This window comes from Flavitalea antarctica (genome assembly GCF_054461535.1).
The window spans coordinates 115,058-345,743 of sequence record NZ_JBTLQG010000002.1 but is presented as its reverse complement, the minus strand read 5'-3'; the positions used below and the strand labels follow the sequence as shown (position 1 = coordinate 345,743).

The window sequence follows — 230,686 nt, the reverse complement described above, 5'->3', positions numbered from 1 at the left end:
ATGTTCCGCGATTTCCAGAGCCGTAATGTGATGGTGAGTGGTGATGAAGTTCATTTTATCGATTACCAGGGAGGCATGAAGGGTGCGCTCCAGTATGACGTTGCTTCGTTGCTCTGGCAGGCCAGGGCAGAATTGTCCACTGAGTGGAAGCTCAGCCTGCTGGATTACTACATGAACTGTGTGGAGGAAATACTTGAAACTACCATCGATCGTCCTCGTTTTGTGAGCCAGTATAATGGCTATGTAATGATCCGGCTGTTACAGGTGCTGGGTGCTTACGGTTTCCGTGGCCTGTTTGAAAGAAAAGCGCAGTTCCTGACCAGTATCCCGCTTGCCCTCCGCAATCTTAAATGGTTCGTGGAAGACAAACGAATAGGAATCGGTCTTCCGGAGTTTGAAAGACTATTGGGACTAATCGTTGAAGATGAAATAATAAGTCGTTTCGAACCGGTGCAGGCCACTGACGAAACCCCGTTGGTTGTGAGAATAAGCAGCTTTTCCTATAAAAACGGGATCCCCCCTGATGCTACTCCGAACGGTGGTGGGTTTGTGTTTGACTGCCGCGGCATCCTGAATCCTGGCAGGCAGCAGGTGTTTAAAACCAAGACGGGGCGCGATAAAGACGTGAAGGACTTTCTTGAGCAACAAACAAAAATGCCCGATTTTCTGAACGGTGTTTTTACCCTCACGGATATAGCGGTAGAAGATTATATCAAACGTGGATTCAGTAATCTCATGATCAGTTTCGGATGCACGGGCGGACAACATAGAAGCGTGTACGCAGCCGATGCCCTGGCAAGGCATCTGCGCAACAAATTCCGGGTCAATATTACTCTTAATCATATGGTCCAGGACCCGAAAAAATGGATCAACTAGGCGGATAACCCTTCAGACATGTATTATCTCATTTACGGACCTATATACCTGCTCTCGCTTCTGCCATTGCGTGCATTATATGTACTGGCAGATTTTGTTTACGTCGTTCTCTACTACCTGGTGGGATACCGGAAAAAGGTGGTTATGAAAAATCTGGAGACTGCCTTCCCGGAAAAAACCCCGGCTGAGCGAACCCGGATCGCAAAGAATTTCTATAAAAACTTTGTTGACACTTTTATAGAAACCATCAAACTACTCTCGGCCAGCAAGGATTTTTTAGCCCGGCATCTTACCATAAAAAACGGGGAGCTGATCCGGTCCCTTCACGAGCAGGGCAAACGTGTGCAGGTGCATCTTGGACATAATTTTAACTGGGAATATGGTAATGCAGCATTCGCCATATTTACGCCTTATCCTTTCCTGGGTGTGTACATGCCGATCAGCAATAAAAACTTCGACCGCATGTTCCGCAAACTCAGGTCAAGGTTTGGTACGATACTCATCCCGGCTACTGACATGCGAAAAGCAATGTTACCTTATAGGAACGAGATTTACTTGTTAGGATTGGTAGCAGACCAGGTGCCGGGCGATGTACAGAGAGCTTATTGGATAGATTTTTTCGGAAAGCCTGCTCCGTTCGCCAGGGGCCCTGAAAGAGGTGCCCGGGCAGGGAACATAACAGTTGTTTTTGCGCAGATCTACAAAACAAAACGCGGACATTATATTACCGAGTTTTCTTTGGGTGTAGATAACCCTACCTCGTTGAAAGAAGGCGAACTAACCAGGAAGTATGTACGTTTCCTGGAAGATGTGATCCGTAAATACCCCGATATGTGGCTATGGAGTCATCGCCGCTGGAAGCGTGATTGGAAAAATGATTACGCCGCCAACTGGATAGGTGACGATGCGCCGCCGGCCGACTAACATCAATTTTCCATCCTCGATTTTCCAACCTCAATTTTCAAACCGGGAGATTTCCATCCTCAATTTTCAAACTGAGAAATTTCCTTTCGAAGGATCCTGATCTGGTTGCAGATTTCGACAATCCGCAGAGGATGATCCAGTATATTCAAAGCCTGGAGTTCCAGCTCTAGCTCAGTAATCCGTCGGGCATAAAGTTCTTTCTGATCGGGATCTGGATCAGACAGGCTTTTAAGTGATTTCGGTTTGGCGGAAACCGGGCCGTGATATAATGGTAAAACCGATTTTAATGTGCGCGTAGTGTACCTCATAGTCTCGATTTCAGTTAGTGAACGGCAATGAGCACGAATGCCACGATTGCCTGAACAAATTAACTGTACACTATCCGGATCGGCTACAGTAGAAATTCTAGAACTTTTAGGTAGTAGTACTTATAACTTAGTTGAGTACGCTTTTGTCTTTTGCAATTTCAATTTTTGTCTGCTTCCTGATCTCTGTCCATCCGCCAACAATATTGCGAAGATTGTGAATTCCCTGTCTCTTGAGCAAAGAGGCCGCAATAACACTGCGATAACCTCCTGCACAATGCACATAAAGGTTATGGTGCTCTTCGATATTTGCCATACTTGCAGGATCACTCATGTCGCTAAGGGGAATATTCATCGCACCGGCAACATGGCCATCAGCAAATTCAGCTTCCCTTCTTACATCGATTACAATGAGGTTATCATCAAAAGGAATATCCATTGCGAGCTCGTCGGCTTCAATATCGATAATCAGGTCAATCTCGTTACCTTCTTTTCTCCAGGCCTCTACCCCACCTTCCAGGTAACCCATCATTTTTGAGAACCCGACGCGTGCGAGACGCACCACAGTTTCTTTTTCCTGGCCTGGATCTGTTACCAGCACCATCGGCTTGTCAAACGGAAGTAAGCCACCGGCCCATTCAGCAAAACGACCCTCTAAACCTATGCTTATTGAACCGGGGACAAAACCCTGGGTGAATTCCTCAGCCTTCCTGGAATCCAGGATGATCACTTCTTCCTGGTTTTTCCATTCCTTAAATTGAGCCACAGTCAGTGGAGTCAGCCCCTGGTTCAAAACGCCTTCAAGACTATCATAACCCTCTTTATTGATCCGGGCGTTTATAGGAAAATATTGTGGAGGAGCAGTCAATCCGGATGATACTGAAGCGATAAACTTCTCACGGGTTTGAGCCTGGAGCGCATAATTTGACAGCTTCTGCTCCCCTATCGTGCTGAAGTTATCGCTGCCGATATTTTTACCGCAACTGCTACCGGCCCCATGAGCGGGATAAACTATTACATCATCTTCGAGTGGGATGATCTTTTTGTTGAGTGAATCATACAACATCCCGGCAAGCTCTTCCTGGCTCAGATTTCCACTACTGAGATCGGGCCGGCCCACATCGCCCACAAAAAGGGTGTCACCGGTAAAGACTGCATGCTGTTTACCAGATTCATCTCTTAATAAATAGCAGGACGATTCCAGGGTATGTCCAGGTGTATGAAGCACCTCGAGCGTCACTTTACCAAGCTGGAATATTTCACCATCTTTTGCAAGGTGAATAGGAAACTCGGTTTCGGTAGCCGGTCCAAAAACGATGGGGGCTCCACTCACTTTGCTCAGGTCAAGGTGACCGCTCACAAAATCTGCATGAAAATGAGTTTCAAAAATGTATTTGATGGTGGAATTTCGCTCCTTTGCCAGCTGCAGGTAGACGTCTATATCTCTCAGGGGATCAATGACCGCCGCTTCTCCTTCACTTTCAATATAATACGCGGCTTCACTTAAACAGTCTGTATATAATTGCTTTATGAACATAGCGCAAAATTAATCAAATAAAAAGTCAAAAGTCAAAGCTGTCGGTCACCGGCGGTTTAGACCGGGGATTTTAACTTTGACTTTTGACTTTTGTTCTTTTAACTAATCAGGCATTTAAATCTTCCACACATTTCATGATGTGGGATACCCGGTCTGTACTGACCGAATAATAAATGAACTTGCCGTCGCGCTCGGTCTTCACAATTCCAGCCCTTCTCAGGATGGCCAGGTGTTGTGATGCTACAGACTGTTCGAGACGCAGCCGGATGTAAATTTCTGTGACCGTTAGCTTTTTGTTTTCGTCGATGAGCTTAACGATCTGCTGACGCAGTTTGTGATTAAGTGCCCTTAAGATCATGGCGCCTTTCTTCAAATTCAGAAAGTCCACTTTCACCGGGCTACCTTCTCCGGTGTCTGCATTCAACACCATCGAATAGTTGGTGGTTGTAGTTACATTCATGAGCACATCAGAGCTTTTTAAGATTAAACGTCTGCTAAGCATTGGCACAGCAGAATCGGCAAATTTAATATGTAAATTCTAAATGCAAACCTCAAACCCTATTAAAACTTATAGTTGCTTAATTTTTTTTATAAGTGTAAACTTCCTTAAGATAATACGGGGGAACATAGGCCAGATCTGCAAAAGCGTTGTTGAGAAAGGATTGGTACGTGAGATATACGAGATTAAAATATTCATAATCCCATTTTAGGAAATGGGCATTTTTATGCCCAATCCGGCCTTTCCATTTTACACTGCCGCTCCCAAAAAAACAAACATCCCCAGTTTGCAGCTGATCCGAATATGCCTCTTCGTCAAGTTTAAGTGCGAGCGGGGTAACTACTTCATTGAGGTCAGTGTCATATACCCCGGTAAACACCTCGTCTCTTCTTGCGTCGATCATCGGGGCATAAAACTGTGGCCTGGAAGAAGCTTCTTCATTGATTTCCAGTTTGTTAGTCTCGACATTAAGTTGCGACCAGGCCATAGCCCTGAGTGTATTTTCAGTGATGAGCGGTACGGACAGTGCATAAGCCAGGCCCTTTGCTGTTGCCATTCCTACCCTGATCCCTGTATAAGAGCCGGGGCCTGCGGTAACGGCGATAGCTTCGAGCTGACCCGGTTCGAGGGAAAATTGTTGAAAAAGTTGCCTGATTCCTTCGTGGATCCATGATGCGTGATCTTTTTGATCCCTGTTTAGCAGCTTCCCGAGTTCAATGCCAGCCTGGCCAATAGACACGTATGCAATCTCGGTTGAGGTATCAATGTTGAGAATGAGTGCCACTTTAAAGCGAATTAGGTTCAATGATGTTGTTCATCCGGCCGGAATCATCCTGAGCTACTACCTCAGTGCCTTCATATTCCCCGATCAGGGTCGGCGCAATCTCGTATCTGCCGGGATTTTGAGACTGCAGTGATCTCAACAATGCCAGTATGTTGCCTGTCCCGATTTTTGCGCACCATTCGAAAGGCCCGTATGGATAGCTGGTTCCCGACTTCATGGCGATATCGATTTCAGCCCTGGTGCTCAAACCTTCGCCCAACGCAAAATACGCTTCGTTAATGATCATGGAAATTATCCTGGGCGTCACCATTCCCGCCACATCAGGCACGCTGATATAGCTCCACCCGAGTTGATCCTGTATAGCGGCAACTGTTGATGACTGACTTTCACTGAATGCAAGTTCAAGAGTCTCTCTTTCTATCATTCCGGGCCAGGAATTGATACGGATGAAACGCTCATCTCCCACGGAATTCAGGCTATCATTTACAGCGCCGATAAAAACCGGCTTTGACAGAAGTGATCTCAACTTTCTTGTCCTTTCTGCGTCCATTTCAAATTTCAGGTCAAAATAACAATCTGCTTCTATCATCAAAAGTGAGCTTACCGAATCTGCCCAGACAAATCCGACCCCTGGTTTTGATTTTCTATTGAGTAATTCCGGTTTTAATTTCTCATCAGCGAGAACTGCAATCAGCATAAGATAAATTTTAAGGATATATCGGCACTACAATTGTTAAGTGGCTCATTTCAATTTCATTATCTATAATTCGCAACTCTTTTGCACTTCTTCTTAAATTTGAAGATGGAAAAGAAAATATTCGAGACCTCACTTGCTCCGGCACCGATCGGACCTTACAGCCAGGCTGTACAGGCCGGGAATTTACTTTTTGTTTCCGGCCAGGTAGCAATAAACCCTGCCTCCGGAAATGTAGAAGCGACAGATATTAAAGGCGAAACGACCCAGGTTATGAAAAATCTTGAAGCCGTGTTGACCGAAGCCGGTTACCAGTTTTCAAATGTTGTAAAAACCACGATTTTTCTGAGTGACATGAGCCTTTTCGTGGCGGTCAACGAGGTTTATGGTAGCTATTTCAGCAGCAATTTCCCTGCCCGTGAAACGGTAGCAGTGAAAGGGTTGCCGAAAAATGTGAATGTTGAGATCAGCGTTATTGCGGCAAAGTAGCCCGCGAATCCTTAAGGACATTCAATTCTTTTCCAACCTTTGTGAAAGCGGCAATGGCGCGGTCCAGCTGATCCTTTTCATGGGCGGCACTTAGTTGGACCCTGATCCTCGCCATGCCTTTCGCAACCACAGGAAAGAAAAATCCGATAACATAAATACCTTCTTCCAGCAATTTCGCAGCGAAGTTTTGCGCGACGACGGCATCATACAACATGATTGGAACAATCGGATGATCGCCAGGCTTTATATCGAAGCCGGCTTCAGTCATGTTTTTGCGGAAGTATTTTGTGTTTTGCTCCAGCTTGTCCCGAAGCTCCGTTGTTTCACTTAACAAATCCAGCACAGCAATTGAGGCACCGACAATGCTTGGAGCAAGGGTATTGGAAAACAGGTAAGGTCTTGAACGCTGGCGAAGTAATTCTATAACTTCTTTCCGGCCGCTGGTGAATCCCCCGGAGGCGCCACCGAGGGCTTTCCCCAGGGTACCGGTTATGATATCGATCTTTCCCATCACCCCCCGATATTCATGGGTTCCGCGACCGGTTTTGCCCAGGAAGCCGCTTGAATGACACTCATCGATCATAATTACTGCATCGTATCGTTCAGCCAGATCAACAATTTTGTCCAACTGGGCGATCGTGCCGTCCATACTGAATGAGCCATCGGTTACGATTACACGGCTTCGGGCTTCCTGGGCCTCTTTCAGACGGGCCTCCAGATCTTCCATATTATTATGTTCATACCGGAATCGCTTTGCCTTACACAGGCGCACCCCATCAATTATCGAGGCATGGTTGAGGGCATCGGAAATGATCGCATCCGGTTCTCCAAACAAAGGCTCAAATACACCCCCGTTGGCATCAAAAGCAGCGGCATATAAAATTGTATCTTCTGTTCCCAGGAAAGAGGAGATCTTTTGTTCCAGCTCTTTATGAATGTCCTGGGTACCACAGATGAACCGTACACTACTCATTCCGTAACCCCGGTAATCAATATATTTTTTTGCAGCCTCGAGCACTTTTGGATGCGACGAGAGACCAAGATAATTGTTTGCACAAAAATTTAAAACCTTCTTACCATTAACAATAACCTCCGCTCCCTGCGGGGATTCTATGATCCTTTCTGTCTTAAATAACCCATTTGACCTGATTTCGTCCAGTTCGGCCGAAATCCTGCTTACAAGATTTTCATTCATAATTACCCATGGTTTGGCACGAAGGTAAAAGATTGTTGGCAGAGGGTTCGGGGCACAAACACAAAAAAGTTTAATGATTGTGTAACATTCCCGCACGAACCTCGTCATATATTTGAATACCGAAATTTTATGAAAAGGAATTTATTGATACGTTTAATGGTGGTAAGTTTCGTTGCAATCAGCAGCGTGCTTTTTATTGAGTCAGGACTAAAAAAGCAACATGCTGAAGATCAATGTAATGATGAGATCCCTTTAACCGCGAAAAAGAAGGTTTCCGGCGAGTTTATCATTTTGCAATCCATCACCCGTTACATTACAGCCGGCTACCATTAATCTCTCTAACAGAAAATAAATATGGCCCCGCACTGGCGGGGCCATTTTTTTTAAAAATAGTTTTACTGTTTTGTAACTTTCGGGGCACGAGGGACGTACTACAGATACAAACTGCCTATATAATGCCAGTCAAGCACTGTTTATGACAGAGAAAGAGTATAATCAATGTGTTAATGAATATGCGGACAATGTGTTCCGTTTTATTTTAAAAAATCTCCGGCATGAAGAGGACGCGCGTGATGTAGTGCAGTCGGCTTTTGAAAAAATGTGGATCAACCGCGCAGATGTTGATAATTCAAAGTGCAAAAGTTTCCTGTTTACGGTGGCTTATCACCAGATGATTGATCATATCAGGAAATCAAAAAGGATCACGCTGAAAGAAGAATTCAAAGAAGAGTCCAGGATTTATGATAAACCGGTACAGAACACAAAGAAAATACTGGAACAGGCTTTAGGAAGATTACCGGAAACACAGAGATCATTAGTATTGCTTAAAGATTATGAAGGGTATTCATATGAGGAGATTGGAAAAATAACGGGACTAAATGAAAGCCAGGTAAAAGTTTACCTCTACCGGGCAAGAGTACAGTTGAAGAATTATTTAGTAAGTCCTGAAAACGTAATGTAAAATGAACATCAATCGTGATAACTACGAAGAATTTTTTGTTCTCTATATAGATAAAGAACTCAGTCCGGCCGCCCGGGTTGCAGTTGAAAAATTTGTAGAACACAATCCTGATCTGAAAACAGAACTGGAAATGCTTGCACAAACCATTCTTCCACTGGATGAAATGGAACCCTTTGTCAACAAAGATGTTTTATTAAGAAGTGAAAGCGAGGCGCCTCCGGCACTCATAAACGACCTTAACTGTGAAGAGTTTTTCGTAATGTATGGCGATAATGAACTTAACAATGATGAAAATGCACTTGTAGAAGAATTCGTTTACCGTCATCCACAATACCAGGAACATTTTGAACTGATACAACAGGTAAAATTTCAGCCTGAGAAACATATTCTGTTTCCGGACAAATCAATTCTTTACCGGTCCGAAAATGATGTTAAGGTAGTACCGATGTTTACCAGGATGCGTTCCTGGAAGATGGTTGCAGCCGCAGCATTGATCCTGGCGATCGGGGGAACAGTGTGGTATGCACTTAGTGATAAGGCAGTTAATGGATCCGGCTTAAATGGCCTGGCTACCGCGGATCCGGTTCCCGTTCAAGTGCCTGTTACAGATAATAAAAAAGAGGAAGTCCCGGTTACTGATAATAAAGTTGCTGATAACAATAAAGTAACAGCCGACAAAGTTACTGATCCGATCTTACCTGCTACAACATCTACAGATGCGGTTTCAGATAAATCATCAACAGTTGCTGATAACCGCAACGTGGATAAAAAGCAAACAATAAAGTCCGGCAAGGATGATCTTGAGAAGCTCCTCAAACCAGAGAATCAATCAGGCAATAACTCATTTGCACAGTCGGATCTAAAAAAAGACAACAACAGGAGTAACATTATCAATCCTTCAAACGTAAAACAAGGGAACCAGGTTGTAAAAACCACCGGTGCTGATAACGAAGGAACCAACACGATCAATGGACTTAATAAGAAAGATGAGTTTGACAAGAAAGATGGTTCAGACAAAAAAGACGGATTGAAAAAGAACAAGGACAATGATGCAATCATCGTTCCTGTTATCCCGAATAAAGACGAGGCTTTGGCAATGGTTGAACCCGAACGTACTGAAAACAAGGTAGCCATCGGACCTGTAGAATTGAAATCTGACAATGTGTTTACCAGGCTTGCCAATGAAACAGATGAAGAGTTTGAACAATCAGACAAGAAAAATAAAATGCGCGGAATTTTCAGAAAAGTAACCCGCGTCTTCGACAAAGCTACCAGCAGGGAGCCTGCTGAAAACAGAAAAGATGTGCGCATCGCAAGCTTTTCTATAGGTCTCAAATAATTCAAAAAACATAAAAAGACAAACATGAAAAGGATATTGATACTCCTGACCGGGATAAGTATGGGTATAACAGGCATGGCTCAGACCGACTCCACTTCGAAAGCGCCGGATACCATCAAGATTGGCACTATGATCATCGTGAAAACTCCTGGTGATGAGCCCGGCGAGAAAGAAAAAACCCGGATCTATCATAGAAATGAATATAAGCCTTCACTGATCACTACAAACTGGCTCGTTCTCGATCTCGGCTTTGCTAACTATGATGATCAAACGGACTATGCTGCTACATCGGCCAGCGGCTTTACAGGACCCGGCGTTGGTAAAGATCAAATGAAGCTTCGCACAGGTAAATCAGTGAACGTTAACATCTGGTTGTTCCTGCAAAGATTAAATATGGTAAAAAATATTGTAAACCTTAAGTATGGTCTGGGTATCGAACTAAACAACTACAGGTATAACGAGCCAGTAATTTTTGAAACAAGTCCAACCAAAGTCGTACTTGACAACACAAAAGTCTACTCAAAGAACAAACTGGCCGCAGATTACATTACCATCCCAATGATGTTGAATTTTAACTTCACGCCAGGTAAACGTCGTGGCTTTGGATTAAGTGCAGGTGTAAGCGCAGGCTACCTTTATTCAAGCCGGCAAAAAACGATCACAGATCTGGATGGGCTGGAAAAAGTGCATAACGATTTCGACCTGCGCAAATGGAAAATATCTTATATAGGTGAACTGCAACTTGGACCCGTCACTCTTTACGGTTCACTCGCAAGCCAAAGTATGTTTGAAAAAGGATTTGATCAGACTCCATATAATTTTGGCCTCAGGCTCAGCGCCTGGCAGTGATGAAAAAATAAATCACAATAAATAACAGAGTTGTAAATGTGGCGCGTCTTTTGACGCGCTATTTTGTTTTTTGAACACTCTGTTAAAAGTTATCCCTGTCGAAAATAAAGCTACAACAGATACGTTTTCATTTAAGCCACAATCCCATAAGCCGTGTTAAATAATAATCTATCACTAAACAATTAAATTATTGCCTGGCCTTTACTTAAACCATGGTTATTATGAAACGCAGACTTCTTATTGCCATCCCGGTTATTGTGGGAATTTCTCTGGTGGCCTTCAGGTCAGTTGAAGAACGTATAATAAAAAAACGAGTTTTCAGTAACGGTCCAACGGGCACCGTATACCTGGTTGTAGACAAAACGGATTATGAATTAAAGGTGTACGATGACGAAGGATGGTATGCGACCTACCCGGTAGTATTCGGTAACAAAAACCTCACAGATAAAATGATGGAAGGCGATCGTAAAACACCGGAAGGCAGTTTTAAGATCATTTCCAAAAGGAGACATGAGAAATGGCACAAAATGCTGATGCTCGATTATCCAAATAAAGACAGCTGGGCAAAATTCAACGAACGTAAGGCAAAAGGCATGATACCCAAAAGTTCAAAAATTGGTGGCGGGATCGCTATCCATGGAACCTGGCCAAATGATAACATTGTGGTAGACGATTATACAAATTGGACGAACGGATGCATCGCGCTCAAAAATGATGACCTGGATGAACTTGAACAATTCCTGCCGGTTGGCACACAGGTTTCCATTCAAAGGTAATCAACCATTTACTTCTCATCAGGTTATCCCTGTCACTATATTATAATATGATAAGTGTTAAGTCTTTAGCCCCCGCTTGCACCGGGGGTTAACTTATTGTATCTTACATCCAGGCCGAAGCGAATAATCCTGAGATACTCTTGATAGTTTGCGGCCCATTTAATCCGGAGACAATTCAATCCATACTGCATTGTAATTGAAAACGGCAATGCAATGTCTCACTATGAAAACCCCACAAATTCCAGCCAGTGGGGTTTTTCATGCAACACGAGGATTGTGGACGTTCATGTTTTCGGTTCCCTATCTCTTTTTTGTTGAAGGCACAAATGCTCCCATACTGAATTCCTGGATCAAAGCGGGATTTTCGGGAGACAGTGTGAAGTAGACTGGTATCGTACCATTTTCTCCATTAATAAGAAACTCGCCCCTCAGTTGATTCTCGGCACGGAGAGGGCCAACCGAAACAATCTTTCCGGCGGCTTCATAAGCCAGCCTGTTATATTTGATCAGGGAATCAACAGGATTGTCCGGAAAAAAATTCTCAGCAAAGATTCCGCTGGCAGCCGCATTTTTCCAATCTGGAAATAATGCCACCAATTCATTTTTTCTTTGATCAAGAATATCAGAGGGAGGCAAAATCCTGCGCTGCAGTCCCGCCCTTTTTACCAGCGTGTCAAGAATATGAGGATTAATGCGTGCTGCACCGGCATAAGTCCGGTTCGCGAGGGTAACTATCCCGATACCATAATCAGGCAGGAATCCCCAGTGGGAGCCAAAACCCGGCAAACCGCCACTGTGACTCACTATTGTCTTTTCTTCACAGTCCTGCATCCATCGCAAACCATATCCATAAGCAGTAACAACCGGGCAGTTGCGGCCATCAGCATAACGATATTTCAAATTCATTGCATCGAATCTCCAGGGATGATGCATTTCCCTCAACGAGCTTCTCTTTAATACCGGTGATTCAGCGAGATTGGATGCGGGCCAGGCTTCCATGTGAGCTGCGAGGTACTTTGCAAATTCATCAACCGAACTTATCAGCGCACCCATAGCTCCCCAGGAGCCATCCGCCTGGTCATGTAAAAGTTCTTCTTCGATCCATTGTTCATTAAGCCAACGGTAACCATGTGCCAGTTGCTGCGGCTCTATATCCCGGAACTCATAACCGGAGTGCTTCATGCCAAGTGGCAAAAAGATCTCATCATGAATATATTGTTGATAGGGTCTGCCGGAAACTACCGATATAATCTTACCGAGAAGCGCAAAGCCCAGGTTACTGTATTCATAACTTACTCCCGGGGGATTTGAAAAAGTGATCTTCTTGTTCAGAAGATCCATAAGGTCCTTATCCGTATCGGCCAACTGGCGATCACCCCAGGGGTTATCTTCAGGAAAACCAGCACTGTGGGTAAGCAAATGCCGGATGGTAATTTCAGGGGCATCGGCAGTGACATATTCCTGGAGCGCGAGAGCAGGAATATATTTCCTGGCTTTGTCTTCAAGCGAAAGTCTCCCCTGGTCACGAAGTTTCAGGATAGCCATTGCTGTTACACTTTTACTCATCGAGGCTACACGAAACATCGTGGACGAACTCACAGGAACCTGCTTTCCCAGGTCCGAAAAGCCGAAATTACCCGTATGGACCAACTTGCCATCCACGACAATGCCATAGGCCAGCCCGGGAATATGATTCTCTTCAGTAAATTTCCTGAGCATGCTGTCTGCTGCCGGAAATACACTTTTCAGTTTCTCTGATCTTGACTGGTCTTCAAAATACGCGGGCCTGAATTTCATATTTGCCCTGGGAGGCTTATCCACCTTTACCTGTGATTCCGGATCATTACAGGAACCGAAAAGAACTCCACATACAATTGCGACGGCAGTAAGTCTTAGCATGGGCTGAAAATTATAGTTTTCCTTCGGCTATTTCCTTAACCACCCCCGGATCAAGCAAAGTGGATGTATCGCCAAGGTTTTCTGTTTCACCTTCAGCAATCTTCCTTAGAATCCGTCGCATTATCTTACCACTTCTTGTTTTTGGAAGACCGGTAACAAACTGGATCTTATCCGGCCTGGCGATAGGTCCGATTATCCTGGTAACAGTGAGTGAAATATCTTTTTTGGTGAGTTCAGCATCATTATGAAGGTCGTTGAAAATTACATATGCGTAAATACCCTGTCCCTTAACGTTATGAGGATACCCAACCACGGCGCTTTCCACCACACCGGCGTGCATATTGATCGCATTTTCGACTTCGGCTGTACCTATCCGGTGCCCGCTCACGTTAAGGACATCATCTACGCGACCCGTTATCCTGTAGAATCCGTTTTCATCCCGGAGACAGCCATCCCCGGTAAAATAAAGGTTCTCGTAGGTGGAGAAATAATTCAGGCGGCATCTTTCGTGATCGCCATAGGTTGTCCGCAAGATGCCGGGCCATGGAAACTTTATGCATAAGTTTCCGCTTACATTGTTTCCTTCCAATACCTTTCCGTTCTCATCTACAAGTACCGGCTGAACCCCCGGGAGGGGCAAGGTTGCAAACGTTGGTTTTGCCGGGGTGACCCCCGCAATGTTCGAGATTAAGATTCCCGCGGTTTCCGTTTGCCACCAGGTATCAACGATCGGGCTTTTTTTCTTCCCGATATTTTCATCGTACCAATGCCAGGCTTCTTCATTTATCGGTTCTCCGACCGTGCCGAGTACCGTGAGCGAGCTGAGATCATGCCCGTTAAGCGGTTCGGTTCCAAATCCCATCAATGACCTGATAGCAGTAGGAGCGGTATAAAGGATGTTAACTTTGTATTTATCGATGATCTGCCAGAAGCGGCTCGCATCCGGCCAGGTCGGAATGCCTTCGAACATGAGTGAAGTAGCACCGGCGCTCAGCGGACCATAAACAATATAGCTATGACCGGTGATCCAACCGATGTCTGCGGTACAAAAATGGATCTGGCCGGGCTGATACTGGAAAACGTTTACAAAAGTATAATTGGTATAAACCATATAACCCCCGCAGGTATGAACCACACCTTTTGGTTTGCCTGTGGAGCCCGAGGTGTATAAGATAAACAGCATATCCTCGGCATCCATCTCTTCGGCGGGACAATCCGGGTTGCCCTGTGTTTCAACCTTGCGGATTTCATCTTCCCACCAAACATCACGTCCTTTGATCATGCTCACAGGAGTGCGGGTACGGGTAAGAACAATTACTTTTTTCACAAACCGGCATTGAACCAGGGCATCGTCAATCACACCTTTCAGCGGAATCTCCTTGTTACCCCGGAAAGCACCATCGCAGGTAATCACAAACTCAGCCTGCGCATCCTGCAACCGGTCGGCAATGCTCTGGGCGCTGAATCCGCCAAAAATAACCGAATGAACCGCTCCGATCCGGGCGCAGGCAAGCACCGCGATTGCGAGCTCCGGGACCATCCCCATGTAAATGCAAACCCGGTCGCCTTTTTTGGCTCCGACGTTCTTTAATACGTTTGAAAACTGGACAACTTTATTGAAAAGTTCACGGTAGGTAAGTATCCGGTAGTGTTCGGCGGGATCGTTCGGCTCCCAGACGATTGCCGGCGTATCGGCTTTATCGGCAAGGTGCCGGTCGAGGCAGTTCTCGGTGATATTTAATTTGCCGCCAGCGAACCATTTTATCTCTGGAGTTGTAAAGTTCCACTGGAGGACTTTGTCCCAGGGTTTGCGCCAGTGAAAGGTGGCCGCAATCTCACCCCAGAATCCTTCCGGATCATTCACACTTCTATCATAGGCGCTCTGGTAATCTTCGGAAGATTTCAACTGATAAGAATAAGACATAACAATTTTCAGATTTTCATATTAAAGCCCTACTCCACAAGGAGTAACATCAGGCGGTAAATTAGCCTAATAAAAAATATCTGCAAAAAGGTGAGAGTAATTCGAAATAAATGGCGTCTTAATAAAATGCTTTGGAATTGAAGAAAGCTGGGATAATGAGTGATTTTATTGGAAATTATTTAAAAAAATGTTAACGGATTTCATTTCCGTGCTTTCAGGGCTATATTTGTGGCGATGACATCTCAGAAAAATAAATATCAGGACATTTCAGCCGGCAAGAATCTTCTTGCTGTGGCCTTGATGTTCCTGTTACTTTTTCTGACTACGGCTAATTTTTTCTTCTACCCCCAGGATTCAAACTCCGGGTATTCGTTTATGTCGGGCCAGACTGATGAAGCGGAAGGTTTCCCCGGCTCGCCTTCAGGTCCCGACGAAAAAGCACCTGGCCCACCGGTTTCTTTCTCCGAAGAGTATATTCATGGTCATCTTGAAGTCACTGATTTCTTTCTGAGTAACCGCTTGTTCAAACATCTTATCAAAGCGTCAGAAAAAATTGAACTCGTCCACTTCGAGCTACTTTCTCCTCCTCCTGAACGTTTATCTCTTTCCTGAGGATAGGTGTGCCCATACATGAGCACAAAAATGACTTTTTTAAAATTGCACATAGTGACCGTAATGCATAGGCTCTGATTTAAGGCCAACAACCAGGCAGGGTTATTATTATTCCATTTCATTATTCACCAATCATAATTCATAACTCTCTCACTATGTCTAACCAACCAAAAGGTTTTTTCAGTTCATTAGGTTCTGACTTTCCGGCCTCGGTTGTTGTGTTTCTTGTAGCACTTCCCCTTTGTCTTGGAATCGCGCTGGGCTCCGGCGCCCCACTGTTTTCCGGTTTGATTGCCGGAATTGTCGGTGGTATTGTAGTAGGATCTTTAAGTGGTTCTCAATTAAGTGTAAGTGGACCGGCAGCGGGGTTAACCGCAATCGTGGCCGTTGCCATTACAAAACTCGAAGTTTACGAGGTTTTTTTGCTTGCTGTAGTAATCGGTGGAGTTTTTCAGTTGATCCTCGGTTTTCTGAAGGCCGGTATACTGGGAGATTATATTCCTTCCAATGTGATCAAAGGTATGCTGGCGGCTATCGGCCTGATCCTGATTTTGAAGCAGATCCCCCACTTTGTTGGCTATGAATCGGATTTCCAGGGCGATGAATCTTTCAAACAGCCGGACGGGAAAAATACATTTTCGGAAATTTATTTTTCGATAATGAATCTTATGCCGGTGGCCCTGATGATTGGTCTTATTTGCCTGGGCTTCCAGATACTTTGGGATAAACTGATCATTAAAAAATTCAAATTTCTTAAACAGGTTCCTTCGCCGCTGATTGTGGTTATCGTAGGAACCTTGATTAACGAATTCCTTAAGGTGTCGAGGCCCGATCTTGCCCTCACTTCGGCTCACCTTGTAAATATCCCGACGGCTGACTCAGCTGCCGAGTTCTTTTCATTTTTTACCTTTCCTGATCTTAGCCAGATAGGGAACATTACAGTATGGACAACAGCTCTTACGCTTGCAATTGTAGCAAGTCTTGAAACACTGTTAAATGTTGAGGCATCTGACGAGCTGGATCCCCTTCAACGTGTTACACCCACTAACCGGGAGTTGAAAGCCCAGGGAGTTGGAAACATCGTTTCCGGTCTGATTGGCGGATTACCTATCACTTCGGTGATCGTTAGAACTTCCGCAAACGCAAATGCAGGCGCTAAAACAAAGGCGTCTACCATTATGCATGGTTTGCTGTTATTGTTGTGCGTGGCCTTGATCCCTCAGATATTGAACAGGATCCCATATTCATCGCTCGCAGCCATACTCATTTACACCGGTTATAAGCTTACCAAGGTTACATTATATTCAACGTATTTCAGGAAGGGATGGGATCAGTTTGTACCCTTTGTGGTTACTGTCCTGGCGATCTTGTTTACGGATCTCCTTGTAGGAATACTGATAGGTTGTTGTGTTGGTTTGTTTTTCGTGATGAGAAGCAATTTCAAATCAGCAGTATTTGTGGTCAATGACGATAAAAATTATCTCTTCAGACTGAGAAAAGATGTGTCTTTTCTGAATAAACCCATTATTAAAAACAAGCTTGAACAGGTACCAGAAGATTCTTTTGTTTTGATTGATGCTGCCAGGGCAGACTTCATAGACAAGGATGTGATCGAGGTGATTGAAGACTTCATGCACCGCGCGCATCTCAAAAACATCAAGGTAGAACTCAAAAAAAGTGCTCATAAAGAACAAGGTTTCGGAGATGCGCGATTTGCATCCGCTGCTTCGAAACACTAATAATAGAATGCATAATCGTCAATGAAACGACATGCACCACGGTCATTGATCCGTACACCATTCTAAACAGACCGGTGCTAAAATATTTGCGGTAACGCGGAACGAATAATTAAATACTTAAGAAATGAAATCATTTGAAAAACTACTGCTCGAAAATAAAGCATGGGCAGCCGAAAAGCTGGAGGACGATCCGAAGTTCTTCGAAAGGCTCGCACATTTACAAACTCCTGAGTTCCTTTGGATCGGATGCAGTGACAGCAGGGTTCCCGCAAATGAAGTTACCGGAACCGACCCCGGTGAGATCTTTGTACATCGCAATATCGCAAACCTCGTTGTTGAAGACGACCTGAACGTACTCTGTGTGCTTGAGTATGCGGTAACCCATCTGAAAGTTAAACACGTAATTGTGTGCGGACATTATGGATGCGGGGGTATTAAAGCAGCAATGGGTGATCAGAGTCTCGGTATTCTTGACAAATGGCTGATCAACATAAAAAAGGTTTACCAGGAAAATTTTGAAATGATCAATTCAAAACCTACCCCTGAGGAACGCGCTGACCTTCTTACCGAGTATAATGTAAAACAGCAGGTAATCAATTTATCAAAAACGGAAACGATCAGGCAGGCATGGGAATCCGGCCACCGTGTTCACATCCATGGCTGGAGCTATGGATTGAAAGACGGCATCCTGAACAGGATATCACATATCGCACCCCCTAAAGTTGATGAAAAGTATGTGATTGTTTAGACCGGTCTCCGGCTCCTGACGAAAACATCTTTACTATGAAAAGCTCCTGTAACCGGTATATATCGGGCAGGAGCTTTCTTATTTGTGCCAGCAATTCTCGCAGCACATAAACACCGGTAAAAACTTTACTTTATATTCGGTGATATAAATGCGAGCCTGCTTATGAATTCACCAACACAGGGAATTTGGAAAGTCATCACTGCTTCATCTGTTGGAACCCTGATCGAATGGTACGATTTCTACATTTTTGGCAGCCTTTCCACCATCATTGCGCAAAAGTTTTTCCCCGACACTAACCCGACGGCAGCCTTACTGTCTACCCTTGCAACATTCGCGGCAGGATTTATTGTCCGACCGTTCGGTGCATTATTTTTTGGCCGCCTCGGTGATCTGATAGGCAGAAAATATACTTTCCTGTTGACCCTTGTACTGATGGGTGGCTCCACGTTCCTGATAGGTTGTGTGCCCACCTATGCAAGTATCGGGGCTCTTGCGCCCATCCTGGTTTTGGTGCTGAGGTTGTTGCAGGGCCTTGCTTTAGGTGGCGAATATGGAGGTGCGGCAACCTATGTGGCCGAACATGCTCCCGCAAACAGGAGGGGCTTTTATACCAGCTGGATCCAGACAACTGCCACCCTCGGGCTCTTTATATCCCTTGGCGTAATTCTGTCGATACGCAGACTGGTCGGCGTGGAAGAATTCACCACAGGCAACGGATGGCGGTATCCCTTCCTGTTGTCAATAATCCTGGTGATCGTGTCCATTTTTATCCGACTTCGAATGAACGAATCGCCACTGTTCAGTAAGCTCAAAAAGGCGGGAAAAACATCATCCAACCCATTGAAGGAAAGTTTTGGAAACAAGACAAATTTCAAGATGGTACTCCTGGCCCTGTTTGGTGCAACAATGGGACAGGGAGTAATATGGTACACAAGCCAGTTTTACGCACAGAACTTCATCCTTACCAAATGCCTTGTTGAGTATGAACAGGCAAATTCAATCATACTTATTGCACTACTGATATCAACCCCATTTTTTGTGATTTTTGGGTCCTTGTCAGACAAGATCGGCCGCAAACACATCATACTAACCGGGATGCTACTTGGCATTTTGTCCTATCACTATATCTTCCAGGAGCTGTATAATATTGCAGACGTAAGCGCCAAAACTGTTCAGCCGGAGAAAGAACAGGTACAGACCTCGAGATCATTGAGTGCCGGTAAAGAATATATTCAACTGAAAACGGTGACGCAATATTATACCGACGGCTCAATGATGCGGACAGCCAGCAGGCTGAGTACTCATAGTGCCATAAAGCTGCCACCTCCGCGGAAGGAAATTGTTCTCGGTGAATCCGCAAAATGGCAGATGATCGGGTGGATAGCGCTGATGGTGATATTTGTAACCATGGTCTACGGACCAATCGCGGCATTTCTTGTTGAGCTTTTTCCGACACGAATCCGGTACACGTCGATGTCACTTCCCTATCATATCGGAAATGGCGTTTTTGGTGGATTAGTCCCTTTTATCGCGACATTGATTACTACAATTCCCGGATCAAACCATCTTTCCGGACTATGGTACCCCGTCGGCGTTGCTATCCTTAGTTTCATCATCGGGGCCCTGTATCTTACAAATCGCATAGACAAAAATGTGGGAGATTGACAGACTGAAAAGACTCAAACATGAAACTACTTAAACGATACCTCGGAATTTTATGGATGTTGCTTGGCCCGGCAATCATCATTGTGCTTGTACTGGCCGCAGCGGTTAATATCCGGTCCGAAGGAACGGGTGATATCAATAAGCCCATACCATGGATCATCGTGATCGCCATTTTCACCCCAATAGCTATTGGATTATCAATTTTCGGCTGGTACGCCTGGAAAGGCGAATTTGACGTTATCGAAGATCATTCATGACAGCCATAACTGCTGCGTTACACTATTGGTCATTAATCACTAGTTTTGTCGGATGTCTATCGAGGTAAACAATCTATCTAAATTGTATGGCGGACAGAAAGCGGTTGACTCAATCTCCTTTCGTGTAGACAAGGGAGAGATCGTTGGATTCCTTGGACCAAATGGTGCAGGTAAATCAACGACAATGAAAATCATCACCGGCTTCCTCACACAGGATGGAGGTGACGCTATCGTGTGTGGCGTTAATGTAAAGGACAAACCACTTGAAACCAAGAGTCGTATAGGCTATCTGCCAGAGGCAAACCCGCTGTATTACGAAATGTATGTACGGGAATACCTGGACTTCATAGCAGATATTCACCAGGTAAAAAATAAAAAACAACGTATTGAAGAGGTGATCCTGATGGTTGGATTAAGTGTGGAGAGTAAGAAAAAGCTTGGCCAACTTTCAAAAGGATATAAACAACGGGTTGGGCTGGCTGCCGCCCTGATACATGATCCTGAGGTGCTGATACTTGATGAACCAACAACCGGCCTGGATCCGAACCAGATCCTCGAGATCCGGGAAGTAATCAGGAAACTCGGGCAGGAAAAGACAGTATTGTTTTCTTCGCATATACTCCAGGAAGTCGAAGCAGTTTGTGATCGCGTGGTAATAATTAATAAAGGGAAACTTGTAGCGAATGATACCATATCGGCGCTGAGGGGAAATATGGAAGGCGCCCGGCATATCCGGGTAACCTTCCAGGAGAAGATTGACGGTGGTCTGTTGAGCGGATTATCTTCGGCTACGGCTGTTCGTGCGATTGATGAATTCAACTGGGAACTTCAAACCGGCTCCCCTGATAATCTCCGCAAACAATTGATGGAACTATCTTTGAAAGAAAACCTGAATATAGTTTCTTTGCAAAGCGGTGAACAGAGTCTTGAAGAACTATTCAGGGAACTGACGAGGTGATTGCGGTTCTATAACAATACGATTAATACAGAGACATAAAGGGAACACAACAATCAGACAATCATAAACAAGTAATACAATGAGTTACATTTCCGAGATTCATGCAAGACAAATTTTAGATAGCCGTGGAAATCCAACGATCGAAGTTGATATCCTTACAGACGAAGGGGCGCTTGGACGTGCTGCAGTTCCGAGCGGGGCAAGCACTGGTATCCATGAGGCTGTTGAATTGCGTGATAACGACAAGAAGATCTACGTAGGCAAGGGTGTATTGAAAGCAGTTAAAAATGTAAATACCCTTATAGCTGAAAAATTACTTGGCTTTGATGTTGCAGATCAGGCCGGGCTCGACCAGGCATTGATCGATCTTGATGGCACTGAAAACAAATCACATCTTGGCGCAAATGCGACCCTGGCAGTAAGCATGGCAGTGGCAAAAGCCGCAGCAGCTGAGTCGGGCCTTCCATTGTTCCGGTATGTTGGTGGTACTAACTCAAGAACATTGCCTATCCCAATGATGAACATCCTGAACGGCGGTGCTCACGCAGACAACAAAATAGACTTCCAGGAATTTATGGTTATGCCAGTTGGAGCCACCAGTTTCAGCGAAGGTTTGCGCTGGGGAGTTGAAATATTTCATGCCCTGAAAACAGTATTGAAGAAAAAAGGATTCAGTACCAATGTTGGAGATGAAGGAGGATTTGCTCCCAATATCCAGAGCAATGAAGAAGCCATCGAAACGGTTCTGACTGCTATTACTGCTGCAGGATTCGAAGCGGGCTCACAGATCATGATAGCCATGGATGCAGCTAATTCTGAACTTTGGGACAGCAAAAAGAAAAAGTACGTCTTTCATAAAAGCGATGGCAAGGAATTGACCAGCGAACAACTGGTTAAATACTGGGAAAGCTGGGTTAACAAATATCCGATCTGTTCTATTGAAGATGGAATGGCTGAAGATGATTGGGATGGATGGAAGTTGCTGACTGAAACTATCGGAAGCAGATGTCAGCTGGTTGGTGACGATTTGTTTGTTACCAATGTTACACGCCTTCAGCAGGGTCTTGACCGTAATATTGCGAATGCATTGCTTGTAAAGGTTAACCAGATCGGTACTATAACGGAAACGATCAACGCGGTTTCGCTGGCACAAAGCAACGGATATAATACCATTATGAGTCACCGCAGTGGCGAAACGGAAGACACTACAATTGCTGATCTTGCAGTAGCATTAAATTGCGGCCAGATTAAAACAGGCTCTGCCAGCAGGACGGATCGTATTGCAAAATACAACCAACTGATCCGTATTGAAGAGTCACTGGGCATCAACGGAATTTATCCTGCCGGAAAAATTAAATTCGGAAAATAAGAACAATGATATTTCATTAATCGGTTACTGATCGGTGTTAGCAGCAGTCTTCTGACGCTGATCAGTAACTTTCAACAAACTCCCATGAAACTGATTCAACAACTGCCTCCCTGGCTGAGAAACAAGTACTTTCTTACGGCGATTGTTTTCGCTGTGTGGTTGCTTTTTTTTGATGACAGGGATATTGTAACTCAGTTCAGGCACAACCGCGAGTTAAAGCATCTTGAACAAAGCCGCGACTACTATCTCCAGGAAATTCACACCACCTCTGCTGAATTGGAAAAACTTAAATCGGACCCGGCTACGCTCGAAAAGTACGCCAGGGAAAAATACCGGATGAAAAAGGACGATGAGGACCTCTTCATCATCGCCGAATAAATTTGCCGGCTTCGTAATTCTACTAATGCCCGGCTCATAATCATTTATTATCTTACCTGTCTATAACCCTTCAGACACCCTCTCCGCCAATCCTTAATCCCATTGAAAACCAGAGAAATCTGAATCCCATGCAATAAGCGACCCCTTTAATCGTTTTTGTATACGGACGGACACCCGAAACTGACTATTTCGGATTTTTTTGGACATAAATGGATTTGCACATGTACTTACTCTTTACACCAGAGGAACTTATACAGTATTTGTATAAGGAAACTTCTCAGGAAAAAACACTTGCTATCGAAGCAGCACTACGTGAAGACTGGACCCTTCGCGAAAAGCTGGAAGTTTTGAAAGCATCCACACAGAAACTGGAAACCATTCTCGAATCACCCAGGGCAGAAGTAATTATGAATATTATGAACTACGCCCGCAATACAGAGGTGAACCCGGTCCCCTGATCATTGATATAGTCCTGGCTTCCTGTATTTTCGCAGTCATTTATCAATGACACGCAAAGAACGTTACAAAGTCGTCATCGACTATTTCCAGCAACATGCGCCCAATGCGGAAACTGAACTGATTTACGATAGTCCCTACCAGCTACTGGTGGCGGTTATCTTATCAGCACAGTGCACAGACAAACGCGTAAACCTGACTACCCCTGCAATATTCGAGCGCTATCCCGACCCGGAGGCGTTGTCGAAAGCTACTATAGAGGAGTTATTTCCCTTTATAAGGAGCATCTCATATCCAAACAACAAGACCAGGCATCTGATCGGCATGGCCCGGATGCTTATGGATGAATTCCACGGTGAGGTACCCCTGACCGTTGAGGAACTCGTCAGGCTGCCCGGTGTCGGAAGAAAAACCGCAAACGTAATCACATCGGTAATTGATTTACAGCCAAATATGGCCGTTGACACCCATGTTTTCAGGGTTTCCGCAAGGCTTGGCCTGACCGTCGGTGCAAAAACGCCGCTCGCGGCCGAAAAACAACTTGTTAGTTATCTGCCCAAAGACCTGGTTCACAAAGCCCATCACTGGCTCATCCTTCATGGTCGTTATATCTGCCTGGCCCGTAATCCTAAATGCGGGGAATGTGGTCTGCGGAATATCTGTATTTATTACCGGAAGGTTATCATCAGCTCCGCATCCCGCGGGATCGGGGGGGCCTGATTTCGTTCATCCCATCATCTTTCCCAAAATCAGAGCCGGCAGCACTAATGATCCACCGCCCATAATAGGTTATATTAAATTATCCCGGCATTTTTTAATTTCGTAGAATATTTGAAACGGTGGGCCGTCAATCATTTATATAAAACCGGCAGTGATGGAATGTAATTTTACAACAAACTTCAATTCTGTATTTTCTTTTCGCCCCCTTATAAATACCTGGAAAGAACTGGCTGAGCATGGGAGGGAAGGCTCAAGACAACTTTACAGGGACCTGCTCGAAAAGGTCAGCGAGGTACCAGAACTATTGTTACCCGCGGTTAGTGAAAGTGTCCTTGAGGCAAACCGCAATCTTGTGGAACAGATGATGGCGACGATCTTTCCGGTTACCTTATCCGACAAGGATGATCTTTACGGTACCCTGGTTCCTTTTAAAATGAAAGTGATCTATGGCTCCGAGAGATTCCGGAAACTCTTCCTCGGTAGTGAAGACAGCCGGATCATCATGCCGGATATTCACAATCCAAATTCCCTGGAAAAGGAGAAACTTATCGGGGCATACCAGTTGATTCTTTCCCGTTTATACAATGTTCCTATCCCGGATACTATGACAACTGTTCATTCATACAGTTGCCCCGATACCACACTGGACAGGTATATGGAACTGGAAATTGACACCAGGTTCGTTTATGTAACCTACAAAGGCGACCTTCCGCCGCTTACGCCAGATTGCCTGAACGGCTGGATGAATGGTTTTGAAATACCTGATATTCCTGGCATTCAGCAGGCCTTCAACCTGGAAAACTTTGAGTTTGAAGGGATGGTTATCTTCAACCTGAAAGACGTTACAGAGAGGGAAGTTTACAATATCATCCGTAACCGCCTGCTCCAGATCGATAATTTTTCGGACGCCACCATTTTCAGTGAGCTTCAACGCCAGATCCAGAACCTGGTGAACGTGCCTGGAGCACAAACCGCCATTAAGCCTTTTTACAGGGTAAATGATCACCTGGTGATCTCCGAATTGTACTCAAACACCCGTGTGCCCAAGGAGATTTTGCCAGCCCCTGAAAAAGTCAATGAGTCTTACAATCTTGTTGTTGAAGCCTTTAAAAACTCACAGGGACCAAAGGTGATACCAAAGATCGACCAGGAACTTGTCGATAAATATCCTTTCATGAGTTCCGTGGTTAAAATGGGCTACAAAAGCGCTATCATGTGCCCGTTGTTTACCGCGTCAAGAGTAATGATTGGTATGGTGATGATCATGTCTGAAAAAGAAAATCAGTTCACCTGGAAACATGTCGCGAAACTGGAACCGGCGATTCCGCTGTTTAAACTGGCGCTGGAAAAGACCCAGCAGGATCTTGATCACCAGGTGGACCGCGTTATAAAGGATCAGTTCACTGCTGTGCAGGATGCCGTAGAATGGAAATTTACAGAAGCGGCCCTGGACTATCTTGTCAGCAAACACCAGGGGGAACAAAGCAAGATTGCCCCTATTACTTTCAGCCAGGTGTATCCTTTATATGGAGCCATCGATATCCGCAACTCATCGGTGGAAAGGAACCTGGCGATCCAGCAGGATTTGCTCGAACAGTTGAAGATGGCTCAAAACATTATCAAGCTTGCAAAACAACAAACCTCATTTCCACTTCTGGACGAGATTTTATTTAAGCTGAAGAAATATATACATGCGGTAAACAATATACTTTTTGCAGATGAAGAGTTAGCTATTCACCATTTTCTGAAGACAGAGATCGTGAATATGTTTACACACATTCAATCCATCATCCCATCGTTGGCGGGTGAGATAAATGGGTATCTTGATGTGATCGATTCACCGGTTGAAATGCTTTACAACCACCGGAAATCTTACGAAGAAAGTATTACCACGATCAATAATGAACTTGCCCGGTTCATCGATGAAGAGCAAAGAGCTGCACAAAAAATATTTCCGCATTATTTTGAGCGATTCGTGACCGATGGCGTTGATTACAATATTTATATCGGCCAGTCCATAACGCCAGATAAAAAATTCGATTTTTTCTACCTGAAAAATCTGAAGATCTGGCAGCTGAACACGCTGGCAAAAGCGGCAATACTTACAAACAAACTACAGAAGAAACTGAAGGTGCCACTACAGACATCACAGTTGATCCTTGCTCACAGTCAACCCATTTCTATCAGCTTCAGAACGGCTGAAAGAAAATTTGATGTGGATGGTGCTTATAATATAAGGTACGAAATCATCAAAAAGCGGATTGATAAGGTTCATATCAAGGATTCCAACGAAAGGCTCACTCAGCCTGGAATGCTGGCAATCGTATACTCACAGACACATGAAGCCAATGAGTATCTCGAGTATATCGATTTTCTTCAAAACCAGGGCTTGCTTACCGGCGATGTTGAAAAATTTGATCTGGAAGATCTCCAGGGAGTGAGTGGCCTTCGTGGTTTGAGAGTCGCTATAAACTTCAGTGAGGAACCCACAGAAAACCAAACCTCAAGATCTGCAAGCAGCCTGAGTAATTGATAGTCTCAGATTAAATTTGCGTTGGCTAAGATGCGAACAATATGATCGATAGTCTCTGACTAAATCAGTCTTGACAAAAAATCATGACCGGGCCGGCTAAGACATAATTCCTGATTAGTCGGGACTTATTAATATTCTTTAACAGAATCCGGTTTAGAGGCTGTTGAATCAGCAGAATCCTGCTTAGGTACAACCAACCTTGCATCGCGGCGGGCGGAATGTTGCCTGCCCGCATCACGCTTCCCTGCCTCGCTTTTGAGCGCGCGGGTTTTTACAAAGACTGGTTTAATGGAATCACGTTTAACAGTATCTGTTTTGGGTTTGTCTGAAATAGTTATCTCCTGTGGAGGTTTAACAGCAGGAAACTTCCAGACCCATCTTGCCAGGTAAAAGCATGACAATAAAAACATTAATATTTCAACTGCGATGAGCGATTTAAGTAAAGCCTGTGATGAAGGTTTGCGGCCCGTTTGGTAAGAAGTCCCCTGGTCCTGCATGGCGATCGCGAGCTGGATCAGCCAGGCAAATATGATGGAAACCAGGAAAAAGACAATTGCCAGTTTAATATTGATGATATTCTTTTCTCCGACTCCTTTGGTAACAAGTACCCCAACGCAGCCGGAAGCGGAAAACAGGCTGATGCCCGTAATCCACTTGCTCCATTCAACTATACCCTGGTTGTTCTGGTATGGCTTGTCTTCACTCATACGCATAAACAATTTACTTTATTTATTTCATTGAAAGGTATTTTGGGTTAGTCGTTTTCTGTTGTCAGAACTGAAAACCGAGGGTAACGAAAGGCAGACCACCGTCTGAAGAAAATCCATAACAGGCCGCAATAACATAGCGCTTACCCGGTGCGAGCCACAACCCTCCTCCATAACCATCATGCCATTTCCCCGAATTTTCATCTTTCACCCATACACGCCCGATGTCATTGAATAACACTACCCCTATCGAACCCGGTAAAAGATAACTCCGGAAATCTGCAATCCTGATCCGGACATCTATGTTATTGTAAAACATTCTGTCGCCGGCGAAACGGTATTTTCTGAAACCACGCAGGTTCTCAAGTCCGCTCAGGTACTGGGCCTGGAAGAACTCGTATTTCCCGAAGTTTATTCCAGCTCCCACGCGGGCAGCAATAACCACATTTGCCGGCACATTAAAACTGAGATATAATGAGAGATCCGTTGCAAGCTGGGCGAAATCATTTGCATAGCTGTTTAATCCTTTGACAACCCTTGCCGTGTTTTTCCAGAGCACACCGCGGGTGGGCAACATCTCGTTGTTACGGTTATCAACATTTGCCTGGAACTGCCAGCCAAGGAAACCTTTGGGTTTGTTAAGCGCAGCACTATCTATACCCTTAAGACCAGGCTCTGAAATAAATCTTCCGATATTTTCTTCCGGTTCTATCCAGTATCGCTGAAATACCGGACCCGTAAGCAAACTTAGGTGAGGACCCGCATCGTTTCTCAACAAGCCAAAACCCTGTATAAGGTTATAACGGGAACGGTAATACGAAATTCCTTTATCACCTTCATCGATAAACTCAGTTTCATTTCCTATCCCAAAAAAATTCTGAACGTTATCCGGTGCTTTGATGTCGGCTTCACCCACAAAATCAGATTTGCCAAAAACATCTACAGCATCAATCTTATACCTGAAATTATAAGCACCCGTGGCCAGTGCTTTATTTGCCCTGAAATGATGAATAATTTTATGAGGCTCTTTCCTGAAGCCATGCCTGGTCATCTTCACAGATAGTCCCAGAAACACTCCATCATCCGGGTTAAAGGCGGCAGATATCATCGGCGCAACGATGTTATACTTGTAAGATTTCCGGTCATACCTGTTTACTTCGGGATCCACCGAAGTCTTGTTAATCTGCAGGCCGTTGCCGCTGAGGTTATTCGTATCCGGTTTGAAATCATAATAGATCGTCTTCGATCGTTTGGCTTCTGCATTATTAATGAATTCGTCCCGGCCCGAGCCGCCGATAACCCTTACACGGATCGTACGTGATGCATTACCAGTGATCAGTATGCTATCTCTGTCTCCCAGGCCCCAAAGTCTTATTTCATCTGTGTTACCGCGATAAAAAGTCCTGTTATATAGCTGTGACGAAATTTTACCGTCCTTATTAATCTTATACATGCTCACCTTTACCGAGCCATCACCATTTCGGAGCACATCAAAAAATTCTCTTTTATCTGTTCCCACAACGTCCACTTCCTTCTCCAGGAAATGATAATATTCCATGACCTCATCTTTCAGGAACTGCCTTCTCTCTTTCAGATTTTTTGCGATCCATGCAGATCGGAATTTTTGTATTTCAACGGGTTGTTCTGCCATCGCAGAATCAATCAGTTTATCTGTCATCAGTGGAAGAAATGAATCCACCGCCTTCATCCACGTAACCTCGCTCAGCCCGTTAAGAAACGAGCGGTCAAAATATCTTGCATTGAAGTTGAACGTATTTATATTTCTTGCTTTGGCCCTGAAGCCCTGGAACTTCGGTAGTATCCAAGGCCGGCTTATCGCCCTTGGGATAACGCCGTTGTTGATAAAAAATGGTTGGTCCCTGTCTCTCGGGATCGGGAAATACCGCTTTCCATCGCCCTTCTTTTCTGATGAATTACCCCATCGCCACTGATCCTCATGGCGATCAAAATCCATGATGAACATGTCGAGCAACCTGGCCTTCAACACTGCTTCCTGGTTAACGGAATTGTCATTATCATCCTGCAGGTCTTCAAACACATCTGTAGAGCTATAGGTCTTTTTAATTGATGCAGGTTCCCGTTCTTCAAACAGATAAAGCCCGTTTTTAAAATCGGACCTGTATTGTTTGAGTGCAGGATCATCGGGAACATAAACAACCTCAGGATTGGCATGTGGTATTCCTGCTGCTTCAGCCAGTACCGGCACAGATAAGGCAGCATAAGGATAAGAAGCCGATACTCCGTCAACAACCGCTTCCTTAACAAAGGTCTGCCTGAACTCTTCAGGTAATGTTCTGTCCGGAAATTTTTCAATGCTTCTCAATACGTATTGATTTCCTTTCGCATCTTCAAGTCTCAGTGATTTTGATTGAAAGCCTCCGCCTCGTTTCACCGGTGTCAGTCCTCCCTTTTCTTTTTGAATACTGAATGTCCTGGCTTTAAGCGGAGTTGTCCATTCTTCGCGATAATTTGATCCGAGCAACCATTTTTTAAATCCGCCGGCTTTATAATATGGAGCAGGGATCATCTGCATTGAATCGGGAAACAATACCGGCTTATCTTCTTCAATTTTGGCAACGCCCGTTGTGAATCCTTTCAGGGCTTGTACAAAAACAGGCTGGTCGGGAGCTGATGATTTTGAGGAGAAGAATTTTAATATGACGTTTCCGGATTTCAATAATTCCAATACACCAAACCCTGTTCCCTCATCAGCGAAAACGGTTCCCGATCCCCTACGGACCTGGGTGCTTTTTGAGCCGGCGCCACTTACAATATATTGCTGGCCTTTTTGCTCTATCAACTGTAGCGCATGTTCGTGGCCTGCAATACGGATGCAATATGGGTGATCGGACAATACCTGGTCTATCCGGTTTGTATAATCTTTGTACTCAGGGTTCTTAAGGTCCTGGATATTGCCAAGGCCCCCGCGTCCGAATGCATAGATTGAACCCAATACCGGCAACGGAATATAGAGATTATCATTAAGTTCTGTAAGCGGGAACAGGTGTTGCTTCCAGGTAAAATATCCTCCATGCGGGCCATAGGATTTGAATGGATGGTGTGCCGCATAAATGACAAGCTTACTGCGGTTACGATAAAGCATATCTTTTAACTGGATAACTACCTCATCTTCGGTTTTACATTCGCAATCCGAGGTTTCGCCGGGACGGTTTTCTTTTTGCAACCACCACTGGCTGTCAACAACAATCATTACGACCGACTCATTCAAAGGTATCTCTACCGGTCCCGGACAACCGCTTCCGGGAGCGAAGATCATATTTGAAAGCTGTCTGCCCTTAATATGTAACTCCTGGTACCGGAGTTGATCCTTTCCATAAGGACCTCCTTTCATCCAGTCATGATTGCCAGGTATAATTATGCCCTTCGCGCCCTTGCCATTCAGCAAATCAATCTGCAGATCAAGTATTCTTTTACTGGTCTCATAATTTGCGGACCCCGGTTCGGGCAACCCGACCGGGTAAATATTGTCTCCCAGATATATAACTGCCGTGTTGGAATCTTTCAGCGAATAAAGCCGGGCAACAAGTTCCAGTTCCGGATTTCGGTCGTTTTTCAATTGGCCGGCATCACCGATCATTATCAGCCGTTGTACGATTGAATCTTCCTGCGCGGCAAGTGCCTGGCTGAAAATAAGAAGTATGATTATATAATAGAGATTCCTCATTCTGCTCGTTTTGTTGAACATCCCTTTTCGCAGGCAAGCGCTATCGGGGGCATGTGTCCATCGCAAGACGTATTCCCGGCTTCCGCGGCTGACATTTGCTAATTGCCTGGCTTGATTCCGGGTTGATAGGACAACCTGACGATGTTAGCTTTTCCCTGCAAACCTTCGTTGGCAATAAACATATGGCCCTCGGGTGAGAAACAGATCCCTTCCGGCTGAGCAAATACATCAGGATTCATGGAATATACGTTTTCAACCTCACCTTTCAGTGAACAAATCACCAACACTTTACCGACCGATGCAATTACAAATACCTTGTTTAATATAGGGTGAACAGCAGCAGCCGACGGTTTACACTCAGCTGAATAATCTTTCATTAGCTTTTTAACTTCCCGCAATGAAATTATGTAAACGGGTTCGGCAGAGAAGTTCTCAAGGAGAGGATCAAAACTATAAGCCACCAACGCGTCCTGCAGCATTCTCTGTTCTTTCGACAGCAGGACTAGTTTTTCAATGGATTTGTCATAATACAGACTTTCAAACTCGATTTTTGATTTCTTTTTAAACGGCACCTTCCGGGCCGTAGATTGGTCTTTCAGGGAAACGACATTGATATTTCCATTACTTTCAAGGACATAATAAGTAGAATCAACAATAGCTATATCCTCGTAGTCGTTTTTTTCACCAAAGTCCAGGGCATCTGGTTTTCCTTTTCCGAAATCAATGGTGAAAATTTTTCCATCTTCATCATTGATGCCCGATAAAGTCCGGCTATTGATGTAGGTTATACCAGAAATTTCCAGCAGCCGTTTATGTAAAAGAAACACCTCCCTGTTCTTATTGTCGTAACCAGGAATTTCGGGTAAAAAAGACTTGCCATTTTTACCACTACAGGACACCAGGGTAATAACCACAAATACAGGTATCAGCATCCGGAATGGCAGTTTGTAAAAGATGCCGGAATTGCCAACCATAGATTTGTATTTTATTAAATCTAACCGAAATCCGAATTTAATATTGCTTAATTTCAAAGTTCAAAGTTAATAAAGCATGACGGAAGCCGCTCAACAATTATTGGTACAGGTCCGGCAATATGTTGTCAATCTCCTCCATACGAAGTTGAATCCGTCATTTATATTTCACAACCTCGACCATACCAAAGACGTTGTAAAATCCTGCGAACTACTGGCGGACTATTATAAGATCAGTGACGAAGACAGGCTCCCATTACTGGTGGCTGCCTGGTTTCATGATACTGGTTACACCGGAGGTGTTGCCAGGGACCATGAAGTACTGAGTCAGAAAATTGCGGCTGAGTATCTGAAAGACAAGGCTGACGAAGGTTTTATAGCCCGGGTTAACCGTTGCATACTTAGTACCCGCGTCCCCCAGTCGCCTGTGAGTCAGATTGACATGATCTTATGCGATGCCGACCTCTTCCATCTTGGCACCGAAAGCTTTGACGAAAGAAATAAATTGCTGCGCAAGGAGATCAATAAACTTACTGATATAAAGATCAGCAAACAGGAATGGCATAAAAAAAACGTATTGTTCCTTCGCCAGCACCAGTATTTTACAAGCTATGGGAAAGAAAAACTTGAACCCATCAAGCAAAAATTTATAAGGGAGATTGAAGCAAAGATCACAGAGGATGCAGATGAGGTTGTGAAGATAGACCTTAATGGTCCACGCAACTCCGCAACGCCTGCCGCCCTGCCTTCGTTACAGCTAATTGAGGGTCCACAAACTATAGCGGCACCCGAAAAAAGCAGGCAGGACAAAGACAGTATCAAACACGAACTGGAAAGAACCCGCCGCGAAACAGAAAAATTGAAGGCTGAGGCGCAAAAAGCTGATACAGAAAAGATCAAAAAAGATAGCAAGGTTGAAAGAAGCATCGCCACGATGTTCAGGATCATTTCGGATAATCATGTGAGCTTAAGCCAGATGGCCGACAGTAAGGCGAACATCATGATCTCAGTGAATACGATCGTGATGTCGATACTGGTTTCCGTTCTGCTGGGCAAGCTCCAGTTTTATCCTGAATACATACTGCCGACCATCATCCTGCTGGGTGTTTGCCTTTCGGCTGTCATCTTTGCCATTCTTGCTACCCGTCCAAATGTGAGCAGCGGCACATTTACAAAGGATGACATAATGAACAAAAAAGTGAACCTGTTATTTTTCGGCAACTTTTACAATATGGGACTGCAGGATTATGACTGGGCGATGAAGGAGATGATGAGCGACCGCGAATATCTGAACAGCAGTATGATCAAGGATATTTATTTCCTGGGAGTGGTGCTCGCCAGGAAATACAAATACCTGAGAATATCCTATAACATTTTTATGTTCGGGTTGATAGTTGCCATTATTGCCTTTGGCATCGCTTTCGTTGTCACTGAGTCATAGATCAGAATTGCTTCAACAATTCAAATTTATTCCGGCACTCATATTCAATCCGGTCGCTCGTCCTAAAGATGGCTACCTTCCTGGAGAATTTCCTTTAGTTTAAGCACCAGCTCCGTTTTTGTGATCGGTACTCCCATGATCTTGTTGTAACCTTTGGCATCAACAAGGTACTGGTCACGAATGATCTTGATGAGCTGCCCATTATTGATCTCGGGAATCAGCACCTGTTCATAATTTTTCAGGATCTCGCCAAGGTTTTTTGGAAACGGCCGCACGTAACGTAGATGAGCATGCGCCACCTGGTGGCCTTCAGCCTGCAGCTGGGCAACCGCACTTTTAATCGATCCATAAGTTGATCCCCAACCCAGGACAAGCAATTTGCCTTTATCGGGGCCGCTGTCCAACTGCTGGTCAGGTATATACTGGGCAATCCGGTCAACTTTCTCCTGTCTTATTTTAACCATCAACTGATGGTTCTCCGGTTCATAGTTTACATTACCTGTGATATTTTGTTTTTCAAGCCCACCAATCCGGTGTTCAAGTCCGGGCGTACCTGGGATTGCCCATGGTCTCACCAGTTTTTCATCCCTCAGGTAAGGCTGAAACTTTTCTTCGCCGTGACCCAGTTCCGTTTTGAACTTAACATCGATGGGTTTGAGGTCATCACTCTTCGGAAATTTCCAGGGTTCTGCACCATTGGCGATATATCCGTCACTCAGCAGTATTACAGGGGTCATATGTTGTACCGCGATGCGGACAGCTTCATAGGCAACTTCGAAACAGTCGCTTGGCGTTGAAGCTGAGATAACGGGCATCGGGCATTCCCCATTACGACCATAGTAAGCCTGTAGCAGGTCACTCTGCTCCGTTTTTGTTGGAAGCCCAGTGGAAGGACCACCTCTCTGAACGTTTATAATAAGCAACGGAATTTCCAGCATAACAGCAAGACCCATCGCTTCACCTTTAAGTGCCATACCCGGTCCTGAAGTAGTCGTGATACCAAGCGAACCGCCATAGGCGGCGCCAATTGCAGCAGTAATTCCAGCGATCTCATCTTCGGCCTGGAAGGTCCGGACGCCGAAAGCCTTGTGCCGGCTGAGTTCATGCAAAATATCTGAAGCTGGCGTTATCGGATAAGTGCCAAGAAAAATTGGAAGACCACTTTTCTGGGAAGCGGCGATCAATCCGTAAGACAGCGCCTGGTTACCCATAATCGAACGGTAAACACCAGGGTCCATTTTTGCTTTTTCAACCCGGAACCGGCTTGAAAATGTTTCTATCGTGTCACCATAATTATATCCTGCCTGGAGAGATTTTACGTTGCTGTCGAGGATTTCCTGCTTCTTTCCGAATTTCTCTGTGAGGAAAGCAATGGTATTTTCCATGTCGCGGTTATACATCCAGTAGAGATAGCCGAGCACGAACATGTTTTTCGCGCGGTCCTTCTCTTTAGTACCCATGGTAATATCCTTAAGCGCCTCCCGGGTGAGCCTGGTCACATCGATCCTGGTGACCTGGTAATTAGTGAGGCTTTCATCCTCAAGTGGGTTGATCCCCTCCGGATAGTTTGCAAGACGGAGATTTTTTGCATCAAATCCATCCGTGTTAACAATGATCCTGCCTCCTTTTTTGAGCGCTTTGAGATTTGCTTTCAGCGCAGCCGCATTCATTGCAACGAGCACATCATATTCATCACCCGGAGTATAGATCCGGTCACTTGAAAATCGAAGCTGGTATCCGCTCACTCCCGGCAAAGTACCCTGCGGAGCACGGATCTCAGCCGGGAAATCGGGGAAAGTGGCCAGGTCCAGGCCAAGCAACGCAGTATTATTCGTAAACTGGCTGCCGGTGAGCTGCATTCCATCGCCCGAATCGCCCGCAAATTTTATGATAACCTCCTGGAGAACTTCTTCTTTACCTATCATTACTAACTGTATGTGGCGCAAAATTAATATAAGTTAGGGGAACCGCATGAGGACACGCGTCCGCCACAAAGGGGATTTGAAAACTTCTCCGTATTTCGGAAGCCGGATATTTCGTTTTGCCTACTTTTTGATCATCGCGTTGTAGATAACTTCATGAACCTTAGGCCTCACGTTGATTTTTCCGAATTTATTCTGGTCAGGGCTGTTAACGCGGTTTGACAGAAAAATATAGGTTAAATTATGCTTTGGATCGATCCAGAAACAGGTTCCCGTAAATCCTGTATGCCCATATGTTTCGGGAGAGGCAGACAAAGTCGGATATGGCTCTTTCCGGGTGGCATTGTCTTTTTCAGGTTTGTCGAATCCAAATCCCCGCCGACTGATCGCACTCTGGTAAGTCGTAAACAATTTTATGGTTTCCTTTTTGAAGAACCTGTGTCCGTTATAAGTTCCGTTACTCAACATAACCTGCGATAAAACTGCGAGGTCATAAGCATTGCTGAACAAACCGGCATGTCCTGCCACACCCCCAAACATAGCGGCACCCGGATCATGTACATCGCCCTGGATCAACTGTTTTCTGAACAAATTATCATCCTCTGTCGGCGCAATGCGGTTTAGCGAGAACCGGTTGAGGGGCTTGAACCCTGTAGAAGTCATACCAAGCTTATCATAGAACTCCCTTTTCACATATTGGTCGAGTGGCATTCCCGAGATAGCCTCTACTATCTTACCCAGGAAAATGAAATCATTATCGCTATAAACATATTTTCCTTTTCCAACGACTTCGGACTGAAGAATGCGGCGGTAAATGGTATCCATCCAGTCATCACGCATATACATGTTCGCAGCAACCCGCATCATGTGTAATGAATCAGGTTTTGGAACATAGACTGAATACTTAGGCAACCCTTCAGGGGTCAGATCGATGGTTTCACGATAAAAGGGGATAAATGATTTTAATCCCGCCTGGTGAAGCAAGATATCCCTGACAGTAAGATTCTGCTTGTTGCTTCCTTTGACCCAGGGGAGATAATCCCCTAACTTTTTATCAAGCTTTAGTTTGCCTTCATCATACAGCTTCATAACTGAAACAGTGGTGGCCATCACTTTTGTAACTGACGCGAGGTCATATAACGTTTGAGGATAAACCTGCTCAGTACTGTCGTACCCCAGGTGCCCGAAAGCCTTTTCGTAAGCAATCTTGCCATCTTTTGCAACCAGCACAACTGCGCCCGGGATGGCTTGCTGGCGGATCGCATCTTCAACTATGGAATCGATCTCCATCAGTTTTTGTTTGTTCAAACCTACATCTGCCGGCTGCACAGTTCTCAACATCCTGTTTTCGGTAATGCCATAGCCATAATTAAAAGGTCCGCAAACCGTAACCGGCAACTTTCCTTTTGCAAAAAATCTTCCATACAAAAGATCCGCTGCCTTCTGATGGGTGGCGGCATCATCTTCATAACAAACAAGGAGTACAGGTGCATCACATACCTGGCTCACAGCATAAGGATTACCAAATAACATGGTAACAGTCTTGTTTGTCGCCTGCACCCTTTTTACCAGGTAACCGGCCGGCCGGCTGATACCAAAATTATTTGCGGGAAAGCGGTTCAGATTATGAAGACCTATAACAACAACATCATACCTGTTTGATAACAATGAAAGCATGGCTTCAGCCTGGACCGAATCCATCTTATAATCGAAATAAAATGCGTTGGCATTGTAATCTTTCCGAAGTTGTAAAGCAAATTCATTGTCTGCAGTTAACCCTACGCCGAGGTAGGCCACTCTTTTGCCGGTTGATAGCGGGAAAGTGAGAGAATCATCGTTGCGTAATAATGTTATGGCATTTTCAGCAACGAGTTTGCGCATCTTGTCGATGCCCGCATTCAGGTCCTCCGTAAGATGATTGAGATTAACAGGCTTTACATTGCTCACGCCATATAAGTATTTTGCCTTAAGTACCCGCTTAACATGGTAGTCGATCTTGTCCCAGCTAAGCTGATCCTTCCGGATAGCTTCCCTGATCTTTTCTATGGCCATTGGCACATCGCCGGGCAGGCATAACATATCATTCCCGGCAATCAGCGATTGTACAGAGGCATCGCCATCTGGAAAATATTTTGTGACGCCTTTCATTTCAAGTGCATCCGTAAAGGTGAGGCCTTCATAGTTCAGCTCGGACCTCAGCAATTTTGTAACGTTGTTATAGGAGATTGAAGTTGCCCTGTTTGCGGTTGTATCGATTGCCGGAATTGAAAGGTGCGCCACCATTACAGATCCAACCCCTGCACTGAATAATTGCCTGAACGGGTAAAGCTCAAGGGAATCCAGTTCAGCCCGGCTTTTTGTAATAACCGGTAAATCATAATGCGAATCAACTGAAACATCACCATGCCCGGGGAAATGTTTGGCACATGCCATCACTCCCACATCCTGCATACCCTTCATATATTGAAGCGCCCAGTCAGACACCCGATATTTATTCTCTCCGAATGATCTGTCGTTGATAACGGGGTTTGCCGGGTTATTATTAATGTCTACTACCGGCGCATAGTTTACATGGATGCCGATCCGTTTGCATTGTTCGCCAACAAGCTTACCATATTGATAGACCAACTCCGGATCCTGCACCGCACCCAGCATCATCTGGCGGGGAAGTCCCGCTACGCTGTCGAACCTCATACCCACTCCGTTTTCACCATCTATAGCAATAAGTATGGGCGTTTTTGCCATCCGCTGATACTGATTGATAAGAGCTGCTTGTTTTAGCGGACCGCCCTGGAACAAACAAATACCGCCTACATTATATTTCTTAACTGCATCCTCCACTTCTTTTTCGTAAAAAGTTACCCGGCGATTTGCGCCGGAACCACTTACAGAAGACATTCTTACAACCATTAACTGGGCAATCTTTTCATCCTTACCGAGTGATTGAAAAACGCTGTCCACCCATCTGTCGGCCGCTACCTGCGCAAAACTCTGGCTACTGATTACCAGGCCGATCACTAGAAACAATTTATTCATAAGTTACTTTGAGAAATTTTTACAAATTAAGAAGATTAGCGGATTTTAGTTTGACAGATTGATTACTATAGCGTTAAAGCGTGAAATAAACTTTTTTTGTTAGCTGGTTTGTATTTATTGACAATTGCAGGGTTGCGTGACCCGGAAATCAAAGTAAAGGTTTAAATTTGACCCTCGTTTGCGTAAGTAATCATCTTTTCTTCAGAACGTACTGAGAGCCGGTTTCGTGTAAGACAATGACAGATATCATTCAACTTTTATCGGATAACATCGCTAACCAGATTGCTGCAGGAGAAGTTATCCAGCGTCCCGCAAGTGCAGTGAAAGAACTGCTGGAAAATGCCGTTGATGCGGGGGCAACCGAAATCAAACTGATTGTAAATGAAGCGGGCAAATCACTGATACAGGTGATTGACAACGGCCGGGGCATGAGTGAAACAGATGCCCGGATGTGCTTCGAAAGACATGCAACCTCCAAAATCAAAAACATTGATGATCTTTTCAGGATCCGCACCATGGGGTTCCGGGGTGAAGCACTGGCATCAATAGCGGCTGTGGCCCAGGTTGAGCTTAAAACCAAAAGGGAAGAAGATGAAACGGGCACCTATATTGAAATAGAAAACTCGATGGTTGTTGTTCAGGAACCAGTTGCCTGCAATACGGGTACGAGCATAGCCATGAAAAACCTGTTTTTCAATGTTCCTGCCCGCAGAAATTTTCTAAAAACGAATGCTTCTGAAATGCGGCACATCGTTGATGAATTCATCAGGGTTGCGCTTGCCTTCCCTGAATTGCTATTTTCACTCACCGCAAACAACCTGCAGGTTTTTCATCTCGAAAAGGGTTCACTTAAACAGCGTATTGTACAAATACTGGGGCACAACTATAATGCAAAGCTCGTTACGGTTCAGGAACAAACCGACTACATGAACATTTATGGCTTTGTAGGAAAACCTGAAACAGCAAAAAAGACAAGAGGTGATCAGTATTTTTTTGTGAACAACCGGTTCATCCGCAGTCCTTATCTGAGCCATGCAGTGATGAGTGCTTACCAGCAGATGATAAGTCCCGAAAGTTTTCCCCTTTATGTTTTGTTCATTGATCTTGATCCCTCACAGGTCGATATAAATGTTCATCCAACAAAACAGGAAATCAAATTTGAAGATGAAAGGATCATCTATGCATTCATTCAGTCTGCAGTAAAACATTCGCTCGCGCAATATAGCATTACGCCAACGCTTGAGTTCGACCTGGATCCTGGTATCCAGGGCCTCGAAGCCATCACACAGCCCTTCACTGCTGATAAACAGGCACAGGCTGCCAGCTCCGATATCTATAAAAATTTCACACAGAAAAACCAGGCACATTCTATTGATGCAGGAAACAAATCTGAACTGAAACACTGGAACCAACACCAGGCGCCGGAGAAAAAGTTTATTTCACTGATTGACCAGCTAAAATCCGAAGAGAAACAATCATCTGAAACCAGCTCTCTTAATTCGTTGCTGCCAAACCGGACAGAGCTGCGGGTCCTGGAACAGGTGTTGCCTTACCAGCTGATGAATGCTTATATCGTTTGTTGCACAACGCGGGGTTTTATCCTCATCAACCAGCAAACAGCTCATGAACGTATTCTTTATGACAGGTATGCTGCATCCTCAAATGGCAATGCCATTCCATCACAACGAAGTCTCTTTCCGGTAACTATTCAACTCTCTGCCCAGGACAATGTATTGCTCCAGGAGCTGATACCGGATCTCAACGGTCTTGGCTACCTTATAGAACCTTTTGGTAAAGATACTTATGTTATACAGGGAACCCCCGCAGACCTGGAACAGGGAAATGAGAAGGCCGCTATTGAAAATGTAATTGAACAGTTCAAACACTTTTCCAGTGATATCCGGTTTTCCAAAAGGGAGAAGCTTATTCGCACACTTGCATGTCAGCATGCGATCAAACCCGGAAAAACATTAAACCACCAGGAAATGTCCCTATTGATCAGCCAGCTCTTTAATGCAGCACAGCCCAATATCAATGCTTCCGGCCAGCCAACATATATTGAGTTCAAAAAGGATTACCTCGAACAGCTGTTTAAGAGGGGGTAAGTTGTTCTATTTTACCACCAGTGCTTTTGGACCAGGATTCTTTTTCTTCTTATCCTCCCACAGATTGTATCGGAGATAAAATTGAATCGATTTATTTTTATCAACCGTCATTGGCACCATGGGAGCGGCGCGCATACTTACATAATTACTCAGCGCCTGGTTGTAACGCAGGCCAACAGTAAATTTATTCCAGTAATAATTTGCATCGAGCATCAATCTCATTTCACTTCCGGATAGCTTATCGGAGATTGAATCGTTTGCGAACTTTGAATAACTCACGGTGTGCACACTGTCACTGCTGACCATTCCGGTCCTTACTTGTTCATGCATTGCGACACCGCTCAACAGTGATGAAAACTGGAGACCGGTACCCATGTAGAAATGTTTGAAAGGACTATAATGCAAACTGAACGGTACATTGAAATAATACAGCTTTTCCGCAGAAATTGAACTGGTGGTATTATACATACTGTTTGATGTCTTATTCAGGTATAACAACGCCGGCTTGATATATTGCGGGCTCATTATCTGCAACTCAGACTGAACATAAACCTTTCCGTTAAAATGGAATTGTGCATGAGGTGCCGGAATGTAATCACTCGTTGTGTTTGGCCGTGCATTCACATTGTAACTCAACGCCTGCTGGTCGCCAACTGGAAACACAAGAGGTAAAGAAAAGCCTAACGCAAAATTTCTACCTACCGTGGTATAGGGAGGACGAACGTTGGCTGGTCGGCCATACTTTTTATGCTGCCGGTAGTACTTCCGGCTTACCGGGGCATATGATATATAAGATCCATAGTCCTGGTTAATTGAATCGATCGATTCAGCCACAGATTGCAAGGGCAATCGTTCAATGCCTTTCACAACAGCAGCTTCAGGCCCGCTGGTTTCCGATGGGCCTGGAGGCAGTACGGGGATCATAAAAAAAGAAGGATTTCCTGTCGGTGCATACTCACCCGGTAGCGGTCCAGCAAGCTTTTGCGGACCCGCGGGAACATTCTTTTTTGCCAGGGAATTATTCCTTCCTGCTACCTCGTTGCCATCCCGTGTTACCTGGTTATCATCCCGTGTTACCTGGTTATTCTCACGTGTTACCCGGTTATCATCACGTGTTACCTGGTTATTCTCACGTGTTACCTTGTCATCACGCACAGGTTCGGCCCCGGTAAATATGGACACGGTTTTTTCTCCTGTTTTCGGTGTAACTATTAATTCCGCTTCTTCTGATTTCTTATTGTCTGATCTATCTTCCTGCCCGAGTAAAATTTTATCATCCTCAACACCTGGTTTTTCTGAAGTTTTTTGGGTACCTGCTCTGAACTGTTTTGTTTCCTGGCCAATTGACGGCGGCGGTGATGTGTTCTTTGTTGCCGAGAGGGGAGGATATACATTTTGCTTACTGAAATTCATCTTTAGCAACGTCCAGCTCCCTGCGGAAATAAACAGAAGAATGGCACTGAAAAACCACCATCCCCCGCGGCGCCGGGATTTTCCATCCTCGGGCATCTCATCGTCGAGTATCATGCGCATCTCCTGCCAGGACTTCTGCATGTCCGGCACAGGCAGCCTGTTTAGTTTATCGCGTAGCGACTGGTCGTATGGTTGATGATCATTCATTCAATGATGGTTGCTGGTTTTGTAAAAGTTTTTGCAGGAGTTTTCTTGCCTGGCTAAGGTGCCACTTGCTTGTTCCTTCACTGATCTTGAGTAATGATCCTATCTCGCGGTGGGTATATCCATCTATTACATAGAGATTGAATACAGCCTGTGTGGCTGTGGGCAGCTTCTTAATTAACTTTAGTAGCTCCTGGGCAGACATACGATGCAATGCATCTGTTTCAACAGAAGGCTCTGGAATATGGTCAATATCTGTTTTAGTAAAAAACTTCTCACGCTGCCGGATAAAGTCAATAGCGGTGTGCACAATGACCGTTCTTATCCAGGTGTATAATGACCCCTTGCTGTTATTGTATGTTCCTATATTTTTAAACACTTTTAGAAAACCGTTATGCAGCACCTCAATCGCATCTTCCTCGTTTCGCGTATACCGCAGGCACAAAGTGGTCATCGACCCGTAAAAATGCTTATATAGCTTTTCCTGGGCCCGCCGGTCGTTGTTAATACAACCGTTTATCATCTCTATATCGACAGGATTACCTGACAATTACCTGTGTATCCTCTTTGTTTCGTGATGGATTTGGTGACGGGATAAGGTTGCTTCTCAGGATACGGATTTTATTTAACTTAAGTTGGGTAGTAGCAGAATTTTAAAGGGTCAAAGTAGCATCCCGGGACCCGGAAAACTTAATATTTCCGGCGTATCTCCGAAAGAAAAGCTTCTGTTTTCCGACGAATGGCCACAGCATTGCCACGATGATTATTTATCAGAACGGAGAAACATAATAGTTTATTTTTCCGGGTATAGATAAATCCACTTAAAGCTACGACGCCGGATAGCGTTCCCGTCTTGGCATAAATAAAGGAGCTGTCCTTTTTGTAAAAATTTAACAATGTGCCTTCGCCACCCGTAGCAAAAATGCGCTGTAACCGGTCCATACCAAACTCATTTTTCATTTTGGTCAGAATCGACACAAAATCAGCCGGGGTGAAGAGGTTGAACCGGCTCAACCCACTGCCATCTGCCCACCTCGGCCGCTGAGGTAAATCCTTCAATTCGATGTCCAGCAGGGTATCGGTGATTAGATAGTCATTCATTCTCCCAAACCTTTGGTTAGACACCATAAGAAGAATCTGCTCAGCAAAAAAGTTATCGCTGTTATGCATCATTGGCATCAGCAAAGAGTCGACCGGCCTTGACATAATAATATGCCTCTTGCCTGGCTGAGCCACTGGTTCGTCCAGCCTGGTAACTGTCTTTCGGATCGTGTCCGGTAATAACCCGATAGCAGATATCAGTCCGGAGGTGATAAAAGGTACCTGCTGTTCTTTCTTTGCTTCAATACCCTGTGTGATCGTAAACAGGTTGGCATCTTTATCGCGTTCAACCGAGAAGTTTCTTTTGCCCAGATCCGGCGTAAACTTTACCGGCCAACTGACATCAGGAATAGAATAGGTGAACACCTGCTGATCAAGGATGTTTTCCGGTACAGGCACAGAAGTATCCCTTTCCTGAATCCACCGGATGACGTTTCCGTACACCGGCAGCGGGCTTCGCTCGGCCATATAAGAACTGCTGTAATCATCCCACGACCAGCCACTGCCCAGGGCCTTATCATCCCAGTTGACATCAGTTATATAGAGTGGCTTTTTTGCAGCCTGTAAAAATCTGATCACGGGCTGCTCAGGGAAATCCTGGTGCAGGAGGGTGGGATCACCGGTAGGAAATAAATAAAGAGCCGTATCATCCTCGGTATATTCGATGCCCCTTACACTATCGCCCAGGAACTTAAGTGCAGCATAACAGGTGAAGATCTTTGTATTGGACGCCGGTACAAAATATTTGTCCGACTGGTAGTTTAACAGTGACTTTTGGTTAACTGCATCTACGATCAAAACACCGACATGGGCATTGGTAAGATGCTGATCCTTCAATATCTCATTACTCAACTTAAGGGACAGTTGCTTTTGTACTGAACATGAAACCAACGCGAACACGAAAAGCAAACCAGTGAACCCCTTTATTGACTTAAGCATCTGCTAATTTAATGATCCCGTTTGAAAATAATCAGCTTCTTTCCTGTGCCCTTAACCATCTTTCCGGAATTTCATTTGAACTCGCCAGAAGATAATCCTTGTGCGAACAGGGGATGAATGTTTTATCCGGTAATTGCATCCACCAGCGGGCGGTTTTTTTACTTTGCATAAACACAGTCTGAACCTCACCAAATGCCAGGTGGTATTCATTAAACGATCCCTTCTCGTCAAGTGGTGCCTCGCGCAGAGCCCGGCTCCGTCCATCAATGGCATACCAGATCATCTGGCTTACCTGTTTCGCAGTTAATGAATCCCTATCCAGTATATCATCATAGCCATAAATACCAATACTGCTCACCACCGGGCTCATTCCCGCATACCGCATCAATACGCAAGCTTCCTCGCCATTTAAACCGTTTGGGGAAAACCGGTTTGCCGGAGCATAACTGTTAGCAATAGCCGAAATATCAAAACTAAAAAGATTTGAACTCCTGATAACAGGTTCCATTTCTTCAATCGCATCTTTTACATGCCCCACCCGAAAGCAATCAAATCGCAGCTTATCCATCGTTTGCAACATATGCGGATGAACATAATAACTCTGAAAAGCTATATGATTGTATTGCCTGATATAATTGGGTTCACCGGTCAGCATTTCCATGAGGAAGCTGTCTTCCCGTTTGCGGGAGTCGACATCAATATCGATCTGCGCATCAACACAAACAGCCTCTATGATATTTCCACGGTCGGAATAGGCATAATACTGCGCAAGTGTAAGATCATGGGATCCACCAAGAATAATGACGGTTTTGCCTGCATCCATACATTCTCCCACCACGGTTTTCAAAGCCGCATATGTGTCACTCAGCGTTGCGCCATGTTTGATATTCCCAATGTCTGCAATACGGATCTCCGGGTGCCAGTAATACATGCTGTAGAGGTGACTACGGACATTGTCCGGGCCGCTTGCCTGGTATTTCCCGGGCTGTCTTCCACGGTATTCCGGGCAACCAACAATAATGATATCAGTTTCTGCCAGGTCAGGCATCTCATATTCATAAATAACCATACTTCTTCCAAACTGCCCGTCCCGGTAACCTTCATCATCTGAGAGCATGCCGGTATTTACTGCCTCTAAAAAATCCGCGATGTACATTAGATCAGCCATGCTTGCAAGTTACTGGTCATTGACGAATGACCAATAGCGGTGGAGGTAATTTTCAGGCCCGGGCGCGAAATCCAATCTTCTTATATTTGCAGGATGGAGCAACTGTTACAGCAAATTGATGGCTATAAAAAGGAAATTGCAGAACTCAACCTGTCAGACGCCGAAGCACTGGAAACATACCGGATAAAATTTCTCGGAACCAAGGGAATCGTAAAGGCACTCTTCGTTGAAATGAAAAATGTGCCTGGCCCTCAGAAAAAAGAGTTCGGGCTTATTCTTAACGAGTTTAAACAAATTGCTGAAAACAAGTTTGAAACTTCAAAGCAGGCTCTCGGTTCATCGAAGGGCCCGAAAACGCAGGCGGGAGCGGACCTCAGTCTTCCGGGCGATGAGCTTCCCCTGGGATCCCTCCATCCCATCCATCTTTTTTTAAACCATGTGGAGTCGATCTTCCAGAGACTCGGATTTAGTGTTGCCGAAGGTCCCGAGATCGAAGATGACTGGCATAATTTCACCGCGCTTAATCTCCCGGAGCATCACCCTGCCCGTGACATGCAGGATACTTTTTACCTCGAACATGCCAAACCCGGAATGAGCGACTGGTTGCTGCGAACCCATACCAGTAACACGCAGATCAGGGCGATGGAAAAAGGGAATCTGCCCATCCGCATTATTTGCCCGGGCAGAGTTTATCGCAATGAAACCGTTAGTGCCCGGTCCCATTGTTTTTTCCACCAGATTGAAGGCCTGTATATTGACGAAAATGTTTCCTTCGCTGATCTGAAGCAAACGCTTTACTTTTTTGTTCAGGAAATGTATGGAAAGGATATAAAGATCAGGTTCCGTCCCAGCTATTTCCCATTCACCGAACCAAGCGCAGAGATGGATATTGAATGCCAGATCTGTCATGGCAAAGGGTGTTCGGTATGCAAACGCACCGGCTGGCTCGAAATTCTCGGTTGCGGTATGGTACATCCCAAGGTCCTCGAAAATTGCAATATCGATCCTGAAAAATATACCGGCTTTGCTTTTGGAATGGGAATCGAAAGGCCTGCCATGCTAAAATATGGCATCAATGATATCAGGCTTTTCAGCGAAAATGATGTCCGGTTCCTGAGGCAGTTTATCAGCGCTGTTTAGCGTAATTACTCAACAGTTATATTATGATCAACACCGTCTGTGTTTGTGGTGCAGGTACTATGGGCAGCGGTATCGCCCAGCTTATAGCCAGCAAGGAAGTCCCGACCATTGTTTATGATGTTGATCCCGTGATGGTGACAAAAAGCCAGAAAAATATATCGGATCAGCTGGACCGGCTCCAGGCTAAAAACAAGATCACTCCAATCCAGAAAGACAATACGCTTGCTCATCTCCGGTTTACTACTGCTATAAACGACTGTATTGCCGATCTTATCATAGAAGCGATTGTCGAAAAGGAGGAACCAAAGATTGCGTTGTTCAATCAACTGGCAGAGATCAACCACGCGGAAACACTTTTTACAACCAATACATCTTCGTTGTCTGTAACCTCAATAGCGATGGCGGTGCAAAATCCGGAGCGGGTTGCCGGTCTTCATTTTTTTAATCCCGCGCCGGTGATGAAACTTGTTGAGTTGATAACGACTAATGTGACCGCCCCCTCAGTGGTTGAATCATTGACAATGTTTATCACAACAATCGGGAAGACCGGTGTTCTTTGTCGAGACTCGCCTGGCTTTATTGTAAACCGGGTAGCGAGGCCCTTTTATCTTGAGGCACTTCACCTCGTGGAAAAACATAAGGTCCCGATCGCGGATATTGATAAACTGGTAAGATCGACCGGCTTCAAACTGGGACCTTTCGAGTTGATGGATCTTATCGGTAATGACATCAACCATGCAGTGAGCTCATCGGTTTATCATGCTATGAATCGTCCGGCCCGCCTCGAACCATCGGCCTTGCAACAACAAAAGGTGGAAGCAAATGAGCTGGGAATCAAAAGTGGTAAAGGCTTCTATGATTATTCAAACCCGCAGACTGAAAAGAGCTGATTGGTGGATAACCCGATATGAAGTATTTTAGCAACCTTAACTGAGACTTCATCGATAAACCACGTAAAATATTGATCACCGGTGGAACCGGGTTTCTTGGGGCATACATAATAAAGGAACTTGTAGACAAAGGATTCGCAGTCACGGCTATCAGGCGCGGCAGAAAGAAGTGGCCGTTTTTTATCTCGCCAAAAATTTTTGAGCAGGTTGAATGGATCGAAGGGGACATACTCGACGTTGTTGCCCTCGGAGAAGCCATGATTGGAATGGACGCAGTGGTTCATGCTGCCGCCAAAGTATCTTTCGATGCCTCAGATCGGGCAGAAATGTTCCGGACAAATATTGAGGGCACTGCCAATGTGGTTAACCTTGCACTTGAAGCAGGTATCAAAAAAGTGTTATACGTAAGTTCTGTAGCAGCCCTGGGCCGCACCAAAAACGGGGATACTGTCACCGAAGAAAAGAAGTGGGAAGAAAATGTGATGAATACCAATTATGCCTTAAGTAAATATCATGCAGAGATGGAAGTGTGGCGTGGCATGGGTGAAGGGTTAAATGTTACTGTGGTTAACCCAAGTACGATACTTGGTTACGGTGACTGGAACAATTCGAGTTGCGCAATCTTCAAAAATGTATATCACGAGTTTCCCTGGTACACTACCGGCGTCAATGGCTTTGTAGATGTAGAGGATGTGGCCCGGGCTATCGTCTTATTATTAGAAACGGATAGTAGCGGCGAAAGATTTATCCTGAGTGGTGAAAACTGGACCTTCCAGGAATTGCTTAACCATATAGCACGGGGATTCAATAAAAAGATCCCAACAAGGAGAGCCACCCCACTGTTGGGAGAGATTGCATGGAGACTTGAGAAGATAAAATCCCTCTTCACTGGCAGGGCCGCTCTCCTGACAAGAGAATCCGCAAGAATTTCACAAACGAAAACATATTTCAATACCGCCAAGATCATGGCGAGGCTGCCCGGTTTTAAGTTCACTCCTTTACCTCAAAGTATAGAGAAGGCTTGCAAAAACTACCTGGTTTCGCCACAACTCACCCGCTGATAAGATTGGACCTGGCATAAGCATAGTATATGCGAAGTATGCACCCGATATATGGTATACTTTTAGCCTGCTATACAACGTTTAATAACTGAATCAAATAGTATTCATGAAAAAATTGATTTTCCTCGCCTGCTTTATCTGTTTTGCGGGTGTTTTGAAGGCTCAGAATTTTCCCATCCTGGGCAAAGTCGTCGATTCATCATCTGGTCAACCGCTTAGTAAAGCCTCCGTGTTCTGTCAGAACACAACGTTTGGAACCATTACGAATAATGAAGGCCTGTTTTATATGAATCTGCCGAATGGCGGTTATGACCTGGTAATATCTTATACTGGCTATGAAAAGAAATTGTTACGGATCAGCAATAGTCAGCCGCATAAGGATACCTTGTTGTTTGTGTTGGCTCCACAGGATAATTCAATGACCGAAGTTGCCGTGGTAGCAAGCAACGAAGTTCAGGATGGATGGAACAAGTATGGCAAATTCTTCTCCGAAAACTTTATCGGGACAACTCCGAATGCCGACCAGTGTACCATCCAGAATCCGGAAGCACTTCGGTTTTTCTATACCAAAAAGAGAAACCGTTTAAAGGTGACGGCAAAAGAAGACATCCTGGTGGTAAACAATGCTCTTGGCTACCGGATCAGGTATCAGCTTGATTCATTCAGCTATGATTACAATACAAAGATCAGCCAGTATACGGGCTACCCGTTATTTGAAGAGTTGGATACAACCGATGCGGTAAAGCAGTCCTGGGTATCTAACAGGGCGAAAACGTATCTCGGCTCGAGATTGCATTTTATGCGCGCGATGTACGACAGCATAGTTGCCGATGAAGGATTTGCCGTTGAGAAGATGAATGACGATCCAAAAAGTACAAAGGGAGCAGATATCGAAAATCTTTACGACAGCTCATTCTATTTTGCAGATAGTAATGGCGTTGCAGTAAGTTGGGAAGGCCGCTATAGGATTCTTTACAAGAAAGTGCTGCCCGAAAAGAAATTTCTCCAGGAATTTAAGCTTCCTGCCAATACTGCAAGGCAGGTTACACTGCTTGACATCGCTGATGGGTTTGTGATAGAGCAGAACGGATATTTTTACGAGCAGTATGATGTGATCAATTCCGGTTATTGGGCATGGAAGAAACTGGCGGAACTACTTCCCTACAACTACGAATACGAATAGAGCTGCCTATTCCTTCTCCATCACTTTTTTCCATAATTCAGGAATTCGTTTGATCCAGATGAGTTCCTTTTTTTTGAGTCCTGCATCATCTGCAGGTGTACCAAAGTATATCTTACCGGGAGGTATATCCTGCCCGAGCCCGCTTTGAGCCAGTACAACTGCGTTGTCTCCTATAGATAATGTTTTTGAAACGCCGACCTGGCCCCATAGTATCACACCATCACCAAGGGTAGTAGCCCCCGCAATCCCCACCTGGGCAGCAATAAGGCAATTTTTACCGATAACGGTATCATGTCCTATATGAACCATGTTATCAATTTTCGTACCTGCTCCAATCACCGTATCATGACTAACGCCCCGGTCTATGGTGCAGCCTGCTCCTATTTCTGCAGCATCATGAATCACTACACGACCTGCGCTTTCCATTCGTTTGTACCAGATGTTGCGGTCCTTTTTAGTATTGTAATAAAATGCGTCCGACCCAATCACCGTTCCTGCCTGGATCACTACATCATCTCCTATTGCTGAATAATCGAGTATAGTTACGTTTGGATGAATGAAACAGTTTTTTCCGATCGTTACATGATGCCCGACAAACACATTTGGCGCTATATAGCTCGACGGGTCAATAACCGAACTGTCACTAACGGCCTTATCAGCCGGTATAAAAGGCCTGAAATGCCTGACGATCTTTTGATAGGCTTCAAAAGGCTGGTCAACGATGAGTAACGACTTCTCTTCCGGGAAGCCGGTGCTTTTATTGATGATTATAAAGCTTGCAGCGGATTGAATGCATTTATCATAGTATTTGGGATGATCCACGAAAACCAGGTCGCCCTTCTCTACCTTGTGTATCTCGTTTATCCCTGTCGCCTGCCTGTCCTTATCTCCTTCGATCTCTGCACCTATGAGTTCTGCTATCCATTGAATTGATACCGGGGCGGGAAATTTCATTGTTCTTGATTTTGGTTAGATGATGACTCCTGCAAAAGTAAATCAGGGACATTTAAAGGAGGTTCCTATTATTAAACCGGATGTTAAAAAGCGATGTTTGATTATCCGGATGATCAATATTGACTTTTATTCAATGTTTTTGGGTATTTCTACGATGGTCCGACCAATTTTCTAAAAATATTTTTCAAATATTTTTAGATAGCGTCAGGGCATTTTTTATTCCATTTTGCTGATCATGATTTGATAGCAACTCATATCAAACATTAAGGCATTAAAATTACGTGCCGATAAAAATGAGTGGTGACAAGTGTTTCAGAAGATCGATTTTTACTACGTTTGTTTGTGATGTTGTAACCAGTTGCCCGATATCAAAATCAAGGGCTCTTAAAGGGTTCTTTCTATCATCCCTTTTCCACACGTTAAAATAAAATGTGAATAAAATTTGCATTAATTTTTTTTCTGAAAGAAAAAATTCTTTTTAATATTGTGTAGGGAAATTTTGATTCCCACTACTTACTAACCCATCTACATATTAAATCTCCCGATTCATCGGGAGGTTTTTTTTTGAAGCATGCCTATCTACTACTCCATTTATAAACCCTTCCAGGTACTTTCTCAATTCTCAGTCGAGGGATCAAAACAAACACTAAAGGATATTTACCAATTTCCAACTGATGTGTATCCCGTGGGCCGGCTCGATTATGATAGTGAAGGTCTGCTGATCATTACCAACGACAAATCCCTCAATCATAAATTACTTAATCCGGCTTTCGGGCATGAAAGGGAATACTGGGTGCAGGTGGAAGGGCAGATCAATGCTGAAGCGCTGGAACAATTGAGGGCAGGAGTTGACATTTCGATCGAAGGCGGAAGGTATCATACAGCCCCGTGCATGGCAATGGTCTTTACGGTTACACCTCCCGTCGCTGAAAGGAACCCTCCGATCAGGTTCAGAAAGAACATTCCAACTTCGTGGATCAGGCTTATCCTCACAGAAGGTAAAAACAGGCAGGTACGAAAGATGACAGCTGCTATCGGATTTCCCACTTTGAGGCTCATTCGTTATCGCATTGGCCATATAACCATTGACCAACTGGCACCGGGTCAATATAAGGAGTGGGACAGGCAGCAGATATACCAGCTATTGGGAATTAAATGATGCCATTCTTTTAAACAAACCCGTTAATCAGCTTCAATTCTTATCTTGCCAACACAAAAAAATTGGAATATGCTAAAATCCATGACTGGTTTTGGAAGAACTGAAAGATCTGTAGGTGATAAAACTTTCCTTGTCGATATAAAATCATTAAACGGAAAACAATTTGAACTTAACCTGAAAATGCCGGCTTTTTTAAAGCCTTTCGAATTCGAGATCCGCACCTTGCTTTCAAAAAATCTTAACCGTGGTACTGTAGATTGTACCATCAACCTGAAGGAAACCGGCAGTTCGAAACCCGTAAGCATAAACACAGAACTGGCAAAGGCTTATTATCAGCCCATCGCAGACCTTTCCGCTGCACTTAACCTTGATCCATCATCTATACTAAGCACATTGCTCAAACTGCCCGAGGTAATAACACCAACCGGCGAAACCCTGACGGATTCAGAATGGGATGAGTTCAAAAAAGTCGTGGAGTCCGCCATTGAAGATCTAAATCAGCACAGGCTTGAAGAAGGCAAGGCACTTGAAACCGATCTTTTGCTCCGCATCAATAATATACAGCAACAACAGGACGAGATCGTAAAACTCGAACCTAACCGTAAACAAAAGATCAGGGACGGACTCGTAAAGGTGCTGGAAGAAAACGTTGGCAAAGAGAATTACGATCCTAACAGGCTCGAACAGGAGCTGATCTATTATATTGAGAAGATCGACATCAGTGAAGAACAGGTACGCCTGAAGAACCATTGTGATTATTTTAAAACCCTGTTACAGTCTAATGATGAAGGCAAGGGCAAAAAATTAAGCTTCATACTGCAGGAAATCGGGAGAGAAATCAATACCACCGGTGCCAAAGCCTATGACTCGAACATTCAGCAATATGTGATACAGATGAAGGATGAACTTGAAAAAGCGAAAGAACAGGTTCTTAATGCACTTTAGCCATCCGGGGCGTTAGCTCAATTGCATGGCACCGATTAACTGTTTCCAGTATTTTTGTAAAAAACCGGTCACTTGAAATACTTTCTACCCTTCCTAATGTTTGCCCTGGCCCTGGGATCCTGCCAGCAAAGCATCGATGTCTTTGAAAAAAATGTAGTGATACCAGACCGCGCATGGGCGTCGGGTTTCAAACCTGAGATCAGCTTCACGGTCCAGGATACGAGCGCGCGGTATAATATATATGTAGTGGTGCGTCATACCGATGCCTATGAATTCAATAATATCTGGATCAATATCTACACAAAGGTTCCCGGTGATTCAACGGAGCGCAAACAACAACTGGATCTTAAACTTGCCACTGATGAAAAGGGCTGGCTCGGCAGCGGGATGGACGATATCTTTGAACACCGGATATTGATCACGGCACAACCCGAAGCACTGACTAAAGCCGGCACCTATACATTCCGACTCGAAAATATTATGCGCGTTGACCCACTGCCAGAGGTCCTGAACATGGGCATCAGGGTTGAAAAAGCCAAATAAGCAAACCCGCTGATGAAACTTCCATCAAAAAAGAAACTTGCAGTCGCCACCATAGTATACTGGTTCCTGCTGGCATATATCATTGCCATTCTTTTTTTCTGGTTTTTTGTTCTGGAAACTCAGAACAGGCAGATGACCAATTACAAACTCAATGAATTAAAAAAAGACGACCCGCAATACGTTACAAGGGTTGAAAAGATTGCAGCGGAGAAAAGGTTAAAGACAACGCAATACCTCGGGGAAGGGATCACCTTCCTGGCTATGATCCTGGTGGCCGCACTTTTTGTTTACCGGGCGGTAAGACGACAGATCATTCTTCAGCAACAGCAGCAGAATTTTATGATGGCTGTGACCCACGAACTGAAAACACCCATTGCCGTTGCAAAACTCAACCTGGAGACCATGCTGAAACATCAGCTTGACGATACCCGAAAACAAAAGATGCTGCAGATGACCTTGCAGGAAATTGACAGGCTCAATAATCTTTCAAGTAATATACTGGTGTCATCCCAGCTGGAAGGTGGTCGTTACCGGGTTGGAAAGGAAGAACTCGATATTTCAGATCTTGCAAAAAGTTGCGTGGCCGATTTCATTAATCGCTTCCCGGAAAGACATTGGGTCACCGATATAGAACCTGAACTCGATATTAAAGGCGATGCACTGCTCCTTCAGATAATGATGAATAACCTGCTGGAGAATGCCGTAAAGTATTCTCCCAAAGATGGAAAGATCTCCTGCACATTGAAAAAAGATCACCACCGGGCAGTCCTGATGGTGGCCGACGAAGGCAACGGAATACCCGATTCAGAAAAGAAAAAGATCTTCGAAAAGTTCTACCGTATAGGCAATGAAGAAACAAGAACTGCAAAAGGAACAGGCATTGGTCTTTATCTTTGCCGTAAAATCGCCGATGATCACGATGCAGACATCCGTGTGACAGACAATCATCCAACAGGTGCTAATTTCATTATTCGCTTCCCGGTTTAACTTAACCCTATATGGCCTCAAAACTTTCTATTTTACTTGTTGAAGATGAAGAGAACCTTCATGAAGCACTTAAGCTGAATCTTGAGCTTGAAGGCTATGAAGTAACCTCCGCCTACGATGGTACCGATGCTTTGAAAAAAGTGGAAGGCGAATATTTTGATCTTATTATCCTGGACGTTATGCTCCCCGAGGTTGACGGAATCACGGTTACCGAAACAGTAAGGGTCCATAACAATGATGTTCCGATCCTTATCCTTAGTGCGAGAAATAATAGTGCGGACAGGGTCCTTGGCTTAAAAAAAGGTGCCGATGATTATCTGACCAAACCATTTAACCTTGAAGAACTGCTGCTAAGGGTTCAGAAGCTCATCAACAAGAACAAAAAAATGCAGGATAAGGATACGATCGGAGATTCGTATTCATTTGGCGCGAATAAAATTGATTTCAAAGCACAGGAAGCCCAAATCAAAACCGGGGAGAAAATCCAGTTGAGCAAAAAAGAAGCTATGCTGCTGAAATTGCTCATTGAAAATAAAAATGAAGTAGTGCCCCGCGAAAAAATCCTGCAGACTGTCTGGGGTTATAATGTGTACCCAACCACAAGGACCATCGATAACTTCATCCTTAACTTTCGCAAATACTTTGAAGAGGATAGTCGCAACCCCCAGTTTTTTCATTCAGTAAGAGGCGTGGGCTACAAGTACTCAGAATAGATTAACAGAAGACTAATTTCAGACTTTCAGTTTCCCGGACACCTCCACCGCCTTGTCAAGCAACTCCTGCATGTCCGAAGGGCTGTGATCCGGGGTATAAAGCGCCCATTCACATTCGTTTAAAACGGCCATGAAACTTGTGATCAACGGTGCAGGAATTTCCTGTCGCTGAAGCTGAAAGCTGATATTTTGTTTGTTCAGAAATGAAGGCAACACCTCGCAGCGTTCAGCTGCTATTTTCCAAAGCACCCGCTGAATCTCCCGGTAGAAGCCCTTGATATCATCATTAGCAAGCGACTTACGTGCATTCCCGAACATAGCCGAAGCAGAAACATCTTCCTGGATTTTTATTTCTGCAACGGGAACGGGTTTTAATGGCTCAGTCACCGGTTCCTTTGATCCTTTCTTAAGGAACAATACCTGGTAAGTTATCCAACCAACAATAACAAGAGCAACACCGCCAAACCAATACAGGTGAAGCGGTTTGTCCGCAAGGCTTCTACCAACCGTAGTTTCAGCGAAGGGCGTTTTTACAGAAGCAGAAACATGAAAACTGATCGGGGCGGATACCAGTGTTTTATAATCTTCTGCTTCGGGATCAAAATAAGAAAACGAAAGAACCGGGATCGAATACTGGCCGGTATCACGGGCCGTGATTGCATAATCGAACGTTTTTTTACCGCTCAGCGGATAAACGAACTGGTTAAGTTCTTCTTTTACGGATGGTTCTGAAGTATCAATTCCCTGGGGCCATTCCACATCTGGTAAGGTAGCCAGCTGCAGATTACCGCTGCCGGAAAGTTGCCACTGGATGTTGATCAGTTCACCTTGTTTGATTTCGGGAGGGGGCATTATAGTTTGTAGCGTGAATTTCCCGACCGCACCTGTGAAATCATCGGGCTGGCCTTTTTCAGGGAGAGGTTTCACATCAATGGTAACCGGCGCAGTTTTTAAAGTGGTATAGTGTTCAAAATTGGACCTATAGGAAGATGACTGATCAAGCAGTCTTTGCAACTGGCTCTTACCATCGTTTTGTGTCCCGTTCGTTTTCACAAAATGAACGACACTTTCAATCTCTGCAGGATCAAGTTCATACTTACCGGCCTGCAAAGGAAACAGCTGAACCTTTCTTATAAGGTTAGTATAATAAGCATTGCCTTTGATTACTTCAACTTCAGGTTTGTTGTCATAAGAGTCAACCATCTCGACAACACTGAAACCTGGAAAAGAAGGTCTTTTGACCACCTGTGAATTTGAGTTGAGTCGAGAGTACGCTTTATATGCAACTGCCAGTGGCTCGCCTACATAACAGGATGTTTTATTTGTATTAGCGCGAAGAAAAAAATTGTTCCTGATTTTATCTTCGACTTTTTCTCCCGGCCGGATCTCGGATTCATCCTGCACAACAGGTTCATTTTTCGCCTCCCCCGGATCAGGAACAGAAGAAAGGCCGGTCTGACTAACGGTTATAGTTATTGCCTTTGTCTTCAGCTTTTGACCGTTGATGGTAAGCGATGCCGAAGGAATAGTAAACCTGCCCGTTTTCATCGGGGTCAGCACAAGCACTTTTGAATAAGAATCTACCCATTGCAATGTCTTCCCGCCAATTACCTGGGAAGCCTGGTTGGTAAAAGTATCGTTTACTACAAATCCACGGATGGAAGGGATTTTGATATCGGGCACATACCTGGCTCCGTAGACAACAAACTGGACCTGGAACGGCTGTTTAAGCGCCACGTTTTTTTCACTCACTACTGCCACGAACTTCAGCTCATTCTGGGCAGTTACGGTCATCAAACAAAAAAGGAGCCCGGCAATGAGACTTAGCCGGTGAAAACTTCCTGTAAATGTCTTTGAGTCGAATTGCATCATCTGGGGCCCTGCTGATTCAAACAAATATAAAATTAAGCAAGCCAATTCAGCGCTTAAATAAAGTTAAATGGACGAATGGTCATTATTACCCGGCCGAAGCTCACAGATCACCAAGTTGCGGGCGGAGGAGGATTTCTTCCACGCAGGCCCGGGCCGATAGGTGGGCCGCAGAATATATCATATCCGAAATGTCTTTTTCATCCATCAGCCGCTGGGGATCTACCCCCGAACTTTTCCATGAATCCGTATAAGCCGCGCCTGGGAATACAGCTGTCACTTTGATATCAAATTGTTTCAATTCCTCCCTGAGGTTCCTCGAAAATCCGGCTAAGGCATATTTCGAAATGCTGTAAGCGCCGCCATTCGGGTACGCGTTTAATGACGCAATCGAACACATGTTAAAAATATGACCCCGTCGGTTTTTTATCATTGCCGGTAATAATCTGCGGGTAAGGTGATAGGCGCTGTAAAGATTCACCGAAATGAGTTTCTCCAGTACGCCATCTTCTTCGTTACTTATGGTGCCTGGAAAATAAATACCTGCATTATTAACAAGGATATCAATTTCAGTGGTGTTGCTGAGTACCCAGGCACCAAAAGCAATTGCCTGATCCTTTACTCCCAGGTCGCAATCAAAAGTTCTGAAGTCGGAAGCCTTATAATTATGTCTCAGCTCCTCCGCAGTTGTTTCGAGTCGTTGTTTGTCTCTCGCACACAACATGACCAGGTGCGATTTGCCATTTGCAGCAAACTTCTCCGCGATCGACCTTCCAAATCCTTTCGATGCACCAGTTATTACAATGTTCATAGCTGCATTGTTTATTACGAAGGTAGAATCTATTGCAGCCTGGCAAACTTTTTTTACTGAAACGGGTTTGGTAATTTAGCATGAAGCAAATGAAGTATAAACATCTCTTCTTCGATCTTGATCACACCTTATGGGATTTCGATGCGAATGCTCGTTTGACCCTGCATGAGATATATCATGGGCACGGGCTTGCCAGCAAAGGTGTTCATGACTTTGATCTCTTTCACAAGAATTATATCATTCATAATAACCATTTGTGGGAAAAATACCGGAAAGGACTTCTGAAGGTTGACGAACTGCGATGGAAACGGATGTCGCTTACCTTACTTGATTTCAAGATCGGTGACGAATCACTTGCAAAGGCCCTTGGCGATCGGTTTTTGGATCTGCTTCCTTCGCGTACCTTACTCTTCCCGTTTGCCATCGAGATGCTTGAATACCTCACTAACAAAGGCTATGATCTTCACCTGATCACCAATGGGTTTGAAAAAACCCAGCATTGTAAATTGCAGCATTCCGGGCTGGCAGGGTATTTTAAAGAGGTGATTACCTCTGAAGGAAGTAATAGTATCAAACCGAAAAAAGAGATCTTTGAATTTGCTTTTAAATTAACGAACGCAGCCCCCGAAAAAAGCATCATGATTGGTGATAGTATCGATGCAGATATACAGGGTGCGATAAATGCAGGTATAGACCAGGTCTTTGTAAATCACATCAACGAAACTCCGGAAATTACCCCGACCTATACAATATATTCATTGGAAGAATTAGGTCAGATATTTTAGAGAAATGAACCAGCTCAGATCTTTTGGCAAGTGTAATCAAATCTTAACTAAGCATCCTGGTCAAAAGACTTACACCTGAAATCAGTGTTTCTGATAAAAGGAGTTAAACACATACTGTATTCCAGAACAGATATGTGAGACACGAACCGGGTATCTGCCATCAAAAGATTCAGACATGAACTGAGTATAGCGGATCAGAATGTAGCCAGTACAGTAACGCCCCCCTGGACCATATCATCAATATTGACTTTTACCTTAGCACCAACAGGTAGCAGGATATCTACCCGGCTTCCGAATTTAATAAATCCATACTCGGAGCTTTGTTCCACTTTTTGGCCAACAGTAAGATAATTTACTATCCGCCTGGCAACCGCACCGGCAATTTGTTTATAAAGTATCTCGCCATGAGGACCCCTTACAACAGTGGTATGACGCTCGTTTTCCGTGGATGATTTGGGGTTCCAGGCAACCAGGTATTTGCCTTTATGATATTGATTGTATACAACTTCTCCTGAAACAGGATTTCGGTTCTGGTGAACATTCATGGGACTCATGAATATTGACACCTGCAGGCGCTTATCTTTGAAATATTCTTCATCAATCGTTTCTTCGATCACAACAACCTTCCCATCGGCAGGACAAACCACAACCTTATCATCTTTTGTATACGTTCTGCCAGGAACGCGAAAAAAAGAAATGATAAAAAGAAGAAAAATGAATGAGACTATAAAGATTAACCAGCTTAACACGGGATAGTGAAAACTGATATAGTAGAATGAAGCAAGATTGATCAATGCAAAAGCAACGGCAATTATGAAAATCGTTTTATAACCCTCCTTATGTATCCGCATATTGGAATTTAAGTCGCAAATTTAAGGATTTGAAAGGAACAACTGAACATAGATCCAAACAGCCGGAACCGCGAACAGCAATGAATCGAAACGATCGAGGAAGCCACCGTGACCAGGCATGATGCTTCCACTGTCTTTGATATTTGCCATTCTTTTCAGCTTGGATTCGAAAAGGTCTCCCGCAGTGCCAAACACCGCAACAATTGCCGCGATGATGAACCAATGGTAATCCGGAACAGTTGAATCTGCTGGCACACCAATGATAGTTGAATAGTTACTGCTGCCGATAAAACCGATGATCAGCACACATAACATCATACCGCCCAACGTTCCTTCCCAGGTCTTCTTCGGAGAGATTTTAGAGAATGGTGTCTTACCGATGAACGAACCGACAAGGTAAGCCATGGTATCATTGATCCAGACGGCAAGAATGATGGTAAGCGGAATGTATGCACTCCTCGGAGACAATGGCGAGGGCTGATAAAAATCATATAATCCAATCATCATTGCCCAGCTTAATGAAATATAAATGAGCCCGGCAAATGAAAAGCCCACATTTCTTTCCGACACCTGCCGCGAAAAAAGCAATTCTACCAGAGGTAATAAAAAAATAAACATCAGCCCAAGCCACCACCCCATTGAATGAAGTGAAAAGTCACCGATATTAAACATGTCATTGGTGAAATACAACATGATGCACCAACCCGCCAGCATAACGCCGTACCGGTGAAATGCGCTTATTTCCTTGTACCCGGGATAAATCAGGGCAATAATTTTCTGGTATTCAACCCAGCATCCAAAGTGAATGATTGAAAACAGTACAAAAAAAGTCCACTGGTTCCACAGCAAACCCGTCAGCATCACGACAACAAAAACCAGGGCAGTAATTGCCCGTTTCCTGAATGTAGCAAGATTCAGCGCCATATTACGAAAACAGGATTTGGTTAGTCATCAGGCTATATAGTTGTTATGAGGTGTGAGGTCATTGCGGTTATATACTTTCGACCAGGTTACCGTTGAAAGTCGCTGATATAGGCGGAGGATTCCAAAGACGGCGATGGCACTGACCAGTGCGAGGTATAAAGGCACAGCCGGATTTTCACTAATGTATTTCGTTGCGTATGAAGCAACGATGACCTGAACCGCATTGGTGATAAAATGAGCCAGGATACACGTCCATAAACTTCCGCTGAACCAATACAGGGCTCCCAGCACCACTCCAAGGAACATCCTTGGGATGAATCCCTGGAACTGAAAATGGAGTGCCGAAAATAAAGCGGCGGTAACGATTATGCCCAGCCATGGGTTCCTGGTAAGCTGGATGATCACCCTTTGCATCGCGCCCCTGAAAAACATTTCCTCGCAAATCGCCGGCAGAAGAGCAATGACAATCACATTGATCAGGATATCTGCCGGACCGCGGATCTTCAGGAAAGCTTCCATCTGCTTCGCCGCCTGTTTTTCCATTTCTATTATTGAGGCCGGCATGGGAATAAGCTGGTTGATCTCGCCCAGCCAGAAAACCAGCGGAAAAGCGAGTAACATACACCCGATACCCAACACATACATGCTGCTTTTTTCGGCGGCCCTGAAACCAAGGAAATAAAAATACCTCCCGCGAAAGCTAAACCAGGCATACAAAAGCGCGGGTAAAAAAAAGAAAATCAAAGATGATGCGGCCTGAACCCATTTCATTGTGGCGATATTTTCGGGTGCTGTAAGATCGATTTTGCCGCCAAGGATTATCTGGCTCAGGCTTGCCAGAATTAATTGTGGAACGAAATAAACCAATAAGAGCACCCCCAGCTGTGTCTTGGGTGATTTAATTCTTAAATGACCTGTCATGGCTGGTATAAACGAGTATTAATTTGTAAATTTGCAACCTTTCAGAACACGCAAGATAAGGATATCCACTGACTGCGGATGACTGGAAAAGTGATAATTATGATTCAGATTGGCAACATACAATTACCGGAGTTTCCCCTTCTTCTTGCACCCATGGAAGATGTTAGTGATCCCCCTTTTCGTGCAGTTTGCAAGGACAACGGTGCCGATCTCATGTACACTGAATTTATTTCGTCTGAGGGCCTGATCCGGGATGCGATCAAGAGCCGCCAGAAGCTGGATATATTTGATTATGAGCGTCCTGTGGGAATCCAGATCTTCGGAGGCGATGAAGAAAGTTTATCACTTGCAGCGAAAATAGTAGAGGTAACCAACCCCGACCTGCTTGATATCAACTTCGGGTGCCCCGTAAAAAAAGTTGCCCTAAAAGGTGCTGGTGCCGGAGTGCTGAAAGATCTTGACCTGATGGTGCGACTCACATCGGCCGTCGTTAAAGCGACGTCACTGCCGGTAACTGTCAAAACGCGCCTGGGCTGGGACGATTCAACAAGAAACATAGAAGAAGTTGCAGAACGCCTGCAGGATGTTGGTATAAAGGCGCTCGCCATACATGGGCGCACCCGCACCCAGATGTATAAAGGGGATGCAGACTGGACCCTGATCGGAAAAGTGAAAAACAACCCGAGAATCAAAATCCCGATTTTTGGTAATGGTGATATAGATTCTCCCGAAAAAGCCCTCGAATACAAAAACAGGTACGGGGTAGATGGAATAATGATCGGAAGGGCAGCGATAGGTTATCCCTGGATATTTAACGAGATCAAGCATTATTTTCAGACCGGGGAGCATCTTCCACCGCCGACGATTACGGACAGGGTCGCGGTTTGCCGTAAGCACCTGCTGAGATCAGTGGAATGGAAAGGCCCGATAGTGGGTATCAATGAGATGCGTCGCCACTATGCCAATTACTTAAAAGGTTTACCAAATATTAAAGAGTTTCGTGGCCGCCTGGTCACCTTGAAAACGCCCGAAGAAATCAATGAAGTATTGAATGAAATTATCGTTCAGTATGCAGGTTTTCAATTCGAAAAGACGCCCATTGTCCTGGAGAACTACCATGAAAAGTGCCCGGTCTAACTCATCCCGGGACCTGCTTTGGAAGGTATGCGGTGTACGTCATGTCAGAGAACAGTCATAAAAGAATCCGCTCTTCATCATTATAGAGAGCCGCCATGAACAATGCCCTGTTTAACGTCGCCTCGCTCATGCTCCACTGCTTGAATCATACCCTGACCCAGGGGACTAACTGAAGGATCAAAATAATGTGTGAGAATACCGTTTTCGTCTATCAGGTATTTGGAAAAATTCCATGAAGGTGCCTTATCATTCCAGCCATTGAGCGTGCTGTCAGACAGCCACCTGAATACAGGATTCTGGTTCGCTGATTTTATTACAATCGTTTTTGTTGAAAGCGGGAAAGTGATCCCGTAATTGAGTTTACAGAATCGCATGATCTCCTCATCTGATCCTTTTTCCTGTTCACTGAAGTCATTTGCAGGAAAACCAATCACCTGAAGTTTACCGGCATACTTTGTCTGCAGCTCCTGCAGCTCTTCATATTGCCGCGTATAACCACAGTCAGAAGCCGTATTGACCACCAGTATTTTTTTACCGGATAGATCCCTCAGATTTAACTCGCTGCCGGTGTTTAGTCTGACCGGCAGATCATATATTGATTGCACAGGTTTTTTGTAATCTTTATTTACAAACACATCACTGTTTTTACCAAACAATCTCGTTACCCCGGTGATCAACGGGTAAATGGTTTTCATTATTTTTTGTTTACCCGTCATTTCCCTTGAGTTTCTGTTTACGAAAAAAAAATAAACTACACTGATCAGTAATAGCACCGATAAAAGAATCAACCAGCTATTTCGCCTCTTGTTTTTCATCTGACTATACTAAATGCCCGTATCGCAAACGACACGGCCCAGGATCAAAATTACCTAAAGATCTTCTTAAGAAGTTTAATCTTTCCTTTAAATGTCGGGTACCTGATAGCTGGATCAAACCAAAAGGGTGTCTTCATCACTGACTTCGGACGAGTGAAAAGTTCGAAGCTGAATTTCCCATGATAGCTTCCCATACCGCTACCCCTTACTCCGCCGAAAGGCAGATGATAGTTTGCAAAATGATACGCAGTATTATTAACACAACCACCCCCAAATGAAGTATTGTTTATCCAGGCATTTACAACTTCCCGGTCGCGCGTAAAAAGGTAAAATGCAAGCGGATCAGGATTTTTTGTGACAATCGCCATAGCCTCCTTCATGTTCCTGTATGTAATAACCGGTAGTATGGGACCGAATATTTCTTCCTTCATAATTGCCCCTTCTACATCTACTTTATCGAGGATCGTTGGTCCGATATATAATTGGGCGATGTCATGATCGCCTCCATGGATTACCTGGCCATTACCGAGATAACTTAATAGTTTTCTGAATCTGCCTTCACTAATGATTCTTCCATAATCATGGCTTTCAGCAGGGTTGCCCGTATAGAAATCTTTAATGGATCTGATGATAGCTGCGAGTAACTTATCTTTCACAGATTCCTGGACAAGCAGGTAATCAGGTGCAATGCAGGTTTGGCCCGCGTTCAGCCACTTGCCCAAAGTAATTCGCCTGGCTGTTACATCAAGGTCAGCATCCGGTTCAACCACCGCGGGGCTTTTGCCACCAAGTTCAAGCGTTACAGGCACCAGCTTGTCTGCTGCCATTTTATAGATCTGCCGACCTACGAAAGTACTCCCTGTATAAAATATATGATCGAACCGGAACGAATCCAGCATTGGTGGTATTACCTCGTCACCCGGACCTTTGACAACACGGACATAATTTTCAGGAAAAATTCCGGTAAGCATTTGTTCAATAAGATCCGCTGTTGCAGCTGCCATCTCACTGGGTTTTACCACTACACAGTTACCTGCGGCAATCGCGCCCACCATTGGAATCATAATCAGCTGAAATGGATAATTCCAGGGTGCAATGATCAGCACTACACCAAGCGGATCACGATATATTTTACTGGATGAAGGTATGTTGGCAAATGTGGTTTTTGCGGATACGGGCGCGGCCCATTTCCGGAGATGCGATAAGAAATAGTTGATTTCCGCCAGGAGCAAACCCGTCTCAGTTGCATAGGCTTCTTCCTGGCTCTTATGCAGATCCTTCTCCAGCGCAGCGGCAATTAAAGCTTCACTGTTAATTACCAGTTGCTTCAACATCTTCAATTGGCTGATGCGGAAGTCTATTGATTTTGTTGCACCGGAATCAAAATATTCGCGAAGCGGTGTTAATGACTTATCCGGCATCAGCGTTTCTGTTTGTTATTATTAAAAGCGTTCGTCAACATGCAAATTGAGATATATAAACGATAATCTGCGGGTTTCCGATCAATCTCACAGAAAAATCGACACGAGATAAATCATCATGATACTGATGATTCCCATCCAAACCGTAGCAACGGAATAAACTCTTAACATGGTTTTCATATCCAGGCCACTGAATTTTGCAATGACCCAGAAATACGCATCGTTTGCGTGAGAGATCATCATAGAGCCGGCACCCATTGCCAGCACAGTAAGCAGACGGCCATTCTCGGTGTCAAGCTGCAGGGCAGGAAGCAACGGCAATACTACCGATGCCGAAGTAATGATGGCTACCGTTGACGACCCTTGGGCGGTCTTCAACACAAAACTCAGCAGAAAGGGGAAGAGTAATCCAAGACTTCCTAAAGCAACGGCATTTCCGAAATGTTCGCCGATCTTTGTCGCGGCCAGCACTGCGCCGAAAGCCCCGCCCGCACCAATGATCACAAGGATGCCCCCGGCCTTTTCGGCTGCATCTGTGAGCAACTTGCTTAAGGCGCTTCGTTTCCAGTTTTTACCTGCATTCAGTGCCAGCAACACTCCTATTGACAAGGCCAGCACCGGATCACCTAAGATCAGGATCATCTGTTGCCACGGAGTAAAAGTCACATTTCCTTCCACAAAAGAATGCATGGCAATCAACAAAATCGGTACAATTACCGGCAGAAATGCTTTCAAAGGTGATGGCAACTCAGATTGAATTCCGGTCTCAGTTTCATCCGCCGGTCGCAAAAACGGGATCTTTTTGCCTGCGTATCTCGCCCACCAGTGACCAACAATCATAGCAGGTATGGCTACCACAGTTCCTACCAGGATCAACCTACCATAAGGTACTGACAATGTACCGGCAGCTGCCGCCGCGCCGGGATGTGGAGGAATAAGACAATGTACCGAATACAGACCCGTTGCAAGGGAAACACTCATGATCACTATGGAGATCCCCGTCCGCGCTGCTATCGACTTATTGAGACCACTCAATACAATATAGCCGGAATCGCAAAATATGGGCAGTCCAACCACGAAGCCGGTTATACTCATCGCCCATGCAGCGTGTTTATCCCCGACACGTTTGAGAATGTAACCGGCCATAACCCTTGTACTTCCTGTGTTTTCCAGTAACACGCCAAGGGTTGTGCCGATGACTATGATCAGACCCAACGATTTCATGATATTTCCAAAGCCTTCCTTTACCAGCCCAACTACCTGTAAGGCAGGGATCTGAACGCCCAGGCCGACAACAAAACTTGCCAGCACCAGGGCAAAAAAGGCATGCACCTTAAACCGGGTTGTTAACAATATGATCAGGGCTATTCCAGCGAGCAATGCGATTATCACCTGGGGAAGCGATGAGGTCATTCTTTACATTTAGAAGTGAATCAACAAGTTAAGTCAAATTATTATTGGAGGACCAGAACAAGACAAGAATAATATGCTGATTTGAGGCTCATTTCAGAATAATATTCTTAATTCTGTCCAAAATGTGAATTTAATTCTGTTTTTTTCTACATTTGTAAAAACAAATTCATGGACATCACCCTCGATAGTGTCGACCTGCAGATTCTTAACATCATGCAATGCAATGCAAAGATTGCCAATGTTGAGCTCGCCCGTCAACTGGAGATGGCACCTTCAGCTGTTCTTGAACGTGTAAAAAAACTGGAGCAAAAAGAAGTAATCAAAGGTTATCACACCCGTATTGATCCAACGGCGGTGCAACAAAAACTTCTGGCTTTTATATTCATCAAAGCATCGGATGGAATGGGATCTACTGAAACTGCAAAATATATTGCTGAAATACCTGAGGTGCAGGAGGTCCACCACATCGCGGGTGAAGATTGCTTTCTGATCAAGATCCGTACTGCGGATTCCGCAGCGCTAATGAATATTATGCGTACAAGATTAAGCAGCATTCCCAGAATTGTTTCAACAAGAACAACGATAGTGTTGGAAACCGTGAAGGAAGAAAACACCATAATGATATCCAAACCACCATTACCATAAATTTTATCTTATGTCTACTGTTCCGAAAATTCCACCTTCAAAACTCATGGTCATCCTGGCCTTTGGGGTGGTCTACATCGTATGGGGCTCAACCTACTTTTTCATTCGCCTGGCGATAGAGGATTTTCCGCCTTTCATCATGGCTGCTATCCGTTTTATTATCGCCGCAATGATGATGTTTACATGGTGTATATATAAGAAGGAACAATTGTTTAAATGGCAGGAGATAAAGCCGGCGATAGTAAGCGGGGTTTTGATGCTCTTTATAGGGAATGGTGCTGTTGTGTGGTCCGAACAATATCTCGCCAGCTCATTAGCTGCTATCCTTGTTTCTGCCGGCCCGATCTGGTTTGTTATGCTCGATAAACCCAATTGGGGTGTAAACCTTAAAAGCAGGAATATCATAACAGGATTATTGATTGGATTTATAGGTGTGATTGTCCTGTTCAGCAACAATGTTACTGAAGCGCTTTCCGGTACCGGAAGCATGTTGCAGATCATAGCAACAGCATCGCTGGTAATCGGATCTATTTCATGGGCAGGTGGATCGTTGTATTCAAAATATAAAACAAGCGGCCAGTCCAACGCCGTTAATACAGCCTGGCAGATGCTTAGTGCAGGATTGCTTTTCTCGGTATTGAGTTTTTCCAGTGGAGAAACAAAAACCTTTGAAGTTGCAGCTGTTACAACAACAGGATGGCTTTCACTTGCCTACCTGGTAGTATTTGGCTCACTTATCGGCTATAGCTCTTATGTATGGTTGTTAAGCGTCCGTCCCGCAACGCAGGTTAGTACACATTCTTATGTGAACCCGATAGTCGCCGTTTTATTGGGTGTGCTGATCGTTGGAGAATCGTTAACCATATTACAGGTAGCAGGTCTTGTGATCATCCTGCTGAGCGTATTGCTGGTTAACCTGAACAAATACCGGAAGCCTAAACCCGTAACCGTTGAACGGCCCGCTAAGCTCGCCTGCGAGGTTTCATAATCTTGAAAGACAGATATCTGAGAGTAAGTGGCCGATTTCAGCAATCGCCTTCAGGCTTATCGGAATTGCTGAAGGAAACTATTCATTAGATTCGCCTCATATTCGTTGTTATGACTGACGAGCATTTTATGAAGCACGCTTACCGTGAGGCGATCAAAGCTTTTGATTCGGGTGAAGTTCCTGTTGGTGCAGTTATCGTGATGAACGGACAAATCATTGCACGCGGACATAACCAGGTGGAAAAACTCAGCGATCCGACTGCTCACGGAGAGATCATTGCGTTGACTTCAGCGTTCAGCTTCCTGGGCAGTAAATACCTGCCTGAAGCCACGATATACATCACTGTTGAACCATGCCTGATGTGTGCAGGTGCTCTTTACTGGAGCAAGATATCACGGATTGTGTGGGGTGCAGATGACGAAAAAAACGGACATAAAAGAATTACCCAGGAGAACTGGCCATTTCATCCGAAAACAGAAGTTAATAAAGGCATTATGAAAGAGGAGTGCGCACAACTCATGAAAGACTTTTTCAGATCAAAACGGTAGGACCGGTACCAGATCATTGATGAGTGTTGAGTAAGTTTTGGGTTGATGAGTAATAGTTGCACCCACAGGCTACATAACGTTTGAGCACAAACGAAAAGGTCCCGCCTGGTAGCGGGACCTTTTCGTTGAGAGGAGCAACAGTAATCTGATTGCTTCCGTAGGCTATAATTTTTTTATTTTGATATTTTTAAACCAGAGACCACCGCCATGGTCCTGGAGCGCGATATGGCCCGATTTAGCCATGGCCCAATCTGCTTTGTCCTTGAATTTGCTTTTAGCTTTCAGCGCTTCCCACTCCGGTGTCCACAGTTCAAAGTCAGCAACTTTTTCACCATTGAGCCAGTGTTCAACATGGGCATTGTTCACGATGATCTTTGTTGTGTTATATTGCCCCGCAGGTTTCGCAGCAAGTTTTGCAGGTGGATGCATATTGTAATCCGCCCCGCTTTTTTGCCAGTCTTCAAGTTTGTCTTTATAACCGTTATCATCAATCAGTTGATATTCCGGGGCCGATTCATAGGAAGCGTTGTGCGCCTCAGTAGCCCTGTAAACGATGCCACTGTTAGCACCCGGAGCAACTTTCCAATCAATGGATAATTCAAAATTGTCGTACTTCTCAGTAGTGATCAGATCGGCCCTTTTCTTTACACCTTCCAGCTTACAACTTAATTCGCCGTTAGCAACCTGCCATCCATCAGAAGGTTTGTTCTGGTATGTTCGCCAACCTTTGGTAGAGGTACCGTCAAACAACAATTTCCAGCCATCCTTTTTTTCCTGTGGAGACAGTGTATTGTCTTTGCCCGCCAGCCAGCTTGTTGAGCCTGTTGTGATAAACGACATGGTGGTGATTGCAGCTACTGCTATTACCCCCTGGATCATTCTTTTATTCATATAGCATTTGTTTGAGTTCAGAAAGTATTAGCTGAGCAACTTCATATTTTTGGGATCCCATTTAATTGGTTTCTCCTGGTAATAACTATCGTTGCAGAGCAGGGCAGGCGCTGCGGCCCTGTAACCAAATACTGCATCTTCGATTACAGGTTTGCCTCCACGAATAGCGCGGATCCAATTATAATGATGATCATAATGTGCTCCCTTATAACCTTTCTCAACCAGGAACTCCGTAACAGCGGGTGCACTCATTTTTTTCCGGTCATAATCTTTTTCATACTGCCTTTCTGAGAAATACTGTGCATAATTTTCAGGCGGCCAGAATTTGTTTGTTGTAAGTGTTACCTTATCCCATTCAACATCCATTGTTCCTTCATTTCCTACGAGGCGCAATGAACTGTTGCCACCTGACCCGTCAACAAAATTCACCCGGAGCGACAAATTAAATGCGCCGTGTTTTTCAGAGGCCGGATAATCAAACATACCCAGGAGGATATCCGGTACTTCGCGGCCATCTTTCCAATATCTTAACCCACCGGTAGACATGATCTTGGTTGGCCCTGTCGTTCCGACAATGGAATGCAAGCTTGAGAAGAGGTGAACAAACAGATCGCCCGACACGCCGGTACCATAATCTTTGAAACATCTCCATCTGAAAAACCGTTTTGGATCGAAGGGACGATCCGGATACTTATTAAGGAAGCGTTTCCAGTCTACCGTGGTTGTATTACCATCAGCTGGCATATCATATTGCCAGGCACCGCCGGGAGTGTTACGTGCCCAGAATCCTTCTGCATAATTCAGTTTACCTATTGCGCCTGCTTCAAGAAGCTCTTTTGCTTTTTCATTTCCGAGAGAACTCATTCCCTGGCTCCCAACCTGGAACACCACTTTATTTTTTGCCTGTGCGGCCATCACTTCGGGTCCCTCAGTTATATCATGCACCATTGGCTTCTCGCAATAAACTGCTTTACCATTGTTCATGGCGGCTATGGAAATATCTTTGTGCCAGTGATCGGGTGTGGCAACTATCACCGCGTCGATATCCTTCCTTGTTAAAATCTCGCGGTAATCTTTGGTCACAAAAATATCATTGCCATATTTTTTCTTTGCTTCAGTTATTCTCCCGTCATAAAGATCACAGGCAGCAACCAGCTTTACTCCGGGTATACTTGTTGCTGTTTCAGCATCCGCGTTTCCCATACCACCACAACCTATCAATGCTATCTGCACATTATCATTCGCAGTATAACGTTCGCGTTTCATCCATTCTACATGTCTCTGTTCTTCCGTGGCATTGGCAAATGATGGAATAATGGTAGCAGCGGCAACACTTTTGCTAACCTTTTGGATAAAATTCCGGCGTGAGTTGCCGTTATTAGCACTTTTGCTCATGATGGATCCTTAAAAAATTTAATGAAACAATATTTTTCGTCGGGTAATTTAGCTATAAAATCCTTGTCTGACCTCAAAAAATTGGGTTTGAGTTTATGGCTATGTTTTTGATTGTAAATGCTTCATAAGTAGTCGGTTCCGGGTGCAACACAAATCTTTCTGTTTGTGGATCAACTGAACAAGTATAAATTTGTTATATCACAAGTGACCGTATTACAACAGGCATTTTATCATTAATAATTAATATCAGTATTATGGCTTTTACACTTCCCGCGCTTCCTTACGCGCCAGATGCACTTGAACCTCATATAGATAGTCAGACCATGCAGATCCACCATGGTAAACATCACCAGGCTTATGTCGATAATCTGAACAAAGCGGTTGCAGGCACACCCAATGAAAATAAATCTATTGAAGAACTGGTTGCCTCCGCAGGCTCAATCAGCCCGGCAGTTCGTAATAACGGAGGCGGGCATTGGAACCACAGCTTTTTCTGGGAGATTCTTTCACCAGGTGCGGGTGGTGCACCATCAGGAAAAATTGCTGAAGCCATCAACAGCGCTTTCGGTTCATTTGATGCTTTCAAGGAAAAACTGAATGCTGCAGGCACAACCCGTTTTGGATCCGGTTGGGCCTGGTTGATTGTAAAGGATGGCAAACTGGAAGTAACGTCTACTCCAAACCAGGATAATCCCCTGATGGACGTTGCAGAAGTTAAAGGAACACCGGTACTGGGTGTTGATGTCTGGGAACATGCATATTACCTGAAATATCAAAACAGGAGGCCAGAATATCTTGCTGCTTTCTGGAATGTCGTTAACTGGAAAAAAGTTAATGAGCATTTCGAAAAAGCTTCCAAATAAATTTGAATATTTTCATATGTTATTGTGGCCCCCACTCAGTGTGGGGGCTCTTTGTTAAACTTTTATATTTATTACATGAAACAGCTTACAACGTTTGCAACCGCTGCTTTATTTATGTTCCTGGTGGCATGTTCAGGTGAGAGCAAAGAGGTACTTATCATGGGAAGCGGAAAATTAACGCTTGGCGAGAACAGCGTTACCATAGAACCCGGCAGCCGTCACAATGAAGAGAGACTCAAGGTAACTGCAGATAAAATTACTGTGAACGGATTTGAGGGTGTTAAAGAAATTGCGGTACCTGAATCAGGATTGTATGTATTAAATCTGAAAAAAGATACATTGGTCGGAAGTTATCAGCGGGTGGTAGAAGGATCTGGTGAAACAAAGATCACACAGGATGTTTTACGCACAAGGGTTGATAGTCTGAATCAACTTATGGTGGGATCAAATGTGAATGCTGCAAACAGGAATTTCTTCCTTCCGCCTGGACAGGTCGCAAAGGTCAGTACTAACACCCAGGCACAAGTGATAGGACCATACCTGAAAATGCCAACAACTTTTGAAGGTGGCAAAGACCATGAGATCTACAAGTTCTATACTAACAAAGAAGTAAACGAAATTATCCAGAAGATCAGGCCGGTAATGAATCCAACAGATTCAGCGAAATAACCGGAACTACTCGGCCCGGTATCAAGATGTGCAATGGTTTCAGCTAATAGTACAGTCGGAATCAGGGCACAGGATCCTCTCCGTGGCCACCCCAGGGATGGCAGCGCGATATTCTTTTAAGCGCCAGCAAGAAGCCTTTAAACAACCCATATTTCTGAAAGGCCTGTAATGCGTAGTTTGAACAGGTAGGAGTGAACCGGCATTGCGGACCCAGCAACGGGGATATCAGCCACTGATAAATTTTTATCAGTGCAATAAACGGGTAACTGAGGATCTGCATTAGTGATTTCATCCGTAAAATTAGTTTTTCAGCACGACCGGCTAAGCTGACTGATCCGCAAGTTTTTTGAGGGCAAGGGTCATCTTTTCATAAACAAATTCATATGCCGGAAGTTCTTTACCGGTATAGATAATAAAAATCGCCATTGAGAGTGGAGCGCCTTCCTTATTCATCATTTCAAGGAAGGTGCTTTTTTGTTTCCGGTAACTTTCTCTCAATAGTCTTTTGACCCGGTTACGATCCACCGCTTTTTTGAAATTCCTGCTGCTTACGCTAAATCCAGCCTGTAGGATAAACTCCTGGTTCTCCATCTTCGTATACGTGATCCTGATTGGGTGAACAGCAACAGACTTCCCCTCTTTGAACAGCAGTTCAATGATCTTGCGGCTCTTAAGCCTTTCGGTTCTTCCTAGTGTCTCGCTCGATTTGATTGCAGGGAATTTAAATAAAAAAGCCCCACAAATTTTGAGGGGCTGAATATTGTGCGGTTGCGATAGCTTGCGAGATTACTTTAAGCGACTTTCATCGGAGACACTAAGCTTCTTACGACCCTTTGCTCTACGGCTTGCAAGTACTTTACGGCCATTGGCTGTTTGCATACGTTTACGAAAACCGTGAACACTTTTACGGCGGCGCCTGTGTGGCTGGAATGTACGTTTCATTGTTTACTTTTTAATAATTACTAACCCGTTTCTGGAACATTGCCTGTGGAGAAACAGGCATCATTTCAAACTACAGCACGGGCACCATCCCGTATCTGCCGTGAAAGGGACGGCAAAGGTACTAAAATTTGAGTATGTGAACCAACAGGTTTTTAGCTTTTTTTCAGGCTATTGATAACTTATGGAGAATGATCCGTTTGTAATTGGTTTAGTGGCCCCGCTTTGCAACACTTCCCCGATAAAATTAAAAGAGCCCTTCACTTTTTTGTTGGCCGGGTCATGTTCCAATATGGTTAGTTTTCCAGAACTCGCCAGAAATGAAACCGTGGTGCTTTGGTTATAAAGTCCAACATAACCGCCGACAAAATCGAAGTTGTAGGTACCAGGCGTAATATTAGCCGGAAATTGTAATCCAAGCGCTCTTGAACCGTCGGTCTGCGCGCCATTTACCAGGATGTTACCCTGAAATAAAAATCCGCTCACATCTGCTGGTTTGTACACCGCGCCATCAATAGTGGCCTGTAGCGTATTGCCAACCTGTATCGGTCCGCCGGAGCCACCGGTTCCTCCTCCCACGGTAGTAGGGGTAGAACCATACGGAATATTCTCAAATACCCCCTCAAGAACAGTTTTTTCACCATTGTCTAACTGCCGGAACAATTTGAGTTCAAAAGTACCTGAGATCAGTTTCTTGACTGTATCAATTTTCGTTACATAAACTTTACCACCGGCTTTAGCCTGGTCTGCACTCTGATTGGTGGTGTATGCTTCGTGGTTCGTTTCAGTGCTGTCTGTCCATGCTGCCAGGTGGAATGAACGCTGATCCAGCGTATATTCTCCGGTTGAAGTGCCGTCCAGGCTGATAATAAAACTTTTCTTATCGTAACTGATGCCATACACAGCAATCATGTCGTCTGTAATTGTTGCGGCTGCAACCCTGTCTGCCAGCCAGGCTTTCCCATTGATCGACATCTTTAAGCGGGCGGCACTGGTGTTCGTATTCCCGGTACTGCCAAGGGTATCCACGCTCATTTCTTTTCCACAGGCTGCCAGCAAAATCATAGCTGTAAGGGCCATGCACGTTTTCAAAAAGTTTGACATGTTCAGTTTGTTAGGTTAGGGTTGAGTATTATGTTGTTTAAGAATGTGTTACTAAAAAATATGTCGAAAAATCGTCTCGGAATAACATAAACGTAAACGCGCTTAAATAATTGGGAAACACCGGAATTTTAATATGATCCCCGGAAAGATAAGTTTGACTATCCTAGTGCATTGAAAGATGCATTGACCGAAGCGGTTCACCATAAAACTGGGATGCATGCCTGTCAAAATCTTCAGTAGAATCCGTGGTGTAAAACCGCCGGCTACCTGCGCGGCTGATTTTATCTGCCATCCTGGGATGGCGGTCCAGATAATCCGCCAGCTTAGCAGCTACAATTTCTCCCTGCCCCAGTACCATTACTGAAGAAGGAACAAGATCCCTGATTTGTTGCTGGATCAGCGGATAATGGGTGCAGGCCAGGAGGATCGTGTCAATGGCCGGATCCTTACCCATAAGGTTTGAAACATGTCTCCTGATAAAAAAAGCCGCCCCTTCTGATTCGTGTTCATTATTCTCGATAAGGGGAACCCATATTGGGCAGGCCTCCTGTGTGACTTCGATGCCGGGGTAGAACTTATCGATCTCTATCAGGTAAGAACGGGACGTCACCGTACCCGTGGTTGCAAGGATCCCGATATGCCCGCTTTGGGTGTAACTTCCAATGGTTTCAGTGGTGGGCCGGATCACTCCTAAAACCCGTTTTTCTTGTCCCATTGCGGCCAGGTCTTTTTGCTGGATAGTTCTCAGCGCCTTGGCGGACGCGGTGTTACACGCAAGAATTACCAGTGGACAATTTTGACTGAAAAACCATCTAACGCATTCAAGGGTATAATTATATACGGTTTCAAAAGAGCGGGGACCATACGGAGCCCGTGCATTGTCACCAAGATACAAATAGTCGTAAGCCGGCAACTTTTGCACGATCTCTTTCATAACAGTCAGCCCACCATAACCCGAATCAAAAATGCCAATAGGAGCATCCATAGTTGCAAACATAAATTCAAAAATTGAACATTTCACCTTCCCAATTGATACCATCTATGTTCAAACCCTTCCAGGTATCCGAAAATTCACTCACTATAGTAAAGGATTTATTTAAATAAAGGGTTCATCGCTGGTCACACAGTAATACACGGATAACACAAGCATATACGCACTCAAAAAAAGCCGCTCCATTGCGGAGCGGCTTATACTATTGTAACTGGAATTTTTATTAATTCTTTGCTTTAGGATCTTTTGTTGGTGGCGTAGCCGGTCCTGCAGGAGGTTGTTGAGCAGGAGCTGCATTGCTTGAAGCGTTAGGAGGCAGCTTAATGTTCAGTTTCTTTGCTACAAGGCCCAAAACGTTATCAGAAGGAGGTGCAACCAGTACACTTTCTCTTTCGAAGATATAAGTATACCCGTTCTCTTTTGCAACCGCCTGGATAGCATCCATTGCTTTTTTATAAATAGGACCCATCAGGCCTTGTTGTCTTTCCTGTAACTGCTGTTGAATCCTCTGTTCTTCACCAGCAAGGTCCTGGTACAACTTCTGTAATTCTGTACGCTTAACCTCTTTAACAGCAGGCTGGAGGGTAGCAGAATCTTTATAGAATTTATCAACACTTGCCTGCAGATTCGCTTCCTTATCTCTGAGGTTCTGAACAAGTGCTTCCTGTAATTGTCTGACGGTTGTATCAGCTTTTGCAGCTTCCGGCATGACGCTAATAAGTTCCTGGGTGCTGATATACCCGTTTTTTGATTGAGCAGTTACCTGGTTAGCTGCCATCAAAACAATAGCAAACATTCCGGCAGTTAGAAACTTTTTCATTGGTCTTTTTTTTAAGGTCGCAGAGATAAACCGATGCGATGTTGTTTTAGTTTTAAAATTCGAATTAATATATAAGTAGCGAAAAACTACCCGCAGGTTGTATTTAGCAACTCCTCTTTGGATTTATTTAACACCCAGTTCTTTCAACACGTCTTCGCTCCTATCCAATTTTGGGTCGGCAAAGATAACAGTAATTCCTTCACTTTTATCTAAAATAAAATCAAATTGACGGTTGACCGCAATTTTCTGTATCGCGCTATAAACCTTATCCTGTATAGGTTTCACTAATTCCTGGCGCTTTTTGAAGAGATCCCCTTCGAAGCCGAATCGCTTGCGCTGGAGGTCGCGGACTTCCTTCTCACGCACAAACAATTCATCCTCTCTCCGTTTCTTCAGCTCATCGCTCAACATAACCTGCTCAGCGTCAAAGTCCTTGTACATTTTATCAAGCACCACCTGCCTGTCATCAATCTCTTTTTGCCATTGGCCGCTAAACTGTTCCAGCTTTTTTTGCGCTTCTTTATAATCGGGAATTTTTTCTAATATATACTTTGTGTCAACAATTCCATACCGCTGAGCCTGCACGAAACTGAGCGAAAGAATAAGGGCGGTGAAGATGGCTAACTTTTTCATACACTTGTTTTTTACCGTTGATTTTTCTGTTACTTATACTGATCTGCTGTATGATCCGGGCTGAAGATAATGTAAATCCACTTTTTTACATAATGGGTCCCGGTAAGAAATGAAGTTGATGTTATCTAAATTTTCAGTTTCGAAGAAGGTTGAAGTTGATTGATTATTCAGGTTCGAATCCTAACATGAACGTAAAGCGGGTTGCATCTTTGAAACTGTTCCGGGAATTCAATCTGTCGAAACCTACACCGTAGTCAAATCCGAGCAAACCGAACATCGGGAGGAAGAACCTGGCGCCAACGCCTGCACTTCTGCGGAGACGGAAAGGATTGTAAGATTTATAATCATACCATCCGTTTGCAGCCTCAAACCAAACAGTTCCATATATGGTCGAACTTGGATTGGTGGTGAACGGATATCTTAACTCCATAGTATACTTATTGAACATGGTAAAGAACTGGCTCGCGTTCTGCTGATCAGGGTTGATCTTTGGATTCGAAGTTTCATAAACAGGATATCCCCTGTGAGCAATGATGTCGTAACCAAGTATAAAGTTCCCGTTAGCAAGTCCCGCATCTCCAACCTGGAAACGCTCGAACGGTGAAAAGTCTATGTTCTTATTATATCTTCCCATGAAGCCATATTTGGCCGCAATTTTCAACACAAACTGGTTGGTACGTTCTGCTCCAAATGCGCGTCCGATTGGTATATACCACTCCGCATTAAATCTCCATTTATGGAACTCCGGAGACTCAAAGCTGGTCTGAGGTGTAATGTTTTTGTTGAAACTTGAATATGGCGGAGTGAACTGGCCGCTCAACAGGAAGTTTGATCCGCTCGTTGGAAAGATAGGATTCGGACCGGCAGAGTTACGACCGATGGCAATCTTCAAACTCACGTTGTTTGATGTTCCATTTTGAAAGTCTGCCGAAAATATCGGGTAATTATTAAGGTTATACCTGGTATAGGCCAGTGTATATACAAGAGAGAAATAGTCATCCGGCCATTTCAGTTGCTTACCAAGAGAAATGGACGCACCAAAGTTTTTGAGACTATTGCTGTCGCTAAATACATAACGGTTTGTGCCGGGACTGTAACCACCTGTGCGGAACAAGCTTTTATACAAGGCAACGGTAAGAGAGTTCTTCTTTTTGCCACCAAGCCATGGCTCCGTAAACGAAAAGTTATAACTCTGGTAGGCGCGACCATTACTTTGAATACGCAGACTTAACTTCTGACCATCACCTGTTGGTAACGGATCCCAGGCCGACTTCCTGAAAATATTTTTGATACTGAAGTTGTTGAATGAAACACCAAGAGTACCGGTCAGACCGATACCACCACCCCAACCTGCCGACAGTTCCAACTGGTCGGAAGATTTTTCCTCGACAGTATAGTTAATGTCAACGGTTCCATCTTCGGGGTTCGGCACAGGATTGATGCCGATCTTTTCCTGGTTAAAAAATCCAAGTTGGGCTATCTCACGATTTGTACGGATCAACTCCTGCCTGCTGTATTTTTCACCGGGCAAGGTCCTTAGTTCACGTCGGACAACATGCTCTTTTGTTTTTTCATTACCTGATATGGTTATGTTTTTATAAACAGCCTGTGGTCCCTCTACTATCCGGATCTCAAAGTCAATAGTATCATTATACACTGCAGTTTCAACGGGGGAGATCCTTGAGAAGAGATAACCATCATCCTGGTAAAGACTGTTGATGTCTCCACCTTCTGCGGTCATCTCCGTTCCAAGCTTCTTGTTTAAAGTTGCAAGATTATATATATCTCCTTTCTGAATTCCGAGAATGAGGGTAAGGATTGAGTCGCCGTATTTTGTATTTCCCTTCCAGGTAATATTTCCAAAATAGTATTTACGTCCTTCTGCTACTTTCACATCAACAAAAAGATTTCCTTTATTATTGAAATACTGGGTATCCTTATCGATCATTGCATCACGGAAACCAAGGGAGTTATAATAACTCAGCACTTTCTGCTTGTCTTCCTCATATTTTTTCTCATTGAACTTTGCAGATGAGAATAACTTAAATCTGAAATAAGGGTCGAGTACTTCTTTCGTTTTTGAGATGGATAAGGGACCTGCATCAGCTAGATATTCCCGGAAACTTGGCGTTGAGTTCTCACCATAAGGGCTAGCCTGCTGAATGGGATGAAGCGACAAACGTGACATTTCCTTCGTGCCCTTCATTTGCTTTTTCAGTCTTCCTTCGCTGACTGCTTCGTTACCATAAAAATTCACGTCGCCGATTCGGACCTTGTTACCTTTCTGAACTATAAAATTTAATATGATAGAGTTCGGAAGTGCAGGATCGGGAACTTCTTCGATAGTTACCTTAGCACTCTGAAATCCTTTCTCTGTATAAAACTTTTGAATTGCTTCCGTGGCGTTCAACTTTACATTCTCTGTAACCACACGACCGGGGACCAGCCCGGTTTTCGGACGAATCTCATCTATTTCAGATTTCTTCACACTGCCTTTCAGAAAATACTTCGATAATGCGGGACGCTCAAGGACATTAATTTCTATAAACAGATTTTGTCCTTCAAGTTTTGTAAAAAAGATCTGGACATTCGAGAACAGGCGTTGGTTCCAAAGATTATTTATAGCCTTGCTGAAATTATCTCCACCGGGTATGGTCACACGATCCCCAACATTAATTCCGGAAATTGAAGTCAGGAGCTGCTCATCGTACCTTTTGGTACCGGTCACTTTTATACCACCTATAATATATTCTTTCGGTTGTCTTGATTCAGTTATTTCAAGCAGGCGGGGATCAATAGAATTCGGCACCGTATCTGTGACCGGTGTGCGTGCTGAATCCGTAACCGGGGTGCGAACCGAATCTGTAACCTGTGCGCGGACTGCCTTCGATAAGGGCAGGATTGATATGGTGATAAAAAAAATCTGAGTAAACTTCCGCAGCATTCCGGTTATATTTGAGTTGAGCAAATTAAAAGGATTTATTAAAAATGATATGTTAAAGATGGCTCCCGGCGCAGTTTGCAGGAACAATCCTTAAAAAATAACGTTACGGGCGGGAGAACAGAGAGAGTAGTGCTGATCACGTCATGGCGATTTCATTGTTGATCTGGTCGCCGGTTTTACCAAAGCGTCTTTCCCTTTTTTGGTAATCCAGAATTGCTTCATATAAATTTTCTTTCCTGAAATCGGGCCAGCGGACCTGGGTGAAATACAGTTCCGCATAAGCGAGCTGGTAAAGCAGGAAATTGCTGATACGATATTCACCACTGGTCCTGATCATTAATTCCGGATCGGGCAGATGGCTCGTAGTGAGGTATTGTTGCAAAGTATCCTGGGAAATCACCGCCGGATCAAGTTTGCCGGCTTTTACGTCTTCAGCAATATTTTTCACCGCCTGTACCAGTTCCCAGCGACTGCTGTAACTGAGCGCCATGATCAGGTTAAGCCCGGTGTTTTTGCTGGTAATTTCCAGTGATTCTTCCAATTGTTTCCGCGCATATTCAGGTAACATCTTAGTGTCGCCTATCACATGCAGCCGGATATTGTTTTTGTTGAGTGTTTCCGTCTCTTTGCGAATGGTTTCTGCGAGCAGTTCCATCAAACCGATAACCTCATATTCGGGGCGATCCCAGTTCTCCGTGGAGAATGCATATAGTGTAAGGTATTCGATGCCAAGTTCAGCGGCACCTTCGACAATGTCACGTACGCTTTCAACGCCATGAAAATGACCGTACAGGCGGTCCTGTCCTTTTTCCTGCGCCCACCTGCCATTGCCATCCATAATGATAGCAATATGCCGCGGAAGTCGCTCCATATTAATTTGTTCCTTCAGGCTCTGCATACCTCTTTTTTTGAAGTGCACGAAGGTACAAAAATATTAGGTGGGTCAAGGTTTTTTAGTTCGCCGTAGGACAACGATAAGATGTGATGTTAAATGACACAAAAACTTCGGCGATCATATATTGATCCTTTTGCTTGGAGAATCCTCTCTGGCGACCCTCGATACCGATGATCTCACCGGTTTCATATGATCTGTCCTGGAGTAATCTTGCCTGGGATGGCGTACCATCCGGAAGTAATGGAAACCGGTCTGCACCAACATAAGTGGTACTTACATCATCGAGATAATCGGTAGTGGTAAAGCGATGGGTTATTTCAGCTCCAATATTAATCCTGTCATTAATCGCATATTTTACGCCCACTCCCAGTGGAAAAGCAAAAGCCATGGTATTATAAGGCTTGCGGTCGGGATAATCTGCCAGGCCCTGTCCCTCTGTTGCCAGCGAACGCAGATAGATCTTTTGTTTATTCAGGTATGCGTATGGATCGTAACTGAAAACACCTGCGCCAATGGTTACATATGGAGTGAAGCTATGATAAGGATCCCCGGGTAAAAACTTGAAGAAATTGAAATCGCCCTGCACCGCGAGTTCGAATACATTTGAATTAAAGCTCAGGTTCCGGCGGCGCTGGTAATCGTTATCGGTGGTATATACATCAGAATAACCGAGTTGGGTGTAGTGGGCGCTCACCCTCATACCTACATAATTCCCGAATTGTTTGCGGAAAAAAGCGCCTACCGCCAGTTTTGGACGGTTGATACGGGCCTGGGTGTTAAGATCCCCGAAGTAATGGCCCGCTCCAAGCGAAAGACCGATTTCCCCCTGCTGGACTATACTCTCATACTGTGCATCAGCGAAATTTACAGCAATAGACAGGAGAACAACAAAAAACAGCTTCTTCATATATTCAGTATAAAAATTGTTTAGTCTTTGAAACAACGGTTTTCAGGGGAATGTGGGACTAGCAATTTTAAAGGGGTACTGAGAAGGGTCCAATATATTAACTATAATCGACAGCTACAATGGATAACGCAGGATTTCTCTTTTTCTTTCATTTAAAAATTAATTTCTTGTGTCGAGACCCCAGGAAAGCTTGTTTCTCAGGGTTTGCAGGAAATTATTTTCATTAAGTCTCACCAGGCTCATTGTAAAGCTCTCTCTCCTAACCGCTATCTGTATTTGCTTGTCAACGATTTCCCGCCTCGAATCAAGGGCAACTATGAATTGCTCAGTGCGTCCTTCCACTTCGAACGAAATAATATTATCATCAGGCACCACGATCGGTCTTACATTCAGATTATGCGGCGCGACGGGCGTGATCACGAAACTTTCCGAATCAGGGAACACTATCGGTCCGTTACAGCTCAATGAATAACCGGTGGACCCTGTAGGGGTTGAAACAATTAAACCATCTGCCCAATAAGTATTCAGAAATTCACCATTCAGATACGTATGTATCTTGATCATGGGCGAAGTATCGGTTTTATGGATAGCAAACTCGTTCAGGCCATAAGGTACGTTGTCAAACAACGTCTGGTTGGCGTCCAGGTGAACAAGTGAACGTTTATCAATAACAATTGTGCGGTTTACGATTGCCCGTACAGCTTTGTGTAATTCATCGCGGCCGATACTTGCAAGAAAACCAAGCCTGCCGAAGTTGATACCGATGACCGGAATGTTTTTATCTTTTACAAGGATGACTGTATCGAGCAAGGTACCGTCGCCACCAAGGCTGATGAGAAAATCGAATGAGTCGTCGAGCTGGTCAGGACTGTTAAATGTCGAAACGGCGGCAGGAAAATTGAATCCCCTGATCGCTTCAAAAAATGGATAATATATTACTGGTTCTATTCTCTCTTTTGCAAGTTCTTCCAGTAGCTGCAACACCTGTACATGATTATCAAGATCTATAACCCTGCTATAAATTGCTACCTTCATCTGTTCGTAATTATTGTTCTTGTCAACATCAGAAATCACCCTTGATGTGTAAAAATAGGCCGTTTTCTCCCAATTGATTAAAGCTGTAGTCAAATCTGAGAACGAAATCGTAGAAAGTTACAATATCAACCCCGGCACCGGCAGTATAAAGCATCCGGTTGGTTAACGTATTTGTATAGGTGTTTTTGCTGTAATTATAACCTACATCGCCAAATGTCCTGGCATAAATCCGGAATGGAATACGGTCGTGGGACTTTGACTTGAGGTAGGTGGGAATGCTGAAACGGAAAAGTTCCCTTCTTAATGTCTGCCGCGATAACAGGCCGGCGACCCCGTCTATCACATATTTCTCTAGACCGCGAAGATAGAAATCGTTATACCCAAACATCCGCTGGTTCACATAAGGCTGATCGAACGGAAATCTCAGGACTCCCTGGCCGGACCAACCGAAATAGGTTTTTCTGGCGATCTCTTTATTGATATTGAGTTTGCCGGCAACCTGCCACATATTCATTTCTTTCTGTACACCACGCTTAAGGAAGCTGAATTCACCCTGCCAGCCTTTCAACGGAAATGGAATATAATCAACATTAAAATAATTAAGGGAATAGGCTAATTCCGGATAGGTAACACTTGTTTTGCCGTTATTGAAGTATTTGGGATTTAAAACAACGATCCCGGTATCGACCAGTTCATTGGTAAGGCCAAGGCTTATGCCATGGAAGGTTCTAAGTTTCGGGCGATAGGTATATTCAACGCTGCCTTTCCACCGGCGGATACCCCTTGCCAGGGTATCAACAAATTGTTGTTGGTTATCCAGTGTATTATAATTGACTTCCTGGTTTTTAGAATACTGGAATCCGATCTTATAACCGTGCTTAAGTGATTTGTCGGCATAAGGCTGGTCGTATTGAAATTCGATTTGCCGGCTGTAACCGGTAATCAGCCATAGGCGCAGCTTGTCGTTCCGACCGGTGAAGTTATAGTGGGTAAATTTGAAACCATAGTTCACGCGATCCAGGCCGTAACCCTGTTTGGCCCATTCGGAAAGGTTTCTATCGATCGGTTTGAGATGCGGCAAAGGAAATATATACCATCGTTCTTTCACCTGGATCACAATGTCAACGGTATTACCCCGGAACGACTTCAATGCAACTATTGCTTCGTTGAATAACCTGGTATTCATCAACTGCTGGCGGGCGATTTCAAATCCTTTCACCAGGTCGGGAAGATAAACTGAGTCACCGGTCTTGAAAGGCAACTCCCTGGCAACGATATATGGTTTAGTTCTTTTATTACCGGCAATAAAGATTTCTCCAACAACAAACGGAGTTCCCCCTGCTCTTGGAGTAACAACTACACGGGAAAGCTCGACGGAAGGGACCGTATCCGTTCCGGATCGCGTAGTTTGAGATTGTTGGGCATTAAGGATTGCGCAACTCCACAGAAACCAACCAAAAAAGGCGTAATATTTCTTACCCATCCGCATGCCGGCAAACGCGCTCTGTAATTTTTGAATAATATGTATAGATTAAACCCCAGCTACCCAGGGGTCAGAAAAAATATAATATAACGTTTCTCAGTTATGCGTTTGATAAATCTGGCCGGCGGGAAATCAAATATTCAGATAATTCATCAGGTGGTCGTAATTGTCTTTCAGCTCATTCTGATACAATTCTTCCCCAAAATAATATTTTACCTGGTAGTCGTAACGCTGAAATGTTGCAATAATGTCACTGATCTCAAACTTATTGATCTTAAGGGTTACAAAAAAAGCTGCCGCCTGTGCATCCCAGTAAGTGTTAAGTTGTGTGATCTGTGCATCATTTGTTTCGACCAGTTTACTGATTTCTGAGAATGAAAAATTCCGCTGGTCCATCTCCAGAACAATCACTCCACCCGGATCACTGGCTCCTGCTATCTTTCCGAAGTTCTTCAGAAGATCAGTTGCCTGGATCACTCCAATAAACTCATTTTCTTTCTCAACCACCGGCACCACGGTGAGATTATAATCATTAGATGCCTGGATTGCTTCTATAAAATGAGTATTTGCGTGCACCGCGATTCTGGAAAAATGATCAGTTGCTGAGCTCAGAACAGCGTTTTCATCCATATCCAGGAGATCGTTTTCAAAAACAAGGCCAAGGTATTTATCCTGGGAAATCACAGCAAGCTGCGACACATGGAACTCACTCATAAGTTCCAGGGCCTGGAAAACCTTATCCTCCGGATTAAGCGAAGGGATGGTAGATGATATAATTTCTTTGTTTAACACGTACGGGAATTTAGCTTCTTTACGAATCTTGTTTGTGAGCGCCTTTCATATATACGACATAAAGCGCTTCCTGGTCTGGAAGACGGCAAGAATCAGGCGACCGCTGCAGGCTCGCTTAATTTTGTCAGAAATTTGTGTAGGATAGAGTTGAACTCTTCCGGGGTTTCCATCATTGGCGCATGACCGCATTTATCGATCAGATGCAGTTCAGAGTTAGGGATCAGCCGGTGGAATTCGCGTCCTACGAAAGGAGGTGTCACTGCATCATTATTTCCCCAGACCAAAAGAGTGGGTTGTTTGATCTGGCTTATCTCTTCTCCCAGGTTATTCCTGATTGCAGATTTGGCCAGCGCGATGATCTTGATTGCCTGCATCCTGTTGTTTACAATACCATATACTTCGTCAACAAGTTCTTTGCTGGCAACTTTTGGATCGTAGAAAGTAAGTTCTGTTTTTTTGCGGATGAATTCGTAATCTCCGCGTTTTGGGTAAGTATCGCCCATACCGTTCTCAAAAAGACCTGAGCTACCGGTAAGTGTGAGCGATTTTATCCTTTCCGGATGTTTTAAGGCGTGAAGCAGGGCAACGTGGCCGCCTAACGAATTTCCGAGCAGATGAACCTGCCGGTAATCTTTGTGCTCTATAAACTTGTGAACGAATTTTTCGAGACCTCCGACTGACGTATGTAACAGATCGAGCTCAAACAATGGAAGCATAGGCACTACGACCTTGTAGTGTTGCCTGAAGTATTCAATAAGATCCATGAAGTTGCTAAGTGCCCCGAAAAGTCCATGCAACAGGACCAGCGGTTCACCCGTACCTTCTTCTATAAATCTGAACTTTTGTTCTTGTTTAATCTCGTAATTCATCGTCTAAGTCAGTTCAGGTCAACCAATTAACTGCTAAAATACTGGATTTAGCCGAAAAAAACCACCCCTTGCAAAGCAAAGAACATTTTTCTTAAATGTCAAATTTAGTGCAATGGCGGGCGAATCCCTGATTATTTTAGGGTTGAGGACAGGTTCAGGTATCTGCTGTCAGAAGTGTGGAACGCTATTTTAGCTGATCCTGTTGTTTGGCTGAGGGACTTTCTCCGATAACCTGCCAAAAAACTCCTGCAGTTCTGCAAACATATCTTTGAACCAGGGCAACAAAATGCCTATCCCGTCTATGATAAACGGACCAACGGGTTCAATATACTGGTAAGTGAATGAACTGTTTAACGTGTCTTCATCAAAAAACTTCATCTGCACCGCGAAAAATAAGAGCACGCTGAAAGCCAGGATATACATGATGGCATAAAGCAAAATGCCTGCGATCCTGTTTAACCAGCCTAACATAGCCAGCTCCATGGTGGATTGCATCACCGCTGCCAGCAGCCTGACCAGCAGCACCACTCCTATAAAAACCAGGGCAAAGGCCAGGAAAGGCAGCCATCTCGCAGAGACATTTACGGACTCATCAAGATATGCCGCCACCACGGTGGAAAGCTTCAATGCAGCAACCAGGCCCACTATAAAACCGATCATTGAAAACAAGGCAACGATGAATCCCTTCTGAATTCCTTTTACCACTGCCATGATCATAAGCCCCAACAGGATGATGTCGATGAGCATATCCGCTATTTGGCTAATAGTTGTCTGACAATGGCACTCACCGTTTTACCATCAGCTTTCCCTGCGAGTTGCTTTGTAGCCAGTCCCATCACTTTTCCCATATCAGCAGGTGATGTAGCGCCGGAAGTCGTAATGATCCCGCTGATAATGTCTTTGAGTTCATTCTCATCCAGCTGGCGTGGCAGGAACTTTTCGATTACAGCGATCTCTTCCTGCTCCTTGAGCGCGAGATCCCCGCGATTTTGCTGCTGAAAGATCTCAAGAGAATCTTTACGTTGTTTTACCAGCTTCTGCAGCAGTTTGATTTCGGCATCTTCACTGATTTCCCCACCTGCCCCCTCCGAGGTTTTTGCCAGGATGATGGCTGCTTTGATCGCCCTCAGGCTTCTGACGGATTTTTCATCTTTCGCGAGCATGGCAGTCTTCAGCTCGGTCATAATTTGTTGTTCTAAAGCCACGTGAATAAAGTTATGAGTTGTGAATGATGAGTTATGAATCCTTTTGACTCTTTCATAATCCCTTTGATTGCTCTTTCAACTGAATCGCTCTGAATTTTTCGTAGAAATCCTTCGCGAATTTCTTCATGTCGCCAACCAGTTCTTTTTGATGAGTCGCTCTTTCATAGCTGTCTGCCATAGTGATCAGGGTCTGATAATAAAAGTCGGCCATTTCATCCACCATCATTTCCTTGGTCCAGAGATCCACTCTCATAGCTGTACGGTCGTTCCCATCCCAAAACGAAAGTATCATTGCTTTTGCAGGCCTGGCCTTGTCCGCCGTGCTTTCACTTGCCTCCCAGCTGATCTGTTTAGGCACCTTTTTATCATCCAGCGAGACATTAATTGTGATTTTTGATTCCATTATTACCCGTATTAAAAATTAAGTGCTTCTCAGTGAAATGCAAAAATACAGGTAATCGGAGTAACTATCTTTTTTGTTGCACTTTCTCCGGCCGCTGCCATTCAGCCACGCGAAGTATTGAATATCATGGGTTAACCTGTTTAATGAAACCCTTATCCGGCGCCGGATTGCGGAAAATACTGAGGTCTTATTTAAGTATTAACACTTTGCATTCGGTGAGGAGTGTATGTACTTTTATCCCGTTCGTAATCCGCCCAATAACAATTTACTCATATAACCAAACTCAGTTCCTATGAAAAGAAATCTACTCAACACCTTATCCTTAACCGCCATCCTCGGAGGCATAATAAGCCCGCTGGCCTCGGAGGCTCAATGTGAGTGCGAAGCTGGCCAGGCGCCAAATGAGCTGAAATATACTTATGTACTGGATACAACCAATGCGCCTTCATCTGCCATTACTTTTCCAAAATTCAACCCGGCCATGGGAGTCCTGAACTGTGTGAGCTTTTCAGATACCCTGTCCCTGATATCCACTTCGGAAGTTATCAATACCGCATCGGTTCCGGTGACGTATCGATTCCTTCTAAACGTTACCAACGATTTCGCCGGACCTGGAGTTTCTGTAAACGAATCTACCAACCGGAATTACGGCCCAACATTGTTGGCTAAATATGGCGATCCGGGCGACAGAACAGTTTATGGACCGGATACCCTGTTCAAAAACAGTAGTCACACCACCAGTTCGTCATCCGCAGTAAGCTACCTCGGTGGATCGGGCAATGTCAGTTTTACTTATACCGTTAACGGTGGTCTTATTTCCACACAGGGAGGTATCAACTACACCTACCAGATCGTTTCAAGGTATTGGGGAAGGTTCGGCCTTACCTATTACTGGTGTCCAAATGCTGTACTATCTACAAATATTAAAAACTTTACTGCTGTAAAGAGCAATAAAAACGTCGATCTGACGTGGATAGTAAGTAATAATCTAATATCATCTACCTATGAAATCCAAGTCAGCAAAAACGGCCGCGAGTTCTTTGGAACAGGCAATATCCAAACCAGTTCTTCTTCATCGGGCGCTTCGGCAAAATACACCTATCAATATAACACTGATCAGGCTACTGCAGGGCAATTATACTTCCGCGTCAGGCAAACCGATGCCAACGGGAAGGTAAGTTACTCAACAGTCAAATCGCTGAACCTTGACCAAAAGGCAAGAGGTTCGTTCAGTGCATACCCTAACCCGGCAGTTAACAAAGTATCACTCCAGTTCGATTCGAAGCTGGATGGCGACTATAATATTGATATCACCAACCAGGTGGGCCAGGTAGTGATCTCAAAACCCATGAGAGTGAAAAACACAAGCCTGATCGACCTGGAGCTTGGTAAGGTGAGCGCTCCCGGTATGTATTATGTCCGTGTGAGAAATACATCAAACGGCCAGGTGTCCACTAACAGGATTATGATAGCGCGTTAAAACCTGTGATTGACCAATAAACAATTCCGGAAAAAGGGCCTGAGAAGGCCTTTTTTCATTTTGGAGTTACTTCATTACTTTTGTACTATGCTGAACATGGAGAACATGGAATACAATACAACAAGAAATCACCTCATCATGAGAGAATATGGCAGGCATATTCAGAAGATGATTGAATACCTGTTGACTATTGAAGATAAGGAAACCCGCCAGCGGAACGCTTATGCGGTGATTGAACTGATGGGCTTTCTGAATCCCCACCTTAAAAATGTGGAAGACTTCAGGCACAAACTCTGGGATCACCTGTTCCTGGTTTCTGATTTCAAACTGGATGTGGAAAGTCCATATCCCATCCCTACCAGGGAAACGCTGCGGGCAAAGCCAAAGCCACTTCCTTATCCAAAAAGATATCCAAAGTTCTCACACCTCGGTAAAAACCTTGAGCTTGTTATCAATAAAGCGCTGAAGGAAGAAAATCCCGAAAAACGCCAGGGTTTTGCGAATGCGGTTGCCTATTATATGAAGCTAGCCTATAATAACTGGCATAAGGAAACGGTTCATGATGATGCAATCCAGTCTGAATTGTCCAGCTTAACCGGTGGACAGCTGGAATTCACAAATACTCCATATGTAAGAAGTCACCGACCAAATGAGGGACGTGAAAATAACCGCAGTGGCAGTGGCAATTATGGCGATTTCCGCAATAAACGTAATAATAACAATAACAACAATAATCAGAAGTTCCAGCCACGTGGTGGTGGGGCAAGCGGCGGACCGGGACGTAACGACCGCAACGACCGCAATGATCGTAATGCCGGTGGCGGCGGTGCCAAGTTCAAAAAAAGATTTAAATAATAAACAACCCACAGTATTCAGAAGGTTGACAAGGTATGCTTTGTCAACTTTTTTTATTTACCGGCAACAAGGTTCCAGCGGTTGAATTAAACCGCAAACAAATAACCATAACGATATTATATGGATTCATTCGAAGTGATCGGGGGCAAAAAACTGAAAGGTGAAATCATACCGCAGGGTGCGAAAAATGAGGCGTTACAGATAATCAGCGCGGTTTTATTAACGCCGGAAAAGGTAACGATCTCGAACATCCCTGATATTGTAGATGTAAACCTGCTGATAGAACTGCTGGGCGACATGGGCGTGAAGACAACCCGCACCTCAAAGGATACCTGCGAATTCCAGGCGGATAATGTGAACATTGATTTTCTGAACAGTTCAGAATTCAGGCGAAAAAGCGGGCGGTTACGCGGCTCCGTTATGACCGCAGGCCCTATGCTTGCCCGTTATAAGAAGGCTTTCATTCCGAAACCGGGGGGAGATAAGATCGGTCGTCGCAGGCTTGATACCCATATCATCGGCTTTGAAAAGCTGGGTGCAGAATTTAAGTATCACTCTGAAGATGGTTTCTTCCTTCTCGAGGCGCCTAACCTGAAAGGTGTTGATCTGCTGCTGGATGAACCTTCAGTAACAGGTACGGCCAACATAGTGATGGCAGCATCCATGGCCCGGGGCACAACAACTATCTATAATGCCGCCTGCGAGCCATATATCCAGCAACTTTGCAGGATGCTTAACCGGATGGGTGCAAAGATCAGTGGGATCGGCAGTAATCTGCTCACAATAACCGGCGTCGATTATCTCGGTGGCACAGATCACCGCATGCTTCCGGATATGATCGAGATCGGTTCATTCATCGGCCTTGCAGCAATGACACAGAGCAGCATCACCATCAAGGATGTGAGCCTTCCGAACCTCGGTATCATACCCGAAAAATTCAGACAGCTGGGTATCCAGATGGAATTCAGGGGAGATGATATTTATATTCCGGAACAGGATGTTTACGAGATACAGGGCTTTCTTGACGGATCAGTATTGACCATGTATGATCACCCGTGGCCGGGTTTAACGCCCGATCTGCTAAGTATCATTCTTGTAATAGCAACGCAGGCGAGAGGATCGGTACTCATACATCAAAAGATGTTTGAGAGCCGGTTATTTTTTGTTGACAAACTTATTGATATGGGAGCGAAGATCATTCTTTGCGATCCTCACAGGGCAGCGGTAATCGGCATTGCACGCGAACACAAATTAAGGGGCATTACAATGAGTAGCCCCGATATACGGGCAGGCGTTTCCTTGTTAATTGCAGCATTAAGCGCAGAAGGAAAATCCGTGATTCAGAACATTGAACAAATTGATCGCGGATACCAGGACATTGATGGAAGGCTCAGAAAACTTGGTGCAGAAATAAAAAGAGTGAACAATAGTTGAAACCGATAATTCACAACTTCTTAATATGGCAGAGGATTTAAAAATTACTACGGGCACTAAAGAAGAACAATACGAATCGATAGTCAGCCAGATCAGGGGATTAATGGAAGGCGAGGCAGATCTGATCGCTAACCTGGCGAATATTTCCGCTGCTCTGAGGGAACAATTCAATTGGTGGTGGGTAGGATTCTATCTGGTAAAAGGCGAAGAGCTTGTGCTGGGGCCGTTCCAGGGACCGGTGGCGTGCACACGTATCAGCAAGGGCCGCGGTGTTTGCGGAAGTAGCTGGGCCAAAGCCGAAACCCTTATCATACCTGACGTTGAAGCCTTTCCCGGGCATATTGCATGCAGCAGTTTCTCCAGGTCCGAGATAGTATTGCCCTTGATATTTAATGGAGAAGTTAAAGGCGTACTGGATGTAGACAGTGAGCATTATGCGCATTTTGATACAACTGATCAGGTTTACCTGGAAAAGATATTGCAACTGATACCAGAGGTTTCTTTGCAGCAACTTTAAACTTAACGACTTCCGGTTCCTGACGAAACAATTATCTTACGGCTTTTATAAACTGTACCACCAGGATGCCCGTCAAAAATAAAATTATAGTTATCACTGCTCCTTCGGGCGCCGGGAAAACGTCAATCACCAAACATTTACTGAAAACTTTTCCGCAGCTTGCTTTTTCCGTCTCCGCCGCCACCCGCGAAGCGAGGAGTAATGAGGTGAATGGAAAAGATTATTATTTTATAAAAGTTGAAGACTTCCAGCAGAAAATAGAGAACAACAAGTTTGTAGAATGGGAAATGGTGTACCAGGGCAAATATTATGGAACACTCCGGTCCGAACTCGAGCGCATCTGGAACAATCAACAGGTACCGGTACTCGATATCGATGTGAAGGGTGCCATTCATGTTCAGCAACAGTTCAGGGAAAATACACTTTCAATATTCATTGAACCTCCTTCAATAGATGAGCTGAGGCGCCGCCTTGAATCAAGGGGAACGGAATCTGAAAAGAGTTTACAGGACAGGGTGAATAAGGCGTCCTATGAAATTTCATTCAAACAACATTTCGATTGTGTTATTATGAACGATAACCTCGAACATGCCTGTGTAAAGGCTGAAGAGGAGATCAGGAAATTCCTCTCGTTATAATGCTTTCCTAGTATCAGCCTCGTTTTCCTGCCGATTGTATTTGTAATACCCTTCATATTTTATACATTCGTGTACGTATTATGAGTGTAGTAGTTATCATCGCTATTGTTATCGCCCTTTTTTTCATTGCTTTTTTTTCCGGGATCGAGGTTGCTTTCGGTTCGGCCAACCGGTTAAGCATAGAATTGAAAAAGAAGCAGGGCTTTAGCAGTGGAATACTCCTCTCGGCCCTGTTCGACAATCCCTCAAGATTTTTAGGAACAATAATCGTTGGCTTCAATGTGTTCCTGGTTCTTTTCACTTTATTGGTCAGCGCGCTGTGGACACCACTGCTCAGCAGGCTGCACATGGATACCCAGTGGATCGTCACCATCCGGCTGGCCGGTGAGATCCTGCTTTCGGGTCTTATTGTGATTCTTTTAGGGGAATTCATTCCCAAGGCCGTTTTTAAGGCGAAAAGTGATAACCTCCTGAATTTTTCTGCGCGAACCGGGCTGCTGGGTCTGATGGACTCTTTGTTCTACCAGTTAAGCCTGATGTTTGTAAGTATTTCCAGCTGGATACTAAACATCATCTTCGACGTCCGAATCGACAAGAAAAAGCAACCTTTCTCACGCACGGATCTGGAACATTTTTTCCAGCAAAACAAGGAATTCAACGATGATAGCCAGGATCTGAACACAGAACTTTTTGAGAATGCCCTATTATTACCAAAAATCAAGATCAGGGAATGCCTTGTGCCGCGCAAGGAAATCGAATCTATCGATCTGAAATCAACCGTTGAGGAGCTCCGGCAAAAATTCGTTGCGACAAAACTCAGTAAAATGGTCATTTTTGACGGTGGCATTGATTATATTATCGGTTATGTACACCAGCTTGACCTGTTTAAACACCCTGAATCCATAAAAGATATTCTTTTACCGATTCCGGCAGTGCCTGAAAGCATGAGCGCAACTGACCTGATGAACAAGTTCACGAGAGAAAGGAAAAGTATCGCCTGGGTAGTAGATGAGTTTGGAGGCACAGCAGGAATCGTTACCATGGAAGATCTCCTCGAGGAAATCTTCGGCGAGATCAAGGATGAATATGACGTGGAGGAGTTCGAAGAGAAAAAGATCTCCGACGCCGAATACATTTTGTCGGGCAGGCTTGAGCTTGATTACCTGCAGGAAAAATATGGCTTCGAATTTGAAAATGACGACTCAGAAACCCTGTCCGGTTATATTATTCAACAACACGAAACGATTCCCCGCCTTAAGGAGCGGATAATTATAGATGATTATGAATTTGAAATTCTTAATGTGAGCGATACCCGGATCGAAATGGTAAAAATAAAATTATTAAAATAAACCCAACCGGGTCCTTATGCCATTGGCTTTCATCCGCTTTACAATCCCTTTTGATCGATTCATTATTCATTTGGCAGGTTCACCAGCATGGCGAACCGTTTGTGTCTGAGCGTGAAACGGCTCCCGGGGAGGTTCCCCCGGTCTGAATCTCCTTACACTGACGTTTCGTACATTGATAGCCTTAATACCTTAAATTTGCCCCGCTTTAGGCAGCTTTGAATTCTAAAACCACATATGCCATTACCATTTTTTAGTAAACGAGGAGTGAAAACGGAGATGACCTTTGTAGATCATCTGGAGGAGCTACGCTGGCATATAACCCGTTCGCTGATTGCCGTAATTATCGGTGGGATTATCGTTTTCATTAATATAGATTGGGTCTTTGATAATATTATTACCGGCCCCCTGCAACCGGACTTTCTGAGCTATACCGCCCTTTGTGACTTCGGCCGCTGGCTGAAACTTGGGAACAGCTTGTGTTTGCCCCCGCCTAAAAGTGAGCTGCAAACCACTGCTTTCGGGTCCGAGTTCATGAGTAGCATCACCATTTCCTTTATGTCGGGCTTTATTATGGCCTTCCCTTATATTTTCTGGGAGATCTGGCGGTTTATTAAGCCTGCCCTTAGTCCACGCGAATTAAAAAGCACGCGGGGAGCAATCGTGTGGGTTTCTTTTTTCTTTTTTGCTGGTACTGCTTTCGGATATTACCTCCTGGCACCATTTACTTTCAGCTTCCTGTCCAATTACACAATTGGCACCAGCGCGGTATTGGTTGCACGCCCAACCCTTGCTGATTATCTCGAAAACCTGGTAGATATCATAATCGGGGCGGCCCTGGCGTTCCAGTTGCCTATCATATCATCGGTGCTGACCAAAATTGGAATTATCACGCCTGCGTTTTTAAAAACCTATAGGAAATATGCATATGTAGGTATCCTGATCATCTCAGCAATCATTACTCCCTCGCCTGACTGGATGAGCCAGATGATCGTTTTTGTTCCGCTGGCTATTTTATATGAGTTCAGCGTAATGATCTCAAAACGTATTTACAAGACCCAGCAGAAGAAAATGAAGGAGTGGGAATAACAGCCACCTCCTGGTGAAGTCTGGTAAAACCAAAAAAAAGCGGCTACGATGGTAGCCGCTAACATAAATTTCAAAATAATTATCTTTTTACCAGCCCAGGATATAGGCAAAGATGAGCGGTGCTACTATTGTTGCATCGGACTCAACGATAAACTTCGGCGTTTTGATATCCAGTTTACCCCAGGTGATTTTTTCGTTCGGGACCGCCCCCGAATATGAACCATAGGAAGTTGTAGAATCAGAAATCTGGCAGAAATAACTCCAGAAAGGCACATCGTGCCATTCCAGGTCCTGGTACATCATGGGAACCACACAGATCGGAAAATCACCCGCAATACCTCCACCGATCTGGAAAAAGCCAATCCCTTTCCCGGACGAGTTCGCGCGGTACCAATCACTCAGCCAGACCATGTATTCGATACCTGACTTCATCGTGCTTGCTTTCAGCTCCTGCTTGATCACATAGGAAGCAAAAATATTCCCCATGGTGCTGTCCTCCCATCCGGGAACCACCATCGGAATATTCTTTTCAGCGGCAGCGATCATCCAGCTGTCCTTAGTGTCTATCTCGTATCCGTCCTTCATCACCTCACTGAGCAATAGCTTATACATGTACTCGTGGGGAAAATAACGCTCCCCGCTTGCATCGGCATCTTTCCAGATTTTCACAATATGCTGCTGAATCTTTCTGAAGGCCTCTTCCTCGGGTATGCAGGTATCTGTTACCCGGTTCAGCCCCTGCTCAAGCAATTCCCACTCCTGCTCCGGTGTAAGATCGCGGTAATTAGGTATTCTTTTATAATGTGAATGGGCAACAAGATTCATTACATCTTCTTCAAGGTTAGCCCCGGTACAGCTGATAATAGCGATTTTATCCTGCCTGATCATTTCAGCGAGAGATACACCCAGTTCTGCAGTGCTCATCGCTCCTGCAAGTGTCACCATCATTTTTCCGCCTTCCAAAAGGTGAGTTTCATATCCTTTTGCTGCATCAACAAGTGCGGCGGCATTAAAGTGTCGATAATGATGTTGTATAAATTGTGATACAGGTCCTTTATTCATGTTTTGCTTTTTACTTTATTTAAATGGCGGCAAAGTTAGTGTAAATGCAAAATATGGACCCTGATTACAGAATTCAGGTTGGGGTATTGCTATAAAAAGTAAAAAGCCCCTGGAAAGGGGCTTTGTCCAACTAAACTAACTGAGAAAAATTATTATAGGGTAGATTTCCTTTCTTTCTTGAATGTGCTCCATCCCTGTGCTCCATTGGATTTAAGTACGAGTGTGTAATCTGCACTTTCCAGTGTAACATAATAAGATGTTTCATCGCCTGCAGAAACTTCGAACAGGTCAGAGATCCATGAATCTTTCAGGTTCTTTTTCATTGAAGTCTGAAGATGGATCGGCAACTGGGCAGCTATCACGTTCCGGGTAACAGCAAGCAATTCGCCGGCTTCAGAATAATATGCAAACATAACCTGGTCATTCAGCTTGAATGTAGCTTTTGCAAAATCTTTAGTGTTTTCCCATTTAACTTCTACAGCCTGGGCAAATTCACTTTTAAAAGAGTTTACTGCTTTTTGACTTACGCCTATTTCGTTATTAGCAAAGGTACTCGTGAAGGCAACGGTTAATAATAAGGATAAGGCTAGAATTCTTGTTTTCATTTTTTTGTGTTTTATACTGGGGTTTTTTTTGAATGTTGTTTACTGACTGAATTGTGTAATTGATTGTGTGGTTTGTTGTTTTTGTGTGTTGGATTGTTGACTTGTTGGTATTGTTTGTTTGTTGTTATTATGTCTTTGATTGTTGTTACTTTTTATTCCTGTTTTCCTGTTATTGCTTGTATAGAAATAAGACGCGTCTATTTAATTAATGTTACAGCCAGATGAAAAAAAGTTTTTTAAAAGATTGGAAGGCACATTTTCACCGGCTACCTGGAGAGTTGTAACCGTACTTTTCACTTGCCCGACCATAAACGCTATTACTGAAACTTTATTACATGCTGTCTGCACCTGTAACTCGTTTATGGTAAATAGCTGTTTCATTTTTTGTTTATCGCCCGGTTAACTTCCGATTGATGACACAAAGATATATCGCAGTAATTCAGTTGTCAAGTGAATAGTGATTAATGGCGGCCATTGTTAAAGCAATTAAAAAATCAGCTGCTGCAAAATTTATTGTGCACCTCTTAGAAAACTTTTGTAACTCAGTGTGGGCAAGGATTTCAGACGAAATTTGTATTGTGGTAATTCTTCTATGTTAATCAACGTTAAACTACGAAATGAATTTGGCACGATACTACATTGAAAATACAAACCATTCATTTATAATCTTATAATAACACGGATGAGTGATCGAAAATGGGAATTGTGTACGCTAGCGGACAGTTACCGTTCATCACGAAAAAAAATCAATCTTTTTTTGTCCGGCTTACAAAGCTTATCAAACTGTTAGGGATTTGGAATATGCAAGGGACAGGTAATATTATTTTTACGTCCACCGGATAACCTTAAATTGTATATTATGAATTATCTGGCTCACGCTTTCCTTTCTTTCAACCGCCCGGGAATACTGGTTGGAAATATGATCAGTGACTTCGTGAAAGGAAAAAAGAAATATGAATATCCTGATGATATTCTGGCTGGCATAAATCTTCATCGTGCGATTGATGATTTCACCGATCTGCATCCGGTCACGAAATCTGCTAGGCAAATTTTCCAACCGGATTATGGGTTATACAGTGGTGCATTCATGGATATAGCATATGATTACTTCATAGCGAACGATAAGGCACTTTTCGAACCGCGTTCACTCGAAACATTCAGCCAGGAAGTTTATGAGATACTTGAATCGTATTCGTCCGTCTTTCCGCCAAAATTCAAACAGGTGTTCCCTTCGATGAAAAAATATAACTGGCTCCTGAATTACCAATACACTACAGGTATAGAGAGAAGTTTTGAAGGGCTCGTTTACCGGGCAACATTTATTTCTGACAGCTCCCCCGCTTTCACCCAGTTCCTGCTGAATAAAGAAAAACTGGAAACCGCCTATAAACTGTTTTTTCCGGAACTCATACATTTTACAAAGGACCGGATTGAAAATAACCCCATGTGAAGGAATCCTTAAAATTGCCGCCGGCAACATTAAATTGTTATTAGCTCCCACACAGATTAAAACATTTATGTTTATTGCATAATAAATTAAATTCGTCGCTCAATCCAAACTTACATGAAGCAGCTCCTGTTTTTACTTGTCGTTTCCGTATTGAGTAACTGTGCATTTGCACAGTCTAAACTTACCCCCATCGATAAATCACCGATGGACATGGCCTACTACCCGGTCAATTTTCCCATTCTGAAAATTCAGAACAAAACAACAGAACAAATATTCGCCAGGATCATGTACAGCCGGCCACAAAAGAACGGACGTAAGGTAATGGGTGAACTGGTAGAATACGGTAAGGTTTGGAGAATGGGCGCGAACGAAGCCACAGAGATAGAATTATTCAAAGATGCCAATGTAGGAAAAAACAAGATCAAAAAAGGGAAGTACACTATCTATGCAATTCCTGAAAACGACAAGTGGACCGTTATATTTAATAAAGAGACAGACACCTGGGGCGCGTTCCAGTATGATCAGAAAAAAGATCTTTTTCGTTATGATGTAAAGCCGGAAAAAAATGCAGAAATGGCTGAGGCGTTCACGATCATGTGGGAGAAGAGTAATGATGGTGGCGCCAACCTGATCTTCGCCTGGGATGATTTTAAGTGTACCGTTCCATTTTTATTCTAACCAGATGACCCGAAAAACCCTGTACTCAAATTGTATAATCCTTGGCTTTTGTTGCCTTGCAAACGTTGCATGTAAACAGGCCGATACTCCTCCACCCGGTAATAAAATTACTGTTACTCCCCCGCCCTCAAAGTTGCAACAGGACGCAGATGCAGTTTCTCTTGATAAATCGCCTATGGATATGAGTTATTATCCGGTCGATTTTACCAAACAGAAGATGATTAAAGCAGTTGAGGAACCTCTTATTGCAAGGGTGATCTACAGTCGTCCAAAAAAAGACAATCGCATGATCTTCGGCGACGTGGTAAGGTATGGCAGCCCGTGGAGACTTGGTGCAAATGAAGCCAGCGAAATAGAGTTTTTTACCGACGTCAGGATCAATAATCAACCGGTAAAACAGGGAAGATATATTCTCTATTCTATACCCTTTCCCGACAAATGGCGCATTGTACTAAATAATGATCTCTACACCTGGGGTTTGAAGTTCGACTCCAGTAAAGATGTCCACCAGTTCACAATTCCTATCCAGAAAACAAATATTCCATTCGAAAGATTTACGATGGAGTTCGAAAAAGATCCGCAAGGCGATAAAAGTGCAAAAAAGATATTGCTTCACATCGCGTGGGACAGCCTTTATGCTTCCCTACCAATCACATACTGACAAGCTTTGTTTTGCACTCTACAACTTATCTCCTAAATTGACCGGTCATACTACTCCGGGTAATTATGTGCGGTATCGCGGGAATCATTTCTAATAACAGGTCACTGGTGACGAGGGAGAACCTTCAGCAAATGACGGATGCCATCGCTCATCGTGGACCCGACGGCGAACAACAATGGATCAGTGCCAATGGCATAACCGGGTTTGGGCACCGCCGTCTTGCGATCCTTGACCTGTCCTCAGCTGCTGTACAGCCTATGCATTACCAGGAGCGTTTTACCATAGTGCATAACGGCGAAATCTACAATTATCTCGAACTGAGAAAAATTCTTGAGAAAAACGGATACCAATTTCAATCAAACTCCGACACCGAGGTTATACTCGCGGCTTATTCCTGGTATGGATCGGAGTGTTGCACGCACTTCGATGGAATGTTTGCTTTTGCAATCTGGGACGAACAGGAGCAAATCCTTTTTGCAGCACGTGACCGGTTTGGCGAGAAACCCTTTTATTACCAGCTTGATGACCAGGGTCTGATCTTCGCTTCCGAAACAAAAGCTATCCGCGCTATTACCAGGCACTCAGAAATAGATCCCATTCAACTGGTAAGTTTCTTAACACTGGGGCACAGCCGAAAACGCGCAGGTGACGGACAAAGCATCTACCAGGGGATATCCGAACTTCCGCCCGCTTGTTCGCTAACGTTCAAGCCGGCGGGGGATAAGCTTGCCATTGAACAATACTGGAAGCTTGACAGCCATCCCTCAAACACCCTTCCTGCCCGGGAGGTGCTGGAGAAGTTTCAATATCTGTTGAAGCAGTCGCTGGAAATGAGATTGAGATCTGATGTAACCGTTGGTTCGTCATTAAGCGGGGGCCTTGACAGCTCTTCGATTGTGGCTGGACTTTCCGGTATCCTTAAACAACCGCTGAAAACTTATTCTGCCGTGTTTCCGGGTTTTCGTTCAGACGAATCAAGGTACATCAGCCTTATAAATGAAACCTTTGGATGTGAATCTTACCTGGTGAGCCCGGGCGCGGACGGGCTGGTTTCTGACATTAAAAATCTTGTCTGGCACCAGGAAAATTTTATTTCGTCTGCCAGTGCATATGCACAGTATGCAGTCTTCAAACGCGCAAAGGAAACCGGTACCGTTGTGATGCTCGACGGCCAGGGCGCTGATGAGGTCCTCGGTGGTTATTATAAATATATTCATTGGGGACTACAGGAACTCTATCGCGGCCCACGCAGGACTTTCAGGAAAGCCCTGGCGAAGTTTAGTAATAATGACATGCCATTTGAATGGTCCTGGAAAAATAAGATTGCGGCTTACCAACCGTCCCTGGCAGCTTTAGCACTGAATCGCCGGGAATTTAAAAGGATAAGAAAAGCCTCGTTTTTAAACAAGGATTACCTTGCCGCCTACAGCCCCGAAGATAATCTGCCCCCGAAGCCAACAATAAGGACGCTCAATGATATTCTTTATTATGAAACGATTGAGTCCGGATTAAATGAACTCTTGCATTACGCAGACCGTAACAGCATGGCACATGGCCGCGAGGTCCGGCTGCCCTTTCTGAGCCACGAATTAGTTTCTTTTCTCTTTACACTTCCCCTGGATTATAAATTAAGGGATGGATATACCAAATGGATCCTGAGAAAGACCATGTCTCCAAAGTTACCAGTTGAAATTGCGTGGAGAAAGGATAAGATAGGATTTGAACCTCCCCAAAAAATCTGGATGGAGGACAGCTCACTGCAGGAACAGATACAACATTCTAAGCATTTACTCGTGAAAGCAGGCATCCTTGATTCCGGGGTTCTCCATAAAAAAATTCAGCCGCTGGATTCCCATGCGGCTGATAATTTTGACTGGCGGTTCCTGGTTACCGGATTATTACTGGGCCAGTGAGCTGTTACGGATAACCATTAACAGCTATTTTCTGCTTGCCATTATGCTTTCTTATATTTTTCGACAACCTCGGCGTTACCTACTGCATCAATTTTCAAAGTGATCCATGTTTTAGCATCCTGAAGTTTAACATAATAAACGACCTCGTTGCTGAAAGTTACCTCGGTAACACCGAACATTTCTTTTTTGCTATAGTTCTTTTTGATCCTGTTGTAGATGTTCAGCGGAAGTAGCTGTGGTGCATAGTAACGGAGTGAGCTGAGCATAGTACCACTATGGTCGTAATTCACTTTTGATTGTATACCGGACTGGGTAAAGCTGACGGTATAGTAATTCTGAAACTCCTCCCATTTAACGTCCTCTGCGGCAGAGAAGGTTTCATTGAATGATTTCAGAACTTTTTCGTTGACTTTAGGGTCAAATGCATAAGCTGAAACAACCAGGAGGGTAGAGGCGAGAATGGCAAGTAACTTTTTCATAATCTGATGCTTTTATGGATTAATGATTTTGATTTCGTTTTCTGAGTCAAATGTATAATACCTACCTCCACCGGTTAAAAAATTGGTAGGGGTGGTTGATACATGATAAGATCTACGAACAGTTTCGCACATAAAAATGGCCCCATAACCCGTTGTGAACCTATGGCATGCAGCATGGATCAGTGTTTCAGAAATGTTACAGTGAAATCAATGTTTTCCGGTTAACTTTCTGTTAAGATGGAATTGCGGAAACGCACTTGATAACTTTAAGATCCGCTTCATTAAAATCGTCATCTTTGCTGCTCTTTTTTCCTCTGGACCAATGGGTTAAAGCCCGGCTGCGGAGGCCTGACAGTTTAAAAACAGTAATAAAAATGCATAGAATATGAAATTATCAACCAAGTTTATTCACGCCGGTACTGAACCTGATCCGTCGACGGGAGCGATCATGACGCCTATTTACCAGACATCAACCTATGTTCAGGAGGCGCCGGGTAAAAACAAAGGATTTGAATATGCGCGTTCTCAGAATCCTACGAGAAAAGCCTTGGAAGAAGCGCTCGCCGTCATTGAAAACGGCAAATTTGGCCTGGCCTTCAGCAGTGGTGTTGCCGCCACTGATGCGGTAATAAAGCTATTAAACCCCGGGGATGAGGTAATTGCCGGTAGTGATATGTATGGGGGAACCTATCGCTTGTTTACAAAGATCTTCGAGAAGTATGGCATTAAGTTTCACTACGTAAATATGCAGGAGGCGGACAATATCAGCCAGTACATCAATGAAAAAACCCGGCTGATCTGGCTGGAGACACCAACAAATCCATTGATAAATGTTACGGATATAGCAGCTGTAGCGAAAATCGCTGCTGGTAAGAACATAATGGTGTGCGTTGATAATACTTTTGCATCGCCGTATCTCCAGAATCCACTTGACCTTGGTGCGCACATCGTACTTCATTCTTCTACCAAATACCTCGGTGGTCATAGTGATGTAATACAGGGCGCATTAATTATGAATGATGCTTCACTGCGCGAGCAACTGTATTTTATTCAAAAAAGCTGTGGGGCGGTGCCCGGTCCGATGGATTGTTTTCTCGTTTTACGCGGCATAAAAACACTTCATGTTCGTATGCAGAGACATTGCGAGAATGGTGAAAAGATCGCCAGATGGCTGAGAACGAACCCAAAAGTCGGCAAGGTTTACTGGTGCGGATTCGAAGATCATCCCGGTTATGAAATAGCGAAAAAACAAATGAGAGGTTTTGGTGGTATGATGAGCTTCACTTTGAAGGAAGATAGTACTGAAGCAACGATGAAATTATTATCTGCGACAAAACTTTTTGCTTTGGCTGAGAGCCTGGGTGGGGTTGAATCATTGATAAATCACCCTGCCAGCATGACCCACGCTTCAATACCGAGGGAAGAACGTATCAAAAACGGGCTTAGTGATTCGTTGATAAGACTTAGCGTCGGAATTGAAGATGCCGATGATCTTATCGATGATCTCAATGCTGCGATCGGCTAGCGATGATCGTTAGGACCCGAAATTGACAACCAGAAGAAGATAAAATGAGATGGAAGCATTGAGGACAGATGACCATGGCCTAGCAACAAATTCCAGGCTTAAGGAATTCCTGGATCTCAAGGTGGAAGAATATAACCGGCCAGGATTCATAAAGGAAGATCCGATTTCTGTTCCACATCAATTCACCAAAAAGCAGGACATTGAAATCGCAGGCTTTTTTGCTGCCATCTTTGCCTGGGGTAACCGGGTTACCATCATTCAAAAAACGACAGAGCTCATGGCGCGGATGAATAGTTCGCCCCATGAGTTTTGCCTTGCTGAAGATCCTGAACGGTTAAAGGCACTGGTAGGATTCAAGCACCGCACCTTCACTGACACTGATCTTTTATATTTTGTAGAGTTCCTCGGCCGGCACTATCGAAGCGATGCCAGCCTTGAAACTGCATTTTCCAGGTGGATGCATCCCGGATCGACAGATGTAACGGAAGCTCTCAATGGCTTTTACAGGTATTTCTTTTCGTTGGAAGATGTCCCCTACCGCACCCGTAAACACATTGCAAGCCCTGAAAAGAAATCCGGCTGTAAACGCCTGAATATGTTTCTGCGGTGGATGGTAAGAAACGACAGGAAAGGTGTGGACTTTGGATTATGGAAAAATATAAAACCCGCTCAACTCATTTGTCCCATCGACTTACACGTCGCCAGGGTTGCCAAACGATTTAATATGTTGGTACGTCCTAATGCAGATTGGCAGGCGGCACTGGAACTAACTGAATACCTGAGAAGATTCGATAGAAAGGATCCGGTAAAATATGATTTCGCGCTGTTCACGCTTGGCGCAGTTGAAAGGTTTTGACTTCACCACCTACCTTCCAAACTTTTTCAGGTTGTAAGTGAAACTGACGAGGAAATATTGTTGGAGGACATCACTTTCAACATCCTCTATATAGGTTTGAGAGATGTTCCGGTAAACATTCGTGTTTTGTTTCAGAATATCATAGATCACAAAGCGGATTGTGCCCTGCTCTTTTTTAAATAGTTTCCAATTGGCAGCGGCGCTCCAGTTTGTAACCCGTTTACGAAAACCAGGAGCTATCCGGCTATTGTAACTACTGTTGATATCTGTTTCAACTATAAATCGCTTCGTCAGATTGATATTAATATCAAGTGAAAGAGTCTGGTTGATACTGGATGATGATTGCCCTGTCTGTTCAATTGAATATTTTGTATCATTAAACCGGATTGAATAGCGTGGATTGATATCAAACTTATCCTTCAGTTCGAAATTTATTCCAAGATTCTGTGAAAGCCCGAACGAGTTCGCAATGTTTTTCGTTTTATTGCTGAAGACGGTGTTTCTGCCGAGGTTGACTGATGAGCCGGAGTTGATCCTGAGTGCCCAGCGCTTCTTCTTCCAGTTCTTTCCATAGTTGATATATAGCGAGCCGTTATAGTTGCCATTTGTATTGATAGGTCTTGAGATCTGTCGCCCCACCGTATCATAATAAACTTCCTGCACAATCTGGTTGCTCGTGATATTGTAGTTTGCCCCTCCGTAAAAAAATACCTGTCTCTCAATTTTCTGAGCGTTCATGTTCAGGTTAAAGCTATGTGTGAACGAAGGTTGAAGCCCCGGGTTTCCGATTCTTATATAGAGTGGATTCCTGTTGTCGGCAACCGGTTGCAGCTGTTGCACGGTTGGCTGCTGATTCCTGCCATTGTAATTTATACTGATATGATCGGTAGTGTTAATCTGGTAGGCCACGTTTGCGGTAGGAAACAAGTTTACATAATGCTGGCGCAGCAGACTGTCTTTTGTGATTGAATAATTGTCCTGGCGAAGAAAACTGATGCTGTTGCCAATAGCCGCACGAATTTTTTTATTATTATAATTCAATGTTAGCCCCGGGTTAATCGATTCATTCTGATTCCGGAACGAATTGCTAAGGAGCGTATCGGGAAGATCATATTTACCGGTAAGTTTATTGAGGCTAAAGGTGCGCCTGTCTGAAAGATTGCCTGAAGCGGAATACATGGTCCGCACAACGAGGTTAAGGCTTTTTGAAAATGGTTCAGACCATGAGAAACCCAGGTTCAGCGAAGATCCGCTGTTGTCATCGTCACTGCGTTGATTCAGACTATCCGCTTCGACGGACCCCCCGTTGTTGAAAGTGTTTATGCCAATATTATCACTTAAGCCGGTATTAGCATTCCCATTGTAGCCCAGTGTTAAAGTAACGCCTCGTCCTTCCTTGTTCAACCGGCGACTGATAAATATATTTCCATTGAGGCCTTTACCATTATTGTCATTGCGATAATCGGTGTTGCTCGAATTGATGAGCCTCCCATCGAGAGTCTGTGAATAGGCATTATTGTCGCTGTGCGAGCGGCTGTCGCGACTGTTGAAGCCAAGCTGGAAATTGATATCGGTAACACTATCGATACCGGCGTCGCCATTTAAAGAAAAATTATGTCCATTGTTATCATTGACATTCAGGTTATCCGCGTTATACAAAAAACTGGTATCAGGCAAAATATTCTGCCGTTTCCTTCTAGTATGGTTTAGGGTTGAGCTTTCGTTATAAAAGTAACTTCCGTTGAGCCTGAATTTTTTCCCCGGTTCGGTGCTGAAATTTAATCCGGCAGAACCTGATTCCGTAATACCAGGACCGCCACCACTATTTCCCCTGTTATTGTTTCTTCCGCCGGAATTAACCCGGTTTGTATTGTTGACATTGCCAATAAAACTCAACTGGTTTTTGCCTTTAAAATAATTGACACTGGCAGCTGCTTCATATCGTTGCTTCGATCCATAACCGGCTGAGGCACGACCAAACCAACCACTTTTCTTATCTTTTTTAAGCGTTATATTGATTGCTTTGTCTTCGGTTCCATCGGTAGTTTTGTTAAAGATCGCTTCCTTCGATTTATTATCGGTCACCTGGATCTTGTCAACGATATCCTTTGGAAGATTCCTTGTGGCCATCAGCGGATCGTTGCCAAAAAATTCTTTACCATCAACTGTGATCTTAGACACAGCTTTTCCATTGATGGTGATGTTGCCGTCTTTATCTACTTCCACGCCAGGCAGCTGCTTTAACAGATCTTCTACAACCGCATTCGTCTTAGTATTGAATGAGCCGGCATTAAATTCGATAGTATCTTTCTTGAAGATAACCGGTGGCTTTTCGGCCGTAACAATTACCTCTTCCAATTCAGTATAAGATTTCGCAAGCTTCAGGGTGTCAAATGTCAATTCGCGTTGAACCGAATCCAACCGGAATAACCTTGCTACAGTGCGGTAGCCATTGTAACTAATGATTGCTTTATACAGGATTTGCAATGGAATATTCCGGATCTGGAAATTACCTGCCCGGTCAGAAAGACTATAATTGAGCAGTGTCGAGTCTTTCACCTCGAATACCGATATTGTAGCTGACTCAAGGGCAGTTCCTGATGACGAGTCTGTGATAACTCCCCTTATTGTTCCTGATGGGCGTTTTTGTGCAGAGGCCGAAACGACTGCAAAAAACAAGCATAAAATTATCAGGGGGAAACAACGCATTAATCTGGAGTAGGTAAGGTTTGAGAAGATGTAAATTAAAGAGTAAAACTGTAAAATTGTAATTTGATACAATTTCCTAATGTTCATTCAATTACTGGTAATGGAGGAAGAAAAACACTATTCAAAAGAGTTAATCGCAGATGTTGTACGATCGTTGTCTTTGGCACCTACAAGAGAGATCTGGTCATACGGTGATTTTTGCAATGAGATCAATTACCTGATCAGCTCGGATTTCCATTCGCTGGTTAGTCTATTGTACCGGATGGACGTTTCAGAAACGCGGATCAACGAGGCTTTGGCAGGCAACCCAGGCACCGATGCTGCAAAGATTATCGCAGGCCTGATGCTGGAAAGGCAGCTGGAAAAGATGGAAACACGCAAACAATTTAAGCGGAACCAGGATATTTCTGATGAAGAAAAATGGTAGATTTTTCGGAGTTAACTTCGGGATGATTGATGACAAAATCTTTTGGTAATGCTTTACAGCATATGAATCGGCCATGACCTAAAAATCACCAAAACAGCACGAGCAGCTCATACTCATGAATACATCAACCTCAACAATGAATTCTTCAATTTACAGCAAGCACAACACACGTTTTCGCAAACGATCCCTGATAATGTTTGTCACACTAAGTTGTCTTGTTTTGTTCACTTTTGGACAGTCACCTGAAAGTGCAGATAAAGTAATTGCCAATGCGAAAGCGATAGCGGTCAGGCAAAACAAAAACATCTTTGTGATCTTTCATGCATCATGGTGCGGATGGTGTCATCAGATGGACACTGCAATGAACGACCCGCAGATAAAACAATACTTTGATGATAACTATGTGATCAGGCACCTTGTTGTGTTGGAATCGAAAAACAAGAAACATCTTGAGAACCCGGGTGCCCTGGAACTCATGAAACGATATAGCGACGAAACTTCAGGTATTCCGTTCTGGTTAATATTAGACAAAGACGGGCAGCAACTTTTTGATTCGCGGGAAAAACTCAGCAACGGTGAAACAGGGGACAACGTCGGCTGTCCAGCGAGTGAAAAGGAAGTTAACCACTTTATAAACGTTTTAAAAGCGAGCTCAAAAATCAATGAAGATGGATTACTCGCGATCAGGAAACGTTTCAGAAAAATCGAGACCCGGATCTGACAGCACTTGTGTGTTGCTTATATTATAGCTAAGTATAGTAAGAACCGCTATCTCTCGATGGCTAATACCGTAAGCATTGAATCCGAGATCGCAAATTGCCGTCAGGATTGTCATATTGCAACTGCTCAGGGCGGTCAGTGTCGTTATCGTGTGACAGCCAAGTACGCCTGGTAGCATTATTTTCAACTACTGTAGATGGCGGAAATTTAACGTTTAGGAAGATGGGTACCGGCAAGCAATTCATCGATTTTCACAGGTGTGTAACCTTTGGCTTTCAGGAACTGCAGGACTTTGTCGAGATAATGATAAAATTTATCTTTCCTGGCCGGATCGGTCCCTATATGGATAAGCATTATAAAACCATTTAGACCAATGGATGACGCGGCCTCGTAATCAACAACAGAACGAAAAATTTCATCACTGGTCCTGTATCCGTTCATCAATGGAGTTGTATAATCGGCCGTAGTTCTTGTTCCCGGGCTATAATTTATGAGTTGAAGTGAATCTTTTTTTGTCCATAAAGAGATGGTATCATTATACCATTCGAATGGCGGCAAGAAAAACTTTGCCGCATTTTTAACGATTCCAAATGTTTCCATTTTTTTATAGTTCTCGCTCAGATCATCATGAAATAATTCTTCAGTAACCAGCAGACTATCGCGTCTTGTCCAATCGCAATACAAGAGGTGTTTGTCAGAATGCGCGCCGAGGTAATGATCTCCGGCTTTTAACTCCATGATCATTTTCCGGAATGCCGGGTTCGCATAAAAATTTCCGGTCAGAAAAAATGAAGCTTTTACATGATGGGCCACTAAGGTGCTGATGATATGTTCACCGCCATCTGCGAACTCATCACCGGTAAACACGATAGCCATTTTTTTGGAATTTGTATCACCGCGGACTATCGCTCCATGGCTTTGCACGAAGCCTCGGGGACTTTGGACGATCACTTTGCGATGTTGCGCCATGACGCCGTTGCTTTGCAAGATAGAACCGTGACTGTCCACAATCGCATCCCGGGTTTGCACATTCGCTCCCTGACTGTCCTCAATGGCATCCCGGGTTTGCACTATCTCTCCCTGACTTTGGACCTTCGGTCCAGCACTCTGTAACATCGGGTTCGGATTGCTGGCTGTTATTTGTTTGCCGGGAACTAACGTTTCATGATCAGTTCGGTAGGCTTTTTTTTTATCAGGTTTTTGTTCTCTGCTTCCCTTGCCGCAAGGAGGTAGATCAGCGAAGCGGTGCCATCCATGGTTGGCTCGTTAGTGCTGTAATCACCATAGTCATCATGATAGACCACCAGCTTACTCTGAAAATCTGCATATTCATCCCGCTCGTACAATTTGATGCCTATAAGATTGTTGTAAATGCTCCCGTAAACTGGTCCATCAACGAGGCCGCCGTCTATCGGGTAATTGCCAATTTTTGTGAAGGCTGAGTGAGGGTCAACGGGAGTATCACCGTGAGATGGCAATCCATAAACCATACTTGTACCCCAGGGATTACATCCGAATAACCAGTCAAAATTTGACTGCTCCAGTTCGGCATATGTCTCATCTCCCGTCAGTTCGCGATACCAGTAACACTGAATGGCGAATGAGGTTGTAAGATTATTGCTGCACCAGATAAACGGGACCCCGCGATAAAAGCCGTTTTGTTGTGCTTTGGCCCAAACGGCGGCTATGCCCTGTTTATAATAACCCAAAAGTTCTTTCTGTTTTTTCCCGGCAGAGAGTTTTGCCAGTTCATAGTGTCCGAGGTTAATAAACGGATACCACTGGTAGTGGCTGGCGGTATCTTTACCCAGCCATGGTGTTACTTTTTCCTTTTTAGCATAAGCTTCTGCTTCTGCAAGGTACCTGTTATCTTTTGTGACTGAATACATGGCTGTTGCTGCCAGCTCCATATCGTCTGTCCAGTTTGATTCAGCATATACATATGGAGACAAGACCGATGCCGTTTGAGCAAAACCTGGCTTTGACTTTCCATATGCATACGCAGATGCGCTTCGTTTCTTTAACAGTCCGGCATAGACCGAATCCTTTTGGCTGATCAACTGATAACCCAGCGCGAAAGCACTTGAATATTTTCCCGCTGTAGACGCGGCACCTGTAGAAAGGTTCATTTTTTTACCCTGCTGCTGCGGTTTCCCCGAGAGAAAATAAACTGGTCTCTCATATCCTCTTCCATAAAATGAATCAAGCTTTGGAATTCTCATACCACGATGGTCACGATCGTCGCCAAGCTGGTTAAACATAATGTTTTCTGAAGGATGCATTTTCAATAACCAGTCAATGCCCCATCTTGCTTCATCCAGTACATCTGAGGTGCCATTGCTGCCAGCCAGGCCATTCGACTGGTGTTTGTCTGTAAACACTGAAGGGAAGTCGCGGTAGGCCGCAAGCAGGTGGTAAGTTGCATTTGCCGAGGTGGTCACATATTGCAGGTAATCCGAAGCATCGTGCCAGCCACCGGTCACATCAATATGCGTGCTATCAGGCATTGGTCCGTACAGCGTATATCCATCAAACATATGGCAGGAATCTTTCAGGAAAGGATTGAAACCGCTTCTCTGCTGCCGCATATATCTGAGACAAAAATCAGCCGCTCCTTTGTATACATCCTGCGATATTGTGAACTCTGGTGATGACACGCCCCCGGCGACTATTACATATCTGCCCGGCAGATTGAACTCAGAAAAATTTAAGCGCCCGGTATTTGTAAATGGCCCGTAGGCCCCAAACTTTTTTACTTGTTTAGATTGATGAACTGTTTTGCCACTTAGTACGTCTACAATGGCAAATTCAGAAACGCCCGCCCCACCTTTCGAGCACCATATGGCCACCTTGGTTCCGGAAGGTTTGTACCCAAGCAGGTTGGTACGGATCCAGGATTCAGGTTCCATGGGCGCCCTGAATGCAAACAGGCTCAGGCAAATAACAAAAGCGACAAACATTCCTTTCATAACAAATGCAATATAGAACGTAATAGTAAAATAACTGGCAGGAACGATTGCTGCCAGGTTTCTATGATTATTATAAACGTCCGCCAATCAAAATTATAGCGGTCTCGTAGCAATAGTCAATTATCACGCACAAAATCAATCATCAGCCAGAGGGTGAACTATCACTAAAGGATGAATCATCACGCACAAAATCAATCATCAGACAAAGAGTGAACCATCAAAGGATGAATCATCACCAGAGGATAAATCATTACCAAAGGATGAATCATCACTAAAGCAGTTAATTTTTACCAGGTCAATCGCTTATCAATCGATCACTTATTGCTAAAGTCAAATTTCGAGAGTTTGGGTCGGTATTTTCTCTCTCTTTCAAGCTCATAATTATAAATAATGTTTCCTATCTCTTTGAAAAAGGGATAACCCGTTTGTTCGTATTCATATTTGTCATCATTTAAAATCCCGTCGCTGTTCACATAGATAACCCCACTAAGCATAAACTCAACTTTATTTTTGAAATCAACGATATAGGCAACGTCTGTCAGAAAACCATATGACCACCCGGTTTTATTAAAAACGCGGATGTGCGGCGGTATGGCGGTCTTGCCCGATTTAAACATAAAAAACTTTGTGTAACTATCGAAATATTCGCTGGTGTCGTAGGTTGGATCAGTAGACTCAGAAGGTAGCATGCTCATGTAACGATAGAGAAAATTGTAATCGTCCCTGGTCAGCTTAAAGCGTTTCTGCTGGGGCACTGATTCAGGGAACAACACGGACTGCAGCAGCTGCTGCAGGTCAGACAGAGGCGCATTATTGTGTGTTGTAAAGTTCATGGGAGAGTCGATAAGCTTTTCGTGCCTGTCAAAATAACCTTTACCGATTTTGATCTCCTTGCTGAAATCAAATGCCAGCCGGTTAAATGCTGGTGGCTGAGTATAAATGATCCTGCCATTTGTCATGAACCGGATCTGATTGGTATGACGATTCTCATCTTCATTCATCGCTACAAAACGTCGCGTTATTCGAAAATCGGGGTAACCCATCGTCCATAATGTTTCATTCAGGTATTGCTGACCATTAAATTCATACAGACGGTTATATGCATCATTATCGCTTACGAGAAAAATCTTTTTTATATAATGAGCCACACTGGGAAGACCAGACTTTGCACTTGTGTCTTTCATAACAGCAGTCTGTCGCGAATAGCTGCTATCGGTTAACATAGGCGTATATCTATCTATTCCCTTTGACGATAGCGAATTTATTTTCTGAAGTGCCAGGAAAGCGACTGGCATTTTTACCATCGAAGCAGGGTTGAAATATTCGTTTTTATCAACCCGGAAGTTGTAATTCGTAAAAGTTGGCCGGTTGCGTTTGTCCCGATCAATTCGGGTGTAGATCAGCTGGTACCGGAAAACTTCCGGTTTTGAAAGTATCGATTTTAAGGAGTCTGAAGCTTTCTGATAGATCAGGTTTTTAAGAAATGCAGTGTCTTGTGCCTTCCCTATGGACACTGAAAATAAAATCCAGCATGCAATGGAAACTACCTTATCTATCTGCCTTCTGAAAAAGTTCATGCATTCATTATTTTTATAGCGCCTCTGTTTTATTCCGGTTAACTTAGCGCAATTTAAACTTTCGGGTTGATGAAATGCCTGCACGGTAAGATCAACTACGAACTGGATTAACTAATTTTCCGCGTGCCATGGCACAGCGGCAGAGACCGGATAATGCTAAGGTTGAAAATCACAAAGTTTCTTCTATGACTATTGACATGACTGATCTTCCGCTTTCCAGGCTACAGCAATATCTTCAGCACGCTATTGCCCCGAGACCAATATGTTTTGCCAGCACCATTGATCTTAACGGTAACGTGAATCTCAGCCCCTACAGCTTTTTTAACCTGTTTTCAATAAATCCGCCTATCGTGATTTTTTCACCCCTAAGAAGAATCCGCAATAATCAAACGAAACATACGCTGGACAATGTGCGCGAGGTGCCGGAGGTGGTGATCAATATCGTTGATTATGATATGGTACAACAGATGAGTCTCGCGAGTTGTGAGTTTCCGAAAGGAACCAATGAGTTTATCAAAGCCGGGTTTACCAGCGAGCCGGCAACACTTGTTCGGCCACCTATGGTTAAAGAAAGCAGGGTTAAATTTGAGTGCAGGGTTAATGAGATCAGGGAGATGGGGACCGAAGGTGGAGCAGGCGTTATTATTTTATGCCAGGTTGTACGAATTCATATTGATGATCGTATTCTCGATGAAAACCAAATGATCGATCAGCAGAAATTAAACCTGGTAGCCCGCCTCGGTGGCGATTGGTATTGTAAGGTGGATCCCACCAATCTTTTCAAGGTTCCAAAGCCAAATACGCAGATCGGAATCGGCATAGATCAACTGCCTGAATCTGTCAGGAATAGCCGGATACTTACAGGTAATAATCTTGCACAGCTTGCTAACGTGAGTGAAATGCCACTGATTCAGCCATCATTTGAGGATGACACACTGAAAAATATCATCCAGTATTATAGCATCAATCCTGAAGAGATGGAAAGCGAGCTTCATTTGTATGCAAAACAATTGCTGGAGAAAGGCCAGTTGGAAGCGGCATGGCAGGTTCTGCTTTCTACGACCTGAATCGTTGCTGGTAAGCTTCCGGAACATTATACTAATTGCAAGCGGAGAAATTACCTAAATGACTGGTTAAATCCCTGCAAAGCCAGCACTATGTCTATTTATATTTTCGCTACTTTCTTTTTTGTTTCTTAAATATCTGAAGTGAAATTTTGTTAACTTACAACAAGCGGTCTTATTAAAAATAAACAGATGAAAGGCTTGTGTGTCTATATATTGCTGATCTGTTCTATAGGAGCTTCAGCCCAGCAAACTCCGCCTACTGAAACGCAGGCCGATTACCTCCGGAAGGGGCGTAAGCTGGAAACAACCGCCTGGATTTGTCTTGGTTCCGGCGTTGCAATGATAACGACCGGAACGATACTCGCAATTAATACGGAATGGGGAGACCTCGACTATGACGATGCCTATCACGGGCGCCAGGAGACTATGAAAGCCACGGGTTCAATTGTGTTGATCGGTGCGGGCGTTATTGCTTCGGTCGGAAGTATTCACCTTTTTATGATGTCAGCCAAAAACAAAAGCAAGGCTGCTTCGTTTTCTTTCACCAATCAACACTACCAATCGTTGTCGAAGGGCAAAATTTCGTCTACCTATGCCCCTGCGTTAACGTTCAGGCTCGCATTATAAAGCTGCGGCAAATCAAAAGCGCGATCCAAACACTTTCTTAAGAATAGCACTGGTGCGGGCAACAGGATTTTCCCTGATATTAATTTCTTCTTTTTCAATCTGATCAAACAATGCATCGGTTGCTTTAGCTGCGACATAAGATGGCAGATCGGGATTGAGTTTCGTAAACGTGGTCGGAATATTATTATAAATATTCACTATGTCACTATAGTATTTTGTTGCGCCGAGCTTATCGAGGGACTGTTTGACAGTTGGTGAAAAGGCAACCAGCAATTTATCCCGAGTTTTTGATCTGAAATAATTTGTTGCAGCGTTCCGTTCGCCTTTTATTATGTTGAACGCATCCGTAATAGACATTTCCCGGATCGCATCCACAAAAACGGGTTTTGCAAAACCTACCGCATCTTCCGCGGCCCTGTTGATCTGGAGGATGGCTTTGTCCACTTCTTTACCCAGTCCTATTTTCCTGAGTGTGGATTCAATTTTTTGGGCATCCGGTGGCAATAACACCTTATAAAAGTCATTTCCAAAAAAAGCATTTTCCTTATTAAGGCTTACCACTGCGGTTGTGATACCCTGTGAGAGTGCTTCACGAATACCCTGGCTCGCCTCAAGTTCTGTAACCGGTCCACCAGTCCCAATCGTACCGTTTGTAGGAAGGGTCGACAAAGTCTCACATCCCATCAAACAAAACAAAGCCGCAACGAACAAAACACCATTTATTTTCATAATCAACCTTTAATCCTTTCTACCTGCATAAACCGCACCCGACTACGCCAAGGCTTCGTCGGGCAAGGCCCGACACATTAAAGCTTCGTCGGGCGAAGCGATTTCCAAAGTACAACTTAGCCTGACAATTTTGGTTATTCAGTCGGGCTTCGCCCGACGAAGCCGGCGGAAGGCGGGCAAAGCCCTCCTTCCGCTTGGCGTAGATGGGCTTCGCCTGACGAAGCCATTGGCGAAGGAGGGCTTTGCCCGAGTTCGCCTTGGCGTAGTCAGGAAATGATCTATTTTTGCCACTCAAATTTTTTAAATGCATCTATCAGAACAGGAGATAATACGGAGAGAGAAACTGAAAACCTTGCAGGAAATGGGTATTGATCCCTTTCCCGCGCCCACATACCCGGTTAACGCTTACGCCAACGATATCAAACTCCGGTTTAAGGGAGACGAGAATAAAGAAGAATTTGCATCAGTTTGCCTGGCAGGCCGGATCATGGGCGTCCGTGACATGGGAAAAGCCTCTTTTGCAGTGCTCCAGGATAGTACCGGAAAAATCCAGCTTTATCTCAAGCGTGATGAGATCTGTCCCGGCGAAGACAAGACCTTGTATGACAAAATCTGGAAACACCTGGTTGACATCGGAGATATAATCGGCGTGAAGGGATATGTCTTTATCACCCGCACCGGGGAAACTTCCGTTCATGTTACTGAACTGCAGTTCCTGACCAAGTCACTCAAACCATTACCCGTTGTTAAGGAAAAAGAAGGTGAAACATTTGACCAGGTTACTGATCCTGAGTTCAAATACCGCCAGCGTTATGCGGACCTTATCATAAACCCTGATATCAAAGAAACATTCCTTAAAAGAACCAGGCTGATCAATTCGATGCGGGATTTCCTTAATGAACGCGGGGCGATCGAAGTGGATACACCGGTGTTGCAGGCGATTCCCGGTGGCGCCGCCGCAAGGCCTTTTACCACGCATCATAATGCGCTTGATGTGCCTTTCTACCTGCGTATCGCAAATGAGCTATATCTCAAGAGACTCATTGTTGGCGGGTTTGACTGGGTGTATGAGTTCAGCCGCAACTTCCGAAACGAAGGAATGGACCGCACACATAACCCTGAATTTACTGTGCTGGAATTTTATGTTGCTTACAAGGATTATATCTGGATGATGGATACTACAGAACAAATGCTTGAAAAAGCAGCGCTGGCTGTGAATGGCTCCACCATCGCCATGGTTGGCGACAAAGAGATCAATTTTGCCGCACCATATCGACGAATAACAATGTATGATGCGATAAAAGAACACACCGGTGCAGATATTTCCGGCATGAATGAGGACGAGCTGCGCGAAGTTTGCAGGCAGCAACATGTTCATGTAGACAACACGATGGGTAAAGGAAAAATGATCGATGAGTTATTCAGTGAAAAATGTGAAGATCACTTTATTCAACCAACCTTCATCATTGATTATCCCGTTGAGATGAGCCCGCTTACGAAAAAGCATCGTTCCAAACCAGGACTCGTTGAGCGTTTTGAATTGATATGTAATGGAAAAGAAATCGCCAACGCATACACCGAACTTAATGATCCTATTGACCAGCGGGAAAGGTTTGAAGAACAACTTAAACTGATGGAAAGGGGCGATGATGAAGCGATGTATATTGATCACGACTTTCTTCGTGCGCTGGAATATGGAATGCCTCCGACCTCAGGCATCGGCTTCGGGATCGACCGGATCGTAATGATGATGACCAACCAACCATCGATCCAGGATGTCCTTTTATTTCCACAGATGCGACCAGAACAACTGGATTAATTCCTGAACAATTGGATTGATTCCTGAACAACAGGATTAGTTGCTGATATAACTGGATTGATTCAGAACAACTGGATCAATTCCAGAACAACCGGATTTATTATCAGAGATCAAAGAAACAGATCACGCATTAATTTCTGTTCAGGGTTGACTGCATATTTTTCAAAATCACTTATGCCTTCCTGCCTGAGTACGTCTTCATCAACAAAGAAATTACCCGTGCATTCAAACGATGGCCTTTTGAGTATATAATATGCAGCGTCTGCCACTATTTCCGGGTGGCGGCTTCGCTGCATTAAAAACTCTCCACCCAGCAGGTTTTGTACAGCCGCGGTGGCAATGGTGGTCTGAGGCCATAATGCATTGGCAGCAATGCGTGACGGGCGTAATTCTTCACTGAAGCCCAGCACCATCATACTCATACTATACTTACTTATTGTATAAGCAACGTGTTTTCCGAACCATACGGGGTCCATGTTCAGTGGCGGTGATAAATTCAGGATGTGTGGGTTCAAAGCTTTCCGTAGATGAGGAATGCAGGCTTTACTCATCAGGAAAGTGCCACGAACATTTATGCTTTGAATGAGATCAAATCGTTTTGCTTCAGTCTTTTCTGTTTCCGTTAGACTGATTGCGCTCGCATTGTTTACAAGTATATCAATCCCTCCGAACCTCCCGACCGTTTTACTGACAACATCGGCTATACTTTCTTCAAACCTTACATCTCCCTGCAATGGCAGGCATTTTCCTTCCCCGGCTGCTTCAATTTCTTCAGCCGCTGTGAATATTGTTCCTTCCAATTTAGGATGAGCTTCGGCTGTTTTACCGACGATGGCAATGTTGGCCCCGGCCTTTGCCAGCCGGATTGCGATCGCTTTTCCTATTCCGCGGCTACCGCCAGAGATCAAAACTGTCTTATTTGCAAATTCCATATATCAGCAATTTATGTATATGAGCAAGAATCTTCCCGATAATGTACGACAAATTATTGATGAATGTTGTGAGGTGCAGGCTTTTATATGTTACCTATATTGGTACTGAACACTATCGGTAAAATATAAGCGCTTTTTCACCGTGAACATTAACGTCTCTTATACGGAAGCCGGATTGGTATAACTACGAGCATTCCAGTAAATCATGAATTGTTAAAATCCAGCATTAGCGCTCTTGCAACCGGCGGACGAGAATATTATGTTTGTATTGTCAGATTGATTGATGCGCGAACAAACCAATATCCTGAGAAGCCAAATCAACATCCTAAGTAAAACCAGTCCAGTCCAAAGAAAAACCAACGTTCCGTTATCATTCTATCAGGCAACAATCCAAATGTCCCGTTTAGATCCAAACCCGTGAGAACTTAAAATTTGTACCTATTGATGACCAAACTATGTTGGTAAGGTTGTACAAAGTTCTTTAAACAGCCCTCTGATCCAGGGCTGTTTTTTTTGTTATGCAAACACCTGGTTTAATATGCCGGCAAGTCTTATCCCGCCTTTTAACAACTGGTTGTTTAGTATTTCAACATAATCATAGTTGTATCTATAGCCCAGTTTCTGGTTATCTTCTTTTATGCCTGAATATATTTTCTGTGTTTGCAGGTAAGTATCGAATATCCACTCAGCCAGTGGTTGTTCTTGCCATGCATCCTTTTGGGCCTTACTGGGATGGTTAAGCGCAGATGCATATTCGGTGTAACTCAGCTGTTGAAATTCTACCAGTTGTTCGTCCCAGACCCGGTGCAGGTTCGAAGGCTGGTTAAACCATTGTACCCTGACCCTGTTTCCGCCCAGGTCATCCTGACGTGCCACATGCATGGGTTGATGCAAGTCGCCAACAATATGTATCAGCAATCGCAGGTAAAGCAGCTTTTTTTTCGCGCCAAGTTTTTTGCCTTTGAGACTGTCAACAATCATATTAACCTTCGTATAGGCGTCAACGGCAGTATCCCTTTTTAACCTGTCGATGAACTGATCACGATTGAGTGAATCGTTGATGTTGATAAAATGCCAGTTATATAAATAGTCATACGCCGGATCGGATTTGTAAAAGTCTGCCCAGTTACTGGCCATTGCTATAGACTCCGTTCCCAGGATCCTTGCTATTTCTTTTTTTGCCTTTGTTGTCAGGTGATATGATGCAATCTCCCCTACCACCCTATGGCCGATTACACCCCAGGCGTAGCCCTGTAAGGGGAGGTATGACACCATCAAAACGATAAGAAATAATTTTAGTCTTGACACCCAGCTCCGGTTTATGTTCATATACTTCACTTTAATCAGTCTAATCCATTCATTTAATCCCCGATCCGGCAGTCCTATATGTTCTTCTGACTGCATTCTCAGTCCCTCAATTTCTGCCAAAAATCTTAATCCCAAATGCTCTGCCTGCGTTCGCCGGCCCTTAGGTTCGGCCTGAATTCTCGATCCTGCATGCTCTTCCGGCATTATCAGTCCCTTAAGTTCGGCCTGAATTCTCCATCCTGTATGCACTTCCTGCGTTCTCCGTCCCCTAAGTTCGGCCTGAATTCTCGATCCTTAATGCTCTTCCGGCATTATCACTCCCTTAAGTTCGGCCTGAATTCTCGATCCTGTATGCTCTGCCTGCATTCACAATCTCATATGTTTTCATTGCATCCTTTTGCTATTTAGTAACAGCACTAAGCCAGGTCCATCACCGGTTTATTCTGGAGGATATCTTCAATTTTTGACATCACTTCAGGGGTCAGTTTTTGCAAGGTCTCCAGCGACTTCAGATTGTCATGCAACTGTGAGGCTTTGGTTGCTCCGAGTATCGCTGTTGTTACTGTGGGATTATGTATTGTCCATGCTATTGCAAGTGAAGCAAGCGAAACTTCAAGGTCTTTTGCAACATCTGCAAGCTTCTTCACCTTTGCAATTTTATCTTCCTGCACCCAGCGTTTCTTAAGCCAGTCGAAACCCTCGATCGCTAACCTTGAATCTTCAGGTATTCCGTCATTGTATTTGCCGGTAAGGAATCCTGCAGCGAGCGGACTCCAGATCGTGGTGCCGAGCCCGACATTTTTGAAAACAGGTATATAATCCATTTCCATCTTATACCGCTCGAACATATTGTATTGAGGTTGCTCCACTACGGGCCCGATCAACTTATATTCCTGGGCCACGCGATGCGCTTCCATTATTTCGGCACCACTCCATTGGCTCGTACCCCAGTAAAGAATCTTGCCCTGCTGTATAAGGTTGTGCATCGTCCATACCACTTCCTGTATCGGCGTATCCACATCGGGGCGATGGCAGAAGTAAAGGTCAAGATAGTCTGTCTGTAAACGAGTCAGGGCTTCATGACAAGCCTCGACGACATGTTTACGACTGAGCCCTGTCTGGTTTGGCTTGCTGTTTTTTCGGGATCCGAAATAAACCTTTGATGACAAAACATAAGAAGTCCGGTCCCAGTTTTTCTTCGCCAGAACGCGACCCATCATGTTTTCGCTTTCACCGAAAGCATATCCTTCTGCATTGTCAAAAAAATTGATACCGTTATCATAGGCGATGCCCATTAATTCGTCCGCGCTGTTGTCTTCAATCTGCTTGTGAAAGGTGACCCAGCTGCCATAGGATAAAACGCTCAGCTGAAGCCCTGATCTGCCCAATCTTCTGTACTCCATACCAAAATTGTTTAAAGATGATCTTTAATTATTGTAATCCTTCCTCCGAAGCATTCACGCGCCCGCTGTTACCGTAGGTTTCTCTCCAACTCAGGTCCTGCGCGGCCCGAAGCCCATAGCGGTGATACAATACATTCCCATTGCGCTGATGATATTCAGCTGGTTTGTCTGTATAAAACTCTTCCTTGTTCTGATCCCACCACAGTTCCTGCGACTTCAACGTGTCACCTGTCTGCAGATTAATGACCATCACGCTATCTTTTAAAAAAATCTTTTTTTGCGACTCGAGATATTTCGCATACATCGCATCAAGTGTACTCTCGATCTTTATGGAATCATTATAAAAATCAACATGCAGAGTATTGGGAAACTCCATGAAAGATGAGTCGACCATATACCTCCGCATTAATGGAGATGTGAGCCGTGCTTTAACTTTACCGGCTTCACTCAGATAACTTTCAATTTCTTTTGCTTCTTCGACCCCGGTTTTTTTCTGGAGCAGGCTATCAACTTTTTTCAGATCGTTCTCACAACCGGAAATAAAAAAGCAGCCTGTAATCAGTGCTGCAAGTATTGTTAAACCCTTAAAAAACCGAGTGGAAAATCGCATATTCATCTCATCCGTTAATAGTATTTTCTCTTCACAAACCATATATCACTAAGATTCAAACCAAGGGCAAGCGCAAAAAAGTTTTCCCGGATTGTATTCGTCTTGTCTCCTCTTTTTCCATACTCCAGGGTGAGATTGATTACCGCAAATTGCTTGGTGTAAGCCGGTGGCCGCATGGGCAGTCCCATTCCGAAAGATACTGAATATGTAGGTCGTTCACCATCCACATTTACGTAGTCAGCACCAAGATTGAAGCCTGCGCGGTAAGCGACACGGTTCCAGTAACTTTTTGCATTGAGTGCATTTGGTATAATCTGTCCTCCTAAATGCATCTGCCAGCTGGTCTGTAGAAAATCCTTCTCCCCATAGAAACGGTAATCGATCCAGTTGGTTTGGGTAAAGTCGGCACCAATCGCCCATTTCGACTCGCGGTCCAACATCAGGCCAAAACCAAAACTTGAAGGGTAAAGGATCTCACCACCGATATTTTTCTGTTCAAATATACTGTCAACCCTTACCGGACCATTTTCCTGTGATATAACGGTTTCTCGTATAACATCCTGTGAAGCGTTCAGGTCTGATTGCAGGTTTCCGAATGCGCCGATGTGCAGCCTGGTGGTCTTCTGGAGCTTTATGGTATATTGCAATCCGGCATTTAACAGGGCGCCGCCATAGCTTGTTTTTGTAGAATGGGCAGATTGATAATAAAGGACTGAATCCGTGAGAAAAGTAAGCGCGTTACGAACGTTTTTTGAACCGAACAGGTATCCAACATTCACACCAACCCTAAGGTTTTTGATGCCGAAGCCCATACCGGCAAAAACCTGCTGAGATCCGCCATCGCCCTGGAATATACTCTGCGCGGAATCTTTCAGTCCGCCGCTGGTGAGAAACTCCCTGCGTTCAATCTCGTAACTCACCCGGGACATAGGTCGCAACCCGAAAGCCAATCCCCAGTCTCTCTTGCGGCTCAGCGGTATCCCGATGGTCACATAAGAAATATTCGGACTGGCGGAAGATAGTTTCCTCGGTGGATCAATCGTCTTAAGGGTACTGGTGTTGACTTCTACGCCTATGTCGAGAACTGTTGCTTTAAGCCTGGAATAAGAAGCCGGGTTAGAAAAATTGACAGATTGAAAATCCCCATAGGCAGCAGAAAAGCCACCCATACCCCGGTTGATAATATTTTGAAAAGGTACCGGGTTACCGAGACCATATCTTGAAAAAGGTGAGTTTTCAGTTTGAGCGTTGGCTAGTGAAACACATGAAAGGAACAGTAATGCTAACAGCCTGGTTTTCTTATACATTATCATACATTATTATACTCACAGATAGCATATAGACCTTTATAGATTAAATTGGGGTCTGCAAATATCTTCTTTTTTAGATGGCGGACAAAAAAGCTCGTATCACCCCCGGTTAAAACGACGTTAAAGTTGGTGTATTTTTCTTCATAACTCTCTATAATTCCGTCGATTTCCTTAGCCATACCTAATATCACTCCGCTTAAAATATTGGTGCGCGTGTCATAGCCGACAAGTGGAAAATTCCAGTCTTTTTCTATCAGCGGCAGTAAATCGGTGAAGGCATTCAGGGATTTGAACCGCATTTCAAGGCCCGGCGAAATACCACCGCCAAGAAACTGGTTGAATTTATTGACGAAATTATAGGTGACGGCTGAACCGAGACCAATTACGAGGTTATTCTGACCCGGGTAGAGATCAACGGCACCTACCACCAGCCCCAGGCGATCCGCCCCGATCGTTTCCGGCTTTCCGACGGGTGTGGTGACGGGTAATTTGGAATGATGATTCAGCTTATGGAACCGGGTTTCGGCTGTGAGAATGGTTTCGATCACCGGATTGTGGTTAATCACCGACGAAAGCAAAGACTTGTCCGGCTTCCACGCGTCAAGTATCATCCTGAGCGATCTCTCGCTATCGTCTTCCATCACAAGCAGTTCCTTCAACTGGCGGTCCTGGAATACCGCACATTTTTTACGGGTGTTGCCAAAATCAAAACAGCAGGTAATGGTCATGTTGGAAAAATGATGATTGGGGGCACAACTGCCCTATCCGGGTTTTGTGTTTTAAACCGCGAAAATAGCCTTAAAGCGCTTAATTAGGTCATTTCGCCCGATGAAATACGGAAAGCAGGGGCATCCGAAAGGGTGTCACCTGATATTCAGCGATCCTCGTGACGAGATATTTGGAGATCCTGGTGACTGAATGTCTGGAGTGCTCTGAAACTGAGTGTTCTGAGATTCGGGTAAACGAATGTCGGGAGATCCGGATAATTGAAGATTCAGAGATTAATATCTAGGTCCAGGGGAGATAAGTTTCTGAAATGCCCGTTAAGCTTAACTTTTTCTTTCAGGTGCTCCATTTCCATCAGCATTGGTAAAACCTTCTGGAGGTGTCGCTTTATATATTCCTGCCGCTGTATTTCCTGCAGCAGGCTGAGCAATTCATACTCTTCATCAAGTGACATTCCTGCATGATGACCCACATCATAGGAAGTCAGGTCTTCATCTGGTTTCTTGAAGTCTTTGGTGATATTAAGCAGGCGGTGCAACTCCTTGATGCCGGTAACAATCTTCTCCATAAGCTCCCTGTTCCCTGTGACCATTACATTCGGCGGATAATTGACGATCGCACCACTATAAAGTTTGTCGGGGACCAGTTTTATCATTTCGAGTATCCGGAAAATGGCCAGGCCTTCAGTTTTGATATCCATTTCGCCATTTTCATACACCTGTACTATTTCCGTAATCAGTACGAGGGTACCCAATTCCTGGAGGTGATTGTTGACGACAGCAGGAATGCCAAATGGCTTTTTAGCCTGGAAACATTCGTTTATGAGCTGCTTGTATCTGGGTTCGAAAATATGCAGTGGTAGTTTTTCTCCGGGATAAACAACCAGCGATAATGGAAATATTGGAATGAAATTCGTCATCTGTATCTGTTCAGAACAACCTTAACAAAAGTAAGAACCCTTAGGCACAAATTACTTAGTTTTACCAACGGGTGGCACGTTCACCGGTACAAAGATTCAGCAGATGAAAATCTCAGGTTTTACAATTATTAAAAATGCCTTACAGAATGACTACCCCATTATTGAAGCCATTACTTCTATACTTCCGGTAGTGGATGAAATGATCGTTTCCATCGGAAACTCGACAGACGGCACAGAAGCGTTGATCAGGAATATCGGCTCAGATAAGATCAGGATCGTACACTCAGTCTGGGATGTAAGTCAAAACAATAAGGGTGGGACGATACTCGCTGTTGAAACCAACAAAGCTTTTCAACAAATATCTCCCGACAGCGACTGGGCATTTTATATCCAGGGAGATGAGGTGCTTCATGAAAAATATCATGACTCGATCAGGCAGGCCGCCGCAAAATACAAGGATGATAAGAAGGTAGACGGATTGCTGTTCAAATACCTTCATTTTTTTGGGACTTATGATTATGTGGGTGACAGCCGCCGCTGGTATCATCGGGAAGTAAGAATAATCAGAAATGACAAAACGATCTCAGCATACCGCGACGCACAGGGATTCAGGCGAAACGGAGAAAAGATCAATGTAAAGCCTGTAGCCGCCACCATTTATCATTATGGATGGGTCAAGAGCCCGAAACAAATGAGGGAGAAACAGAAAAACGTCATCCAGTACTGGGAGGACCAGGAGGCCACGAAAAAAAGGCTGTTGGCAACAGATATTTTCGACTACAACGAATTCGATTCCCTTCAGCGATTTGCCGGAACCCATCCCCGGGTAATGAAAAAAAGAATTGCTGAGAAGAACTGGGAAATAGATATGGACATTTCCAAAAAACACTTCACATTAAAAGACAGGTTCCTGTATTGGATCGAAAAAAGGACCGGAGTACGTCTTTTTGATTTCAAGAATTACCGTATTATCTGACTTTTCTACCATTCACTCAAAAAATACTCCGCTTACGCAACGGTTGTCCTTTGCAAATTGTCAGGCATCTATATTTGTGTCTACAGAACCGCGCACAGATACCAATGATCATTTGACCTTATCCAAACAAGTACCTTATTATTGACGGTTTTAATACTCCCATCCTGCACGTGCGGGATGGGTTTTTCTTTTTGCGTGAAATTTAACTTCGCAGAACCCATTTCAGGAGTACTTTTGCATCATGAGAAAGGCGAGTCAATTTATCGTTGTTTTGTTGTTTTTCTTTTTCACCGCTATATCAGAATCCCGGGCTCAGTGCTCTATTTGTACAAAGACTGCACAGCAAATGGGTGAAGGCCCTGCCCGTGGTCTTAACGGCGGCATACTCTACCTCGCCGCTGCACCGCTTATGATCCTTGGATTCATTGGTTACAAATGGTACCAAAGTAACCGGGGCTCTTAACGCTACGACCCAGCTCCTCAATATTTTTTCTAAATTTTACTGACCGGGGTTTATCTTGTATGCACCAAAATTATATGCGTATGAGATGGATCATTTTTGTCGCTTTTCTGATGCCTTTCACTATTATGGCTCAGAAACTGCCAGCTATTGAAGAAAAAGTGGCAAATTTTAGAAAATTACCCGGCTTTTTTCCAGTGTATTGGGACGAGGTACAGGGTAAGATATGGATGGAGATTGACAAAACGGAATCCGAGATACTTTATGCCAGTTCCTTGCCGGCGGGTCTTGGATCCAATGATATCGGTCTTGACCGCGGCAGACTTGGTTCCAGCAAAATAGTCAGGTTCTCCAAAACCGGCCGCAAACTGATGATGATACAGCCCAATTACGAGTATCGTGCGGTGACCGGTGACGCCCCGGAAAAAAGGGCAGTTGAACAATCCTTTGCACAGTCTACCATTTGGGGTTTCGTCATAGAGGCGGAAACAGGCAACAGGTACCTCGTTGATGCTACTGATTTTCTTTTACGTGATGCACTTGCTGTAGGCGCTACGCTTCGTCGGATGAAGCAGGGCAACTATAGCTTCGACAAAACCAGGTCGGCCATTTATTTGGCTGGTACAAAAAATTTCCCGCTGAATACTGAAATAGAGGCGACAATAACACTCACGAGTTCCGATGGAGAAGCAGGCAACTTCCTGCGCGCCGTTACTCCTTCACCGGAAGCCGTAACGCTTCGTATGCATCATTCCTTTGTGCAGCTGCCAGACAGCAATTACAAACCGCGTGTATTCGACCCCAGATCAAGTTTTATCCCGGTTTCCTTTTTCGATTTCAGCACCCCTGTAACTGAACCAATCGAAAAACGGTTTATTATCAGGCACCGCCTGCAGAAAAAAAATCCTGCAGAAGCATACGGCGAAGCGGTTAAACCCATTGTTTACTATATAGACAATGGTACTCCTGAACCGATCCGTGGTGCGCTGCTGGAAGGTGCGAAATGGTGGAACCAGGCATTTGAGGCCGCCGGATTTAAGGATGGATTCCAGGTACGCCTTCTTCCTGATTCAGCAGACCCGATGGACATCAGGTACAATATGGTAAACTGGGTACACCGTTCTTCCCGTGGCTGGTCGTACGGGGCTTCGGTCGTTGATCCACGAACCGGTGAGATTATCAAAGGGAATGTAACCCTCGGTTCTTTGCGTGTGCGCCAGGATTACCTGATCGCACAGGGATTACTCGCGCCATTTCTTACGGGTGTTCCGGCAGAAGATAAAATGCTAAAAATGGCTGTCGAACGGCTTAAGCAGTTATCAGCCCATGAGATCGGTCATACGCTTGGACTTATGCACAATTATGCTGCCAGTGTAAGTGATCGAGCCAGTGTTATGGACTATCCGCACCCGGCAGTAAAACTTGATTCCAGGGGTGAGATCTCACTAAATGAAGCATATGATAATAAGATTGGCGCGTGGGACAAGGTGGCAATCACCTGGGGTTACAAAGAATTTTCAAACCCTGCCGGTGAAAAGGACCAACTCGATAAACTATTAACGACAGCTGCGAGCCAGGGGCTGCAGTTTATTTCGGACCGGGATGCAAGGAGCCCGGGAGGCCTGCATCCCCAGGCTCATTTATGGGATAATGGTAAAGATGCAGTTGCAGAGTTAAATGATGTGATGAAAGTACGGGCCAAAGCCCTTGCCCAGTTCGGAGAGAATAATATCAGAACCGGGGCACCAATGGCAGGCCTGGAAGAAGTACTTGTGCCTATTTATCTTTATCATCGTTACCAGCTTGAAGCCGTTACCAAGATAGTGGGTGGCATGTATTATACCTATGCCGTGCGGGGTGATGGTCAGCAAATAACAAAAGCAGTAAGCAAAGACGAACAACTGAAGGCGTTGAATGCAGTTATCAGCTGTCTTGATCCGGATAAACTTGTGTTGTCACCTAAAATTTTGAGTCTTATTCCACCCAGACCGGCTGGCTATGAGGGCGGCGTGGAAATATTTAAGAAACGTACCGGGCTTGCCTTTGATGCACTCACTCCCGCAGAAACCGCGGCAGACCTCCCAATGTCATTTTTATTTGACGGTTCGCGGCTAACGCGGCTGGTACAAAACGAATCAGGATCAGATGGCCTGGGCCTTTCCGAAATGATCAACATCCTGGTTGAGAAAACATGGAAGGCACCGCGGAGAACAGGTATGCAGAAGTTGATTCAGTACCAGACCGAGCAAATACTATTGACTTATTTGTTGGCTTCGGGTATCGACCAGGGCAGTTCCATCCAGGCGAGAGCAATTGTGCAATCAAAAACACGGGCGTTGAAAAACTATATCAACGAGCAGTTGAAACTTACAAAAGATGAGAATTACCTTGCGCACCTCGAAATGGCTCTTGAACGACTGAAGGCACCTGAGAAAGCAACGCCTACCATCCATTCCCCAATTCCTCCCGGCGCGCCGATCGGATGCAGTGAAATGAATTAAGCAGGAGCCGTCCCGAGATTTTTTACAAATCTGAAAAGGTTAAAACGGCCTCCTTTGAGGGCCTGTTCAATACCGGATTTAATCACTGATTTATCATAGCCTTTCATCTTCTGCTGTTGCAGCAGATGAAAGGCTCTTTCTGCAAGTAGCCATGATCTTTTTACAGGGATGGAACTATTTAACTGATGTTGATAGATCGCCTTAGCCAGTTCATTGATACCTTGTTTCGCCGAAGCAACCGTTTGAATGATCGGGGTCAGGTCTTCATGCAATTGAGCAGAACCCTTGATCATCAACCTGAGGTTCCGCGTAAAAGTATCTGCCTCGGGTCGGTCGGCTTTATTAACAACAAAGATGTCGGCTATTTCCATCAGCCCTGATTTCATTGCCTGGATCTCATCACCTGATTCCGGCACCAGCACCACTATGGTAGTATCAGAAAGCCCGGTAATTTCAATCTCGCTTTGTCCCACACCTACTGTCTCAACAATAATATGATCGAAGGGAGCTGTTTTTAGTAATTCTGTTATTTCAATAATTTTTGGATGAAGTCCTCCCAGGGATCCGCGGGTGGCAAGTGATCGTATAAAAACGGACGGATGATTATACCAGCTGCTCATCCTGATCCGGTCACCAAGGATAGCGCCAAGATTGAATGGAGATGATGGATCGACGCATAAAACAGCAACCCTTTTTCCGGCTGTTACAAAACTCTCAATCAAGGCATCAACAAGTGTACTTTTTCCTGCTCCGGGCGGACCTGTTATTCCCGTGATCCGGATACTATCATTGGGAGTTAAATCTTCAAGCATTGTTTCATATCCTTCAGCTTCGTTTTCAATCAATGATATTACGCGGGCCAGGGATTTGATATCCCCGCTTTTTATCCTACCGATGTATGTTGAAAATGGATGAATCACTAAGCCTTGATTGTTGAATACCCAATGCCTTGTTCCTGCCTGCAGCTGTGGCAATTAGGTACACAAACTGAAATTTGATAGCTTGCACTGGTCAGATGATCGTTTGAACACCCATGGCAAAATAACATCAAATTCAAGATGATTCCGGAAAATATTATCATAAGCAGAACAGACAGTATAGGAGATGTGGTGTTGACATTGCCTATGGCAAAAATCATCAGGGAGAAGTATCCTGACTGCAAAATTGCTTTCCTTGGCAAAGAATATACAAAGCCGGTTATACGTGCCTGTGCTTATGTGGATCAGTTTATCAGTCTCAATGATTTTATGAATAAACCTGTGGCGATTGCGGGTAAGCGGCCTCAATGTATTATTCATGTATTTCCGCATAAGGCGATCGCCAAACGTGCAAAAGAACTGAAGATGAGGCTGAGAGTTGGAACCACCAACAGGCTGTTCCATTGGACAACCTGTAACAAACTTGTCCGGCTGAGTCGAAAAAAGTCGGATTTGCATGAAGCCCAGCTTAATCTCAAACTGCTTGCACCTCTTGGCATCACTGAGCCCTTTTCACTATCAAAAATCGCTGAGTCATTCGGGCTTGAACGTATTCAGCCTCTCGGGCCTTCACTCTCATCGTTGATAAATCCTGAAAAATATAACCTTATACTGCATCCGAAATCGCAGGGAAATGGAAGGGAATGGGGACTGGCAAATTTCGTCGCGCTGATCAATTCACTGGAACCTCAACGCTACAACATTTTTATTTCAGGCACGGAGGCGGAGCGAGCGATGCTGCAACCGGTTTTTGACCAGGTTAAGGAAAAGGTAACGGATTTAACCGGAAAAATGGATCTCTACCAGTTTATGTCATTTATCAAGAGATGTGATGGTCTCGTCGCCAGCGGCACCGGCCCTTTGCATATTGCAGCGGCACTTGGAAAAGATGCATTTGGAATCTTTCCCCCGATCCGACCGATACATCCGGGACGGTGGGCACCACTTGGTGAAAATGCAAAAGTATTTGTTGCAGAAAAAACCTGTTCTGATTGCAGGCGGGCGCCGGCCTCATGTCATTGTATGGCAGATATAAAGCCATCCGATATAGTGGAAATATTGGAAACTAAATTCGAGGCTAAAGCCGGCTCTTCACGCTTTGCTTGAATTTCTTCCATTTCACCCTTCCGCGGGAATAGCTTGTCTGAAATTTATCGGCAAATCCGGGATTAAACAAGGCCGACTGAACATAAACCGTATCACTCAGATCCTGGTACCACATCTTATATGAATTCTGCTTCATCCATGCTTCAATCAGGTGAATATTAGGATTAACATAAGCTTTGGAATGGGTTTCTACCGATATGATTTTGGGCCTGCTTATCATTTTGTCTATTACATACCATTCGCAACCTTCGACATCAATGCTGATCAGATCAATATCACCGGTATCAATCTCCGAAAACATCCTGCATTCAGTTGTAAAAAAATCAGCTTCGTTTTGCTTGTACCTGTCATTGATAATGGCCGGCGTGGATTTTAATGCCGTTACAAAAGTCGATTGATCATATCTTGACAATTGGACCTCGCCGTTATGGTCAAAGATTGCGACGGCATGAACAGTAACATTATCATCTTTAAAATAAGTAACAATTTTTGCGGCTGTTATCGGGTCCGCTTCCACCAGTGTGGTGCGGATGCCTTGTTTTATGAAGTCGATGATATTTGAGTATTCCGGGAGAAAAACACCCACTTCACAAACATGGTTAAATGCAATATTTTTGTGAAGCAATTTTTTATATAATTTTTTCATCCGTAATACGGGTTAGTCCATAGAAAGGTAACTTTTTTCTATAGATCCTTACAATTTATGTATAAAAAAAGCGGCAGATTCCTGCCGCATTGTTCTCCATCCCTGGTTCTCCGTATAAGTGTTTATTTCTTTCTTGTCATCTCCCAGGTTCCGCCATTGGTCACGCTGTTTCCGTAACCCCAGTTACCAAGGATCTTCGCCACGGTTTTATTATAAGAGCCGATGACAGAAAACTTCGCAGTGTTTGCATTTTTGTAAGTACCCTCGAAAATGTTGTTGTTCATGCTCCAGATACCAGTGCCAACAACCGCACCTGTTTCATCCAGCCGGTTAAGAACTCCATTTGGCCTGATGTCAAAAGAATAAAAACTTTTTGTGTTGGTCGACTCGGTGACTGAACTGCCTGACCAGGCACCTTCAATTGAATTGGAAACGGGAGTGGAGTCGTCACTGCTTTTTTTTGAACATGAAGCAAGCATTAATACAAATGCACATGACAGCATTGTAATCTTTAGAAATTTCATTGATTAAGGTTTTAAAGATGATTTTAAATCGTTGGGAAAACGAAGCTATCATCAATTCAAACTTTTTAAAAGCTCATTTGAGTATTCAGCAATTATCAATATGTATGGAACATTACCAATGCTTAAATTTTATTTTAGGTGTTATGACGTTAATCTGCATACGCTATAAAACAAATGTGTTGTGAGATAACTTAAGTCGATTGCGGTAATTCAGAAATGTGTTGTGAGATAACTAAAAAAAGTAGCCCCGGAATTCCGGGGCTACTTTGTTCTATCCAACTAAAACCAACTGAGAAATTGCTGACTATTTTTTTTCTTTTTTAAATGTAAACCAACCATAACTACCAGTTGATTTCAAAACAACTGTCTGATCTGCATCCTCCAGAGTGATGTAATATTCTGTTTCATCATTTGCTGTGACTTCAAACAGGTCAGTGATCCAGGCATTTTTATAATTTTTCTTGATATCAGTCAGAAGATTAATTGGCAACTGGCTGGTAGTGAGATTTCTTGTGATACCCAGTAATTCACCGGTATTGGTGTAGTAAGCAACCATCATCTGATCGTTCATCTTGAATGTTGCCTTCACATACTGCTTGGTATTTTCCCATTTCACATCCTGAGCCTGGGCGAATTCTTTCTTGAAAGCATTTGCAGCTTTAGCATTTACAACTTCTTCATTTGTGTTTGCAAAAATATTACTGATTGATAATGACAGTAACAAAGCGAGGGTTAAAATTCTGTGTTTCATTGTTTGTTTTTTTATAAATGTTTTTTTAATTGTGTGGTTGTAATAATATGACGACGGTCTTTAAAAAATGTTACAGCGTTTTTTTGCTTTTATTTTTCTTTAACAAAATCAGTTGCTTTGCCGGCGGGAATAACTGAGTTTGTTTGTGTCATTCATATGTTTCATATTGACGATGCAAATATAACACGAAGATAAAGGGCCGGCAATCACATATAGTGGTGATATTTAGTAACCGGTTGTTGAATTAATGTAGATTGCATTTTTCCCGATACTCCGGAACTATTGACAGCACTGCATTACAGCGATTCAAAAAACAATGCAGGAAGCAATTAGTGTTGATGTAGTGTTGAGTGAATTGTGTACAGTATCGGTTGAATTGTATCCATGTTTGATTGAATTGTATATCATCGTTGCATCCCTAAACTACATGCTAAAAGTATTATATCACATGGATCACATGTATCAAATCCGGACACTTATTAATCAGGATTCTTTCTTTGTTGCACTAACCGCTCAACCATCACCCTTGCCGTTCAACACCCCCGGCATCCATACATATGAGGTAGCGGGAAACTTAATTCCCTATATGAATTTGCTGTAAACTAAAACGCCCCGGTGAAGGGGCGCCTGCTGGTTGTTTTGAGGGGTAAAAAACTTCTGATTTATCGGTTGTTTCAAAAACCTGGTTCGTGTTATTTAAAACCTGGAAAAAAGTTCCATAAATTCCTGGCGCCTTGATCGGGAGATACTAACGGTAGTTCCGTCGTCCATTATCACGTAACCGCCTTCGCCCCTGACAAATTTTTTAATCCTGTTTATATTGATCAGGAATGAATTGTGTACCCTAAAGAAGTCAGGGCCGGAAAGGGCCTCATCTATATCTTTCAGCACTTTGGAAACCATGATCTTTTTTCCGCTGCTTAATACGATGTTGGTATAGTTACTTTCTGCCTCACAATAAATAATATCACCGGTCGAAACGAAAATCATTCCATCATTGGTGGTGAGAGCGATCCGCTGTACGGTGTGTTTCGGGGTCTGGCGAATATTCTCGAGCAAAAGCTTGATCTGATCCGGGGAGGGAGAAGATCTCTTTGCCTGCAACCTGTTGATGGTTTCCTTGAGGTCGTCAGGATCTACTGGTTTAAGCAGGTAATTGAGCGCGCTGTATTTAAACGCTTTAATCGCAAACTGATCATAAGCCGTGCAGAACACCACGTCAAAAAACAACTTATCAAACTGTTCCAACATGTCGAAGCCGTTCATATGCGGCATTTCAATGTCAAGAAAAACCACGTCAGGCCGGTGAAGATGTATCGCTTCCAAACCCTTTTCCGCCGAATTACACATCGCTTCGATCTTTACTTCGGGGCAGTAAGTTTTTAACAACCACTCCATCATTTCAAGGCTGTTGCTTTCGTCGTCTATCAGAACACATTTTATCATATAATTACTTTGTAGGGGGTTTGTTGTTGTAGCGGAGTTGTGCTTTATTGTTTTCTGCATAGATGAGATTTACAAAATCGGAATTTTTAATACCACCTTGGTGCCTTCTGCGCTTTCACCTTCGTCTTTCAGGTCAATGATATCTACGCTGGCAGTAAGCTCAGCATACTTATTAAGAAGACTGAGCCTGTTCTCGGTCAGTTTCATACCCAGGGATTTGCGGGTTACAGCAGATTTACTCCTTAGCTCTTTGGCCCTTTCCCTGCCCACTCCATTGTCTTCGATTACTACTTTGATCATATTTTCAGAAAGCTTGGACACATAAATCAGTAAATAGCCTTCCGTTTCCTTATGAAGCAAACCATGCCAGATTGCATTTTCAACATACGGCTGAATAATGAGAGGTGGAACCTCTACGCTGTCTGCAGAAACTGACTCATCAACCACTATGCTGTAGGTGAACTTCTTGTCAAACCTTAACGCTTCCATTTCGATGTAAAGCTTCAGCGCTTCGAGTTCATTTGACAAGATCACGTTTTTATTATTTGAGTTGTCAAGTATAAGCCGGATCAGTTTTGCAAACCTGGTCAGATAAAGAGAGGCGGTAGCCTGGTCACTTTTAACAATGTACCTGTTGATGGAATTAAGGCAGTTGAAGATGAAATGCGGGTTCATTTGTGCCCGGAGGGCCTGCATTTCGACTTCAGCCATTTTATGCTGAGTGTCCATCAATATTGCCTGAGCTTTCTCTCTCTCCTTTTCTGCCCTGATCCTGATGATCTTGTTAGCACACAAAGATGCGATAGTGATCAGTATAGACAAATGCTTTTGAGTAAAGAACCCTTTTATTGAGTGTTCGCAGTCTACTACTCCAAGTACTTTACCGTCCGAGATGATAGGAACCGTAATTTCAGAGAATCTGAATGCGTCATCAACGATATAACGGGGATCTTTGGAGGTATCATTGATGATCTCGGCTTTACCGCTTACAGCGACGCTTCCGACTATTCCCTTGCCCAGCGGGATCTCAAGCAGGTTTGTTATCTGGTTTTCGCCCGGACTTTTTGGACCATGAGCAGCAGTTTGCACCAGTACCTGTCTTTTTTCATCGACCAGGTAAATAACACAATCTTCAAATCCAAGTCGCCCGATACAACTCCTGGCTACTTCCCAAAGTATGGTTTCCACCGTTTGGGCCTCATACATATTGGTAGCGAAATAATTGATTGCCTGTTCCATTTCGATCTCTTCGCGCTGTTCAAGGATCTTTTTGTTCCGGTTTACAAACAGCCACAGTACTGACCCGGCCAAAAGGATAACACAGCCCGCAATGAACCACCACCTCTGCCAGATCGGTGGCACTATATAAACGGACACAGCATTATTGGATTTTATCCAGTTTATTCCGTCCAGGCTTGCGCGAACCTCAAAGTTGAAGTTTCCAGCGGGAAGGGAAGTGTAATGGGCCTCCCTGATGTCAATGCCCGAATGCCATTCCTTTTCGTACCCGGTAAGCTTGTATTGGTAGTGAATGTTTTTGGATCCGTAGAGGTTTATTGCAGAAAAATAAACGGAGACATCATTTGAAAGATAGGACAGACGGAGGTTGACATCATCAGTGATGTGACGGCTTTCACCATCGTATTTTACATCCTGGATGCTTAACGTGAGCCTTGAGGGAATACTCACCAGTTTGTCAGGATAAAAATAATTGACCCCGCTTCTGCTTCCCCATAACATCTCTCCATCGCTGGTTTTAAAAGAACTGTTTATGCGGAAGCCTTCAATACTTAAACCTGAATTTTCCTCAAAGTATTGCATGGAGCTGTCAGCAGGGTTAAATTTTATGAGGCATCTCGTATTTGCAAGCCAGACGGTACCAGTAATGCTGTCTTCAAGCAGATCCTGGCAATTGATATATCTTAATCCCTTATTGTAAGTATAGTTGAGAGTACGATCCATGGAATCAAGCATCGTGAAACCAGTATTGCAGCTGAGAAAGATGTTTCCTTTTTTGTCACCGGTTATTGAGTAAACAGCGTTGGAAGGTAGGTTTTGCGTAGTTGAATAGTTTCGGATCGTTTGCCTTACCGGGTCGTAAACACAGGCTCCGCTTGTGCCGGTCCCAAACCAGATTCTGCCCCGCCGGTCTTCATAAATCTTAAATACTCTTTTTTTCTCAAGTTCTTTAAGCTGTGGATGATCCTTGAAAGAAATAATCTTTAGTGTCTTTGGATCCATCCCAAACACACCACCGAGTGTCGCGATCCATAGCCGGCCATCAGACAATTTCACAATTTCCATTACCCCCTTTGAAGCAACTCCGGCACCGAGAGTGGTATCCCTTGGTATATTGGTAAACTTTTTTGTTTTTATATCAAACAGCGATAGCCCACCACCGTTCGTACCGATAAGGACCTTGTTGGTCTTCAGGGGAAAAATGGACCTGATTTCGTACGGTCTCACTCCAAACTCGGTCTGTGACTGATGGGTATAAAACTCAGACTGGTTAGTCGCCCGGTTCCACTTGATCAACCTATCCATGGCACCAATCCAAAAAACGTTACTATCTCCGGCCACGATATCTGTAAGATAATTATCAAACAGGTTGCCTTCTTTATCTTTGAAAACCCGGGTATACCCGGCAGATTTGTTCAGAACGTTGCCCATGTTTGCACCGGAGGTGTAAGTGCCCACTATTACCTCTCCTTTTGAACCTGCGAGCACACGGTAGGTATAGTTTGATGAAAGCGAGTGTGCATCCAGCGGATCGTGGGTGTGCTCGGTGATTTTGCCGTCCTGGCCTATAACAACAAGCCCATTAAAGTCTGTTGCCACCAGTAAATCCCCGTTCGATGCCTGCCGCACCTCCGTAAGATTAGTATTTAGAAGCTGGCCGTTTAGCTTATGCTTTAATTCATATTTTTTGAGCGTTTCACCTGTCCTGATATCAACTATAAGAACATGTCCCTTTTGCAGGCCAATAGCAATTTGGGTGTCGTTGATCTTACAGGCACTCAGCGGAAAACTGAATGAACCCTGGTAAATGGTTTTGCGGGTGCTGTAGTCAATAATGGCAACTACCGTGTCCACACAAAAAATAAATTTATCATCGGAAAACTTTTCCGTGTCCCAGAACACACGGCTTAAAGCTGGCGGGATCCAGTCAATTTTCTTCCATTTACTGATTGAGCTGTCATAAAAAAACTGGCCTTTTTCACCGAACAGGACAACCCCGTATTTTTTTGTTTCGAAAATACTCGGGCACCCGAATTTTTTCAAAGTATCGTTCAGGGTAACCCGGTGGAAGCGGCGGTTTTTGTCCAGCCAACTGGCTCCTTCCGGTGTTCCTATCCAGATATTATTTTTACTGTCGGCTTTCACTTCTACGATTACATCCGATGGCAGTTCAGGATTATGCTCCTTGAAATAGGTGCGTATTTTATAACCGTCATAAAGGTTAAGACCCTGTGAGGTTCCTATCCAAAGGAATCCGTTTTTATCGATCGTGAGTGTGCGGGCGTTGTTTTCGGAGAGACCATGAGTTGCATTGAGTTTGGAGAAAAGCAGGGACTGCCCGTATAGCCTGTTGAAGGACAACAGGCAGATACAGCTATACGCCACTAACCTGTATAGCCTGACGGGGATGCTCATGAATAACTAAATTTAGCTGGTATTCATGAATTCATAACAGAAGCTTGAGCGGCTTGCGGGGATTTTGAGCCGTTTGCAGGGTTTGGACTGTAAAACACGTAGAGCCGAAGGAAATCCGGGTCACAAAAAAAGGGATGTTCACCTTTCGGAAAACATCCCTTCTGAATATCTATTCAGGAAACCTGCGCTCAGATCTCTGTTGCCATCATCAGGCTTCAGCACCCATTCTCTTCTGAACCCTTTTACGCTCATCCTCATCAAGGATTACCTTGCGGAGACGAATGTTCTTCGGGGTTACTTCGATGCACTCATCCTGCTGGATATACTCCATACATTCTTCGAGTGTCATCTGGATCTTTGGAACAATTCTTACTGAATCATCGCTACCGCTGGCGCGCATGTTGGTAAGCTTTTTACCTTCCGTAGCGTTTACGATAAGGTCACCTGGTTTGATGTGCTCAGCAATGATCTGTCCAACATAAACCTCATCTCCCGGATCAACAAAGAATGAACCGCGATCCTGCAACTTGTCTATAGAATAGGCAGTTGTCGGAGCCTGGTTTTTAGCGATCAATACGCCGTTGTTACGACCCGGGATAGGTCCTTTCCAGGGCTTATATTCATTAAAGCGGTGCGCCATAACAGCTTCACCGGCAGTGTTTGTAAGCATTTGTGAACGCAGACCGATGAGGCCCCTTGATGGAATTTCAAACTCAAGGTGTTGCATTTCACCCTTGGTTTCCATTACATGCATTTCACCTTTACGTTGTGTTACCAGGTCGATTACCTTACCACTGTATTCTGCAGGCACATCAACGACCAGTGTTTCGTAAGGTTCGTGTTTTTTGCCATCGATCTCTTTCACGATAACCTGCGGCTGACCAACAGTAAGTTCATAACCTTCCCGACGCATGGTTTCTATAAGAATACCAAGGTGAAGGATACCACGGCCGAAAACCAGGAAGTTGTCACCGCCACCATCTGTATCTTCCACGCGTAGTGCAAGGTTCTTTTCAGTTTCCTTCATCAGTCGGTCACGAAGGTGACGTGAGGTAACAAACTTACCATCTTTACCAAAGAAAGGTGAGTTGTTGATACCAAACATCATGCTCATGGTTGGCTCATCAACGCTGATAACCGCGAGTGCTTCCGGATTTTCAGAATCAGCGATTGTATCACCGATATTAAAATCTTCCAGTCCCACAACCGCACAGATATCACCAGCTATAACTTCAGTTACTTTTTTCTTACCGAGAGATTCGAAAACATACAGTTCCTTAACCCTTGACTTCTTTATTACACCATCAGCCTGCATCAAAGCGATAGGCTGACCTTCACGGATAGAACCGCGGGCAACACGGCCCACTGCAATACGACCAAGGAAGGAAGAATAATCAAGTGAGGTGATCTGCATCTGCAAAGGACCTTCGCTTACTTTCGGTGGCGGTACATGTTTGATGATACCATCGAGCAGTGGCGTAATATCCGCGCTTTGTTCAAGTGAATCGTTGAACCAGCCATTTTTTCCAGAACCATAATAAGTGGCGAAATCCAGCTGGTATTCAGATGCATCCAGGTTGAAAAACAATTCAAATACCGCTTCATGAACTTCGTCAGGACGGCAGTTTGGCTTATCAACCTTGTTAATAACAACAATGGGTTTCAGGTTCAGCTGCAACGCTTTCTGGAGCACAAAACGTGTTTGTGGCATAGGACCTTCGAAGGCATCCACGAGTAACACCACACCGTCTGCCATTTTCAGCACGCGTTCAACCTCACCACCGAAATCAGAGTGACCCGGTGTATCGATCACATTAATTTTTACACCTTTATACACTACAGCAGCGTTCTTACTGAAGATGGTTATACCGCGCTCTCTTTCGAGGTCGTTACTATCCATGATAAGATCACCGGTGTCCTGGTTAGCCCGGAACACATTGGTCTGGTGTAAAATTTTATCCACGAGTGTTGTTTTGCCGTGGTCAACGTGTGCGATAATCGCTATATTTCTGATTTCCATAATGCGCTCCTTGTCTTTGGGCGATGCCCGGTTGTTTCGGATTTTCGAAACGTGCGCAAAAGTACGAAAAAACGGCCGGAAGCCAAGGCGGAAATTGAAAACTTATTGCTAAATTAAACTAAACCCTTATGTAAATTTTGTTGCGATCCATCCACCATCCTACAAGCCAACAAGTTAGCATGACGGATAGGGCGAAGATCAACGAACCTGTATAACCTCCGAAAGGAAGGAAAAACGTACGGAAGATCCAGTTATAGACTGAAACGTTCCCTTCGAGCTGGAAAAAGTACAACAGAATGGCAATCACCTCAGATAAGAGATAAATAAACAGGGGGTTTTTGCCGAATACCTGGAAGAAGATGGTCCACTTCGTTTTCTTCAGAAAGTCCACGATATAAACAATGGAAGCAAGTATCATGCAGTCAAGTCCCACTGTGAGTAACACAAAGGAGCTGGTCCAAAGCTTTTTATTGACCGGAAACACGAGGTCCCAGCAATAAGCAATCGCCAGCAGCGCGGCTCCGGCCAGTAACAGTTTACTGAGCGTTTCCCAGGTTTTGCCCTTGTCCAGGATATACTTCCCGGCAAAGTAGCCCCCGATCACATTAACTATGGCCGGTATCGTGCTCAAAAGCCCCTCGGGATCGAAAGCAACTCCTTCCCCGTGATACAGGTGGTTTTCGCCAATGAGGAACCGGTCCAGCTTCACCCCGGCGTTAGTATTCAGTCCTAATGGATCCGCTGATTCCCCGAACCAGATCATTACCGCCCAATATAGCAGAAGTAAGGCTGCAGAAATGCTCAGGATCATTCTCGGCTTCAGGTAATAAACCATCAGCGCAGCAATGCCATAACAGAGAGCGATCCTTTGCAGCACACCGAAAACCCTTGTTTTTTCAAAAGGCCGCATGCTGAATCCTCCCGCATCGTTGTATTCGACAAAAGGAAACCAGTACATCAGGTATCCAAGCAGGAAAATGATGAATGTCCGCTTGAAAATTTTCCAGAGCACTTGTGACTGGGCCATGGTTTCCCATTTCCGGGTGGCGAAGATCATCGCATTACCGACGGCAAAAAGGAATGACGGAAAAACAAGGTCGGTCGGCGTAAACCCATGCCAGGCCGCATGGTGCAGCGGGGAAAATGTGGTGTCTCCGCTGCCGGGAGTGTTTACGATGATCATAAAACAGACGGTCATCCCACGAAAAACATCAAGGGCCAGGAACCTTTCAGACAAAGCCATAAGCAGTTATTGAAGGCTGAATTTAAGTGAAAGTGTGAGAATAAACTCCGGGTGGTGCGGCAGACCTGGGTTTTTTGCCTTTAATGGCTTTCTTTGATACCCGCTTTGTTTACCAGGAAATTTTCGATCTCCCGCTGAACTCCACTTACATCATGAGATCTTATATAAGATCCGATCACGTGTGTGCCGGTATTTGGCATTGCGACCGCAGCTTTTTTTGAAGGATGGGTTGCCAGTTGATCGAACATGCGCTGCATGGCAGAAACTTTGACCGTGCTATCCTGGTGTATCTCATCTTTATAATAATATAACAATAATGTTGGCTGCGTGATTTTTTTAAAAGTTTCTTCATTCATCGTGGTTTCCAAATATTCCTGCAGCGCCACGGCTGCCTCCAGCCTGTATTTTGATGACCAGTATTGCAGATTAATCGGCCGGGTATCTGACGAGATGATATAGGGAGAACCTGTGATCAGTTGTGCGATCTGTAAGCCCCAGGGATTATTCAGGATCCAGGCGTTGGGATCATTTATTTCGATGTTTGGTGAAAGCAGAACAATCGCCGCGACATCATCGGGATAAGTGGCGGCAAGTTGTAAGGCGTTAGTCCCGCCTGTTGATGTGCCCACTAATATCACCTTGTCACCGATCATATGGCCAATAGCAAGTGCTTCTTTGGCGGATTCCCAATAACGGTCAGCGGTCAGCTGCATCATGGGTTCGGTGGTATCAATTCCATGTTCGGCAAGGCGGGACAAGTAAAGATTGAACCCAAACTTTTTTGCGATGTTCCGGTGAACAGGATCGCCTTCGGCCTGCGACGCACTGAACCCATGTAAATACACCATTGAATAGGGAGTCTTCCTTTTGAGCGAATCATCATACCAGATGATCCTCGCCTCATTATCAGGTTTTATTTTATGTTGTGATTCCCGTTTCCTGATATAAGTCTCAAGCGGGTAGGCCTCAGCAGGTACAACAGGAACCGACCGGCTGTATACCGGGGTTGTTGGGGCAGGACCTAAAACATAGGCTATAGCCAGGATTGCAAAAAGACCAAAAAGGACCCATAATATTTTTCGCATACCTGTAATTGTATCACTAATCTACAATTTATTGCTCAATCACGTATGACTGACGCGTCTAAGATTAACTTAATTAACTTGCTTTCTAATTCTGCTGCAAGTGTCTTTAAAAAAGAGTAATCGCGGGCTTTCAGAGGTTGAGTCACCTGTTCAACTGAACGGGAATGGAAAGGGCAGAAAGTTTATCTTTCTGATAAATCCTATTTCAGGAATAGGGAAGAAAGATGTTCTGAGAGAACTGATCGCCCAAAGAATTTCGAAATATCATTACCCTTTTGAGATATCTCCTACAACGGCGGATGGAGATTATTCCACGCTCGCAAAAACTATAACAAGTGATGGAATTACGGATGTGATCATATGCGGCGGAGATGGTACTGTGAACAGCGTCGTTTCTCAGTTGATGAATATTCCTGTAAACATTGGTATCATTCCCATGGGTTCAGGAAATGGCCTTGCCCTGGCAGCCGGCATTCCGAAGGGACCTTCCAAAGCGCTTGATATCATTCTGAAAGGAAATACATCACTTATTGATGGTTTTTATATCAACAACCGCTTTTCGTGTATGCTTTGTGGTATGGGTTTCGACGCCCAGGTTGCACATGATTTTGCCAGGCAAAAAAGAAGAGGGTTACAGACGTACATAAGAGTTTCGGCAATAAATTTTTTTAAGGCATCGCCCTATTCTTTTGAAATTACCTGCAGCGAAGGAACGTTCCGGGAAGATGCCTTTCTTGTTTGTGTTGCCAACAGCAACCAGTTTGGAAATAATTTTACCATCGCTCCGAAAGCAAGTCTTAATGATGGCTTGCTCGACATCGTAGTTGTGAGGAAGATGAACAAGATTATGATTCCATTTTCTATAATCAGCCAGGCGACAGGCATTAATGCATTGGAGAGAATATCTGAACATATCAAAAAGAAAAACGTCCTGTACTTTCAGACCAGCGAACTGACTATAAAAAATCCGGGGCTCGCTCCACTGCATATAGATGGTGATCCTGTTGAAACTGCCGGCGAGTTTCATATCAGGTTAATTAAAAAAGCTTTCAGATTGCTGCATCCCTGATCTTACTGCATTCCCACCGCAGGAGGCGGTTGCAGAAGTTTTAGCACCTGGTCGAAGGCCTTCTGATTATTATCATTATCCAGCGCTTCCGCAATATTTCTTTTCTCTCTTTTGGTTAGATGAAAACTAAGTGCTGCCCGGCCATCTTCTTTTTTTGGCACATACTGGAAGGATATCTTGTGTAACTGGTGACCAATAACTGCCTGGGTGAGGCCCAACAGGTCATCCTGGTTATATTCCTGCATTTTATACCAGTTAAATTGTAACAGAAGCAACGGTTTTGTAACCAACTCCGTAACATCGGTTGATTCATAAGGATTCTCCCAACCACCGCTTTTCCTGTCTTTTATCTGTATCAATACAAGTCCGCTGGTATTCTCACGGATCCAGTCCCGGAAAACCTGTACAAATCTTATCGCAGATTCCTGTCCGTAATTATCGCGCAACCCGGCGTCCATTACATCTATTACCGGTGTGGTAGGCAGCCAGACATTTGGGAGCACGTAAGGAAAAGTGGCATTCATTCTTAAGGCCGTCAGTACCCGGAGGTTCATGGGGTCCTGTTTCGAGAACAGGGCCTGGTAGTCTACCGCATCTGCATCAATGGCCATCATGTTGGTGGTGTCATGTACAGGTTTCATAAGGAAACTCACAGGCTGAGTGCTGATAATAAGCTTTCTTCCATCTCTGGTAATAACAGAATTGAAGAACATCAGGGGAACCCGGGCTGCTGTTTCGTCTGCAGTAAAATCGCGTAGTTGTTTGTTCAGTAATCCATGTGTGTTTTCATTGAGTTTTTGCTCAAAGGCATAACCTCGGTCCTTGATATACTGGTATTCTCCAACCTTAAATTTTTGAGCGGGTGAAGCAAGGTCGCGGGCTACAAAAGAGGTGAACAGGGCATTTAAAAGGTCCTGGGAAATGTCATCAACATAACTTTTGTCCTGCATGTTGATCTTTTTTCCTGCGAGCTTTTCTTTATACAGCTCCCTGAAATAAGTAGCCCCAAGCATACCTCCCGATGCCCCAGTGATCAGGAAGGTCTTGTTCATCAACTCACCGTTATGAAGGCTGTCAAGCCTTTGCAGAACATTCATGGTAAAGCTTGCGCTCCGGTTACCTCCGCCACTGGTATTGATGATATACATCAGTGGTTTGTCAGTATGTTGCTTCGCCTTCCACTTGTTGAGGATCCCGATCATGTTTTCTTTATCACGCTGCACATTTTTTTCAGACATCATGTTCATGATCTGATCACGGTCATAAACAGGTCTTTCCTTCCTGTTATTATAGTTAAGCCCGTATGCCTTATTGCTGGGATCGATCACATCATACTTATACAGCAGGTTCATGATCGCGAAAAGCAAAATCATTACAGGCAGGCTGTAGCTTTGAAGGAAATAAGAAAATGCTCCTGACACCGCAATGAGTATCGCAAAAAATATGGTGATCCCTGAAGCAGCCGGTAGCTGAAACAAGGGTTCATCTGACCAGAACCCGATAAGGATAAGGAACAAAAACGCTATAAATATTGAAAGCACTGCAGCAAAATGATGACGGCTGAAAACTGATTCGATGAATTCGTTACTATAATGCGAAACATCTCTTACCTTTTTTAGTCTTTGCATCGAATTGAGATACCACTCAACTTTTATCAGCCGGCTGCCATGTAATTTTCTTTCCCGTTTTTTGAATTGTGCCTTTATTAGTTCGGGATTTGTAATAACGGGAGTAAGCCTTCGGATGATACTTATATCTGCACGAAAAAAATAAAACAATGAGATGGCGACTATCAGGGTCAGGCCGCTCAGAAATCCACTGACCAGGTAGATCACTTCAGTAGCAGACATCAACTCTTTCCTGGTGTCAAATAAGATGGCTTCTATAAAATAATATATAAGGAATGTGAGCGGTATCACCCCGTTGTTGATACAATACTTCAAAAATGGTTTGGTAGTGGTAGCGAGAAAATGAAAGTGGCGGCTGAAAAGAATGAATGTGGTGATGTTCCAGCTCATGATAAAAATCCCGATTGAGATTCCCACAATAGCAGCACTCACAAAATTTACCTCGCCCAGGTATTCAGGTGCAAGGAAAAGAGAATCAGCACCATAGTTTTTCATAAATGAACCGCCGACTGTGCTAAACAGGAAATACCAGAAAATAAGTAGAATCTGGAACTTTTTTAAGTGTAACAGTACCAGCTGAAGCGGAAATGAATAATATAGTCCACGGAAAAATGACTTCATGCAGGGTCTGGTTTCAGGCGCCGAAAGCACATCGGCTCAATTAAGCGTTAATTTACACTAATCTAAACGAAATGTAAAGCCGTAGATTATAGGGAATGCTTAAAAGATTTACCTGTGGTAAGATACCAGATTGCAACAAGGCTTAAAACGAGTAACATGCCGGTCACCTGGTGAAGTTCAGCCATCCATTCAAAAGAACCCCATTTACCGGGAACAATTCCCGGGCTGATAATAACGGAGCTGATTCCGAGGATAGCCTGCACGAGAACAAGAATGGCGGCAATAGCGGCAGCTTTACGAAGGTAAGAGGATGAGTTTTTACTACGGCGTATTTTTACCCCAAGGGCTATTATCAACACGAGCAGAAGATAAGCGAGCATCCTGTGAATAAAGTGAATCGTTTGCGTGTTCTCGACAAAATTCAGCAGAACAGGTGTTTCACTTAAGATCTTTGCCGGAACAAAGTATCCGTTGATATCCGGCCAGGTTGGTGCGGCGGTCGCTGCTTTGTGCCCCGCCATCAATGCTCCGTAAATTAACTGGAAGAACAAGATCCCCAATATAACCAGGACGCCGTTTTTGAGTCTGGGAACTGCGAATCGTTGTCGCTCCGGAACGGAGAGTTGTAAAGCAAACCAAAACGCATACGAAATAAGCACCATTGCAAACACAAAGTGCAGCGCAAGCCTTGTAGGTTTTACATATAATGCATCGCCGGTTAAACCACTTGCAACCATGATCCAGCCCACTGCACCTTGTAATGCCCCAAGAAGAAATAAAATCAACAGTGGAAAATACATGTCTTTGCGAAGATGCCTGCGTGCGACCAGGTAAATAAATCCTGCTATAAATACCACACCTATCAATCTTGCCCAAAAACGATGGAACCATTCCCAGAAAAAAATGTATTTAAAATCAGACAGGGTAAAGTCCATATTGAGCAAGCGGAACTGGGGTGTTGCTTTGTACTTTTCGAACTCCTGCAACCATGCGCTTTCGCTGAATGGTGGAAGCGTGCCGGTAACAACGTTCCATTCGGTGATAGAAAGCCCGGATCCTGTTAACCTTGTAATTCCCCCGAGAATAACCTGGATGAGTAACATTACAACACCAATATAAATCCAGGTAGCTACAGCTTTTCTTGAATGATTCTGCTCAGATGTGTGCATCGCGGAAGCAAAGTTAGGGAGGAAATGCGCACGTAAGTTGTTTTTGAATTAAAGCCATAATTCTTTAACTATTATATAGATACCCATTATCAGTATAGCCCAGCCGAACGCTTTTTTCAATGTTTCCGCAGGTATACGGTCACTCAGCCTGCTGCCGATCATTATACCGGTTACAGCCAGCAAGCTAAAAAGCAGCATAAGCGGCCAGTTGAACGGTTGCCCGACTATACTGATGCTGAAAACGAATCCGAACAAGGAATTGATAGCTACAATAAGCAGCGAGGTGCCCACCGCAATTTTCATTGGCATGCGGATGATCAATACCAGTGTCGGAATGATCAAAAATCCGCCGCCTGCACCAAGCAACCCTGTTACTAACCCGATAAGCAGGCCGGGTAAAACCAATACAAGGTTTGGCTCGGGGCTGTCATGTGCAGAAGGGTGGCCGGCGTTGCCCGTGTGAGCGTCATTTTCGACGTGACCTGAACCCGGCTCATTACCGATCATTGATATGGCTGCACCAAACATCAGTAAGGCAAATACCACCATTAGCAGCATGTCCCTGGTGACCCTTATACTGCCGATATTGAAGAGGTGGTCCGGAATTGAGGGGAGCAAAAAATGACGGGCAATAAAAATCGCCAGGATCGAAGGGATTCCGAAAAGGGCGACCGCCCTGAAGTCAATAAGTTTCTTGGTATAGGCTTTAGCGCCACCTACAAGACTTGTAATGCCGACAATAAAAAGGGAATAGGTGGTTGCCATCAATGGGTCTACGTGCAACAGGTACACCAAAACCGGAACGGTAAGTATAGAACCCCCACCGCCAATCAGGCCAAGCGAGATTCCGATGATCACTGCAATAACATATGCCAGGATTTCCATGTATTTGAAATTTATCCACTTTGTTGTGGATAAGAAAACTGCGCGGCAAAGATGGAAAATTAAAGTGATTCAAATGGCTTGTCTTATTTTTGAAACGAAACAAGGAATCTGTGCAGGTATATCATCAATATGAGTATATGGAAGCCGGCTGCGATGAGGCCGGTCGTGGTTGTTTGGCAGGACCGGTGTTTGCAGCAGCAGTTATTTTACCCCCGCTTTTTTTTCATCCATTACTAAACGACTCAAAACAGGTAAAAGAAGAGGACCGCAATGTTCTCCGCGGCTTTATTGAGAAACATGCTGTTTCATACGCCGTAGCCCGGGTCGACCACGATGAAATTGATCGCATCAACATTCTCAAAGCTTCATTCAAAGCCATGCACCTGGCGCTTGACCAGTTAAAAAAACGTCCGGGTTTTCTGCTTATAGATGGCAACAGGTTTACTGCTTATAACACAACTCCCCATGCCTGCATAATACAGGGAGATGGCATATATGCATCCATTGCAGCCGCAAGTATTCTCGCCAAGACCTATCGCGATGAATATATGATCAAGCTGCATGAAGAATATCCTCATTACAAGTGGAGTTCCAATAAAGGTTATGGCACCAGGGCTCACCGCGATGCCATAGACACTCACGGCATCTGCCCTTACCATCGCAGAAGTTTTCAATGCTCAAATATTTCCTTCGCAGATCTGGAAGATTAATTCTCCAAATAATACTGTGACCCCTGCGGTTTGCACTACAGTTAATGTTTTGTTAGCGGTTAAACCTTTGATTTACCTGGTGTTCTGATATATAGTAACAACTTAAAAGGCAACCATGAAAGGTAAAATCATTATCACACTTACAGTCCTGATTACCCTGGCAATGTCCAGCGCAGATGCACAATCAGTGAGAGAAAAAAGGCAATATCAACGTGACAGGATCAGCAAAAGCTATGAAAGGGGTAAGATATCAAAGCAGGATCGTCAACGTATTGCCCGCGAAAGACATCATTACGTTCATGGTAAATATTACGGCCGCAATGAACGCAGGTACGGTTACCGTGAAAAAAGATACCAGCGTTATGACAATCGCAGGAACACACGTTACGGGTATAACTACAGGAATGGATTGAGAAGATTTGACTAACAGTGATTGATAGATGAGCGTCCTACGCAATGATGGCATTAAGATTTTTGTACGGAACGATCGGATAAAAAAGCAGTTAAACGGTTTATGGATAGCTGATGATTAGTGTTTAATGTTGATGTTTGCAGATCCCGCCCTCGTGGCGGGATCCTGTTTTCACGAGGCTCCATAACATCAAACCATATCGCTGAAAAAACTTTGTTTTCTTTCGTCCCATTCATTTCGAAGTAATCCAAAATACATGGTGTCGCGTCTCCGGTTCGAATGCATCTGCATATGACTCCGGAGAATGCCTTCAGGAATGAGACCAACTTTTAATATGGCGGCTTTTGATCTTTCATTGGCGGCATCAGTCTTTATTTCCACCCGCTCCATCTTCATGGTTTCGAAAGCATAGCTTAGCAAGGCAAATTTGGCCTGCCTGTTGATTCCTGTGCCCATATATTCTTTGCCTAACCAGGTCCAGCCAATCTCTACCCGATTATCTTCGAACGAAATATTGCCATAGCTGGTGCAGCCGCAGATTTGTTTTGTGTCCTGGTCAAGGATAACAAGGGGCATTCGTGTTCCGGCAGCTTTTCCTTCAAATGCTTCATCCATCCAGCTTTTCAATTCGCCTGGCTTGCTCAGGTCCTGTTTGAACCAGGTCCAGATCTCGGTATCATGGGTCAATGGTTCCAGCGCATCAAAATCTTCAGGTTTCATTGGCCGGAGAATTACCCTTGAGGTTTCCAGCATAAAACCTTCCGAAAAAAATTTGCCGTACTCTGGTTGCATAGTCTCTTTTTGCAAAGATATCAATCTGTTACCCATTCCCCTAGTCCTGCACGTGTAACTATGGGCTCATCACCTGTACAGTCAATAATGGTGGAAGGAACGGTACCACCTATGCCACCGTCCACAACGATGTCCACCAACTTGTGAAAGTTGGTATGGATCAGTTCGGGATCTGTATACTCCTCCACCATTTCTCCAGGGAAAGTGGCGCTGAGAATCGGGTGACCAAGCTCCCTGACTATTGATAAGGCGATCAGGTTATCGGGAATCCGGAGTCCTACGGTGTTTTTCTTACTTTTTAAAAGCTTGGGCACTTCTTTGCTCGCGGGAAGGATAAAGGTGTATGGCCCGGGAAGATGGCTCCTGATTAAACGGTACAAAGGAGTAGACAAGCTCCGCGTGTACTGGCTCATATCGCTGATATCGGAGCACACAAAAGAAAGCTGTGCTTTCTGGGGATCAACATTTTTTATCCTGCAAATTCTTTCTATTGCCCCGGGATGAAAAATATCACAGCCGAGGCCGTAAATCGTATCGGTCGGATATACAATTACTCCGCCCTTACGCAGGGTATCAACAATGGTCTTGATATTTCTTGGTTGAGGATTCTCAGGATGGAGAGGTAATAGCATAATAACAGTTTGATTTGTGCGACCCAAAAAAATGTGCCTGATCTAAAAGATATGTCAAAATGAACATTTTATCGGGGTGGCAGTTATCTGATAGATGAATTTAATATTAAATTTGCCCAAAAGTGAGCTATGCAGTTACAACCTGTTGATACAGTAAATTCTATAAGTGCGCATGAATTTCAGCAGCGTTACTACAAGCCGATGAAACCAGTGGTGATCAAGGACATGGCAAAATCCTGGCCGGCTTATCAGAAATGGAACTGGGACTACTTTAAATCGATAGTTGGTGATAAGGAAGTTGCGCTTTATAATAATATCAAAAGCGATGCATATACCCCTGTGAATGCTGCTGACGACTACAAAACTTTTGGTGAATATATCGACATGATCAGTAAGGGACCCGCTGGCTGGAGAATATTTCTCTTCAATATTTTTGATCATGCCCCGCAGCTGACCCAGGACTTCTCGTGGCCGGATGATTATATGAAAGGTTTTATTAAAAAGTATCCCATGCTTTTTGTGGGTGGCGAAACCAGCATCACCCATATGCATTTTGATATGGATCTTTCTCATATATTTCATACTCAGTTTGCAGGACGCAAAAAAGTGTTGCTTTTTCCGTATGAAGAGCAACATAAACTCTATCGTAAGCCATTTGAGGTGATGAGTATGGCAGATTTTTCAAATTATTACCAACATAATGGCAAACCAGATTACCAACAGTTTCCCGCATTAAAACACGCAAATGGGTATGAAGTTGTACTTGACCATGGAGATACGCTTTTTATGCCCGCCGGGTACTGGCATCATATGGAATACCTTGACAGCGGATTTGCCATGAGCCTGAGAGCCATGCAATCTTCAATCGGCGGTAAACTCCATGGAGCCTGGAATCTCATTGGTATGCGGCATATTGATACACTTATGAAAAAAACTGCCCCTAAATGGTGGTATGACTATAAAAAAGAAAAAATTTTCAAAGCAGCAGAAAAAGAGCTTTCAAGCTTGTCATAGCAAGGAAGACAGGTGATTCTGTTTATTGATTTGCATTAATTAAACTTTGAAAAAGACTGGTTATTAAAGTTTTTTCAAAAAAATATTGATATTCTAGAAACTAGTCTTTACTTTTACCACGGCTCATGCAGCACGACGCTTCCTGACTGCGTGTCTCCAGCCTTCTTAATCCAATCTCTCTATTATCCCAAACATCCAATTTCTATTTTCTATCAATTTAATTCAGATCCTGATTTTTGAAGTTGCAATCTTCAAAATTTTGGTGTCTCTGTTAACGATCTCCGCACCCCTTGAATGCTGATGTTTGTACCCCTATTTTCGTTTGTGCCTTCAATTTTTCGTTGATTTATCATTATTGCTTTATGTTATGCAAAGCAGTGGTTCCATGCACTACTTGTGACTCCTGAGTCGGGTTTTGTTTGCTGAAATTACTATGTTAATGCTGTTGCATATGTGATATACATTTATCAACTGAACATATTACATCCGAAAAACCCTTCATTTAAAGTTACTATTGATAACCTCGCAACTTCTTTCTTTTTGTGGTTTCAGAGGTAAGCACAGGCCGGCGATTTCAATCGCTGGCATTTTTTTTTCGGTTAACTGTTAGCGTTATAACCAATTGATTTCGGAACGACGATCTGAGCGTTGATACCTGCAATTATTTTCTTTGGTTCTTTAGATGGATGGCAATGCTATGTTTCAATGAATCGTCAGTCTTTTCACAGTCAGTTTTTCGTACGGATCTCTTTTAACAGCTGAATTATCTGCGGCAGGTTCTCCGGGCGAACCGGGATGCCAAAAGAAGAACACCAGCTAACTTCATTAACACCTTTAGATGGACGGCTAACCAGGTGTTGTACATTCAACTTCTTTTTTTTATTACGCATGTATAAAAACCAGAACTCATCCTGCTCTGTATCGATGGCATCGACCTCTTCGGGATCTACTGTGAAATAAATTGTTTCAACGAGGGAGTCATCGCTGAGTATCATCAGGTTGTTGCCTTTATAATATTTATATTCTATAGAGAGCGAGTCATTTCTCCAGCCGGCATCTATGGTAAGCATCACCTCAAGATCCTTCCAACGGGTATTGAAGACGCCCCGCAGCAGGGGAAGTAAAGCTTCGCGGGCTTTCTGTTTCCTATCCGTCCCGGTCTGTAACGATTGCGTAGCCTTTCCCGGCAGAGTTACATATACGTGAAAATATTCACCTGAATTATCATAGTTCCCCGGCAGGGATGACGCCGGGCTTCCAGAGACCAGGTCAAAATATTTTTTGACTGTGTGCGAGGGTGGATTCATTGCATGAACCCTGATTGTTGGGATTAAGCCGATGCCGGCTGTAAGCAGCAAAACTGAGACTTTTTTCATGGGATGACGGTTGGATATATAACCCCATTATCCCAGGTATATTGTATGCGGAAGCGGAGACTTTTGATCTATTCGAAACCTTTTAAGCTACTGCCCTGAATGCCAGATGATTCGTTAACCAGGAACCGCCGCCCGGAATCAGGCAAGGATTTCCCAGGTTTCCCTTCCCCTGAGCAATTTATCGAGGTCAGCTTTCCCCTTAGACGCGATCACATCTTCAATCTGGAGGTTGAGCGTATCTTCATAACATGCACGGTCGGCTTTGTAAAAAACACCGAATGGCCGTGGTAAGTGGCCCTCTACACGCGGGTCATCAAACATTCTCACCAGGATCTGGGCCTTATAAAAGTCCTTTTCATCATGTACCCAAAGGTCATCAGCGCTATAACCATCATTGAGATCGACGACTATTGGTTTGAAACCGTCCAGTTTGATTCCCTTGTTCTGACCGGCACCAAAAATCAGCGGCCGACCCTGGTCCATGAATAGCCCCTCCTGCGGTTTTGTGCTTTTTTCGGTGAAAATCTCAAAGGCGCCATCATTGAAAATATTGCAGTTCTGGTAGATTTCGAGGAAAGATGCACCATGGTGCGCATGGCTTCTTTTTAACATATCCTGGAGATGTTTCGGATCCCTGTCCATACTACGTGCTATGAATGTAGCATCAGCACCCATGGCCAGGGCCAGGGGATTAAAAGGATGATCCAGGCTGCCGTATGGTGTCGATTTCGTAACCTTGCTTTTTTCTGAAGTCGGCGAGTACTGGCCTTTCGTCAGTCCGTATATCTGGTTGTTGAACAATAGAATGTTGACATCAAAATTGCGCCTTAACAGGTGAATAGTATGGTTTCCGCCTATACTCAGGCTGTCTCCATCACCTGTAACGATCCAGACGCTTAGTTCCGGCCGGGTCGCCTTCAGACCCGAAGCGATCGCGGTAGCACGTCCGTGAATAGAGTGCATACCGTAAGTATTCATATAATAGGGAAAGCGTGAGCTACAGCCAATTCCCGAAATAATGACAATATTCTCTTTTGCAACCCCGATTGTGGGCATGACCTTCTGAACCTGCGCAAGGATCGAATAATCACCACAACCCGGGCACCACCGTACTTCCTGGTCGGTTGTAAAATCTTTGGCAGTCAGAGGAACGGCATTTATAGTCTCACTCATCTAATGTTTTTTCGTTCTGTAAAGGTATTTCTTATTTCTGTAACACTAAGTCACTGAAGACAGGCGCCGGCAATTTTACAAATTTATTACGCCATTGAAAGGGCTGTCGACTTGTTGATCGTTCGGATAATTTGTACAAGGTTTCAGGGAATTATAATTATAGGCATAAAAAAAGCTTTGATAGCCGGTAGAAACCGGTGGTCAAAGCCCTTCCTATTAACGCTCAAAAACGAATACGAATCTAAACGCCTGCGCAGGGCTTACCCCCGTATAAAAAGTGTTTTCCCGAGGTTTTTTTCCCATTGCGAATCGGAAAATTTTATTATTCATCAGCCGGGATAGGAGTTTCGCGCTCAGGTACCCGCAAAAAAAAAGAGCCACAAGGGCTCTTCGCGTATCGAACGGTGATCGATTGAAAATTAACGGCTGAAACTTCCTTTGCGTGCAAAGGGTCTGTTGCCTGTTTTTTCTTCACGTGGGCGTGCTACTGCTACACTGATGGTCCTTCCATCAACAACAGCACCGTCCAGTTCCTGAATAGCCTTGTTTGCAGCTTCTTCATTAGGCATTTCTACAAATGCAAATCCACGTGACTTGCCAGTAAATTTGTCTTTAATAACTGTTGCAGAACTAACTTCTCCGTAGTCTGCGAAATAGCTTTCAACGTCTTCATCAATGACGTTAAAGCTAAGATTTGAAACATAAATGTTCATACTACATTAACTGATTAAAATGATTAAATTCCAATCTGAAAAAATACAGGGGAGTAAAGATGATTACGAGCTACCAGCGTAAAACGGGGAAATGATCGTGAACTAACCTTAAAACTGTGAATCTCAAATTGAGTCCGCAAATATACTCAATAAAACTGGAATTAAATACTGAATTCGCTTCATTCGTTAAAATTAACTTGCTTTTTTAAAGCTCCTGTAAGCCAGCACCGTGCTGATAAGTGTAAGCATTGACCCCGCAAGGAAAGGAGCTCCGGGAAGATTTATCTTTCCATTTGGCCGGGTAAACCAGGCAAATAATGTTGTCATCAATGGCGGCCCGATAATCGAAGTTACACTCATCAGGCTCGTCAGCCCTCCCTGCAGTTCGCCCTGTTCGTTGGCCGGAACCTGGTTACTTATGATTCCCTGTATCGCCGGGCCGGCTATGCCTCCCAGGCAATACACAACACTAAAAGCAAACATCATCCACCCCTGGTTCGCCAAACCGAACAAAACAAGCCCTATGCTGTACAATAATAGTCCTGTGTAGACGCTTCTCTCGTTGCCAAGCGCAGGGATCATCTTCCTGATAAGCAGTCCCTGCACCAGAAAGATGAGCAGGCCAATCACCCCCAGCGAATAACCAATCATTTTTTCATCCCACCTGAATTTTTCAATGGTATAAAAAGTCCACGTGCTTTGAACCGCGTGGGCGGCAACATATACAAGTACAAGTGAAATAATAAGCCCTGAAATCTTCGGATATTTTCTTAACTGAACCAGTGATCCCATGGGATTTGCCCTGCGCCATTCAAACTTCCGGCGGTTTTCAGGCGGCAGCGACTCTGGTAATACAAAGTAGCCATAGGCAGCGTTTAACAGGCTCAGCCCCGCTGCGGTAAGGAATGGTGTGCGTGTTCCCACGCTGCCAAGTAGCCCACCCAAAACAGGACCTATGATGAAACCAAGACCAAAAGCGGCCCCAACCATTCCGAAATTCTGCGCTCTCTTTTCAGGCGGGCTGATATCAGCTATATAGGCAGTGGCGGTGGTGAAGCTGGCACCTGTTATTCCCGCGATGATGCGGCCAATGAATAACCACCATATAGTCGGAGCAAAGGCAACAAAGATGTAGTCGATACCAAATCCAATTAAAGAAAACAATAACACCGGTCTCCGCCCATATTTATCACTGAGATTACCAAGCACCGGCGCAAAAAGAAATTGCATGATTGCATATGCGAATGTGAGCCAGCCACCGTACTCTGAAGCTATGCTGTTATTTTCACCCGTCAGATTCATGATCAGTCGTGGCACCACCGGGATAATTATACCTAAACCAATTACATCAATCAGAATCGTAACAAAGATAAAACCCATTGCAGCCTGTCGGGATGGAGCCATACTTACTAATTCTTACAAAGAAATGATTTATTCATTCACAGCATTGCTTCATCACAAAGCTTCATAACAGAAATTGCCATTGGTGAAAATACAAATTACCTACTTTTACGCCTTCTTAGACAAGTTTAAACATGACAAATCAACTATTCGACTTCGGAATGATCGGTCTCGGTGTGATGGGACAGAACTTTCTTTACAATCTTGCCGACCATGGCTTCACGGCAATTGGCTATGACAAAGACATTAAAAAAACTGCGTTACTTGAATCTTCGGCAACACCAGGAACTACCGTTAAGGGAGTTAACAGCCTGGAAGAAATGGTTGCCCTCCTTGCAAAGCCCAGAAAGCTGATGATGTTGGTTCCTGCCGGTAAACCAGTAGATGATGTGATCGAAGCGCTTAAACCATTGGTGGAACCAGGTGATGTTATTATCGACGGTGGAAATTCTCATTATACCGACACGCTCCGCCGCGTGAACACCTTGCATGAAACGGGGATCCATTTTATGGGGATGGGCGTGTCAGGTGGAGAGCAGGGAGCCCGCACGGGACCAAGTATCATGCCCGGCGGAAACGAGATTGCATGGCATTCAGTGAAACCCGTACTTGAAGCAGTGGCGGCGAAAGTTAACGGAGTTCCCTGCGTATCTTATCTCGGCAGAGGTGCAGCGGGTCATTATGTAAAGATGGTTCATAACGGGATTGAATATGCGATAATGGAACTGATCAGTGAGGCTTATGACATACTGCGTCGCGGGCTGGGTCTTTCCAACGATGAGCTGCACGATGTGTTCAGAACCTGGAACGAGGGCGAACTTGAATCGTTTCTTATTGAGATAACTGCGGCAATTTTCAAACAAAAAGATAATATGACGGATGGTCACCTGATTGACCAGATCCTTGATAAGGCAGGCGCTAAAGGCACAGGTAAATGGACCTCACAGGATGCACTTGATATTGGCATTCCTATTCCTTCAATAGACATGGCGGTTGCCATGCGCAATATCAGCTCTCACCGTGATGAAAGACTGAAGGCTGCAATCCTTTATCCTGTCGGAGTAAAAGCGATCCCATTGCCACAGGAAGTATTTATTGAAGAAGTAAAAAATGCATTGGCATTTGCGATCCTGATCAGTTATGCACAGGGGCTGGCTATGTTACAGAAAGCCTCGGCAGACCTTTCCATGGATATTCCCTTGCCGGAAGTCATTAAGGTATGGAGGGGAGGTTGTATCATACGGTCCGCCTTACTCGACTTGTTTGCGAAAGCCTACGCGCAGGATCCAAAACTTTCTAACCTTTTACTGGATAAAGAAATAGCCCGGTGGGTGCTCAACAAAGAAGCTGATACCCGCACGGTGGCCGCATTGGTTGTCCGGGCAGGTTATCCTTCCGGCGCGCTCTTAAGTTCTTTGGCATATTTCGATGCATATCGCAGCGCCCGTCTGCCAATCAATCTTGTGCAGGCCCAAAGAGACTTTTTTGGAGCACATACCTATGAAAGGTTAGACGGCACCGGAACTTATTTTCACACTGAATGGACAGTCGGTAAGTTTGAGCATTTACCCTGACCTTCGGATCAACCGGATCAACGGCAACCATTAATGGTGTTGCTTTTCCGGGGCCTGGGTTTAATCGTACCAATAATTATTTTTCAATTGTAGATATTCTTTATGATACAGAACCACAAAAGACCACCGGCATCTCTCCTGTTTATTTTCGGAGGAAGCGGTGATCTGAATTTTCGCAAATTATCACCCGCTTTATACAATCTATTTATTGATGACTGGATGCCTGAAAAATTTGGCATAGTCGGCATCGGAAGAACAGAATATTCGAACGAAAAATACCGCAATCATCTCCTGGATGGTATCAAACAGTTCAGCCGTCGTAAAGACGAGCAGAACGGCAAATGGAAAGATTTTTCGCAACACATCAGCTATCTGCAAATGGATGCTGAAAATGAGGCAGAATACGCGAAGATTGCTGAGGTTGTCAAAGAAAAAGAAAAAGAATACGGAGAACATCCCAATGTAATTTTTTACATGGCAGTAGCTCCGCAACTTGTGCCTGATATCGCCAGTAAACTCGGACCACTCAATATCTGTGCTGATACAAAATGTACCAGGATAGTTGTTGAGAAACCGTTCGGTCATGACCTTCAAAGTGCTCATGAACTTAACCAGCTGCTTTCTTCCATGTTTTCGGAAGAGCAGATCTACCGGATCGATCATTACCTGGGTAAGGAAACCGTTCAGAACATACTCGCACTTCGGTTTGCAAATGCATTGTTCGAACCGATCTGGAACCACAATTACATAGATCATGTTCAGATAACGGCGGCCGAAACCGTTGGCCTCGAGGGGCGAGGGGGATATTATGAACATTCAGGCGCACTCAGGGATATGGTCCAGAATCATATACTTCAATTGATTTGTATGATAGGTATGGAGGCACCGGTATCCTTTGACGCTAACGAGATCCGCAACAAGAAAGTTGATGTGCTGAATGCAATCCGACCCGTAAAACCAGATGAAGTGCATAAGTTCGTGGTACGCGGACAATACTCAACCGGGTGGATGCAGGGAAAAGAGGTGGTTGGTTACCGGGAAGAAAAAGGCGTTGACCCGAATTCTCCGACAGATACTTTTGCGGCAGTAAAGTTTTTTATTGAGAACTGGCGCTGGCAGGACGTTCCGTTTTACGTGAGGACCGGTAAGAGAATGCATCAGAAGACTACCATTATCACCATACAATTTAAACCAGCACCCAGTTATGCGTTTCCGCCGGAAGCGACACAAACCTGGAGACCAAACAGGCTAACCATCAGCATCCAGCCAGAAATGGACATCAGGCTCAGATTCCAGGCAAAACGTCCCGGCCAGGCAATGGTGCTGAACCCGGTAGACATGGTATTCAGTTATGAGGATGCTTACGACGGCCACGAACCCGAAGCTTATGAAACATTGTTACTGGACGTTATGGAAGGAAATGCCACCTTATTTATGCGGGCGGACCAGGTTGAAGCAGCCTGGAAAATAATAATGCCCATACTGGACGCATGGGAAGCACGACCACCGGTGGATTTCCCGAATTATGCGCCCGGTTCCTGGGGCCCGGAAGATGCCGAGGCACTGATTGCGAGGGATGGCCATAACTGGGTCACCCTACCACAGGCCCATAAAGACTGACCGATAACTTAAAAACTGATCCTGTATGAAACTTCATATCTGCAAAGACAATAATGATCTCAGCATGCAGGCCGCCGCGTGGATTGCCGCCGTCATCAAACGGACCCTTGAAAAACAGGACCGGTTTACCCTGGCACTTTCCGGGGGCTCAACGCCCCAAAAATTACATAGCCTGCTAAGCGGTTATCCTTACAGGGAAGATATCGACTGGACAAAGGTCCATATCTTCTGGGGCGATGAAAGAGTGGTTCCCCTGGAAGATGAAAGGAACAATGCAAAAATGGCTTTTGATACGCTGCTCGATAAGGTGGATGTTCCGATGCAACAGATCCATATCATGCGCACAGATATAGAGCCCGCTGAAGCAGCGGCTGAATATGAGAAGGTGCTCCAAAAATACTTCGGATCCGCCGGCTATACGCTGGATCTCATACTGCTCGGAATGGGCGACGATGGACATACGCTTTCGTTGTTTCCCGGAACACCCGTGATCCATGAAAGTAAAAAATGGGTCACTTCTTTATTCCTGGACTCACAGAATATGCACAGGATTACACTCACAGCGCCGTTCGTCAACAGGTCGGCAAGAGTTGCATTTCTTACTTCCGGTAAAAGCAAGGCCCCGGCATTGGCACAGGTACTGGAAGGAGACTTTGATCCCGATCATTACCCGGCCCAGGTGATCAAACCGATGGGAGAATTGCATTGGTTTGTAGATGAAGACGCAACGTCCCGGCTTTCCCGCAGCCACTAAAATCGCTGTTAAACATCTACCGAATCATAGACCACCACCTTCTGCCATAATGCAGAATAATCTTCGATAAACTTCAGGTGAATAGGATCGGTCTGATAACTTTCCTGGTCGGCCGGATTGTTGAAATGAAGCATCCAGGAAATGGAATATGATCTTTCAATTACATCGCGATGGGTGTCGGCAGGCTTGCCGATATGGAATGTCTTGATGGTTTTGACCTTCGAAAGTTTTTTCAGTCCTTCTACCAACTTATCACGGTCTGCAGTACTGGCCGGATTCTTCAGGTAAAAAAATACGTGGTGAATAAAGATATTATTCGCTGTCATAGATGATGCGGTTGTATATGTTAGTGATGCAATGGAAGTGAGAATAGCGGCTTTACCTGTATTAGCAATAAAACTGCGTCGGGAATGTTTTGACATATAAATTCAGGATTGCGTTAGGGTGTTAAATTTATGTATTTAATGCCGAAAATGCTTAATTAGGAAAATGAAACCGAAATAAGGTTTAAATTTAATATAATTACTCGGGCACCCTTCACTTAGGGTCATCGTGTGTGAATCTTAATCTTATCTTTTTTGAAAAAAACCGGCAAGTGGAAATGGTTGCTCTTTGTTTCGATGGGCATTGCCTTGTTGATCACAGCAAGCTATCTCGTCTTTATATATAGATTCAAAGAGATACTAAAAGCGGTTATTGAAAAAGAGACTCGTGGCCAGTACACTTTTAGCGCAGCCAAAGTAAACCTGTCTATCTGGGATCAAAAGATCACGCTCAACAAGGTTATCGTTGCTCCTCTTGATAGTGCGCAAGCGTCCGCTGATTATTTTATCTCTGCGCAAAAAGTTTTTCTCTCCGTAGAATCCCTTCGTGACATAATGTTCAATGAAAAGTTGGTTGTAAATGACATCATCATCAACGAGCCTTATTTCCGGATAACCGTACATACCGACAAACCCAGGGCTACCGATGAATTTCATCCCTCGACGATCACCGACCTTATCAACAACCTCACCCAACGTTTGCAGGTTCGTAGCTTCCGGTTGACGAATGCTTCCTTTGAGTATAAAACGTTCAGGCACCAGGCACCATTCCTGGCGGACCATATCAACCTCAGAATATCCAACTTCAGGAAAAAAGACTCGATGACGAACGACCTGATGTACACTGATGATATTGATCTGTCCATTAAAAACCAATCCTGGAAGTTTCCGGGCGGAAACCAGGAGCTGAAATTTTCGCAGCTTCATTATTCCGCAAAAGATCAGTTTGTGGAGATTGATTCCAGCACCTTAGTGATAAGGGGGGAAAAAACACCTGATACTATTTCGTTATACGCAGATCAGTTCAGATTCAGCCCAAGAAGACTACAGGAGCATCTCTCAAACAATGAATTTGTAGTGGACAGCCTGGTCTGTTTAAGGCCGGTCCTGGTACTACGTAAGGCATTCAGCAATCACCGGGATTCAAGTGGGTCGATCTCCGGAGCGCTCAACCAGATGTTTAACAAAGTAGAGCTTCGTTATATAAATATTATTAAAGGTTCTTTCGCAATTTTCGAAAAAAACAGGACCGGCAGTTCATATTCAACGGAACAGGCAGATATCCGGATTTATAATCTCCGGGCGCTTAACGATCAGGTGAAGCCACTGAGTGTTGATAGTGTAATGTTTAATCTGAACAACCTCACTTTTGTGACCAATGATAGCTTGTACCAGTTGACGGTAAGCAAATTCGGCCTTCGGAATAATAACCTGACTTTCATAGATGCAAGCTTTGGTAACGCGCCTGGCAACTCCAGGCCATCCAACATGACATTTACGACGCCTGAGTTGCAATTCAGGGATATTGATCTTGAAGAATTGATGAAGAAAAAACTTAAGGCACCTGCAATTTCGATATACCGGCCGACGATCAGGCTTTTCACGAACGGAAAAAAACATGATGACCATGACAGCAGTGAAAAGTTTTCCTTCAAAGCTTTCTATAAAGTGATGAACGGTCTTGATGAGCTTATTAACGTTGACAGCTTCCGCATCATCGACGGTAATATGAGATTAAGGTCTGCTAAAAATATATTTAATGCTGATTTTAATTCCATAAACGGTGTTGTACTCATAAACAAATTGCTGCAAAGCGACTCACTCGTTGATATCAAACGCGCATTACCCTGGATGAATGTCAGGGTGGCTTCCTTATCATCTCCGGCGTTCAGTCTTGGGCTTGATAATTTTCAATTTAAGGGAACAGCCAAACACAGTTATGCTGAAAACCTGGTGTTATCCGCTCCTTCAGGAACGACAGTATCCGCTAAAGATTTAACCTGGAACATACTGGATTGGGATGTATTTCAGATATCCAGGATCATTAAGATAAGAACACTTCAGATCAGGGAACTGACAGCAACCGTACAACCGGCTACATCTCCCGGCAAAAAAAAAGGCAGTTTCCCGGTTTTCATAATTGACACTTTCGAAATTGGCAAAGTTGGTTTCGGACTGAAAAGCCAGTATTCAATATTAGATCTAAACGCTGATCAGATCCACCTGACGGATTTTAGCTCGCGGGATGAGCAGCTCAGGTGGACAGATCTGCGTGCCAGGATCAGCCCGTTTCATTTTAAGAAAAATGGAATGGACGCATCATTTAAATCGATGATGCTAAGCAATCGCGGCATAAATCAGCTAAGGGATGTGAAACTTCAGCTTAACAACAATGACAAAGAAGTCAATTTCGAGGCACCCGTGATGAATCTCAATATGGCATTTCAAAGTGCTGATTTTTCAAAATTGGTCCTGGAATCAATAGTTTCCGATACTGCTTCTCTAACCATTCTTGCCAAAAAGAAACCGGTCATGGGCCAGGAAGCGGGGGCACCAGGGGATCAGGCGGAAGAAGATGAGATTCAAAAGGTTTCCGTTACAGGGGTTTCAGCTAGCCAGCTTAATTTAAAAAACAATTCGGTCGTGTATATTAACGAGGCCGACTCAATCACGGTTAAGACCACGCTGGATCTATCAGGCAACACGATCGTATATGAAAACAACGAGGCGTTACCTTTCAGATTCAAAGAGCTGGATGTAGCCATGCGTGATCTCAAGTTTGATCAAAAACGGATCAGGGCATTCGCACCATCGTTTAATGCAAGATTTACCGACGCGAAACTGGGCCGGTCGGCCAACAGGTTGTTTGGCATAAATGCTGGCATTGATCTTAACTGGAGCTCCCTTGATTTCGCGATGGATTTTGCTGATTCAGCCGCATTAACAGCGAAAAATATTTCAGGAACATTGTTGGCTCCCGCCTTCGGACTTTCAGCCAGTACCAAAATCGAATGGCTGCCTCTGCTTAAACTGGCGACCTGGAACAGCGGCCAGGCAAGTTATGAGAATCGGGATCTGAAAGCAGAGGCTGAAGATCTCAGTTGGAACGGTCCGAAAAGTTCGTTCACAAGCGGCCGGTTCTCCGTCAAACCAAAGGTCAACGCGGCTACTGCGCTTAAAAAAGCACGTTGGCAACGAGATGAATTGGTTGTTGACGGCGAAAAACTGGGCGTGGAAGGTATAAGTTATGATCCTTCTTCGGGTGACTCCACGCTTTCGATCAATAAAATCATCCTTGATAAAATAAATCTCCAGGCCAGCCGCGACAAACGTGTTCCCTTCAGGCATGGAATAGAGAAAATGATGCCAACGAAACTCATCAGTTTAGTGCGTTTCCCTATCGCTATCGATTCGGTAATACTAAAAAGAAGTAATGTAACTATTCATGAGATTTCCGCTAAGACCCAAAAAGCAGGGACCATACCGTTACGTAGCCTTGAAGCAACAATAACGAATATCCGAAACAGGGTAAATACTGATGATGTGCTTGGTGTTTCCGCGACATCTTTAGTGCTGGATAACAGGATTAATCATATGCGATATGATGAGCTGTATCATGATTCTCTGTCACCATTCATCATGAAGTTTTATGCTTCACCAATGGAGTTAACGAGTTTCACAAAAGCAAGCCAGCCACTGGCCAATGTAGGGGTAAAAAACGGTTTATCAGATACGCTGTATGCGCACTGGACCGGCAATAAATACGCGGCAATAGGAAGAATGAATTTTCACTACAGAGGGTTGAAGATTGCGTTGCTCAATAAAGATGATCCTGAAAAAAGACAGCTGACGCTCCGGATACTAAACTTGTTGGCTAATTCAGTTGTTCGTAACGCTCACTTCGGTGAAGAGATGGTTTATTATGAGCGCGACACCGAAAAATTTGTGTTTAATTATTGGGTGAAAACGACGTTCAGCGGTCTGATGTCAAGCGTTGGTGTTAAGCGTAGCCGGAAATATATCAAGCAATATAACAGGTCGAAAGAAAAATTTTCTTTACCTGAGATACCGCCGGTAACACCGGTTTCCTCGCCGGTTATATTAACCAGCTCTTATTGAGGGTATCTTAAAGTGTTTGTCTGAAGATTATTCCTTCGACATTTCTTAATCCATCCCGTCAACCGCGTTCTCGTTTCAGACATTCGTTCAATTCAGTTTGCTTAACCCGGTTCTTTCTTCAACCCTGATTGATTAATCCAGTTTTCTCAACCAATCTTTGACGCCTCTTTGTATTTGCTTTGCCACTCTTTTTTGAAATTTTGGATCAGCGATAAGTTTTTCGTCTTCATCATTACTGAGGAATGCAATTTCAACAAGACAGTTCGGATACTCAGTAGGACCACTCAGCGCAAAATTGAAGGCACCGACATTACCAAAATTCGCTAACCCCATCGCCAGCATCCTGCTTAGAACTTTTTCAGATAGCGGGCGAAAGCCGATATAACGATAGTAAGTACTGGTGCCACGTATGGCCGCGTTGGCAGATGAGTTCAGATGCAGGCTGAGCAGCAGGTCAGGGTTTCGCGCCCGTAACATAAGCGCCCGGTCAATCATACTGATATCAACATCAGCTGTCCGGGTCATGTACACCTGGTATCGCTTTCGTTTAAGCCTTTTACTGAGTTCATTGGCAAACCTGAGTGTGTACTCTTTCTCGGTGATTTTTGTGTTCTTGCCCATAGCGCCGGTATTTGTTCCACCGTGCCCTGCATCAATAGCTATTGTTAGATTTTTTGCTTTCAGCGAAGGTTGCCTTTTGATCCTGATGATCAATTTCTTTGAAGCGCTGTCATAGGAAATATAATGGCCCCAGTGCTGCTGGTGCGCAAGCTGAACATGTACCCTGAGCAGATCATCTTCAAGCTGTTCATACCAGGCGTTCCTGATTTCTTTTGCCGTACCCGTCTGAGTGATCCAGTTTGTATTACTGGTTGCACCAAATATATCAATGGTAAGACCCGAAGGAGCCAGTGTTTGTTGACTCCTGTATGGTAATCTTTCATCAAGCTGTATGCTTATGTAGTCATGATGCTGGTCCCCGTAAACCTTCCAGCTAGCGCTCAGGTAATAGGGCTTCCTGGTAGTAACAGAATCAGGCTTCGTATTTGTTTTTGGGATATAGCCTGTATGTTTTTCTGAGAGCTGCACTTTGTAGTCTGTTGCAAAAGAGTCAACCACAAGCAAAAGCAGGTTGCTGTCGAGATAGGTCATCTTGGCGCCTCCCAGGCGGTCATCACCACGGCCATATTCGAGATAAGGCATAGGACCAGAGGTTCTGACCAGGAAAGGTAATTTAGTAATTCCCGTGTCGCGCACTACCTGCTGTCCGGTTATGCTGTCGTGGATCACGGGACGAACAGTGTTTGTATCCTGGGCCATCGTGTGAAAACCGATAAATAAGAGCAGGATCAGGCTGAATTTCATTCGGCCAAGATAAGAAATACCGGCTATGAGCATCTGCAAATTCAACTGAAGAATACCTATCTGCACTATAAAAAATATCCTGCAGCAATGAAACTGCTGCCACTTTATGCTACCAGTCAATTTCATTCCTGCAGGATCGATAAATTTGCCTACAGCGGATAGCTGTTATCGGCTATCAACTTATCGGCTATACGTCTGCGTGCAAGTTTTGAATTGAAAGAATCTGCCTTGCTGAATCTTTTTATCCCAAGCAACATCATTCTTTGTTCATCCCCTTCAGCAAATGAATTGATAGCATCCTTTCCATATTTATTTATCCTGTCGGCAGTATCATAAATAAAGGTCTGAACGATATCCTTTTCAAACGCACATGCCGCTGTTCCCTTCTGTTCAACCAGTTTGATCAATCTCAACAACGCACTTTCAGCATGGTAGGTCTCGATAGCCATATCTGCGATGTTCATAAGAATCTCCTGCTCAGACTCCAGTTTCATCATTAGTTTCTGAACCGCTGCTCCCGCAGTCATCAGGATTGCTTTTTTGAATGCGATGATCATCTTTTTCTCTTTGGCAAATTCACCATCGTCATCGCTGTTGAAATCCGGGATACTCATCAGTTCTTTCGAAACAGCCATGGCAGGCCCCATCAGATCTATTCTGCCTTTCATCGCCCGTTTCAGTACCATGTCCACTGTCAGCAAACGATTGATCTCATTGGTGCCTTCGAAGATCCGGTTGATCCGGCTATCGCGAAATGCTTTTGAAACAAGGTACTCATCGCTGTATCCATTACCACCATGGATCTGAACTCCCTCATCCACTACAAAATCCAACACCTCCGAACCGAAAACCTTCAGCATAGCACATTCAATGGCGTATTCCTCTGCAGCGCCAAGCAACGCTTCATTAAACGGCTTACCCTTTTGTAGCAGTTCGTGTTCTTTATCATCTATCCATTTGGCCGAACGATATAACCCGCTCTCACAAACCCAGATCTTAATTGCCATCTCGGCAATTTTTGATTTTATCGCACCAAAAGAGGAGATCGGCGTTTTAAACTGCTCGCGGGTATTCGCATATTTAATGCTGTTGGAAGCAACACGTTTGGATGCACCAAGTGCTGCAGCGCAAAGCTTAAGCCTGCCTATATTCAAAATATTAAAAGCTATGATATGGCCCTTACCTATTTCACCAAGTACATTTTCAACCGGAACTTTACAGTCCTGGAAATACAATTGTACGGTTGAAGAGCCTTTGATGCCCATCTTATGTTCTTCCGGTCCCTGGGTAAAACCTTCAAATCCGCGCTCAACTATAAATGTCGTGAATTTATCTCCGTCAATCTTTGCAAACACGGTATAGACGTCCGCAAAACCCCCATTGGTTATCCAGCATTTCTGACCATTTAGTAAATAAAATTTGCCATCAGCCGACAGTGTCGCAGTAGTTTTAGCACCGAGAGCATCACTTCCGCTGTTTGGCTCGGTTAACCCATATGCTCCTTTCCATTCACCGGAGGTAAGTTTTGGAATATACTTTTGCTTTTGTTCTTCAGTACCAAAATACAGGATTGGCAACGTTCCTATCCCGGTGTGCGCAGCAACAGCTACGGAAAATGAAAATCCGCCACCAAGTGCCTCGTTGACCAAAGTAGCGGTAATAAAATCTTTACCAAGTCCATTGTATTCTTCCGGGATAGAAATTCCCAGGAGGCCCTGGTCACCCGCTTTTTCCAGTAAGCCTGGCATCAGTCCTGGTTCCAGTTTGTCTATACGGTCAATTACTGGCATCACTTCCGTATCCAGGAAGTCCCGGCACATATCTTTGACCATCTGCTGCTCTTCATTATACTCCTCAGACGTGTAAGTGTCAGCGGGAACACTTTCCCGCACCAGCCATTCTCCGCCTTTCAACAATGTTTTATTTTCTGTGATAGTGCTCATATCTGCAAGTTTTATAGTTAGCTAATGAATTTGAGGGCCTGTTATTTAAGATTATCATAAACGATTTTCAATACCTCCTTACATACTTCAATTCTTTCCTGGGGTACTCCGGTCAAAGCTTCGTTTAATGTCTCTTCCGCCAAACCCATTGATTCATCCTGCAGGGTCTGGGATTGTTTGGTCAGATAGATGAGATTGATTCTCCGGTCAGAATCAGAAGGCACACGTTTAACGAGGTCGAGCTTCTCAAGATTATCAACTAACCTGGTGATACTCGGCTTATCCCTGAAACTCGCATTGCATAATTCCTGTTGACTGATCCCATCTTTTTTCCAGAGATGGTATAACACGCTCCATTGTTCGATCGTAAGATTCAGCCCCGCATTATTGAACTTCTTTTGCAGCCTCCGGGCTATGGCAATCGATGCGATCCCGGTAATAAAGCTGTAAAGTTCTCCTTTCTTAAAATGGTTGTTTGACATATAGTTGTTTATACAACTATTCAAACTTAATTAATTTCCTTCGTTTAATCAAGTGGTTTAACGGATTTTTTTGTGGAGCAGGGCACTACCTGTGGTCGCAAATTCGGGCGGCGCGTGATGGTAATACAAAATGGAGGCAGTAGATTGCGGGTGGAGATGCTTGCAGAATTTATAGAACACCATAATTCGCTGATTCACTATCATTTTGCTGACCGGGGTCCCCGTCTCATCGTTTGTTTTCATGGATATGATGAGAACGCGCTATCCTTCGGGATTATGCAGGACGTGTTTCCCGCAGGTTGCTCGCTGTTGGCGATCGATCTGCCGCATCACGGCAAAACGGAGTGGAACGATGCTTTTCGGTTTGATGCGAAGATGCTCTGGGATCTGATATTGAGTATCTGCAGGAAACATCAACGTGATAACCCCCGCATTGAACTTGCGGGGTATAGCCTCGGCGGAAGGATTGCCCTTAGCCTGTTGGATCACCGGCCCGAACATGTCGACAGGGTGATCCTGCTTGCGCCGGATGGCCTGAAACTGAACTACTGGTACTGGCTGTCGACAAGCACTGTGATAGGACAAAAGGTATTTGCCATCACGGTGAGAAACCCCGGGTGGTTGCTTTTTACGTTGCGGGTAGCCAACAAACTAAAGATCATCAATCCTGCTGTGTTTAAGTTCAGCTGGTTTTATCTGAAAGAAGCCGGTACCCGTAAGCTTTTATACAGAAGGTGGATGTCTATGCGATGGATGCAACCTGATCTGAAGACAATCAAAAAACAGATCCAGGACCGCGAGATCCCGGTGTTGCTTATTTATGGGGCTTATGACAGGATCATGCCGGCATCGACCGGAATCGCATTTTGCAGGGATACGCACGACTTAATTAAGGTGGAACTTTTGCCATGCGGGCACCAGATCATGCAACTGAAAAACAAAAAGAATTTATCGAAAATTTTCAGACGTTTGAGATTCTGACATCCTATTACTTATGGTGCTGTTCTATTTTATATTTATCATCCTGATGATTGGTTACGCGGTGTTGATAGCCTTTTATCATCGTGAATGGGACCACATACCTGAGATGGAGTTGGAGGGATCATACAGACAATCGTCGGTTAAAGGGGGGGATGAAGAACATGATGTAAGTATCTCGGTAGTTGTTGCTCTGCGTAATGAATCGGAAAATGTTCCGCGTTTATTGCAATCGTTAAAGAACCAGGATTACCCTTTTGCACTCACGGAGATCATATTAGTGGATGATCATTCAACCGATAATACTTTCGAACTGATCAGTGCTTATATTGAACCCGGATATATAAAGGTGATCAGTTTGCAGGATGTTGCCGGGGTAGTAACGGGATCATTTAAGAAACAAGCCATCACTGCCGGAATTGAAATTGCCGCTGGCAGGCTCATCGTTACAACAGATGCAGATTGTAGTTTCCAGCCGAACTGGCTAAGTACGATTGCTGCGAGTCATATCCGGACCGGAAGTGTATTTATCGCCGCCCCTGTGCGATTCAGAACTACTAACAGTTTTTTATCCATTTTTGAATCACTTGATTTCATCACCCTCCAAGGAATCACCGGCGCTTCGGTCTCTTCAAAGTTTCACACCATGTGTAATGGAGCCAACCTCGCCTACACCAGGCAGGCTTTTTTAGAAGCAGATGGGTTCACCGGTATTGATCATATCCCGAGCGGGGATGATATGCTGCTTATGTACAAAATCTGGCGGAAGAACCCGGGTAAGGTGACTTATCTTAAAGCGAAACAGGCAATTGCGGATACTTCTGGAGCCGTTTCCGTGCGTGATTTTTTCAACCAACGTATCCGGTGGGCGAGCAAAGCGGCACATTATGAAGAAAAAAGAATATTCTGGATACTGCTGATGGTTTACCTGGTAAATGTTTCGTTTGTAATTGCGGGCATCGCATCTTTTTTAAAGACAAATTATTTTATTTTTTTTATCCTCATGCTTATTGCGAAGGTGTTGATTGAATTCCCTTTTGTAAATAGTGTGGCAACCTTTTTTGGCCGGCAGCGCCTGATGCGGTATTTTCCGTTTATGCAACCCTTTCATATCCTGTACACTATCATCGCAGGTTGGCTGGGAAAATTCGGTTCGTATGAATGGAAAGGCAGAAAAATAAGCAACCATGGCAACAGGGTTAAAGGAGCGTAGTACCTGGAGAAGGCTCCGCAAAAACAAGGGAGCCATTGGCGGGATTGTGATCATTATCCTGGCAGTTATGATTGCATTGCTGGGATACCTGGTCGCGCCGGATAGTTCGGCTAATGCTAACCGTATGATCGTCGAAATCGGCGGACAGAAGCCCGGCTTTTCAATGTTATTCTTAAAACTTCCCACTCAGCGTGAGCAGGTTCAGCCATCTTTTTTTGGAAAATTATTGTTCGGCGGCAAAGACAGGTATGACTATATTCCTATTACGGGATTTACTGAAACCGGCGACAGCCTGGTAATTACCCAGTACATTGACGAGGGTGTGGAAGAACGAAGAGCTTTTTTCCTGGAAAAACCCTCTTCAAAAAACAAAGACAATAGCAACCAGGCTTTGAAAACGCTTGACAATATAAATGGGACCAACAGTGGTCCCGACAGTATTAATGCTAACCTGCAGCATAGAAGCATTAGTGAATACGAGGTTGAGAGGATCAGGTTTCATCTTGGCACAGATAAATACGGGCGGGACATATTAAGTCGGTTATTGATCGGCGTTAGGGTAAGCCTCGGCGTGGGACTTATTACCGTCATCATTTCTTTAAGTATTGGTGTGTTGCTTGGCGCCGTTGCGGGTTATTATCGTGGTTGGGTAGATGAACTCGTTATGTGGTTCATCAATGTGATCTGGAGCATCCCTACCCTGTTACTTGTTTTCGCCATCACACTTGTGTTGGGCAAAGGGTTCTGGCAGATATTTATTGCCATCGGGTTAACGATGTGGGTGAGTGTTGCCCGCATTATCCGCGGACAGGTACTGGCGGTAAGGGAAATGGAGTATGTAGAGGCTGCGCGGGCTCTTGGATTCTCAAATGCGAGGATCATTATGAGACATGTCTTGCCAAATGTAATGGGGCCCGTTATAGTAGTGGCAGCTTCAAATTTTGCTTCAGCTATAGTGATCGAGGCTGGTCTCAGCTTCCTGGGGGTGGGGGTGCAGCCGCCGCAGCCCAGCTGGGGCCTGATGATAAAGGAAAATTATAATTTCATCATTACGCATAATCCCATGCTGGCACTTGCCCCGGGAGTGGCTATTATGATACTTGTGCTGGCTTTTAACCTGCTGGGCAACGGGCTTCGCGATGCCTTACAGGTCAAAGATTAACTGGCAATCTTATTTCCTGGAGTATCTGAAGGAACCGGTAAACTTATTGGAAGAGCAGCTCTTTGAAGTCACTGTAATTTCAACGATTGACGGCACTCCGAGCGGTGTAGCCGTGATGGTGAAATTCGTAACACCTGTTGTTGCATTTTTAGTTTCGGTATAAAAAGCTGTTGATGATGATTCTGGTCTTGCTTTCACTTCTATTGTTGCGCCTGCCGCGGGAAGATTCGCTGAGACGTTTACGGCCACCGGGAATGTTGTTCCCGCAGAAGGTGTTTGAGTAGATCCGATCGCCGGGGTCGTCGACACCGTCATTGCCGTTTCAGAGCAGGATGTTGGAGTTGTACCGCCTCCACCTTTGCCACAGGCAGCAATACCGGCCAGGAAAAACAGGATGATAACAAGCGGCATTAAAGTTCTTTTCATGACAGGTGCGATTAGCTTCAGTTGAATTGGTTTTGTAAAGTCGGAATCTTAAAAATAATCCTAATATTCAATGATCAGAAACACTAATTTATTGTGTAATGACAAGATAATTGTTCCAATTGCTGTTCTGGTACCCGGTTTTCTATTGCTTATAAACCTGTACGTTCCTGCTCAGGCTTTCTTCCAGTGAAATGAACGTTTCTGTTCGCTCAATTCCCTTGATCTTCTGCAATTCGTCGTGAAGAACGTATCTCAGCTGACCAATATCTTTGCAGACGATCTCTGCAAACATGCTGTAATTTCCGGTAGTGTAACTGAGCCTGACAATCTCTGGAATCTTGTGAAGTTCCTTGGCAACGGAATCATAAAGGCTGCTTTTTTCTAAATAAATCCCGATAAAAGCAATCACGTCATATCCCAACTGTTTGATGTCTACATTTAGTTTTGTACCTTTTACAATGCCGGCTTCCTGAAGTTTCTTTATCCGTACATGGATCGTTCCTCCTGAAACAAACAGTTTTTTACCGAGGTCCGCATAGGAGATCTCTGCATTGTCCATCATTTCGTGAATGATCTGGAGATCCAGTTTGTCAAGATTCAATTTAGCTCCCATTTTTGCAATGTGTTTTTGGAATTCGTCAACGATATTAGCAAATATTTGAATAAAATCGAAATTTCCAAAATTTTTATTGAACAAATTACAAGAAAATGAGGGTTTTGATGTAATATTGCACTATCAACGTTTAGAAATGGTGGGAGATCTTTCAAGATACTTCATAAATCTGCATAATCGTTGTGAATCTTGTGGGATGATGAAATTTTGGCAGACATACCCTCTTGTCTCGGGGGTGGGGATCATAGGATAAACGTTACGTAATGCCGGTTTCCGCGAAAGCGGGATTCGACTGGGGTTGACCACCACACATTGCGTTATGGCTAACTACCCCGTGGAGGTTCGAGTCCTCCTCCTACAGCAAAAATGCCCATATACTTCGATTGTATATGGGCATTTTACATTTCGATAAAGCTCAATCCGAAACTTTGGGGCCCTCGTTTGAATTTTCCGAAGGCTGCCCGCGCTCTCAAAGATTTCCATCAGTTTACAGAGTTTGCGTACCCGTTTCGCATAATTTGATGTAACATCGAACCCTGTAAACTTCCCCCATGATAAACAGGAGAAAATTTATCGGCATCACATCCAAAATCGGAGTGGGATCCCTGCTATGGCCTGCCCTGATTGAAAAGGCTTTGGCTGTGGAAGCCGACAGCCCGACCCGTTCCATCAATGATGTAAAGCATATAGTTATCCTCATGCAGGAGAATCGTTCATTTGACCATTATTTTGGAACGATGAAAGGTGTGCGTGGATTTGGCGACCGGTTTCCCATTCCGCTGGAAAGCGGAAAGCGGGCGTTCTTTCAGTCTGATGGAGAACATATCATTCCTCCTTTCCGGGCAAATTTCAAAACCAGTAACGCGGCCCTTGTAAAGCCAACCCCGCATGATTTTCCCGACATGCAGGCTGCCTGGAACCAGGGCAAATACGGGTTCTGGCCAAAGTGCAAGACGCCGTTTTCCATGGCCTATTACACCCGGGAGGAAATACCTTTCCAGTATGCGCTGGCGGATGCCTTTACCATTTCCGATGCTTATCATTGTTCCATTGCAACCGGCACTGATCCAAACCGGATCATGTTCTGGTCCGGGTCCAATTCGGACCCCGATAAACGCGCTGCCGGCATCAACTGTTCCGATAAGGACTCGGAACCGGTGAACCAGCGATGCTGGATTACCGGGAAACATCCTGATCCGGGGTATACTTATAAAGGAAATGCCTTTAAATGGGCCACCCTGCCTGATGTGCTGGAGAAGGCCGGTGTAAGCTGGCGCATTTACCAGGATCCAAACGATAACTGGACAGGGGCGATGCACGGGTGCCTGGCTTTTGAAAGTTTCCGTACAGCGAAACCTGGGTCAGCAATCTATGAGCAGGGCATGAAACACTGGTCACTCGAAGATCTATCAAAAGATGTGGCCGGTAAAACATTGCCTGCAGTCAGCTGGATACTGCCTTCGAGGGCAGATTGCGAACACCCTGGCGGGCCGTCGAGCCCCTATCGCGGAGCTGATTTCACTCATGCTGTTTTGTCGGCGCTTACTTCCAATCCGGACGTCTGGTCCAAAACGGTATTTTTCCTGACTTTCGATGAGAATGATGGTCTGTTTGACCACCTGCCGGCACCAGCCGTCCCCTCTTATAATATTGATGGCACGTTGGCGGGCAAGAGCACTATTGACCTTGCAGGTATGTACTTCGACAACAGCCGGAAGCTGAATAAAAGAAATTACATCGATCCACTTGATACAATAAGCGGCGACATACGCCCATGGGGAATGGGACCCAGGGTACCGCTTTACATCATATCACCCTGGAGCAAAGGCGGATGGGTGCACTCTGAAGTTGCCGATCATACTTCGGTAGCACAGTTTATTGAAAAAAGATTTGGGGTCGTCCTGCCGGCGATCAGTCCATGGCACAGGTCTGTCAGCAGTGACCTGGATTCAGCCTTCGATTTTAAAAATCCAAATGATGCGGTCTTTCCCGCTATGCCACGGACCAGGGATTATGCATCCGTTGAAGCGGCGCTTAAAAATTTGCCGGGTGCAAGGCCGCCCGACATGCCGGAACCTTTGTTCCAGGAGAAGGGGGTTAAGTATTCCCGTGCGCTTCCTTACAAATTGAATACTTCGGCAGAGGTGGTGAATTCAGAACTCAGGTTAACCTTTGTAAATACAGGAAAAGCGGGTGTGGTTTTTCATGTATACGATTTAAATCACCTTGAAATGATTCCCCGGAGATATACCGTTGAGGCCGGTAAAACGCTGGGCGATAGCTGGTCCGTCGCAGCATCAGGGTATGATCTGGAGGTCTACGGTCCTAATGGATATTTCAGAAAGTTCAAGGGAGCCGGCCTGCAGCAGGAACCTGAAACTGTCGTGATATACAACCACCGGACAGGCGGAATTGGGCTTGAGATCAGGAACAGAGCTAGCAAGACCATTGAAGTAATTGTGACATCAAACGCCTATGATTATGGCGAGCCGACGAAGGTGATGGTGCCTGCGGGTAAGTCCGTAAAAAGAAACTGGAACCTTGAGCAAAGCGGAAACTGGTTTGATTTTTCAGTTACCGCTGATGAGAAATTTCTGAGACGTTTTGCCGGAAGGGTAGAGACATCTAAACACAGTATCAGTGACCCGGCTATGGCAACGGAGATCTGAATCTTAGACTGTTGTTCCTGGGAAACGATTCATGTGCTTCTTTTTGCAGTTCACCCGTTTGTTAAGTCCCAGTTCGATCAAATGATGAAATTGTGTCTATGTCAATCAGAGCCGTACTTTTTTTTATCTGCCTTATGAACCTCAATAATGTTTCTGCACAGGAGGGAAACAATTATGGCGTAACTAATCTCACCAAGATAAGTTTTCTCAGCCCTGGGTTTAGTTATGAACAACGGGTCGGCCGTTTTCAAACCCTTTATGGAAGAATCTTCCTCAACCCTTCAGGTTACGTGGGTTATTCCAATGCATTGGGGACCTCATCGCACCTGTATCTCGATCCCGCATTTACCATTGAGTACAGGTGTTATTACAACGCTCTGAGGCGTGGGCGAAAAGGGAAGGATATCGGGATGAATAACCTGAACTACCTTGCGCCCGTTTTCAAAACAACCTTCGACGCAGAAAACAGTGGTCGGGCGATACATAAAACAGGGGTCGTTTGGGGCTTTCAACGAAATTATCGTAGTCGTTTCAGTCTCGATCTGAACCTTGGACTTGGTTATACCTTTGCAAAGGAAGGCCGCACTAACAATGGTGAGATCACGGGTGAGCAAATAAGCGAATTCTCAACAGTGGGGCAGCTCAACCTGGGGTTCTGGCTGAACAGGCGCACGTGAAGGCAGCATGCTAAAGTCGTGGTAAGACTGAACAAAATAATGCAACGGTTTATAAATAATGTGTAGGGACAGTTTATAGACAGTATAGCGATAGGTTATCGACAGTACAGCGAAAGTGCATAGAGAGTATAGCCATAGGTTATAGACAGTACAGCGACAGTCTATAGACCGTAAAGCGAAAGGTTATCGACAGTACAGCGACAGTTTATAGAGAGTAAAGCGATAGGTTATCGACAGTACAGTCACCGTGCATAATTGATAAAATCAGGTGATTCCTGCTATTTTTTCTGCATCTTTGTCGGCCACGGAAATGAGTTTACTCCTTTCCAAGGCCAGTTAATCTTTATCAAATTGTGGAGTGATGGAATTTTGGCAGACATGCCCTCTTGTCTCGGGGGTGGAGAGTTCGGGATAAACGTAGTGTAATGCCGCCTGGGTTTCGGCTTTGGGCGACTGGGGTTGACCACCACATTAATCATTGCGCTATGGCTAACCGCTCCGTGGAGGTTCGAGTCCTCCCTCTACAGCTAAACGCCCTGACCGGGTTCCTTTTGCGGTCTTCTTTCCCGTATTCTGCCTGCTTGCTGAACAAAAGGCGCGTACCATTAACTTTGCAGCAATGGGTCAGAAAAAATTAAAACGTTTTGCGGAACTGCTTGAATTTCCAAATGTTCTCCAGTATCCTGAAGGCACAGCCGGCAAATGGCATGAACGATTTGGTAACAACAATCCAATTACTCTTGAACTTGCCTGCGGAAAAGGCGAATATGCGCTCGGCCTGGCAAGGTTATATCCAGGGAAAAATTACATCGGCATAGATGTAAAAGGGAACCGGTTATGGGTAGGAGCTAAAACTGCGTTGAAAGAAGATCTTCCCAATGTATTTTTTATGCGCACCCAGATCGACCGGATCGCCAGTTATTTTTCGCCGGGAGAAGTTGAATCCATCTGGCTTACTTTCCCTGATCCGCAACTAAGGACGTCTAAAAATTCAAAGAGACTTACGCATCCGAAATTTCTCAGATTTTATCAGCAGTTCCTTAAACCGGGGGGCAGTATTCATCTGAAAACTGATTCACCGAGTCTTTACCGGTTCACCAAATGGGTGATTGCCCTGCACACGCTGGAGCTTATAGAAGATGTTGATGATTTATATTCTTTGGCAGAACTATCTCCCGAATTGAAGATTACAACGCATTACGAAAACCTCGATATTGCGCAAAGTAAGACCGTACACTATCTTCACTTCAGGTTGCCGGCAACCCCGCTGGAGGATAAATCCAATGAGCTAAAATCATTGCTACTTGAAGAACAAACTGACAGAAGGAGTTGATTATTATTTCACCCGTGAAGGGCTGATGGTAATGACCACTGCCTATCATCTACAGCGTGGATATTGCTGCGGGAATGGGTGCAGGCATTGCCCTTTCGACTATGAAAAAGTGCCTGAACCAAGGAGATCAGCATTAATTCATGAAAGAAAAACGATCAATGACAACAAAGAAAAATAGTAAAACAAAGGCCGGTACTAAGAAAAGTATTAAAAGTCAGCAATCATCCCGACCGGAGCAATTGTCAGTGATAACTCCTTCCGGCAGAAAGGATCAATCTTTTTTTCAGCTTGTTTATGAGGTTGCCAGGCAGATCCCGAAGGGTAGAGTTACTTCGTATGGTGCGATTGCGGCCTGCCTAGGGACAAGACTTTCTGCAAGAATGGTGGGTTGGGCTATGAATGGCGCCCATAACATAACTCCCAAAGTTCCCGCACACCGTGTTGTGAACCGCAACGGAATGCTTAGCGGTAAAAATCATTTTGCAACACCTGACACAATGAAGGAGCTGTTAGAGAAGGAGGGCACAGCAGTAGTTGATGATACCGTGGTAAATTTTAAAGAAAAGTTCTGGGATCCTGCCTCCGCGTTCTGAGTATACATTACTTCAATGCCCGGTTAATGAGATTTGGATCGGCTCATGCATTTATTTCCTGTAATTCCTGGTTGTTGACATTCAAGAGCAGGATGATATTTTCCTTTCGCGGCGCAAACATGATCAGGATCATCAGATGGAAAACTCCCAGCGCGAAAAATGCATAATTGCTCGTGAATATGAAACAGGTGAACGACAGCAGCGCCGGCAATTCAATCATCACCCACCACAGTACACAAGCACTACGGTAGAAATTGATTCTTTTGTTAACGCCATCACTACTCGCACGGATCTTCAGCACGCTGTTTTTAAATAATCTGAATCCAAAAAACAAAGTCACCCCTGCAACGAGAACCACAACTACCTGCAGTGTGCGGTCAACCGATGACTCCACAGGCTCCTGCAATTCTTTCCGCACCATTAATAACGAAGCAATTCCAAAAAGCGTAACACCCAGCACTTGCGCCATATGAATAAGACGAAACAGCTTGAAAAAATTGGTCCTTGTTTTCATTAAGCATTAATTAGTCCCGAAGATATGCCATCCTATATTTCCTATATCAGGTCAATTGTTTAATGCTTAATCGACTCTGCAAGTGAGCGGACGTGAATTCAGAAGAATTAATCAGTACCCGGGGATTGAATAGTCACTGTTCATATCTAGGCTAAAGAAAAAGAGATGTCGGTTAAACAAAAAGCCTCTAAATGTGGAACGTGAGTAGTTAGATTAATAATAAGGGCTGATCATCAAGTAGACGATCACGCCGGTAACGGAAACATAGAACCATATTGGCCAGGTGATCCTGGCTAGCTTTGTGTGCCTGTTATATTCACCGGTGAGTGCACGATAAGCAGTAAATAAAATAAAAGGAAGTATGATAGCGGCGAGAAATATATGCGTGATCAGAATAAAGAAATAAACTATCCGGATCGTTCCCTCTCCCCCGAACTTTGTATCGCCGGCGAAAAGATGGTGACAGATATAGGAAACAAGGAATAAGGCTGATAACAATATTGCCGCAATCATGATCCGTTTATGCAGCTCGAATTTTTTCTGCTTAACCATCACCAGGCCTCCCAACAATAGTACGGATACCATGCTATTTACGATAGCATTGAAGGTCGCGAAGAGATGAACATCAAATCCCAGATCAACATTCACTTTGACCCTCGACAAAATGACAACGGCCGCAAAAACCACTACTGATAAAATCACAATGAGTAATCTTGCCACTTTATCATTTTTCCTGATTACGGGTTCCGGTGTAATGTTTTGAATTGCGATTTCCGGTTTCATAGTGTTAGTAGTATTGCCTTATTGATTGTTTTCGGTTCTCCGATCAACGCTAAAAAAGCTTCCTCTTTTTTTTCTTGTCGCGTTCAAGCATCAACATCGTGAGATCTTCAGCCAGGTTCGAAAGCGCAACGCTGTCGAGCCCGCTGTAATAACCCCTGATAACATGATCCCGGTCTAACAAAACAAATCTTTCAGTGTGAATGAAATTCGAATCCACTGACTCCCCATCCTGCACCGGTAACTTGATCTCATTAATGGCGAAATCATAAATTGTTTTTTTGGGACCGGTCAACATCCACCATATATCATGATTAATACCATTGCGATCAGCATATTTTTTCAGCACCGGAACCGAGTCGCGCTCCGGATCAACCGAAAAAGACAGGAATTGCACAAAAGCTGTGTCTGTGTTTTTCCTTACATCTTTCAACCTCAATCCATCCTGGAGTGCCTTCATATTTTTTGTAAGGGTGGGACAGATTGAAGGGCAGCGCGTAAAGAAAAAATTGGCTACTATGATCTTACCTTTTATGTCATCCAAAGAGACTTCTTTGCCGAGCTGATTCGTTAAAGTGATATTACTGACTTTGTGCCAGACCGTATCATTCTTTTGTTTGCCATCAACTATGCGGGTGATTACAGAATCGGGATAATAACGCGGTGGCATTTCGATGGCGCCGGCACTAAAGTATCTTACCAGCAGATAACAGAGTACTGGCAAAAGAACCAGGACGCATAAAGTGAGTATTGATTTTTTGCTCAAAATGCTGGCTTTAATTCGATTGGGCGAACATTGCCCGGTCACTGTTTATTTAAACAGTATTTCAGACCGCAAAGTTACTACACGAATTATTGCCCTTTCAAACTTTCACAAAATAAAAGCCATTCCGGACGTCCGGAATGGCCTTATATATCTTACGTTTCAGCTATTGACTAAGTTGTCCGTTAACGGCACAACACCGGGAAATTACACGGCACAACACCGGAAAATTAATGGATAGCTCCGGGCTTCTGTGCTTCGCCTCCGGGGGCCGGAGCCACCTTCTGCGACCTTTGAGCATCATGGTGACGATCGAACCGGTTTCTCAGATTCCTGTATGAATCTCCGTCCCAGAGAAATGCTGCCAGGAACCAGATAAACAATAATGCCGGAACGGCTATTGTCATGATCATATTTTTGATCTCATGTTTCAGGTGCATGAACTCCGCGATAATGTAAAACGCCTTAGCTGCTGTTAATATCATATACAGTATGTTAAACATCAGCTTAAGGGAAGGAAATCTCGGCGCGATAAACATACCAACAATCAACTCCACGCAGGTGATACCAAGCAGGATCCAGAATGTTCTCCATATTGCCTTGCTATCGAAGCTGTGCTCGTGATGGGTAACCTCCGGTGAATGTGTGTTCCCGTGGTACGGTTGCGAAGCATGTTCGGTATGTGAATGTGAATCCGTGTGTGCCATAAAATATCTTGTTGCTTAAAAATATTATTTAATCGCCTGGTAATGTTAATCGCTGTTAAAACAGGTAAAAGCAAGTGAAAACGAATACCCAGACAAGGTCTACAAAGTGCCAGTACAAACCTGCTTTTTCTATCATCAGGTAATGACCACGCCTGTCAAATACACCTGTGTAAGCCATGATCAACATGATAATGTTGATGATCACGCCGGAGAACACGTGGAAACCGTGAAAGCCGGTTATGGTGAAAAAGAAGTTACTAAAGTTGGTATTCGGTTTTGTACCATCAGCATTAAGGAACGGACTACCGGCTTCTGTTGGTATCTGGCCCCACCATGCGCCCTGGTGATAAAGGTGGTTCCATTCCCATGCCTGGCAACTGAGGAAAGCGATGCCTCCGATAATTGTCCATATCATCCATTTGACAACGCCTTTACGATCGTTGGAATGTCCTGCTCCAACCGCAAGTACCATGGTTACCGAACTCATGATCAGGATAAATGTCATCAAACTCACAAAAACCAGCGGAAGATGTGCATGCCCTGCAAAGGGAAATGAAGAGAACACACTATTGGGATCCGGCCAGCTATTGGTAGAAAATCTTGCCGTGCCATAAGAAATGAGGAATGCTCCGAATGTAAAGGCGTCACTCATCAGGAAATACCACATCATAAGTTTCCCATACTCCACGTTGAAAGGACTTCTGCCTCCACTCCACCATTTTGTATTCGCCGGTATCGCTTGTGCCATGTTTGTTATTTAAGATTGAAATTTAGTTTTTTAGTTTTTTACTTCCGGATTTTATGAACCTCTCAGATGTTCAACAAAAAGAACACGAACAGGTATATCCACAACAGGTCCACAAAATGCCAGTATGTTGCAGCAACTTCAACCGGCACTGAACTATAGTTCCGGATCCGTTTGCTGTACGCCCTCAGGTACATAATAAGCAGTGCAATAATTCCGCCCAGCACATGAATGGCATGCAAGCCAAAAATGATATACAGAAACACACCCGCACCACTGCCTTCCATCAATACGCCGCTGTTATAGAGCTGCGAAAATCCCAGGATTTGCAATAATATAAAAACAAATCCAAGTATGATAGTCGCGGTGCTGAGGCGGCGATACTGCCTCATATTTCTTTCCTTAAATGCCTTAAGCCCACTCTGAATGGTAATGCTACTAACCACCATTATTGCTGTTGAGTAGTAGAAAACAACCGGCATGGTGACTTTCGTCCATCCAGGTAAGCTGCCTTTTACTATATATGCACTTGTCAATCCGGCAAACATCATTACAATACTGCCGATGGCTACCCACAAAGTAAATTTATGGGGATGGATCTTATTTCTCGATTGTGTACTCACTGCTTGATTCATTCTATCTCCTTTATCAAATCTCGGTTCTTAATATCCATTTACCATTCCTGCATGTGCCGAATCAACTGATTTCTTCGCCTGATTGATAAACATTTTTTCTGTCACCCTTTGTCAGCCAGCATCGCCAGCAAAACTACTGGCAGGTAAATGTAACTGCTAAACATTACTCTCCTGGCTGCTTTCACTTCCATCTCGCGGTAGAGTTTCACTGACTGCCAGACCATCAGGACATTCGCAATAAAAACAATAACCAGCGCTGTCATCCCGCTCATTCCGACCAGGTAAGGCAACACACCCACCGGGATCAGTACCATTGAATAGATGATCGACTGTATGGCTGAGTATTTTGTCGGGCCCTCAACTGAAGGCATCAACTTGAAACCAGCGTTAGAATAGTCTTTGTGCGCTATCCAGGCAATCGCCCAGAAATGTGGAAATTGCCAGAAAAACTGGATCGCGAACAAAACCCATCCACCTGCACTCAGATCATCCTGGCCCGCAGTCCATCCTATCAGGCACGGAAAAGCACCGGGAATAGCCCCTACCAATACTGATATCGAATTGACTTTTTTCAGTGGCGTATACAAAAATGCATATATGAACCAACTGATAAAAGCCATCAGTGCCGAAAGGCCGTTAAAAAAATAATACAGAATAAATAAGCCGGCCACAAGGCTGACCGCGGCAAAAACCCAACCCTCAGACTGTGTCATTCTTCCTGAGGCAATAGGTCTTTTCGCCGTGCGCTTCATCAGCGCATCGGTATCTTTCTCAACAACCTGGTTTACTGCATTTGCACTCCCGGTCACCAGTAAACCACCAATGAATAGGAGCAGGATCATACCCCAGTCATAGCTCACGATGTTTGGTGCAAGGAGGTAACTCACTACCGCCGAAAATACCACCATGAAACTAAGACTGAACTTGATCAACAGCATGTAATCTCTCACCTTGCTGGCGATTGTAAAAGAACTTGACGACTTCACCGTTTCCTGCTGCATCATGTCATACCCGGTTATTTACGAAGAGTAAACAATCAATGTTTGCTCTCATGTGAACCCACTGGTTCTGTCTGTGGAATAAATTCTCTTCCGTCTTTTGAATAATCATATGCCCAGCGGTGAACCTCAGGAATTTCGCCTGGCCAGTTACCGTGTCCCGGGTTAATTGGTGTTGTCCACTCAAGCGTTGTTGCGCCCCATGGATTTGTTGTAGTTACTTTTCTTCCCTTGAAAATTGAGTAGAAAAAGTTGAATACAAACATCAGCTGCACAGCAAAAACGACCATTGCAACTGTTGATATGAATTTATTTAACTCTGTAAATTGTTTGAAAGATTCCCATCCGCTGTAATCCATATAACGGCGCGGCATACCCGCCAGTCCCTGGTAGTGCATTGGCCAGAAGATGAGGTAAGCACCAATTATGGTAACCCAGAAATGGATATATGCCATGGTATTGTTCAGGTACCTGCCGAACATTTTCGGAAACCAATGGTAGATGCCGGCGAACATTCCAAAGAAGGAAGCAACACCCATCACAATGTGGAAGTGGGCCACCACAAAGTAAGTATCGTGGAGGTGAATATCCAGGGTGGAGTTTCCAAGAAAGATACCTGTAAGACCACCTGATATGAAAAGACTCACGAAACCAAGAGCGAACATCATTCCCGGTGTGAACCGGATGTTTGCACGCCAGAGTGTTGTGAGCCAGTTAAAGACCTTGATGGCCGATGGTACGGCAATCAGCAATGTAAGCAATACGAATACCGAACCCAGGAAAGGATTCAATCCGGATACAAACATATGATGCGCCCAAACAAGGAATGCCAGGATGGTAATGGCGAACAATGACCCAACCATCGCCATGTATCCAAAGATTGGCTTTCTTGAGTTGACAGATAAAATTTCCGAAGCCATACCCATGGCCGGGAGCAATATGATATAAACCTCGGGGTGACCAAGGAACCAGAATAAGTGTTGAAACAGGATCGCACTGCCACCCTCGTTAGGTAAGGCTGACCCGCCGGAGATAAAGATATCTGAGAGATAAAAACTTGTGCCGGCATGGCGATCAAAAAGAAGCAGGATGAAACCTGATAACAGTACAGGGAATGATAACACTCCAAGAACTGCAGTGAAGAACAATGCCCAGATAGTAAGTGGCAACCTGGTCATGCTCATACCTTTTGTGCGCATGTTAAGCACTGTACTTATATAGTTAAGACCAGCCAGTAGCTGTGAAACTACGAACAACGCCATGGCCGTGATCCAGAGGTCCATACCTATTTTAGATCCCGGTGACGCAGCGCCGAGTGCACTCAAAGGCGGATAAGCTGTCCAACCACCACTAAATGGACCGGTCTGAACGAACAAAGAAGACAACATGACGATACTGGCTGTAAAAAAGAACCAGTAAGACAGGCAGTTCATCAAAGGGGAGGCCATGTCTCTGGCACCTACCTGGAGCGGGATAAGAATGTTTGCGAAAGTTCCGCTGAGTCCACCTGTCAATACAAAAAATACCAACACGGTACCGTGCATGGTTACCAACGCATAATAATTTTCAGCGCTGATTTTTCCGCCTTCGGCCCAACGACCAAGAATGCTTTCCAACCATGGGAAGGATTCGTCGGGATATCCGAGCTGAAGCCGGAACAAAACCGACATCAGACCGCCGATGATTGCCCACACCATTCCCGTAATAAGGAACTGTTTGCCGATCGTTTTGTGATCGAGACTGAATATATACTTTGAAATGAAAGTCTGTTTATGATGATGCTCATGATGTTCATCATGATGCACTTCATGAGTTGTAATCACTTCGGGGTGTCCTTGCATTGCCGCTTCGTTGCTCATGAGAATTCTGTTTTTTTGACTTTAAAAAGGTTTTCGGATACTTTTTAATTCTTTACAATTGCTTTTGCAGGTGGTGTGTTGGCAGCTCTTTTTGTGCTGTCAGGTGCAGGTGTTGCAGGCGATGGAGCTGGTGCTCCCTGCGGTGGAAACAATTCTGCATACTTTGCTTTCTGGCTGGCTCTCCACAATACAAATTCTTCCTGTGTGACCACCTTGATTACACCACGCATTGAATAATGAGCGTTCCCACACATCTGGTCGCAGGCAATTTCGTATTCAAACGCTTCATTGTTTGTGATCTTGCGCATCTCTTCAGTGGTATACTGCGGCGTGAACCAAAGGGTAGTCGGAGTTCCGGGCACCGCATCCATTTTTAACCTGAAATGTGGAAGACCCACGTCATGAATAACGTCCCTCGAGCCGATGACGAGCTGAACCGGTTTGCCTTTCACGAGATACATTGGCTGGCCGGCGATGATCACATCGTCATGCCCTGCCGGATCATCCCATAAAAGTCCAAGTTCATTGCCCTCAACTTCGCTGATGTTTTTGAAATACCTCTTGCCAAAGATGTTGTCTTTGCCAGGATAACGATAGATCCAGTTAAACTGCTTACCGGTTATTTCAACAACCATGGAATTCTGCGGAGGGTCACCGGTTATTTTAAACCAGTACAACAATCCAAATCCGACCATGATTACCAGCGTAATTGCAGGAACAGTCGTCCAGAGTATCTCAAGTTTGTTGTTATGCGGAAAAAAGTATGCTTGCCTTTTCTCATTGTACTGGTACTTGTACGCAAACCAGAAAAGCAGGATCTGGGTGATCACAAACACCACCCCGGTTACAGCAATAGTGATAAACATCATCGTATCTACGTTCTCACCATGGTCAGAGGCCGAAGGATGAACCAGTAGTGTTTTGTGGTAAAACAACTTATTACACCACCAGACACCTATCAGTCCCAGCACCAGGAAGGCCACCATCAGAAAGGCATTCACCCTGTTACTTTGCTCGAAGGCTTTCTTTTCACCTTTCAGGACCGACACATACTCACTCGCCTTGGCGATCTGAAATGTAATCAGAAAGCCCAGACCTAGGATCGATAAAAGAAAAACAGCTGTTGTAGACATGATATACAAAAAGATTTAAGTATGATGTATGATACTTTCCTTCACAAATGGGTGGTTCTTGGCAACCAGTGCATTTTTACTCAACACATTTCCGGTAACGAGCATGATTGTACCAATAAACCCTGCAGCCACTCCGAAATCATATAAACCAAGTTCTACATGTTCCTTCAAAACACTGGCAAAAATCATTTGATAGAAGTCAAGCCAGTGACCAAAGATGATCAGCACGGCCATAAAAGCCATCATCGTATAACTCCGTTTGGCATTCCTTCTCATTAATAACAAAAGTGGAGCAAGGAAGTTGATAATTAATGTGAGCCAAAAAACTCCACTGTAAGCGCCGTCCTTAATACGTGATTTGAAATAAACCGTTTCTTCCGGAATATTCGCGTACCAGATCAACATGTATTGTGAGAACCACAGGTAGGTCCAGAACACGGAGAAAGCAAACATAAATTTACCGACATCATGAAGGTGCTCGTCGGTGACATATTCAAGATGTCCCTGGTTTTTCAGATAAATAATATATAAAGCGATCAATGACAAACCTGCCACAAAGCTACTTGCAAATGAGTACCAGCTATACATTGTGGAATACCAATGTGCGTCTATGCTCATCAGCCAGAACCATGGGGTAACAGACAAAGCGGTCAGTGAAAACCATACTATGAATATTGCAGCCCAGACCGTGTTTTTCCAGATATATCTGCGACCATCTTCCCTGCTTCCAATCGGGTTTTCGTCCAGCTCTCTTGAAAGCTTGCGCATCTTGTAACCAAGGATACTCCAGAAAGCAACGGTCAGGACCGTCCAGACTGCGTAAAATGCCGGATTAAGAAATCCGCTTTTGCCCAACAGAATACTGTCATTTGCTACGGCTTCAGCATCGGTCCAGTGATAAATGTGAGTCATGTGGTGGCCACCGAATACGATAGACAGAAGTATAACCAATGCAATTACGCCTATTACAGGAACTGCAGCTCCAATGGCTTCCATCACCCGTCCGAATGCTATCTGCCATCCGCCCCAGGCTAACGTGGTAGCGCAAAAGAAAAACATGCAGGCATTACAAATAAGCAGAAAGTAAACACTATTGTGCATCAATGTTGCCCAGAACCTGGTTTTATGATGCACATCTCCGGTCCCGTACAAAAAGAAACCAACTATCACTGACAACACTCCCACACCGATCAGCGCCAGTGACCAGGTTCTGTAGCGGTTAGGGACTGTAAATAAATCTTTAGTAGCCATTATCAACAATTTTTGTATTCTGTAATCGTGACCTTATTTTTTTGTTTTTGAAGTGTCGCCTGTTGCCGGAGCCATTGTACCCGGCGCTCCTGCCTGTGCCCCGGGACCTGCTTTTGCAGCCGTTGTATCGCCTGAAGGTTTAGTGCTGCCACCACCTTTTTTTGCGATCTGTTTGTCTTTTACATATTTAACAACCATCCAACGCTGGGTTGTGCTGAGCTGTGAAGCGTAAGGTCCCATTTGTCCTTTTCCGTAAGTAACGGAATAAAACATCTGGCCTTCCGGCATAACAGACACAACGGGATCGTCAACCAGGTTTTTGGGTGCCACTCCATAAGGACCTGCCCCATCATTATATAAAGGACCATTACCATTGAGCGTTGTTCCATGACAGATACCACAGTTTACCAGGTAAAGTCTTTCGGCCTCTTTGGTTTGCTGCGGATTTAACGATGCAAGTGGATTGGCCACAGCTCTTGAAGCCACGTAGTTTACGGAATCGCCTGGTTTATCAACAGGGATCGCAAAAGGAAATAATTCCCCTCTCTTGACAGTACCGGCAACGGGGGTAGCAGTATACCTGATTCCCTGTGCTTTTAGTGTATCCAGGTTAGCATAAGTTTCATAAGCCCTGCTCTTCGCCATATCCGGCATATAGGTTCTGGAAGGCTCACGTTGAATACTGTCTCCGCAGCTCCATATTCCAATGGCCAGGGCAAAAACAGTTATGATCGATAATTTTTTCATCCGTTCATTTTTATTTTATTCGCCGGATAGCCTGTTCCCGCCTTGTTGGTGAATGCCCTGTTAACATTTCACCCGGTCAAAAGGCTTACAATGGCGTTTCCTCTTTAATTATTCTTCAATTATACTGATACAGGTTCTGGGGTCTCCTGATATAATTTTTTCTCCTTGTCGTAAGTTCCAAGCCACCAGCCTGTTTCAGCTACCTGGGTGTTCACCTCAACTGCACCGTTTGCTGAAAGGAAAGCAGAAACTTCCGCTTCATTTGTTCTTGCAGAACATTCGATAACCATCACAAAAAGGTCATCAGTTGCGCGCTCATGAAAGTGATGTTTCTTAACGAAGGGTGCAAGCTGGCATAAATAACAAAACGTCAATACCATTCCAACGCAGGCACAAAGCACGGTAAACTCGAATGTGATCGGTATCCAGGCAGGAAGCGCGAAATGTGGTTTACCGCCGATATTTAATGGCCAGTCTTTTGTAAAAACCCAGGTGATGAAACTGAGCGCTGTGCTTGTACCAAAGATGGCATAAAGAAATCCGGCTGTGTGTATACTGGTGTCACGTAAACCCATTACACGGTCAAGACCATGGATCGGGAAAGGCGTATAAACATCATGCATTTTATAGCCTGCTTTACGAACCTTCTTTACCGCATCGAATAAAAGGCCTTCCTCATCGAAACATCCTACAACAAATTTTTTACGAGCCATATAGCGAATTGTGTTTGTGAGTTAAAATCAATGATGTTCACTGTGTTGTTCATGGTAAAACTGGTCGGTGGTTTTGCGTTCTACCACATCCATACCCGTCTTATAATTGTCACCGGATCTCTTCAGGATATGCTTGATTTCCGCGATTGCAATCACCGGGAAGAATTTTGCAAAGAGGAAGAAGCAGGTAAAGAATAATCCAAATGTTCCCATATAAAATCCAACCTCATAAATGGTCGGTGAATAATAAGTACTCCAGCTGCTAGGCAGATAATCCCGATACACAGAGGTAACGATGATCACAAAGCGCTCAAACCACATCCCGATATTTACTATGATTGACATGAAGAAAGTGACCAGGATGTTTCTCCGCATTTTTCTGAACCAGAAAATCTGTGGCGATAAAACGTTACAACCCATCATCAGGAAATAACTCCATCCGTAAGGACTGAATATGTTTGCCCTGTTTTCAAAGAAGGCCCATGCTTCGTATTTGTTCTGACCGTACCATGAAATGAAGAGCTCAGTGAGGTAGGCAATACCAACGATTGAACCGGTAAGCACTATTACCTTGTTCATAACCTCGATATGCTCTATAGTTATATAGTCTTCCAGCGCAAGTACCTTCCGTGTGATAAGCAACAAGGTCTGAACCATTGCAAAACCGGAGAATATCGCACCGGCAACGAAGTATGGCGGAAAGATGGTAGTGTGCCAGCCCGGTACTACCGAAGTTGCGAAGTCGAAGGATACTATCGTGTGAACCGAAAGTACCAGCGGGGTACTCAAACCAGCAAGTACAAGAGAAAGACTTTCATGTCTCTGCCAGTGTTTGGTGGAGCCGGTCCATCCGAAAGCAAGAAGGCCGTACATATACTTTCTCCATTTCAACCTTGCACGGTCACGAACCGTCGCAAAATCCGGGAGAAGTCCGCAATACCAGAACAAAAGAGAAACGGTAAAATAAGTTGAGATCGCGAATACGTCCCATAACAGTGGTGAGTTAAAGTTCACCCATAATGGTCCTCTTGTGTTCGGATAAGGAAGTACGAAAAAGGCCATCCAAACCCGGCCCATGTGCCAGATCGGGAACTGACCCGCACACATAACCGCAAATATCGTCATTGCTTCTGCCGCCCGGTTTACACCTGTTCTCCAACCCTGGCGAAACAACAAGAGGATAGCGGAAATCAGTGTTCCGGCGTGACCAATACCAACCCACCAAACGAAGTTGGTGATGTCCCAACCCCATCCTATCGTTTTGTTCAGGTTCCACTGTCCCACACCATAAGTCACCTCCCTGTAAATCGAGTAAACACCGATCAGCAGGAAAATTACTGAGATGATGAATCCAATCCACCATAACCTGCTCGGGCTTGCTTCAATCGGGCGCACAATGTCTTCAGTAACCTGATGGTAAGTCTTATCTCCATCTACAAGAGCAGGCCTGATTTGCGATTCGTACCTTAATAATGACATATAATTTGCGATTTTCGCCTTGCCCGCTTAACACTGGCAAGGCCCGGTATTATTCGTTGATATACAATTTATATTTTCTCAATGTTGACCCTCTCCTGCCTCATGCCCTGCACCGGTTGCAGCTGGGCCCGGTAAATGTTCACCAGCTTCAGCATGTGCACTGATATGTTCAGTGTTCCTGATTTTCGCCAGGTAACTCACGTTTGGTAAAGTGTGAATCTGCTCCAGAGAATAGAACTGCCTGTTGCTGTTTTCCCTTCTTACGCGACTGACTTCAGATTCAGGATTATTTGCATCACCGAATACGATAGAGTCACCGGCACAAGCTTGCTGACAAGCGGTTTTTACATCAGAATCATTAAGCGTGCGGTTTTCTCTTTTTGCCCTGAGTTTTCCTTCCTGGGTTCTTTGCACACAGAAAGAACATTTTTCGATAACACCACGGCTGCGAACGGTTACATCAGGATTGAGTACCATACGGGTGAGGTCATCATTCATTGCAAATACGGCGTCGTCAAGTTTACCGACTCCCTCTTTTAGCTGGTTGTCAGGGAAACTGTCAGCCCCGGTATAATCCGCCCAGTTAAACCGGCGAACCTTATAAGGACAGTTATTACCGCAATACCTGGTACCGATGCAACGGTTATAGATCATCATATTGATTCCTTCACTGCTGTGACTGGTAGCAGCAACCGGGCAAACGTTTTCGCAGGGTGCGTTATCGCAATGCTGACAAAGCATTGGCTGGAATATCACCTGGATACCATCTGCATCTTCAACATTATTATTAGCAGCAGAATAATATCTATCAATCCTTAACCAATGCATTTCATGAAAGCGTAACACTTCGCTTTTGCCGACAACCGGAACGTTGTTTTCCGCGTTACATGCAACTACACAAGCGCCGCAACCAAAACAGCTGTTAAGATCGATTGCCATTCCCCACTTTATTCCCGGCCTGTCATAGACTGGATAAAGTGTTCCCTGCTCCTCAAATTTTTCAATGCCGCCGTAGGCTTTCAGTTCCACATTACGTTCTTCGCGAACCATATCAGGATTTTTCCTGAGATCAGCAAGCGTGAACTCCTTGATCACCTCATGGCGACCTTCGTATGTACTGTGGGTCTGGGTTTGGGCTACTTCGTGCTCTTCCGATTTGAGGTATTCAGCAGTAGCCTCGCCTGGTGTCCAGCTTACTGTTGTTCCGTTGAACGCAAGTAAAGGATATGCATTCTGGCCGATGCCCGCGATCGCACGTCCCAGGTTTATCTTGGAATTATCTTTATTAGCACTGTGTCTTCCATAACCAACCGCAACCGCAATGGTATTAGCCTGGGTACCTGGAATAATCAACACCGGTATATTCATTTCTTTTGCTCCGACCTTTAACTTAATTACGGGCTTCCTCATGAATACCTCATAATCATCTGCCTCACCCTGGTTATTCAGGTCTATGCCGAGCACTTCTTTACCAAACTGCGGGGATACGATTGCATAGTTATCCCAGGTCGCTTTTGTGATTGGATCAGGAAGTTCCTGTAGCCATGGGTTGTTTCCCTGCCTGCCATCTCCAAGAGAGACCTTCTGGTAAACGACTACTTCGTACTTACCAGTCTTCTTTAAACCAGCTACCGCGGATATGGCTGCTGCTGTGTTGCCACCATTGAATGTTGCCGTTGAGACCGCCGGCGCTGCTGGTTCAACTACGCCTTCCTGTAAAGCCTTGTTGAAAAGATCCGGTGTGCCGAGACGGGTTAACCAGAAATTTCTGAAGAAAGCTTCATAATTACCGGTTGCGCCGCTCCATTTCAACAGTGAATCCTGGAACGGACGTGTTTGGAAAAGTGGATAGATCGTAGGCTGTAACATGCTGAAATAGCCGGTTTTGATCTCCACATCACCCCAGCTCTCCAGAAAATGAGGCGCCGGAAGCACATATTTACATAATTCAGTTGTTTCGTCGTTCCTGTCATTGAATGATACAGTCGTTTTTACCCGGGCCAAAGCCTTCTTGAACCTTTCGGCATCAAAGTATTCATAAGCCGGGTTAACCCCATAAATAAGCAGGCTACCAACGCGGCCGGCTTCCATGTCTGCAACAAGTGCAGTCATGTCACTATCCAGGCCCTGGAAAGCAAGCAATGGAGCGGACCAGTCAATGGTGGTACCGTTTGCGCCAACTGCTTCGTTGATCGCATTAACAATTACCTGGATGTCTTTATTATTACTGCCGCTCACTACCAGTGCCCTGCCCCGGTTAGCCACGAGTTCTTTTGCTGCTTTTTCGATACCAGCCTTCACTTTTCCGTCAACCCCTGTTGCACCCTGGCCGTTTACAGCGCTTAACAAAGCCGCTGCTACCAGCCCCGATTCTGAAGGACGGTGAGTTATTCTATCGTCGGCATTAGCACCCGTCATGCTTAGCATACTTTCAAACTGGAAGTGCTTGCTCATTTCGGGATTAGCCTGGTTGATCTTTCTGCCGGAAGTGTAGGCTTTCTGATATTCTACAGCATTGAGCCATGTTCCCAGGAAATCCGCACCAAGGCTCACGATCACCTTAGCTGTTTCGAAATGATATGATGGTATGGCTCTTCTGCCATAAGATTCCTGGTTTGCCAATAGCATTCCGCTGTATGAAATCGCGTCAAATTGTATATGACGGTTTGCAGGATCTTTTGCGAGAAAACCGGCGATAACTTCTTTGGTAGTGGGCGATGTAATGGTTGAGGTGAGTAATACAACCGGGCCGGTCATTTCGACGGCCAGTTTTTTGTCCAGGTCATCGTAACTGATCGCATTTCCTTTTTGCATCGGGAAGCGGATCCTGGCGCTGTCATACAAATCCAGAACAGATGCCTGCACCCGGGCAGTTGTATTGCCCTTAGTTATTGTTGATAATGTATTTCCTTCAATCTTGATTGGTCTGCCATCTCTTACTTTGGCAACGATAGGAACAGCTTCACCACCGTTTACATAGGTAGTTGCGTAGAAATCGGCCATACCCGGCACCAGGTCCTGGGGCTTGTTCAGGTAAGGGATCATTTTGTTCACAGGAGTCTCGCAGCTTGCTGCCATGGCCGCAGCGGTTGTGAATCCCATGTATTTCAGGAAGTCCCTGCGGGAAGTACCATCAGCGCCAAGATCAGTTCCATCTTCAGCAACAAAGGGCAAATCTTCCTGAAACTCATTCTCCGACAGTTTTTTGTGCGCTTTGGACCTGTTAAGCTCCCCAAAACTCTGCCAGTACTTTTTATTAGCCATTTATTATCAGTTTGAAAAATTTGTGATCAATAAGAAATGTGTTGCCGACCTGCTTAATATTTTGAATTAACCAGGCTGAGACATACGCTTCAAGAGTTATTAATAATGACATTTTTGACATTCAAGTCCGCCAATTTCATTTACAGTCACACTGTCTCTTTGCTTGGACTTGATTTCATTGTGATACTTCTCGTAGATGCTGTAGAACTTATTGCCTTTATCGCCTGTTGAATCAATAAAATTGACATTTGATTCGCGGTGACAGTTTACGCACCAACCCATACTCAGGTCCGATGCCTGGTACACCTCGTTCATTGCAGTAATTTCACCATGGCAGGTCTGACACTGAACCTGGCCCACCTTAGTGTGTTGTGAGTGATTGAAATAGACGTGATCAGGAAGTGAGTGAATCTTAACCCAGGGAATTGGTTTGCCTTCTTTTACATATTTGCTTTGCGCCGGATCCCAGCCAGCATAGTCGTACAGTTTACGGATCTCAGCGGTACCATTCACCTCACTGCCATCTTCCTTGTAAAGCGCCGGACCTGCATATTCAGCAATGTTCATATGACAATTCATACAAACGTTTACTGAAGGAATAGTAGCCTGTTTGCCTTCAAAGGCCGGCCCGTGACAATAAAGACAGCTTATCTGGTTTTGACCGGGGTGTACTTTGTGAGAGAAATATATAGGTTGCTCCGGTTGATATTTTTGATTCCGGCCGAGATTGATAGCACCCTTCACCACGAAAAATCCACCCACTACAAATAAAAGAAGTGTAAGCAGTGTGATATAAGTCTTGTTACGGTAAAAAGGAATAGGTTCATGACTTCTCACGCCATCCTTCTCATCAGCCAGCTTCCGAAGATTGCTGTTTACCTGTAACATGATCAGCGCAACAACTGCGAGGATCAGGGTAAGAACGCCGTAAAGAATGGCGTTGTCGCTTTCGTCATAGGTTGCCTCGTTTCCTGGAGTGCTTTGATCACCACCTTTGCCTTGATCAACAACCGGCTTCACACTATTAATATAGTCAACAATGGCATCGATATCCTTTTCAGCAAGGTTTGGAAAAGCAGTCATTACAATATTGTTGTACTGTCCCTTTAAACCTGTCGTGTAAGGATCACCCGCCATGAACTTCGCAGGATTATGAACCCACTCGTATAGTTTGGCCCTGTCGCTCCAGGGACCGCGTGTTTCCAAACCGGTGAGTGCAGGGCCCGAACCTTTTTTCAACACTCCGTGGCAGGAAGCGCAATTGGTAGTGAATAAAGTCTTGCCGTCCTGTGCCGATAATTTATTACCGAATGAGAATGCCGTGATAATTAGAAAGGATAAAAATAATTTGTTAGCTTTTCGTCTCTGGCCAATCATATCAATTGAATATGATGAAATTATGTGGAAAAATTTCCTGGATTGGCTGCAAAAATAAGTCAGGATTTCAACATTATATCAACATGTTAAATATTTTTTTGACGCAGGCGTGACGCGGGTTTGGGAAAAATGTGAAGCACAATTCTAATATGTATAAGCTAATTTGTCATGTTTTTGTCAATCCGTCTTTCCTGATAAGTTGATTTTCTCTGTGAAATGAACCTCGGATCGACAAGATTTCGGGTATCTGAGAGGCATTATCTTGTTTCGATGTTTTAAAATAGGTTTGCGAAATGTTCAACAGGCTTCAGAAAAAATGGGGAGTTTCCGGGATCCGTTTTGTGATGATCTTTTGTGTATTCGCAATCGGGGGAAGCCTGACCGGATACCTGGGAAAAAAGCTGATGCCTTTTCTTGACCCGGGCCACCCGGTTCTTTACGTCCTGATTTACATTTTGCTGGTAACCGCTATATGGCCTTTCATCGTTTTATTGGTGAGCATTCCTTTCGGACAGTTCAATTTTTTCTGGGAGTACGAGAAAAAACTCGGGCGGCTGATCTTAGGAAAGAAGAGGAAATGAGTTGGGAATTTGCATTTAGATTTGCGCGATGAAAAATATTGCTGTTTTTGCTTCCGGCACGGGGAGCAATGCAAAAAGATTAATAGAACATTTTCTGAACAGCTCCCTGGCCCGTGTCACCCTGATCGTTTGTAACAAGCCGGGAGCAGGCGTCCTGGAAATAGCCCGGCAACATGAAGTTCCAGCCATTATTATTGATCGGGAGCGGTTTTTCCATGGGGACGCTTATGTTCCCGAGCTCATTTCGAAAAATATTGATTTCATCGTGCTCGCAGGATTTTTGTGGAAAATCCCCTCTGCGCTGATTGCTGCTTTTCCGGATAAGATAGTAAATATTCACCCCGCCCTTTTACCTAAATATGGAGGAAAAGGCATGTATGGAAGCAAAGTTCATGAAGCCGTCATCGCTGCTGGGGATCAGGAAAGTGGCATAAGTATACATTTTGTAAATGAAGTATATGATGAGGGCCGGATAATCTTCCAGGCAACATGCCCTGTTGGAAAGGATGATACCGCTGAAACGCTGGCGGACAGGATTCATGCCCTGGAACATTACCATTTTCCAAGGGTTGTTGAAAAGCTACTTTCCGGAAACGGAGAAACTACCCATTGAAACTGAGATGCTTCTCTTTTAACGACCGGGATCCTGCTCACTGAAACGGAGACGCTTCTCTTTTAACACTGAGAACTAGTCACTGAAACTGGGATACCTCTCCTGGACAACTGAGTCGCAACTCCAAAATCGAAAGCTACTCACTGAATAGCTACTCACTGAAAACGAAAACTTCATCGGCCTGGCGCTTCAGATCGAAAAAAGAGTTAAAATAAGGACGAACCGTCATTTATCGGCGGCGTTATATTAATATCACATCTCAAACCAGGCTTTTGTATTGCGGCAAGTCTACCATTCGGGTTATTTTCGGGCTTTTATTATCTGTTGTTTTCAGCCTGCAGGTTACTGCCCAACAGGTAAGGGTGTCCGGACGGGTATATGACATCACGGGTCGCAATCCGCTGGAGGCAGTCACCGTTCTCAGTACTTCCGGCAGGGGGACCATAACCGATTCAACAGGTAAATACAGCATCGTCATGAACGATGACGACTCAATCTGGTTTTCATACCTGAACAAGCCCACTCCGAAATACCCGGTGCAAAGTATCGGAAACCGGACGAATTTTGAGATCCTCTTACACGTGAATGTTTCAGACCTGCGGCCCGTCCAGGTGATGCCCCCGAGTTACAAAAGGGATTCTATGCAAAACAGGGAGGATTACGCAAAAGCATTTAATTTCCGTAAACCATCGTTTGGCACCTCGATCAATCCCTCCACCGGAGGTGTTGGATTGGATATCAACGAACTGATCAATATGTTTAACTTCAAGAAGAACAGGCGGATGCTTGCATTCCAGGACCGGTTGTTAAGAGAAGAAGAAGAACGTTATATATATCACCGGTTCAGCCGGTCGCTGGTCATAAAACTGACAAATCTCAGGGGTCAGGACCTTGATACCTTTATGGTCAAATATAAGCCGTCAGTTGAATTTGTTCAATTCAGTACTGATTACGAATTTCAGGCTTATATCAAAACCTGTCATGAAAGGTTTATGCGGTTAAAGCGGATGATGGGCGATTTCAGAAAGGACACGTGATGTAGACGCATCAACCGTTCGGGGGGCCTGACATAACACTTACTATATCAAGATAACAATCAATATGGATCAACTTACCTTAGGAATTGGTACCCGCTTACAGCACACAAATTTTGGCCCCGGCGTCATTGTTGGAATTAAATACGCAGTGTATATCATTTCCTTCATTAATCACGGAATAAAGGAAATCGATAAAAACGATAACCGCCTGGATGAAATCATCCCGGAGAATGTAACTGCTGAAATTGAAACTGCTGTTGAAACGGAAAGATCTTTATTGAAAATCCTGCGCTTATGGGGTGACTTCAGCGAGGTAGTGCCGCTGGGCGACCGTTGGATCGGTGGAACCATGCTGTTACAACCGAAGGATCAATCCCAGAAACCGAAAGAAATCCCGGTGGATGCATTTTTTCACAAAATCGTGATGGTTCGTGACCGGATCCGTGTGTTGGAACAACAGATCAATTCCAACAAAAAACTGACGGACGAAGACAAGGTAAATCTTCAGCAATATATCACCCGGATATATGGGTCCCTCACAACCTTCAACGTGCTGTTCAGGAACAAGGAACATTGGTTTGTAGGCGAGAAGGGTTCAAAAGAGGATTGATGTGCAGGAACCTATCTCCGCAATTGCAGGGTCTGCACATTACCCCTGTCGGTGGACTTCCATTCCTGCCTGTTCTTTTTGTTGACCGTAATGATCCATGACTTGGCAAAAATTGAATTTTTGTCGAACAATGTTACAGTGTTGGCGCTGTTCTGCCAGCGAAACTCTGATCCCTCATTCAATGTTAGTCTCCAGGGGATGCCTGAGATATTTTTAAATCCTTTGCCGTTCTTACGAAAGGACATTGTACCTACGTTATCGACTGTTCCATCGTCACCATTAACATTTTGTTCGGTATATGATGCCACATTCCACTCGCCCGTGATCCGCCTTTTTAAGTTTTGTTCCGCACTACAGGAGAAAAGGAACAGGGTAGATATCAATATTACCAGGATCGGCATGTTCTTACTCCGCATCTTTAAATCAGAAAATTTGACCATAATAATAATTGCTATTATAGAGGCGGCTGCAATTATTATACCTGCCGAAACCTTTTTGCGCGGAAGCTATTGACCTGCCAGAACCTGTAGTGGGAAACCTATCGTGGTGTGACGGTCGCCCTGCTATTGTTAATTGCTTCAATTTGGATAATTTCGAAATCAATGAAATCCCTCCTCTTTATTTTGTTAGTGCCTGTACTGGCTATGGGTCAGGACACAGCGTTTGACCTGGTTTTAAAACATGGAAAAATTATTGACGGTTCAGGAAATTCCTGGTATTACAGCGATGTTGCCGTCAAGGCCGGGAAGATAGTGCGGATCGCAAAAAACATCAACCCCGGTAATGCTACAGTTGTTGACGCAACCGGTTTGATCGTTGCTCCCGGCTTTATTGATGTACACACGCACATTGAGGGTGATGAAATAAAAACACCAACGGCTGATAACTTCATTATGGATGGTGTTACCTCAGTTGTTACCGGCAATTGCGGAGCTTCTAAAGTTGATATTGGAAACTATCTCAGGTTTATTGATAGCCTTCGCCTGTCCGTTAACGTTGCGACCCTTTTGGGCCACAACGATGTTAGACGGGCTGTGATCGGAAATGCAAACCGGGCACCAAGCGAAGCTGAAATGCAGAAGATGGAGGCCCTTGTACAGGATGGAATGCTGCAGGGTGCCGTTGGTCTCAGTACAGGTCTTATCTATATTCCCGGTACTTATTCAAAAACAGACGAAATAATAAGGCTCGCTAAAATCGCTTCACAGTATAACGGATTATATGCTTCTCACATGCGGGACGAAGGCGACAGTGTATTGATAGCGATCAATGAAGCTATCACGATAGGAAGAGAAGCACAGATACCGGTGGAAATATCTCACTTCAAACTAAGTGGCCAACGTAACTGGGGGCGCTCCAGTCAGTCCCTTCCCATGATTATCGCTGCAAGATCAGAAGGTCTCGATGTAACCATAGACCAGTACCCATATACAGCTAGTAGTACTTCCATGAGTACCATGATACCGGATGATATACTTGCAGACGGCCCGGATTCAGTTAAGGCAAGACTCCAAAGACCGGAAGTAAGAAAATATGTGGTGAAACAAATGCTGAAAAACCTGGAGAAAAGAAAACTTAAACACTTCAGTTATGCGGTGGTTGCTTATCATAAGGCAGATACAACCCTTAATGGCAAATCTGTTGAAGCCATTAACCTCATAAAAGGCAAAAAGCATAAGGCGAAGTATGAGGCGGAAACAGTCATCGAAATGATGTTGCAGGGGGGTGCCGGCATGGTGTTTCACGGCATGAGCGACCAGGACGTGGAAGCGATCATGAGATACCCCTTCAATATGTTTGCTTCTGATGCCAGTATACGTGAGTTTGGACAGGGCAAACCACATCCCCGGGGTTATGGCACCAACTCGCGGGTGCTGTCAATGTATGTAAGGGACAAAAAAATCATTTCTCTTGAAGAAGCAATCAGGAGAATGAGCTCATTACCTGCCCAGAAATTTGGGTTAAAGGACCGGGGCCTGATCAGGGAAGGTATGATGGCTGATATTGTTGTTTTCGACGAAAAGAAAGTTGCTGATCGTTCTACCTACGAGAATCCTCATCAATATTCAACGGGGTTCCGCTTCGTGATTGTAAATGGGCAACTCGTCGTAAACAACGAAAGGCATACTGGTGTGCGGAGCGGTATGGTGCTTTACGGGCCTTCCTATGCTAAAAAATCCTTCTAAATCCCGTTGCTCCTGGTAAGCACGAGCGCGCCATCGTCCCTGATAACAAGCGTATGTTCATGTTGGGCAACAAAACTGCCATCCCTTGTCACAAAGGTCCATCCATCACCCTTTTCATAGGCATGGGATGAACCCGTTGAGATAAATGTTTCAATAGCAACAACAGAATTTTTCTGAAACCTGTTTGTATTTAACCGGTCATAATAACATGGAATCTCTTTTGGAGCTTCATGAAGACTTCGCCCTATACCGTGGCCAACAAGGTTCTTTATTACTTTATATCCGTTCCTGGCAGCTTCTCCCTGTATCAGTTTTCCCAGCTCCGCAATCCGCATTCCCGGTTTTATCGCTGCAATCGCTTTGTGAAGTATTTGCTTTGATGTTTCCACCAGGAGACCATGTTTATTAAGATCTTCTCCGAGAACAAACGAACCGCCGTTGTCTGACCAAAAACCACCAAGTTCAGCGGAGACATCCACATTAACCAGGTCGCCCTCTTTCAGGACAGTTGCTGCAGATGGTATGCCATGAGCTATTTCATTGTTGATGCTTATACAGGTCCATCCCGGAAATCCATATGTAAGTTTCGGAGCCGACCTGGCGCCAAACTTTTCAAGAATAGTCCTGCCGAATTCATCCAGGTCTTTGGTGGTCATACCAACCTTCGCATAATCGCGCATTTCTTTTAAAGTGACTGCGACTGCTTCACTTATAGCTTTCATGCCTGCCAGTTCGACCTGTGATGAGATGGACATAGATATTATTTAAGAGATGTGAGTTATGTATCATTTCTGCAAATGAAGTATGGGATAAGGCTTCCCCATCCCATCGAGGGGCGAACGTTTGACAAGTGAAAAGCCCATCGCGTAATAGAAACCAACCGCCTGGGAGTTTTGTTCATTCACATCTACTTTTCGTATACCGAGTTCATCCACTGCATAATTCAGCAGGAACCTGCCTATCCCGGTTCCCCTTGCTGCGGGATGAATAAATAGCATTTCAATTTTTTCAGGTGTGGTGCCGATGAATCCTGATATGGCTCCGGAACTATCACGCACACACTTGAGACTTACCAGGTCAAAATATTGGTTCAGGATCAACCCGCGGAAGAACATGATGTCCTTTTCAGTGATGAAATCATGCGTGGCTCTAATCGATGCTTCCCAAACATCAATCAGTTCATTATAGTCTTCCCTGGTCACGCTATCAATCAGGTAACTATTCAAGAGAGATGGTATTTAAGTAGTGAAGCAACTGTTTACTCACGGTCAGGCACAAATGCTGTTCGTTTTATAGGGGTTATTAGAAATAAAAAACCTGGATACTTGTTTTGACAGATGCCGGCGACAGACGTCGATAACTTTTGTCAATCCAAATATCCAGGCACCTGTTATATTATCAATAACGATTGCGATCCCTGTTGTTGTCCCTGTTGCCGGGGCGATTGTTGAATCCTCCACCCGGAGCGCCACCACGATTGCCACCAGGTGCTCCGCCACGGTTTCCACCCGGAGCACCGCCCCGGTTACCGCCGCCGCCAGAACTTCTTTCTTCTGCCTGCTTTACCACTAATGGCTTCTTTCCGAGAGAAATATCGTTGAGGTTTTCAATTGCATCTTTTGCTTCTGCTTCATTTGGCATTTCCACAAAGGCAAATCCCCTGCTTTTGCCGGTTTCTTTGTCCATTGCAACTTTAGCTGAGGTGACAGCGCCGAATTTCTCAAAGATTTCCATCAGTTCTGCATCATCAAGATCATAAGGCAGCCCCGCTACAAAAAGGTTCATATATCTTTATTTTTTGTAAAAATACACAACTTATGTTGGTATTTGATTGCATCCCCCGGATGTATTTTGACAATGGGTAGAAATATTTTTTTTGATGCCGTCTTAACGTACAATTCCGAGAACATTTACCATGAAAGCACCGTTTGTTTGCTACCCGGATTCCTTCATATTTGAAGTTTAACCGTTGTTTGTTAGTCTCTTAAACTCAATATTCAAGTAATCTGTCCACGTAATCAGCAAGACGGCTTTTTGCCATAAAATTGTTTTCAAGTTCAATACTGAAAGGAACGGGCGTATCAAGGGAAGCGCATCTCAACACCGGTGCATCGAGCAGGTTAAAACAATGTTCACCTATCCAGGCAGCTATCTCCCCTCCGAGCCCCCCGGTGAGCGTATCTTCATGCAACACTATTACTTTACCTGTACGGGCAACTGATGAACTGATTGCGTTATAATCAAGTGGAAGTAAGGTACGAAGGTCCAATATGTCGAATGAAATATGTTGATTCTCCAGTGCGTATTCTGTTGCCCATTGAACTCCGGCGCCGTAAGTAATGATCGATATGTCATCGCCTTCTTCAACAAGCCTTGCTTTTCCGATCTCAACTTCATAGTATTCAGAAGGCACCTGTCCATGCGCACTTCGATATAATGCTTTGTGTTCAAAAAACATTACGGGGTTCGGGTCGTTTATGGCCGCAATCAGAAGTCCTTTTGCATCATAAGGAGTGGAAGGATATACAACCTTCAATCCGGGTGTATGTACAAACCAGGCTTCATTACTCTGGCTGTGAAAGGGACCGGCTCCCACTCCCCCGCCACATGGCATCCTTATAACAACATCTGCGTTTTGTCCCCAGCGATAGTAAATCTTAGCGAGGTTATTAACTATCTGGTTGAAACCAACGCTTACAAAGTCGGCAAACTGCATCTCAACAACACTCTTAATGCCAGACAAACTTAAACCAAGCGCAGCACCAATAATGGCACTTTCACATAGCGGCGTGTTGCGTATTCTGCTCTTACCATACATCTCGACAAATCCTTCAGTAATTTTAAATACACCCCCGTATTCAGCTATGTCCTGGCCCATAATCACCATCTCTTCATGTTTGTCCAGGCTCTGGCTGAGTCCTTCGCTTATTGCGTCGACAAACCGAAGGTCACGGTGTTCCTTAACCGAATTATTACTTTCGTCGGGGACGAAACTTTTTGAGGAAGGCGCATACACATCACCAAGTTCCAGTGATGAATCAGGTTGAGGTTTTGGGGACTCGAATCCTGATCTGACTTCTTCTTCGATATGTTCTTTGATACCTGACCGGATGGCTTCACTTTCTTCCGGGGATAATACGCCCTCTGCTGAAAGATATTCTTCAAACCTTGCTACCGGGTCCTTCATCTGCCAGATCTCGAAAAGATGTTCCGGTACGTATTTCACTCCACTGGCCTCTTCATGTCCACGCATACGGAAGGTGGCGCATTCTATCAGGAAAGGTTTCTGATTTTTTATACAATAATTCCTTACTCCTTTTATGGTATCATAAACGGTAAGCAGGTTATTTCCGTCTATTTTCACAGCATCCATGCCATAACCCTTTGCCTTTTCCGTAAGACTACCACAACGGTACTGCTCACGTGTTGGCGTACTCAGCGCATAACCATTGTTTTCAATAATGAAGATCACGGGCAGCTCCCAAACCGCTGCAGTGTTCAGGGCTTCGTGAAAATCGCCTTCACTGGTGCCACCTTCTCCTGAAAATGCGACGGCAACTTTATGTTCCTGGCGAAGTTTGTGTGCAAGGGCTACACCATCTGCTATAGCCAGTTGTGGGCCGAGGTGTGAGATCATACCACAGATATGATGCGCGGCGGATCCGAAATGAAAACTACGTTCACGACCCTTGCTGTAACCGTCCTGGCTTCCCTGCCATTGCCTGATAAGTTTATTCAACGGCATTCCTCTCGTGGTGAATATGCCAAGGTTGCGATGCAGCGGCATCACCCATTCATCGTTTTCCAGCGCAAGTGCTGCGCCTACAGATATTGCTTCCTGGCCAATACCACTGAACCATTTACTGATCCGTCCCTGCCTTAAGAGCAAGAGCATTTTTTCTTCAATCATCCGCGGAAGCAATAGAGCCTTGTAAAAACTTTTCAGTTCATCGTCAGAGAGGTTCTTCCGGTCGAAGTGCATAGCTATGAATTATGAGATTTCTTTATTTTTTCTTCCCGGTACATCAGCGATGTGACGAGTGATAAAAGCAAACTGAAGAGTAGTGCCCACCAGAAGCCGTCAACCTTGAACCCGGTGATGATGTACTCAGCAAACAGGATTATGAGTGCATTTATCACAAACAGAAAGAGACCAAGTGTAGCCAGGGTTATGGGAAAAGTTAACAGTATGAGTAAAGGTTTTACGAAAGCATTCAGAATGGCGAGCACAAATGCTACCAGGATCGCGGTCCAGAATGTATCTATCGAAATGCCCTCAAGTATATACGATAGCCCGAACGCAACAATAGAAGTCACGATGATGCGCATGATGAACTTCATGAGAATGATTTTATGCCTTACAAGTTACATATAAACCAAGTATCAGATCACTACCAATTCGTAAAAGTCGGTTGGCTGAAGATATTTATTGGCAAGGGCTTTTAATTCTTCTGCGGAAACAGTTTTGATAACATTAATGCTATTATAAAAATATTCAGGTGAAAGATTGTTAAGTATCATGCTTTTCCATCGGGCCGCAACGTGAAAGGGACCATCAAGGTCGCCCAGGATGCTTCCGATCATACTGTTTCTTGTCATCAGCAGTTCTTCCTCGTCAATCTCTTCTTCCCGAAGGATAAACATTTCTTTATACACTTCGTCAATAGTTGCTTCAGCTACGTCGCGTCCGGCTTCGGTACTGATCATCAGACCGCTGTTATGAATGAAGTTGAGCAAATAGCTATGAATGCCATATGTATATCCCTTATCCTCCCGGATATTGGTCATCAGCCTCGAACCAAAGAAGCCACCAAAAAGATTATTCAAAACATTCATTTTCTGGAAATCAGGGTGATGGCGGGTTGGAAAGGGACGCATGATCCTGATTGCTGCCTGTACCCCGTCCGGATCATTAGTGATCCGGTATTTTTTTTCTGTAGCCGGCTCCAGCTTATGTTCAATAATGGAATGTTCAGCACGATGTGATCTCAATGGCAGCTTTCCAAAAGAGGACTCCAGTTGTTCAATGATATCTGCAGGAAGTTTCCCTGAAACAAATATCACGCAACGCCCGTTTTTATAGTATTGCTCATAAAATTCAACAATCTGTTCACGATTTAAGGCTTCATAATCTGCCGGCATGCTGTATTTGCCATAAGGGTGATTTTCACCAAACATATAGGCATCTATGAGGCGCCCTGCTACGAATTCAGATTTTTTCAACCCAACGGTTAACTTCTGAATTGAATTCCGCTTGAATGTAGCCAGCTCTTCTTCAGAGAAAACAGAGTCGGTTATCAGTTCGCCAACAACGGGCAGCAGCTCGTGTACATGTTTCGTGAGACAATGCAAAACCAACTCTGCAGTTTCGCTGTAACAGGACCTGTTAAGGTATGAACCAAAATATTCGAAATGTTCGTTGATCTGGAAAGCAGACTTATTGGTGGTGCCATTTTTCAGGAGATGATTGGCAGCAGAAGCGACCAGCTTCTTTGGCTCGTACCAGTTCCCGGCAAAAAACACCCAGTTTATCATCATCGCGTCTTCTGTTCCCATGTTGATCGCATACACCTCCACACCGTTCGACAATACATGTTTATCGCTCATCGGCAGGCGGATATCGAAATCCACGGCATCTTTAATCAATGGCGCTTCCGTTCTGTTCAGCATATTTTACTATTATAAGAAATCCTGAGCCGGTATAACCGGCTGCTGTTTTTAAAAATTTATTGATGTAATATTTTACCCGGCGCGACGGTAGTACAAAGTATTTGAATTTTTTTCATCGAAGATCTGACGGCTGTATTCAAGAATATCATCCATGGTGACAGCAGCATATTTTTCCCTGTCAGAGTTAAAAAGAGACGCATCGCCGAGGAGTTCGTAAAATGCCAGGCTGTTTGCACGGGCCATAACACTCATGTCTTCAAAAGTGATGGCAGATTCTGTTTTGTTTTTCACCTTGGTCAGTTCTTTCTCGGTAATGCCATCGCGTTTTAAAAGATCGAGTATTTCATCAACTGCTTTCTCGGCATCTTCCAGCGTAACGCCTTTGACCAGCTTGCCCTCTATGGTTAATAACCCACGATCAACAGTCCCCTGGTGATAACATTCGATATTTGAAAACAGCTTTTTCTCTTTTACAAGAGACTGATATAACCGTGATGATCCACCGCCGCCAAGTATTTCAGAAATAAGGTCAGCCACATAATACCCATGGGCCAGTCTGCCATCCATATGCCAGCACTTATAGAGTGCATCCAGCGGTACATCGGCCTTCACCTCGGTTCTTCTCGGCATTTTCTGAACGGGTTCTTCAGGAATGTTGCGAACATATTTTTCACCAGGAGGTATGGTGCCAAACCACTTTTCAGCCAAAACCTTTACCTCTTCGGTTTTAACATTTCCTGCAACGACCATGATGGCGTTTATGGGATTATAGTGTTTCGCAAAAAAGTTTTTTACATCGGGAAGGCTGGCTTCTTCGATATGACTCAGTTCTTTGCCAATGGTCATCCATTTATAGGGATGTTTTTCATAGGCCATTTCTCTCATCTTGAACCAAACATCACCGTAGGGCTTATTGATATAATGTTCTTTGAACTCTTCAGAAACCACTTTACGCTGAACATCGAGACTTTTCTCATTGAAAGCCAGTGATAACATCCGGTCGCTTTCGAGCCAGAAGGCAGTTTCCAGGTTTTCTGAAGGTATCTGGATGTAGTAATTCGTTACATCATTGCTGGTATAAGCATTGTTTTCACCCCCGGCCATCTGCAGGGGAGTTTCGAAGTCGTCAATGTTGACGCTTCCGCCAAACATCAGGTGTTCAAAGAGGTGGGCAAAGCCTGTTTTTAAAGGATCCTCATCTTTTGACCCTACATCATACATAACATTTAAAATTGCCATCGGGGTGGAATGGTCCTCATGCACCAGTACTCTCAACCCATTACCCAGGGTAAATCTTTCAAAATTTATCATACATTCTTCTAATTTCTCGGACAGCAAAATAACAATACTTTGATGGATAAGTTGAGGGGTAAATCAAGATTTCCGGCTCAGACGATACTCTTTACCTTCAATGTAACAATCATCGGGGTGCCTTCCCGCATAACGAGGATCTTGACTTTCTGACCGGGTGTCTGGAGCAGGCTCTTATAAATCTGGATATTGCGGGTGAAATTATTGCTCACCGCCATGATGATATCGCCCGGTTTGAGACCGGCAGCTTCGGAAGGAGAATTGGGCATAACATCCACCACTACTATCTCCCCCTCAATCATGTAAATGCCGAGACCCGTATACGAATAATCAAACGGGTCCTTGAAGTGTGAATTTGGAATAAGGTACAGATCGCGCCGTTCGTAGTTCATAATGAGATTGAACCGCCTGAGTAGGTCATTCCCGATCAGGCCACCGAGGTACGGGTAAGAAGTAACATTGTATTCATCGTCAAAGATATATGTTGGCACCTTCTTGAACTTATAAGGTCCGATCTTCACCTGTTTTATCACCCCTTGTCGCATAGGCGCCTTTCCTCCCAGGCCTTCAGCCTGCGTAACATAGAACTTCCGTTTGGGGCTTATAAAAATGCTGTCGCTGACAAAATCTGAAGATAAAAGCAGGCACATCCCTGCCCCGGTGTCGAAGTAAAATCTCGGATTCAGTTCTTTTTCATCTTTGATATTTACATTAAAAACGGGAATGTTTATCAGGGATGGTTTGATCAAAAAGCCGCCCCTAGGGTACTTCATGCGGCCTTTGCTGTATACAAAGATCCGCAGGCTGTCATAATTTACCATCACGATATAACGCGAAAGAAAACTGTAGCCAATGATTCCGTCGATTTTTTCGCCGTAAGCACTGGAGAGTATTTCATAGTCGTTTATGTGGAAGTTGAGACTATCAACAGTTAACCCCGGTAGTTTCAGTGATCGGTTATAGGCAAAACGCACCCGCCGGATGCCCGCAATTCCCCTGATTGTACGATCGCTGAGTTCAGTTTTAACTTTCAAAGCATCAACAGTTGCGGAATCCAGCGAAATGCCTCCGCTACCTGTATCAAGTATGAAGTTGAGCGTGTCCGGATGTTTCTCTAGCTGAACCTTAATAGTAATAATTCCACCTGTCAACAGGTGGAAAGGAAAGCTGGTGATGAGTTTGGCCGGTGGTGGCACAAATTCTTCCTGCGCCTTAACGGACACTGAAACTAACAGGAGGCAAAATAACAATCGGCAAAGCAGTCGCATGATAAGCTCTTACATTTATCCAGTCTAAGAGCTAATAAGTTATGATTTATTTCGACGCCCGCACCCGCCGCTCCTGTAAAATTTTGAGGTTATGGCAATGAAAGCCGGTTAAACTTTAAGGTCAGTCAATCGTTTAGTATTTTTGCTCAATTCTTTTTATATGACTGCAGACCTACTGTATGACCGTGCCCTTGATTTTGACTTTCTATCTGTTGAAGAGGGTGTCTATTTATTTGAGAACGCTCCGCTTACTGAACTGATGTATGTTGCCGACGAGCTCCGGAAAAAACAGGTACCCCATGGTAAGGTCACCTGGCAGATCGACCGAAACGTCAATACAACAAATGTTTGCCTCGCAAATTGTAAATTCTGCAACTTCTACCGGGTTCCGGGTCATGCGGATGCATATATTACTGATATTGAAACGTATAAGAAGAAAATTGAAGAAACCATCCGCTGGGGTGGAGACCAGCTGTTACTCCAGGGAGGACACCATCCGGATCTCGGACTTTCTTTTTATGTTGATTTGTTCAGCACGCTGAAATCCCTTTACCCGAATATAAAACTACACACACTCGGACCCCCTGAGATTGCACACATCACCAAACTCGAAAAGTCCACACACCGGGAGGTTCTGATAGCACTGAAAAAAGCCGGAATGGATAGCCTGCCAGGGGCCGGTGCCGAGATACTGACGGACCGGGTTCGCCGGCTGATCTCCAAAGGAAAATGTGGAGCCCAGGAGTGGCTGGATATCATGCATGAGGCCCATAAACTAAGGATAACCAGCTCTGCGACCATGATGTTCGGACATGTTGAAACGATTACGGAACGATTCGAACACCTGGCTAAGATCCGCGAGGTTCAATCCCGTAAGCCGGAAGATGCCCATGGCTTCCTGGCTTTCATTCCCTGGACCTTCCAGGATGTAGACACATTGTTGGCAAGGATACGAGGGGTACATAACCTTACTACCCAGGAAGAATACATCAGGATGATTGCTATGAGCCGGATCATGCTGCCTAACGTGAAAAACATCCAGGCGTCCTGGCTCACTGTGGGGAAACAGACTGCCCAACTCTGTCTCCAGGCAGGGGCAAACGATTTTGGAAGTATAATGCTGGAAGAAAATGTGGTCAGCGCTGCAGGAGCCCCGCATCGTTTTACCTCGAAAAGTATACAGGAAGCTATTGTTGAAGCAGGGTTTGTACCTCAGCTTCGGAATCAGCAATACGAATGGCGGGTATTACCCGAGATGGAAGAACAGGTTATTGATTATTAAGATTTTCTTTAACTTGGTATTCACTAAAATTCCGACATGCCCTTTACCCTGGCCCACCCGGCACTTGTGCTGCCGTTAAATCTGCTGCCTAAAAAGTGGTTTTCAATAACAGGATTGGTGATTGGTAGCCTGGCGCCTGACCTCCAGGCATTTTTCTCAACTGAAACAGGTAAAACAGCAACGCATACCTGGTGGGGAATACTTTGGTTCTGTATCCCGGTGAGCATCGTGCTTAGTTTTTTATACCATCTGTCGGTCAGAGAGATGCTGATCACGCATCTTCCGCGATTCCTTCAACTGAAATATATCCGCTATAAGGATCTTGATTGGGTCTCCACATTTAAAAAAAACTGGCTGGTTATTATTATTTCGATTGCCATCGGTGCGGCTTCACATCTTTTCTGGGACAGTTTTTCTCATTTTGAAGGGTTTTTTATCAAGGGAAATACCGCCTTGCAGGGCAATACAACGATCCGGGGCCGATCAGTTGAGATACCGTTCGTTATCCAATATCTTAACACAGGGATAGGCTTGCTGATAGTACTTATCGCGATGCTGCAGGTTCCGCGTTGCCACAATGTCCGGATAAGAATCGTGATCATGAAGTACTGGCTTGTGTTGGCGCTGATTGCGGGTGTTCTTGTTTTGTTAAGGCTCGAAGCAATGGAATCAGAAAAACTGGATGATATGCTTACAGCAGCTATATCAACCTTTGCCGTGGCACTACTGATTACTTCGCTGCTTTTTAAGCAAGGCTTGATCAAGGATGCCTGGAATACTGCGAAATGACCTCGTCAACATGCGTGATCTCTATTGTTTTAGACCGAAAAGCGGGTAATTTTTTCAGGGTTAACTCTTACCAAAAAAAATATATATAGTCTGCTGTTCAATAGAAAGCATTGTTTCAGAGTTATTTAATCGGGCAACTACCCTGTTGAAAAACCATGAACAGTCCTTTCCGCAATTCCATTCGCATAGCTGTAGTTTTACTGGCAGGGGTCCTGCTGTTTAACTTTTTCAGCTATTACGCTATGCGGATCCGATCAGGAAGTAGCCAAAAAATGGTTGGGTTTGTGAACCAGGCTGCCAGTCAGCGTGCCCTCAGCCGCTCTATCACCACCGATGCCCTCATCCTTCTAAATGGGAATTTCGACGATACAAAACGCCAGGAGCTGAAGCGTCAGCTGCGGGCAAATATCGATAGCTTTCTGATCACGAGGCATCGCCTCAGGAGCAGTTTCCAAATGCCCGAAGTGCCCCGGAAACAGTCAGATGAAATTTTCGAACTACTCAGAAAAAGTGACCTCGCATTTAATAAAATGGTCAGTACAACGCGGGAAGTGCTTGCAGCAGACTCACAGACTTTAAAACGAAACGCCGCCCGCTATACTGCTGAAATTCTTCAGATCGAAAAAACCGTCCAGCCAATAACAGCCGGCATCACCGAAAAGTATTCAGCCATTGTTGATGGAAAAATAGAAGAATCTTCGAATACCAATACGGGGAAGCTTATCTCCCTGGTAATTGCGCTTGCATGCCTTGTGTTGCTTGGACTGGAACCATTGTTCAGAAGTAATCAAAAAAATTACGCTGAATTACAGTTAGCCCGGAATGAATTACTCCAGGAAAAAAAATACCTCACCTCCATCCTCAATTCACAAACGAACTATGTAATACGGATAGACAAAACAGGCAACTTTACCTTTGCAAACCCCGAATTCCTCACAACCTTCAGGTACAATGAGAAAGAGGTACTGAAAATGACTTATTTCAGTTCCATCTTTCCAAAGGACTTACTGAGATGTCAGCAGTTGGCAGATGAATGCTGGAAAAATCCCGGGAAGATCCATCGGCTCCTGATCAGGAAACCTGTAAACGGCACAAAAGAATATTTGTGGACGGAGTGGGAGTTCATCTCCCTCCAAAATGAAAATGGAGTCGTTTTCGAGATCCAGGGAATCGGGGTAAATGTTACAGACAAAGTAAGAGCGGAAGAGATGAAAAAAGATGCGATCCGGACCTCTTCTTATGCCATGACTTATGCACGCATGGGATCATGGAAACTTGACTTCATTTCCCAGCAGATAGAGCTCAGTAAAGAGTTTCTTAGCCTGCTTGAAGTATCCGGGCATGAATCAAAAAGTTTTTCGCTGGAGGTACTCATCCGGGACTTTATTTTTTTCGAGGACCAGAATCTGTTCATCAGCGAAATTTCAAAGGCGCTGCAAAACAAGCAGTTGAAAGACTATGAAGCGCAGTTTTCCATCAGGGTTTACACCAAATCACAGAAACTGCGGTATCTGTTCATCAAAGGGAAAGTGATAGACGAAACAAATGGATTTGGAATTGCGCAGGATATTACCGCCCAGAAGGAAGCTGAACAAGCATTGCTCAACAGCGAACAGAAATTCAGGTTGCTCGCTCAGCATTCGGAAGATATTATAACGGAAAACCTGCCCGACGGAACCATAATCTATGCTTCCCCTTCAGTTAAAAAAGTACTTGGATATTTACCTTCGGAGGTGGAAGGAAACGATATCCTGGCCTATGTACACCGGGAGGACAAGGCGAAGTTTGAACAGTGGGATAGGGGCGAACTACAAGCGGGAATTGAATTCCGTACCCTAAGATACAGGATGCAGAAAAAGGACGAGGATTATATCTGGCTGGAAACAATTATGAAACCGGTGAAAGAAGGCGGAGTGATTGTAAAATTTATCTGTACCTCCAGAAACATCTCGGAACGAAAAAAATCAGAAGCGGAAAGGGAACAATTGCTGGCAGAGGTGCGTCAGTCGGAAGAACTTTTACGAACCGTTATCAATTCAACACCGGACTGGATTTATATAAAGGACCTCGGCCATCGTTACCTGCTGGTGAACCAGGCCTACGCGGATTCAATGCATATGTCCACCCAGGAGTTTGTAGGGAAAAATGATCTTGAAATTGGCCAGCAGGAAGAGTTTGTTAAAGGCAATGAAAGGAAGGGCATTCGTGGTTTCTGGACGGATGACCAGGAAGTTATCAAAACGGGGAAAACAAAGTTTATTCTGGAAGAACCGAATTTTATAGACGGCAAACCGCAAATAATGAGTACTGTTAAGGTGCCATTGCGTGATACCGAAGGATATGTATGGGGCGTACTCGGGTTTTCTCATAACATCACTGAACAAAAGCAGGTAGAAGAGAGCCTGCGGAGAAAGGACCAGCTTCTGCAGGCTATTGCCGAGGCAACCCATCAGCTCATAAGTAACAACAACCTGGAAGACGCCATCGGCGAAGCAATTCAATTGCTTGCCATCAAGATGCAGGTTGATGCAGTGAATGTTTACAAGAATGAATTTGACCAGCAACATAATAACCTTGTTTGCAACCAGATACTGCATTGGGAAAGCGGCAGGGAAGAACTGGTCCAACACGCTCCCGAATACCAGAATGTGATTGTTGACATGACTAACCCGATTTTTTCAACCCTTGCCAGGGATGAAATCTATTTCAGCAAGGTCAGGGACATACAGCATGAAGCGACGAGGGCCGATTTTGAACGCAGGGGATTAATGTCCACTGCCATCCTACCGATCTTCACCCTGCACCGCTTCTGGGGATTTGTGGGCTTTGGGGATGCAAAAGACGAAAGAGACTGGACGATCACAGAGTTTTCGATACTGCAGTCATTTGGATCAACACTCGCGGCCGCCATCGAACGTAAGCAAATGGAACAGGAGCTGGTAGGTGCAAAGGATATGGCAGAAACGGCGAGCCGTGCAAAAAGTGAATTTATGGCGACCATGAGCCATGAACTTCGCACACCGATGAATGGCATCATTGGGTTTACCGACCTGGTGCTGACATCAGAACTGCAAAAATCACAACGGGATTACCTTGATAATGTCAAGAAGTCTGCCTACGGCCTGTTGAATGTCATCAACGATATTCTTGATTTCTCAAAAATCGAGGCAGGCAAATTATTGATCGATAATACTGTTTTCAGGCTTGATGAACTGGTAGAAGAAACCATCGACATCCTGATTGTGAAGGCGTTTGAAAAGAATCTCGAGATGATCTGCCATATTGATCCTGAGCTGCCTTCCCAGTTCCTGGGTGATCCGGTGCGTATCAGGCAGATATTGGTAAACCTGCTGGGTAATGCCATCAAATTCACTCAGGAAGGGGAAATCCTCGTGTCGGTAACCAAAGCCGGCTCAGTTTATACCAAGGATACGCACGCATACCTTGACATCGAAATAGCGGTGAAGGATACGGGAATCGGAATCTCACGTGAAAAAATCAAGAAAATCTTTGAAAGCTTTACGCAGGCAGACTCCTCTACCACAAGAAGATATGGTGGAACAGGACTGGGTCTCACCATCTCAAAAAGCCTTGCTGATCTGATGAAAGGTGACCTGACCGTACAAAGTGACATTGGTGACGGTAGTATTTTCAAACTGCACCTTTCGTTGAAAATTGTAAATGAAAAACCGCAGTTGTCAAATGAACATACACCGCCACTAAAAAATGTGCTCATAGTTGATGATAATCTGACCAACCGCCTTATGATGGCTGATATGTTCAGGTATTTCAATATCAACTGCGAGATCACTGCCGGGCCTGCACAGGCGATCAGTGCGCTTGAGCGGATGAAAAGAGAAAATAATAATCCGGATCTGATCATCACCGATAATAATATGCCCGAAATGAATGGCATACAACTCACTAAGGAAATACGGTACCAGCACAAGTATCCGAACCCTGTGGTCCTGATGTTGTCATCTCTGGAAAAAAACCTTTATCAGCACGAGGCCGACAAAGCCGGCGTTCATAAGATGCTCACCAAACCGGTAAAGCTTCATGAGCTTTACGCCTTACTCTGTTCATTTTTCAGTAGCGCACAGCCGGCTCCGCGTATCCAGGCGAAAATCCCGGTGATTGAGCGAATTGCTGATTCTGCCTCCATCATGGTAGTTGAGGACGATGCCATCAATATGATGCTTATTTCGGAGGTACTAGGCAAAATGGGTTTTGAAGTAATCAAGGCAAACAATGGAAAACAGGCACTTAGTATCCTGCAGGAACAGGAGCCCGTACTGATTTTCATGGATGTAAATATGCCTGAGATGGATGGGTTTGCAACTACCCGGATGATCAGGAAAATGGAGGGAGTTTACGCCACCCTGCCAATCATCGCGTTGACCGCTGATGCCATGCTTGGTGATAAAGAAAAATGTATCGAGGCAGGCATGACCGACTACATCTCCAAGCCTTTCCGCCTGGAGGAAATCGAATCTGTGCTGAAGGCCCGGATGCTCGTTGTCTAAAAAAAAAATCTCAGCATACAACCCCCGGGTTATTTTGATCATCATTATCCGATAACAGGTACTCGATTTTTCACTGTTCAATAATACGGAAAAGATGAAGTCATTGTTTAGCCGCAGGAAACCTGTAGCATACATCAGCGACAGTCCTTCAACATTCAATGGTGGCAGGTTATTGTCAGCAGGAACGGTTTCGGGAAAAACACAGGGTGGTCAAAAAACCATCTCTCTTTTATTCTGCATATTGATGGATGTTATCGGATATGCTACTTACAGCATTCCCTTCCTTGGTGAGTTCGGCGATCTTCTCTGGGCACCAATATCTGCAGTAATATTTTATAAAACATTTGGTGGCTGGAAAGGCGCTTTCGGAGGTGTTTTCAACTTCCTGGAAGAGTTGTTGCCATTTACGGATTTTGTCCCAAGCTTTACGATAATGTGGCTGCTTCGTTCGAGGTTCTCCTTTATGCCCGATCTGAAGACGGCGAAAGGTTAACCAGGGATAAGCCTGGGGTCCAGGTCGTTTGATCACTGTTTGTCTTCGAATGATAGATCGGTGTTCGTCAATGCACGGTAGACCGGTGTTCGTCAATGCATGAGAGATCGGTGTTCGTCAATCCATGAAACACCTGTGTTTGTCATGCGTGATTAACCGGTGTTCCTCTACGAAAGATAAACCGTATTCCCCTATCAAATAATGAAGAAGCGTTCGTCTACGAAATAATGAAGCGGTAGCCAACTCCTTTAATTGTCAGAATTTCAATCGATTCGTCCATGCGCAGATAACTTCTCAGTTTAGTAATATAGACGTCCAGGTTTCTTGAATTAAAAAACGAGTCGTTCCCCCAAAGCAGGTTGAGAATATCTTTCCTGTCGATGATCCGTTCCCGGTTCTGATAAAGCAATTTCAACAACTCGCTTTCCCGGAAGGACAGCTTCTTTTCATCGTTACCCGTCACCAGGACCTGCCTGTTTAAGTGAAACAGGTATTTCCCAAGCCGCAGCTGTTCCTGTGGCGGTTCTTCCTTATGTGTATTATTGCGGTGCTTTAATGCATTATCGATCCTTACGATCAGCTCCTCCATACTAAATGGCTTCCTTATATAGTCGTTGGCACCTAGTGAAAAGCCCTTCACCAGGTCAGTAGTTTGTGTTTTTGCAGTGAGAAAGATAATAGGTACCGCCTGATCGATTGACCGGATCTCTTCTGCAATAGCGAAACCATCCTTGTTGGGCAACATTACGTCCAGAACACAGACATCGGGTTTTGCCTGCCTGAATGAATCAAAAACATTAGCGCCATCTGTTTCCATGATCACATCAAAGTTTCTTGTCTCCAGGCTTTCACGTACGATCTTGCCAAGAAACAATTCATCTTCAACATAAAGCACCCTGATCTTATTCATTCCTGGATTATTTTGCTATTAAATGATTTTTGGTAACGTAACGATAAACGTGCTTCCGGCACCGGTTTCGGTCTCGACCGCAATTTTGCCATGATGCCTTTGAATAACATAGGCAACATAACTTAATCCAAGCCCGTAGCCTTTAACGTTATGATGATCGCCGGTAGGAACGCGAAAGAATTTGTCGAAAACTTTCTCCTTATATTCACCGGGGATCCCGACCCCATTGTCTGCTACAACAAATTCCAGTTCATCAGCATTTTCTTTCACACCTATGCGGATTACAGGATTCCCCTTACTGTATTTGAGCGCATTATCAAGCAAATTATAAATTACACTTGTAATATGCAGCCGGTCTGCTGTAAGCGGCAGAGGTTTGTCCGGGAGTTCGAGTTTGATAGTTGCACGAAATTTTTCAAACTGCAACCTCATGGATGCAACAACTTCTTCAATCAGCTGCCTGAGATCAAAAGTTTCGTTTTTCAATTCAATCTCCTGCTTTTCGAACATAGATAGTTTAAGCACCTTATCAACAAGCAGTGACAAACGTTGCAGTTCATTTGCTGATATGGAAAGATATTCCTGTGTCCGTTTTGGGTCGTCAAGCGCGTTGAAGTTTTTCAAAGCTTCCACAGCCACACTGACGGTGGCAATAGGCGTTTTTAGTTCATGTGTTATGTTGCTTATAAAATCATTTTTTAGCTGTGTGAGCCTTCGCTGTCTTACGAGGTTACGGTACATCACAATAAATGAAATTGTCGTAAGCGCCACCAGGAGCACTGAAACAAGGATCTGGGGCAACATTTTTTTAAAAAGATATATTCCGGTTTGCTGTAGCTCAAGTCTAAAGATAAGCGGACGGGAAAACCCGATTACTACCTCGTTGGAAGACTCGAGGTTATCCGACCTGACGCGGTGACCGGGTTGAATCGGAATCCGGTTAATTACAAAGGGAATGTTGATCCCTTCTTTCTGCAATGCCACGCTTAGTCTCCTGTTGATGTCCGGAATTGTCAACGAGTCCTGCACCATATCAACCCCTTCCAATACTTCATAAAAAAAGTCTCCTTTACGGGTAATGTTGATATTGCGTTTTTGAGGAAGCTCCTTGAGATGTAATTCCGGAAGCGAGTCTGGCGTTGTTGTGAACACGGTATCATGGTTGTCACTACGACTTCTTAGTTTAAGCATCACCCGTTTTTCACCGGGAACGGTTGAGTCCACTATCTGCATCCTGTTTTGTACATTACTGAGGACTCGAATGGCTTCGACTTTATCTCCAATTTTGATAGTCCCTGCAGTGTCCAGGTTAAACCTTGCTGCCTGTGATTCAAAGATCGATTCCCTGAAAAGCACATTGGTTCTTATGTTCAGTGTTTGTTTTTCATCTCCAAACGTTTTGTATAACCAGTAGCCCTGGAAGAAAGCAATGGCCAATATTGCGAGCAACATTAAGCCGATGGGTATATATTTCCTTCTGCTGGTCATGATTGACAAAAATATAGGATTCGATTTCAGGCCTGGTAAATCATTAACCTTAATTAACAATAAACCAAGGTGCATTAACCTCCCTGCTTGCCAGGCTGGAATAGATTTGAACAAATTATTTTTTATGAAACGATATTGGATTACCGGCCTCGCCCTGACGGCGTTTTTCCAGTTGCAGGCACAGCAGCAGGAAGGTAGAATATTATATGAAAGGACCACCCAGCTGCAGTTAAGAATAGCAGATATAGGAGATGGAATGGAAAGAAATGTACCCCAGTCAAGGACCGATAAGATGGAAGTGCTGTTTGGAAAAAATCAGTCGTTAAGACGACCTGTGATAGACGAGACCCCTGAACCTACTGACTTTGGAGGGGGCCAGATTGTGATACGGACCTTTGGCGGTGGTGCAGAGGATGTTTCCTACTACAATTATGAAGAGAAGAGAATGGTTGACCAGCGGGAGTTTGCAGGTAAGAAATACATCATCAGTGATAGCATTCGTCCATTGCAATGGAAGTTAACCGGGGAATCAAAATCCATCCTGGGCCTGCCATGCCAGCAAGCTAAGGCACAGCGGATATCCACAAGTATGCGAACCATGGTGAACAATGGAGAAACAACCAGGACAGAGATGGCTGATACAGCAAACATTGTAGCCTGGTTTACCCCCGCAATAGCGGTACCTACGGGACCCGAATACCAGGGGCAACTACCCGGCGCCATCCTCGAAATTAACGTCAACGACGGAAGGACAGTTTACAAAGCATTGGAAATCTCACCCAAGACTGATCTTGCCCTGATCAAAGAGCCGAAATCAGGTAAAAAAGTGACGCCAAAGGAATTTGCAAATGAACAGCAAAAGATGATTCAGGAAATGCAGCGGAATAACGGAGGAAGAAACCAGACGATCAGAATAAATTAGACATTGAACATCCCGGTCGTTCAGAATCTACGAGTCATATTGAATACTCGATTTATCCCAGGACATTCATTCAGAACGATCCGGTAATGAAAAGACCCCCGGCGAGATTACTTTCCGGGGGTCTTTTCATTTATAGATACATTACCTGACTATTTTTATATCGTTCACAGGCCGGAATCCAGCTGAATTTTTACTGAGGCTATAGGTAAAACTCAGCAGGAAATATTGCTGAAGATTGTTGACACGTTTGTCTTCAATGAAGTTTTGATTTGCTGTTCTGCTTATCCCCACATTTTCATTCAAAATGTCAAACGCGGTGATCTTGAATTCGCCACGGTTGTATTTCAGGAATTGCTTGCTTAAGTAAGCATTCCATAATGGAAAACGGGTATTGAATCCATCGGCTTGCTGTGTATTGATTGTATAAGTATACCTGGTATTGAAGAAAAACTTCGCCGGGAGTTCCCAGTTTAGTTCAGTAAAATACTCCTGTACAACGAATGAGGCATCCTGAGCGCCCGGCAGTGTGTAAGAAGTATTGGAGTATCTTACTTCAGCCCCGACGCTCATATAGAATTTAGTATCAAAATTAAGGTCAAGCCTTACTTCGGGGCCGAGATTGAAATTCCTGATCTCATTTGCCGCATTATTGATAAACTGCTTGCCTTTATTATACGTGATATCACTGCTGATGTTCAGGTTTCCTTTTATTGATCTTACCGGCAAACCCACACTCGCCCTGCCGCTTAAACCCGTAACTCCATTAACGTTCACCGGAATAGTTGTTTTCACACCAAACCGGTCAATCAGATCATAGTTCACAATTTTATTACTCGTTTGATTCACCGTAAAGAACACAAACAGATTTTTATTAGTGAAGGGATTTACCGATGCCAGGTCGAGTTGCAGGCCGTGGGTGTATTCCTGTTTCAGGTTGGGATTTCCTGCTTTGATATTCAGGGGGTCACTGATATCCGGGACAGGCTGCAGTTGAGCCATGGTCGGCTGGTTGGTATTGGTGCTGTAATTAAGCGTCAGGTGCTTAAACTTTGTAAAATTATATTGAATCCTTGCATTGGGCAGCAGGTTCCTGAACCGTTGCTCAATCGTTGAGTCTTTAAGGCCAAGTACCACCTTCCCTTGCAGGTCAGCTTGTTGGGCATTGACGCCTATAGCGATATTAAAATTGTTCCTTACAGTGCGCAGCCTGATTCCTCCGTTCGTATATCCGTAGGTGTTAGAGTAATCGTTTGTAAGCGCTTTGTTAAGCATGTCGTATTTGCCATTTGCCGGGTTATAATCAAAGGTTATTTTCTGCGCAGAGCTTATACTGTTGCTTTTCCCCAGGGTAAATTCAAGTAAGGTATTTTTCATTATAGGTTCGGTGTATACTGCCCTTAGATTATAGCTCCACAGATCGCTTTCATTGGTATTCACCTGGTTGATGGAGTCACTACGGATCTCAATACCAGATTTGCTGAAGAAGTTATTGACAGACATCAATGAGGCATCTCCTTCACTTTCGTTCAACGTGGTCTGCAGGTTAAATGAAAGTGTTCTACCCTTTTGCCTGAATTTTTTCCGGAACAGGATTTCATTCCGGAAATTGAAACCATCATTCGACGACAGGTTTTTTGTAATACCCTCATTGCTTACCTGGTTTTCGGATGACATGGTTTTATATACGCTGGTCGATGCGTTATCGGCCTGCTGAAATCCAAATGAGGGTGAGATCTTGATCGAATGGAATGAGTCCAGTCTTATGTCGGCACCAAGATTTAAACGGTAGCTATCCGTAGTACTTAAGGTCCTGGAGCGCTGGTTGTAGAAGTAGGAAGAGTCTGGCAAAAAATATTCCCTTTCCAGTTCTGTTTGTCTTAATGGACTGTAACGATTGTAAAAAAAGTTGCTCGTGAAATCAGTTTTAGATCCAATAAGGTTGTTATAATTAACGCCGCCACCCTTGATGGTATTAATGCCAGTGCCATTGCCCCCGTTCGGGCCACCCATCCCGGGTAGCTGGTTATCGCCGCTGATCACGAATGAACCACCGTTTCCTCTTTGCATGCGACTGAGTTCACCCGAAAAATTGAGCATATCGAAGAAAGAAAAGCCTTCCGCATTCGTATTATTAGCTACGCCTATCGCCGAGAGCTGCCTTGCACCTTTGAATGAATTAACGTTGAACTTTCCCTCATATCTTCCATCCGTGCCGCCGCCTGCATTAACTTTTCCAAAAAGGCCTTTTTTCTTGTCTTTTTTTAGTTTAAGGTTGAGGGTCTTTTCGCTGTTGCCATCATCTATTCCCGTCATTTGAGCGGCATCGCTCAGTCTGTCATACGCCTGCACTTTGTCCACTGCATCTGCGGGAAAGTTTTTTGTGGCGATCTTCGGGTCAGATCCAAAAAATTCCTTTCCATCCACGAGCACCCGGTTTACTTTCTGACCCTGGGCGGTAATGGACCCGTCCTTCTCTACCTTTAACCCTGGCATATTTTTCAAAAGCTGTTCCACATTGGCATTGGGAGGCGTTTTAAACGAGCCGGCATTATATTGAATGGTATCACCGATCAGTGTGACGGGTGGCGCCTCGGCTGTTACGGTAACTTCTGCGAGCACCTGCGCGAGGTCATACATGATGGCGTTCCCCAGGTCCACCTCTTTCTGTTTATCACTGATTGAAAAATACAGGCTTCGGTTGTGATAATTAATATGTGTAAGCAATAGCCTGTAGTCACCATCCGCGAGGCGGTCCAGAGCGAACGAGCCCTTATTGTCTGTCATGGTGAAACTCACAAGGGAGGAATCTTTTTTCCTGAGCAACGTAACAGTCGCCCCACCGATTGGCTGCTTAGCGACAGAGTCATACGCGATACCCTTCAGGCTGCCGTTTCTCTGAGCCTGTGCAGACAAGGGACCGAAACTTAAAAAGGAAATAACCAGTAAGAATGCCAGGTTGATCGTTGGGGGCCTTCGCATAACAGAAAATTTTCCGTGGGTTTTAAACAACGAAAGTATCTCCTGCCCGGCGCTTCAAAGGTTAATCACCCTTGGTTTAATGTTAATGAAGGTTAATATTACCGGATATTATCAGCACTATTGGTCAGTTGCAGTAATCCGCTCATCATCCTTATACTCACGTTCATAAACCGTGAGCGTGATTTTCCAGGCTGTTACCATGAAGTTCATAGAAAGATCGATCTGAAGCTTTTCCATATCACTGCCTGATGGCAGCAGTTGAAAGTTGATAACATTAAACTTTCTTTCTTCTGTAGGCGCGAGGTACGAACCATTAACAATGAATGGTTTTTCACCTTCGACTTTGATAATCGTATTGCGGATCTGACCATAGAGTTCCTTGAAACGTTTTTTGGCTTCTTCAAAATCCTCCTCTTCTACCAGTTCCGCCTTCCAGCTGTAGACTGCTTTTTTGGCCGAGCTATATTGTGTAAGCACACACGGTATTCCCGGGATCTGCACTTTGGATTGGTAGTCTGTTGTTTGAATATTCTCTGCCAGCAATTCGCCCTTTATATTGCTGAACTTGTTGGGATAGTCTTCTATAACTTTTTGAAGCGCACTGTTTGTATGATTGTTGAAAACGCCCTGGCATAAAGAGGTTACTGAGACCAGGCACACGAGCAGTATCATCGATACAACTTTCATAAGACGGATTTGCGCTAAAACTAATAAATAGTTTTAGTAGATAAAAATGTTGAAAAATAAATTTAATCTGCGCAATATGATGTTAAGCTATGCGTTATGTTTTCTTTTAAACCTACCTAAATTCCTGAAATGAAAAACAGTTCTGTTTATTACTCGACCACCCGGGTTAAGATATGCCGGGACATGTATAGACCATCATCCAACATTTCGCGCTTCCTGAAGAGCATCATTTCTGTGATCATAGTCGGTCAATCACCAATTTCACAATCAAGTTATAGGCGGAGACACTAATCAGGCGGACAATTATTTCCGGGGCAAGGATTCGCCTGCCTGCAAAAGCTAGCCCGATTTATTAATCTGCCGGTTACCACATTACCAGGCTAAAAGAAAACCCCCGAAGATTCGGGGGTCTTTTTTTGAATTGCTATTTGACTAAAACTAAAACTGCTATTTGTGGGCTAAGGTCCGGTCTCCGATTAAAGGCTGCCTCTTCTGTCCATTGAACGCTGCATTTGCCTTGGCATTCCTGGCATACCGCGTCCCTGTTGATTGCCGGCGGCCCCGGCCCTGTTCAGGTTATAAGTGAAGCTCAGCATAAAATAACGCTGTAGCACCACTGTCCTTGTATCGGTGATGTTGTTATCATTGACACTTCTTGTAATACTCTGGTTTTGATTCAGGATATCGTTCACTGACAATTTGATCTCGCCATTCTTCTTCTTGAAGATCTGCTTGGCGATACTTGCATTCCACAATGGTATTGCCTGGTCATATCCTTCTCCAAGGCCGGTATTAAGTATATAATCGAAATCAGTTGCTATCACAAGGCTTTTCAGTGCGATGTAGCTGATATCCGTTGTATAAGTTTGTGTCCAGTATACCTGGTTGGGGTTAAGACTGTTTGCCTGGGTATAATCAGTATGGTTATAAGCAATCGTTCCACTAAAACCAAGATTGAGTTTCTGTTTCAGATCGAAATTTACTCCTGCCTTTTGTTGTATGACCAACTGGTTTGTGAAATTTTTCTGGAAATTCAGGTAGTTGGCGTCGTGATTGTAGCTGACCCTGTTATCAAAGTTCAGGCTGCTTCCTTTAAGCTTCCCGCGTAATGGCAATCCAAGGGTAACGAAAGATGATCCACCGTAAACCCCGTTTGCGTTCATAGGACGGTAAGTCTGAGATCCGTTGGCTTTGTTTACAATGATATTGTTTACAATCTTATTCTGGGTTGTATTGAAATTCATGTTGACCGAGAAGAATCTCATTTTCGCAATGTTAAACGTATTATAGTTTATACGGAAGCCATGTTGAAACTCCTGTTTAAGATTTGGATTACCGGTATAATACAATAGCGGATTGGTTTCGTCGGGGATGATCACATCCTGTAACTGGTCAATAGACGGCTGATTGGTTCTGCCGTTATAATTGAAACGTAGTGTTTTTGACCTGCTGAAATTATAGGTAAAATTCGCGAGCGGATTGAAGTTTGTGAAACTCTGAGAATAGCTTGAATCTTTGCCTGTCTGCGCCCTGATACTCCGGTTCTCTCTTTCGGTCATCTGTACCGAACCACCAAGTTGAAAGTTATACTTGGTTTTTTGATAACGGTAATTAAGTCCCGCACGGTTAATGATGTTGTCGTTCTCGAAATAGTTTGTGGTAAGTAGATTGACCTTGTCATACTTGCCCGTGCCGGTATTGTAGTCAAAGCCTTTGCCATCCGAAGTACTGTGATTATCAGTATAAGCATAATTCAATTCGATCAGCGAGTTGTTTGATATCGGCTCCGTATAGGAAGCACTGATGGTGTTATTATTATTCTTGGTTTTTTGGTTGGTGGTCCGATGTTGTAAAGTGTCGCGCTGAAGTGTGCCATCCGGGTTAAAAAACCTTTGCGGCGAATATACCCTGGTGTCAGCATCACTGGTTCCTATTGTATTGTTGAGTCCGATCGTCAGCGTTCTTCCGGTTTTACCGAATTTGTGACGGTAAAGGAGGTTGTTATTAAAGTTTGTTCCATCCCGTTCGTTGGCGTTCAGAGATACCCCGGTAAGCCGGAGGTATCTTTCTTTGCCCGCAACCAGTGCGTCTGTATTGCTGGAATCGTAGCTGGCGCTCTCGGATCTCTGAAATGTTACGCTGGGAGTGTACAAAAGTGAATTGTTGGAATCGATATACCATTCAAGCCGCATATTGAAGCGGTGATTTTGATTATAATTGTTAGAAACTGCGTTGCTATTCTGAACAGTTGATGAATCATTATTGAAAAAGGATTGCCTTTCCCTGTCAGTTTGGGTCCTCCTGTCTGTCTCGGAGAAAAAGTAGCTGCCGGTCACGTCTACCTTGGCTCCCCATTTATCAGTATAATTAAGGCCAATTGATTTGGATTTCGTTATCCCGGTTGCACCACTGGAGCCACCAAATCCACCGAAGCCACCGCCGCGGTTTCCACCGCCGCCGAAACCACCTCCATTGAAACCACCTCCACCACCACCGCCGGTGAAGCCGCCGCCACCGCCACCGTTGCCCCTGGCGCCAAAACCACCCATACTGCTTACGATATCGCTGAAGGAAAAGGTTGACTTATTGATATTATTCAATCCCCCGATAACCGATATGCGCTGATCACCTTTGAATTTATTAAAGCTAAGCGTTCCATCGTACCTGTCTTCGGTACCCCTCGCGCCCATCACCCTTCCGAAGTAGCCTTTCTTTTTGTCTTTCTTTAATTTGATGTTTATGGTCTTTGCCCGACTTCCGTCATCAATCCTGGTGAATTTAGCCTGGTCACTCATATCATCGAAGACCTGGACAGATTCGATCATGTCTGCCGTGAGGTTTTTTGTTGCCAGTTTGGGATCTGTTCCAAAAAACTCTTTTCCATCCACATAAACCTTGGTGATGTCTTCACCCTGGGCCTTTACATTTCCCTCTTTATCTATCTGCATTCCCGGTATCTTTTTCAGCAGATCCTCTGCAGTTGAATTTGGTTTCGTTCTGAAGGCATCTGCCCTGAATTCAACGGTGTCTTTTTTCACGGAAATAGGGGGTGCTTCAACTATCACTTCGTCCAGCAGATCATCTTTCTTAAATAACTGGACCGTTCCGAGGTCTACTGTTGTTGAATCCTTTGTGATTTTGAACAAACGGGAGAAAGTTGCATATCCGGAATAAGTCGCAGTTAAACGATAGGAACCTGAATCAAGGTCGCTGACCACGAACTCACCTTTAGCGTTTGTAAGAACAAACGAAACCACTGATGAATCCTTGCGACTGAGTACGGTAATGGTAGCTTCAGAAAGCACCTCTTTATAGATGGTATCTGTGAGTTTGCCTTTTACAACGCCGTTGCCCGATTGCGCCATCAGACCTGCGAGGGAGAAAAATAAGAATGCAATAAGTAGTAATGATTTTTTCATTCAAAAGATTTTATCCTGCCTTTATACGTTTACGGGATTATGGGGTGTTTATTGGATTTAGACGCCGCTTCGAAGGTTAACTTGTGGGATCCAAAAATTATTTTGCCTGGTCAAAATGCACTCATCCATACTCGTTCAGCGGAGATTGTATGCTTTTACCCCGTTCATGCAAAATTTCTTTAATTTAATCGCTAAAAATTTTTAGGTTTGTAGCCTTCAATCTTAGCAATATGAAGTTCGTCATCGCGCTCGGGTAAATTCCGGCAATCACATGTTCCTTCCGTTGACCAGGCACAGCCTGCAGTCAACATTACTGACCATCTTAACCGAACTTCATGTCATCTCAACAAAGCATTTCAAAGGCAAAGCCTTCAATATTATCTTATCTTAAAGAAGCGCTCAACGGGGAAGAACAGGACTATACAAGTGGTAGCGTCCGAAAAGCCGTGTTCCTGCTTGCCATTCCCATGATCCTGGAAATGTGTATGGAATCAGTTTTTGCTGTTGTCGACATTTATTTTGTCGGCAAGATTGGCAAAAACGAAGCGGTTGCCGCCGTTATTCTTACCGAATCAGTGTTGACCATCGTTTATTCACTGGCCATGGGGGTGAGCATGGCTGCAACAGCCATGGTGGCAAGGCGTACAGGAGAAAAAAATACTGAGGGAGCTTCGAAGGCTGCCATGCAATCCATTTTGATTGCACTTGTCCTTACGCTTATGATCACTGTTTCAGGGGTTGTCTTCGCGGGAGACATACTCCGGTTGATGGGAGCATCGGCCCAGACCGTACAGGTGGGCACACCCTATGCACAATTGATGTTTGGGGGAAACCTGGTGATCATGTTCCTGTTCCTGATCAATGGTATCTTTCGTGGTGCCGGAAACGCTTCGATAGCGATGCGTTCTCTCTGGATAGCAAATATCTGTAACATCATTCTTTGCCCAATGCTTATCATCTATGGACTGGGTCCTATTCCGGCAATGGGACTGATGGGTGCTGCGATTGCGACAAATATTGGACGTGGAGTAGGTGTTGTTTACCAGGTCTATCACCTGGTAAAGGGAAAAGGTATTATCAGGATCCGGCGCGAACACCTTATGCCTGATTTTTCGATCATCCGGGGCCTGTTAAACATAGCTTGGTCAGGCACGGCACAATTCCTGATTGCCTCAGCCAGCTGGATAATACTGGCAAGGATAATTTCGGAATCAGGTGATGCGGCAGTCGCAGCTTATGGGGTGACCATCAGGCTTATGATGTTTTTCATCCTTCCCGCTTATGGAATGAGTAACGCAGCGGCAACGCTTGTGGGTCAGAACCTTGGCGCGGGCTTGCCCGACCGCGCGGAAGAATCCGTTTGGAAGACAGCGCGTTATAACACCATTTTTATGTCAGCGGTTACCGTTATTTTCCTGGTGTTGGCGGGACCGATAGTAGGATTTTTTAACAGCAACCAGGAAGTGGTTGAGCTGGCGAAGGTAGCACTGAGGATTATGAGTTTGGGTTTCGTGATATATGGCATTGGTATGGTGGTAACAAATTCGTTTAATGGTGCGGGTGATACAAAGACACCGACCATCATTAATATTTTTGGTTTCTGGCTTTTCCAGGTTCCGTTGGCCTACCTGCTCGCTACCACGCTTAAGATGGGGCCAACCGGAGTTTTCATTGCCATTGTAGTCGCGGAAACCGCTGTTACCCTTACTGGTGTTGTGATATTCCGAAAAGGACGATGGAAGAAGATTAAGATATGACCACGGTGATGTAAAGTATCTGATGGGCAGGCATAACGGCCACCTTAAGCGAAGACTTTGAGTTGGACAATACGATAACCTTTTGGACAGTCAGGTGCGAAATGTTTTAGTTTAATGCCTTTAGCGGCCCCAAAAGTTATCATGAATGTTGTTTGTCTTAAATAGTATATTGTATTTTGTTATAGCCCGCTAAACTATTTCTAAAACTATGAGCGCTCATATTCCCGGCAATGTAATTCGTCAGCTCCTGATACTGATCATCATCATCCTTCTTGGAGGATTGTTGTTCCATCATCTCAGATTCTTTCTGCCGGCATTTTTAGGAGCCTATACCTTGTTCGTGCTTATGCGGAAGTCAATGTTCAGGCTTGTTGGCACCCACAAGTGGAACAAGAATCTCGCCGCTGCCACGCTGATGTTGATTTCATTTACCCTGATCCTTTTCCCGGTCTTGTTGCTGATCAATATGATGAGTTCCAAAATCAGTTTTGCCATTGAACATTCGGGCGAAGTGCTCAACAGCGTTAAGGCACTGATAAACTCCTATGAAAAAAGATTTGGCATTGTTATTCTTTCAGATGGAAATATTGAAAAGATGGGTGCCTCGGTCGGCGAAATGTTACCGGGCATCCTTGGCGCCACCTTCAACAGCGTGATTTCAATCATAATAATGTACTTCATCCTTTACTTCATGCTTGTTGATGGAAAAAAGATGGAAGCTTCTTTTTTTGAATCAGTCCCTTTAAAGGATGAGAACCTCATTATGTTAAGGAAAGATCTTAACCTCCTGGTGTATTCCAATGCGCTTGGCATACCACTGATTGCTTTACTTCAGGGGATCGTTGCGCTGATAGGCTATGTGTTCATCGGTGTTAAGGAACCATTATTCTGGTTTGTTATCACCTGTATCGGTGGCATGCTGCCGGTTATCGGTGCAGCATTGGGTTATGTTCCGCTCGCCTTATTGTTTTTTCAACAGGGTGATAGTGGAAAAGGTATAATCATGCTTGTTTACGGATTCCTGGTAATCGGAATGGTAGATAACCTGTTCAGGCTGATGCTCCAAAAAAAATGGGGTGATGTTCATCCCACCATTACCATCTTTGGTGTATTGGCAGGGGTGAGTTTGTTCGGCTTCATCGGTCTTATTTTCGGTCCCATTTTGATCTCGTTGTTCCTGCTGATGATCAGGATCTACTCAAATGAATTTGCTTCTCAGAAAAATTACGATTCTACAATTAAATGACCTCGACCGATACCAGCAACAAAAATGTCCGGATAGTTCAGATCCCGTATCACTGAAACTGACCAACACTGGATCTCCCAGACATGGGCTTTCGCCGCAAATAAGGAGTATCCCTTATCTCAGAAGAGCTTTAACAGATACACAATAAAATAAAATTCCCGATTAGCTTGCAGCGACCACAATGCAATAATATTTTGCGGCCCTTATCGTTTCATAACCCGGACTGATAACTGAGAATACCCTATGAACTTATACCTAAAATCCAGGTCATTTACCCTGAGTGGCATCTTTTGTTGTTGTTTAAGTACTCCGTTACTTATCTCCGGGGTTCCCCTGGAGAGGAACCCACCTAAGATTGAAAAGCATATCTTGTATGTTCCCGCCGATCTGGTAGTACCCAGGCCAAAAATATCGTCTGTTTCAGATGAGGCAAAGCTCATGTATGATAAACTCAAGCTAAGGCGGTCAGGGCTAAGCCGAAAAGTTTTTGAATATGCCTGGAAGGGTTATAAGCACCTTCTTTCAAAGGGGCGGGTAAACAACAGGGAAGTTTTATCTATCTGCGATTTTAGCTTATCATCGCGTCGCAAACGCTTGTATGTGATCGATCTTCAATCAAACAAATTACTTGTCAACACATATGTGGCTCATGGCAGGAATTCAGGCGGAGAGTATGCAAGTCACTTTTCAAACAGCCCGGAATCTCATCAGAGCAGTCTCGGTTTTTACGTAACAGGCAACACCTATTTTGGTGTGCATGGGCTGGCTTTAAAAATTGATGGGATGGAAAGAGGTATCAACGACAATGCAAGCGACCGGAATATCGTTATACATGGGTCAAAATATGTTGGAGAAAATTTCATCAGGAACAATCCTTTTAATGGAAGAAGTTTCGGATGCCCGGCAATCCCATCAACCTATACTCCGAAAGTTATTAACAGCATAAAAGATGGGTCGTGTTTGTTTATATATCACCCCACAAAATACTATCTGTCTAAGTCCAGGATTTTGAACGGCTAAAGAATGGATCCTTAATTTCAGATGGTTTTGAAGGCAAGTAGCCCGGTTTAGGTTCGTACCCTATGCCTGGGCTCTTTTCGTTTATGCATAAGACATGAGGTATGATCCGCGTTTGCATTCTCAAAGCCAGGTTCTCTTGGTTAAAGCCAATACGCGACCAGTTGACATACTATCCCACTGAGAAGGCCCAGGTAAATTTCTGATCGTGAGTGATCAGAGACAAGGAACCTTGCGGTACAGACCAGGCCTGAAATAAATATTGCAACAGCAAGGTATAGTCCGCTTGGGTCCTGGGTAGTGAAACTCAACAACAATGCAAAACACATGAGGCCACCCATAGCGGTACTATGCATGCTTACCTTTGAGTTGATGTTCAGCATCCATGTAGCGCAAACAGCAAGAAAGGTTCCGAAAAGAAAGACTTTGAATATCTCCGGATTTTCGTTTTGATTTTTTGAAACGTACCATGCCCAGAAATAAAACACCATGGCAACCGCGTAAGGAATGATCCTTTCTCTTTGGGTTTGCAGGTACATGGATTTAATAAGCTTCAAACGGTACATGAGAAATACGGCAAACCCCGGAAGGAAAGTAGTATTGAAGAATACAAAGATGAGCTTGAATAACTTTTGCCTCGGATCGAGCCCCGCAAAAGCATAAGGCTCGATATAGAGTAGAAATGCGGTTACATACAACGGGATAAATAATGGATGAAACAAATAGGAAACCACGTGCCCAAAAAGGCGGAGCGGCAGTGGTTGGTGACCTCCTATCGGCCCTACACGGGGTAGTTCCTGTGCGAGCGAACCATTTGTCGTTGGTGAATTTTCTATCATAGTCAGTTTCTGGAACCAGAATCCTTATAGCTCCTTTCTGAGGCGCGCCACCGGGATGTTAAGTTGTTCGCGGTATTTGGCAACCGTTCTCCTTGCAATATTATATCCTTTTTCCTGCAATAGTTCAGTAAGCTTTTCGTCACTTAAAGGCTTCTTTTTGCTCTCGCCTTCAATCATGTCACTAAGGATCTTTTTAACCTCCCTTGTTGAAACTTCTTCTCCACTATCGGTGCTGAGGGATTCACTAAAGAAAAATTTAAGCCGGTAGGTACCGAATTCAGTCTGAACAAACTTACTGTTTGCAACGCGGCTCACGGTCGAAATATCGAGCATGGTTCGTTCTGCAATGTCTTTGAGGATCATCGGTCGTAAGGAAGTTTCATCCCCGGTAAGAAAAAATTCATGCTGGTAATCCATGATTGTTTCCATCACGCTGCTCAATGTGTGCTGTCTTTGCTTGATGGCATCAATGAACCATTTCGCCGCATCAATTTTTTGTTTGATGAAGATGACAGCCTCTTTCTGTCTCTTGTCTTTTTTGCTGCCGCGGTCGTACTCACGCAACATATCACGATAACCCTCACTGATCCTGAGATCGGGTGCATTTTTGGAGTTAAGTGTCAGTTCAAGTTTTCCTCCGTTGTTATAGATGAAGAAATCCGGAACAACATAAGACTCTGCCTTGTTGATGCTATCATGATTACCGCCTGGTTTGGGCGTTAACCTGATGATCTGGTTTATCACATCCTTGAGGTCTTCGTCGGTGAGCCCAAGGCCACGCTGAATCTTATCATAGTGTTTTTTGGTAAACTCATCGAAATAAAGTGTCAGTACCTCTATTGCTTTTTCGACTTCTTTGTTCTGTCTTTTCTGCCGGTTGAGCTGAAGCAACAGGCATTCCTGGAGATTGCGGGCCGCTACTCCCGGGGGATCAAACTGTTGGATCAGATGGATTATCGCCTCCACTTCGGCTTCGTTACTTTCAATATTTTGCCTGAAGGCAAGATCATCGACAATAGCGGCAGTATCGCGACGCAGGTAACCGTCGTCATCAATGCTCCCGACTATCTGCTCAGCAATTTTGGTTTCTTTTTCGCCAAGCTTCAGCATACCAAGCTGCTCGAGCATATGTTCAATAAAACTCGTTTCAACCTTATAAGGAACAACTTTGTTTTCGTCAAGTTCAGGATAGTTGTCATCCTTCATTTTGTAATCGGCTATCTCACCATCCTCATCGCCAACATATTCACTCAGATCCAGGTTCCCATATTCTTCCTCACTGCCTTCGTGCTCAAAATCCTCATCATCAGAGCTGTCGAATTCGTCTTTAGGATCATCGAACTGATCATCATGATCACTATCTGTTACCTCGAGCGCCGGGTTTTCTTCCAGCTCCTCTTTGATCCTTTCTTCCAGATTTGCAGTAGGAACCTGCAACAGTTTCATCAGTTGAATCTGCTGTGGTGATAGCTTCTGTAATAATTTCTGCTGTAAGCTTTGTCCTAATGCCATAATTTCCAGGCAATTAGCCTCTTGTCTCTTTAGTGAAAAAATGAAAATCCGCCCCTGCCACAAAAATCAAGCCGTAAATTTACGTACATTTACCCTAAGTGTATACCCGACCTCGTAAAAATATTATTGTTTTATTATTAACGCTATGTTATGGTGTTATGTACGGGCAGCAACATAGCTTCCATTCTACTACCAATTATTCGTCACTGACGGGGCAAAAGCCGATGACGAAATACCCGTTGTCCGTGTACAGACAAAAAACAGATCGCACTTCGTTCGATTTAATACCGCGGGTCGTTCCGGCGCCGGACCATTCCAGGCCTGTTGTGGCAAAACTCCAAAGGGATTTATATATCAAAGGGTTCGGATTTTTTTGTAAAAAGGAAATGCAGATCGAGAAGTATGTTAAACTCCCGCTAAGGTTCAGGTTAGGAACGCTGGAACAATGTAATATACTGGAACAGAAATACTAGCTATGTTAATGTTCATTTAAAACAAACAACAAAGCCGGCTCTGTTGAACCGGCTTTGTTTGATTGTGTAAGATTTTACTAATTCATTATACTACTAT

General features: G+C 44.4%; 206 protein-coding genes (2 of these 206 cut by a window edge). 88 read left to right on the top strand and 118 right to left on the bottom strand.

Annotation, left to right across the window (positions count from 1 at the left end; translation table 11 throughout):
• Both ACX0G7_RS03870 and ACX0G7_RS03865 read left to right on the top strand, forming a co-directional pair.
• Positions 1–876, top strand: partial view of a RapZ C-terminal domain-containing protein gene (locus ACX0G7_RS03870; protein ID WP_458922108.1) — the 3' portion only. 570 nt of this gene lie to the left of the window's left edge; only the last 876 of its 1,446 coding nucleotides appear in the window; its start codon lies beyond the left edge, outside the window; its stop codon occupies positions 874–876.
• 18 nt (positions 877–894) lie between these two features.
• Positions 895–1,800, top strand: coding sequence for a lysophospholipid acyltransferase family protein (locus ACX0G7_RS03865; RefSeq protein WP_458922107.1), 906 nt, complete (start codon positions 895–897; stop codon positions 1,798–1,800).
• Between the two features lie 59 nt (positions 1,801–1,859).
• Here the strand turns inward: ACX0G7_RS03865 and ACX0G7_RS03860 are convergent, their stop codons facing one another.
• From ACX0G7_RS03860 to ACX0G7_RS03840, 5 genes are all read right to left on the bottom strand, one after another.
• Positions 1,860–2,108 (bottom strand): hypothetical protein, encoded by a 249-nt coding sequence (locus ACX0G7_RS03860; protein WP_458922106.1) that lies wholly within the window; start codon positions 2,106–2,108, stop codon positions 1,860–1,862.
• Between the two features lie 127 nt (positions 2,109–2,235).
• Entirely contained in the window at positions 2,236–3,642 is a 1,407-nt protein-coding gene (locus tag ACX0G7_RS03855) for an MBL fold metallo-hydrolase (protein WP_458922105.1), read from the bottom strand.
• A 106-nt stretch (positions 3,643–3,748) separates the two neighbouring features.
• Positions 3,749–4,102, bottom strand: a complete 354-nt coding sequence (locus ACX0G7_RS03850; protein WP_458922104.1) for an ArsR/SmtB family transcription factor — start codon at positions 4,100–4,102, stop codon at positions 3,749–3,751.
• 118 nt (positions 4,103–4,220) lie between these two features.
• Positions 4,221–4,925, bottom strand: coding sequence for a tRNA (adenosine(37)-N6)-threonylcarbamoyltransferase complex dimerization subunit type 1 TsaB (gene tsaB / locus ACX0G7_RS03845; RefSeq protein WP_458922103.1), 705 nt, complete (start codon positions 4,923–4,925; stop codon positions 4,221–4,223).
• Between the two features lies 1 nt (position 4,926).
• Positions 4,927–5,622 (bottom strand): 3-hydroxyacyl-CoA dehydrogenase family protein, encoded by a 696-nt coding sequence (locus ACX0G7_RS03840; RefSeq protein ID WP_458922102.1) that lies wholly within the window; start codon positions 5,620–5,622, stop codon positions 4,927–4,929.
• A gap of 105 nt (positions 5,623–5,727) precedes the next feature.
• Between ACX0G7_RS03840 and ACX0G7_RS03835 the strand changes: the two genes are divergently transcribed.
• Complete coding sequence (locus ACX0G7_RS03835; RefSeq protein WP_458922101.1) at positions 5,728–6,108, top strand: Rid family detoxifying hydrolase; 381 nt, start codon at positions 5,728–5,730, stop codon at positions 6,106–6,108.
• On the opposite strand, the gene kbl is transcribed toward ACX0G7_RS03835, so the two are convergent.
• Positions 6,092–7,303: a glycine C-acetyltransferase gene (kbl, locus tag ACX0G7_RS03830; RefSeq protein WP_458922100.1), complete on the bottom strand. Its 1,212-nt coding sequence runs from the start codon at positions 7,301–7,303 to the stop codon at positions 6,092–6,094. The two genes, ACX0G7_RS03835 and kbl, sit on opposite strands and share 17 nt — an antisense overlap.
• A gap of 129 nt (positions 7,304–7,432) precedes the next feature.
• On the opposite strand from kbl, the gene ACX0G7_RS03825 reads away from it, so the two are divergent.
• From ACX0G7_RS03825 to ACX0G7_RS03805, 5 genes are all read left to right on the top strand, one after another.
• Positions 7,433–7,636, top strand: a complete 204-nt coding sequence (locus ACX0G7_RS03825; protein ID WP_458922099.1) for a hypothetical protein — start codon at positions 7,433–7,435, stop codon at positions 7,634–7,636.
• Positions 7,637–7,778: 142 nt separating this feature from the next.
• Positions 7,779–8,264 carry an RNA polymerase sigma factor gene (locus ACX0G7_RS03820; protein WP_458922098.1) on the top strand — a complete coding sequence of 162 codons (486 nt, stop codon included), beginning with the start codon at positions 7,779–7,781 and terminating at the stop codon, positions 8,262–8,264.
• Between the two features lies 1 nt (position 8,265).
• Complete coding sequence (locus tag ACX0G7_RS03815) at positions 8,266–9,603, top strand: anti-sigma factor family protein (protein WP_458922097.1); 1,338 nt, start codon at positions 8,266–8,268, stop codon at positions 9,601–9,603.
• 24 nt (positions 9,604–9,627) lie between these two features.
• Positions 9,628–10,452, top strand: coding sequence for an outer membrane beta-barrel protein (locus ACX0G7_RS03810; protein ID WP_458922096.1), 825 nt, complete (start codon positions 9,628–9,630; stop codon positions 10,450–10,452).
• Between the two features lie 221 nt (positions 10,453–10,673).
• Positions 10,674–11,228 carry a L,D-transpeptidase family protein gene (locus ACX0G7_RS03805; protein ID WP_458922095.1) on the top strand — a complete coding sequence of 185 codons (555 nt, stop codon included), beginning with the start codon at positions 10,674–10,676 and terminating at the stop codon, positions 11,226–11,228.
• Between the two features lie 300 nt (positions 11,229–11,528).
• Here ACX0G7_RS03805 and ACX0G7_RS03800 read toward each other — a convergent pair whose 3' ends face one another.
• Positions 11,529–13,127 (bottom strand): serine hydrolase domain-containing protein, encoded by a 1,599-nt coding sequence (locus tag ACX0G7_RS03800; RefSeq protein ID WP_458922094.1) that lies wholly within the window; start codon positions 13,125–13,127, stop codon positions 11,529–11,531.
• A gap of 10 nt (positions 13,128–13,137) precedes the next feature.
• Entirely contained in the window at positions 13,138–15,051 is a 1,914-nt protein-coding gene (gene acs / locus ACX0G7_RS03795; RefSeq protein WP_458922093.1) for an acetate--CoA ligase, read from the bottom strand.
• A gap of 234 nt (positions 15,052–15,285) precedes the next feature.
• Here acs and ACX0G7_RS03790 point away from each other — a divergent pair, with 234 nt between their 5' ends.
• The 11 genes from ACX0G7_RS03790 to ACX0G7_RS03740 all read left to right on the top strand — a co-directional run bounded on the left by ACX0G7_RS03790 (position 15,286) and on the right by ACX0G7_RS03740 (position 26,486).
• Complete coding sequence (locus ACX0G7_RS03790) at positions 15,286–15,663, top strand: hypothetical protein (protein ID WP_458922092.1); 378 nt, start codon at positions 15,286–15,288, stop codon at positions 15,661–15,663.
• Between the two features lie 155 nt (positions 15,664–15,818).
• The gene (locus ACX0G7_RS03785; protein WP_458922091.1) at positions 15,819–17,402 is read left to right on the top strand and encodes a SulP family inorganic anion transporter; all 1,584 of its coding nucleotides are present in this window, start codon (positions 15,819–15,821) and stop codon (positions 17,400–17,402) included.
• Positions 17,403–17,526: 124 nt separating this feature from the next.
• On the top strand, positions 17,527–18,150 hold the full coding sequence (locus ACX0G7_RS03780; protein ID WP_458922090.1) for a carbonic anhydrase: 624 nt from the start codon (positions 17,527–17,529) through the stop codon (positions 18,148–18,150).
• A 162-nt stretch (positions 18,151–18,312) separates the two neighbouring features.
• Entirely contained in the window at positions 18,313–19,815 is a 1,503-nt protein-coding gene (locus ACX0G7_RS03775) for an MFS transporter (protein ID WP_458922089.1), read from the top strand.
• A 20-nt stretch (positions 19,816–19,835) separates the two neighbouring features.
• A complete protein-coding gene (locus tag ACX0G7_RS03770; RefSeq protein ID WP_458922088.1) occupies positions 19,836–20,072 on the top strand; it encodes a DUF6814 family protein in 237 nt (78 codons plus the stop codon).
• Positions 20,073–20,124: 52 nt separating this feature from the next.
• Complete coding sequence (gene gldA / locus ACX0G7_RS03765; protein ID WP_458922087.1) at positions 20,125–21,030, top strand: gliding motility-associated ABC transporter ATP-binding subunit GldA; 906 nt, start codon at positions 20,125–20,127, stop codon at positions 21,028–21,030.
• A gap of 79 nt (positions 21,031–21,109) precedes the next feature.
• Positions 21,110–22,399 carry a phosphopyruvate hydratase gene (gene eno, locus ACX0G7_RS03760; RefSeq protein WP_458922086.1) on the top strand — a complete coding sequence of 430 codons (1,290 nt, stop codon included), beginning with the start codon at positions 21,110–21,112 and terminating at the stop codon, positions 22,397–22,399.
• An 84-nt stretch (positions 22,400–22,483) separates the two neighbouring features.
• Positions 22,484–22,777, top strand: a complete 294-nt coding sequence (locus tag ACX0G7_RS03755; RefSeq protein WP_458922085.1) for an FtsB family cell division protein — start codon at positions 22,484–22,486, stop codon at positions 22,775–22,777.
• 221 nt (positions 22,778–22,998) lie between these two features.
• On the top strand, positions 22,999–23,235 hold the full coding sequence (locus ACX0G7_RS03750) for a hypothetical protein (protein ID WP_458922084.1): 237 nt from the start codon (positions 22,999–23,001) through the stop codon (positions 23,233–23,235).
• A 46-nt stretch (positions 23,236–23,281) separates the two neighbouring features.
• Positions 23,282–23,953 carry an endonuclease III gene (nth, locus tag ACX0G7_RS03745; RefSeq protein ID WP_458922083.1) on the top strand — a complete coding sequence of 224 codons (672 nt, stop codon included), beginning with the start codon at positions 23,282–23,284 and terminating at the stop codon, positions 23,951–23,953.
• A 154-nt stretch (positions 23,954–24,107) separates the two neighbouring features.
• Positions 24,108–26,486, top strand: a complete 2,379-nt coding sequence (locus ACX0G7_RS03740) for a hypothetical protein (RefSeq protein ID WP_458922082.1) — start codon at positions 24,108–24,110, stop codon at positions 26,484–26,486.
• A 128-nt stretch (positions 26,487–26,614) separates the two neighbouring features.
• On the opposite strand, the gene ACX0G7_RS03735 is transcribed toward ACX0G7_RS03740, so the two are convergent.
• From ACX0G7_RS03735 to ACX0G7_RS03725, 3 genes are all read right to left on the bottom strand, one after another.
• Positions 26,615–27,193 (bottom strand): hypothetical protein, encoded by a 579-nt coding sequence (locus tag ACX0G7_RS03735; protein WP_458922081.1) that lies wholly within the window; start codon positions 27,191–27,193, stop codon positions 26,615–26,617.
• 64 nt (positions 27,194–27,257) lie between these two features.
• Positions 27,258–30,899, bottom strand: a complete 3,642-nt coding sequence (locus tag ACX0G7_RS03730; RefSeq protein ID WP_458922080.1) for a BamA/TamA family outer membrane protein — start codon at positions 30,897–30,899, stop codon at positions 27,258–27,260.
• A gap of 98 nt (positions 30,900–30,997) precedes the next feature.
• Positions 30,998–31,873, bottom strand: a complete 876-nt coding sequence (locus ACX0G7_RS03725) for a hypothetical protein (protein ID WP_458922079.1) — start codon at positions 31,871–31,873, stop codon at positions 30,998–31,000.
• 76 nt (positions 31,874–31,949) lie between these two features.
• On the opposite strand from ACX0G7_RS03725, the gene ACX0G7_RS03720 reads away from it, so the two are divergent.
• Complete coding sequence (locus ACX0G7_RS03720) at positions 31,950–33,311, top strand: Pycsar system effector family protein (RefSeq protein ID WP_458922078.1); 1,362 nt, start codon at positions 31,950–31,952, stop codon at positions 33,309–33,311.
• A gap of 62 nt (positions 33,312–33,373) precedes the next feature.
• Here ACX0G7_RS03720 and ACX0G7_RS03715 read toward each other — a convergent pair whose 3' ends face one another.
• Both ACX0G7_RS03715 and ACX0G7_RS03710 read right to left on the bottom strand, forming a co-directional pair.
• Positions 33,374–35,236: a 2-oxoacid:acceptor oxidoreductase subunit alpha gene (locus tag ACX0G7_RS03715; protein ID WP_458922077.1), complete on the bottom strand. Its 1,863-nt coding sequence runs from the start codon at positions 35,234–35,236 to the stop codon at positions 33,374–33,376.
• 120 nt (positions 35,237–35,356) lie between these two features.
• Positions 35,357–38,269, bottom strand: coding sequence for a glycoside hydrolase family 3 N-terminal domain-containing protein (locus ACX0G7_RS03710; protein ID WP_458922076.1), 2,913 nt, complete (start codon positions 38,267–38,269; stop codon positions 35,357–35,359).
• Positions 38,270–38,505: 236 nt separating this feature from the next.
• Between ACX0G7_RS03710 and mutL the strand changes: the two genes are divergently transcribed.
• Entirely contained in the window at positions 38,506–40,374 is a 1,869-nt protein-coding gene (gene mutL / locus ACX0G7_RS03705) for a DNA mismatch repair endonuclease MutL (RefSeq protein ID WP_458922075.1), read from the top strand.
• Positions 40,375–40,380: 6 nt separating this feature from the next.
• Here the strand turns inward: mutL and ACX0G7_RS03700 are convergent, their stop codons facing one another.
• The 4 genes from ACX0G7_RS03700 to ACX0G7_RS03685 all read right to left on the bottom strand — a co-directional run bounded on the left by ACX0G7_RS03700 (position 40,381) and on the right by ACX0G7_RS03685 (position 45,199).
• Complete coding sequence (locus ACX0G7_RS03700) at positions 40,381–41,994, bottom strand: hypothetical protein (RefSeq protein WP_458922074.1); 1,614 nt, start codon at positions 41,992–41,994, stop codon at positions 40,381–40,383.
• Complete coding sequence (locus ACX0G7_RS03695) at positions 41,987–42,541, bottom strand: RNA polymerase sigma factor (RefSeq protein WP_458922073.1); 555 nt, start codon at positions 42,539–42,541, stop codon at positions 41,987–41,989. Before ACX0G7_RS03695 ends, ACX0G7_RS03700 begins: the two co-directional genes overlap by 8 nt.
• Positions 42,542–42,681: 140 nt before the next feature.
• Complete coding sequence (locus ACX0G7_RS03690; protein ID WP_458922072.1) at positions 42,682–44,031, bottom strand: D-alanyl-D-alanine carboxypeptidase/D-alanyl-D-alanine-endopeptidase; 1,350 nt, start codon at positions 44,029–44,031, stop codon at positions 42,682–42,684.
• A gap of 31 nt (positions 44,032–44,062) precedes the next feature.
• On the bottom strand, positions 44,063–45,199 hold the full coding sequence (locus ACX0G7_RS03685) for a formimidoylglutamase (RefSeq protein ID WP_458922071.1): 1,137 nt from the start codon (positions 45,197–45,199) through the stop codon (positions 44,063–44,065).
• A gap of 93 nt (positions 45,200–45,292) precedes the next feature.
• On the opposite strand from ACX0G7_RS03685, the gene pheS reads away from it, so the two are divergent.
• From pheS to ACX0G7_RS03665, 4 genes are all read left to right on the top strand, one after another.
• Positions 45,293–46,339 (top strand): phenylalanine--tRNA ligase subunit alpha, encoded by a 1,047-nt coding sequence (pheS, locus tag ACX0G7_RS03680; protein WP_458922070.1) that lies wholly within the window; start codon positions 45,293–45,295, stop codon positions 46,337–46,339.
• A 23-nt stretch (positions 46,340–46,362) separates the two neighbouring features.
• Complete coding sequence (locus ACX0G7_RS03675; protein ID WP_458922069.1) at positions 46,363–47,229, top strand: 3-hydroxyacyl-CoA dehydrogenase NAD-binding domain-containing protein; 867 nt, start codon at positions 46,363–46,365, stop codon at positions 47,227–47,229.
• 71 nt (positions 47,230–47,300) lie between these two features.
• Positions 47,301–48,290: an NAD-dependent epimerase/dehydratase family protein gene (locus ACX0G7_RS03670; RefSeq protein ID WP_458922068.1), complete on the top strand. Its 990-nt coding sequence runs from the start codon at positions 47,301–47,303 to the stop codon at positions 48,288–48,290.
• A gap of 106 nt (positions 48,291–48,396) precedes the next feature.
• Positions 48,397–49,473 (top strand): carboxypeptidase-like regulatory domain-containing protein, encoded by a 1,077-nt coding sequence (locus ACX0G7_RS03665; RefSeq protein WP_458922067.1) that lies wholly within the window; start codon positions 48,397–48,399, stop codon positions 49,471–49,473.
• 6 nt (positions 49,474–49,479) lie between these two features.
• On the opposite strand, the gene ACX0G7_RS03660 is transcribed toward ACX0G7_RS03665, so the two are convergent.
• The gene (locus ACX0G7_RS03660) at positions 49,480–50,427 is read right to left on the bottom strand and encodes a UDP-3-O-(3-hydroxymyristoyl)glucosamine N-acyltransferase (RefSeq protein ID WP_458922066.1); all 948 of its coding nucleotides are present in this window, start codon (positions 50,425–50,427) and stop codon (positions 49,480–49,482) included.
• A gap of 277 nt (positions 50,428–50,704) precedes the next feature.
• Positions 50,705–50,875 carry a hypothetical protein gene (locus ACX0G7_RS03655; protein WP_458922065.1) on the bottom strand — a complete coding sequence of 57 codons (171 nt, stop codon included), beginning with the start codon at positions 50,873–50,875 and terminating at the stop codon, positions 50,705–50,707.
• 123 nt (positions 50,876–50,998) lie between these two features.
• Here ACX0G7_RS03655 and ACX0G7_RS03650 point away from each other — a divergent pair, with 123 nt between their 5' ends.
• The 5 genes from ACX0G7_RS03650 (at position 50,999) to ACX0G7_RS03630 (ending at position 54,774) form a co-directional block, all read left to right on the top strand.
• Positions 50,999–51,586 (top strand): pseudouridine synthase, encoded by a 588-nt coding sequence (locus ACX0G7_RS03650; RefSeq protein ID WP_458922064.1) that lies wholly within the window; start codon positions 50,999–51,001, stop codon positions 51,584–51,586.
• Positions 51,587–51,655: 69 nt separating this feature from the next.
• Positions 51,656–52,531, top strand: coding sequence for a YicC/YloC family endoribonuclease (locus ACX0G7_RS03645; protein WP_458922063.1), 876 nt, complete (start codon positions 51,656–51,658; stop codon positions 52,529–52,531).
• 72 nt (positions 52,532–52,603) lie between these two features.
• A complete protein-coding gene (locus ACX0G7_RS03640; protein ID WP_458922062.1) occupies positions 52,604–53,074 on the top strand; it encodes a gliding motility lipoprotein GldH in 471 nt (156 codons plus the stop codon).
• Between the two features lie 12 nt (positions 53,075–53,086).
• Positions 53,087–54,061, top strand: a complete 975-nt coding sequence (locus tag ACX0G7_RS03635) for a sensor histidine kinase (protein WP_458922061.1) — start codon at positions 53,087–53,089, stop codon at positions 54,059–54,061.
• An 11-nt stretch (positions 54,062–54,072) separates the two neighbouring features.
• Positions 54,073–54,774 carry a response regulator transcription factor gene (locus ACX0G7_RS03630; RefSeq protein WP_458922060.1) on the top strand — a complete coding sequence of 234 codons (702 nt, stop codon included), beginning with the start codon at positions 54,073–54,075 and terminating at the stop codon, positions 54,772–54,774.
• Positions 54,775–54,792: 18 nt separating this feature from the next.
• Here ACX0G7_RS03630 and ACX0G7_RS03625 read toward each other — a convergent pair whose 3' ends face one another.
• Both ACX0G7_RS03625 and ACX0G7_RS03620 read right to left on the bottom strand, forming a co-directional pair.
• Complete coding sequence (locus tag ACX0G7_RS03625) at positions 54,793–56,670, bottom strand: BatD family protein (protein ID WP_458922059.1); 1,878 nt, start codon at positions 56,668–56,670, stop codon at positions 54,793–54,795.
• Between the two features lie 76 nt (positions 56,671–56,746).
• Positions 56,747–57,454, bottom strand: a complete 708-nt coding sequence (locus tag ACX0G7_RS03620; protein WP_458922058.1) for an SDR family oxidoreductase — start codon at positions 57,452–57,454, stop codon at positions 56,747–56,749.
• 89 nt (positions 57,455–57,543) lie between these two features.
• Here ACX0G7_RS03620 and ACX0G7_RS03615 point away from each other — a divergent pair, with 89 nt between their 5' ends.
• Positions 57,544–58,239, top strand: a complete 696-nt coding sequence (locus ACX0G7_RS03615; RefSeq protein WP_458922057.1) for a YjjG family noncanonical pyrimidine nucleotidase — start codon at positions 57,544–57,546, stop codon at positions 58,237–58,239.
• A 194-nt stretch (positions 58,240–58,433) separates the two neighbouring features.
• On the opposite strand, the gene ACX0G7_RS03610 is transcribed toward ACX0G7_RS03615, so the two are convergent.
• From ACX0G7_RS03610 to ACX0G7_RS03600, 3 genes are read right to left on the bottom strand one after another with little or no spacing between them, the layout of a single operon-like run.
• Positions 58,434–59,090, bottom strand: a complete 657-nt coding sequence (locus ACX0G7_RS03610) for a phosphatidylserine decarboxylase family protein (RefSeq protein WP_458922056.1) — start codon at positions 59,088–59,090, stop codon at positions 58,434–58,436.
• A gap of 21 nt (positions 59,091–59,111) precedes the next feature.
• On the bottom strand, positions 59,112–60,014 hold the full coding sequence (locus ACX0G7_RS03605) for a phosphatidate cytidylyltransferase (RefSeq protein WP_458922055.1): 903 nt from the start codon (positions 60,012–60,014) through the stop codon (positions 59,112–59,114).
• A 27-nt stretch (positions 60,015–60,041) separates the two neighbouring features.
• Positions 60,042–60,935, bottom strand: a complete 894-nt coding sequence (locus tag ACX0G7_RS03600) for a CPBP family glutamic-type intramembrane protease (RefSeq protein WP_458922054.1) — start codon at positions 60,933–60,935, stop codon at positions 60,042–60,044.
• 99 nt (positions 60,936–61,034) lie between these two features.
• Here ACX0G7_RS03600 and dusB point away from each other — a divergent pair, with 99 nt between their 5' ends.
• A complete protein-coding gene (gene dusB, locus ACX0G7_RS03595) occupies positions 61,035–62,072 on the top strand; it encodes a tRNA dihydrouridine synthase DusB (protein WP_458922053.1) in 1,038 nt (345 codons plus the stop codon).
• Between the two features lie 80 nt (positions 62,073–62,152).
• On the opposite strand, the gene ACX0G7_RS03590 is transcribed toward dusB, so the two are convergent.
• From ACX0G7_RS03590 to ACX0G7_RS03580, 3 genes are all read right to left on the bottom strand, one after another.
• Entirely contained in the window at positions 62,153–62,767 is a 615-nt protein-coding gene (locus ACX0G7_RS03590; RefSeq protein ID WP_458922052.1) for a glutathione peroxidase, read from the bottom strand.
• 170 nt (positions 62,768–62,937) lie between these two features.
• Positions 62,938–64,308, bottom strand: a complete 1,371-nt coding sequence (locus ACX0G7_RS03585; RefSeq protein WP_458922051.1) for an aldehyde dehydrogenase family protein — start codon at positions 64,306–64,308, stop codon at positions 62,938–62,940.
• A gap of 87 nt (positions 64,309–64,395) precedes the next feature.
• The gene (locus ACX0G7_RS03580) at positions 64,396–65,721 is read right to left on the bottom strand and encodes a GntP family permease (RefSeq protein ID WP_458922050.1); all 1,326 of its coding nucleotides are present in this window, start codon (positions 65,719–65,721) and stop codon (positions 64,396–64,398) included.
• A gap of 168 nt (positions 65,722–65,889) precedes the next feature.
• On the opposite strand from ACX0G7_RS03580, the gene ACX0G7_RS03575 reads away from it, so the two are divergent.
• From ACX0G7_RS03575 to ACX0G7_RS03565, 3 genes are all read left to right on the top strand, one after another.
• Positions 65,890–66,366 carry an Lrp/AsnC family transcriptional regulator gene (locus ACX0G7_RS03575; RefSeq protein ID WP_458922049.1) on the top strand — a complete coding sequence of 159 codons (477 nt, stop codon included), beginning with the start codon at positions 65,890–65,892 and terminating at the stop codon, positions 66,364–66,366.
• A gap of 10 nt (positions 66,367–66,376) precedes the next feature.
• Complete coding sequence (locus ACX0G7_RS03570; RefSeq protein WP_458922048.1) at positions 66,377–67,354, top strand: EamA family transporter; 978 nt, start codon at positions 66,377–66,379, stop codon at positions 67,352–67,354.
• 110 nt (positions 67,355–67,464) lie between these two features.
• Entirely contained in the window at positions 67,465–67,902 is a 438-nt protein-coding gene (locus ACX0G7_RS03565) for a nucleoside deaminase (RefSeq protein ID WP_458922047.1), read from the top strand.
• A gap of 162 nt (positions 67,903–68,064) precedes the next feature.
• Here ACX0G7_RS03565 and ACX0G7_RS03560 read toward each other — a convergent pair whose 3' ends face one another.
• Both ACX0G7_RS03560 and ACX0G7_RS03555 read right to left on the bottom strand, forming a co-directional pair.
• Positions 68,065–68,793: a 3-keto-disaccharide hydrolase gene (locus tag ACX0G7_RS03560; protein ID WP_458922046.1), complete on the bottom strand. Its 729-nt coding sequence runs from the start codon at positions 68,791–68,793 to the stop codon at positions 68,065–68,067.
• Positions 68,794–68,820: 27 nt separating this feature from the next.
• The gene (locus tag ACX0G7_RS03555; RefSeq protein ID WP_458922045.1) at positions 68,821–70,188 is read right to left on the bottom strand and encodes a Gfo/Idh/MocA family protein; all 1,368 of its coding nucleotides are present in this window, start codon (positions 70,186–70,188) and stop codon (positions 68,821–68,823) included.
• Positions 70,189–70,442: 254 nt separating this feature from the next.
• Between ACX0G7_RS03555 and ACX0G7_RS03550 the strand changes: the two genes are divergently transcribed.
• The gene (locus ACX0G7_RS03550; RefSeq protein WP_458922044.1) at positions 70,443–71,051 is read left to right on the top strand and encodes a superoxide dismutase; all 609 of its coding nucleotides are present in this window, start codon (positions 70,443–70,445) and stop codon (positions 71,049–71,051) included.
• Between the two features lie 75 nt (positions 71,052–71,126).
• Entirely contained in the window at positions 71,127–71,720 is a 594-nt protein-coding gene (locus ACX0G7_RS03545) for a hypothetical protein (RefSeq protein ID WP_458922043.1), read from the top strand.
• Between the two features lie 61 nt (positions 71,721–71,781).
• On the opposite strand, the gene yidD is transcribed toward ACX0G7_RS03545, so the two are convergent.
• The 17 genes from yidD to gldC all read right to left on the bottom strand — a co-directional run bounded on the left by yidD (position 71,782) and on the right by gldC (position 86,740).
• On the bottom strand, positions 71,782–72,012 hold the full coding sequence (gene yidD / locus ACX0G7_RS03540) for a membrane protein insertion efficiency factor YidD (protein ID WP_458922042.1): 231 nt from the start codon (positions 72,010–72,012) through the stop codon (positions 71,782–71,784).
• Positions 72,013–72,041: 29 nt separating this feature from the next.
• Positions 72,042–72,431: a ribonuclease P protein component gene (gene rnpA, locus ACX0G7_RS03535; protein ID WP_458922228.1), complete on the bottom strand. Its 390-nt coding sequence runs from the start codon at positions 72,429–72,431 to the stop codon at positions 72,042–72,044.
• Positions 72,432–72,506: 75 nt separating this feature from the next.
• Positions 72,507–72,662, bottom strand: a complete 156-nt coding sequence (rpmH, locus tag ACX0G7_RS03530) for a 50S ribosomal protein L34 (RefSeq protein WP_458922041.1) — start codon at positions 72,660–72,662, stop codon at positions 72,507–72,509.
• Between the two features lie 168 nt (positions 72,663–72,830).
• A complete protein-coding gene (locus tag ACX0G7_RS03525; RefSeq protein WP_458922040.1) occupies positions 72,831–73,739 on the bottom strand; it encodes a DUF6252 domain-containing protein in 909 nt (302 codons plus the stop codon).
• Between the two features lie 187 nt (positions 73,740–73,926).
• Entirely contained in the window at positions 73,927–74,760 is an 834-nt protein-coding gene (gene murI, locus ACX0G7_RS03520) for a glutamate racemase (RefSeq protein ID WP_458922039.1), read from the bottom strand.
• Positions 74,761–74,977: 217 nt separating this feature from the next.
• Entirely contained in the window at positions 74,978–75,574 is a 597-nt protein-coding gene (locus tag ACX0G7_RS03515; RefSeq protein ID WP_458922038.1) for an OmpH/Skp family outer membrane protein, read from the bottom strand.
• Positions 75,575–75,697: 123 nt separating this feature from the next.
• Positions 75,698–76,207, bottom strand: a complete 510-nt coding sequence (locus ACX0G7_RS03510; RefSeq protein WP_458922037.1) for an OmpH/Skp family outer membrane protein — start codon at positions 76,205–76,207, stop codon at positions 75,698–75,700.
• Positions 76,208–76,370: 163 nt separating this feature from the next.
• Positions 76,371–79,151 (bottom strand): BamA/OMP85 family outer membrane protein, encoded by a 2,781-nt coding sequence (locus ACX0G7_RS03505; RefSeq protein ID WP_458922036.1) that lies wholly within the window; start codon positions 79,149–79,151, stop codon positions 76,371–76,373.
• A gap of 136 nt (positions 79,152–79,287) precedes the next feature.
• Positions 79,288–80,070 (bottom strand): isoprenyl transferase, encoded by a 783-nt coding sequence (locus ACX0G7_RS03500; RefSeq protein ID WP_458922035.1) that lies wholly within the window; start codon positions 80,068–80,070, stop codon positions 79,288–79,290.
• Between the two features lie 34 nt (positions 80,071–80,104).
• Positions 80,105–80,953 (bottom strand): type IX secretion system protein PorG, encoded by an 849-nt coding sequence (gene porG / locus ACX0G7_RS03495; RefSeq protein ID WP_458922034.1) that lies wholly within the window; start codon positions 80,951–80,953, stop codon positions 80,105–80,107.
• 159 nt (positions 80,954–81,112) lie between these two features.
• A complete protein-coding gene (locus ACX0G7_RS03490) occupies positions 81,113–81,988 on the bottom strand; it encodes an NAD kinase (protein ID WP_458922033.1) in 876 nt (291 codons plus the stop codon).
• 28 nt (positions 81,989–82,016) lie between these two features.
• Positions 82,017–83,471 carry a POTRA domain-containing protein gene (locus tag ACX0G7_RS03485; RefSeq protein WP_458922032.1) on the bottom strand — a complete coding sequence of 485 codons (1,455 nt, stop codon included), beginning with the start codon at positions 83,469–83,471 and terminating at the stop codon, positions 82,017–82,019.
• A 132-nt stretch (positions 83,472–83,603) separates the two neighbouring features.
• On the bottom strand, positions 83,604–84,263 hold the full coding sequence (locus ACX0G7_RS03480; protein ID WP_458922031.1) for a CBS domain-containing protein: 660 nt from the start codon (positions 84,261–84,263) through the stop codon (positions 83,604–83,606).
• A 92-nt stretch (positions 84,264–84,355) separates the two neighbouring features.
• Positions 84,356–85,132, bottom strand: coding sequence for an alpha/beta fold hydrolase (locus ACX0G7_RS03475; RefSeq protein WP_458922030.1), 777 nt, complete (start codon positions 85,130–85,132; stop codon positions 84,356–84,358).
• Positions 85,133–85,321: 189 nt separating this feature from the next.
• Complete coding sequence (locus ACX0G7_RS03470; protein WP_458922029.1) at positions 85,322–85,879, bottom strand: CvpA family protein; 558 nt, start codon at positions 85,877–85,879, stop codon at positions 85,322–85,324.
• A gap of 5 nt (positions 85,880–85,884) precedes the next feature.
• Positions 85,885–86,316 carry a GatB/YqeY domain-containing protein gene (locus ACX0G7_RS03465; RefSeq protein ID WP_458922028.1) on the bottom strand — a complete coding sequence of 144 codons (432 nt, stop codon included), beginning with the start codon at positions 86,314–86,316 and terminating at the stop codon, positions 85,885–85,887.
• Between the two features lie 73 nt (positions 86,317–86,389).
• Positions 86,390–86,740 (bottom strand): gliding motility protein GldC, encoded by a 351-nt coding sequence (gene gldC / locus ACX0G7_RS03460; RefSeq protein ID WP_458922027.1) that lies wholly within the window; start codon positions 86,738–86,740, stop codon positions 86,390–86,392.
• A gap of 292 nt (positions 86,741–87,032) precedes the next feature.
• Between gldC and ACX0G7_RS03455 the strand changes: the two genes are divergently transcribed.
• The 7 genes from ACX0G7_RS03455 (at position 87,033) to tatC (ending at position 94,099) form a co-directional block, all read left to right on the top strand.
• The gene (locus ACX0G7_RS03455; protein WP_458922026.1) at positions 87,033–88,220 is read left to right on the top strand and encodes a choice-of-anchor E domain-containing protein; all 1,188 of its coding nucleotides are present in this window, start codon (positions 87,033–87,035) and stop codon (positions 88,218–88,220) included.
• A gap of 105 nt (positions 88,221–88,325) precedes the next feature.
• Positions 88,326–89,075, top strand: coding sequence for a DUF4290 domain-containing protein (locus ACX0G7_RS03450; protein ID WP_458922025.1), 750 nt, complete (start codon positions 88,326–88,328; stop codon positions 89,073–89,075).
• Between the two features lie 120 nt (positions 89,076–89,195).
• Entirely contained in the window at positions 89,196–90,509 is a 1,314-nt protein-coding gene (murA, locus tag ACX0G7_RS03445) for a UDP-N-acetylglucosamine 1-carboxyvinyltransferase (RefSeq protein WP_458922024.1), read from the top strand.
• A 25-nt stretch (positions 90,510–90,534) separates the two neighbouring features.
• Positions 90,535–91,026, top strand: a complete 492-nt coding sequence (locus tag ACX0G7_RS03440; protein WP_458922023.1) for a GAF domain-containing protein — start codon at positions 90,535–90,537, stop codon at positions 91,024–91,026.
• A gap of 65 nt (positions 91,027–91,091) precedes the next feature.
• Positions 91,092–91,664, top strand: a complete 573-nt coding sequence (gene gmk / locus ACX0G7_RS03435; RefSeq protein WP_458922022.1) for a guanylate kinase — start codon at positions 91,092–91,094, stop codon at positions 91,662–91,664.
• Positions 91,665–91,744: 80 nt separating this feature from the next.
• Entirely contained in the window at positions 91,745–93,013 is a 1,269-nt protein-coding gene (locus ACX0G7_RS03430; protein WP_458922021.1) for a hemolysin family protein, read from the top strand.
• 234 nt (positions 93,014–93,247) lie between these two features.
• Positions 93,248–94,099, top strand: a complete 852-nt coding sequence (gene tatC, locus ACX0G7_RS03425; RefSeq protein ID WP_458922020.1) for a twin-arginine translocase subunit TatC — start codon at positions 93,248–93,250, stop codon at positions 94,097–94,099.
• A gap of 87 nt (positions 94,100–94,186) precedes the next feature.
• Here tatC and ACX0G7_RS03420 read toward each other — a convergent pair whose 3' ends face one another.
• The 3 genes from ACX0G7_RS03420 to ACX0G7_RS03410 all read right to left on the bottom strand — a co-directional run bounded on the left by ACX0G7_RS03420 (position 94,187) and on the right by ACX0G7_RS03410 (position 96,147).
• The gene (locus ACX0G7_RS03420) at positions 94,187–95,161 is read right to left on the bottom strand and encodes a deoxyhypusine synthase family protein (protein ID WP_458922019.1); all 975 of its coding nucleotides are present in this window, start codon (positions 95,159–95,161) and stop codon (positions 94,187–94,189) included.
• Positions 95,162–95,313: 152 nt separating this feature from the next.
• A complete protein-coding gene (locus ACX0G7_RS03415; protein WP_458922018.1) occupies positions 95,314–95,766 on the bottom strand; it encodes a hypothetical protein in 453 nt (150 codons plus the stop codon).
• 201 nt (positions 95,767–95,967) lie between these two features.
• Positions 95,968–96,147 carry a hypothetical protein gene (locus ACX0G7_RS03410; RefSeq protein ID WP_458922017.1) on the bottom strand — a complete coding sequence of 60 codons (180 nt, stop codon included), beginning with the start codon at positions 96,145–96,147 and terminating at the stop codon, positions 95,968–95,970.
• A 478-nt stretch (positions 96,148–96,625) separates the two neighbouring features.
• Between ACX0G7_RS03410 and ACX0G7_RS03405 the strand changes: the two genes are divergently transcribed.
• The 4 genes from ACX0G7_RS03405 (at position 96,626) to asnB (ending at position 100,468) form a co-directional block, all read left to right on the top strand.
• Entirely contained in the window at positions 96,626–97,216 is a 591-nt protein-coding gene (locus tag ACX0G7_RS03405) for an acyl carrier protein phosphodiesterase (protein WP_458922016.1), read from the top strand.
• A gap of 114 nt (positions 97,217–97,330) precedes the next feature.
• Positions 97,331–97,894: a DUF2911 domain-containing protein gene (locus tag ACX0G7_RS03400; protein ID WP_458922015.1), complete on the top strand. Its 564-nt coding sequence runs from the start codon at positions 97,331–97,333 to the stop codon at positions 97,892–97,894.
• Positions 97,895–97,898: 4 nt separating this feature from the next.
• Positions 97,899–98,555 (top strand): DUF2911 domain-containing protein, encoded by a 657-nt coding sequence (locus ACX0G7_RS03395; protein WP_458922014.1) that lies wholly within the window; start codon positions 97,899–97,901, stop codon positions 98,553–98,555.
• A 65-nt stretch (positions 98,556–98,620) separates the two neighbouring features.
• Positions 98,621–100,468, top strand: a complete 1,848-nt coding sequence (gene asnB / locus ACX0G7_RS03390) for an asparagine synthase (glutamine-hydrolyzing) (RefSeq protein WP_458922013.1) — start codon at positions 98,621–98,623, stop codon at positions 100,466–100,468.
• A gap of 41 nt (positions 100,469–100,509) precedes the next feature.
• Here the strand turns inward: asnB and ACX0G7_RS03385 are convergent, their stop codons facing one another.
• Complete coding sequence (locus tag ACX0G7_RS03385) at positions 100,510–100,947, bottom strand: hypothetical protein (protein WP_458922012.1); 438 nt, start codon at positions 100,945–100,947, stop codon at positions 100,510–100,512.
• A gap of 385 nt (positions 100,948–101,332) precedes the next feature.
• Here ACX0G7_RS03385 and ACX0G7_RS03380 point away from each other — a divergent pair, with 385 nt between their 5' ends.
• Both ACX0G7_RS03380 and ACX0G7_RS03375 read left to right on the top strand, forming a co-directional pair.
• On the top strand, positions 101,333–102,472 hold the full coding sequence (locus ACX0G7_RS03380) for a cystathionine gamma-synthase (protein WP_458922011.1): 1,140 nt from the start codon (positions 101,333–101,335) through the stop codon (positions 102,470–102,472).
• Positions 102,473–102,521: 49 nt separating this feature from the next.
• Positions 102,522–103,328 (top strand): TIGR02757 family protein, encoded by an 807-nt coding sequence (locus ACX0G7_RS03375; protein WP_458922010.1) that lies wholly within the window; start codon positions 102,522–102,524, stop codon positions 103,326–103,328.
• 9 nt (positions 103,329–103,337) lie between these two features.
• On the opposite strand, the gene ACX0G7_RS03370 is transcribed toward ACX0G7_RS03375, so the two are convergent.
• Complete coding sequence (locus tag ACX0G7_RS03370; protein ID WP_458922009.1) at positions 103,338–106,007, bottom strand: outer membrane beta-barrel protein; 2,670 nt, start codon at positions 106,005–106,007, stop codon at positions 103,338–103,340.
• A gap of 130 nt (positions 106,008–106,137) precedes the next feature.
• Between ACX0G7_RS03370 and ACX0G7_RS03365 the strand changes: the two genes are divergently transcribed.
• Positions 106,138–106,464: a hypothetical protein gene (locus tag ACX0G7_RS03365; RefSeq protein ID WP_458922008.1), complete on the top strand. Its 327-nt coding sequence runs from the start codon at positions 106,138–106,140 to the stop codon at positions 106,462–106,464.
• 136 nt (positions 106,465–106,600) lie between these two features.
• The gene (locus ACX0G7_RS03360; protein WP_458922007.1) at positions 106,601–107,185 is read left to right on the top strand and encodes a thioredoxin family protein; all 585 of its coding nucleotides are present in this window, start codon (positions 106,601–106,603) and stop codon (positions 107,183–107,185) included.
• A gap of 206 nt (positions 107,186–107,391) precedes the next feature.
• Here the strand turns inward: ACX0G7_RS03360 and ACX0G7_RS03355 are convergent, their stop codons facing one another.
• The 3 genes from ACX0G7_RS03355 to ACX0G7_RS03345 all read right to left on the bottom strand — a co-directional run bounded on the left by ACX0G7_RS03355 (position 107,392) and on the right by ACX0G7_RS03345 (position 111,730).
• Entirely contained in the window at positions 107,392–108,300 is a 909-nt protein-coding gene (locus tag ACX0G7_RS03355; RefSeq protein WP_458922006.1) for a polysaccharide deacetylase family protein, read from the bottom strand.
• A 38-nt stretch (positions 108,301–108,338) separates the two neighbouring features.
• Complete coding sequence (locus ACX0G7_RS03350) at positions 108,339–110,153, bottom strand: glycoside hydrolase family 9 protein (RefSeq protein ID WP_458922005.1); 1,815 nt, start codon at positions 110,151–110,153, stop codon at positions 108,339–108,341.
• 314 nt (positions 110,154–110,467) lie between these two features.
• On the bottom strand, positions 110,468–111,730 hold the full coding sequence (locus ACX0G7_RS03345) for a serine hydrolase (protein WP_458922004.1): 1,263 nt from the start codon (positions 111,728–111,730) through the stop codon (positions 110,468–110,470).
• A gap of 128 nt (positions 111,731–111,858) precedes the next feature.
• Here ACX0G7_RS03345 and ACX0G7_RS03340 point away from each other — a divergent pair, with 128 nt between their 5' ends.
• Complete coding sequence (locus ACX0G7_RS03340) at positions 111,859–112,797, top strand: flavin reductase family protein (protein WP_458922003.1); 939 nt, start codon at positions 111,859–111,861, stop codon at positions 112,795–112,797.
• A 189-nt stretch (positions 112,798–112,986) separates the two neighbouring features.
• Positions 112,987–113,424, top strand: a complete 438-nt coding sequence (locus tag ACX0G7_RS03335; protein WP_458922002.1) for a hypothetical protein — start codon at positions 112,987–112,989, stop codon at positions 113,422–113,424.
• Positions 113,425–113,436: 12 nt separating this feature from the next.
• Here the strand turns inward: ACX0G7_RS03335 and ACX0G7_RS03330 are convergent, their stop codons facing one another.
• Complete coding sequence (locus tag ACX0G7_RS03330) at positions 113,437–114,153, bottom strand: DUF4197 domain-containing protein (protein WP_458922001.1); 717 nt, start codon at positions 114,151–114,153, stop codon at positions 113,437–113,439.
• 304 nt (positions 114,154–114,457) lie between these two features.
• Between ACX0G7_RS03330 and lysS the strand changes: the two genes are divergently transcribed.
• Positions 114,458–115,972, top strand: a complete 1,515-nt coding sequence (gene lysS / locus ACX0G7_RS03325) for a lysine--tRNA ligase (RefSeq protein WP_458922000.1) — start codon at positions 114,458–114,460, stop codon at positions 115,970–115,972.
• 110 nt (positions 115,973–116,082) lie between these two features.
• Here lysS and ACX0G7_RS03320 read toward each other — a convergent pair whose 3' ends face one another.
• From ACX0G7_RS03320 to ACX0G7_RS03290, 7 genes are all read right to left on the bottom strand, one after another.
• Complete coding sequence (locus ACX0G7_RS03320; RefSeq protein ID WP_458921999.1) at positions 116,083–116,904, bottom strand: SDR family oxidoreductase; 822 nt, start codon at positions 116,902–116,904, stop codon at positions 116,083–116,085.
• Positions 116,905–117,420: 516 nt separating this feature from the next.
• Positions 117,421–118,233 (bottom strand): S1/P1 nuclease, encoded by an 813-nt coding sequence (locus tag ACX0G7_RS03315; protein WP_458921998.1) that lies wholly within the window; start codon positions 118,231–118,233, stop codon positions 117,421–117,423.
• Positions 118,234–118,628: 395 nt separating this feature from the next.
• The gene (locus ACX0G7_RS03310; protein WP_458921997.1) at positions 118,629–119,615 is read right to left on the bottom strand and encodes a potassium channel beta subunit family protein; all 987 of its coding nucleotides are present in this window, start codon (positions 119,613–119,615) and stop codon (positions 118,629–118,631) included.
• A 28-nt stretch (positions 119,616–119,643) separates the two neighbouring features.
• Positions 119,644–120,225 (bottom strand): LPS export ABC transporter periplasmic protein LptC, encoded by a 582-nt coding sequence (gene lptC / locus ACX0G7_RS03305; RefSeq protein WP_458921996.1) that lies wholly within the window; start codon positions 120,223–120,225, stop codon positions 119,644–119,646.
• A gap of 14 nt (positions 120,226–120,239) precedes the next feature.
• Positions 120,240–121,532, bottom strand: coding sequence for a hypothetical protein (locus tag ACX0G7_RS03300; protein WP_458921995.1), 1,293 nt, complete (start codon positions 121,530–121,532; stop codon positions 120,240–120,242).
• Positions 121,533–121,534: 2 nt separating this feature from the next.
• A complete protein-coding gene (locus tag ACX0G7_RS03295) occupies positions 121,535–122,263 on the bottom strand; it encodes a type III pantothenate kinase (RefSeq protein ID WP_458921994.1) in 729 nt (242 codons plus the stop codon).
• A gap of 266 nt (positions 122,264–122,529) precedes the next feature.
• Positions 122,530–123,180, bottom strand: a complete 651-nt coding sequence (locus ACX0G7_RS03290; RefSeq protein WP_458921993.1) for an LON peptidase substrate-binding domain-containing protein — start codon at positions 123,178–123,180, stop codon at positions 122,530–122,532.
• A gap of 103 nt (positions 123,181–123,283) precedes the next feature.
• On the opposite strand from ACX0G7_RS03290, the gene ACX0G7_RS03285 reads away from it, so the two are divergent.
• The 3 genes from ACX0G7_RS03285 (at position 123,284) to ACX0G7_RS03275 (ending at position 127,117) form a co-directional block, all read left to right on the top strand.
• Positions 123,284–124,156, top strand: coding sequence for a glycosyltransferase family protein (locus ACX0G7_RS03285; protein WP_458921992.1), 873 nt, complete (start codon positions 123,284–123,286; stop codon positions 124,154–124,156).
• 241 nt (positions 124,157–124,397) lie between these two features.
• A complete protein-coding gene (locus ACX0G7_RS03280; RefSeq protein ID WP_458921991.1) occupies positions 124,398–124,619 on the top strand; it encodes a hypothetical protein in 222 nt (73 codons plus the stop codon).
• A gap of 80 nt (positions 124,620–124,699) precedes the next feature.
• A complete protein-coding gene (locus ACX0G7_RS03275) occupies positions 124,700–127,117 on the top strand; it encodes a zinc-dependent metalloprotease (RefSeq protein WP_458921990.1) in 2,418 nt (805 codons plus the stop codon).
• On the opposite strand, the gene meaB is transcribed toward ACX0G7_RS03275, so the two are convergent.
• Positions 127,114–128,037 carry a methylmalonyl Co-A mutase-associated GTPase MeaB gene (gene meaB, locus ACX0G7_RS03270; protein ID WP_458921989.1) on the bottom strand — a complete coding sequence of 308 codons (924 nt, stop codon included), beginning with the start codon at positions 128,035–128,037 and terminating at the stop codon, positions 127,114–127,116. The genes ACX0G7_RS03275 and meaB overlap by 4 nt on opposite strands.
• 138 nt (positions 128,038–128,175) lie before the next feature.
• Between meaB and ACX0G7_RS03265 the strand changes: the two genes are divergently transcribed.
• The gene (locus ACX0G7_RS03265) at positions 128,176–129,201 is read left to right on the top strand and encodes a glycosyltransferase family 9 protein (protein ID WP_458921988.1); all 1,026 of its coding nucleotides are present in this window, start codon (positions 128,176–128,178) and stop codon (positions 129,199–129,201) included.
• Here the strand turns inward: ACX0G7_RS03265 and ACX0G7_RS03260 are convergent.
• From ACX0G7_RS03260 to ACX0G7_RS03225, 8 genes are all read right to left on the bottom strand, one after another.
• On the bottom strand, positions 129,173–129,847 hold the full coding sequence (locus ACX0G7_RS03260; protein ID WP_458921987.1) for an FkbM family methyltransferase: 675 nt from the start codon (positions 129,845–129,847) through the stop codon (positions 129,173–129,175). The two genes, ACX0G7_RS03265 and ACX0G7_RS03260, sit on opposite strands and share 29 nt — an antisense overlap.
• 122 nt (positions 129,848–129,969) lie before the next feature.
• Entirely contained in the window at positions 129,970–130,371 is a 402-nt protein-coding gene (locus tag ACX0G7_RS03255) for a hypothetical protein (protein WP_458921986.1), read from the bottom strand.
• A 304-nt stretch (positions 130,372–130,675) separates the two neighbouring features.
• A complete protein-coding gene (locus tag ACX0G7_RS03250; protein WP_458921985.1) occupies positions 130,676–131,122 on the bottom strand; it encodes a hypothetical protein in 447 nt (148 codons plus the stop codon).
• Positions 131,123–131,818: 696 nt separating this feature from the next.
• Positions 131,819–132,568, bottom strand: coding sequence for a LytR/AlgR family response regulator transcription factor (locus ACX0G7_RS03245; protein WP_458921984.1), 750 nt, complete (start codon positions 132,566–132,568; stop codon positions 131,819–131,821).
• Between the two features lie 69 nt (positions 132,569–132,637).
• Entirely contained in the window at positions 132,638–136,222 is a 3,585-nt protein-coding gene (locus ACX0G7_RS03240) for a two-component regulator propeller domain-containing protein (protein WP_458921983.1), read from the bottom strand.
• A 208-nt stretch (positions 136,223–136,430) separates the two neighbouring features.
• Entirely contained in the window at positions 136,431–138,242 is a 1,812-nt protein-coding gene (gene typA, locus ACX0G7_RS03235; protein ID WP_458921982.1) for a translational GTPase TypA, read from the bottom strand.
• Positions 138,243–138,360: 118 nt separating this feature from the next.
• A complete protein-coding gene (locus ACX0G7_RS03230; protein WP_458921981.1) occupies positions 138,361–139,485 on the bottom strand; it encodes an acyltransferase family protein in 1,125 nt (374 codons plus the stop codon).
• Between the two features lie 80 nt (positions 139,486–139,565).
• A complete protein-coding gene (locus ACX0G7_RS03225) occupies positions 139,566–140,570 on the bottom strand; it encodes an alpha/beta hydrolase (RefSeq protein ID WP_458921980.1) in 1,005 nt (334 codons plus the stop codon).
• Positions 140,571–140,670: 100 nt separating this feature from the next.
• Between ACX0G7_RS03225 and ACX0G7_RS03220 the strand changes: the two genes are divergently transcribed.
• On the top strand, positions 140,671–141,639 hold the full coding sequence (locus tag ACX0G7_RS03220) for a diacylglycerol/lipid kinase family protein (RefSeq protein WP_458921979.1): 969 nt from the start codon (positions 140,671–140,673) through the stop codon (positions 141,637–141,639).
• A 2-nt stretch (positions 141,640–141,641) separates the two neighbouring features.
• Here ACX0G7_RS03220 and ACX0G7_RS03215 read toward each other — a convergent pair whose 3' ends face one another.
• From ACX0G7_RS03215 to ACX0G7_RS03205, 3 genes are all read right to left on the bottom strand, one after another.
• Entirely contained in the window at positions 141,642–143,888 is a 2,247-nt protein-coding gene (locus tag ACX0G7_RS03215; RefSeq protein WP_458921978.1) for a patatin-like phospholipase family protein, read from the bottom strand.
• A gap of 86 nt (positions 143,889–143,974) precedes the next feature.
• The gene (locus ACX0G7_RS03210) at positions 143,975–145,057 is read right to left on the bottom strand and encodes a COX15/CtaA family protein (RefSeq protein ID WP_458921977.1); all 1,083 of its coding nucleotides are present in this window, start codon (positions 145,055–145,057) and stop codon (positions 143,975–143,977) included.
• Between the two features lie 48 nt (positions 145,058–145,105).
• A complete protein-coding gene (locus ACX0G7_RS03205) occupies positions 145,106–145,942 on the bottom strand; it encodes a sulfite exporter TauE/SafE family protein (RefSeq protein ID WP_458921976.1) in 837 nt (278 codons plus the stop codon).
• 89 nt (positions 145,943–146,031) lie between these two features.
• On the opposite strand from ACX0G7_RS03205, the gene ACX0G7_RS03200 reads away from it, so the two are divergent.
• Together ACX0G7_RS03200 and ACX0G7_RS03195 are read left to right on the top strand one after the other, a co-directional pair.
• Entirely contained in the window at positions 146,032–146,652 is a 621-nt protein-coding gene (locus ACX0G7_RS03200) for a ribonuclease HII (RefSeq protein WP_458921975.1), read from the top strand.
• A gap of 115 nt (positions 146,653–146,767) precedes the next feature.
• Positions 146,768–147,079 carry a hypothetical protein gene (locus ACX0G7_RS03195; protein ID WP_458921974.1) on the top strand — a complete coding sequence of 104 codons (312 nt, stop codon included), beginning with the start codon at positions 146,768–146,770 and terminating at the stop codon, positions 147,077–147,079.
• 174 nt (positions 147,080–147,253) lie between these two features.
• Here ACX0G7_RS03195 and ACX0G7_RS03190 read toward each other — a convergent pair whose 3' ends face one another.
• Together ACX0G7_RS03190 and ACX0G7_RS03185 are read right to left on the bottom strand one after the other, a co-directional pair.
• A complete protein-coding gene (locus ACX0G7_RS03190; RefSeq protein ID WP_458921973.1) occupies positions 147,254–147,856 on the bottom strand; it encodes a GNAT family N-acetyltransferase in 603 nt (200 codons plus the stop codon).
• A gap of 20 nt (positions 147,857–147,876) precedes the next feature.
• Positions 147,877–148,488 carry an L-threonylcarbamoyladenylate synthase gene (locus ACX0G7_RS03185; RefSeq protein WP_458921972.1) on the bottom strand — a complete coding sequence of 204 codons (612 nt, stop codon included), beginning with the start codon at positions 148,486–148,488 and terminating at the stop codon, positions 147,877–147,879.
• 129 nt (positions 148,489–148,617) lie between these two features.
• Between ACX0G7_RS03185 and ACX0G7_RS03180 the strand changes: the two genes are divergently transcribed.
• Complete coding sequence (locus ACX0G7_RS03180) at positions 148,618–149,502, top strand: cupin-like domain-containing protein (RefSeq protein ID WP_458921971.1); 885 nt, start codon at positions 148,618–148,620, stop codon at positions 149,500–149,502.
• Positions 149,503–150,230: 728 nt separating this feature from the next.
• Here the strand turns inward: ACX0G7_RS03180 and ACX0G7_RS03175 are convergent.
• From ACX0G7_RS03175 to ACX0G7_RS03160, 4 genes are all read right to left on the bottom strand, one after another.
• Positions 150,231–150,878 carry a hypothetical protein gene (locus tag ACX0G7_RS03175; RefSeq protein ID WP_458921970.1) on the bottom strand — a complete coding sequence of 216 codons (648 nt, stop codon included), beginning with the start codon at positions 150,876–150,878 and terminating at the stop codon, positions 150,231–150,233.
• A gap of 138 nt (positions 150,879–151,016) precedes the next feature.
• Positions 151,017–152,051: a 2-oxoacid:ferredoxin oxidoreductase subunit beta gene (locus ACX0G7_RS03170; protein WP_458921969.1), complete on the bottom strand. Its 1,035-nt coding sequence runs from the start codon at positions 152,049–152,051 to the stop codon at positions 151,017–151,019.
• A gap of 419 nt (positions 152,052–152,470) precedes the next feature.
• The gene (locus ACX0G7_RS03165) at positions 152,471–152,764 is read right to left on the bottom strand and encodes an RNA recognition motif domain-containing protein (RefSeq protein WP_458921968.1); all 294 of its coding nucleotides are present in this window, start codon (positions 152,762–152,764) and stop codon (positions 152,471–152,473) included.
• Positions 152,765–152,956: 192 nt separating this feature from the next.
• Complete coding sequence (locus ACX0G7_RS03160) at positions 152,957–154,168, bottom strand: TCR/Tet family MFS transporter (protein ID WP_458921967.1); 1,212 nt, start codon at positions 154,166–154,168, stop codon at positions 152,957–152,959.
• Between the two features lie 131 nt (positions 154,169–154,299).
• Between ACX0G7_RS03160 and gndA the strand changes: the two genes are divergently transcribed.
• The 3 genes from gndA to pgl all read left to right on the top strand — a co-directional run bounded on the left by gndA (position 154,300) and on the right by pgl (position 158,113).
• Positions 154,300–155,739: an NADP-dependent phosphogluconate dehydrogenase gene (gene gndA, locus ACX0G7_RS03155; RefSeq protein WP_458921966.1), complete on the top strand. Its 1,440-nt coding sequence runs from the start codon at positions 154,300–154,302 to the stop codon at positions 155,737–155,739.
• Between the two features lie 102 nt (positions 155,740–155,841).
• The gene (zwf, locus tag ACX0G7_RS03150; RefSeq protein WP_458921965.1) at positions 155,842–157,359 is read left to right on the top strand and encodes a glucose-6-phosphate dehydrogenase; all 1,518 of its coding nucleotides are present in this window, start codon (positions 155,842–155,844) and stop codon (positions 157,357–157,359) included.
• 25 nt (positions 157,360–157,384) lie between these two features.
• Complete coding sequence (gene pgl / locus ACX0G7_RS03145; RefSeq protein ID WP_458921964.1) at positions 157,385–158,113, top strand: 6-phosphogluconolactonase; 729 nt, start codon at positions 157,385–157,387, stop codon at positions 158,111–158,113.
• Between the two features lie 8 nt (positions 158,114–158,121).
• Here the strand turns inward: pgl and ACX0G7_RS03140 are convergent, their stop codons facing one another.
• On the bottom strand, positions 158,122–158,535 hold the full coding sequence (locus tag ACX0G7_RS03140; protein ID WP_458921963.1) for a Dabb family protein: 414 nt from the start codon (positions 158,533–158,535) through the stop codon (positions 158,122–158,124).
• A gap of 156 nt (positions 158,536–158,691) precedes the next feature.
• On the opposite strand from ACX0G7_RS03140, the gene ACX0G7_RS03135 reads away from it, so the two are divergent.
• Complete coding sequence (locus ACX0G7_RS03135) at positions 158,692–162,555, top strand: AsmA family protein (protein WP_458921962.1); 3,864 nt, start codon at positions 158,692–158,694, stop codon at positions 162,553–162,555.
• A 132-nt stretch (positions 162,556–162,687) separates the two neighbouring features.
• Here the strand turns inward: ACX0G7_RS03135 and ACX0G7_RS03130 are convergent, their stop codons facing one another.
• From ACX0G7_RS03130 to ACX0G7_RS03120, 3 genes are all read right to left on the bottom strand, one after another.
• Positions 162,688–163,920, bottom strand: a complete 1,233-nt coding sequence (locus tag ACX0G7_RS03130) for an N-acetylmuramoyl-L-alanine amidase family protein (protein ID WP_458921961.1) — start codon at positions 163,918–163,920, stop codon at positions 162,688–162,690.
• Positions 163,921–164,069: 149 nt separating this feature from the next.
• On the bottom strand, positions 164,070–165,863 hold the full coding sequence (locus ACX0G7_RS03125) for an acyl-CoA dehydrogenase family protein (RefSeq protein WP_458921960.1): 1,794 nt from the start codon (positions 165,861–165,863) through the stop codon (positions 164,070–164,072).
• A 41-nt stretch (positions 165,864–165,904) separates the two neighbouring features.
• Positions 165,905–166,345, bottom strand: a complete 441-nt coding sequence (locus ACX0G7_RS03120; RefSeq protein WP_458921959.1) for a MarR family winged helix-turn-helix transcriptional regulator — start codon at positions 166,343–166,345, stop codon at positions 165,905–165,907.
• A 117-nt stretch (positions 166,346–166,462) separates the two neighbouring features.
• Between ACX0G7_RS03120 and ACX0G7_RS03115 the strand changes: the two genes are divergently transcribed.
• The 3 genes from ACX0G7_RS03115 to ACX0G7_RS03105 are packed head-to-tail and all read left to right on the top strand — an operon-like array spanning position 166,463 to position 169,698.
• A complete protein-coding gene (locus tag ACX0G7_RS03115; protein WP_458921958.1) occupies positions 166,463–167,326 on the top strand; it encodes an alpha/beta fold hydrolase in 864 nt (287 codons plus the stop codon).
• 13 nt (positions 167,327–167,339) lie between these two features.
• Positions 167,340–168,536 (top strand): glycosyltransferase, encoded by a 1,197-nt coding sequence (locus tag ACX0G7_RS03110; RefSeq protein ID WP_458921957.1) that lies wholly within the window; start codon positions 167,340–167,342, stop codon positions 168,534–168,536.
• The gene (locus ACX0G7_RS03105; RefSeq protein ID WP_458921956.1) at positions 168,511–169,698 is read left to right on the top strand and encodes an ABC transporter permease; all 1,188 of its coding nucleotides are present in this window, start codon (positions 168,511–168,513) and stop codon (positions 169,696–169,698) included. The genes ACX0G7_RS03110 and ACX0G7_RS03105 overlap by 26 nt, the downstream gene beginning before the upstream one ends.
• A gap of 9 nt (positions 169,699–169,707) precedes the next feature.
• Here ACX0G7_RS03105 and ACX0G7_RS03100 read toward each other — a convergent pair whose 3' ends face one another.
• Together ACX0G7_RS03100 and ACX0G7_RS03095 are read right to left on the bottom strand one after the other, a co-directional pair.
• On the bottom strand, positions 169,708–170,124 hold the full coding sequence (locus tag ACX0G7_RS03100; protein WP_458921955.1) for a hypothetical protein: 417 nt from the start codon (positions 170,122–170,124) through the stop codon (positions 169,708–169,710).
• A 142-nt stretch (positions 170,125–170,266) separates the two neighbouring features.
• Entirely contained in the window at positions 170,267–170,737 is a 471-nt protein-coding gene (locus ACX0G7_RS03095) for an Lrp/AsnC ligand binding domain-containing protein (RefSeq protein ID WP_458921954.1), read from the bottom strand.
• 551 nt (positions 170,738–171,288) lie between these two features.
• Between ACX0G7_RS03095 and ACX0G7_RS03090 the strand changes: the two genes are divergently transcribed.
• From ACX0G7_RS03090 to ACX0G7_RS03070, 5 genes are all read left to right on the top strand, one after another.
• Complete coding sequence (locus tag ACX0G7_RS03090) at positions 171,289–173,406, top strand: phosphocholine-specific phospholipase C (protein WP_458921953.1); 2,118 nt, start codon at positions 171,289–171,291, stop codon at positions 173,404–173,406.
• Between the two features lie 98 nt (positions 173,407–173,504).
• On the top strand, positions 173,505–174,083 hold the full coding sequence (locus tag ACX0G7_RS03085) for a hypothetical protein (RefSeq protein ID WP_458921952.1): 579 nt from the start codon (positions 173,505–173,507) through the stop codon (positions 174,081–174,083).
• Between the two features lie 619 nt (positions 174,084–174,702).
• A complete protein-coding gene (trmB, locus tag ACX0G7_RS03080; protein WP_458921951.1) occupies positions 174,703–175,416 on the top strand; it encodes a tRNA (guanosine(46)-N7)-methyltransferase TrmB in 714 nt (237 codons plus the stop codon).
• Positions 175,388–175,594, top strand: a complete 207-nt coding sequence (locus tag ACX0G7_RS03075; RefSeq protein ID WP_458921950.1) for a DUF5522 domain-containing protein — start codon at positions 175,388–175,390, stop codon at positions 175,592–175,594. Before trmB ends, ACX0G7_RS03075 begins: the two co-directional genes overlap by 29 nt.
• Positions 175,575–176,009: an MGMT family protein gene (locus ACX0G7_RS03070; RefSeq protein ID WP_458921949.1), complete on the top strand. Its 435-nt coding sequence runs from the start codon at positions 175,575–175,577 to the stop codon at positions 176,007–176,009. Before ACX0G7_RS03075 ends, ACX0G7_RS03070 begins: the two co-directional genes overlap by 20 nt.
• Before the next feature lie 43 nt (positions 176,010–176,052).
• Here the strand turns inward: ACX0G7_RS03070 and ACX0G7_RS03065 are convergent, their stop codons facing one another.
• The 15 genes from ACX0G7_RS03065 to ACX0G7_RS02995 form a co-directional block, all read right to left on the bottom strand.
• Positions 176,053–176,523: a hypothetical protein gene (locus tag ACX0G7_RS03065; protein ID WP_458921948.1), complete on the bottom strand. Its 471-nt coding sequence runs from the start codon at positions 176,521–176,523 to the stop codon at positions 176,053–176,055.
• Between the two features lie 213 nt (positions 176,524–176,736).
• Positions 176,737–177,306, bottom strand: coding sequence for a DUF420 domain-containing protein (locus tag ACX0G7_RS03060; protein WP_458921947.1), 570 nt, complete (start codon positions 177,304–177,306; stop codon positions 176,737–176,739).
• Between the two features lie 49 nt (positions 177,307–177,355).
• On the bottom strand, positions 177,356–178,069 hold the full coding sequence (locus ACX0G7_RS03055; protein WP_458921946.1) for an SCO family protein: 714 nt from the start codon (positions 178,067–178,069) through the stop codon (positions 177,356–177,358).
• Positions 178,070–178,296: 227 nt separating this feature from the next.
• Positions 178,297–178,773, bottom strand: coding sequence for a cytochrome C oxidase subunit IV family protein (locus tag ACX0G7_RS03050; protein ID WP_458921945.1), 477 nt, complete (start codon positions 178,771–178,773; stop codon positions 178,297–178,299).
• A gap of 55 nt (positions 178,774–178,828) precedes the next feature.
• The gene (locus ACX0G7_RS03045) at positions 178,829–179,521 is read right to left on the bottom strand and encodes a cytochrome c oxidase subunit 3 (protein WP_458921944.1); all 693 of its coding nucleotides are present in this window, start codon (positions 179,519–179,521) and stop codon (positions 178,829–178,831) included.
• Between the two features lie 62 nt (positions 179,522–179,583).
• Positions 179,584–180,153, bottom strand: a complete 570-nt coding sequence (locus ACX0G7_RS03040; RefSeq protein WP_458921943.1) for a cytochrome c oxidase subunit 3 — start codon at positions 180,151–180,153, stop codon at positions 179,584–179,586.
• A gap of 101 nt (positions 180,154–180,254) precedes the next feature.
• Positions 180,255–181,157, bottom strand: a complete 903-nt coding sequence (gene cyoE / locus ACX0G7_RS03035) for a heme o synthase (protein ID WP_458921942.1) — start codon at positions 181,155–181,157, stop codon at positions 180,255–180,257.
• A gap of 32 nt (positions 181,158–181,189) precedes the next feature.
• The gene (locus ACX0G7_RS03030; protein ID WP_458921941.1) at positions 181,190–183,010 is read right to left on the bottom strand and encodes a cytochrome c oxidase subunit I; all 1,821 of its coding nucleotides are present in this window, start codon (positions 183,008–183,010) and stop codon (positions 181,190–181,192) included.
• A 44-nt stretch (positions 183,011–183,054) separates the two neighbouring features.
• A complete protein-coding gene (locus ACX0G7_RS03025; RefSeq protein ID WP_458921940.1) occupies positions 183,055–184,143 on the bottom strand; it encodes a cytochrome c oxidase subunit II in 1,089 nt (362 codons plus the stop codon).
• A gap of 15 nt (positions 184,144–184,158) precedes the next feature.
• Entirely contained in the window at positions 184,159–185,394 is a 1,236-nt protein-coding gene (locus ACX0G7_RS03020; RefSeq protein ID WP_458921939.1) for a quinol:cytochrome C oxidoreductase, read from the bottom strand.
• Positions 185,395–185,427: 33 nt separating this feature from the next.
• A complete protein-coding gene (locus tag ACX0G7_RS03015) occupies positions 185,428–186,141 on the bottom strand; it encodes a c-type cytochrome (RefSeq protein WP_458921938.1) in 714 nt (237 codons plus the stop codon).
• A gap of 119 nt (positions 186,142–186,260) precedes the next feature.
• On the bottom strand, positions 186,261–186,854 hold the full coding sequence (locus ACX0G7_RS03010) for a DUF3341 domain-containing protein (RefSeq protein ID WP_458921937.1): 594 nt from the start codon (positions 186,852–186,854) through the stop codon (positions 186,261–186,263).
• A 27-nt stretch (positions 186,855–186,881) separates the two neighbouring features.
• Positions 186,882–188,333, bottom strand: a complete 1,452-nt coding sequence (nrfD, locus tag ACX0G7_RS03005; protein WP_458921936.1) for an NrfD/PsrC family molybdoenzyme membrane anchor subunit — start codon at positions 188,331–188,333, stop codon at positions 186,882–186,884.
• 78 nt (positions 188,334–188,411) lie between these two features.
• Positions 188,412–191,597: a TAT-variant-translocated molybdopterin oxidoreductase gene (locus ACX0G7_RS03000; protein WP_458921935.1), complete on the bottom strand. Its 3,186-nt coding sequence runs from the start codon at positions 191,595–191,597 to the stop codon at positions 188,412–188,414.
• A 99-nt stretch (positions 191,598–191,696) separates the two neighbouring features.
• Entirely contained in the window at positions 191,697–192,974 is a 1,278-nt protein-coding gene (locus ACX0G7_RS02995) for a c-type cytochrome (protein WP_458921934.1), read from the bottom strand.
• Positions 192,975–193,267: 293 nt separating this feature from the next.
• On the opposite strand from ACX0G7_RS02995, the gene ACX0G7_RS02990 reads away from it, so the two are divergent.
• The 4 genes from ACX0G7_RS02990 (at position 193,268) to ACX0G7_RS02975 (ending at position 195,815) form a co-directional block, all read left to right on the top strand.
• Entirely contained in the window at positions 193,268–193,555 is a 288-nt protein-coding gene (locus ACX0G7_RS02990; RefSeq protein ID WP_458921933.1) for a DUF6787 family protein, read from the top strand.
• A gap of 28 nt (positions 193,556–193,583) precedes the next feature.
• Complete coding sequence (gene purN / locus ACX0G7_RS02985) at positions 193,584–194,168, top strand: phosphoribosylglycinamide formyltransferase (RefSeq protein ID WP_458921932.1); 585 nt, start codon at positions 193,584–193,586, stop codon at positions 194,166–194,168.
• 272 nt (positions 194,169–194,440) lie between these two features.
• Positions 194,441–195,205: a peptidase associated/transthyretin-like domain-containing protein gene (locus tag ACX0G7_RS02980; protein ID WP_458921931.1), complete on the top strand. Its 765-nt coding sequence runs from the start codon at positions 194,441–194,443 to the stop codon at positions 195,203–195,205.
• Positions 195,206–195,269: 64 nt separating this feature from the next.
• Positions 195,270–195,815 (top strand): hypothetical protein, encoded by a 546-nt coding sequence (locus tag ACX0G7_RS02975; RefSeq protein ID WP_458921930.1) that lies wholly within the window; start codon positions 195,270–195,272, stop codon positions 195,813–195,815.
• An 11-nt stretch (positions 195,816–195,826) separates the two neighbouring features.
• Here ACX0G7_RS02975 and ACX0G7_RS02970 read toward each other — a convergent pair whose 3' ends face one another.
• Complete coding sequence (locus ACX0G7_RS02970; protein ID WP_458921929.1) at positions 195,827–196,231, bottom strand: hypothetical protein; 405 nt, start codon at positions 196,229–196,231, stop codon at positions 195,827–195,829.
• 186 nt (positions 196,232–196,417) lie between these two features.
• Between ACX0G7_RS02970 and ACX0G7_RS02965 the strand changes: the two genes are divergently transcribed.
• Complete coding sequence (locus tag ACX0G7_RS02965) at positions 196,418–198,001, top strand: N-acyl-D-amino-acid deacylase family protein (RefSeq protein ID WP_458921928.1); 1,584 nt, start codon at positions 196,418–196,420, stop codon at positions 197,999–198,001.
• Here the strand turns inward: ACX0G7_RS02965 and map are convergent.
• The 8 genes from map to ACX0G7_RS02925 form a co-directional block, all read right to left on the bottom strand.
• On the bottom strand, positions 197,998–198,756 hold the full coding sequence (map, locus tag ACX0G7_RS02960) for a type I methionyl aminopeptidase (RefSeq protein WP_458921927.1): 759 nt from the start codon (positions 198,754–198,756) through the stop codon (positions 197,998–198,000). The genes ACX0G7_RS02965 and map overlap by 4 nt on opposite strands.
• Before the next feature lie 30 nt (positions 198,757–198,786).
• Positions 198,787–199,227, bottom strand: a complete 441-nt coding sequence (locus tag ACX0G7_RS02955; protein WP_458921926.1) for a GNAT family N-acetyltransferase — start codon at positions 199,225–199,227, stop codon at positions 198,787–198,789.
• 172 nt (positions 199,228–199,399) lie between these two features.
• Positions 199,400–199,786 carry an RNA recognition motif domain-containing protein gene (locus ACX0G7_RS02950; RefSeq protein ID WP_458921925.1) on the bottom strand — a complete coding sequence of 129 codons (387 nt, stop codon included), beginning with the start codon at positions 199,784–199,786 and terminating at the stop codon, positions 199,400–199,402.
• Positions 199,787–199,991: 205 nt separating this feature from the next.
• A complete protein-coding gene (locus ACX0G7_RS02945) occupies positions 199,992–201,983 on the bottom strand; it encodes an alpha-ketoacid dehydrogenase subunit alpha/beta (RefSeq protein WP_458921924.1) in 1,992 nt (663 codons plus the stop codon).
• Positions 201,984–201,985: 2 nt separating this feature from the next.
• Positions 201,986–202,342, bottom strand: coding sequence for a phage holin family protein (locus ACX0G7_RS02940; protein WP_458921923.1), 357 nt, complete (start codon positions 202,340–202,342; stop codon positions 201,986–201,988).
• Positions 202,343–202,384: 42 nt separating this feature from the next.
• Positions 202,385–203,671 carry a M16 family metallopeptidase gene (locus ACX0G7_RS02935; RefSeq protein WP_458921922.1) on the bottom strand — a complete coding sequence of 429 codons (1,287 nt, stop codon included), beginning with the start codon at positions 203,669–203,671 and terminating at the stop codon, positions 202,385–202,387.
• 72 nt (positions 203,672–203,743) lie between these two features.
• Positions 203,744–204,982, bottom strand: coding sequence for a M16 family metallopeptidase (locus ACX0G7_RS02930; protein WP_458921921.1), 1,239 nt, complete (start codon positions 204,980–204,982; stop codon positions 203,744–203,746).
• Positions 204,983–205,059: 77 nt separating this feature from the next.
• Positions 205,060–206,250 (bottom strand): aspartyl protease family protein, encoded by a 1,191-nt coding sequence (locus tag ACX0G7_RS02925; RefSeq protein WP_458921920.1) that lies wholly within the window; start codon positions 206,248–206,250, stop codon positions 205,060–205,062.
• 160 nt (positions 206,251–206,410) lie between these two features.
• Between ACX0G7_RS02925 and mqnC the strand changes: the two genes are divergently transcribed.
• From mqnC to ACX0G7_RS02905, 4 genes are all read left to right on the top strand, one after another.
• Complete coding sequence (gene mqnC / locus ACX0G7_RS02920; protein ID WP_458921919.1) at positions 206,411–207,532, top strand: cyclic dehypoxanthinyl futalosine synthase; 1,122 nt, start codon at positions 206,411–206,413, stop codon at positions 207,530–207,532.
• 36 nt (positions 207,533–207,568) lie between these two features.
• Positions 207,569–208,321, top strand: a complete 753-nt coding sequence (locus tag ACX0G7_RS02915; RefSeq protein WP_458921918.1) for a DUF4184 family protein — start codon at positions 207,569–207,571, stop codon at positions 208,319–208,321.
• 155 nt (positions 208,322–208,476) lie between these two features.
• The gene (locus ACX0G7_RS02910; protein WP_458921917.1) at positions 208,477–212,847 is read left to right on the top strand and encodes a response regulator; all 4,371 of its coding nucleotides are present in this window, start codon (positions 208,477–208,479) and stop codon (positions 212,845–212,847) included.
• A gap of 94 nt (positions 212,848–212,941) precedes the next feature.
• Positions 212,942–213,340 carry a hypothetical protein gene (locus ACX0G7_RS02905; protein ID WP_458921916.1) on the top strand — a complete coding sequence of 133 codons (399 nt, stop codon included), beginning with the start codon at positions 212,942–212,944 and terminating at the stop codon, positions 213,338–213,340.
• A 217-nt stretch (positions 213,341–213,557) separates the two neighbouring features.
• Here the strand turns inward: ACX0G7_RS02905 and ACX0G7_RS02900 are convergent, their stop codons facing one another.
• Positions 213,558–214,250, bottom strand: a complete 693-nt coding sequence (locus tag ACX0G7_RS02900; RefSeq protein ID WP_458921915.1) for a response regulator transcription factor — start codon at positions 214,248–214,250, stop codon at positions 213,558–213,560.
• 18 nt (positions 214,251–214,268) lie between these two features.
• Entirely contained in the window at positions 214,269–215,738 is a 1,470-nt protein-coding gene (locus ACX0G7_RS02895; protein ID WP_458921914.1) for a sensor histidine kinase, read from the bottom strand.
• Positions 215,739–215,862: 124 nt separating this feature from the next.
• On the opposite strand from ACX0G7_RS02895, the gene ACX0G7_RS02890 reads away from it, so the two are divergent.
• On the top strand, positions 215,863–216,660 hold the full coding sequence (locus ACX0G7_RS02890; RefSeq protein ID WP_458921913.1) for a GLPGLI family protein: 798 nt from the start codon (positions 215,863–215,865) through the stop codon (positions 216,658–216,660).
• Between the two features lie 141 nt (positions 216,661–216,801).
• Here the strand turns inward: ACX0G7_RS02890 and ACX0G7_RS02885 are convergent, their stop codons facing one another.
• From ACX0G7_RS02885 to ACX0G7_RS02875, 3 genes are all read right to left on the bottom strand, one after another.
• Entirely contained in the window at positions 216,802–219,639 is a 2,838-nt protein-coding gene (locus ACX0G7_RS02885) for an outer membrane beta-barrel protein (protein WP_458921912.1), read from the bottom strand.
• A 117-nt stretch (positions 219,640–219,756) separates the two neighbouring features.
• Positions 219,757–220,326: a hypothetical protein gene (locus tag ACX0G7_RS02880; protein ID WP_458921911.1), complete on the bottom strand. Its 570-nt coding sequence runs from the start codon at positions 220,324–220,326 to the stop codon at positions 219,757–219,759.
• Between the two features lie 476 nt (positions 220,327–220,802).
• The gene (locus ACX0G7_RS02875; protein WP_458921910.1) at positions 220,803–223,745 is read right to left on the bottom strand and encodes an outer membrane beta-barrel family protein; all 2,943 of its coding nucleotides are present in this window, start codon (positions 223,743–223,745) and stop codon (positions 220,803–220,805) included.
• A gap of 335 nt (positions 223,746–224,080) precedes the next feature.
• Between ACX0G7_RS02875 and ACX0G7_RS02870 the strand changes: the two genes are divergently transcribed.
• The 3 genes from ACX0G7_RS02870 to ACX0G7_RS02860 all read left to right on the top strand — a co-directional run bounded on the left by ACX0G7_RS02870 (position 224,081) and on the right by ACX0G7_RS02860 (position 227,768).
• Positions 224,081–225,502, top strand: coding sequence for an MATE family efflux transporter (locus ACX0G7_RS02870; protein ID WP_458921909.1), 1,422 nt, complete (start codon positions 224,081–224,083; stop codon positions 225,500–225,502).
• A gap of 208 nt (positions 225,503–225,710) precedes the next feature.
• Complete coding sequence (locus ACX0G7_RS02865) at positions 225,711–226,748, top strand: AI-2E family transporter (RefSeq protein WP_458921908.1); 1,038 nt, start codon at positions 225,711–225,713, stop codon at positions 226,746–226,748.
• A 243-nt stretch (positions 226,749–226,991) separates the two neighbouring features.
• Complete coding sequence (locus ACX0G7_RS02860; RefSeq protein ID WP_458921907.1) at positions 226,992–227,768, top strand: murein L,D-transpeptidase catalytic domain family protein; 777 nt, start codon at positions 226,992–226,994, stop codon at positions 227,766–227,768.
• 140 nt (positions 227,769–227,908) lie between these two features.
• Here the strand turns inward: ACX0G7_RS02860 and ACX0G7_RS02855 are convergent, their stop codons facing one another.
• From ACX0G7_RS02855 to ACX0G7_RS02845, 3 genes are all read right to left on the bottom strand, one after another.
• Positions 227,909–228,604 carry a hypothetical protein gene (locus ACX0G7_RS02855; protein WP_458921906.1) on the bottom strand — a complete coding sequence of 232 codons (696 nt, stop codon included), beginning with the start codon at positions 228,602–228,604 and terminating at the stop codon, positions 227,909–227,911.
• A 24-nt stretch (positions 228,605–228,628) separates the two neighbouring features.
• Positions 228,629–230,116, bottom strand: a complete 1,488-nt coding sequence (rpoN, locus tag ACX0G7_RS02850) for an RNA polymerase factor sigma-54 (RefSeq protein ID WP_458921905.1) — start codon at positions 230,114–230,116, stop codon at positions 228,629–228,631.
• 558 nt (positions 230,117–230,674) lie between these two features.
• Positions 230,675–230,686: the 3' end of a carboxymuconolactone decarboxylase family protein gene (locus ACX0G7_RS02845; RefSeq protein WP_458921904.1), read on the bottom strand. Its footprint extends 579 nt past the window's final position; only the last 12 of its 591 coding nucleotides appear in the window; the start codon falls outside the window, past its right edge; the stop codon is at positions 230,675–230,677.

Excerpts from the sequence above, each read along its gene's own strand:
- ACX0G7_RS03865 (WP_458922107.1), top strand. The coding sequence starts at position 895 with ATGTATTATCTCATTTACGGACCTATATACCTGCTCTCGCTTCTGCCA.
- ACX0G7_RS03860 (WP_458922106.1), bottom strand. The coding sequence starts at position 2,108 with ATGAGGTACACTACGCGCACATTAAAATCGGTTTTACCATTATATCAC.
- ACX0G7_RS03855 (WP_458922105.1), bottom strand. The coding sequence starts at position 3,642 with ATGTTCATAAAGCAATTATATACAGACTGTTTAAGTGAAGCCGCGTAT.
- ACX0G7_RS03850 (WP_458922104.1), bottom strand. The coding sequence starts at position 4,102 with ATGAATGTAACTACAACCACCAACTATTCGATGGTGTTGAATGCAGAC.
- ACX0G7_RS03840 (WP_458922102.1), bottom strand. The coding sequence starts at position 5,622 with ATGCTGATTGCAGTTCTCGCTGATGAGAAATTAAAACCGGAATTACTC.
- ACX0G7_RS03835 (WP_458922101.1), top strand. The coding sequence starts at position 5,728 with ATGGAAAAGAAAATATTCGAGACCTCACTTGCTCCGGCACCGATCGGA.
- kbl (WP_458922100.1), bottom strand. The coding sequence starts at position 7,303 with ATGAATGAAAATCTTGTAAGCAGGATTTCGGCCGAACTGGACGAAATC.
- ACX0G7_RS03825 (WP_458922099.1), top strand. The coding sequence starts at position 7,433 with ATGAAAAGGAATTTATTGATACGTTTAATGGTGGTAAGTTTCGTTGCA.
- ACX0G7_RS03820 (WP_458922098.1), top strand. The coding sequence starts at position 7,779 with ATGACAGAGAAAGAGTATAATCAATGTGTTAATGAATATGCGGACAAT.
- ACX0G7_RS03815 (WP_458922097.1), top strand. The coding sequence starts at position 8,266 with ATGAACATCAATCGTGATAACTACGAAGAATTTTTTGTTCTCTATATA.
- ACX0G7_RS03810 (WP_458922096.1), top strand. The coding sequence starts at position 9,628 with ATGAAAAGGATATTGATACTCCTGACCGGGATAAGTATGGGTATAACA.
- ACX0G7_RS03805 (WP_458922095.1), top strand. The coding sequence starts at position 10,674 with ATGAAACGCAGACTTCTTATTGCCATCCCGGTTATTGTGGGAATTTCT.
- ACX0G7_RS03800 (WP_458922094.1), bottom strand. The coding sequence starts at position 13,127 with ATGCTAAGACTTACTGCCGTCGCAATTGTATGTGGAGTTCTTTTCGGT.
- acs (WP_458922093.1), bottom strand. The coding sequence starts at position 15,051 with ATGTCTTATTCTTATCAGTTGAAATCTTCCGAAGATTACCAGAGCGCC.
- ACX0G7_RS03790 (WP_458922092.1), top strand. The coding sequence starts at position 15,286 with ATGACATCTCAGAAAAATAAATATCAGGACATTTCAGCCGGCAAGAAT.
- ACX0G7_RS03785 (WP_458922091.1), top strand. The coding sequence starts at position 15,819 with ATGTCTAACCAACCAAAAGGTTTTTTCAGTTCATTAGGTTCTGACTTT.
- ACX0G7_RS03780 (WP_458922090.1), top strand. The coding sequence starts at position 17,527 with ATGAAATCATTTGAAAAACTACTGCTCGAAAATAAAGCATGGGCAGCC.
- ACX0G7_RS03775 (WP_458922089.1), top strand. The coding sequence starts at position 18,313 with ATGAATTCACCAACACAGGGAATTTGGAAAGTCATCACTGCTTCATCT.
- ACX0G7_RS03770 (WP_458922088.1), top strand. The coding sequence starts at position 19,836 with ATGAAACTACTTAAACGATACCTCGGAATTTTATGGATGTTGCTTGGC.
- gldA (WP_458922087.1), top strand. The coding sequence starts at position 20,125 with ATGTCTATCGAGGTAAACAATCTATCTAAATTGTATGGCGGACAGAAA.
- eno (WP_458922086.1), top strand. The coding sequence starts at position 21,110 with ATGAGTTACATTTCCGAGATTCATGCAAGACAAATTTTAGATAGCCGT.
- ACX0G7_RS03755 (WP_458922085.1), top strand. The coding sequence starts at position 22,484 with ATGAAACTGATTCAACAACTGCCTCCCTGGCTGAGAAACAAGTACTTT.
- ACX0G7_RS03750 (WP_458922084.1), top strand. The coding sequence starts at position 22,999 with ATGTACTTACTCTTTACACCAGAGGAACTTATACAGTATTTGTATAAG.
- nth (WP_458922083.1), top strand. The coding sequence starts at position 23,282 with ATGACACGCAAAGAACGTTACAAAGTCGTCATCGACTATTTCCAGCAA.
- ACX0G7_RS03740 (WP_458922082.1), top strand. The coding sequence starts at position 24,108 with ATGGAATGTAATTTTACAACAAACTTCAATTCTGTATTTTCTTTTCGC.
- ACX0G7_RS03735 (WP_458922081.1), bottom strand. The coding sequence starts at position 27,193 with ATGAGTGAAGACAAGCCATACCAGAACAACCAGGGTATAGTTGAATGG.
- ACX0G7_RS03730 (WP_458922080.1), bottom strand. The coding sequence starts at position 30,899 with ATGAGGAATCTCTATTATATAATCATACTTCTTATTTTCAGCCAGGCA.
- ACX0G7_RS03725 (WP_458922079.1), bottom strand. The coding sequence starts at position 31,873 with ATGGTTGGCAATTCCGGCATCTTTTACAAACTGCCATTCCGGATGCTG.
- ACX0G7_RS03720 (WP_458922078.1), top strand. The coding sequence starts at position 31,950 with ATGACGGAAGCCGCTCAACAATTATTGGTACAGGTCCGGCAATATGTT.
- ACX0G7_RS03715 (WP_458922077.1), bottom strand. The coding sequence starts at position 35,236 with ATGATAGGTAAAGAAGAAGTTCTCCAGGAGGTTATCATAAAATTTGCG.
- ACX0G7_RS03710 (WP_458922076.1), bottom strand. The coding sequence starts at position 38,269 with ATGAATAAATTGTTTCTAGTGATCGGCCTGGTAATCAGTAGCCAGAGT.
- mutL (WP_458922075.1), top strand. The coding sequence starts at position 38,506 with ATGACAGATATCATTCAACTTTTATCGGATAACATCGCTAACCAGATT.
- ACX0G7_RS03700 (WP_458922074.1), bottom strand. The coding sequence starts at position 41,994 with ATGAATGATCATCAACCATACGACCAGTCGCTACGCGATAAACTAAAC.
- ACX0G7_RS03690 (WP_458922072.1), bottom strand. The coding sequence starts at position 44,031 with ATGCTTAAGTCAATAAAGGGGTTCACTGGTTTGCTTTTCGTGTTCGCG.
- ACX0G7_RS03685 (WP_458922071.1), bottom strand. The coding sequence starts at position 45,199 with ATGGCTGATCTAATGTACATCGCGGATTTTTTAGAGGCAGTAAATACC.
- pheS (WP_458922070.1), top strand. The coding sequence starts at position 45,293 with ATGGAGCAACTGTTACAGCAAATTGATGGCTATAAAAAGGAAATTGCA.
- ACX0G7_RS03675 (WP_458922069.1), top strand. The coding sequence starts at position 46,363 with ATGATCAACACCGTCTGTGTTTGTGGTGCAGGTACTATGGGCAGCGGT.
- ACX0G7_RS03665 (WP_458922067.1), top strand. The coding sequence starts at position 48,397 with ATGAAAAAATTGATTTTCCTCGCCTGCTTTATCTGTTTTGCGGGTGTT.
- ACX0G7_RS03660 (WP_458922066.1), bottom strand. The coding sequence starts at position 50,427 with ATGAAATTTCCCGCCCCGGTATCAATTCAATGGATAGCAGAACTCATA.
- ACX0G7_RS03655 (WP_458922065.1), bottom strand. The coding sequence starts at position 50,875 with ATGCAAATTTTATTCACATTTTATTTTAACGTGTGGAAAAGGGATGAT.
- ACX0G7_RS03650 (WP_458922064.1), top strand. The coding sequence starts at position 50,999 with ATGCCTATCTACTACTCCATTTATAAACCCTTCCAGGTACTTTCTCAA.
- ACX0G7_RS03645 (WP_458922063.1), top strand. The coding sequence starts at position 51,656 with ATGCTAAAATCCATGACTGGTTTTGGAAGAACTGAAAGATCTGTAGGT.
- ACX0G7_RS03635 (WP_458922061.1), top strand. The coding sequence starts at position 53,087 with ATGAAACTTCCATCAAAAAAGAAACTTGCAGTCGCCACCATAGTATAC.
- ACX0G7_RS03630 (WP_458922060.1), top strand. The coding sequence starts at position 54,073 with ATGGCCTCAAAACTTTCTATTTTACTTGTTGAAGATGAAGAGAACCTT.
- ACX0G7_RS03620 (WP_458922058.1), bottom strand. The coding sequence starts at position 57,454 with ATGAACATTGTAATAACTGGTGCATCGAAAGGATTTGGAAGGTCGATC.
- ACX0G7_RS03615 (WP_458922057.1), top strand. The coding sequence starts at position 57,544 with ATGAAGTATAAACATCTCTTCTTCGATCTTGATCACACCTTATGGGAT.
- ACX0G7_RS03610 (WP_458922056.1), bottom strand. The coding sequence starts at position 59,090 with ATGCGGATACATAAGGAGGGTTATAAAACGATTTTCATAATTGCCGTT.
- ACX0G7_RS03605 (WP_458922055.1), bottom strand. The coding sequence starts at position 60,014 with ATGGCGCTGAATCTTGCTACATTCAGGAAACGGGCAATTACTGCCCTG.
- ACX0G7_RS03600 (WP_458922054.1), bottom strand. The coding sequence starts at position 60,935 with ATGACAGGTCATTTAAGAATTAAATCACCCAAGACACAGCTGGGGGTG.
- dusB (WP_458922053.1), top strand. The coding sequence starts at position 61,035 with ATGATTCAGATTGGCAACATACAATTACCGGAGTTTCCCCTTCTTCTT.
- ACX0G7_RS03590 (WP_458922052.1), bottom strand. The coding sequence starts at position 62,767 with ATGAAAACCATTTACCCGTTGATCACCGGGGTAACGAGATTGTTTGGT.
- ACX0G7_RS03585 (WP_458922051.1), bottom strand. The coding sequence starts at position 64,308 with ATGCCGGATAAGTCATTAACACCGCTTCGCGAATATTTTGATTCCGGT.
- ACX0G7_RS03580 (WP_458922050.1), bottom strand. The coding sequence starts at position 65,721 with ATGACCTCATCGCTTCCCCAGGTGATAATCGCATTGCTCGCTGGAATA.
- ACX0G7_RS03575 (WP_458922049.1), top strand. The coding sequence starts at position 65,890 with ATGGACATCACCCTCGATAGTGTCGACCTGCAGATTCTTAACATCATG.
- ACX0G7_RS03570 (WP_458922048.1), top strand. The coding sequence starts at position 66,377 with ATGTCTACTGTTCCGAAAATTCCACCTTCAAAACTCATGGTCATCCTG.
- ACX0G7_RS03565 (WP_458922047.1), top strand. The coding sequence starts at position 67,465 with ATGACTGACGAGCATTTTATGAAGCACGCTTACCGTGAGGCGATCAAA.
- ACX0G7_RS03560 (WP_458922046.1), bottom strand. The coding sequence starts at position 68,793 with ATGAATAAAAGAATGATCCAGGGGGTAATAGCAGTAGCTGCAATCACC.
- ACX0G7_RS03555 (WP_458922045.1), bottom strand. The coding sequence starts at position 70,188 with ATGAGCAAAAGTGCTAATAACGGCAACTCACGCCGGAATTTTATCCAA.
- ACX0G7_RS03550 (WP_458922044.1), top strand. The coding sequence starts at position 70,443 with ATGGCTTTTACACTTCCCGCGCTTCCTTACGCGCCAGATGCACTTGAA.
- ACX0G7_RS03545 (WP_458922043.1), top strand. The coding sequence starts at position 71,127 with ATGAAACAGCTTACAACGTTTGCAACCGCTGCTTTATTTATGTTCCTG.
- yidD (WP_458922042.1), bottom strand. The coding sequence starts at position 72,012 with ATGAAATCACTAATGCAGATCCTCAGTTACCCGTTTATTGCACTGATA.
- rpmH (WP_458922041.1), bottom strand. The coding sequence starts at position 72,662 with ATGAAACGTACATTCCAGCCACACAGGCGCCGCCGTAAAAGTGTTCAC.
- ACX0G7_RS03525 (WP_458922040.1), bottom strand. The coding sequence starts at position 73,739 with ATGGCCCTTACAGCTATGATTTTGCTGGCAGCCTGTGGAAAAGAAATG.
- murI (WP_458922039.1), bottom strand. The coding sequence starts at position 74,760 with ATGTTTGCAACTATGGATGCTCCTATTGGCATTTTTGATTCGGGTTAT.
- ACX0G7_RS03515 (WP_458922038.1), bottom strand. The coding sequence starts at position 75,574 with ATGAAAAAGTTTCTAACTGCCGGAATGTTTGCTATTGTTTTGATGGCA.
- ACX0G7_RS03510 (WP_458922037.1), bottom strand. The coding sequence starts at position 76,207 with ATGAAAAAGTTAGCCATCTTCACCGCCCTTATTCTTTCGCTCAGTTTC.
- ACX0G7_RS03505 (WP_458922036.1), bottom strand. The coding sequence starts at position 79,151 with ATGCTGCGGAAGTTTACTCAGATTTTTTTTATCACCATATCAATCCTG.
- porG (WP_458922034.1), bottom strand. The coding sequence starts at position 80,953 with ATGAAGAAGCTGTTTTTTGTTGTTCTCCTGTCTATTGCTGTAAATTTC.
- ACX0G7_RS03490 (WP_458922033.1), bottom strand. The coding sequence starts at position 81,988 with ATGAAGGTAGCAATTTATAGCAGGGTTATAGATCTTGATAATCATGTA.
- ACX0G7_RS03485 (WP_458922032.1), bottom strand. The coding sequence starts at position 83,471 with ATGGGTAAGAAATATTACGCCTTTTTTGGTTGGTTTCTGTGGAGTTGC.
- ACX0G7_RS03475 (WP_458922030.1), bottom strand. The coding sequence starts at position 85,132 with ATGAATTACGAGATTAAACAAGAACAAAAGTTCAGATTTATAGAAGAA.
- ACX0G7_RS03470 (WP_458922029.1), bottom strand. The coding sequence starts at position 85,879 with ATGCTCATCGACATCATCCTGTTGGGGCTTATGATCATGGCAGTGGTA.
- ACX0G7_RS03465 (WP_458922028.1), bottom strand. The coding sequence starts at position 86,316 with ATGACCGAGCTGAAGACTGCCATGCTCGCGAAAGATGAAAAATCCGTC.
- gldC (WP_458922027.1), bottom strand. The coding sequence starts at position 86,740 with ATGGAATCAAAAATCACAATTAATGTCTCGCTGGATGATAAAAAGGTG.
- ACX0G7_RS03455 (WP_458922026.1), top strand. The coding sequence starts at position 87,033 with ATGAAAAGAAATCTACTCAACACCTTATCCTTAACCGCCATCCTCGGA.
- ACX0G7_RS03450 (WP_458922025.1), top strand. The coding sequence starts at position 88,326 with ATGGAATACAATACAACAAGAAATCACCTCATCATGAGAGAATATGGC.
- murA (WP_458922024.1), top strand. The coding sequence starts at position 89,196 with ATGGATTCATTCGAAGTGATCGGGGGCAAAAAACTGAAAGGTGAAATC.
- ACX0G7_RS03440 (WP_458922023.1), top strand. The coding sequence starts at position 90,535 with ATGGCAGAGGATTTAAAAATTACTACGGGCACTAAAGAAGAACAATAC.
- gmk (WP_458922022.1), top strand. The coding sequence starts at position 91,092 with ATGCCCGTCAAAAATAAAATTATAGTTATCACTGCTCCTTCGGGCGCC.
- ACX0G7_RS03430 (WP_458922021.1), top strand. The coding sequence starts at position 91,745 with ATGAGTGTAGTAGTTATCATCGCTATTGTTATCGCCCTTTTTTTCATT.
- tatC (WP_458922020.1), top strand. The coding sequence starts at position 93,248 with ATGCCATTACCATTTTTTAGTAAACGAGGAGTGAAAACGGAGATGACC.
- ACX0G7_RS03420 (WP_458922019.1), bottom strand. The coding sequence starts at position 95,161 with ATGAATAAAGGACCTGTATCACAATTTATACAACATCATTATCGACAC.
- ACX0G7_RS03415 (WP_458922018.1), bottom strand. The coding sequence starts at position 95,766 with ATGAAAACAAGAATTCTAGCCTTATCCTTATTATTAACCGTTGCCTTC.
- ACX0G7_RS03410 (WP_458922017.1), bottom strand. The coding sequence starts at position 96,147 with ATGAAACAGCTATTTACCATAAACGAGTTACAGGTGCAGACAGCATGT.
- ACX0G7_RS03405 (WP_458922016.1), top strand. The coding sequence starts at position 96,626 with ATGAATTATCTGGCTCACGCTTTCCTTTCTTTCAACCGCCCGGGAATA.
- ACX0G7_RS03400 (WP_458922015.1), top strand. The coding sequence starts at position 97,331 with ATGAAGCAGCTCCTGTTTTTACTTGTCGTTTCCGTATTGAGTAACTGT.
- ACX0G7_RS03395 (WP_458922014.1), top strand. The coding sequence starts at position 97,899 with ATGACCCGAAAAACCCTGTACTCAAATTGTATAATCCTTGGCTTTTGT.
- asnB (WP_458922013.1), top strand. The coding sequence starts at position 98,621 with ATGTGCGGTATCGCGGGAATCATTTCTAATAACAGGTCACTGGTGACG.
- ACX0G7_RS03385 (WP_458922012.1), bottom strand. The coding sequence starts at position 100,947 with ATGAAAAAGTTACTTGCCATTCTCGCCTCTACCCTCCTGGTTGTTTCA.
- ACX0G7_RS03380 (WP_458922011.1), top strand. The coding sequence starts at position 101,333 with ATGAAATTATCAACCAAGTTTATTCACGCCGGTACTGAACCTGATCCG.
- ACX0G7_RS03375 (WP_458922010.1), top strand. The coding sequence starts at position 102,522 with ATGGAAGCATTGAGGACAGATGACCATGGCCTAGCAACAAATTCCAGG.
- ACX0G7_RS03365 (WP_458922008.1), top strand. The coding sequence starts at position 106,138 with ATGGAGGAAGAAAAACACTATTCAAAAGAGTTAATCGCAGATGTTGTA.
- ACX0G7_RS03360 (WP_458922007.1), top strand. The coding sequence starts at position 106,601 with ATGAATTCTTCAATTTACAGCAAGCACAACACACGTTTTCGCAAACGA.
- ACX0G7_RS03355 (WP_458922006.1), bottom strand. The coding sequence starts at position 108,300 with ATGTTACAGAGTGCTGGACCGAAGGTCCAAAGTCAGGGAGAGATAGTG.
- ACX0G7_RS03350 (WP_458922005.1), bottom strand. The coding sequence starts at position 110,153 with ATGAAAGGAATGTTTGTCGCTTTTGTTATTTGCCTGAGCCTGTTTGCA.
- ACX0G7_RS03345 (WP_458922004.1), bottom strand. The coding sequence starts at position 111,730 with ATGAACTTTTTCAGAAGGCAGATAGATAAGGTAGTTTCCATTGCATGC.
- ACX0G7_RS03340 (WP_458922003.1), top strand. The coding sequence starts at position 111,859 with ATGGCACAGCGGCAGAGACCGGATAATGCTAAGGTTGAAAATCACAAA.
- ACX0G7_RS03335 (WP_458922002.1), top strand. The coding sequence starts at position 112,987 with ATGAAAGGCTTGTGTGTCTATATATTGCTGATCTGTTCTATAGGAGCT.
- ACX0G7_RS03330 (WP_458922001.1), bottom strand. The coding sequence starts at position 114,153 with ATGAAAATAAATGGTGTTTTGTTCGTTGCGGCTTTGTTTTGTTTGATG.
- lysS (WP_458922000.1), top strand. The coding sequence starts at position 114,458 with ATGCATCTATCAGAACAGGAGATAATACGGAGAGAGAAACTGAAAACC.
- ACX0G7_RS03320 (WP_458921999.1), bottom strand. The coding sequence starts at position 116,904 with ATGGAATTTGCAAATAAGACAGTTTTGATCTCTGGCGGTAGCCGCGGA.
- ACX0G7_RS03315 (WP_458921998.1), bottom strand. The coding sequence starts at position 118,233 with ATGAACATAAACCGGAGCTGGGTGTCAAGACTAAAATTATTTCTTATC.
- ACX0G7_RS03310 (WP_458921997.1), bottom strand. The coding sequence starts at position 119,615 with ATGGAGTACAGAAGATTGGGCAGATCAGGGCTTCAGCTGAGCGTTTTA.
- lptC (WP_458921996.1), bottom strand. The coding sequence starts at position 120,225 with ATGCGATTTTCCACTCGGTTTTTTAAGGGTTTAACAATACTTGCAGCA.
- ACX0G7_RS03300 (WP_458921995.1), bottom strand. The coding sequence starts at position 121,532 with ATGTATAAGAAAACCAGGCTGTTAGCATTACTGTTCCTTTCATGTGTT.
- ACX0G7_RS03295 (WP_458921994.1), bottom strand. The coding sequence starts at position 122,263 with ATGACCATTACCTGCTGTTTTGATTTTGGCAACACCCGTAAAAAATGT.
- ACX0G7_RS03290 (WP_458921993.1), bottom strand. The coding sequence starts at position 123,180 with ATGACGAATTTCATTCCAATATTTCCATTATCGCTGGTTGTTTATCCC.
- ACX0G7_RS03285 (WP_458921992.1), top strand. The coding sequence starts at position 123,284 with ATGAAAATCTCAGGTTTTACAATTATTAAAAATGCCTTACAGAATGAC.
- ACX0G7_RS03280 (WP_458921991.1), top strand. The coding sequence starts at position 124,398 with ATGAGAAAGGCGAGTCAATTTATCGTTGTTTTGTTGTTTTTCTTTTTC.
- ACX0G7_RS03275 (WP_458921990.1), top strand. The coding sequence starts at position 124,700 with ATGAGATGGATCATTTTTGTCGCTTTTCTGATGCCTTTCACTATTATG.
- ACX0G7_RS03265 (WP_458921988.1), top strand. The coding sequence starts at position 128,176 with ATGATTCCGGAAAATATTATCATAAGCAGAACAGACAGTATAGGAGAT.
- ACX0G7_RS03260 (WP_458921987.1), bottom strand. The coding sequence starts at position 129,847 with ATGAAAAAATTATATAAAAAATTGCTTCACAAAAATATTGCATTTAAC.
- ACX0G7_RS03255 (WP_458921986.1), bottom strand. The coding sequence starts at position 130,371 with ATGAAATTTCTAAAGATTACAATGCTGTCATGTGCATTTGTATTAATG.
- ACX0G7_RS03250 (WP_458921985.1), bottom strand. The coding sequence starts at position 131,122 with ATGAAACACAGAATTTTAACCCTCGCTTTGTTACTGTCATTATCAATC.
- ACX0G7_RS03245 (WP_458921984.1), bottom strand. The coding sequence starts at position 132,568 with ATGATAAAATGTGTTCTGATAGACGACGAAAGCAACAGCCTTGAAATG.
- ACX0G7_RS03240 (WP_458921983.1), bottom strand. The coding sequence starts at position 136,222 with ATGAGCATCCCCGTCAGGCTATACAGGTTAGTGGCGTATAGCTGTATC.
- typA (WP_458921982.1), bottom strand. The coding sequence starts at position 138,242 with ATGGAAATCAGAAATATAGCGATTATCGCACACGTTGACCACGGCAAA.
- ACX0G7_RS03230 (WP_458921981.1), bottom strand. The coding sequence starts at position 139,485 with ATGGCTTTGTCTGAAAGGTTCCTGGCCCTTGATGTTTTTCGTGGGATG.
- ACX0G7_RS03225 (WP_458921980.1), bottom strand. The coding sequence starts at position 140,570 with ATGCGAAAAATATTATGGGTCCTTTTTGGTCTTTTTGCAATCCTGGCT.
- ACX0G7_RS03215 (WP_458921978.1), bottom strand. The coding sequence starts at position 143,888 with ATGAAGTCATTTTTCCGTGGACTATATTATTCATTTCCGCTTCAGCTG.
- ACX0G7_RS03210 (WP_458921977.1), bottom strand. The coding sequence starts at position 145,057 with ATGCACACATCTGAGCAGAATCATTCAAGAAAAGCTGTAGCTACCTGG.
- ACX0G7_RS03205 (WP_458921976.1), bottom strand. The coding sequence starts at position 145,942 with ATGGAAATCCTGGCATATGTTATTGCAGTGATCATCGGAATCTCGCTT.
- ACX0G7_RS03195 (WP_458921974.1), top strand. The coding sequence starts at position 146,768 with ATGAAAGGTAAAATCATTATCACACTTACAGTCCTGATTACCCTGGCA.
- ACX0G7_RS03190 (WP_458921973.1), bottom strand. The coding sequence starts at position 147,856 with ATGCAACCAGAGTACGGCAAATTTTTTTCGGAAGGTTTTATGCTGGAA.
- ACX0G7_RS03185 (WP_458921972.1), bottom strand. The coding sequence starts at position 148,488 with ATGCTATTACCTCTCCATCCTGAGAATCCTCAACCAAGAAATATCAAG.
- ACX0G7_RS03180 (WP_458921971.1), top strand. The coding sequence starts at position 148,618 with ATGCAGTTACAACCTGTTGATACAGTAAATTCTATAAGTGCGCATGAA.
- ACX0G7_RS03175 (WP_458921970.1), bottom strand. The coding sequence starts at position 150,878 with ATGAAAAAAGTCTCAGTTTTGCTGCTTACAGCCGGCATCGGCTTAATC.
- ACX0G7_RS03170 (WP_458921969.1), bottom strand. The coding sequence starts at position 152,051 with ATGAGTGAGACTATAAATGCCGTTCCTCTGACTGCCAAAGATTTTACA.
- ACX0G7_RS03165 (WP_458921968.1), bottom strand. The coding sequence starts at position 152,764 with ATGAACATTTATGTTTCAAATCTTAGCTTTAACGTCATTGATGAAGAC.
- ACX0G7_RS03160 (WP_458921967.1), bottom strand. The coding sequence starts at position 154,168 with ATGGCTCCATCCCGACAGGCTGCAATGGGTTTTATCTTTGTTACGATT.
- gndA (WP_458921966.1), top strand. The coding sequence starts at position 154,300 with ATGACAAATCAACTATTCGACTTCGGAATGATCGGTCTCGGTGTGATG.
- zwf (WP_458921965.1), top strand. The coding sequence starts at position 155,842 with ATGATACAGAACCACAAAAGACCACCGGCATCTCTCCTGTTTATTTTC.
- pgl (WP_458921964.1), top strand. The coding sequence starts at position 157,385 with ATGAAACTTCATATCTGCAAAGACAATAATGATCTCAGCATGCAGGCC.
- ACX0G7_RS03140 (WP_458921963.1), bottom strand. The coding sequence starts at position 158,535 with ATGTCAAAACATTCCCGACGCAGTTTTATTGCTAATACAGGTAAAGCC.
- ACX0G7_RS03130 (WP_458921961.1), bottom strand. The coding sequence starts at position 163,920 with ATGAAATTCAGCCTGATCCTGCTCTTATTTATCGGTTTTCACACGATG.
- ACX0G7_RS03125 (WP_458921960.1), bottom strand. The coding sequence starts at position 165,863 with ATGAGCACTATCACAGAAAATAAAACATTGTTGAAAGGCGGAGAATGG.
- ACX0G7_RS03120 (WP_458921959.1), bottom strand. The coding sequence starts at position 166,345 with ATGTCAAACAACCATTTTAAGAAAGGAGAACTTTACAGCTTTATTACC.
- ACX0G7_RS03115 (WP_458921958.1), top strand. The coding sequence starts at position 166,463 with ATGGTAATACAAAATGGAGGCAGTAGATTGCGGGTGGAGATGCTTGCA.
- ACX0G7_RS03110 (WP_458921957.1), top strand. The coding sequence starts at position 167,340 with ATGGTGCTGTTCTATTTTATATTTATCATCCTGATGATTGGTTACGCG.
- ACX0G7_RS03105 (WP_458921956.1), top strand. The coding sequence starts at position 168,511 with ATGGCAACAGGGTTAAAGGAGCGTAGTACCTGGAGAAGGCTCCGCAAA.
- ACX0G7_RS03100 (WP_458921955.1), bottom strand. The coding sequence starts at position 170,124 with ATGAAAAGAACTTTAATGCCGCTTGTTATCATCCTGTTTTTCCTGGCC.
- ACX0G7_RS03095 (WP_458921954.1), bottom strand. The coding sequence starts at position 170,737 with ATGGGAGCTAAATTGAATCTTGACAAACTGGATCTCCAGATCATTCAC.
- ACX0G7_RS03090 (WP_458921953.1), top strand. The coding sequence starts at position 171,289 with ATGATAAACAGGAGAAAATTTATCGGCATCACATCCAAAATCGGAGTG.
- ACX0G7_RS03085 (WP_458921952.1), top strand. The coding sequence starts at position 173,505 with ATGTCAATCAGAGCCGTACTTTTTTTTATCTGCCTTATGAACCTCAAT.
- trmB (WP_458921951.1), top strand. The coding sequence starts at position 174,703 with ATGGGTCAGAAAAAATTAAAACGTTTTGCGGAACTGCTTGAATTTCCA.
- ACX0G7_RS03070 (WP_458921949.1), top strand. The coding sequence starts at position 175,575 with ATGACAACAAAGAAAAATAGTAAAACAAAGGCCGGTACTAAGAAAAGT.
- ACX0G7_RS03065 (WP_458921948.1), bottom strand. The coding sequence starts at position 176,523 with ATGAAAACAAGGACCAATTTTTTCAAGCTGTTTCGTCTTATTCATATG.
- ACX0G7_RS03060 (WP_458921947.1), bottom strand. The coding sequence starts at position 177,306 with ATGAAACCGGAAATCGCAATTCAAAACATTACACCGGAACCCGTAATC.
- ACX0G7_RS03050 (WP_458921945.1), bottom strand. The coding sequence starts at position 178,773 with ATGGCACACACGGATTCACATTCACATACCGAACATGCTTCGCAACCG.
- ACX0G7_RS03045 (WP_458921944.1), bottom strand. The coding sequence starts at position 179,521 with ATGGCACAAGCGATACCGGCGAATACAAAATGGTGGAGTGGAGGCAGA.
- ACX0G7_RS03040 (WP_458921943.1), bottom strand. The coding sequence starts at position 180,153 with ATGAATCAAGCAGTGAGTACACAATCGAGAAATAAGATCCATCCCCAT.
- cyoE (WP_458921942.1), bottom strand. The coding sequence starts at position 181,157 with ATGATGCAGCAGGAAACGGTGAAGTCGTCAAGTTCTTTTACAATCGCC.
- ACX0G7_RS03030 (WP_458921941.1), bottom strand. The coding sequence starts at position 183,010 with ATGAGCAACGAAGCGGCAATGCAAGGACACCCCGAAGTGATTACAACT.
- ACX0G7_RS03025 (WP_458921940.1), bottom strand. The coding sequence starts at position 184,143 with ATGTCTACAACAGCTGTTTTTCTTTTATCGATCCTAGGTCTGGGCTTT.
- ACX0G7_RS03020 (WP_458921939.1), bottom strand. The coding sequence starts at position 185,394 with ATGGCTACTAAAGATTTATTTACAGTCCCTAACCGCTACAGAACCTGG.
- ACX0G7_RS03015 (WP_458921938.1), bottom strand. The coding sequence starts at position 186,141 with ATGAAAAAATTATCGATCATAACTGTTTTTGCCCTGGCCATTGGAATA.
- ACX0G7_RS03010 (WP_458921937.1), bottom strand. The coding sequence starts at position 186,854 with ATGGCTCGTAAAAAATTTGTTGTAGGATGTTTCGATGAGGAAGGCCTT.
- nrfD (WP_458921936.1), bottom strand. The coding sequence starts at position 188,333 with ATGTCATTATTAAGGTACGAATCGCAAATCAGGCCTGCTCTTGTAGAT.
- ACX0G7_RS03000 (WP_458921935.1), bottom strand. The coding sequence starts at position 191,597 with ATGGCTAATAAAAAGTACTGGCAGAGTTTTGGGGAGCTTAACAGGTCC.
- ACX0G7_RS02995 (WP_458921934.1), bottom strand. The coding sequence starts at position 192,974 with ATGATTGGCCAGAGACGAAAAGCTAACAAATTATTTTTATCCTTTCTA.
- ACX0G7_RS02990 (WP_458921933.1), top strand. The coding sequence starts at position 193,268 with ATGTTCAACAGGCTTCAGAAAAAATGGGGAGTTTCCGGGATCCGTTTT.
- purN (WP_458921932.1), top strand. The coding sequence starts at position 193,584 with ATGAAAAATATTGCTGTTTTTGCTTCCGGCACGGGGAGCAATGCAAAA.
- ACX0G7_RS02975 (WP_458921930.1), top strand. The coding sequence starts at position 195,270 with ATGGATCAACTTACCTTAGGAATTGGTACCCGCTTACAGCACACAAAT.
- ACX0G7_RS02970 (WP_458921929.1), bottom strand. The coding sequence starts at position 196,231 with ATGCGGAGTAAGAACATGCCGATCCTGGTAATATTGATATCTACCCTG.
- ACX0G7_RS02965 (WP_458921928.1), top strand. The coding sequence starts at position 196,418 with ATGAAATCCCTCCTCTTTATTTTGTTAGTGCCTGTACTGGCTATGGGT.
- map (WP_458921927.1), bottom strand. The coding sequence starts at position 198,756 with ATGTCCATCTCATCACAGGTCGAACTGGCAGGCATGAAAGCTATAAGT.
- ACX0G7_RS02950 (WP_458921925.1), bottom strand. The coding sequence starts at position 199,786 with ATGAACCTTTTTGTAGCGGGGCTGCCTTATGATCTTGATGATGCAGAA.
- ACX0G7_RS02945 (WP_458921924.1), bottom strand. The coding sequence starts at position 201,983 with ATGCACTTCGACCGGAAGAACCTCTCTGACGATGAACTGAAAAGTTTT.
- ACX0G7_RS02940 (WP_458921923.1), bottom strand. The coding sequence starts at position 202,342 with ATGAAGTTCATCATGCGCATCATCGTGACTTCTATTGTTGCGTTCGGG.
- ACX0G7_RS02935 (WP_458921922.1), bottom strand. The coding sequence starts at position 203,671 with ATGCTGAACAGAACGGAAGCGCCATTGATTAAAGATGCCGTGGATTTC.
- ACX0G7_RS02930 (WP_458921921.1), bottom strand. The coding sequence starts at position 204,982 with ATGATAAATTTTGAAAGATTTACCCTGGGTAATGGGTTGAGAGTACTG.
- ACX0G7_RS02925 (WP_458921920.1), bottom strand. The coding sequence starts at position 206,250 with ATGCGACTGCTTTGCCGATTGTTATTTTGCCTCCTGTTAGTTTCAGTG.
- mqnC (WP_458921919.1), top strand. The coding sequence starts at position 206,411 with ATGACTGCAGACCTACTGTATGACCGTGCCCTTGATTTTGACTTTCTA.
- ACX0G7_RS02915 (WP_458921918.1), top strand. The coding sequence starts at position 207,569 with ATGCCCTTTACCCTGGCCCACCCGGCACTTGTGCTGCCGTTAAATCTG.
- ACX0G7_RS02910 (WP_458921917.1), top strand. The coding sequence starts at position 208,477 with ATGAACAGTCCTTTCCGCAATTCCATTCGCATAGCTGTAGTTTTACTG.
- ACX0G7_RS02905 (WP_458921916.1), top strand. The coding sequence starts at position 212,942 with ATGAAGTCATTGTTTAGCCGCAGGAAACCTGTAGCATACATCAGCGAC.
- ACX0G7_RS02900 (WP_458921915.1), bottom strand. The coding sequence starts at position 214,250 with ATGAATAAGATCAGGGTGCTTTATGTTGAAGATGAATTGTTTCTTGGC.
- ACX0G7_RS02895 (WP_458921914.1), bottom strand. The coding sequence starts at position 215,738 with ATGACCAGCAGAAGGAAATATATACCCATCGGCTTAATGTTGCTCGCA.
- ACX0G7_RS02890 (WP_458921913.1), top strand. The coding sequence starts at position 215,863 with ATGAAACGATATTGGATTACCGGCCTCGCCCTGACGGCGTTTTTCCAG.
- ACX0G7_RS02885 (WP_458921912.1), bottom strand. The coding sequence starts at position 219,639 with ATGCGAAGGCCCCCAACGATCAACCTGGCATTCTTACTGGTTATTTCC.
- ACX0G7_RS02880 (WP_458921911.1), bottom strand. The coding sequence starts at position 220,326 with ATGAAAGTTGTATCGATGATACTGCTCGTGTGCCTGGTCTCAGTAACC.
- ACX0G7_RS02875 (WP_458921910.1), bottom strand. The coding sequence starts at position 223,745 with ATGAAAAAATCATTACTACTTATTGCATTCTTATTTTTCTCCCTCGCA.
- ACX0G7_RS02870 (WP_458921909.1), top strand. The coding sequence starts at position 224,081 with ATGTCATCTCAACAAAGCATTTCAAAGGCAAAGCCTTCAATATTATCT.
- ACX0G7_RS02865 (WP_458921908.1), top strand. The coding sequence starts at position 225,711 with ATGAGCGCTCATATTCCCGGCAATGTAATTCGTCAGCTCCTGATACTG.
- ACX0G7_RS02860 (WP_458921907.1), top strand. The coding sequence starts at position 226,992 with ATGAACTTATACCTAAAATCCAGGTCATTTACCCTGAGTGGCATCTTT.
- ACX0G7_RS02855 (WP_458921906.1), bottom strand. The coding sequence starts at position 228,604 with ATGATAGAAAATTCACCAACGACAAATGGTTCGCTCGCACAGGAACTA.
- rpoN (WP_458921905.1), bottom strand. The coding sequence starts at position 230,116 with ATGGCATTAGGACAAAGCTTACAGCAGAAATTATTACAGAAGCTATCA.